This is a genomic window from Thiorhodovibrio frisius (assembly GCF_033954835.1).
GTDB lineage: Bacteria > Pseudomonadota > Gammaproteobacteria > Chromatiales > Chromatiaceae > Thiorhodovibrio > Thiorhodovibrio frisius.
Genome location: NZ_CP121471.1, coordinates 2,859,094 through 3,089,779, shown reverse-complemented (window position 1 = coordinate 3,089,779; position 230,686 = coordinate 2,859,094). Strand labels below are relative to the sequence as shown.

The 230,686-nt window shown below is 58.6% G+C and carries 211 protein-coding genes and 4 pseudogenes (1 of these 215 cut by a window edge); 98 read left to right on the top strand and 117 right to left on the bottom strand.

Annotation, left to right across the window (positions count from 1 at the left end; genetic code table 11):
* Window positions 1-1,047 carry the 3' portion of an osmoprotectant NAGGN system M42 family peptidase gene (locus tag Thiofri_RS14210; protein ID WP_009147077.1) on the top strand. The gene continues 63 nt to the left of window position 1, outside the view, so 1,047 of the gene's 1,110 nt are visible here — the last part of the coding sequence; the start codon falls outside the window, past its left edge; its stop codon occupies window positions 1,045-1,047.
* Between the two features lie 110 nt (window positions 1,048-1,157).
* Entirely contained in the window at window positions 1,158-2,264 is a 1,107-nt protein-coding gene (locus Thiofri_RS14205) for a PilT/PilU family type 4a pilus ATPase (protein ID WP_143741765.1), read from the top strand.
* Window positions 2,265-2,287: 23 nt separating this feature from the next.
* On the opposite strand, the gene Thiofri_RS14200 is transcribed toward Thiofri_RS14205, so the two are convergent.
* On the bottom strand, window positions 2,288-3,157 hold the full coding sequence (locus Thiofri_RS14200) for a hypothetical protein (protein ID WP_323705279.1): 870 nt from the start codon (window positions 3,155-3,157) through the stop codon (window positions 2,288-2,290).
* A gap of 121 nt (window positions 3,158-3,278) precedes the next feature.
* Here Thiofri_RS14200 and Thiofri_RS14195 point away from each other — a divergent pair, with 121 nt between their 5' ends.
* The 3 genes from Thiofri_RS14195 to Thiofri_RS14185 all read left to right on the top strand — a co-directional run bounded on the left by Thiofri_RS14195 (window position 3,279) and on the right by Thiofri_RS14185 (window position 7,185).
* Complete coding sequence (locus Thiofri_RS14195) at window positions 3,279-4,790, top strand: transposase (protein WP_009151691.1); 1,512 nt, start codon at window positions 3,279-3,281, stop codon at window positions 4,788-4,790.
* A 370-nt stretch (window positions 4,791-5,160) separates the two neighbouring features.
* Window positions 5,161-6,045 carry a lytic transglycosylase domain-containing protein gene (locus Thiofri_RS14190; protein WP_009147080.1) on the top strand — a complete coding sequence of 295 codons (885 nt, stop codon included), beginning with the start codon at window positions 5,161-5,163 and terminating at the stop codon, window positions 6,043-6,045.
* A gap of 177 nt (window positions 6,046-6,222) precedes the next feature.
* On the top strand, window positions 6,223-7,185 hold the full coding sequence (locus Thiofri_RS14185; RefSeq protein ID WP_009147081.1) for a GGDEF domain-containing protein: 963 nt from the start codon (window positions 6,223-6,225) through the stop codon (window positions 7,183-7,185).
* Here the strand turns inward: Thiofri_RS14185 and Thiofri_RS14180 are convergent.
* The 4 genes from Thiofri_RS14180 to Thiofri_RS14165 are packed head-to-tail and all read right to left on the bottom strand — an operon-like array spanning window position 7,182 to window position 8,699.
* Window positions 7,182-8,027, bottom strand: a complete 846-nt coding sequence (locus Thiofri_RS14180; RefSeq protein WP_009147082.1) for a 4'-phosphopantetheinyl transferase family protein — start codon at window positions 8,025-8,027, stop codon at window positions 7,182-7,184. The two genes, Thiofri_RS14185 and Thiofri_RS14180, sit on opposite strands and share 4 nt — an antisense overlap.
* Window positions 8,024-8,281 (bottom strand): hypothetical protein, encoded by a 258-nt coding sequence (locus Thiofri_RS14175; protein WP_009147083.1) that lies wholly within the window; start codon window positions 8,279-8,281, stop codon window positions 8,024-8,026. Before Thiofri_RS14175 ends, Thiofri_RS14180 begins: the two co-directional genes overlap by 4 nt.
* A complete protein-coding gene (locus Thiofri_RS14170; protein WP_009147084.1) occupies window positions 8,281-8,493 on the bottom strand; it encodes a type II toxin-antitoxin system HicA family toxin in 213 nt (70 codons plus the stop codon). Before Thiofri_RS14170 ends, Thiofri_RS14175 begins: the two co-directional genes overlap by 1 nt.
* A 2-nt stretch (window positions 8,494-8,495) precedes the next feature.
* Complete coding sequence (locus tag Thiofri_RS14165; RefSeq protein WP_009147085.1) at window positions 8,496-8,699, bottom strand: type II toxin-antitoxin system HicB family antitoxin; 204 nt, start codon at window positions 8,697-8,699, stop codon at window positions 8,496-8,498.
* A gap of 20 nt (window positions 8,700-8,719) precedes the next feature.
* On the opposite strand from Thiofri_RS14165, the gene Thiofri_RS14160 reads away from it, so the two are divergent.
* The 5 genes from Thiofri_RS14160 (at window position 8,720) to Thiofri_RS14140 (ending at window position 12,577) form a co-directional block, all read left to right on the top strand.
* A complete protein-coding gene (locus Thiofri_RS14160; RefSeq protein WP_009147086.1) occupies window positions 8,720-8,863 on the top strand; it encodes a hypothetical protein in 144 nt (47 codons plus the stop codon).
* A 502-nt stretch (window positions 8,864-9,365) separates the two neighbouring features.
* The gene (locus tag Thiofri_RS14155) at window positions 9,366-9,830 is read left to right on the top strand and encodes a hypothetical protein (RefSeq protein WP_009147087.1); all 465 of its coding nucleotides are present in this window, start codon (window positions 9,366-9,368) and stop codon (window positions 9,828-9,830) included.
* 188 nt (window positions 9,831-10,018) lie between these two features.
* Window positions 10,019-10,381: a DUF805 domain-containing protein gene (locus tag Thiofri_RS14150; protein WP_009147088.1), complete on the top strand. Its 363-nt coding sequence runs from the start codon at window positions 10,019-10,021 to the stop codon at window positions 10,379-10,381.
* A 73-nt stretch (window positions 10,382-10,454) separates the two neighbouring features.
* Window positions 10,455-11,180, top strand: a complete 726-nt coding sequence (locus Thiofri_RS14145; protein WP_009147089.1) for a TIGR00266 family protein — start codon at window positions 10,455-10,457, stop codon at window positions 11,178-11,180.
* A 2-nt stretch (window positions 11,181-11,182) separates the two neighbouring features.
* Window positions 11,183-12,577, top strand: coding sequence for a TIGR00266 family protein (locus tag Thiofri_RS14140; protein ID WP_009147090.1), 1,395 nt, complete (start codon window positions 11,183-11,185; stop codon window positions 12,575-12,577).
* Window positions 12,578-12,640: 63 nt separating this feature from the next.
* Here the strand turns inward: Thiofri_RS14140 and Thiofri_RS14135 are convergent, their stop codons facing one another.
* Complete coding sequence (locus Thiofri_RS14135) at window positions 12,641-13,057, bottom strand: cytochrome c oxidase assembly factor 1 family protein (protein ID WP_009147091.1); 417 nt, start codon at window positions 13,055-13,057, stop codon at window positions 12,641-12,643.
* 99 nt (window positions 13,058-13,156) lie between these two features.
* Here Thiofri_RS14135 and Thiofri_RS14130 point away from each other — a divergent pair, with 99 nt between their 5' ends.
* A complete protein-coding gene (locus Thiofri_RS14130) occupies window positions 13,157-13,546 on the top strand; it encodes a transposase (RefSeq protein WP_009147092.1) in 390 nt (129 codons plus the stop codon).
* Between the two features lie 108 nt (window positions 13,547-13,654).
* Here the strand turns inward: Thiofri_RS14130 and Thiofri_RS14125 are convergent, their stop codons facing one another.
* The 6 genes from Thiofri_RS14125 to Thiofri_RS14100 form a co-directional block, all read right to left on the bottom strand.
* Window positions 13,655-13,813, bottom strand: a complete 159-nt coding sequence (locus Thiofri_RS14125; protein WP_323705270.1) for a hypothetical protein — start codon at window positions 13,811-13,813, stop codon at window positions 13,655-13,657.
* Window positions 13,814-13,847: 34 nt separating this feature from the next.
* Window positions 13,848-14,309, bottom strand: coding sequence for a PIN domain-containing protein (locus Thiofri_RS14120; RefSeq protein ID WP_009147094.1), 462 nt, complete (start codon window positions 14,307-14,309; stop codon window positions 13,848-13,850).
* 187 nt (window positions 14,310-14,496) lie between these two features.
* A complete protein-coding gene (locus Thiofri_RS14115) occupies window positions 14,497-14,862 on the bottom strand; it encodes a hypothetical protein (protein ID WP_009147095.1) in 366 nt (121 codons plus the stop codon).
* Window positions 14,863-15,352: 490 nt separating this feature from the next.
* Entirely contained in the window at window positions 15,353-15,943 is a 591-nt protein-coding gene (locus Thiofri_RS14110) for a PIN domain-containing protein (RefSeq protein ID WP_009147096.1), read from the bottom strand.
* Window positions 15,944-16,091: 148 nt separating this feature from the next.
* Window positions 16,092-16,286 carry a hypothetical protein gene (locus Thiofri_RS14105; RefSeq protein WP_143741767.1) on the bottom strand — a complete coding sequence of 65 codons (195 nt, stop codon included), beginning with the start codon at window positions 16,284-16,286 and terminating at the stop codon, window positions 16,092-16,094.
* A 59-nt stretch (window positions 16,287-16,345) separates the two neighbouring features.
* Window positions 16,346-16,711 (bottom strand): hypothetical protein, encoded by a 366-nt coding sequence (locus Thiofri_RS14100; protein ID WP_009147097.1) that lies wholly within the window; start codon window positions 16,709-16,711, stop codon window positions 16,346-16,348.
* A gap of 880 nt (window positions 16,712-17,591) precedes the next feature.
* On the opposite strand from Thiofri_RS14100, the gene Thiofri_RS14095 reads away from it, so the two are divergent.
* From Thiofri_RS14095 to Thiofri_RS14085, 3 genes are all read left to right on the top strand, one after another.
* On the top strand, window positions 17,592-19,022 hold the full coding sequence (locus Thiofri_RS14095; RefSeq protein ID WP_009147098.1) for an integron integrase: 1,431 nt from the start codon (window positions 17,592-17,594) through the stop codon (window positions 19,020-19,022).
* Between the two features lie 150 nt (window positions 19,023-19,172).
* Window positions 19,173-19,364 (top strand): hypothetical protein, encoded by a 192-nt coding sequence (locus tag Thiofri_RS14090; RefSeq protein ID WP_223296667.1) that lies wholly within the window; start codon window positions 19,173-19,175, stop codon window positions 19,362-19,364.
* 51 nt (window positions 19,365-19,415) lie between these two features.
* On the top strand, window positions 19,416-21,770 hold the full coding sequence (locus Thiofri_RS14085; RefSeq protein WP_009147100.1) for a Tex family protein: 2,355 nt from the start codon (window positions 19,416-19,418) through the stop codon (window positions 21,768-21,770).
* Window positions 21,771-21,899: 129 nt separating this feature from the next.
* Here the strand turns inward: Thiofri_RS14085 and Thiofri_RS14080 are convergent, their stop codons facing one another.
* From Thiofri_RS14080 to Thiofri_RS14045, 8 genes are all read right to left on the bottom strand, one after another.
* Window positions 21,900-22,226, bottom strand: coding sequence for a Na+/H+ antiporter subunit G (locus Thiofri_RS14080; RefSeq protein WP_009147101.1), 327 nt, complete (start codon window positions 22,224-22,226; stop codon window positions 21,900-21,902).
* A 41-nt stretch (window positions 22,227-22,267) separates the two neighbouring features.
* On the bottom strand, window positions 22,268-22,540 hold the full coding sequence (locus Thiofri_RS14075) for a K+/H+ antiporter subunit F (protein WP_009147102.1): 273 nt from the start codon (window positions 22,538-22,540) through the stop codon (window positions 22,268-22,270).
* Window positions 22,537-23,070 (bottom strand): Na+/H+ antiporter subunit E, encoded by a 534-nt coding sequence (locus tag Thiofri_RS14070; protein ID WP_009147103.1) that lies wholly within the window; start codon window positions 23,068-23,070, stop codon window positions 22,537-22,539. The genes Thiofri_RS14075 and Thiofri_RS14070 overlap by 4 nt, the downstream gene beginning before the upstream one ends.
* On the bottom strand, window positions 23,070-24,590 hold the full coding sequence (locus Thiofri_RS14065) for a monovalent cation/H+ antiporter subunit D (protein WP_009147104.1): 1,521 nt from the start codon (window positions 24,588-24,590) through the stop codon (window positions 23,070-23,072). The genes Thiofri_RS14070 and Thiofri_RS14065 overlap by 1 nt, the downstream gene beginning before the upstream one ends.
* On the bottom strand, window positions 24,587-24,922 hold the full coding sequence (locus Thiofri_RS14060) for a Na+/H+ antiporter subunit C (RefSeq protein WP_009147105.1): 336 nt from the start codon (window positions 24,920-24,922) through the stop codon (window positions 24,587-24,589). The genes Thiofri_RS14065 and Thiofri_RS14060 overlap by 4 nt, the downstream gene beginning before the upstream one ends.
* Window positions 24,910-27,864, bottom strand: coding sequence for a monovalent cation/H+ antiporter subunit A (locus tag Thiofri_RS14055; protein WP_009147106.1), 2,955 nt, complete (start codon window positions 27,862-27,864; stop codon window positions 24,910-24,912). The genes Thiofri_RS14060 and Thiofri_RS14055 overlap by 13 nt, the downstream gene beginning before the upstream one ends.
* A gap of 190 nt (window positions 27,865-28,054) precedes the next feature.
* Entirely contained in the window at window positions 28,055-28,261 is a 207-nt protein-coding gene (locus Thiofri_RS14050) for a Trm112 family protein (RefSeq protein ID WP_040855012.1), read from the bottom strand.
* A 134-nt stretch (window positions 28,262-28,395) separates the two neighbouring features.
* Entirely contained in the window at window positions 28,396-29,904 is a 1,509-nt protein-coding gene (locus tag Thiofri_RS14045; protein WP_009147108.1) for a protein adenylyltransferase SelO, read from the bottom strand.
* Window positions 29,905-30,232: 328 nt separating this feature from the next.
* Here Thiofri_RS14045 and Thiofri_RS14040 point away from each other — a divergent pair, with 328 nt between their 5' ends.
* Window positions 30,233-30,472 (top strand): flagellar basal body rod C-terminal domain-containing protein, encoded by a 240-nt coding sequence (locus Thiofri_RS14040; RefSeq protein ID WP_040855014.1) that lies wholly within the window; start codon window positions 30,233-30,235, stop codon window positions 30,470-30,472.
* A 64-nt stretch (window positions 30,473-30,536) separates the two neighbouring features.
* Here the strand turns inward: Thiofri_RS14040 and phoR are convergent, their stop codons facing one another.
* Complete coding sequence (gene phoR / locus Thiofri_RS14035; RefSeq protein WP_223296668.1) at window positions 30,537-31,895, bottom strand: phosphate regulon sensor histidine kinase PhoR; 1,359 nt, start codon at window positions 31,893-31,895, stop codon at window positions 30,537-30,539.
* An 80-nt stretch (window positions 31,896-31,975) separates the two neighbouring features.
* The gene (phoB, locus tag Thiofri_RS14030; protein ID WP_009147111.1) at window positions 31,976-32,659 is read right to left on the bottom strand and encodes a phosphate regulon transcriptional regulator PhoB; all 684 of its coding nucleotides are present in this window, start codon (window positions 32,657-32,659) and stop codon (window positions 31,976-31,978) included.
* A gap of 257 nt (window positions 32,660-32,916) precedes the next feature.
* Here phoB and Thiofri_RS14025 point away from each other — a divergent pair, with 257 nt between their 5' ends.
* Window positions 32,917-33,507, top strand: a complete 591-nt coding sequence (locus Thiofri_RS14025; protein ID WP_009147112.1) for a class I SAM-dependent methyltransferase — start codon at window positions 32,917-32,919, stop codon at window positions 33,505-33,507.
* A gap of 60 nt (window positions 33,508-33,567) precedes the next feature.
* On the opposite strand, the gene hemF is transcribed toward Thiofri_RS14025, so the two are convergent.
* On the bottom strand, window positions 33,568-34,518 hold the full coding sequence (hemF, locus tag Thiofri_RS14020) for an oxygen-dependent coproporphyrinogen oxidase (RefSeq protein ID WP_009147113.1): 951 nt from the start codon (window positions 34,516-34,518) through the stop codon (window positions 33,568-33,570).
* 138 nt (window positions 34,519-34,656) lie between these two features.
* Between hemF and Thiofri_RS14015 the strand changes: the two genes are divergently transcribed.
* From Thiofri_RS14015 to Thiofri_RS14000, 4 genes are all read left to right on the top strand, one after another.
* Window positions 34,657-35,283 (top strand): class I SAM-dependent methyltransferase, encoded by a 627-nt coding sequence (locus tag Thiofri_RS14015; protein ID WP_009147114.1) that lies wholly within the window; start codon window positions 34,657-34,659, stop codon window positions 35,281-35,283.
* A 202-nt stretch (window positions 35,284-35,485) separates the two neighbouring features.
* A complete protein-coding gene (locus Thiofri_RS14010; RefSeq protein WP_009147115.1) occupies window positions 35,486-36,199 on the top strand; it encodes a carbonic anhydrase family protein in 714 nt (237 codons plus the stop codon).
* 161 nt (window positions 36,200-36,360) lie between these two features.
* Window positions 36,361-39,417, top strand: coding sequence for an ammonium transporter (amt, locus tag Thiofri_RS14005; protein WP_009147116.1), 3,057 nt, complete (start codon window positions 36,361-36,363; stop codon window positions 39,415-39,417).
* A gap of 19 nt (window positions 39,418-39,436) precedes the next feature.
* On the top strand, window positions 39,437-41,275 hold the full coding sequence (locus Thiofri_RS14000; protein WP_313777878.1) for an AAA family ATPase: 1,839 nt from the start codon (window positions 39,437-39,439) through the stop codon (window positions 41,273-41,275).
* 151 nt (window positions 41,276-41,426) lie between these two features.
* On the opposite strand, the gene Thiofri_RS13995 is transcribed toward Thiofri_RS14000, so the two are convergent.
* Together Thiofri_RS13995 and Thiofri_RS13990 are read right to left on the bottom strand one after the other, a co-directional pair.
* Window positions 41,427-42,476 carry a YheT family hydrolase gene (locus Thiofri_RS13995; RefSeq protein WP_009147118.1) on the bottom strand — a complete coding sequence of 350 codons (1,050 nt, stop codon included), beginning with the start codon at window positions 42,474-42,476 and terminating at the stop codon, window positions 41,427-41,429.
* A 140-nt stretch (window positions 42,477-42,616) separates the two neighbouring features.
* Window positions 42,617-44,500 carry a GspE/PulE family protein gene (locus Thiofri_RS13990; RefSeq protein WP_009147119.1) on the bottom strand — a complete coding sequence of 628 codons (1,884 nt, stop codon included), beginning with the start codon at window positions 44,498-44,500 and terminating at the stop codon, window positions 42,617-42,619.
* A 1,023-nt stretch (window positions 44,501-45,523) separates the two neighbouring features.
* Here Thiofri_RS13990 and Thiofri_RS24795 point away from each other — a divergent pair.
* The gene (locus Thiofri_RS24795) at window positions 45,524-45,808 is read left to right on the top strand and encodes an IceA2 protein (RefSeq protein ID WP_009147121.1); all 285 of its coding nucleotides are present in this window, start codon (window positions 45,524-45,526) and stop codon (window positions 45,806-45,808) included.
* Between the two features lie 1,139 nt (window positions 45,809-46,947).
* A complete protein-coding gene (locus tag Thiofri_RS13985; protein WP_009147122.1) occupies window positions 46,948-49,734 on the top strand; it encodes an ion transporter in 2,787 nt (928 codons plus the stop codon).
* Window positions 49,735-49,824: 90 nt separating this feature from the next.
* Here Thiofri_RS13985 and Thiofri_RS13980 read toward each other — a convergent pair.
* Window positions 49,825-50,094: pseudogene (locus tag Thiofri_RS13980) on the bottom strand (GspE/PulE/PilB domain-containing protein); the annotation flags it as partial.
* Window positions 50,095-51,846: 1,752 nt separating this feature from the next.
* Between Thiofri_RS13980 and Thiofri_RS13975 the strand changes: the two are divergent.
* The 12 genes from Thiofri_RS13975 (at window position 51,847) to Thiofri_RS13920 (ending at window position 62,915) form a co-directional block, all read left to right on the top strand.
* Window positions 51,847-52,866: a TerC/Alx family metal homeostasis membrane protein gene (locus Thiofri_RS13975; RefSeq protein ID WP_009147123.1), complete on the top strand. Its 1,020-nt coding sequence runs from the start codon at window positions 51,847-51,849 to the stop codon at window positions 52,864-52,866.
* Between the two features lie 45 nt (window positions 52,867-52,911).
* A complete protein-coding gene (locus tag Thiofri_RS13970; protein WP_009147124.1) occupies window positions 52,912-53,490 on the top strand; it encodes a TerD family protein in 579 nt (192 codons plus the stop codon).
* Window positions 53,491-53,534: 44 nt separating this feature from the next.
* Window positions 53,535-54,173 carry a vWA domain-containing protein gene (locus Thiofri_RS13965; RefSeq protein ID WP_009147125.1) on the top strand — a complete coding sequence of 213 codons (639 nt, stop codon included), beginning with the start codon at window positions 53,535-53,537 and terminating at the stop codon, window positions 54,171-54,173.
* Window positions 54,174-54,184: 11 nt separating this feature from the next.
* Complete coding sequence (locus Thiofri_RS13960; protein WP_009147126.1) at window positions 54,185-54,829, top strand: TerD family protein; 645 nt, start codon at window positions 54,185-54,187, stop codon at window positions 54,827-54,829.
* A gap of 9 nt (window positions 54,830-54,838) precedes the next feature.
* Window positions 54,839-55,480: a vWA domain-containing protein gene (locus Thiofri_RS13955; RefSeq protein ID WP_009147127.1), complete on the top strand. Its 642-nt coding sequence runs from the start codon at window positions 54,839-54,841 to the stop codon at window positions 55,478-55,480.
* 105 nt (window positions 55,481-55,585) lie between these two features.
* Window positions 55,586-56,638 carry a TerY-C metal binding domain-containing protein gene (locus Thiofri_RS13950; protein ID WP_009147128.1) on the top strand — a complete coding sequence of 351 codons (1,053 nt, stop codon included), beginning with the start codon at window positions 55,586-55,588 and terminating at the stop codon, window positions 56,636-56,638.
* 3 nt (window positions 56,639-56,641) lie between these two features.
* The gene (locus tag Thiofri_RS13945) at window positions 56,642-58,402 is read left to right on the top strand and encodes a PP2C family serine/threonine-protein phosphatase (RefSeq protein WP_009147129.1); all 1,761 of its coding nucleotides are present in this window, start codon (window positions 56,642-56,644) and stop codon (window positions 58,400-58,402) included.
* Between the two features lie 130 nt (window positions 58,403-58,532).
* Window positions 58,533-60,035 (top strand): helix-hairpin-helix domain-containing protein, encoded by a 1,503-nt coding sequence (locus tag Thiofri_RS13940; RefSeq protein ID WP_009147130.1) that lies wholly within the window; start codon window positions 58,533-58,535, stop codon window positions 60,033-60,035.
* Window positions 60,036-60,277: 242 nt separating this feature from the next.
* Window positions 60,278-61,123, top strand: a complete 846-nt coding sequence (locus Thiofri_RS13935; protein ID WP_009147131.1) for a hypothetical protein — start codon at window positions 60,278-60,280, stop codon at window positions 61,121-61,123.
* A 178-nt stretch (window positions 61,124-61,301) separates the two neighbouring features.
* On the top strand, window positions 61,302-61,856 hold the full coding sequence (locus Thiofri_RS13930) for a vWA domain-containing protein (RefSeq protein ID WP_143741769.1): 555 nt from the start codon (window positions 61,302-61,304) through the stop codon (window positions 61,854-61,856).
* 123 nt (window positions 61,857-61,979) lie between these two features.
* A complete protein-coding gene (locus tag Thiofri_RS13925; RefSeq protein WP_009147133.1) occupies window positions 61,980-62,366 on the top strand; it encodes a DUF2628 domain-containing protein in 387 nt (128 codons plus the stop codon).
* Between the two features lie 69 nt (window positions 62,367-62,435).
* Complete coding sequence (locus Thiofri_RS13920) at window positions 62,436-62,915, top strand: hypothetical protein (protein ID WP_009147134.1); 480 nt, start codon at window positions 62,436-62,438, stop codon at window positions 62,913-62,915.
* Here Thiofri_RS13920 and Thiofri_RS13915 read toward each other — a convergent pair.
* The 10 genes from Thiofri_RS13915 to def form a co-directional block, all read right to left on the bottom strand.
* Window positions 62,912-63,127 (bottom strand): helix-turn-helix domain-containing protein, encoded by a 216-nt coding sequence (locus tag Thiofri_RS13915; protein ID WP_009147135.1) that lies wholly within the window; start codon window positions 63,125-63,127, stop codon window positions 62,912-62,914. The two genes, Thiofri_RS13920 and Thiofri_RS13915, sit on opposite strands and share 4 nt — an antisense overlap.
* 183 nt (window positions 63,128-63,310) lie before the next feature.
* Window positions 63,311-64,267, bottom strand: coding sequence for an L-histidine N(alpha)-methyltransferase (egtD, locus tag Thiofri_RS13910; RefSeq protein WP_009147136.1), 957 nt, complete (start codon window positions 64,265-64,267; stop codon window positions 63,311-63,313).
* On the bottom strand, window positions 64,264-65,547 hold the full coding sequence (egtB, locus tag Thiofri_RS13905) for an ergothioneine biosynthesis protein EgtB (RefSeq protein WP_009147137.1): 1,284 nt from the start codon (window positions 65,545-65,547) through the stop codon (window positions 64,264-64,266). Before egtB ends, egtD begins: the two co-directional genes overlap by 4 nt.
* 191 nt (window positions 65,548-65,738) lie before the next feature.
* Window positions 65,739-67,112, bottom strand: a complete 1,374-nt coding sequence (gene trkA / locus Thiofri_RS13900; protein ID WP_009147138.1) for a Trk system potassium transporter TrkA — start codon at window positions 67,110-67,112, stop codon at window positions 65,739-65,741.
* Between the two features lie 24 nt (window positions 67,113-67,136).
* A complete protein-coding gene (locus tag Thiofri_RS13895) occupies window positions 67,137-68,507 on the bottom strand; it encodes a sigma-54-dependent transcriptional regulator (protein WP_009147139.1) in 1,371 nt (456 codons plus the stop codon).
* The gene (locus tag Thiofri_RS13890) at window positions 68,504-70,831 is read right to left on the bottom strand and encodes a sensor histidine kinase (RefSeq protein WP_009147140.1); all 2,328 of its coding nucleotides are present in this window, start codon (window positions 70,829-70,831) and stop codon (window positions 68,504-68,506) included. The genes Thiofri_RS13895 and Thiofri_RS13890 overlap by 4 nt, the downstream gene beginning before the upstream one ends.
* 62 nt (window positions 70,832-70,893) lie before the next feature.
* Window positions 70,894-71,535 (bottom strand): DUF4390 domain-containing protein, encoded by a 642-nt coding sequence (locus tag Thiofri_RS13885; RefSeq protein WP_009147141.1) that lies wholly within the window; start codon window positions 71,533-71,535, stop codon window positions 70,894-70,896.
* Window positions 71,532-72,917, bottom strand: a complete 1,386-nt coding sequence (gene rsmB, locus Thiofri_RS13880) for a 16S rRNA (cytosine(967)-C(5))-methyltransferase RsmB (RefSeq protein WP_223296672.1) — start codon at window positions 72,915-72,917, stop codon at window positions 71,532-71,534. Before rsmB ends, Thiofri_RS13885 begins: the two co-directional genes overlap by 4 nt.
* Window positions 72,910-73,851 (bottom strand): methionyl-tRNA formyltransferase, encoded by a 942-nt coding sequence (gene fmt, locus Thiofri_RS13875; RefSeq protein ID WP_009147143.1) that lies wholly within the window; start codon window positions 73,849-73,851, stop codon window positions 72,910-72,912. The genes rsmB and fmt overlap by 8 nt, the downstream gene beginning before the upstream one ends.
* Window positions 73,852-73,900: 49 nt before the next feature.
* Complete coding sequence (def, locus tag Thiofri_RS13870; protein ID WP_009147144.1) at window positions 73,901-74,449, bottom strand: peptide deformylase; 549 nt, start codon at window positions 74,447-74,449, stop codon at window positions 73,901-73,903.
* Between the two features lie 153 nt (window positions 74,450-74,602).
* Here def and Thiofri_RS13865 point away from each other — a divergent pair, with 153 nt between their 5' ends.
* The 13 genes from Thiofri_RS13865 (at window position 74,603) to Thiofri_RS13805 (ending at window position 92,208) form a co-directional block, all read left to right on the top strand.
* On the top strand, window positions 74,603-75,829 hold the full coding sequence (locus tag Thiofri_RS13865; protein ID WP_009147145.1) for a LysM peptidoglycan-binding domain-containing protein: 1,227 nt from the start codon (window positions 74,603-74,605) through the stop codon (window positions 75,827-75,829).
* A gap of 33 nt (window positions 75,830-75,862) precedes the next feature.
* Window positions 75,863-77,014, top strand: coding sequence for a DNA-processing protein DprA (dprA, locus tag Thiofri_RS13860; RefSeq protein WP_009147146.1), 1,152 nt, complete (start codon window positions 75,863-75,865; stop codon window positions 77,012-77,014).
* A 182-nt stretch (window positions 77,015-77,196) separates the two neighbouring features.
* Complete coding sequence (locus Thiofri_RS13855; protein ID WP_009147148.1) at window positions 77,197-77,679, top strand: DUF494 domain-containing protein; 483 nt, start codon at window positions 77,197-77,199, stop codon at window positions 77,677-77,679.
* Window positions 77,680-77,977: 298 nt separating this feature from the next.
* Entirely contained in the window at window positions 77,978-80,368 is a 2,391-nt protein-coding gene (topA, locus tag Thiofri_RS13850) for a type I DNA topoisomerase (protein ID WP_040855033.1), read from the top strand.
* A 42-nt stretch (window positions 80,369-80,410) separates the two neighbouring features.
* Window positions 80,411-80,962, top strand: coding sequence for a Sua5/YciO/YrdC/YwlC family protein (locus Thiofri_RS13845; RefSeq protein WP_009147150.1), 552 nt, complete (start codon window positions 80,411-80,413; stop codon window positions 80,960-80,962).
* 29 nt (window positions 80,963-80,991) lie between these two features.
* The gene (locus tag Thiofri_RS13840) at window positions 80,992-81,339 is read left to right on the top strand and encodes a cupin domain-containing protein (RefSeq protein ID WP_143741771.1); all 348 of its coding nucleotides are present in this window, start codon (window positions 80,992-80,994) and stop codon (window positions 81,337-81,339) included.
* A 406-nt stretch (window positions 81,340-81,745) separates the two neighbouring features.
* The gene (locus Thiofri_RS13835; RefSeq protein WP_009147152.1) at window positions 81,746-82,699 is read left to right on the top strand and encodes an IS1595 family transposase; all 954 of its coding nucleotides are present in this window, start codon (window positions 81,746-81,748) and stop codon (window positions 82,697-82,699) included.
* An 891-nt stretch (window positions 82,700-83,590) separates the two neighbouring features.
* Window positions 83,591-83,941: a hypothetical protein gene (locus Thiofri_RS13830; RefSeq protein ID WP_040854586.1), complete on the top strand. Its 351-nt coding sequence runs from the start codon at window positions 83,591-83,593 to the stop codon at window positions 83,939-83,941.
* 409 nt (window positions 83,942-84,350) lie between these two features.
* The gene (locus tag Thiofri_RS13825; RefSeq protein ID WP_323705253.1) at window positions 84,351-85,931 is read left to right on the top strand and encodes a hypothetical protein; all 1,581 of its coding nucleotides are present in this window, start codon (window positions 84,351-84,353) and stop codon (window positions 85,929-85,931) included.
* Between the two features lie 14 nt (window positions 85,932-85,945).
* On the top strand, window positions 85,946-87,352 hold the full coding sequence (locus Thiofri_RS13820) for a hypothetical protein (protein WP_009147157.1): 1,407 nt from the start codon (window positions 85,946-85,948) through the stop codon (window positions 87,350-87,352).
* A gap of 49 nt (window positions 87,353-87,401) precedes the next feature.
* Entirely contained in the window at window positions 87,402-88,250 is an 849-nt protein-coding gene (locus Thiofri_RS13815) for a tetratricopeptide repeat protein (RefSeq protein ID WP_009147158.1), read from the top strand.
* Window positions 88,251-88,306: 56 nt separating this feature from the next.
* A complete protein-coding gene (locus Thiofri_RS13810) occupies window positions 88,307-89,563 on the top strand; it encodes a hypothetical protein (RefSeq protein WP_009147159.1) in 1,257 nt (418 codons plus the stop codon).
* Between the two features lie 1,250 nt (window positions 89,564-90,813).
* Entirely contained in the window at window positions 90,814-92,208 is a 1,395-nt protein-coding gene (locus Thiofri_RS13805) for a GumC domain-containing protein (RefSeq protein WP_009147160.1), read from the top strand.
* 295 nt (window positions 92,209-92,503) lie between these two features.
* Here Thiofri_RS13805 and Thiofri_RS13800 read toward each other — a convergent pair whose 3' ends face one another.
* From Thiofri_RS13800 to Thiofri_RS13785, 4 genes are all read right to left on the bottom strand, one after another.
* Window positions 92,504-93,853 (bottom strand): arginine deiminase family protein, encoded by a 1,350-nt coding sequence (locus Thiofri_RS13800; RefSeq protein WP_009147161.1) that lies wholly within the window; start codon window positions 93,851-93,853, stop codon window positions 92,504-92,506.
* A gap of 239 nt (window positions 93,854-94,092) precedes the next feature.
* Window positions 94,093-95,451 (bottom strand): sugar porter family MFS transporter, encoded by a 1,359-nt coding sequence (locus Thiofri_RS13795; protein WP_009147162.1) that lies wholly within the window; start codon window positions 95,449-95,451, stop codon window positions 94,093-94,095.
* 65 nt (window positions 95,452-95,516) lie between these two features.
* Window positions 95,517-96,233: a DegT/DnrJ/EryC1/StrS family aminotransferase gene (locus Thiofri_RS13790; protein ID WP_255324654.1), complete on the bottom strand. Its 717-nt coding sequence runs from the start codon at window positions 96,231-96,233 to the stop codon at window positions 95,517-95,519.
* The gene (locus Thiofri_RS13785; RefSeq protein ID WP_255324655.1) at window positions 96,209-96,820 is read right to left on the bottom strand and encodes an aminotransferase class I/II-fold pyridoxal phosphate-dependent enzyme; all 612 of its coding nucleotides are present in this window, start codon (window positions 96,818-96,820) and stop codon (window positions 96,209-96,211) included. Before Thiofri_RS13785 ends, Thiofri_RS13790 begins: the two co-directional genes overlap by 25 nt.
* Window positions 96,821-97,343: 523 nt before the next feature.
* Between Thiofri_RS13785 and Thiofri_RS13780 the strand changes: the two genes are divergently transcribed.
* From Thiofri_RS13780 to Thiofri_RS13755, 6 genes are all read left to right on the top strand, one after another.
* Window positions 97,344-98,225, top strand: a complete 882-nt coding sequence (locus Thiofri_RS13780) for a DUF4338 domain-containing protein (protein ID WP_009147164.1) — start codon at window positions 97,344-97,346, stop codon at window positions 98,223-98,225.
* Window positions 98,222-99,592 (top strand): IS4 family transposase, encoded by a 1,371-nt coding sequence (locus Thiofri_RS13775; RefSeq protein ID WP_009147165.1) that lies wholly within the window; start codon window positions 98,222-98,224, stop codon window positions 99,590-99,592. The genes Thiofri_RS13780 and Thiofri_RS13775 overlap by 4 nt, the downstream gene beginning before the upstream one ends.
* 87 nt (window positions 99,593-99,679) lie before the next feature.
* Window positions 99,680-99,967 (top strand): hypothetical protein, encoded by a 288-nt coding sequence (locus Thiofri_RS13770; RefSeq protein ID WP_143741775.1) that lies wholly within the window; start codon window positions 99,680-99,682, stop codon window positions 99,965-99,967.
* Window positions 99,960-101,579, top strand: a complete 1,620-nt coding sequence (locus Thiofri_RS13765; RefSeq protein ID WP_040855041.1) for a GMC oxidoreductase — start codon at window positions 99,960-99,962, stop codon at window positions 101,577-101,579. The genes Thiofri_RS13770 and Thiofri_RS13765 overlap by 8 nt, the downstream gene beginning before the upstream one ends.
* A 166-nt stretch (window positions 101,580-101,745) precedes the next feature.
* Complete coding sequence (locus tag Thiofri_RS13760; RefSeq protein ID WP_190275765.1) at window positions 101,746-103,056, top strand: carbohydrate porin; 1,311 nt, start codon at window positions 101,746-101,748, stop codon at window positions 103,054-103,056.
* A 96-nt stretch (window positions 103,057-103,152) separates the two neighbouring features.
* Window positions 103,153-104,586 (top strand): sugar porter family MFS transporter, encoded by a 1,434-nt coding sequence (locus Thiofri_RS13755; RefSeq protein WP_009147169.1) that lies wholly within the window; start codon window positions 103,153-103,155, stop codon window positions 104,584-104,586.
* A 171-nt stretch (window positions 104,587-104,757) separates the two neighbouring features.
* On the opposite strand, the gene Thiofri_RS13750 is transcribed toward Thiofri_RS13755, so the two are convergent.
* Window positions 104,758-104,904: a hypothetical protein gene (locus Thiofri_RS13750; protein ID WP_009147170.1), complete on the bottom strand. Its 147-nt coding sequence runs from the start codon at window positions 104,902-104,904 to the stop codon at window positions 104,758-104,760.
* 336 nt (window positions 104,905-105,240) lie between these two features.
* Between Thiofri_RS13750 and rsxA the strand changes: the two genes are divergently transcribed.
* From rsxA to Thiofri_RS13720, 6 genes are all read left to right on the top strand, one after another.
* Window positions 105,241-105,822, top strand: coding sequence for an electron transport complex subunit RsxA (gene rsxA, locus Thiofri_RS13745; protein ID WP_009147171.1), 582 nt, complete (start codon window positions 105,241-105,243; stop codon window positions 105,820-105,822).
* A 72-nt stretch (window positions 105,823-105,894) separates the two neighbouring features.
* Window positions 105,895-106,524, top strand: coding sequence for an electron transport complex subunit RsxB (gene rsxB, locus Thiofri_RS13740; protein ID WP_009147172.1), 630 nt, complete (start codon window positions 105,895-105,897; stop codon window positions 106,522-106,524).
* Between the two features lie 30 nt (window positions 106,525-106,554).
* Complete coding sequence (gene rsxC / locus Thiofri_RS13735; RefSeq protein ID WP_009147173.1) at window positions 106,555-108,270, top strand: electron transport complex subunit RsxC; 1,716 nt, start codon at window positions 106,555-106,557, stop codon at window positions 108,268-108,270.
* Complete coding sequence (gene rsxD, locus Thiofri_RS13730; protein WP_040855053.1) at window positions 108,270-109,325, top strand: electron transport complex subunit RsxD; 1,056 nt, start codon at window positions 108,270-108,272, stop codon at window positions 109,323-109,325. The genes rsxC and rsxD overlap by 1 nt, the downstream gene beginning before the upstream one ends.
* A 26-nt stretch (window positions 109,326-109,351) precedes the next feature.
* Window positions 109,352-110,164, top strand: coding sequence for an electron transport complex subunit RsxG (gene rsxG, locus Thiofri_RS13725; RefSeq protein WP_009147175.1), 813 nt, complete (start codon window positions 109,352-109,354; stop codon window positions 110,162-110,164).
* On the top strand, window positions 110,164-110,874 hold the full coding sequence (locus tag Thiofri_RS13720; protein ID WP_009147176.1) for an electron transport complex subunit E: 711 nt from the start codon (window positions 110,164-110,166) through the stop codon (window positions 110,872-110,874). The genes rsxG and Thiofri_RS13720 overlap by 1 nt, the downstream gene beginning before the upstream one ends.
* Before the next feature lie 31 nt (window positions 110,875-110,905).
* On the opposite strand, the gene Thiofri_RS13715 is transcribed toward Thiofri_RS13720, so the two are convergent.
* The 12 genes from Thiofri_RS13715 to Thiofri_RS13660 all read right to left on the bottom strand — a co-directional run bounded on the left by Thiofri_RS13715 (window position 110,906) and on the right by Thiofri_RS13660 (window position 123,738).
* The gene (locus Thiofri_RS13715; RefSeq protein ID WP_009147177.1) at window positions 110,906-111,580 is read right to left on the bottom strand and encodes a DUF3334 family protein; all 675 of its coding nucleotides are present in this window, start codon (window positions 111,578-111,580) and stop codon (window positions 110,906-110,908) included.
* A gap of 266 nt (window positions 111,581-111,846) precedes the next feature.
* Entirely contained in the window at window positions 111,847-112,923 is a 1,077-nt protein-coding gene (locus Thiofri_RS13710; RefSeq protein ID WP_009147178.1) for a hypothetical protein, read from the bottom strand.
* A gap of 60 nt (window positions 112,924-112,983) precedes the next feature.
* Window positions 112,984-114,189 (bottom strand): ammonium transporter, encoded by a 1,206-nt coding sequence (locus Thiofri_RS13705; protein ID WP_009147179.1) that lies wholly within the window; start codon window positions 114,187-114,189, stop codon window positions 112,984-112,986.
* Between the two features lie 98 nt (window positions 114,190-114,287).
* Window positions 114,288-114,719, bottom strand: coding sequence for a PaaI family thioesterase (locus Thiofri_RS13700; protein WP_009147180.1), 432 nt, complete (start codon window positions 114,717-114,719; stop codon window positions 114,288-114,290).
* A 31-nt stretch (window positions 114,720-114,750) separates the two neighbouring features.
* Window positions 114,751-116,109: a phenylacetate--CoA ligase family protein gene (locus Thiofri_RS13695; protein WP_040854596.1), complete on the bottom strand. Its 1,359-nt coding sequence runs from the start codon at window positions 116,107-116,109 to the stop codon at window positions 114,751-114,753.
* A gap of 4 nt (window positions 116,110-116,113) precedes the next feature.
* Window positions 116,114-116,551, bottom strand: a complete 438-nt coding sequence (locus tag Thiofri_RS13690; protein WP_009147182.1) for an ACT domain-containing protein — start codon at window positions 116,549-116,551, stop codon at window positions 116,114-116,116.
* A 79-nt stretch (window positions 116,552-116,630) separates the two neighbouring features.
* Complete coding sequence (locus Thiofri_RS13685) at window positions 116,631-117,965, bottom strand: phenylacetate--CoA ligase family protein (RefSeq protein ID WP_009147183.1); 1,335 nt, start codon at window positions 117,963-117,965, stop codon at window positions 116,631-116,633.
* 66 nt (window positions 117,966-118,031) lie between these two features.
* Window positions 118,032-118,520, bottom strand: a complete 489-nt coding sequence (locus tag Thiofri_RS13680) for an indolepyruvate oxidoreductase subunit beta (RefSeq protein ID WP_009147184.1) — start codon at window positions 118,518-118,520, stop codon at window positions 118,032-118,034.
* Between the two features lie 93 nt (window positions 118,521-118,613).
* On the bottom strand, window positions 118,614-120,236 hold the full coding sequence (locus Thiofri_RS13675) for a thiamine pyrophosphate-dependent enzyme (RefSeq protein ID WP_009147185.1): 1,623 nt from the start codon (window positions 120,234-120,236) through the stop codon (window positions 118,614-118,616).
* 79 nt (window positions 120,237-120,315) lie between these two features.
* Window positions 120,316-121,710 (bottom strand): alginate export family protein, encoded by a 1,395-nt coding sequence (locus tag Thiofri_RS13670; protein WP_009147186.1) that lies wholly within the window; start codon window positions 121,708-121,710, stop codon window positions 120,316-120,318.
* Entirely contained in the window at window positions 121,700-121,870 is a 171-nt protein-coding gene (locus Thiofri_RS13665) for a symporter small accessory protein (protein ID WP_009147187.1), read from the bottom strand. Before Thiofri_RS13665 ends, Thiofri_RS13670 begins: the two co-directional genes overlap by 11 nt.
* Before the next feature lie 14 nt (window positions 121,871-121,884).
* Window positions 121,885-123,738: a sodium:solute symporter family protein gene (locus Thiofri_RS13660; protein ID WP_009147188.1), complete on the bottom strand. Its 1,854-nt coding sequence runs from the start codon at window positions 123,736-123,738 to the stop codon at window positions 121,885-121,887.
* Window positions 123,739-123,972: 234 nt separating this feature from the next.
* Between Thiofri_RS13660 and Thiofri_RS13655 the strand changes: the two genes are divergently transcribed.
* Together Thiofri_RS13655 and Thiofri_RS13650 are read left to right on the top strand one after the other, a co-directional pair.
* Window positions 123,973-124,347 (top strand): acyl-CoA thioesterase, encoded by a 375-nt coding sequence (locus Thiofri_RS13655; protein ID WP_009147189.1) that lies wholly within the window; start codon window positions 123,973-123,975, stop codon window positions 124,345-124,347.
* A gap of 159 nt (window positions 124,348-124,506) precedes the next feature.
* Window positions 124,507-125,577, top strand: coding sequence for a Fic family protein (locus Thiofri_RS13650; RefSeq protein WP_009147190.1), 1,071 nt, complete (start codon window positions 124,507-124,509; stop codon window positions 125,575-125,577).
* A gap of 112 nt (window positions 125,578-125,689) precedes the next feature.
* Here the strand turns inward: Thiofri_RS13650 and Thiofri_RS13645 are convergent, their stop codons facing one another.
* The gene (locus Thiofri_RS13645) at window positions 125,690-126,160 is read right to left on the bottom strand and encodes an ASCH domain-containing protein (RefSeq protein WP_009147191.1); all 471 of its coding nucleotides are present in this window, start codon (window positions 126,158-126,160) and stop codon (window positions 125,690-125,692) included.
* Between the two features lie 448 nt (window positions 126,161-126,608).
* Here Thiofri_RS13645 and Thiofri_RS13640 point away from each other — a divergent pair, with 448 nt between their 5' ends.
* From Thiofri_RS13640 to Thiofri_RS13625, 4 genes are all read left to right on the top strand, one after another.
* Window positions 126,609-127,301 (top strand): rhodanese-like domain-containing protein, encoded by a 693-nt coding sequence (locus tag Thiofri_RS13640; RefSeq protein ID WP_009147192.1) that lies wholly within the window; start codon window positions 126,609-126,611, stop codon window positions 127,299-127,301.
* A gap of 149 nt (window positions 127,302-127,450) precedes the next feature.
* A complete protein-coding gene (locus Thiofri_RS13635) occupies window positions 127,451-128,722 on the top strand; it encodes a paraquat-inducible protein A (RefSeq protein WP_009147193.1) in 1,272 nt (423 codons plus the stop codon).
* Window positions 128,723-128,729: 7 nt separating this feature from the next.
* Entirely contained in the window at window positions 128,730-130,451 is a 1,722-nt protein-coding gene (locus Thiofri_RS13630) for a PqiB family protein (RefSeq protein ID WP_009147194.1), read from the top strand.
* The gene (locus tag Thiofri_RS13625) at window positions 130,448-131,110 is read left to right on the top strand and encodes a PqiC family protein (protein WP_009147195.1); all 663 of its coding nucleotides are present in this window, start codon (window positions 130,448-130,450) and stop codon (window positions 131,108-131,110) included. Before Thiofri_RS13630 ends, Thiofri_RS13625 begins: the two co-directional genes overlap by 4 nt.
* Here Thiofri_RS13625 and Thiofri_RS13620 read toward each other — a convergent pair.
* The 4 genes from Thiofri_RS13620 to rne all read right to left on the bottom strand — a co-directional run bounded on the left by Thiofri_RS13620 (window position 131,107) and on the right by rne (window position 137,536).
* Entirely contained in the window at window positions 131,107-131,844 is a 738-nt protein-coding gene (locus Thiofri_RS13620) for a polysaccharide deacetylase family protein (RefSeq protein WP_009147196.1), read from the bottom strand. The genes Thiofri_RS13625 and Thiofri_RS13620 overlap by 4 nt on opposite strands.
* A 90-nt stretch (window positions 131,845-131,934) precedes the next feature.
* Window positions 131,935-133,086 carry a glycosyltransferase gene (locus Thiofri_RS13615; RefSeq protein ID WP_009147197.1) on the bottom strand — a complete coding sequence of 384 codons (1,152 nt, stop codon included), beginning with the start codon at window positions 133,084-133,086 and terminating at the stop codon, window positions 131,935-131,937.
* On the bottom strand, window positions 133,080-134,282 hold the full coding sequence (locus Thiofri_RS13610; RefSeq protein WP_009147198.1) for a sulfotransferase: 1,203 nt from the start codon (window positions 134,280-134,282) through the stop codon (window positions 133,080-133,082). The genes Thiofri_RS13615 and Thiofri_RS13610 overlap by 7 nt, the downstream gene beginning before the upstream one ends.
* Before the next feature lie 203 nt (window positions 134,283-134,485).
* Window positions 134,486-137,536 (bottom strand): ribonuclease E, encoded by a 3,051-nt coding sequence (gene rne, locus Thiofri_RS13605; RefSeq protein ID WP_009147199.1) that lies wholly within the window; start codon window positions 137,534-137,536, stop codon window positions 134,486-134,488.
* 715 nt (window positions 137,537-138,251) lie between these two features.
* Here rne and Thiofri_RS13600 point away from each other — a divergent pair.
* From Thiofri_RS13600 to Thiofri_RS13590, 3 genes are read left to right on the top strand one after another with little or no spacing between them, the layout of a single operon-like run.
* Window positions 138,252-139,268, top strand: a complete 1,017-nt coding sequence (locus Thiofri_RS13600; protein ID WP_009147200.1) for an RluA family pseudouridine synthase — start codon at window positions 138,252-138,254, stop codon at window positions 139,266-139,268.
* Between the two features lie 5 nt (window positions 139,269-139,273).
* Window positions 139,274-140,029 carry an HAD family hydrolase gene (locus Thiofri_RS13595; protein WP_009147201.1) on the top strand — a complete coding sequence of 252 codons (756 nt, stop codon included), beginning with the start codon at window positions 139,274-139,276 and terminating at the stop codon, window positions 140,027-140,029.
* Between the two features lie 36 nt (window positions 140,030-140,065).
* Window positions 140,066-141,058: a S49 family peptidase gene (locus tag Thiofri_RS13590; protein WP_009147202.1), complete on the top strand. Its 993-nt coding sequence runs from the start codon at window positions 140,066-140,068 to the stop codon at window positions 141,056-141,058.
* Window positions 141,059-141,063: 5 nt separating this feature from the next.
* Here the strand turns inward: Thiofri_RS13590 and Thiofri_RS13585 are convergent, their stop codons facing one another.
* Both Thiofri_RS13585 and Thiofri_RS13580 read right to left on the bottom strand, forming a co-directional pair.
* A complete protein-coding gene (locus Thiofri_RS13585) occupies window positions 141,064-141,669 on the bottom strand; it encodes a Maf family protein (RefSeq protein ID WP_009147203.1) in 606 nt (201 codons plus the stop codon).
* A 23-nt stretch (window positions 141,670-141,692) separates the two neighbouring features.
* Entirely contained in the window at window positions 141,693-142,136 is a 444-nt protein-coding gene (locus Thiofri_RS13580; RefSeq protein WP_009147204.1) for a YcgN family cysteine cluster protein, read from the bottom strand.
* Window positions 142,137-142,248: 112 nt separating this feature from the next.
* On the opposite strand from Thiofri_RS13580, the gene Thiofri_RS13575 reads away from it, so the two are divergent.
* From Thiofri_RS13575 to Thiofri_RS13555, 5 genes are all read left to right on the top strand, one after another.
* The gene (locus Thiofri_RS13575; RefSeq protein ID WP_051023793.1) at window positions 142,249-142,716 is read left to right on the top strand and encodes a methylated-DNA--[protein]-cysteine S-methyltransferase; all 468 of its coding nucleotides are present in this window, start codon (window positions 142,249-142,251) and stop codon (window positions 142,714-142,716) included.
* The gene (xerD, locus tag Thiofri_RS13570) at window positions 142,713-143,612 is read left to right on the top strand and encodes a site-specific tyrosine recombinase XerD (protein ID WP_009147206.1); all 900 of its coding nucleotides are present in this window, start codon (window positions 142,713-142,715) and stop codon (window positions 143,610-143,612) included. The genes Thiofri_RS13575 and xerD overlap by 4 nt, the downstream gene beginning before the upstream one ends.
* Before the next feature lie 103 nt (window positions 143,613-143,715).
* Window positions 143,716-144,198, top strand: coding sequence for a YajQ family cyclic di-GMP-binding protein (locus Thiofri_RS13565; protein WP_009147207.1), 483 nt, complete (start codon window positions 143,716-143,718; stop codon window positions 144,196-144,198).
* Window positions 144,199-144,221: 23 nt separating this feature from the next.
* Complete coding sequence (locus Thiofri_RS13560) at window positions 144,222-145,037, top strand: DsbC family protein (RefSeq protein WP_009147208.1); 816 nt, start codon at window positions 144,222-144,224, stop codon at window positions 145,035-145,037.
* A gap of 166 nt (window positions 145,038-145,203) precedes the next feature.
* On the top strand, window positions 145,204-146,016 hold the full coding sequence (locus Thiofri_RS13555) for a PP2C family protein-serine/threonine phosphatase (protein ID WP_009147209.1): 813 nt from the start codon (window positions 145,204-145,206) through the stop codon (window positions 146,014-146,016).
* Between the two features lie 121 nt (window positions 146,017-146,137).
* Here Thiofri_RS13555 and budA read toward each other — a convergent pair whose 3' ends face one another.
* The 5 genes from budA to Thiofri_RS13530 all read right to left on the bottom strand — a co-directional run bounded on the left by budA (window position 146,138) and on the right by Thiofri_RS13530 (window position 151,884).
* Entirely contained in the window at window positions 146,138-146,929 is a 792-nt protein-coding gene (gene budA, locus Thiofri_RS13550) for an acetolactate decarboxylase (RefSeq protein WP_009147210.1), read from the bottom strand.
* A gap of 32 nt (window positions 146,930-146,961) precedes the next feature.
* Window positions 146,962-147,645 (bottom strand): exonuclease domain-containing protein, encoded by a 684-nt coding sequence (locus Thiofri_RS13545; protein ID WP_009147211.1) that lies wholly within the window; start codon window positions 147,643-147,645, stop codon window positions 146,962-146,964.
* A gap of 85 nt (window positions 147,646-147,730) precedes the next feature.
* On the bottom strand, window positions 147,731-149,599 hold the full coding sequence (locus tag Thiofri_RS13540) for a DUF294 nucleotidyltransferase-like domain-containing protein (protein ID WP_009147212.1): 1,869 nt from the start codon (window positions 149,597-149,599) through the stop codon (window positions 147,731-147,733).
* Window positions 149,600-149,799: 200 nt separating this feature from the next.
* Window positions 149,800-151,614, bottom strand: a complete 1,815-nt coding sequence (locus tag Thiofri_RS13535; protein WP_009147213.1) for a sodium:solute symporter family protein — start codon at window positions 151,612-151,614, stop codon at window positions 149,800-149,802.
* Between the two features lie 12 nt (window positions 151,615-151,626).
* Window positions 151,627-151,884 (bottom strand): DUF4212 domain-containing protein, encoded by a 258-nt coding sequence (locus Thiofri_RS13530; RefSeq protein ID WP_009147214.1) that lies wholly within the window; start codon window positions 151,882-151,884, stop codon window positions 151,627-151,629.
* A 478-nt stretch (window positions 151,885-152,362) separates the two neighbouring features.
* Between Thiofri_RS13530 and thrC the strand changes: the two genes are divergently transcribed.
* From thrC to Thiofri_RS13495, 7 genes are all read left to right on the top strand, one after another.
* Window positions 152,363-153,748 (top strand): threonine synthase, encoded by a 1,386-nt coding sequence (gene thrC / locus Thiofri_RS13525; protein WP_009147215.1) that lies wholly within the window; start codon window positions 152,363-152,365, stop codon window positions 153,746-153,748.
* Between the two features lie 62 nt (window positions 153,749-153,810).
* A complete protein-coding gene (locus Thiofri_RS13520; protein WP_009147216.1) occupies window positions 153,811-155,388 on the top strand; it encodes an alpha-isopropylmalate synthase regulatory domain-containing protein in 1,578 nt (525 codons plus the stop codon).
* A gap of 51 nt (window positions 155,389-155,439) precedes the next feature.
* Complete coding sequence (locus Thiofri_RS13515; protein WP_009147217.1) at window positions 155,440-155,823, top strand: DUF6394 family protein; 384 nt, start codon at window positions 155,440-155,442, stop codon at window positions 155,821-155,823.
* Window positions 155,824-155,887: 64 nt separating this feature from the next.
* Window positions 155,888-157,603, top strand: coding sequence for a potassium channel family protein (locus Thiofri_RS13510; RefSeq protein ID WP_009147218.1), 1,716 nt, complete (start codon window positions 155,888-155,890; stop codon window positions 157,601-157,603).
* An 88-nt stretch (window positions 157,604-157,691) separates the two neighbouring features.
* Window positions 157,692-158,276 carry a hemerythrin domain-containing protein gene (locus Thiofri_RS13505; protein ID WP_190275766.1) on the top strand — a complete coding sequence of 195 codons (585 nt, stop codon included), beginning with the start codon at window positions 157,692-157,694 and terminating at the stop codon, window positions 158,274-158,276.
* Window positions 158,273-159,352, top strand: a complete 1,080-nt coding sequence (gene hemH, locus Thiofri_RS13500) for a ferrochelatase (protein ID WP_009147220.1) — start codon at window positions 158,273-158,275, stop codon at window positions 159,350-159,352. Before Thiofri_RS13505 ends, hemH begins: the two co-directional genes overlap by 4 nt.
* A 143-nt stretch (window positions 159,353-159,495) precedes the next feature.
* The gene (locus Thiofri_RS13495) at window positions 159,496-159,921 is read left to right on the top strand and encodes a gamma-butyrobetaine hydroxylase-like domain-containing protein (RefSeq protein WP_040854603.1); all 426 of its coding nucleotides are present in this window, start codon (window positions 159,496-159,498) and stop codon (window positions 159,919-159,921) included.
* A gap of 67 nt (window positions 159,922-159,988) precedes the next feature.
* Here the strand turns inward: Thiofri_RS13495 and Thiofri_RS13490 are convergent, their stop codons facing one another.
* A complete protein-coding gene (locus Thiofri_RS13490; RefSeq protein WP_009147222.1) occupies window positions 159,989-161,212 on the bottom strand; it encodes an argininosuccinate synthase in 1,224 nt (407 codons plus the stop codon).
* Window positions 161,213-161,409: 197 nt separating this feature from the next.
* Here Thiofri_RS13490 and Thiofri_RS13485 point away from each other — a divergent pair, with 197 nt between their 5' ends.
* Window positions 161,410-162,225 (top strand): UDP-2,3-diacylglucosamine diphosphatase, encoded by an 816-nt coding sequence (locus Thiofri_RS13485; RefSeq protein WP_009147223.1) that lies wholly within the window; start codon window positions 161,410-161,412, stop codon window positions 162,223-162,225.
* Window positions 162,226-162,274: 49 nt separating this feature from the next.
* On the opposite strand, the gene ampD is transcribed toward Thiofri_RS13485, so the two are convergent.
* From ampD to Thiofri_RS13400, 17 genes and pseudogenes are all read right to left on the bottom strand, one after another.
* Window positions 162,275-162,856 (bottom strand): 1,6-anhydro-N-acetylmuramyl-L-alanine amidase AmpD, encoded by a 582-nt coding sequence (gene ampD / locus Thiofri_RS13480; protein WP_009147224.1) that lies wholly within the window; start codon window positions 162,854-162,856, stop codon window positions 162,275-162,277.
* A gap of 43 nt (window positions 162,857-162,899) precedes the next feature.
* Window positions 162,900-163,361, bottom strand: coding sequence for a CBS domain-containing protein (locus Thiofri_RS13475; RefSeq protein WP_009147225.1), 462 nt, complete (start codon window positions 163,359-163,361; stop codon window positions 162,900-162,902).
* Window position 163,362: 1 nt separating this feature from the next.
* On the bottom strand, window positions 163,363-163,713 hold the full coding sequence (locus Thiofri_RS13470; protein WP_009147226.1) for a P-II family nitrogen regulator: 351 nt from the start codon (window positions 163,711-163,713) through the stop codon (window positions 163,363-163,365).
* Between the two features lie 52 nt (window positions 163,714-163,765).
* Window positions 163,766-165,270, bottom strand: a pseudogene (locus Thiofri_RS13465) (DUF1538 domain-containing protein).
* Between the two features lie 301 nt (window positions 165,271-165,571).
* Window positions 165,572-166,462, bottom strand: coding sequence for a DUF2887 domain-containing protein (locus tag Thiofri_RS13460; RefSeq protein WP_040855085.1), 891 nt, complete (start codon window positions 166,460-166,462; stop codon window positions 165,572-165,574).
* 140 nt (window positions 166,463-166,602) lie between these two features.
* The gene (locus tag Thiofri_RS13455; RefSeq protein ID WP_323705229.1) at window positions 166,603-167,472 is read right to left on the bottom strand and encodes an RpnC/YadD family protein; all 870 of its coding nucleotides are present in this window, start codon (window positions 167,470-167,472) and stop codon (window positions 166,603-166,605) included.
* Between the two features lie 395 nt (window positions 167,473-167,867).
* Complete coding sequence (locus Thiofri_RS13450; RefSeq protein WP_009147231.1) at window positions 167,868-168,077, bottom strand: hypothetical protein; 210 nt, start codon at window positions 168,075-168,077, stop codon at window positions 167,868-167,870.
* On the bottom strand, window positions 168,070-168,552 hold the full coding sequence (locus Thiofri_RS13445; RefSeq protein WP_009147232.1) for a type II toxin-antitoxin system VapC family toxin: 483 nt from the start codon (window positions 168,550-168,552) through the stop codon (window positions 168,070-168,072). Before Thiofri_RS13445 ends, Thiofri_RS13450 begins: the two co-directional genes overlap by 8 nt.
* Before the next feature lie 148 nt (window positions 168,553-168,700).
* Window positions 168,701-169,108: a hypothetical protein gene (locus tag Thiofri_RS13440; protein ID WP_040854606.1), complete on the bottom strand. Its 408-nt coding sequence runs from the start codon at window positions 169,106-169,108 to the stop codon at window positions 168,701-168,703.
* A 10-nt stretch (window positions 169,109-169,118) separates the two neighbouring features.
* A complete protein-coding gene (locus tag Thiofri_RS13435; RefSeq protein ID WP_051023766.1) occupies window positions 169,119-170,039 on the bottom strand; it encodes a hypothetical protein in 921 nt (306 codons plus the stop codon).
* A gap of 158 nt (window positions 170,040-170,197) precedes the next feature.
* Window positions 170,198-171,238 (bottom strand): Rpn family recombination-promoting nuclease/putative transposase, encoded by a 1,041-nt coding sequence (locus Thiofri_RS13430; protein ID WP_009146857.1) that lies wholly within the window; start codon window positions 171,236-171,238, stop codon window positions 170,198-170,200.
* A 112-nt stretch (window positions 171,239-171,350) separates the two neighbouring features.
* Window positions 171,351-171,452 carry a hypothetical protein gene (locus tag Thiofri_RS13425; RefSeq protein ID WP_407702944.1) on the bottom strand — a complete coding sequence of 34 codons (102 nt, stop codon included), beginning with the start codon at window positions 171,450-171,452 and terminating at the stop codon, window positions 171,351-171,353.
* Window positions 171,453-171,536: 84 nt separating this feature from the next.
* On the bottom strand, window positions 171,537-172,430 hold the full coding sequence (locus tag Thiofri_RS13420) for a hypothetical protein (RefSeq protein ID WP_323705228.1): 894 nt from the start codon (window positions 172,428-172,430) through the stop codon (window positions 171,537-171,539).
* A 336-nt stretch (window positions 172,431-172,766) separates the two neighbouring features.
* Window positions 172,767-173,372, bottom strand: a complete 606-nt coding sequence (locus tag Thiofri_RS13415; RefSeq protein ID WP_009146860.1) for a hypothetical protein — start codon at window positions 173,370-173,372, stop codon at window positions 172,767-172,769.
* Between the two features lie 32 nt (window positions 173,373-173,404).
* Entirely contained in the window at window positions 173,405-174,133 is a 729-nt protein-coding gene (locus tag Thiofri_RS13410; RefSeq protein ID WP_009146861.1) for a hypothetical protein, read from the bottom strand.
* A gap of 362 nt (window positions 174,134-174,495) precedes the next feature.
* Window positions 174,496-174,712 (bottom strand): annotated as a pseudogene (locus Thiofri_RS13405) (DUF2887 domain-containing protein); the annotation flags it as partial.
* On the bottom strand, window positions 174,709-176,958 hold the full coding sequence (locus Thiofri_RS13400; protein WP_009147233.1) for an STT3 domain-containing protein: 2,250 nt from the start codon (window positions 176,956-176,958) through the stop codon (window positions 174,709-174,711). The pseudogene Thiofri_RS13405 and the gene Thiofri_RS13400, both read right to left, overlap by 4 nt.
* 505 nt (window positions 176,959-177,463) lie before the next feature.
* Here Thiofri_RS13400 and Thiofri_RS13395 point away from each other — a divergent pair.
* The 6 genes from Thiofri_RS13395 to Thiofri_RS13370 all read left to right on the top strand — a co-directional run bounded on the left by Thiofri_RS13395 (window position 177,464) and on the right by Thiofri_RS13370 (window position 186,322).
* Window positions 177,464-178,039 carry a GspH/FimT family pseudopilin gene (locus Thiofri_RS13395; protein ID WP_051023767.1) on the top strand — a complete coding sequence of 192 codons (576 nt, stop codon included), beginning with the start codon at window positions 177,464-177,466 and terminating at the stop codon, window positions 178,037-178,039.
* Window positions 178,036-178,587, top strand: coding sequence for a type IV pilus modification protein PilV (gene pilV / locus Thiofri_RS13390; protein ID WP_009147235.1), 552 nt, complete (start codon window positions 178,036-178,038; stop codon window positions 178,585-178,587). The genes Thiofri_RS13395 and pilV overlap by 4 nt, the downstream gene beginning before the upstream one ends.
* Before the next feature lie 85 nt (window positions 178,588-178,672).
* Window positions 178,673-179,587 (top strand): PilW family protein, encoded by a 915-nt coding sequence (locus Thiofri_RS13385; protein ID WP_009147236.1) that lies wholly within the window; start codon window positions 178,673-178,675, stop codon window positions 179,585-179,587.
* Between the two features lie 100 nt (window positions 179,588-179,687).
* Complete coding sequence (locus Thiofri_RS13380) at window positions 179,688-180,230, top strand: pilus assembly PilX family protein (protein ID WP_255324661.1); 543 nt, start codon at window positions 179,688-179,690, stop codon at window positions 180,228-180,230.
* Window positions 180,231-180,302: 72 nt separating this feature from the next.
* Window positions 180,303-185,792: a PilC/PilY family type IV pilus protein gene (locus tag Thiofri_RS13375; RefSeq protein ID WP_009147238.1), complete on the top strand. Its 5,490-nt coding sequence runs from the start codon at window positions 180,303-180,305 to the stop codon at window positions 185,790-185,792.
* 74 nt (window positions 185,793-185,866) lie between these two features.
* Entirely contained in the window at window positions 185,867-186,322 is a 456-nt protein-coding gene (locus Thiofri_RS13370) for a type IV pilin protein (RefSeq protein ID WP_009147239.1), read from the top strand.
* Between the two features lie 246 nt (window positions 186,323-186,568).
* On the opposite strand, the gene Thiofri_RS13365 is transcribed toward Thiofri_RS13370, so the two are convergent.
* The 4 genes from Thiofri_RS13365 to Thiofri_RS13350 all read right to left on the bottom strand — a co-directional run bounded on the left by Thiofri_RS13365 (window position 186,569) and on the right by Thiofri_RS13350 (window position 188,507).
* The gene (locus tag Thiofri_RS13365) at window positions 186,569-186,769 is read right to left on the bottom strand and encodes a hypothetical protein (RefSeq protein ID WP_040855098.1); all 201 of its coding nucleotides are present in this window, start codon (window positions 186,767-186,769) and stop codon (window positions 186,569-186,571) included.
* A 226-nt stretch (window positions 186,770-186,995) separates the two neighbouring features.
* Window positions 186,996-187,784 carry a PD-(D/E)XK nuclease family protein gene (locus Thiofri_RS13360; protein ID WP_009147241.1) on the bottom strand — a complete coding sequence of 263 codons (789 nt, stop codon included), beginning with the start codon at window positions 187,782-187,784 and terminating at the stop codon, window positions 186,996-186,998.
* Window positions 187,785-187,907: 123 nt separating this feature from the next.
* Window positions 187,908-188,231, bottom strand: coding sequence for a type II toxin-antitoxin system RelE/ParE family toxin (locus Thiofri_RS13355; protein WP_009147242.1), 324 nt, complete (start codon window positions 188,229-188,231; stop codon window positions 187,908-187,910).
* A 3-nt stretch (window positions 188,232-188,234) separates the two neighbouring features.
* Complete coding sequence (locus Thiofri_RS13350; protein WP_009147243.1) at window positions 188,235-188,507, bottom strand: ribbon-helix-helix domain-containing protein; 273 nt, start codon at window positions 188,505-188,507, stop codon at window positions 188,235-188,237.
* 351 nt (window positions 188,508-188,858) lie between these two features.
* Between Thiofri_RS13350 and Thiofri_RS13345 the strand changes: the two genes are divergently transcribed.
* The 3 genes from Thiofri_RS13345 (at window position 188,859) to Thiofri_RS13335 (ending at window position 191,009) form a co-directional block, all read left to right on the top strand.
* Window positions 188,859-189,287: a hypothetical protein gene (locus Thiofri_RS13345; RefSeq protein WP_009147244.1), complete on the top strand. Its 429-nt coding sequence runs from the start codon at window positions 188,859-188,861 to the stop codon at window positions 189,285-189,287.
* A gap of 472 nt (window positions 189,288-189,759) precedes the next feature.
* Entirely contained in the window at window positions 189,760-190,350 is a 591-nt protein-coding gene (locus Thiofri_RS13340; RefSeq protein WP_009147246.1) for a Uma2 family endonuclease, read from the top strand.
* Between the two features lie 230 nt (window positions 190,351-190,580).
* Window positions 190,581-191,009, top strand: coding sequence for a hypothetical protein (locus tag Thiofri_RS13335; RefSeq protein ID WP_009147247.1), 429 nt, complete (start codon window positions 190,581-190,583; stop codon window positions 191,007-191,009).
* A 363-nt stretch (window positions 191,010-191,372) separates the two neighbouring features.
* Here the strand turns inward: Thiofri_RS13335 and glgC are convergent, their stop codons facing one another.
* The 8 genes from glgC to Thiofri_RS13295 form a co-directional block, all read right to left on the bottom strand.
* Entirely contained in the window at window positions 191,373-192,626 is a 1,254-nt protein-coding gene (gene glgC / locus Thiofri_RS13330) for a glucose-1-phosphate adenylyltransferase (RefSeq protein ID WP_009147249.1), read from the bottom strand.
* A gap of 236 nt (window positions 192,627-192,862) precedes the next feature.
* A complete protein-coding gene (locus Thiofri_RS13325; protein ID WP_009147250.1) occupies window positions 192,863-193,897 on the bottom strand; it encodes a hypothetical protein in 1,035 nt (344 codons plus the stop codon).
* Window positions 193,898-193,999: 102 nt separating this feature from the next.
* The gene (locus Thiofri_RS13320) at window positions 194,000-194,590 is read right to left on the bottom strand and encodes a hypothetical protein (protein ID WP_009147251.1); all 591 of its coding nucleotides are present in this window, start codon (window positions 194,588-194,590) and stop codon (window positions 194,000-194,002) included.
* A gap of 105 nt (window positions 194,591-194,695) precedes the next feature.
* Complete coding sequence (locus Thiofri_RS13315; RefSeq protein WP_009147252.1) at window positions 194,696-195,115, bottom strand: hypothetical protein; 420 nt, start codon at window positions 195,113-195,115, stop codon at window positions 194,696-194,698.
* Window positions 195,116-195,234: 119 nt separating this feature from the next.
* On the bottom strand, window positions 195,235-195,984 hold the full coding sequence (locus Thiofri_RS13310; protein WP_040855100.1) for a ferredoxin--NADP reductase: 750 nt from the start codon (window positions 195,982-195,984) through the stop codon (window positions 195,235-195,237).
* 91 nt (window positions 195,985-196,075) lie between these two features.
* Window positions 196,076-198,541, bottom strand: a complete 2,466-nt coding sequence (locus tag Thiofri_RS13305; RefSeq protein ID WP_009147254.1) for a bifunctional diguanylate cyclase/phosphodiesterase — start codon at window positions 198,539-198,541, stop codon at window positions 196,076-196,078.
* Window positions 198,542-198,556: 15 nt separating this feature from the next.
* Window positions 198,557-199,807, bottom strand: coding sequence for a TonB-dependent receptor (locus Thiofri_RS13300; RefSeq protein WP_009147255.1), 1,251 nt, complete (start codon window positions 199,805-199,807; stop codon window positions 198,557-198,559).
* The gene (locus tag Thiofri_RS13295; protein ID WP_223296694.1) at window positions 199,804-200,283 is read right to left on the bottom strand and encodes a hypothetical protein; all 480 of its coding nucleotides are present in this window, start codon (window positions 200,281-200,283) and stop codon (window positions 199,804-199,806) included. The genes Thiofri_RS13300 and Thiofri_RS13295 overlap by 4 nt, the downstream gene beginning before the upstream one ends.
* 507 nt (window positions 200,284-200,790) lie before the next feature.
* Between Thiofri_RS13295 and Thiofri_RS13290 the strand changes: the two genes are divergently transcribed.
* The 7 genes from Thiofri_RS13290 (at window position 200,791) to Thiofri_RS13260 (ending at window position 206,535) form a co-directional block, all read left to right on the top strand.
* Entirely contained in the window at window positions 200,791-200,967 is a 177-nt protein-coding gene (locus Thiofri_RS13290) for a hypothetical protein (protein WP_009147257.1), read from the top strand.
* A 318-nt stretch (window positions 200,968-201,285) separates the two neighbouring features.
* Complete coding sequence (locus Thiofri_RS13285; RefSeq protein ID WP_143741779.1) at window positions 201,286-201,993, top strand: hypothetical protein; 708 nt, start codon at window positions 201,286-201,288, stop codon at window positions 201,991-201,993.
* Window positions 201,994-202,008: 15 nt separating this feature from the next.
* Window positions 202,009-202,968 (top strand): prolyl aminopeptidase, encoded by a 960-nt coding sequence (pip, locus tag Thiofri_RS13280; protein ID WP_009147259.1) that lies wholly within the window; start codon window positions 202,009-202,011, stop codon window positions 202,966-202,968.
* Window positions 202,965-203,402 (top strand): D-aminoacyl-tRNA deacylase, encoded by a 438-nt coding sequence (dtd, locus tag Thiofri_RS13275; RefSeq protein ID WP_009147260.1) that lies wholly within the window; start codon window positions 202,965-202,967, stop codon window positions 203,400-203,402. Before pip ends, dtd begins: the two co-directional genes overlap by 4 nt.
* A gap of 163 nt (window positions 203,403-203,565) precedes the next feature.
* Complete coding sequence (gene alaC, locus Thiofri_RS13270) at window positions 203,566-204,783, top strand: alanine transaminase (RefSeq protein WP_009147261.1); 1,218 nt, start codon at window positions 203,566-203,568, stop codon at window positions 204,781-204,783.
* A 55-nt stretch (window positions 204,784-204,838) separates the two neighbouring features.
* Window positions 204,839-206,155: a homoserine dehydrogenase gene (locus tag Thiofri_RS13265; protein WP_009147262.1), complete on the top strand. Its 1,317-nt coding sequence runs from the start codon at window positions 204,839-204,841 to the stop codon at window positions 206,153-206,155.
* 128 nt (window positions 206,156-206,283) lie between these two features.
* On the top strand, window positions 206,284-206,535 hold the full coding sequence (locus Thiofri_RS13260; protein ID WP_009147263.1) for a BolA family protein: 252 nt from the start codon (window positions 206,284-206,286) through the stop codon (window positions 206,533-206,535).
* A 229-nt stretch (window positions 206,536-206,764) separates the two neighbouring features.
* Here the strand turns inward: Thiofri_RS13260 and Thiofri_RS13255 are convergent, their stop codons facing one another.
* The 7 genes from Thiofri_RS13255 to modA form a co-directional block, all read right to left on the bottom strand.
* Window positions 206,765-207,790 (bottom strand): GGDEF domain-containing protein, encoded by a 1,026-nt coding sequence (locus Thiofri_RS13255; protein WP_009147264.1) that lies wholly within the window; start codon window positions 207,788-207,790, stop codon window positions 206,765-206,767.
* Window positions 207,787-208,566, bottom strand: a complete 780-nt coding sequence (locus tag Thiofri_RS13250) for a 7TMR-DISMED2 domain-containing protein (RefSeq protein WP_040854615.1) — start codon at window positions 208,564-208,566, stop codon at window positions 207,787-207,789. Before Thiofri_RS13250 ends, Thiofri_RS13255 begins: the two co-directional genes overlap by 4 nt.
* A 64-nt stretch (window positions 208,567-208,630) precedes the next feature.
* Entirely contained in the window at window positions 208,631-210,724 is a 2,094-nt protein-coding gene (locus Thiofri_RS13245) for an NAD(+) synthase (protein WP_009147266.1), read from the bottom strand.
* Between the two features lie 107 nt (window positions 210,725-210,831).
* Window positions 210,832-211,785, bottom strand: coding sequence for an ATP-binding protein (locus Thiofri_RS13240; protein ID WP_009147267.1), 954 nt, complete (start codon window positions 211,783-211,785; stop codon window positions 210,832-210,834).
* Window positions 211,786-212,032: 247 nt separating this feature from the next.
* Window positions 212,033-213,193, bottom strand: coding sequence for a molybdenum ABC transporter ATP-binding protein (gene modC / locus Thiofri_RS13235; protein ID WP_009147268.1), 1,161 nt, complete (start codon window positions 213,191-213,193; stop codon window positions 212,033-212,035).
* A complete protein-coding gene (gene modB / locus Thiofri_RS13230) occupies window positions 213,190-213,867 on the bottom strand; it encodes a molybdate ABC transporter permease subunit (protein ID WP_009147269.1) in 678 nt (225 codons plus the stop codon). The genes modC and modB overlap by 4 nt, the downstream gene beginning before the upstream one ends.
* Window positions 213,868-213,950: 83 nt before the next feature.
* On the bottom strand, window positions 213,951-214,736 hold the full coding sequence (gene modA / locus Thiofri_RS13225; RefSeq protein ID WP_009147270.1) for a molybdate ABC transporter substrate-binding protein: 786 nt from the start codon (window positions 214,734-214,736) through the stop codon (window positions 213,951-213,953).
* A 306-nt stretch (window positions 214,737-215,042) separates the two neighbouring features.
* On the opposite strand from modA, the gene Thiofri_RS13220 reads away from it, so the two are divergent.
* Window positions 215,043-215,471, top strand: a complete 429-nt coding sequence (locus Thiofri_RS13220) for a TOBE domain-containing protein (protein WP_009147271.1) — start codon at window positions 215,043-215,045, stop codon at window positions 215,469-215,471.
* Between the two features lie 161 nt (window positions 215,472-215,632).
* Here the strand turns inward: Thiofri_RS13220 and Thiofri_RS13215 are convergent, their stop codons facing one another.
* The 15 genes and pseudogenes from Thiofri_RS13215 to Thiofri_RS13145 form a co-directional block, all read right to left on the bottom strand.
* Window positions 215,633-216,502 carry a TOBE domain-containing protein gene (locus tag Thiofri_RS13215; protein WP_009147272.1) on the bottom strand — a complete coding sequence of 290 codons (870 nt, stop codon included), beginning with the start codon at window positions 216,500-216,502 and terminating at the stop codon, window positions 215,633-215,635.
* Window positions 216,503-216,698: 196 nt separating this feature from the next.
* A complete protein-coding gene (locus Thiofri_RS13210) occupies window positions 216,699-217,502 on the bottom strand; it encodes a MotA/TolQ/ExbB proton channel family protein (protein WP_009147273.1) in 804 nt (267 codons plus the stop codon).
* A complete protein-coding gene (locus Thiofri_RS13205) occupies window positions 217,499-217,918 on the bottom strand; it encodes an FHA domain-containing protein (RefSeq protein WP_323705227.1) in 420 nt (139 codons plus the stop codon). Before Thiofri_RS13205 ends, Thiofri_RS13210 begins: the two co-directional genes overlap by 4 nt.
* 12 nt (window positions 217,919-217,930) lie before the next feature.
* Complete coding sequence (locus Thiofri_RS13200; protein ID WP_009147274.1) at window positions 217,931-218,509, bottom strand: FHA domain-containing protein; 579 nt, start codon at window positions 218,507-218,509, stop codon at window positions 217,931-217,933.
* 46 nt (window positions 218,510-218,555) lie between these two features.
* On the bottom strand, window positions 218,556-219,227 hold the full coding sequence (locus tag Thiofri_RS13195; RefSeq protein WP_009147275.1) for a YfaP family protein: 672 nt from the start codon (window positions 219,225-219,227) through the stop codon (window positions 218,556-218,558).
* Window positions 219,227-219,961, bottom strand: coding sequence for a PP2C family protein-serine/threonine phosphatase (locus Thiofri_RS13190; RefSeq protein WP_323705226.1), 735 nt, complete (start codon window positions 219,959-219,961; stop codon window positions 219,227-219,229). Before Thiofri_RS13190 ends, Thiofri_RS13195 begins: the two co-directional genes overlap by 1 nt.
* Window positions 219,958-221,277 (bottom strand): trypsin-like peptidase domain-containing protein, encoded by a 1,320-nt coding sequence (locus Thiofri_RS13185; RefSeq protein ID WP_323705225.1) that lies wholly within the window; start codon window positions 221,275-221,277, stop codon window positions 219,958-219,960. Before Thiofri_RS13185 ends, Thiofri_RS13190 begins: the two co-directional genes overlap by 4 nt.
* A gap of 91 nt (window positions 221,278-221,368) precedes the next feature.
* Entirely contained in the window at window positions 221,369-223,060 is a 1,692-nt protein-coding gene (locus tag Thiofri_RS13180; protein WP_009149784.1) for a protein kinase domain-containing protein, read from the bottom strand.
* 77 nt (window positions 223,061-223,137) lie between these two features.
* A pseudogene (locus Thiofri_RS24790) lies at window positions 223,138-223,281 on the bottom strand (GNAT family N-acetyltransferase); the annotation flags it as partial.
* Window positions 223,224-223,496, bottom strand: coding sequence for a hypothetical protein (locus Thiofri_RS13170; RefSeq protein WP_051023891.1), 273 nt, complete (start codon window positions 223,494-223,496; stop codon window positions 223,224-223,226). The pseudogene Thiofri_RS24790 and the gene Thiofri_RS13170, both read right to left, overlap by 58 nt.
* A complete protein-coding gene (locus tag Thiofri_RS13165; protein ID WP_040857156.1) occupies window positions 223,465-223,776 on the bottom strand; it encodes a type II toxin-antitoxin system TacA family antitoxin in 312 nt (103 codons plus the stop codon). Before Thiofri_RS13165 ends, Thiofri_RS13170 begins: the two co-directional genes overlap by 32 nt.
* A gap of 202 nt (window positions 223,777-223,978) precedes the next feature.
* Entirely contained in the window at window positions 223,979-225,175 is a 1,197-nt protein-coding gene (locus Thiofri_RS13160; protein WP_009149781.1) for an ATP-binding protein, read from the bottom strand.
* A gap of 9 nt (window positions 225,176-225,184) precedes the next feature.
* Window positions 225,185-227,959 carry a TrlF family AAA-like ATPase gene (locus Thiofri_RS13155; RefSeq protein ID WP_009149780.1) on the bottom strand — a complete coding sequence of 925 codons (2,775 nt, stop codon included), beginning with the start codon at window positions 227,957-227,959 and terminating at the stop codon, window positions 225,185-225,187.
* A 28-nt stretch (window positions 227,960-227,987) separates the two neighbouring features.
* Entirely contained in the window at window positions 227,988-228,971 is a 984-nt protein-coding gene (locus tag Thiofri_RS13150; protein WP_009149779.1) for a PP2C family protein-serine/threonine phosphatase, read from the bottom strand.
* Complete coding sequence (locus Thiofri_RS13145; protein WP_223296752.1) at window positions 228,968-230,683, bottom strand: FHA domain-containing protein; 1,716 nt, start codon at window positions 230,681-230,683, stop codon at window positions 228,968-228,970. Before Thiofri_RS13145 ends, Thiofri_RS13150 begins: the two co-directional genes overlap by 4 nt.
* Between the last annotated feature and the right edge of the window lie 3 nt (window positions 230,684-230,686).

Sequence of the window (230,686 nt, the reverse complement as noted above, 5' to 3'; positions counted from 1 at the left end):
CCCAGTCCAGCCGGCTATACCGACAGAGTGGTGCACTTGGTGTGCGAGGAGCTGGAGCGCCTTGGCGTTCCTTTTGAGCTGACCCGCCGCGGTGCCATTCGCGCCACCCTGAAAGGTGAGATGGAGCGGCCCAACAAAGCCGTGGTGGCGCACATCGACACCCTGGGCGCCATGGTCAAGGCGCTCAAGCCCAATGGACGACTGGAGTTGGTGGCTGTCGGTCACTGGAATTCCCGCTTCGCCGAGGGCGCGCGCTGTACGCTGTTCACCGACATCGGCCAGCATCGCGGCACCATTTTGCCGTTGAAAGCCTCCGGCCACACCTTTGGCCCCGAGATTGACAACCAGCCCGGCGGCTGGCAGAACGTCGAGTTTCGCATCGACGAGCGCGTCTCCACCCTGGCCGATTTGCTGCAACTTGGTGTGCATGTTGGAGACTTCGTCGCGATCGATACCCAGCCCGAGATCACCGCGACGGGATTTATCAATTCGCGCCATCTCGACGACAAGGCCGGCGCCGCCGTGCTGCTGGCGGCGGTCAAGGCCGTGGTCGAGCAGGACGCGCGCTTGCCGGTGAACTGCCATCCGCTGTTCACCATCTCAGAGGAAGTCGGCTCGGGCGCCTCCGCTGCGCTGCACAAGGACGTCGCCGAGATGCTGACGATTGATAACGGCACCACGGCACCGGGTCAGAACTCCAGTGAATTTGGCGTCACCATTTGCATGGCCGACATGGGCGGTCCCTTCGATTACCACCTGACCCATCGTATCATTCAGATTTGTCAGGAGTTTTATATCCCTCACCAGCGCGACATTTTCCGCTACTATCGCTCCGACAGTGCCGCCGCGCTTGAGGCGGGCAATGACGTGCGTACAGCGCTGGTTACCTTTGGTATTGATGCCTCCCATGGATATGAGCGTATCCATCAGGACGCCCTGGAATCCCTCGCCGAACTGGTCGCCATTTACATGCAGAGCCCACCGCTTTACGCCCGTGATCGCTACGAGATGGGACCACGCGCCGGATTTCCGACAGTGCCTGGCTGATGCGTTATGGTCTTCGCGCGTCGCCGCGACAAGCGGGCGTTGCTTTGCCACCCTGTTCGAGTCCCTGTACGGGCGTGCTTGGGCCGCCTTTTACCTGTGAGGATAATCCTTTGGACTTTAAGCAATTACTTGCAACCATGGTCGCGCAACAGGCATCCGACCTATTCATTACAGCGCATCTGCCGCCGAGCTTGAAGATCGAGGGTGTCATCAAGCCGGTTGAGAATGCCGCGCCCTTGGCAGGGGCGGATGTCCGCACCCTGGTGTTTGGGGTGATGAGCGATAAACAGCGCGCTGAGTTCGAGGAAAGCCACGAATGCCAGTTTGCGCTTGTAGTAGAAGGCGTCGGGCGCTTTCGGGTCAGCGCCTTCATGGAGCGCGACCGTCCGGGTATGGTGCTGCGACGCATTGAGTCGCGCGTGCCGACGGTCGAGGAACTCAACCTGCCCCCGATGCTGGTGGAGCTTTCCAACGCCAGTCGCGGACTGTTGCTGCTGGTTGGCGGCAATTCGTCCGGCAAATCAACTTCGTTGGCGGCGCTGATTGGGCACCGCAACCGCCATACGAATGGGCACATCATCACCATCGAAGACCCGATTGAATTTCTCCATGAACATGATGGATGTATTGTTACTCAGAGGGAGGTTGGTGTAGATACCGATGCGGTTGAGGTCGCCCTGCATCATTCGCTGCGTCAGGCACCGGATGTGGTCATGATTGGCGAGATTCGCAGCCGCCGGGCGTTGGAAGAGGTGATCTCTTTCGTCGAGGCCGGGCATCTGGTGCTCTCGAGCATCCATGCGCAAAATTACCGGCAGGCGCTTGATCGCATGGTTAATCTCTTTCCCGAGGATTCCCGCCGGCAGATATTGTCGGAACTGGGGCTGAATCTGGTGGGGATCGTCGGGCAAATGCTGGTGCCTTGCAAGGACGATGGCGGTGTGTTGCCAGCGTTCGAGATTCTGGTGAACACCCCGCTGGTGGCCGAGACCATCCGGCGCGATGATTTCGACTCCCTGAAGGAGATCATGCTCAGGAATTTCGATCAGGGTATGTCAACCTTCGATAACAGCTTGTTCCAGCTCTATCGTGATGGACGCGTGTCGATGGATGAAGCCCTGAACCATGCCGAATCGCGCAACGATGTGCGGCTGATGATGAAAATGCACGACCGCGAAGTTGGCGTGCGAGAGCGTCAGGCCGAGCGTCAGAAATAACAGATATCGAAAATAGACCCGTTTCAAAGCGCTGGCGCGCGCGAGTCAAGGAAGGTGCGGCGGAATTGATCGCATTTGCCGAGCAGGTCGCGCGCACTTTTGGGCATGGGCACCCGGGCGCGAACGATATTGGTCACTAGCGCAGTGCCGGCATTTAGAATGCGGTTACCCTCCTGAGCCTCGTGAATTTCCTTGAGTGAGGGCGCCGGAGAGAGTCGCGGCTGAATGTTCTGCAGCCGATCGCGTGCCACGACAAAAGCCGGCCAGACCTTGAAAATGGCCGGATCGGTGCGCAAGATCTCGGTCTTGCGCTTGGCGGCCTCGCCAAACTCAAGCAGCAGCGGCTTGATGTCGGGCATCTGCGTGCTACCCTCAAAGGTCGCTGTCAGGGTGGCAGTGATACGATCAACATCGCGCATGGTCTGGGCGATCTTGATATAACGGCTCTCGTAGAAAGCGGCGATCGGCTGGCTAAATGCCTTGAAGGGCTCGCCCCACAGCTCGTCGATGCCTTCATCCCCGCCACGGTGGCGCACCATCTGGCCAAGGTCCAATGCCTCGAGCAGATAATCGCCGCATTCGCGCATTAGCGCATTGTCGGGTTCAATTTCAACGCCGTCGGCCTGGAGCTCGACCAGTTTGGTAAAAATGGCCGCAGCGCGGTTGAACAGGGCGCCGGCCAGCATGGCGCCATTGACGCGCTTGCGTTCCGGGTCGTTCTCGCGCTGATAGGCCTCGCGCGCCTCGGCCAGACGGATGCCGGGGATATTAACCCCGTGCTCGACGTGGTTGAACAGCCGTCGCGTCAGCGCCTCGATTAGCGCCTTTTTGGCTTCCAGGCTCTCGGGCGGGGGCTCGTAGTGCTTGACCCAGTATCCGTCATAGTAGCTCACGTTTCGGAGTTCAAAAATCGCGCTTTTGTTAAATCAAGTCTCTGTTTATTAAGCAAAAGCGGCCTCATGGATGGTATAATGTCAAGCAGTTGAAACAAGACATCCACCCAAGAGGCCACTGATGAAGACTCCCACATCCGACCTATCCTTGCCAAGTCTGACCGCATCCTTGCTGAGCGACACACGGACCCTAGCCGATAACCTGTTCGCCGACCTGTGGCGCAGCCTGGGGCTCTCCAGGCTGCTCACCAAGCTCGGGTTTCACAAGCGCAGTGGTCTGGAAGCACCGCGGATCGTCTATCTGCTGTTGATCTGGGTGTGGGTTGGGCGCGAGAGTATCGCGCTGTTCGCCCGTCAATCGCTGCGCAGTTTCGCCGATGCCCACAAGGACGCCCTGTATGATGTGCTGGCCCGCGAAGATCTCAATTGGCGCGCCTTTCATGGGGCCGTCGCGCTCAAGGTCTATCGCGCCGGTCAGTTGAAGAACAGTCCCGTACGCGCCTACGTTTTGGACGATTCCGTGAAGACGCGCCGCGGCAAACGGTTGGAAGGCGTCTCGCGGCACTTCGATCATCTCAGTGGGCGCACCGTCAAAGGCCAGCAGGTCCTCACCTTGGGATTGGCCACGCAAGAGGCCTTCCTGCCCCTAGATAGCGACATCTTTATCAGCAACGTCGGGGCGCACCCGCTGAAGGCGGACTTTCACGATGGCCGCAGCGTCGAGGCGCGCCGCTATGCTGAGGCACGTGATCGCACCAAGCCAGAATTGGCTGCGGACATGTTGCGCCGCGCGCTGCGTCAGGGCATCGAGGCCGATGTCCTGCTCGCCGATGCCTGGTTTGGCACCAAGACCATGATCAGCACCGCCTTGGACCTCAACCTCACGGCGATCTTGCGCATGAAGAAAAACGCCATGAAGTACCGCCTGACGACCTGGAAGAATGGCGAGGCGCACACCGCGATGCTCGATGCGAACGGCTTGTATCAGACGAGCGTGCGCAAGCACTGGAAGACCCTCAGCGGCTTGCCCTATCAGTGCCAGTGTTTGGACGTGGAGCTGAGCCTTGAGAACAACGGCGAGGTGCAGTGGATTCCGGTGCGCCTGCTCTTTGTCCGGGGCATCAACCAAGACGCCGACAGTCCTGCTGGGGCGAAATCCTGGGCGCTGTTTCTGAGCACCGACCGCGGTCTCTCCCCGGCGGCGATCTTGGAAACCTATGCCTTGCGCTGGAGCATTGAGGTGTACTTCAAGGAAGCCAAGCAGTCTCTGGGCTTGCTCTGGGAGCAAACCGAGACCTTTGCCTCGCATCTGGCCTCGATCCACTTAACCGCCGTGCGCTATTGCCTGCTGGCGTTCGCCCAGATCCAAGGCGCCGGGACGCGGGTCTGCGAAGTCCGCACGGCCGTCGGCACGCAGCTCAGTGAGCTCGATTTCGCCAAACGCCTGTGGGGCTTTTTCCGCGCCTTGATCGCCGAGGCCGTCGATGGACTCCAGAAGACGCTCGGGCCGGCCGGCACGCTGGTGATGAGCGCCATCGATGAGCGGGTGCAGCGATTCTTTGTCCAGGCATTGCAACTCGATGAGTTTACCCTTCGGTTAGAAGGCGTGGAGCCCGGTTCTATCGAGGCTTGAGCCGGCCAGTATGGCTTTTTTGAACTCCGAAACGTGAGATAGTAGATACAGGTGCGGTTGTCGATTTCCGCGATGGTTCCGTTGCTGATAGCCTGGCTCATGGACGGGCAACAACTCTCAAGGGCAAGGCGAAAGGCCGGGTTTGGTGGATTCGCGGTTTGCGTGAATGACCGAGAATTTTTTGGCCGGGTTGGTTGGGACCATGAGCCTTAGCCTGGTTCGCGGTTAGGGTTTCAGCGACAACCCAGGCATTGTCTGCGCGTCGCTCGGGCGAATGCAAGTCAAATGATGATTGTGGCTGTCGTTGCCACCTATTTGAGCCCGGTCGTATGGCAGAGTTTCAACCAAGCCAAACAGCACAGGTGATTGAATGTCTAACAGAATTGTTCAAGCTCGGGTCGGCCGCCATGTGCTGGTGGCTGTATTGGTGGCGGTTGGCCTGACCGAAGCGGCGCTGGCAGATGCGGCGGCAACCAAGGCCCCAGAGCCAACAACCAAGTCGCCAGAGACCAAGGCACCAGAGACCAAGGCACCAGAAACCAAGGCACCAGAAACCAAGGCAACGGCTGAGCCAGCTGCCTTGCCAAAACCGCCCGCCACGCCGGTGCCGAGCCGCGCCGAGCTGGTCAAGCTTATCGACAGCACGGCTGCCAAATATGGGCTCGAGCCGGCGTTGGTGCATGCCATTGTGCGCGCCGAGTCGAACTACAACCCGCATGCTGTCTCTCGTGTTGGCGCCGTCGGGCTGATGCAGGTCATGCCGAAAACCGGCGCCGATTATGGCGTGACTGATGCCGGGAAGCTGTTCGATCCCACCATTAATGCGCAAACAGGCGCTCGCCACCTCAAGCGCCTGCTCGGCAAATACAGCATCGGCAAGGCTGTGATGGCCTACAACGCGGGCGAAGGAGCGCTTGAGCGCAGCAACGGCTATGTCACCTACCCGGAAACCCAGGTCTATACCCACCGGGTCTTGACAACCTACCTGCGCGGAAAAGGCATTGAGCCCTATTCGCCAGAAGCACAAAAACTGACGGGTATTCGGCTGACGCCGGCGATGGCGCGGGCTAGCTCTTCCTCTTCGAGCATCCAAGCGGTGAACCGCAAAGTCTCGCGGCTCAGGTTGCGCCTTGAACCGACCTGGGTGACCAGTCCACTGTCAAAGCACGCGCTCGATCCGCGCGCGCATCAGATCGGCCCCAAGAGCAAACCCATGTTCGTGCTCGAGCGGCCGACAGTTCGACAGAAGCCCTGAATTCCGCCGAATTTTTGACGGCAATCGGTTGCCACATCTGGCAAGCGTCTGCCGGAATTTCGACGCGCTCCTCGGTAAAATTTTGTAAGACGTTGATTATAAATAATAAATAAAGTTGGCACGCTAATCGCTTCCCTGCTGGCAAATCCGAAATTGCCAGACATCGAGGGAAACATCATGAGCGCTGCCATCCAAGCTGAAACTCCGAACCTTACGCTCGTTGCCTCTAATGCCGCGCCGCAAATGCAGCCGCGCGAGAGCATCGACGGCGTCGAGTTCTTGCAGGCCATCACCGCCTCGCTCGAACTGGACCATGTGGTGCGTACCGCCATGGGTTACCTGAGCGAGTTGGTTGCGCTGCGCTCCTGGGAGTATAGATACCAGTCTGCCGAATTCGAGGCGCCGCTGTGCCAGTTGAGCGATGGCAAGGTCGACCGCCACCAGGTGGAATATACCCTTGGCTCGGCCGGTCAGCCCATGGGCCACCTCACCCTGACTCGCGGCCGTCGCTTCTCAGAACAAGAGCAGGAGAAGATCGAAAGCCTGCTCGGACTGGCAGCGCCAGCTCTGCGCAACGCGCTGCGCTTTAACGAACTGAGCCTGCAACTCGAGACCGACCCCATGACCGGCCTCGGCAACCGTCGCGCGCTCCACACCCAAGGCGAACGCTGGTTGTCTGATAGCGAGCGGCAGCATCGTCCGCTGACCATGCTGGCGCTTGATCTGGACCGCTTCAAGCCGATCAACGATCGGTTCGGTCATCCCGAGGGCGACCGCCTGCTGTGCCAAGTGGCGCGCGTGCTGCGCGAAAGCACCCGCCCGTCCGATGTCTGCGTGCGCATGGGCGGCGATGAATTCGTCGTGCTGGTGCCGGGCGCCGATGTGACCAGCGCCATGGACTGCGCCGAGCGCATTCGCCAGGCGATCGGGGAGATTGAACTCTCGGCGCCAGAGGCAGCCGGGGTGCGCGTCAGTGCCAGCATCGGCCTTGCCATGCATCACGAGGGCATGACCCTGGATCAGCTCTACAATCAGGCCGATAGCGCCCTGTACGCTGCCAAGCATGCCGGTAGCAACCGGGTGCTCGCTGGAGGCCGCAGTTCCGTCGCCAAGCCCGAGCTGCGCATCGCTGCCAGCTAATAAACCTCCAAAGCTGGCCGACCGCTGATGGTCGGCCAGTCCTGCAAATCCGGCCAATCCTGTGCAATCCACTCGCGCGTGATCCAGTCGCCAAGCGGCGGCAGAGCGCGACCGGCGATGGCGCAGATGGCATCCCCGCGCGGCCGGGCATGGGCCACCGTAATCTCCGGTGCATCCGCCTGACGATGTCCGGGTAGCCCGCGTCCATCGCGCTTGACCCGCGCCTCCAGCGCCGTCCAGGCCGCATAAAAGGCCAGCAGACGCGCCTCACCTTGCAGTCGGCTCAGGCGTTCGGCTTCCGCCTCGCCAAACATGCGCCGGGCGATTCCGAGCGTATCACCGCGCTCACACAAGATTTCAGCATCGACGCCAAGAGGCTCCTGCCAGCGCAGAGCCAGCAGTGTCAAATCTCCGGTGGTGCTGAGATTGAATTCAATCCCTGATCCAGCTCCGGACCCGATCTCAGATCCAGCCCGAATCACTGGGGCGCTGATGCGCGGCTTACCGGTGGCTGAATAGGAAAAATCGATAGCCTCTGGCGCGCAGCCCAGATAAGCGCCAAAAATCCGACGGCAGGCATAATGCGAGAGTAGAAACCGCCGGCGTAGATTTGGCATGCGTAGCCGCTGTCCGCGCGCAAGTTCCGCTGCTGACAGGGTTCTTTGGCAGCGCGCCTGAAGATCAGGCAACTCGGCATCGGCATGAATGCGCCACAGATGCAGGTCGCCGGGGCGCGGCGGCGGGAGCGCAGCGCCACTGCGCGCCATAAGCGAGTTTCCGGCGTGCGAGTCGTCATTCCAGTCGGTGCGCCAGACAATCAGCGGTGGTGCTTGGTCCATCATGGGTCGGGATTGTCGGTGAAATCGTGCCGCCGGTCCAAAGCCCTGGTCAAATTCAGGCTCCAAGCGCAGGCCAACATATCGGCAATGAGCATCTCGCCATGGGAAAACAACGGGAATTGCATCTGAGGCTTCTTGCCTTGCCAGCAAAACGCGTCGTTGGACAATCTAACCTTCTCGTAAAACGCCACGCCCAGCCGGTTAAGCGAGAGCGAAACCGGCTTTGGCTGGAGCACCGCGTTAGCGGCTTTTCGCATCAAAGAAATTTCTTGAATTGCTCTGCAGTCAAGCCTGCATCCTTAGCGATTCCGCCAAGTGTAAAAGCATCAACAGGATTTCCCCTCGGAATGGTTAGGATTCGCGTGCCATCAGACATTATGATGTGCTTGCTTTCCCGGATCACGCGGAATCCGGCCTTTCGTAAAGCCCGAACAGCATCGCGGTGATTTACACCTGGGATTTTTGGCATCTTTATGCAGCCACTTCAACTTCCCGCAGTTCAGTATCTTCCATTGCGGCCAATTCTGCCGAAACAGCAACATAATTATTGATTGCATCCGCAATGTTTTCTAAAGCTTCCTGTTCTGTCTTCCCCTGTGACCAGCATCCAGGTAGACCTGGGCAGGATACGCTAAAGCCTTCATCTGTTTTTCGGAGAGCGACTTTGTATTTCATGTGGCACCTGAGGTGGTTTGATGGAAAAAACTTCCATTGGTGCTGACGACACCCATCAGCCGCGCCGCTTTTTGGGCGTCGGCTGGATGGGCTTGTCAGAGCATTTATCCATGATCTACCTGCCGCCTCATAACAAGATTCGTAAACGCTGTCAAATCCATTAGCCAACCTTGTTGTTCTTCATGATGTGTAGAGTGCAACATCCTGACCCGTTTGATTCGAAGATATTTATGAAACCAGCGCGTCCCTGACCTTTGATACGGTGATCTTCAAGTAATCGGGGCCTAATGCGATAACTTCCTCTGTAAATCCGCCGCCCGGGCACTGACCGCCTGCGTCGGCGCGCCCCCGCGCCCGCCCCGACACCCTCGGGCAAGCACTCACGATTCTCCGCGAGCTGAGATCCCCCACCACCCCGCATTATCAGCGCTGCCAAAAATTGTCCGACCATGTCTCCATGTACTCGAACACCTCGAGCCGTCGCTTTCCTTTCACGAGACAAAGTTAGACATTTGCTCATGCCGAGGATAAAATTGCCCCCGCTTGGTGTTTCGGCAATCGCGCAAGTGCCGCACCTAAGCAAACGGCGCCTTTCTCCAACTCCCAGGATGGCCTACAGCTCTCCTGGCCGGAATTTAGGCAGTCAACCAATATCAGGAGGTATTTATGAAGCGAGTGACCCTATTCTCCATGGCGATGTGTCTGGTAGCCCTGTCTTTTTTCACCATAAGCAACGCTTCGGCCGAGGGAACCATGAAGGAAACGGCTGACTTTTCCATCATGGTTCCCGATGGTTGGAAATTCAGCGACTTCAACAACGGAACCATCCAGACCTATAATGGAGCCGGCACCTATATGGTTCAGATCGAGAAGGCTGGCATGAACATGACCGAACAGAACCTGCTCGACTCCATGGCCGGTCTGGTTAAAAGATACGAAGGCACGGAACCCGAGAAGGTGGAAATGCAGGGTCTGACCTTTTACAAGACCACCTATGAGGCCAACGGCAGAAGCCAGTCCCAGTACTCTGCGCTCAAGGACGGCTCCAAAATTACCATCTCCCTTATGGGCAAGGATCATCAGAACGATCCAAAAATACAGTCCGTTATGGAATCCATCGTCATCAAGTAAGCACACAGCTATCAGTGGTCCGCTCCGTGGCCAAGGTGCCGGAGCGGGCCTGTTTTAACAATACTCACCAGTATTTACTTCGCGCACGCGACCGACACGCCGATTGGTTGACGGTTGGCAACTGAGGAGCGCCACTGCCTCGGACGTCCAGCGAAAAAAACACAGTGGCAAAGCGAACGGAGTGAGTTATGGATCTTTTCTCAATGCAAGGTCGTTACAACAGAGCGAAGTACTTCTGGGTCGTGCTCGTGATCGTACTCGTCGGACAACTCGTCAGCACGGGCATCGGCATGGCTGTCAGTAACTTTGTCAGCGATCCCCAAACAGCATTCGTGACCAGTCTCACGATTGCCCTTATCGTGGCAATTGGAATTGCTGTCGTTGCCGCGTTCCAAGCCGTCAAACGACTCCATGATATGGATCGTCCTGGCACGCACTACTGGCTTTTGTTGATCCCAATCTACAACATCTATTTTGGTCTGGTTTTGCTTTTCAAAAAGGGGACGGAGGGCGAAAATAAGTACGGCCCCGATCCCTTGGCGGGAAAGTAGAACATGCTGACCAAAAGTGGACCGCGCAGCCAGGTATCTGTCCCGTCCCCTCACTTCATTCCAGGCAATGGCCATGACCGCACCTTCATCCGATCTGCAAACCTTGCAGGATCTGACCTTCCGGGTCCTGTATCGCGGCGCCTTCGCCATGCTGGAGGTTCACCTCCGGGCGAGTCAGAGCGTTAAGGCCCAGTCCGATGCCATGGTGGCCATGGATGCCACGGTGGATGTGGATGGCAAAATGGAGGGTGGTCTACTGGGCGGTTTGGGGCGGATGCTGAGCGGCGAGAGCTTCTTCTTCCAGACGCTGAGGGCTTCTCGTGGCCCTGGGGTGGCCCATCTGGCCCCGGCCCAGCCCGGCGATCTGTTACCCGTGGAACTGGATGGCTCGGTGCCCTATGTGATCCAGAAGGATGGCTTCCTGGCTGCCAGCGAGAGCGTGGATATCTCCACCACCGCCCAGAATCTCACCAAGGGCTTGTTCAGCGGCGAGGGTTTCTTCGTTCTCAAGGCCCGAGGACGGGGCATGCTGTTCGTCGAGAGCTATGGCGCGGTGCATGAGATCGACATTCCCTCCGGGGAGGAGATGATCATCGACAACGGCCATTTGGTGGCCTGGCCAGAGACCATGCAATACAAGCTAGAGAAGGCCAGCAGCGGCTGGATCTCCAGCTTCACCTCCGGGGAGGGGCTGGTGTGTCGCTTCAAGGGGCCGGGCAAGGTCTATATCCAGAGCCGTAACCCCTCGGCCTTCGGTGCCTGGGTGCGTCCGCTGATCCCCAACCGACGGAGTGGTTGAGTATGAGCCAGGAACTACAGCAGGGAGCTAACATCCTCCTGCCCGCTGTGGAAAGCATCACCCTAGGGGTGGGCTGGGAGCCGGAGCATCCCGGTGGCCAGGATGCCGACCCCAGCGCTTTTCTGCTGGGCCAGGACGAGCGGGTGGGAGGGGATGAGGATTTCGTCTTTTACAACAATCCCCGCTCGAGCTGTGGTTCGTTGCAACTCAGTCAAGGCCAAGCCCCGGATCGTCAGGGGTTTCAGATTCGTCTAGGCACGGTGCCGGCGCGGGTTCACAAGATCGCCTTTTGTCTGACCTTGTTCGGCCGGGTTTCCCTGGCTGCGGCCAGCAGCCTTCATATCCGCGTGCTTGACCCTGAAGGTCAGGAGCTGGCGAGCTTTCGCCCCCCCACTAGCCAGATGAGGGACGCGGCCTCGATTCTCGGTGAGGTCTACCGGCGCAATAACCAGTGGAAATTCCGGGCCGTGGGGCAGGGCTTCGCCGGGGGGCTGGGGCCACTGGCGCGAAACTTCGGTGTGGATATCGCGGACGATGACCCCCCCAGTCAAGCATCGCCCAGTCAAGCACCCCCCAATCAAGCAAAGACACCGCCAGCCACACCCGTGTCGAGGGCTTCGGCGGTAGGAGCCGTGGGAGTGCTGTCCATGGCCAAGGCCCCCACCACCGGGGTGCTTCCCACCGGCAGCCAGCCAGTTCAATCCAGTGTCGCTGGGCTCACTTACGAGATCCTCTACCGGGGCGCCTATGCCCTGGCCCGGGTGGATCTTCCGGCCGGGCGTCAACTCCGAGCCCAGTCCGACGCCATGGTTGCCATGAGTCCCACGGTGGAGGTGGCGGGCAAGATGGAGGGGGGTATCCTCGGTGGCCTGGGGCGGATGGTTTCCGGCGAGAGTTTGTTTCTCCAGACCCTCAGCGCTACCCGGGGAGCGGGCTCGGTGTACTTCGCGCCATCGTCACCGGGGGATATCGCGGTGGTGGAGTTGAACAACGAGGCGATGATCATCCAGAAGGATGGTTTCCTGGCCTGCACCGAGGAAGTGCAGGTGAACACCCAGTTACAGAACCTGGCCCAGGGATTGTTCAGCGGCGAGGGTTTTTTCGTGGTGGGCGCCGAGGGACGTGGCCTGTTGTTCCTGGAGTCCTACGGGGCTATCCATGAGTTCAATCTGGGGCCAGGGGAGCAGAAGATCGTCGACAACGGCTATTTGGTCGCCTGGTCCAAGAATATGGGTTATCGCCTGGAGGCAGCCAATATCGGCATCGTCGCGGCACTGACCTCGGGAGAAGCTATCGTGTGCCGCTTCACGGGGCCAGGCAAGATACTGGTGCAGACCCGAATGGCCAGGCAGTTCGGACTGTGGATCAGCAAGTTCTTGCCCACCCCGAGTTCCTAGCTGTTTGGGTAACAGGCAGGGGGTTGGCTTTCCGCATCAGTCGACTTGCCATGAGCCAGAGGGTCAGGGGCTAAGGAGATTGATCCGTTCTCCGGTTTCTTCGATGGCGAGCTCGAGCAGGGAGAAGGACCAGCGGCCCGCGTTCTTGGTGGCCTTGAGATAGAGGGTACCCTTAGCGTTGGGGCCCTGGACCGGGATGGCCAAGTCGGCTTCGCCGGAGCCGCCGCTTGTGCTGACGTTTCCGGAAGGTATGCCGCCGCCGATTTCGATGGGCGCGCCGAGCGCTGCCGTGACCACCGGGCTGGCCTGCAACTGGCCGAGTGCTTCCTGGGAGACCGGTGATTCCTTGAGTAACGTGATCACGGCGCCGAACACGATCAAGAAAAACGCGATGAAGACGACGAGGCACCCGGCACAGCCAGAGGGTACAACCCACTTCCAGTTGCGCCCCCACCAGTCTTTTTGTTGCAGATCGGTCATGGTTTGTACCTCGTAAAAGCCGCTAAAGGGGGATGAAAAAGGGCGGCCGCCAAGGGATCATAGTCGCTGTCGAGACGACCTTTAGAGAAGGAGAACCCCATGGCGGCCATGGTGCAAGCGAACCTCTTTTCCTGGGATGCCGTCGAGGCGCGCAGCGACCTCTCGCGGCTGACGTTGGCGATTGATCATCTCCCCGATGAGCGTCTGGTGCAATACCTTGAGGTCATGCGTGGGCACGGGCGTGATGACTATCCGGCGCGGGCGATGTGGAATTCGCTGCTCGCCGGCATCGTGTTTCAGCATCAGAGTCCCGAGTCGCTGTTACGCGAGCTTGCGCGCAATCCCAGCCTCATGGACGCCTGCGGACAACGATTCGCTTTCGAGACTGGTGTCGGGCACACTGCCGGATGCACAAGGACAAGTTCTTCGCGGCTCTCAATGCGAAGCTGCGCGGGTACTACAATTACCACGGTATCCGCGGCCAGGTAGACCTGGGCAGGATACGCTAAAGCCTTCATCTGTTTTTCGGAGAGCGACTTTGTATTTCATGTGGCACCTGAGGTGGTTTGATGGAAAAAACTTCCATTGGTGCTGACGTTAGCCATCACCCGACGCGGAAGGAGCGCTAGCGACTGTAGCAGTCGGGTGGATGGCCTTGTTGGGCATCTTTTCAAGCAAGACATCTAAAGTGCCGCTATGCGCCTTGAGATATTCTTTTTCTTGTGCCCATGACATACCTTGGGTTTCTTGTGACATCCTGTCTCTGATATTTCTCATTAACTCAACAGACTTAATCTTCATAATCTATGACCTCTATTGGAGTGCGAATCTCTAATATCGGATATCCGAGTCTTAAGTTCACAGAATTGTATCCGTGTATTCTTTCGAGGTTCACGATGTGCTTGAAATTCCAACTTACAAGAACATCCACACGACTGATTGTAGCCGTTGCAATGTGCTGCGCATCGACTCGGCTTTTCTTAGACACAACGCCTTCTTGCAAATATGTATCTGCTAGATCGTTGGCTTCTTCAGTAAATTCTATAAATTCGATATGATCCTTTGGCACAGAAAGCAAGACATCACGAACAGCTTGGGGTGCCGATTCCAGTTCGGCAATTGTAAGATTTGAAATTACGAGTACCGTTGAGCCTGACTTGAAAGTATGAAATAACGACAGAGACCCCTCCTCGAACTCAACATCGAGGCAGCCGCCAATTACTGATGTGTCTGTATATATTCTACGTTTCATTGTTGCGATTGAATTCAGATCTACCTTTCTGCCCAACGCCAGCCTTAGCCGCCGCGAGCGAAGCGAGCGGGCGGACTGGAGGCCATCGTTAGGCGATTGATTCAGTGTTGTTTACCTTACTGGGAAAAAAATCCACCCTAATGGCCCCTTTGATTCTCGGCTGGAGCGGCCTTGTTAGGTGAATTATTCAATGCAATTGACCTTGTCTAGCAAATGAAGCTGTCACTTCATACTGATCAGTTTCAATATTTTTCAAATGCGCTGAAACAATTGGCCTAATTTCATTGGGATAAAGCTCTACCTTTGCTTGCATTAATCCATTGAGATCTTCTTTTAACCACTTCATAACTTCTTTGTCATTTATTAGTAATCTCATTTCATCAAGATACTTGTTGTATTCTTTATTTCGTTTGCTTTTTGGTAGAATTGACAAATTCCATGCTTTGCAGGCTATATCGAGATTTGTCTGTCTTTCTTCTTCAGTTGTACCCAACTCAATAAATTGTGCGGCCACATCCAGAATCATTTGTGAAACTTTCTTTTCTGTATTCATGAAATGTTGTGCGTTTAGTCTTTCACCTAACGAAAAAGCATTTTATCCGGCGTGCGCCAGACAGTTCTCGCAGTTGACGCACCGATTTTTGAACGCACGGCAGATAAATGTTTGTTGGACTGAACCGCCTTATGCGCGGTACCAGTTTCGGGAACGGCCTAACTGACGGGCGAGAGTGGATCTGGCAGAGATTACGCTAAAGAGGGTATTGTATCGGCCGTCTGGGTCAGGCGGCGCGGTTCTATCTTGTTGTAAACAAGCATTTTCTTGTCTCCTGAGGGTGCAGCCTTCATCATTTTGTAACAATCCTGCTAATCTGCATCGCACTATCGAATCAGACACGCCATCTTGCGATCTTAGTGGTTCGCCGAGTATCCATATTTCCTCGTTATCGGCTTGGCGCCAAGCCCCGCCGAAGGCGGTTTAGTTCAACGCCAGACTCAGCCGCCGCGAGCGTAGCGAGCGGTCGGACTGGAGGCGTTTGTTAGCATCAAATTTTATACTCTATATTTGAATCATTTATTGAAATTATGGAGTTATTGGATAATTCTCGAAACACTACTTCTGCGTTTGTTTCTGGTTTCAGATGATTGCAGTGAGATTTTATCCAGTTAGTTAAGGTCTTCTGTTTCTTTGGACGTTTTTTTGAGTTTATCTGCTTTAATCCTGATATTATCAACTCAGCACACTCGCTGAGTGAAGTGGATGCTTTTGTTTTTTTAGTTTTTGGCTGATTGGTCTTTTTTCTCGTGTGTACTTTCTTGCATTTGCGTCCGATATTCTTGATATGGTTTATAATTCCGTTAAATCCATCATCATTTGATATAATGTGAAACTCTACATTATTAGCTGCTATTTCGTGGTATCGACCTAGATAAAATGCTAAATGAAAATCTAGGTTATTCGCACCATTTGTCTTAATGCCGATCAGCTCTATCTTTGTGAATTCTGTTGTAGATAATTCACCTAATTTGAGTTTACTGTTATTAGGTCCGCAAAATATAAGTAAGCGTTCATAAGATTTAACATTTATGCCTTCTAAACTGCCAGTGTTTTCATAGTCTACGAACCCCCAGCACACACCGTCGTCTCCTTTTTTATGTTTGTAAAGCTAACGCCAGCCTTAGCCGCCGCGAGCGTAGCGAGTGGTCGGACTGGAGGCCATCGTTAGGCGATTGATTGCGCGTTGATTTACTGTCTAGAAAATAATTCCACCCTGGCCCCTTTCATCACCCAAAATATTTAAGTAAGACAAAAGAAATCAATGCCCCTACAAAAGCAGCCACCAAAGCAACAATTAATTCATCCTTTTTTCTAACAAGAAATGATGGCCTTAGTTCTTTGTCTTTACTAATAACAATAACTTTATTGTTCATCTGGTATTTAACTACCGGATAAATCATAAACAGCGTAAGAACTGTCATCAATGCAGAAATATCGTATATGCCTTCAACTAGTAGGATACCGACTATTGATGCTGGTATCAGGGGAAGTAAATTCGAGATCTTGCCAAAATGCTTACGTTTTTATGAGTAATTTCTCGTATTTTTGAAACCACTCCCCGTTCAACTATATTGTCTTCGCTGATATAGACACGAATACCGAATGAACGTAGGTCTACGGTAATATATGGACGGTATGCTGAGATAAAAATATCTTCAAATTTTTCTTTATTTAAGTTCTCTATCAGTTCATCTATTTCATCAGGAGATATGTCGTCATATCCCTCCGTTCGAATTTTAACTTCTTCACAATTTTCAGCCAGAACATTAATCAGATCTTTTAGATCATTTAGATACAAAGTAGTTGAGGGAAAATCCTCAAATGATTTACTGCCAGTCTTTTTCATTTTGATGACTCGCTAGTATATTGGCATAACTATTAAGCATTTATCCATCGGGCGCTAAGCCGTGAGTCCGATTCCGCGCGGAACGTTGAGCGCCCGATGGATAAATGCCTGTTGGACTAAACCGACTTAAGCGCCGCGCGAGTTTCCGCTGCGGCCGATCCAGCTGGCAGGACTGGAGATGGCAAGGATCGTGCTATAGGAAAATTGTATCGGCTCTTTGATTCGGACGCAGTGCAGCTATATCTCTGTAAAGATTCATCTTTTCGCATTCTCCGACTGATAATCTTCATCGTTCTGTAACAAAGTGACCGATCACACTGCATCATTGAATCCGACGGGGCCCCCGTCTGTCGAGCTGACCAGCCCGTCCTTCCCGCATCGTCTTGATCGGCTTCGCAACAAGCCCCGCCGAAGGCGGTTTAGTTCAACGTTAGAGCTAAGCAGAATCGTCCGAGCGAGAGCGAGGGCGATTTCTGCTTCAGCGACTTGTTGGATTCTTCGGACTTGCCGTCACAACTTTCCCTTGCAGAAAACGTCCGCCCGTGAGCGCCACTGAAAAATGCCTATCACCTCAAAAGCGAAAGCGGTTTCTGGATTAACTTCTTGTTATCCAGAAACCGCTTTCGCTTTTGATATCATACATTTTGGAATTTTTCAGTGACATTTTTCAAGGCGGACAATCATCGGCCACTTTGAGAATCAATATTACACGTTTTGAATCCAACAGTTAACTAGACGGAATGTCGGTCGGGTGTGCTAGACAGATTCGGCCTATTTCCGATAGTATGGATTCTGTCTAGCGCCCTTGGCGGATCTGTGCCAGACGCTATGGAGCCAACGAGTACTAACACTTTCTGTCTTTCGATTCGGACACTAGCACATGCCTGAGCGTCAAGCAACGGCCGAAACCGCAACAGAAGGCTTCTGGGAGCGATTTATCGCGCTTGCCAGGACAAACGGCGTCAAAGAGAATGCGATTCGGTGGCATGTGCGTTGTGCTGAGACCTATTTAAAAGCATTTTTAGATAAGCGGCTTAACCAGCATACCGTCGCCGACGTGACCGGCTACCTCGAGCAAGCCGGGAGGCTAGACGGAATGGTGGACTGGCAGTTCGTCCAGATCGTCGATGCTATACAGAATTTGCTTGTCACCGCGAGAGCGCCGGTTGCGACAGAGGTGGACTGGGAGTTTTGGCGGGCTTCGGCGCGCACGCTGCAGCCGAGTCATCCGACGATTGCGCGGGAGGCGCATTCGGTTCAGACGGACGGGAGTCGGGATCCGACGGTGTCGGGCGGCAGATTCAAGGAGAAGAAGAACGCGCCATTGGCGCTGGATCAGGCGCGCGAGACGCATCGGGTACTGCTCGAGCGCATGGTAGCGGAGATTCGCCGGCGCAATTATTCGATCCGCACCGAACTGGCTTACGAGTCTTGGGTATGCCGCTTTATCTTGTTCTGCGACAATCGCGATCCGACTGAAATTGGAGCTGATCGCATCCGTGCCTTTCTTGAGGATTTGGCGGTTCGAGGCAATGTCTCGGCCAGTACCCAAAGCCAGGCGTTGAATGCGATCATGTTCTTGTTCAAGGAGGTGCTTGGCCGGTCGCTGGATGAACTGGGTGACTTTGTTCGGGCCAAGCGACCGAAACGGCTGCCTGTGGTGTTGGAGCGCTCCGAGGTCGCTCGGCTCTTGGCTGGTATCGAAGGGACGCAGCATTTGATGGCGGCGCTGCTGTACGGTACCGGGATGCGGTTGATGGAATGCGTGCGGCTACGGGTGCAGGATGTGGATTTCCAGTACCAGCAGATCCTGGTGCGGGATGGCAAGGGGCAGAAGGATCGGTTGGTGCCCTTGCCGGTGAGCCTGGAGGAACCCCTAAGGGAGCAGTTGCGGAAGGTCCGCGTCCTGCATGAGCAGGATCTGGCTCAGGGGTGCGGCGAGGTATTTCTGCCGGATGCCCTGGCGCGCAAGTCGCCCAATGCGGCAAAGGAGTGGATCTGGCAGTATGTGTTTCCGAGCGGTCGGCTGTCGGTCGATCCGCGCAGTGGCAAGATGCACCGCCATCATTTGCATGAAAACGGGTTGCAGAAGGCGGTCAAGGCGGCGGGCCAGCGCGCTGGAATCGCGAAGAAGGCGAATTGTCACAGCCTGCGGCACTCCTTTGCAACACATCTTCTGGAAGCTGGCTACGATATTCGTACCCTGCAGGAGTTGTTGGGGCACGCGGATGTGTCAACCACGATGATTTATACCCATGTGCTCAACCGTGGCGGTCAGGGGGTGCGCAGCCCGCTGGATGCACTGCTTTGAGCGGTGATGTTATCCAGGGCTGTCCGTGATCCGCGCGGTCGGGGATAATGGCGGGCCATGAAGGCGTCTTTTCATGCTTCATCGACAGGGGCTGACCAGGCTCGGGGTTCGTCCCGTGCATGCGGGGCAGGGTCATCACCCCAGCCGGCCTTGTCGCTGGATGCGGCCATCGAGGCGATTTGCCAGAAAGGTTGCCGTCAGGTGCATCGCGACATTGAGCGTCTGGCAGGCGGCGAGACAGTGCCCGAGGCCAAGAGGCTCGATGCACGGCAGCGCGAGCAGTTGCTCGCGGAGCTGCAAGCCATCATGGCTGTCTATGGCGAGCGTTGCAGCGTCGGCTGACTTCAGAAACATCCACCTATCAGAATCCATCCATCGGAATCCACCTATCCTATGCAGTCCATTACCGACCGGCTGGCCGCAGAGCTGGCTGCCCACCCGTCCCAGGTTCAGGCCGCCGTGGCCTTGCTCGACGAGGGCGCAACCGTGCCTTTCATCGCTCGTTACCGCAAGGAGGTCACTGGCGGACTGGACGATATCCAGCTCCGGCTGCTCGAGGAACGCCTCGGCTATCTGCGCGAGTTGGAAGAACGCCGCGCCACCATCCTGCACAGCGTCGATGAGCAGGGCAAGCTGAGCGACGAGCTGCGCGAGCAGATCGAGACCGCCACCACCAAGCAGCAGCTTGAGGACCTGTATCTGCCCTATAAGCCCAAGCGGCGCACCAAGGCGCAGATCGCGCGCGAGGCCGGACTGGAGCCGCTGGCCGATGTGTTGCTCGCCGAGCCTGAGCGCGACCCGAGCGCCGAGGCCGCAGCCTATGTGGATGCCGAGAAGGGCGTGGCGGATGCCGCAGCGGCGCTGGAAGGTGCGCGCCAGATACTGATGGAGCGCTTCGCCGAGGAGCCGGAAGTCGCCGGTCGCCTGCGCGAGCGATTGTGGGAGCAGGGCATTTTGGTCTCCCGAGTAATGGACGGGAAGGAGGCCGAAGGCGCCAAGTTCTCCGATTACTTCGAATACCGCGAGCCCATGGCGAAAATCCCCTCGCATCGCGCGCTGGCGCTCTTTCGCGGACGCAATCAGGGCATTCTGAATCTGGAGCTGCTGGCGGGGGAGGGCGATGATCCCGACGCCGATTGCCGTCATCAGATCGCTTCGCGCTTTGGTATTGCCGATCGCGGCCGCCCGGCCGACGCCTGGCTGATGGAAACCGTGCGCAAGGCCTGGCGTGTCAAGCTGTTGGTGCGCCTGGAGCTGGACCTGAAAGGTCAGTTGCTGGAAGCCGCCGAGGCCGAGGCCATTCGCGTCTTCGCGATGAACCTGAAAGACCTGCTGCTGGCGGCCCCGGCCGGGCGCCTCGCCACCATCGGACTCGACCCCGGCCTGCGTACGGGCGTGAAGGTGGCTGTCATCGACAACACTGGGCGGGTGGCCGCGACCGGTACCATCTATCCGCACGCCCCGCGCCAGCAGTGGGATCAGTCCATCGCCAGCCTGGCGGAGCTGGCCAAGAAATTCCAGGTCACCCTGGTCAGCATCGGCAACGGCACCGCCTCGCGCGAGACCGACCGCCTGGTGCGAGATTTGATCAAACGCCACCCGGAACTGGGTCTGCGCTCCATGGTGGTGAGCGAGGCTGGTGCTTCGGTCTATTCGGCCTCAGAGTTCGCCTCGCGCGAGCTGCCGGACATGGATGTCTCCCTGCGTGGGGCGGTGTCCATCGCCCGACGACTGCAAGACCCGCTGGCCGAGCTGGTCAAGATCGACCCAAAAGCCATTGGCGTGGGCCAGTACCAGCACGATGTCAATCAGACCGGCCTTGCGCGCAGTCTGGATGCGGTGGTGGAGGACTGTGTGAACGCCGTCGGGGTGGAGCTCAACACCGCCTCGGCCCCACTGCTCTCAAGGGTGTCTGGTTTGAACGCCAGTCTGGCCGAGAACATCATTCGCTTCCGCGAGGAGGCCGGTGCCTTCGCCAGCCGCAAGCAGTTGCTCAAGGTGCCGCGTCTGGGGCCAAAGGCGTTTGAGCAGTGCGCCGGATTCTTACGCATCAACGACAGCGATGATCCCCTCGACGGCTCAGCGGTGCACCCCGAAGCCTATCCGCTCGCGCGGCGTATCGCCGAGCAGGCCGGCAAGAACATCAAGTCCCTGATTGGCGACAGTGCCACACTGCGCGGCCTTAAGGCCAAGGACTTTGTCGACGAGCGCTTCGGCGAGCCCACGGTGCGCGATATTCTGGTCGAGCTGGAAAAGCCCGGTCGCGACCCGCGCCCGGAGTTCCGCGCCGCGAGCTTTATGGAGGGCGTCGAGACCCTCGCCGACCTTAAGCCCGGCATGGTGCTGGAAGGAACAGTCACCAATGTCACGAACTTCGGCGCCTTCGTCGACATTGGCGTGCATCAAGACGGCCTGGTGCATATCTCCATGCTGGCTGATCGCTTCATCCGCGACCCTCACGAGGTGGTCCATTCTGGCCAGTTGGTGAAAGTGCAGGTGCTGGAAATCGATCTGGAGCGCAAGCGCATCGCACTCAGCATGCGCCAGGACAACAGCGACGCCGGGCTTAATCGCGGTGCCGCTGGCGCTAAGGCCGACAGCGGCAGGAGCCGGCCAGATTCCAGGAACGATCAGCGCAAAGGCCCCTCGCGTCCATCAGGTCCCGGCGGCCGAGAGCAGATGCCATCGCAAACACCGCCAGCCAGTGCCGCCATGGCCGCCGCTTTTGCGAAGGCGCGTAAGCCTTAACTGGATTTCTGTCAACAAAAGCCTCAGCGCCCCCGTGTCCGTCACTCGGCCCAGAATAAGCCGAAATCTCAAAGGGTTTTGGTATAGGTGTGAATTGATGCGCCTCTTTGGCCTGGACAGGGCTGTCGGTCAAACGCGGGGGCGGCTCTCCGGTGGCTTGGCGATGGAATAAACTCGCCGATGCAGGGCTGCCTTGGCGAGCAGATGGGCGCTGACCGGGGCTGTGATGAACAAAAACAGCAGCACCAGAGCCTCGTGCAGGCTGATGCCCTCGGTGGTGGTACTAAAGTAGAGCCCGGAGGCGATCAACATGCCGCTGATGCCCAGGGTAGTGGCCTTGGTGGGGCCGTGCAGGCGGGTGTAGAAGTCGGGCAGGCGCAGCAGGCCGATGGAGCCGATCAGGGCGAAGGAGGCGCCAATGAGCACGAAGGCGGAGATCAGAATTTCGACCATCATGGGCTTGGTTGCTCGGGCTAGTGTGCTTGAAGGCTCAGGTGTTACTCGATGATGTCGCCGCGCAATTGATACTTGCACAGGGCCGCAGTGCCGACGAAGCCCATCATGGCAATGATGAGCGCGACCTCGAAATAGGCCTGACGGTCAAAATGGATGCCGAGCAGCACCAGCAGTGCGATGGTGTTGATGTAAAGGGTATCGAGCGCCAGGATGCGGTCGGAGGTATCCGGGCCGCGCATCAGTCGCCACAGGTTGAGCAGCAGCGCCAGGGTCATCATGGCGAGTGCGATCTGCACCGTGGTGGTCAGTATCATCGGAAAATCTCCAGCAGCGGGGCTTCGTAGCGCTGTTTCAGGTGTTGGCACAGGCGCTCGGCGTCCTCGGCATCCAGGCTATGCACCAGCAGGGTCGAGCGGGTATTCGCAGGGCTGGCTTTGTGACCTGGCGAGGGGGCGATGACATCGACCGACACAGTGCCCGGTGTCAGTGATATCACGCTGGCCAGCACGGTGATGGCGAAGGGGTCGGTCAGCTCCAGCGGCAACTCGACAAAGGTCGGGCGCAGGCGTTTGCGCGGCCCGAGAATCAGCACCGCCACTTGCAGATTGGCGACGAGGATATCGCCAAACAGCTGCACCAGATAGGCGAGCAGCTTCAGCGGTTTGTGCAGCCGTGGCCGCTCCGGCCAGAAATTGGCCGTCAGGCGCGAGAGAATTAAAGCCAGGGTCGCGCCCAGCAAAATGTTGCCCGGGCTCAGGCTGTTGTTGAGCAGTAGCCAAATGGCGAGCAGCGTCAGACTCAGCAGCGGATGGGGAAACCAGGTGCGCAGTCGGGATCTCAGCATCAGTGGTCTCCAGAATCCCGCAGCACAATAGGCGCGCTTTTTTCCACGGCGCGCACATAGGCCTGCGCATCGAGTGTCTGTGCCGCCGTGGCTTCAGTCCAATTGACAATCGGCCCGCCCAGAATCACCAACAGCGGACTCATGCCAAGCAGTCCGGTCGCGATCAGCCAGGGCAGTGGTCTTGGCTGGGTCAGACTGGCCATGGGGCCGCGCCAGAACAGCAAAATACCGGCGCGGGTGAGGGTCAGCACTAGCAGAAGGCTGGATAGCAGCACCAGGGTCCAGAGCGGAATGAGTGCGCTCTGGTTCTGTGCGGCCTTCAGCAGCAGCACTTTGCCGATCAGACCGCTGAGCGGCGGCATGCCAACCACGGCGATGGCGGCCAGAAAAAACACCCAGCTGAGCTGATGCGAGGGCGGCGGACGCTTGCCATCGCTGAGCCGCGCGCTGCCATCGCGCGCGTTGGCAATGCGCTCGGCCAGCAGGAACAGCCCGCCCGTGACCAGGGTGCTGTGCACCAGATAGTAGAGGCTGGCGCTTAAGCCTGCCGGGGTGGCCAGCGCGATGCCAGCCACCAGAGTGCCGACTGAGACCACCACCAGATAAGCGATCAGTTCGCGCAGATCGTCACTGGCCATGGCGCCCAGGGTGCCGATGGCGATGGTGGCCAGCCCCGCCACCAGCAGCCAGGGTGCCGTCCACTCGAGCATCGGCGTCTCACCCGAGCCGTAAACGAGGGTGGTCAGGCGGATGATGGCGTAAATGCCGACCTTGGTCATGATGGCGAACAGGGCGGCCACCGCTGCCGAGGCGGCGGCATAGGTGCCTGGCAGCCAGAAATGCAGCGGGATTAGCGCCGCTTTGAGCCCGAAGACGCTCAGCAGCAGCATGGCGGCGACCCGGGCCAGCTTGGCGTCCTCCGCTGGTAGCGTCGCAATGCGGCTGGCGAGATCGGCCATGTTCAGACTGCCGGTGGCGGCATAAAGGGTGCCCAAGCCGATCAGGAACAGCAACGAGCCGACCAGATTGAGCGCCACATAGTGCAGCGCGGCGCGGGTGCGCTCCGCACCGCCGCCGTGGAGCAGCAGGCCGTATGAGGCGATCAGCAGGATCTCGAAGGCGACAAACAGATTGAACAAATCGCCGGTCAGAAAGGCAATGTTGATGCCCAGCAGTTGAAACTGAAACAACGCATGAAAATGCCGCCCGGCGCGGTCGCCACCGGTCATGGCATAGGCCAGCGCAAAGAGGGCAAGCAGCGCCGTTAGCGCCAGCATCAGGGCCGCAAGGCGGTCGAGCACCAAAGAAATCCCATAGGGCGCCGGCCAGTCGCCGATCAGATACACCTGAATGCCCTGATGACTGGCGCTCCATAGCAGCGCGGTGGCAATGCCAACCAGCCCCAGACTGGCCAGCAGGCTCAGCGCCCGCTGCAGCCGCAGGGGTGCGCGCCACAGGATCAAGAGAGCCGCGCCCGCTGTGAGCGGCAGGGCAACTGGCGCGATCAGCAGGTGATTCACCGCTCCTCCCCACGCTGCCTGGCGTCCACGCGATCCGAGCCCAAGTCATTGAGCGCACGCAGGGCCAGCACCAACATAAAGGCTGTCATGGCAAAGCCGATCACAATGGCGGTGAGGACCAGCGCCTGGGGCAAGGGGTCGGCGAAGGGGCCGCCTTGGTGGATGAGAGGCGCCTGGTTGGTCTTGAGTCCACCAGAGGCAAAGAGCAACAGATTGGTTGCGTAGGACAGCAATGTGAGTCCGAGCACGACGGAAAAGCTGCGCGAGCGCAGCAGCAGATAGACGCCGCCACCAACCAGGAGTCCAATGCAAACCGCAATCAGGGCTTCCATGGGACACCCCTTGAAGGCGCGATGGCCGGTGAGATGGCCGGTGCAATGGCGGGCGCAATAACCGGCGCTTTGGCCTTTGATCCCTGATCGATACCGTCAGGACCTTGCCGGCGCGCCCTTTTTCCACGCTGACGATGGCCACTTAGCCGCCCAAGGTTGTCGAGAATCAGCATCACAGTCCCCAGCACCACCAGAAAGACGCCGGCATCAAAGGCCATGGCGCTGGCGAATTCCAGCTCGCCGATCAGTGGCAGCTCGCCATGCCAGAAGGCGCTGGTCAGGAAAGGTCGGCCAAAGACCAGGGCCGCGAGCCCCGTGCCCAGTGACAGGATCAAGCCCGCGCCGATCAGCCGGGTGTAATTCAGCCGCAGGCGCTCGGCTGACCATTGCTGACCGCTGGCCAGCTGCTGGAGAATCAGCGCGATACTGGCAATCAATCCGGCAATGAAGCCGCCCCCCGGCTCATGGTGCCCCCGCAGCAGCATAAAGACCGCCACCAGCAGCGCCATTGGCAGCAGCGGGCGCGAGAGCATGGCCAGAATGACTGGATGTGCGTCGGGCGACCAGGTGTGACCAAGGAGATCGCGCGGTGGCGTGCGCAGGCGAATGCCGCGCAGCATGGCGAAGATACCGGCGGCGGCGATGGCCAGCACCGTGATCTCGCCCAGGGTGTCAAAGCCGCGAAAATCGACCAGGATGCCGTTGACCACATTGCCCGCACCGGCGGCTGGCTTGGATGCTTCAAGAAAATAGCCGGCAATTTTTGGTGAGTCGGCGCTCATAATCGCGAAGGACAGGGCTGCCGCGCCGGAGCCGGCGGCGACGGCCAGGAGTAGATCGCGCGTGCGCCGCCAGCGCGACAGCCGCGCAATATCTGCCTGGGGCAGAAAATACAGCACCAGCAGCAGCAAAATGGTGGTGACCACCTCGACCGAGAGTTGCGTCAACGCCAGGTCGGGCGCTGAGAAGTGCACAAAGGCGAGGCTTAAGACAAGACCGATGACGCCAATCAGAATGGTGGCTTGCAGGCGCTGCCGGCGCAGACCCACCACGCCAGCCAGGGCCACCGCCAGAATAACGGCACCGCCAATGCTCGGCAGGTCGACCGGGCTGAGCTTGAAGGTGCCGAGCAACTCGAGCAGCGCGCCGAGTTTGATTCCCATCAGTGCCGGTACCACCGGCAGAATGGCTACCACCAGTGCCGTGGCCAACAGCCAGGCAATGGAGCCTTGCAGCGATGCCCGAGCCGGGCGTTGCATGCGCGCGCGCGCGAAGCGCTGCATTCCGGCTGCGATGCGCTGAAAGGCCGAGGCAGCGCTGGTCGGCGGGAAGAGTTTATCGTGCAGATTAAACAGCCACCCGCGCATCCGATACAGCAGCATTCCGCCGATTAGCGCGATAAAGCTCATCAGCAGTGGGAAGGAAAAGCCGTGCCAGATGGCCAGATCGTATTTCGGCTCGAAACCCAGCATGCTGCGCACGCCGATATCGAGCAATGGGCGCACGGTCTGCTCGGGAAAAATTCCCACCACCAGGCAGAGCGCGACAAGAATCTCAACCGGGATGCGCATCCAGCGCGCAGGCTCATGGGGGGCGTGGTCGAGATAGCGGGGAGGGCCGCCAAAGAAGACATCGTGAATAAAGCGCACCGAGTAGGCGACGGCAAAGATACCCCCGGCGGTGGCGGCGACCGGCAGTAGCCAGTCGAGATGGCCGAGCCAGTCATGATGCACCGTTTCGGCAAAAAACATTTCCTTGCTTAAGAAACCATTGAGCAGCGGCACGCCGGCCATAGCCGCCGCCGCGACCATCGCCAGGGTGCCGGTGATGGGCATGAAGTGCCACAATCCCGACAGGCGGCGCATATCCCGGGTGCCGGTTTCATGATCGATAATGCCAGCGGCCATGAAGAGCGAGGCTTTGAACACTGCATGGTTCATGGCATGAAAGAGCCCGGCTACCGCGCCAAGCGGCGTGCCCAGTCCGAACAGAAAGGTGATGAGCCCTAAATGGCTAATGGTGGAATAGGCCAGCAGCCCCTTGATGTCGTGCTTGAAGATGGCGAAATAGGCGCCGAGCAAGAAGGTGGTCAGCCCCACACCGCCGACCAGATAAAACCAGACATCGGTCTCGGCAAAGACGGGAAAGAAGCGCGCGAGCAGAAATATCCCCGCCTTGACCATGGTCGCCGAGTGCAGATAGGCCGACACCGGGGTGGGCGCCGACATGGCAGAGGGCAGCCAGAAATGGAAAGGAAACTGGGCTGATTTGGTAAAGGCGCCCAGCAAAATGAGGATCAGGATGGGCAGATAGAGCGGATGCTGATGGACTTGCTCGCCAGCGGCCAGTACCTCGGACAGCGCAAAGCTGCCAGCGACCGAACCCAGCAGTAGAAAGCCCGCAAGTAGACAGAGTCCGCCGCCGGCGGTAATGACCAGAGCCATGAGCGCGCCGCGCCTTGCCTCAATGGAGCGCGGGTCGAAACCGACCAGCAGAAAGGAGGTCAGGCTGGTTAGCTCCCAGAACACCACCAGCAGCAGCAGATTATCCGAGAGCACAATGCCGAGCATGGCGCCCTGAAACAGCAGCAGAATGGAAAAGAAGCGCGCGACCTGATCGGATTTCACCAGATAAAACCGGGCGTAGAGAATGACCAGCAGCCCGATGCCTAATATCAGCAGCACAAAAACCATGGCCAGGCCGTCGAAGCGCAGCGCCAGCGTCAGCCCGATTTGCGGAATCCAGGGGATGGCGACATGCACCTCGCCGCCGGCAAAGACATCCGGCGTGTGGTTGAGTGCAATGATCAGCGCAGCAGAACTGACCAATGCCGCAGCGAAGGCCGCCGCCGCTCCGCAGGAGGGTTTTGGCGCCAACCACACTGCGAAGGGCGGCAGCAGGGCGCCAATGAATGGGATCAGGACAATCCAGGCGAGGAACATGGCAGGAGGATCAGACGCTCAGGCAGCGACCACGCCCAATGAGCGAGACCAGCGGCCTGATCGCAGCACCGGTACCAGACCATTGATGCAGGCAGGGGGCCTTAAGTGATCCCCCATTAAGTGATCGCCCCTTGAGTGATCACATGGAAAGGTGTTGCCCGGCATTGGCGGGTGGGTCTGTTGGGGCGACTTAGCTGGCGGTTGCACCTTTGCGCAGGGCCTCGGCCTCGTCCTCGCTCAACTGACGGGCCTCGTCCTCGAGCATCACTGGGATGTCGTTGCGAATCGGATAAGCGAGCCGCCCGGAGATGGAAATCAACTCGGATTTGTCCTTGTCGAAGACCAACGGACCCTTGGTGACGGGGCAGACGAGGATTTCCAGCAGGCGTTTGTCGATCATGGCGTTCGTGGCTCCGGTAAATGCTGGACGGGGATTTTGACCTGTTTCAGATCCGCTCGTCCCGAGAAGCCCGAATCATAGCAAGATGTGGCGGCTGGCGGCAGTCGTTTGCGAGCGTCCGGCTGGCGCGCTCAGGTTCCGCAAAAGGTATATTGCACCACTTCCTGCGGTTTTGGTGGGGCCTGATAGAAGGCGCTGATCTCAGCATAATCTCGCGCATCGTCGCCCGTATTGTTCTTGGCATCATCCCAGGGCTCTCGCACCACTGCGAGCAGTCGCTCAAAGGGCTGCATATCCCCCTTCTCTGCGGCATCCAGTGCCTGTTCGACGCGGTGATTACGCGGTATCACCGCCGGATTGGCCTGACGCATCATTTGGCTGCGCTCGGCATCCGTCAGCGGGTCGCCAGCCAGGCGTTCGCGCCAGCGTGCAAGCCAGGGGGAGCAGGCTTGCCCATGGTCACGCTGCCCAACCTCCCGAGCGAGGGCGTCGCCACCATCCTCGAGCGCCGAGCTGAGGGCGCGGAAGCTGTTGGTGAAATCGGCCTGGTGTTGTTCGAGCAGGTCGAGAAAGTCTTTAATCAGCGCCCGGTCCTCTGACTGCGCATCGGCTAGGCCCAGCTTGCATCCAAAGCGTGCGAGCCAGGCTTGATCGAAGCGCGCCTGAAAATGATCGAGCGCGGCGGTGGCACGCGCCGCAGCCTGGTCGGATTCCTGCTCTAGCAGCGGCTTGAGCGACATCGCCAGGCTGGAGAGATTCCAGTGGGCGATGCGCGCCTGGTTGCCGTAGGCATAGCGACCGCGATAGTCGATCGAGCTGAAAACCGTCGTCGGATCATAGCTGTCCATGAAGGCGCAGGGACCGTAGTCGATGGTCTCGCCGACAATGGACATGTTGTCGGTGTTCATCACCCCATGAATAAAGCCAACGCTCATCCATGCGGCAATCAAATCCGCCTGCCGCGTCGCGACTGCGTCCAGCAATCCGGAGTAAGTTTGATCCGTTTCGGCCAGTGCGGGGAAGTGGCGGGCGATCACATAGTCAGCCAGGGTTTTGAGTGCCTCAGAGTCTTGGCGTGCGCGAAAGTACTCGAAGGTACCAACACGGACATGGCTGCTCGCCACACGGGTCAGGATGGCGCCCGGTAGCGGATGCTCGCGATAGACTGGTTCGCCAGTGGCGACGGCGGCCAGTCCGCGCGTGGTCGGGATGCCGAACGCATGCATGGCCTCGCTGATCAAGTATTCGCGCAGCACCGGGCCGAGGCAGGCGCGCCCGTCACCGGAGCGCGAGAAGGGCGTGCGCCCCGCGCCTTTGAGCTGAATGTCGACGCGCACGCCATCCGGCGTGACCCGTTCGCCAAGCAAGATCGCCCGACCGTCTCCAAGCTGAGGGACAAAGCTTCCGAACTGGTGCCCGGCATAGGCCATCGCCAGGGGCTCGGCGCCTTCTGGCAGGCGGTTGCCGGCGAAGATGTCCGTTGCCTCCTGGGTGTGCAACTCGCTTGGGTTGAGCCCAAGCTGCCGCGCAAAATCCTCGTTGACCTGCAGCAGGGCCGGCTGTGCGACCGCTGTGGGTATAACCCGGGCGTGGAAGCGATCAGGCAGACGGGCATAGCTGTTGTCGAAGGCGAAAATCATTTAAAACATGCCTCGGCTCGAATGCGGTTGCTTTTTGCGCGAATCTCCCGACCTCTTAACCAACAAGGTCACAATGGGAAGCTGGCGGTTTCGCTCAAGTCGAGAACTTGGGGGCCGCCGCTCTGGAATGAAACCGCAATGGGAAGCGTCTTGGCTGATCAATTTTTGTGATTGGGGTCGCATTTTTTGGCGGGGTATGGGCTAAGTGCCCTCTGGCGGACTAGACTTTTACAACGGGTCGCAGGAATTGTTGCTCTGGGGTGACCGGGACCATGAGAGTCAGGCAACACCAATCACAAGCAACCAAGTCGAGGAAGCAATGGCAGACATGAGTGTTGGGATGATGGGCGCTGGCCTCACCGGCATGCAACGCGGCTATCAGACGGTGACTAACGCGGCGAACAACATCGCCCAGCAGACCACGGTCAATGCCGGTGAGAGTTCGAGTGCCGATTTGGCGGGGCCGCTGGTCAATCTTGGTGTTGGGGAGCGCGCAACCGAGGCCTCGGCGAGTGTGATCCGCACTGCCGATGAGATGGTTGGCACCCTGATTGATTTGATGGCCTAACTCTCAAAGCTTCGGACCCGCTCACCTTGGCGGGTAAATCCACTGTTTCTTTCTGGGTAAAGCGCTACCTGGTGGCTACCAGTGCGACAGCCGAGTCCTGACGCAGACGGCTGGCTGGCGGAAAATAGCAACTGAAGAGACTGCCAGCGCCAAGCTCGCTGGCAATTCTAAGCTGCGCGTCGTGGCGATTAAGCACATGCTTGACAATCGCAAGGCCAAGCCCGGTCCCCCCTGACTCGCGTGAGCGTGCCTTGTCGACGCGATAAAAGCGCTCACTCAAACGCGGCAAATGCTCAGCCGCGATCCCCTGACCACTGTCCCTCACAGAAAAGCACGGGCTGATGCCCATCTCCCTCCAGCGAATCTGCACCTCAGTGCCGGCTGGAGTGTGCTTGACCGCGTTAAAGATTAGGTTGGAAAAAGCGCTGTAGAGTTCGTTCTGATTGCCAAGCAGGCTGAGTTCCGGGTCCATGTCCAGCGTGAAGGGATGGCTCTCGCTGCACAGAATACGTGCCTCGGAGACAATAGCGTTGACCAGTTCCGTCACGTCAACGGCGGTGATCTGGGTGGTGCGATGGTCCATCTCCAGGCGCGAAAGTACGAGCAAATCTTCAATAATGGAGCGCATGCGCTCGCTCTGGTCGCGCATCAGAGCGAGCGGGCGACGGTGGCCTGCCGGTGTCTGAGGCGAGTCGTTCAGGCGTTCGAGAAAGCCGGTGATGACCGTCAGGGGGGTGCGCAGCTCGTGCGATGCATTGGCGACGAAGTCGCGCCGGATCATGTTTAGATGGTACACCTTGGTAATATCACGCCCAACGACCAGGCGCTGCTTTTTGCGCTCGCCAAAGGGCGTGAGCCGCACCGACAGCATCAGTGACTGATTGTGCTCAGGGGTCATGTCAATCGGGCGGCTGTAGTCGCCGGCGGAAATATAGTCTTCGAGCGATTCGTGCGGAAAGACGTCTGTTAGCTCTCTGCCCTCATCGCGCGGGAATTGCACGTTCATCAGAGCGGCGGCGGCGGGATTGGCCCATTCCACGCGCCTGTTTTTGTCTAGCACGACCAGTGCATCGGGCACCGAATTGGCCGCCTCGCGAAAGCGTCGTGTGAAGCGCAACTGGCGTTTGCGCCCCTTGCGTCCGCGCTGCTGATAGCGGGCAATGGTGCGATAAACTTCGCCCCAGAGCCCAAGCGGAAAGGGTGGGATCAGCCGATGCTGCTTGCGGATCAATCGCACCAGACGCACGAGTAACAGCAGATGACGCCCCAGATAGGGCATCAGGGCGATGACCAGGGCGCTGCCCCAGTGCAGGCCGGCCAGCTGCAGGCCAGCTGCAGCGCCTAGCACCAGCAGCAAGGCGCCGACTTCCGCGAGTGTGTCTCGCGCCAGGTTGTTGCTGGATCGCGATAACCAGTGATCCAACCATGGCTGCGGGGGGCGAAAACCGCTGGTGGCCGGCGTTATCGGCCCCGGCGGTCTTGTGTCCTCTGCTTCTGGCTGGGTCATTTGTCCGAGAACCGGTAGCCAACGCCTCGCACGGTTTGCAGCAGATGCTGATGACCAGTGCTTTCGAGCGCTTTGCGCAGGCGCCGGACATGCACGTCGACGGTGCGCTCCTCCACATAGACCTGATCCCCCCAGACATGATCAAGCAGTTGCGAGCGGCTGAAGGCGCGATCAGTATGGGTCATGAAAAAATGCAGCAGCTTGTATTCTGTTGGTGCGATGGTGATGGGCTGGCCATCGGCACTGATGCGATGGCCAATATGGTCGATGCGCAGACCGCCAATTTCGATCGCATCCTGTTGCTGTTCACTCTGGCTGCGGCGCAACACGGCCTTGACGCGGGCGATCATTTCGCGCGGCGAGAAGGGTTTGGCGATATAGTCATCGGCCCCGGTATCCAGGCCCTTGACGCGGTCTTCCTCTTCGCCCCGGGCGCTGATCATGATAATGGGGATGTTCTTGGTGCGCGCACTCTGCTTGAGTTGCGTCGCTAACTCAAGGCCTGACCGGCCCGGCAGCATCCAATCGAGCAGAAGCAGGTCTGGCGGATCGCCGCTAATCTGCTTGCGGGCTTCATCGGCGTGCGCGGCCTCAAGGACGCGAAATTCGGCTTCTTCGAGGCTGAAGCGAATGAGTTCGCGAATGTCGGGCTCGTCGTCTACGATCAGAACGGTCGGCATTGGGGCACCTTAAGATCGACAATTGGGGTCAGCAACTGCTTGCGAAGATGGCCCTGGTCTGGCGCAAGCCGCGCGGTGGGCTAGGGGGCCAGCCAGTATCAAGGCAATGCGTGTCAAGGCAGTCCGGGGCAGCTAGTTTATGGCCGATTGGTTAAAGAATGGTGACAGTCTTTCAGGCCATGTCAGGCGGGCCGAGGCGTTAGAATTCCGCCTGTCTTTTCCAAGCTGCCCGTGATCCACATCCAACAGGAAACGCCATGATCGATCCATCCCAGCTCGCCAGTCTGCGGCGTCCCATCAGTTTTCAGGCCGAGTTGGCAGGGCAGCCACTGCATCTTCAGTCAACCTGGGGGCTGTTTTCCCCGCGCGAAATTGATGCTGGAACCCGACTGCTGCTGGAGCGAATCGAGGTGGCGCCCGACGCCGACTGTCTCGATCTTGGCTGCGGCTATGGTCCCATCGGCCTCACCCTGGCGCGTCTGGCCCCGCAGGGGCGCGTGCTGCTGGTGGATAAGGATTTTGTCGCGGTGGAGTTTGCACGCAAGAATATCGCGCTCAATGGATTGGACAATGCCGAGGTGCTCCTGAGCAATGGTTTTGATCAGATCGAGCCCAAGCGTCGTTTTGATCTGATTGTCAGCAACATTCCGGCAAAAGTCGGCAAGGAGCTGCTCACGCTCTGGTTGCACGACGCGCGTGCGCGGCTCAATCCGGGTGGCATGCTCTATGTGGTTACCATTAATGGCCTGCGGCAGTTCATCAAGCGTTATCTGGAAGACATCTTCGGCAACTACGACAAGCTCAAGCAGGGCTCGCACTACACAGTCGCGCTAGCCTGCCGGCGATGATGGCAAAGAGGATGTCGGCGAAAATCCTGACCGAATGAAGCGGCTGTTTTGCAGCAAGAATTATTTGTCCAGGCATCTGTCGTCCCCAGCCTGCGAGCCAGCCAGCCAGTCCCGGGGAACAAGAAAAACCTCCATCAGCCGCGCCTCCGGGCTGCCGGGCTCCGGTTGCCAGTTATAGCGCCAGCTCACGCTTGGCGGCATGGACATCAGAATGGACTCGGTCCGTCCGCCGGATTGCAGCCCAAACAGCGTGCCGCGATCATGCACTAGGTTAAATTCCACATAACGCCCCCGGCGCATCATCTGGAAAGCCCGCTCGCGCTCGCCCCAGGGATGCTCCCGGCGGCGCGCGACAATGGGCAGATAGCCGGGCAGGAAGTGTTCGGCAACAGACTGCATGAAGGCAAAACTGCGCGCGAAGCCGAAGCGGTTGAAGTCATCGAAAAAGAGCCCGCCAATGCCGCGCGCCTCGGCGCGGTGTTTAAGATAAAAATAGCGGTCGCAGGCAGACTTGAGTTCGGGGTAAAGAGCATCGCCAAAGTCGGCACAGGCGGCGCGCGCGTTGCGATGCCAGTGACGCGCGTCCTCCTCAAAGCCATAATAGGGCGTCAGATCAAAGCCGCCGCCAAACCACCACAGCGGCTCGGTCCCCGGCTTCTCGGCGCTGAAAAAACGCACATTCAGATGGGTGGTGGGCACATAGGGATTGCGCGGATGCAGCACCAGGGACACGCCCATGGCAGAAAACCCCCGTCCGGCCAACTCGGGTCGGTCGGCGCTGGCACTGGCTGGCAAGGCGGCGCCATGCACATGGGAGAAATTAACCCCGGCTTTTTCAAACAGCGCGCCCTCCTCAAGCACCCGGCTGCATCCGCCGCCGCCATCTGCTCGCGTCCAGCGGTCGTCGCCAAAGACGCCCCCGCCGTCCGCCTGCGCGAGCGCATCGCACAGACGTGTCTGCAGGCTGAGCAAATACTGTTCAACGGCCTCGGCCTCGGGTTGATCGATCATGGCGGTCTTGCTCTCGCAGTTCGGGGAAACACCGATGGTACTATAGCGCCCAGCCGGATCAGGCCAGCGTTCGCGATGATCGAGCCCGTTTCACTGATCCATTGTTAATGATCCACTCTGTTCAGCCCTTGCTCACCCATGCCCCGCGTTGACACCCAGGAATTTTATCAAGAAGCCATCGACCAACACGGAACCACGGCCGAGGGCGTGCACTGGAACTCGCGCCACACCCAGGAGTGTCGCTTTGAGGCACTGCGGGCGCTGCTGCCGGAGGATATCAGCAGGCTGACGCTCGTCGACGTTGGTTGCGGATTTGGCGACCTGCATCGCTACCTCGCCCGAGACAATGACCTGCCTGGGCGTTACATCGGCTTGGACACGCTTCAGAGCATGGTGACAGTCGCGCGCGAACGCACCGGCGAGGACATCCGCCTGCTTGATGCGCTCACGGATCCGCTGCCAGCCGCCGACTATTATCTGTGCAGCGGGGCGATGAATACCCTGACGAAATACGAGACATTCTGCTTCATCGAGCGCTGTTTCGCCGCAAGTGAGCAGGGTTTTGTCTTTAACCTGCTGCGCGGGACCGATGACTCGGAGATATTCAACTGCCGCCACCCGGATGAAATCCGCCAATGGGCCGAGCAACTCGGTGCTGAGGTGAGCTTTCGCGAGGGCTATCTTTACGGGGACTTCAGCGTTGCCATGATGCCAGCGATCATTAGCCGGTCTAACGCTCATGGCCCTAGCCACTCTGAAGAATGAATCTGCTGTTTTGCGGAAAGCTTCATCGTCCCGGCCTCCTCGCAGATTGAGTCTGCTTTTTCACAGTCATTGAATGGGTATGCGTAGACTCTGGCGATGTTATAGTCGCATTGACCGAAGCGCGCCACTCGCTTTCATGCGTGTGGGATTTCAGCGTAACGCGTTGCAGTTTATTCATTCTGGCCATGCGGGAGATTTAAATATGACACACCGGTTTTTCTCTACCTCGATTGCCCTTTTGTTTCTTGTTCCAACCCTGGTGTTTGCGGCGGAGCTTCCAACTGATCGTTCCTATATCACCTTCGATGCCGCCAAGCAGGATGCGATGACACCGGCTTCGGCCATTGAAAAGCTTAAAGCGGGAAATCGTCGGTTTGTTGAAGGGGATGCGCACAATCGTGACCTTAGAGCGCAGGCCGAAAGCACGGCTTCCGGTCAATATCCTTTTGCGGTGGTTCTTTCTTGTCTCGATTCTCGCTCGGCCCCCGAGATTATTTTCGATCAGGGCGTGGGTGATCTCTTTGTTGCGCGCGTGGCGGGCAATGTGATCAACGATGACATGCTCGGTAGCTTCGAGTTTGCGACCAAGGTTGCTGGCTCCAAGGTCATCGTTATCATGGGCCATAGCGCGTGCGGTGCTGTCATGGGTGCCTGCGACGGGGTAGAAATGGGTCACCTGACTGGGTTGTTGGACAAGATTATGCCTGCCGTTGATGCAACGCCGGTCGCTGCCGATGCGGCGCGCAATGCAACCAATCGAAAATTCGTCGAGGCCGTCACCGAGGCAAACGCCAAAATGCAAGTCGCCGACGTGTTGCGCCGCAGTCCAATCCTGAAAGCGCTGGTGGATCAGGGCGACCTGCTGGTGGTTCCAGCCATGCACGATCTAAGCACTGGGGAAGTGACATTCCTTTAACCTGAGAACCTGCCGAGCGGCGACGCACTCCCGGCGCCTGGGCCGACAGACTGGCCAAATGCCGAACATAATCTGGTCGCAATTCCGACGGCATGGCAATGAGCGCGGCGCGATCATACACCGCTGTTACCGCCGGACCCGCAATTGCGGCTAGTTAAGCAATGAGCACAGAGCCTAATTTCGCTGCATTAGACATCGCCTGGATATTGCTGTGCGCCTTCCTGGTGTTTTTGATGCAGGGCGGCTTTCTGTGCCTTGAATCCGGCCTGGTGCGGGCGAAAAACAGCATCAATGTTGCGGTCAAGAACCTGATGGACCTGTGCCTGTCGGCGCTCGTCTACTGGCTGTTCGGCTATGCGCTGATGTTCGGCACCAGTCTCTCGGGGCTGGTCGGCAGCGACAGTTTCCTGTTCGACGGCGCGGGCTCGCCCTGGCTGATGAGTTTTTTCTTCTTCCAGGCGATGTTCTGCAGCACTGCGGCCACCATTGTCGCGGGAGCGGTGGCCGAGCGCATGCGCTTCCTGGCCTATGGGTTGACTGCGATTTTGCTCTCGGCGTTCATCTATCCCGTCACCGGGCACTGGGCCTGGGGTGGTGCCGCCAGCGGCGAGGCGAGCGGTTGGCTGGCTCAGCTTGGGTTCATCGACTTTGCCGGCTCCACCGTGGTGCACTCAGTTGGCGGCTGGACGGCCCTGGTCGCGGTGCTTCTGCTTGGCCCGCGCAGTGGGCGCTTCAGCGAGCATGGCATCCGCGCCATTGCCGGTGGCAACTTGCCGCTTGCGTCCCTGGGGGTGATTCTGCTGTGGTTCGGCTGGTTTGGCTTTAATGGCGGCAGCACCTTAGGGCTGAATGCCGATGTTCCTCTGGTGCTGTTCAACACCTTTCTGTCCGGTGCCGCCGGTGGTATCGGTGGCCTGATCTACAGCTATGTTCGGCGCGGCTATCCGGTGGTGTTGGATCTGCAAAACGGTGTGATTGCCGGTCTCGTCGGCATCACCGCCTCCTGTCACTTGCAGGCGCCAGCCTTTGCGGCCCTGATCGGGCTGGTGGCCGGCCTGCTGGCCGCCTGGGGCACGAGTTGGCTCGAGCGCCGGCGCATCGATGACGCCGTGGGCGCCATTCCGGCGCATCTGTTTGCCGGCGTCTGGGGTACCCTGGCGGTGGCGCTGTTTGCGCCGGCGGACAGCTTTGGCACGACTGGGGGCCGGCTTGTGCAACTCGGCGTGCAGGCGCTCGGCGTGCTGAGCATTGGCGCCTATAGTTTCATGGTGAGTCTGGCGGCGCTCTGGCTCATTAACCGTTTTTACCCGCTGCGCGTCACGTTTGAGGAAGAACGGCTGGGGCTCAATGTCGCCGAGCATGGTGCCAGTACCGAGATTCTCGATCTTCTCGGGGAGATGGAGCAACAGAGCCGGCGCGGGGATTTTTCGCATCCCGTCAGTTGCGAGCCCCACACGGAGGTTGGCCAGATCGCACGTCAGTACAATCATGTACTCGCCCGGGTGAACGACGAAATTCACCGTCGGGAACAGCTGCTGCACGATCTGGCTGCGAGCGAAACCCGCAAGAGCGCCATTCTTGATGCGGTGCTCGACTGCATTATTACCATCGACGGTCGCGGGCAAGTGGTGGAATTTAATCCGGCCGCGGAGCGCACCTTCGGCTGCTCGCGGCGCATGGCTCTGGGTCGCCAACTGGGCGAGATTGCCATTCCAACTGATCAGCGCGAAGCCTTCAACGCCGCGCTAAACGCCGGCTTTAGCGGCGAAGGGCGCTTTGTGCTCGATCGACGCATCCAGTTCGTGCTAACGCGCGTTTCCCACGAGAGCTTTCCGGCCGAACTCAGCATCACTCGGGTGCGCGGTGGACCCAGGCTGGAATACAACTTTCACATCCGCGACGTCACCCGCCAGCGCGAAGTGCAGCAACGCCTGCATCAGCTGGCGCATTTCGACATTCTCACCGGGCTGGCCAATCGCAGCCATTTCCGCCAGCAGCTTGATTACTTTTTGCTGACGGACCCATCGGCGCGGGTAGCAGTGCTTTTTCTCGATCTTGATCGCTTCAAGCAGGTCAACGACAGTTTGGGTCACGATGTGGGTGATCAACTCCTTCGCAGTGTCGCCGAGCGCCTGCGCGAACTTACCCGCAAGGAGGACTTAGTCTCGCGCTGGGGTGGCGATGAATTCGTCATCGCGCTGCTCGGCGTCGGTGGACTGGAGGATGTTCGCAACAAAGGCAGCGAGTTCATCGCCCGGCTTGCCGAGACGCATCGGCTTGACAACAAAGCGGTGCATGCACCATCAAGCATCGGCATCGCGCGTTATCCCGAGGCTGGCGAAACCGCCGATCTGCTGATTCGCAACGCGGATTTGGCGCTCTACGAGGCCAAGGATGCCGGACGTAACAACTTTCAGTTCTTCACACCTGCACTCGCGCGTGAGCACGCCGAGCGCCTCGACCGCGAGAACAGTCTGCGCGACGCGCTGGCGCAAGGCGAATTCGTGCTCTTCTATCAGCCCCAGTTTGACCTCACTAGCGGCGCGCTAATCGGCACCGAGGCACTGCTGCGCTGGCAGCACGGGCGCGAAGGCATGATTCAGCCGAGTGTTTTCATTCCAATTCTTGAAGAGAGTGGTCTGATCGTGACCGTTGGCGAGTGGGTTCTGCGCACCGCTTGCCGGCAGCAGGCCCAATGGCAGGCACAGGGGCTCGCGATTCCGCGTGTGGCCGTGAATGTGTCCGGCAAACAATTCCTGAAGCCAAATTTTGCCGAACTGGTCGCAAGCATTCTGCACGAAGAAGGGCTCCCAGCGAGCAGCCTGGAACTGGAAATCACCGAGACCGTGCTGGCGTCCAACAACCAGATGTGCATCGACGTGCTTCGCCAGCTTAAGACGATGGGGATTGGCATCGCAATTGACGACTTTGGCACCGGCTATTCCTCGCTCAGCTACCTCAAGCGCTTCCCGGTCGATGTCATCAAGCTCGACCGCTCTTTTGTCGGGGAATGCGATATCAACGGCGAGGATGCCGCTATCTGCTCGGCCATCATCTCGCTCGCGCGCAGCCTGCGGCTCGGCACCCTTGCCGAAGGCGTCGAGCGCGCGGAACAGCTCGACTTTCTGCGTACAGAAGGCTGTGATAGCTACCAGGGCTTTATTGCAGCCCCGCCGCTGCCAGTCGCCGAGTTGATCAGGCACCTGGAACTGGATTGATCATCAGCGCGGCCAAGGCTTGCGCGGGCTTTGCTTCGACAGTACCTTTTCCGGCAAGCCAACCCAGATCGACACCGAGGCGCGTATGCGTTTTCCCTACGGCATTAGCAATTTCCATAAGATCGCCACGCAAGGCTATTTCTATATTGATCGCAGCGACCGAATCGCCCTGATCGAGGAGGCGGGTGATCAACTGCTGCTGCTGCGCCCGCGCCGTTTCGGCAAGTCGCTGTGGCTGTCGACGCTGGAGAACTACTACGACTTGGCCTGCGCCGAGTCCTTTGATCAGCTCTTCGGGTCGCTGGCCATCGGTCGGGCGCCGACGGCTAGGCGCAACAGCTACTTCGTCATGAAGTGGAATTTCTCCACCGTCGATCCGATGGGCGACGCCGAGGAAATTCGCGGTGCTTTGTATCGGCATATCAACGCCGAGATTGCCTCGACCATCTCAAAATATGGCGATTGGCTCCCCGGCACCGTTGAGATTCAGGACGATGCGCTGACTTCCTTCCGCTCCCTGCTCGCAGCCGTCAGCCAGACCCCGCATCGGCTCTATTTGCTGATCGACGAATACGACAACTTTGCCAATGAGGTGTTGGTCAGTCGTGATCGCGGCGAGGAACGCTACAACGCCCTGGTCGGCGGCGAGGGTGCAATCAAGACGGTCTTTAAAGCGATCAAGGCCGCCGCTGAGGGGCGCGGACTCGACCGGGTGTTTATCACTGGGGTCTCGCCGGTGGTGATGGCCGACATCACCAGCGGTTACAACGTGGTCGAGGACATCTCGCTGGAACCCGAGCTGGCCGATCTGTGCGGCTTTCACGAGTCGGAGATCGCCGCTGTGCTTGGGCAGCTCATTGCTGAGTGTAAGCTACCGACCGAACAGACCGCCGAGGCGCTGGCGATGATGCGCAGCTTCTACAACGGCTACAACTTCGCCCTCTGCCCGGAGGGCGGGCAGATCTACAACCCGACGCTCGCGCTGTATTTTTTCAAGCATTTCGCGAAACGGTGCTCGTACCCTGAGGAAATGCTCGACAACAATCTGGCCATGGATCGCAATCGCATCGAGTACATTGCCGGCTTACCCAATGGTGAAGCGGTGGTCACGGCGGCGCTCGATCGCGGCGAGCCGTTGACCGTCGAGCAACTGGAGCGGCGCTTCGGCGTTGATCGGATGCTTCATGCCCCGCAGACCGAGGGTTTTCTCGCCTCACTGCTGTACTTTTTTGGCGTACTCACCTATGGCGGGCGCGGGCTATTGCGACACCTGGAGCTGGTCATCCCCAACCTGGTGGTGCGCAAGCTCTATGTCGAGCGAATTCAGGAGTCCTTGCTACCGGGCTATACACTTGACCGCGAGCGCCGCGCCGCCTGCGTGCGTTTTTATTCAGAGGGCGATTTGGAGCCGGTCTGCCGTTTCATCGAGCAGCGCTTCCTGCCGGTGTTCGATAATCGCGATCTGCGCTGGTCCAACGAGCTGGTGGTCAAGACCGCTTTCCTGGTCACCTTGTTCGACGATCTGGGCTACATCATGGACTCGGAGACCGCCGTCGGGCGCGGCTACTGCGATCTGTCGATGATTGTGCGCCCGGATGCACGTCGCTACGGTTTTCTGGATCAGGTGATTGAATTCAAGCATCTGAAGCTCGCTGATCTGCCCGGCCTCGACAGCGAGACCCTGGCCGAGCTGCCGCGCGAGCAACTGCGCGCGCGCCCAGAGATCGCCCCGCTCCTAGCGGAGGCCGAGGCGCAACTAACGGTCTATCGCCGCCGATTGGAAGACATCTACGGCGAGCGCCTGAATCTGCGCACTCACGCGGTGGTCTGCATCGGACTGCTGCGATGTGTTTGGTAAAAACAGTATTTCCAACCAAGCCGATTGCAGCTGAAATGGTACTCGTTCAAACCTATCACGGTGACACTCCATGCTGACAGAGATCAATCCCACGGCGGCGTGGCGGGACAAGCAGTTGTAACGGAATTTTATTGCCCATTGCGACTGTGGTTCAGCCGGTACGATAGCACTCGAGATGCTCGAGAATGCGCTTCTCAAGCCAGTATTCAGCTTGCCAGGGCCAGGGGCCGGAGACGAAACCCACATGTCCGCCGTGGGGGCTGAGCTCCAGAGTCACGCCGGGACCAAGCTCGGATTCAAACGGGATGCTGGCCGGGTATAGAAAGGGATCGTCGCGCGCGTGCAGGATGAGAGTCGGGGTGGTAATGGCGGGCAGGTAGCTGCGGCAGCTGGTTTGGTTGTAATAGTCGAAGACACCGGCAAAGCCGCACAGCGGGGCGGTGATCTGCTCGTCGAGGGCATTGAAGTCGCGGATGTTGTCGAGATTGACGTTGAGCGGGCAATGGCGACTGGCAAACTTGCGCTTGAAATTGCGCTTGAGTCGGCGCAGGAGATGCGTCCGGTAGAGCCGTGAGACGCCATGGTTGAGCCGCAGCATCGCATCGCGCAGGACGAAGGGCGGGGAGATGGCGATGGCGGTGTCGAGAAAGGCCGCCTGCTGATCATCCGGCATCCTGTGGTGCTTGCCGTCACCTTCCTCCCCGCGTTCCCTCCCACGTTCCCCCAGATATTTCAGCAGCAGATTGGCTCCGAGGGAGATGCCGATGGCGGCTGTTGGAAAATCCTCTGGGTCGCGGGCCAAGTCGCGGAGCACCTGGTGCAAATCGTCGCTGGAGCCCGAATGATAGCTGCGGGCCAGTCGGTTCGGTTCACCCGAGCAGCCGCGCAGGTGCATGAACAGGGGGCAGAATCCGGCTTCGGCCAGAGATAGCGTTAGGGACGCGCTGTAATGGGAATTCAGGTCGCCTTCAAGTCCATGGATGATAAGCACCTTGGGGCCGCTACTGGAAGAGACGGACAGGTCAATGAAATCCCCATCCGTCAGCTCAATGCGCCGGCGGTTCAGTGCTACTAAGCCGGGGCGAGTGCGGGTCAGGCTTGGCCAGAGGGTTTGCAGATGCGCACCCGGTAGCCACCAGGCCGGGCGGAAGCTGGCGGTGGTGATGCGACCTGTTGCATGCGACGGCCTGTGATCGGACAAGTGGTTAGCCTCATTTTCTGAAATGTGAAGTACCAGGTTCCATGGTCTCCCATCCTGTCATGCCAGAACGGCGTTTTGGGCTATGAGCCGGACTGATCAACAGCAGCAGGCCGCGCAAGCAGAGACATGGCGGCACGATTTCAGACGTCTTGCGCAGCCGGCAGGACGCGGAAGATCTCGTCGAAACTGGTCAAGCCAGCCGCCACCTTGCGGGCACCGCTGATGCGCAACGGACGCATGCCCTCCTGATAGACGCGAGCGCGCAGCGCAGGTTCGTCAATGGCGCCGCTGATCAGCGCGCGAATCGCGGGTGTCAGCGTCAGGATTTCATAGAGTCCGGTGCGTCCGCGATAGCCCGTCTGGCGGCATTCATCGCATCCATCGGACACGGCGATGCTCGCGGGCGGAGCGAGCGACCAGGGATTGACCAAGGACTCCCATAGGGTGGGATTGATCGCGGCGCTTCTCTTGCAGTGCGGACAAAGGGTGCGTACCAGTCGCTGCGCCAGCACGCCAATCAGGGTGGCGTTGATCATATAATGCGGCACGCCCAGATCAAGCAATCGGGTGATGGCCGAGGGCGCGTCGTTGGTGTGCAGGGTTGAGAGCACCAGGTGCCCGGTCAGGGCCGCCTGCACGGCCATCTCTGCGGTTTCCAGATCGCGGATCTCGCCGACCATGATCACATCCGGGTCCTGCCGCAAGAGGGTGCGAACACCGCTGGCGAAGTCGAGCCCGATGCCATGATTGACCTGCATCTGGTTGAGCGCCGGCACCAGATTCTCGATCGGGTCCTCGACCGTGCAGACATTGATGTCTGGCGTGGCCAGGCTGATCAGGGTCGAGTAGAGCGTGGTCGTCTTGCCCGATCCGGTCGGCCCGGTCACCAGGATGATGCCGTGCGGCTGCCCGATCATGCGCTGCCAGGCCGATTCTTCCTCGGGTTCGAAGCCGAGGACGCTCAAGTCCTCCCGCAGCGCCTCCGGATTGAAGATGCGAATGACCAATTTCTCGCCGAAGGCAGTCGGCATGGTCGACAGGCGCATCTCGGCCTCAAGTCCCCCCTGGGTGCGGGTCTTGATGCGACCGTCCTGCGGTCGGCGCTTTTCGGCCACATCCATGCGCCCGAGAATCTTGATGCGGCTGGTCACGGCGGTCATGACTACTGCCGGAATCTGGCAGACCTGGTGCATCACGCCATCAATGCGAAAGCGCACATTGCCTGCCTCCCGGCGTGGCTCCAGATGAATGTCGCTGGCACGCTGATCGAAAGCATATTGCAGCAGCCAATCAACAAGGTGCACGATATGGCTATTCGTCGCCTCCAGGGTGCCAACCTTGCCGAGTTCCACCAAGGCTTCGAGGTTTTGCAGATCGACCTGCTGGGCCTGGTTCTTGGAGCGTGCGCCGCGCATGGAAGTCGACGCACCGAAGAACTCGCGGCGGAAGCGTTCAATATCGCGCGGATTGGCAACGACACGCTCAATACGGCGCTTCAGAACCTGCTGAAGCTCTGCCATCCAATCGGTCAGGTAAGGCTCGCAGGTGGCAAAAACGGCCTTCTCGGGAGTTAATGCGACCGGCAGGATCTGGTTCCAGGTCGCATAGGCGATGGTGGTCAACTCGCCGATCGTGGCCACATCGATCTTCAGCGGATCGATGCGCAGATAGGGCAGACCGCAACGCCCTGCCAGCCAGACCGTCAGCGCCTCAAGATCGAGCTGCCGGAGCGGCACCTGGGCGCTCATCGGATGTTGCTCGGCGATGCGCTCAAGCAGATGCAGGCCATCCTTTTTTGCGCCCGCGCAGCGACGCAACAGGTCTTTCGCAGTCTCTGCTGTAATCAGGCCATCGGCAAGCAAGTCCTCGACCACCTGATCAAGAGTCAGCTTGCGATCCTCGCCGGACATCGCCGAGTCTTGCAGCTCAAGCTGCTGACGCGCATTGGCCGCAGGAGGAGCCTGGTAGCCAAGTAACCCCTCACCCGGTATCAGTAGAGCCTCGTGGCCATCGTCATTTGCCACAATTCAAACCTCATGAAGCATTGGTAAGGATGAATACATGACTGCCCGCAGTCAATCAAGCGACAGTCGCGAGCCGTCGGATCGCCGCAGTTCTGCATCGTCAAGCCGAGGGCGTTCTGATGCCTTGGCAGACGATGCTGCCTCCCCGGCAGCAGCGAGTCACGTCTGTCGAACGAGACTGATCCAGGTCAGCCCTTCGGAAGCAGAGCGCTGACAGCATCAAGAAAACCAAAGGCGCTGATGCTGCATTTTTCTTGATTGTCGTGCTTGATAGTGCTCTGGGTTAAATGTGAGCACATTATCAGAGTCATCTAAACACTCTCTGCCTATTACGAGAAATTAAAGAGCTCGACATGAACAAAGATGCGTGCTCGAATCATATACAAATCCATATTCCGAGTACGTTTGTAGGGAAATTTCCTACAAGATTTGGCGCCATGAGGCCGAAATTGCGGGGCGGCCATGCACGGAAACGAGAAAATATTACGGAGTGGATAATATCTCTTGACCGCTTCGCGGACGGAGGCTAATCTCGCAGTTTCCTCGCACGAGAAGTTATCCTAAAGCCTTCCAAGCAACAACAATTTAGCCTATCTGCACTCCGCTTGGAGGCCCAAGGTGGTCTGACTTACTCAAGAAGGCTGATACTTTGTACAGATCGGGTTTATTTAAATCAAGACATAGAGTGACTAATGAAAAATTTGATTTCTAATAAGAACATATACTTTTTCGTATTTGGGGCAATTGGAGGGCTAGGAAGTGCCATTATGTACGGCGTTGTAGGTCTTGATCATACCATTACCCATAAGTCCGGCAGCTAAGGTGCAATGCGGCGTAATGCCAAGAGGAGCAGAAACATTATCATTGCAGGAACTAAAGCGAAGCAATAATAATGAACAGCTGTAATCAGGTTGTTTTATAAGTGAGCTGTTTCATGCTCATTGGTATAAAGTTACAACAGAAAAACAGTCTACGATATCTATCTTACATTGGTCGCATCTTAAGCAAGTAAGGAGTTAAAAAATGGCAATGGTGGTAAAGGTTAATAATGGGAGAGTCGAGGAGTATGAAAATGGTTCTCGGAAAAGGTCTTATGGTTTAAATGTCAAAGCGGCGAGCACTGACGGAACTTTGGTAGCAGCCGTAACAAAGAATGGCCGTGTCGAGGAATACGTCAACGGTTCACGAAAGAGGACCTACGGTTCAAACGCTGTAAATGTACAAGTGTCTGCTGGTACGGTAGCGGTATCTCTTGCAAACGGTCGAACTGAAGAATACGTAAATGGTTCAAGAAGACGCACATACTAAAGCACTCAACTTTATTAAATTGCCCCGGGTAGTAAAAATAGCCACTCCTGCAATCTTGTCTTATAGACACGAGTGAGTTCAGACTTCCGGGTCTCCAGTTAACCGGAGAAGAGTCTAAATTCCCTACATGCAAATTTGGAAAAAGACGTTATGGCGCGTTAAATGCTAGTTTACATTTCAATTGCGGTGATTTCCGTTTGTCGGCATGTGTCTTATGTCCGGAAAACTGAGTTTACTTAGTTTAATAGACGCGTAAAGAGCGGCTTAAGTGCAACCGAGTCATTTCGTTTTTTTAAAGATCTAAATTTCGTGAGGTTCAAAAATGGAAATGGCGTATCCTTTGGAAGATGGCGCAGTCATCCGATATTTCCGTTTACCACTCATCTTGACGGCAATACTCCTTACAGCATGTGGTGTCGACGTTGATGACTATTCGCCGCAAAGTTCTGGGTTGACCGGTTAAGTACTTTACATTGAAGCATGCGCAAGATGTCATGGAGACCGCAGGGAAGGAAAGTATGGCGTTTACGGATTATCTTGGTTCATTTGGGATTTAACAGGAACTCCGAATATCCCGGAGTCTATATTAGCCGCAGACTTCATTAATGTCGTAAAGAAAGGAAAACACAATCAAAAAAAAGGCGGATATGCCGAGTTTTCACAATATCCTGACAGATCAAGTGATACTGATTGCAAAATTACTCAAGTTACATAATTGATCTTGCTAAGGATTAATCGTCTATTGCAGGTGCACTGGTAAGGCCGAATACGCTGTTCACTCTAAATATTGGACAGAATTTGCTGTTTGATGCAAGTTTGTCGAAATTCGTGTAAAAAAAATCTATACCTCTTTGACAATAAATATATTTGCGGCAGCACAATCCCCTAGTGCCGGTTTTCTAAAGTATTTTACTGACTCGTCTGTGCGGGGACCAAAAACTCGACAGCGCAAATTTCTCCATTTCATGGCGGCTAGACATTATGTGTGCGTACGCGCGTCGCTTTCTGATTGTTTATGAGCCCAGCTCAAGAACGCTGGAGCATATGGTGATTGCAGGAGATAAGTACTCACTGCTTGATTCTCCGCAAAACGACCACGTTTAACTATAGTCGAGGCTTCGATAAACAAGGCAAAAAACATGCTACTGAAGAGGAGTGTCAAGGATTACGATTTAATTTTTCAGCGAACTGCGACCAACGTAGTAACACATGACGCTTACAATATTTCGTTTTTGATAATTATTTACTTATATATTTGCCTTCTTGGTATCCCTTTTCATTTCCCCGATTTTGCGCTACTTTCCGAAACACTACATTACAGTAATATTCTTATAACTGCTCTCTTCGCAGGAGACTTTTTCCTGCGTTTAGTTTCTTCCAAAGAGCGTGCTAATTTCTTTAAGCACTGGCCGAACTGGCTTGATGCAACAATTATCATACTTAGTGTGATACCAGCGACTAGCTCAAACTATCTGATTGTTCTACGTGCTCTTCGTTTCACATTATTGGTTGCTCTTATCCAAAAAGTACGTAATCACTTTTTTATAGTCGCAAGAAGTCCACTCTTTAATCTTGTAACAAACGTCATAATTGTCATTTTTGCTCTGGCAGCTGGACTAGAGGCTAGTTTAAAATTAACGCCGCAAATGGATTATTATTTTCGCGCTATAAACTATTTTATTATCGTCTATTTTATTGCAGAAATATCTATCAGAATACTTAGTGAAAAAACATTTCAAAAATTTCTTTCAGATGGATGGAATTTCTTCGATTTTATAATTGTTGTTTTGACCGTTTTGCCATTTGAGCAAGCAATTGGAATAGCTACAGCCAGAATTATCCGGCTGTTCCGCGTGGTAAGGCTATTTTCAGGCATTTCTTCACTGCGCAATATCTTAACAGCACTAGGTGACTCCATTAAGCCGATTCTGAGCATCATTTTGTTGTTGATTATCATATTTTATGTTTACGCCGTCATTGGAGTTCATCTTTACGGAAGCTTTCCCGGAACCGAAAAATTGTGGCACGACGTACCGACGGCATTTTTGACTCTCTTTCGCGTCTTGACATTCGAGGACTGGACAGATGTCATGTACGCTACTCAGCAAATTCATCCACTGCACTGGATGTTTTTTGTCTCATTTATTGTGCTGACAGTATTTGTTTTTTTGAACCTCTTTACGTCCGTCATACTTGAAAATATGGCAAAGTCGAAGGAAAACTTTCTGAAGCAGGAGGTTCGCGATGAATTACGGGATCTAGACGGAGGCGGAAATCTATTCAACTTAAAGGAGCCGATTCTTCTTATCAATTTTGACGAAAAATTGCGCAGGATTATCGAAATTTTCGATTTACGTGAGAAGGCGAAGTTCAAAAGGGACGCATTGGTTCTTACTCGGAAAAAGACATCGGATATAGATTCTGATTTCGAAAATATATTGCGCAGCACAAGGAAATTGTCTTTGCAATTTAAGACAGCCGATATTTCCGAGCCGTTCCTTCGGCATCGTTATTTTGTATATAACGCTAATAAAATATTGATCTTTGTTGATTTGGAATTTTCTCAAGACGGTGGCGATTCCAAAATGGGAGACACCTATAATCTTCAAATATTTTCTGCTCTTTTCTCTGATAAAACATTTGTTTTGAAGCTGATCGAAGCATATCTCCTCGAGAAAAGAAAGATATGCCTTTTGGAGGTGTCAAACGAGAATAGCATTTCAATTTTTAGAGAAGTCATGGCGCTGTCCTTGAGCAAAATGATTGAGTCATTTGATGAGGTTTCAGATCCCGTATTCCAAAGTCCTTTTACACAACGTCTCTTTATCAAAGTCCGAGATGATTTCCGGGCAAAAAAACTCTCGCAAGCGCGAAAAAAGGCGCTTTCGCGTGAACCTTTTTTTTCTATCGTACATACTTCACAGTATGTGGGCCCAATCATTTCGGAGGCAATAAAGAACCCACAGATATTTTGGATTTACCGTGAACTGTTTTTTTCTCAGGATCATCAAATAACATATTTTCCTTTGCGGACCTTTTCAAACGACGACGCGCTGGTTGGTTTGGACTTTTTTGATGTTATCGATTCAATATGTTGGGGGTCAGTAATAGGTGTGTCCAGTAAAGATCATTACGATGGACATCTAAGGCCTGAGATTTTTCCAAAGCCCGGAATATCGATTGAGCAAGCAGACGTGCCGTTGATAGATCTCATCGTAATATCGGACCGCGCTAAATTGGAAAGTGCAATATCCCAACCTCAATTTAGAAAGGTTCGACACGAGGAATTAGTGGATTTTTATATGCAATCTCATCGGAGTTTTGACAAGGTTCTGCAAATCGGGCGGGAGCTGATTGATTGTGGGTCATTCTTAGATTGTGATATTACTGTAGCCGATAATCTCGATGCCCTGTTAGTCGAGGAGATCACGCAGTATGATCGTATTATTTTATCTTTGCCCGACAAAGATAGCTATCTGGTTACGATGAAGTTGTTGAGTTTAATTCACACGAATCTTGACTTGTCGAGCGCTGAAAAGAGAAGGATAAACGACAATATTCTCGTTGTATTTAAAGAGCGACAGTATGCAACGGCTTTAGAGCGAAGTCCTTTTAGGTTTCGAAATACAATTATTATTAATAACATCATGTCCCAGCTTATGGTGCATATCGCTGATGAGCCGGAGGTGAGGAAGCTCTATAACGATTTCCTTGTTAATCGTTGCCTTCGTTTTGCGTTCTTCCACCCAAAGAACGGGGAAGTGATTACCGAGGAAATATTCTTTCGGACTAAACGATATCTAGCGGAAAATTATAATGCACTTCCTGTAGCGCTTGTCGCACCGGATGACTCGATTCGTTTCGGGTATGAATGTCGAAAAGAAAGTGGTACTTTCAAGGCGCTCGTTGGTATAGTTCGGCAATAGTTCGCGTATGGCGTCGAACAGCTGCGGCTCTTGTTCGTCATAGAAAAACTCGCGGCGGAAGCGTTCAATATCGCGCGGATTGGCAACGACACGCTCAATACGGCGCTTCAGAACCTGCTGAAGCTCTGCCATCCAATCGGTCAGGTAAGGCTCGCAGGTGGCAAAAACGGCCTTCTCGGGAGTTAATGCGACCGGCAGGATCTGGTTCCAGGTCGCATAGGCGATGGTGGTCAACTCGCCGATCGTGGCCACATCGATCTTCAGCGGATCGATGCGCAGATAGGGCAGACCGCAACGCCCCGCCAGCCAGACCGTCAGTGCCTCAAGATCGAGCTGCCGGAGCGGCACCTGGGCGCTCATCGGATGTTGCTCGGCGATGCGCTCAAGCAGATGCAGGCCATCTTTCTTTGCGCCCGCGCAGCGACGCAACAGGTCTTTCGCAGTCTCTGCTGTAATCAGGCCATCGGCAAGCAAGTCCTCGACCACCTGATCAAGAGTCAGCTTGCGATCCCCGCCGGACATCGCCGAGTCTTGCAACTCAAGCTGCTGACGCGCATTGGCCGCAGGAGGAGCCTGGTAGCCAAGTAACCCCTCACCCGGTATCAGTAGAGCCTCGTGGCCATCGTCATTTGCCACAATTCAAACCTCATGAAGCATTGGTAAGCATGAATACATGACTGCCCGCAGTCAATCAAGCGACAGTAGCGAGCCGTCGGATCGCCGCAGTTCTGCATCGTCAAGCCGGGGGCGTTCTGATGCCTCAGCGGACGATGCTGCCTCCCCGGCAGCAGCGAGTCGCGTCTGTCGAACGAGACTGATCCAGGTCAGCCCTTCGGAAGCAGAGCGCTGGCAGCATCAAGAAAACCAAAGGTGCTGATGCTGCATTTTTCTTGATTGTCGTGCTTGATAGTGCCCTGGGTTCAATGTGAGCACATTATCAGAGTAATCTAAACACTCTCTGCCTATTACGAGAAATTGAAGAGCGCGAAATGAACAAAGATGCGTGCTCGAATCATATACAAATCCATATTCCGAGTACGTTTGTAGGAAAATTCCCTACAAGATTTAGCGCCATGAAGCCGAAATTGCGGGGCGGCCATGCACGGAAAAGAGAAAATATTACGGAGTGGATAATATCTCTTGACCGTTTCGCGGAAGGAGGCTAATCTCGAAGATTCCTCGAACGAGAAGTTATCCTAAAGCCTTCCAAGCAACAACAATTTAGCCTATTTGCACTCCGCTTGGCGACTAGCCAGTACTATTTGGTTGTGCTAGTGACGCTGACGTAAAGGTTTCCGAAATACCAGAAGTGAAATCTTGTCATTATGTAAAAGTGTCGGTGTCTGGTGGTAAAACAACTCTTGTAAATATGACAACAAGAGAGTCCCGAGAAATCAAACCTGATGATAGTTTCGATGTGTCAAACGCTCATGTTTCTTTGCGAACAAAAACTGTTCTTGCAAATTGAATATACCTGAAAAAAAGCAAAGTATATCAACTAACAATCGAAAAACCTTTAAATATTTAAAAAATGCGGAACTTCTGTATACTCAAAACAACTCTCCAAGTGGTGGGTTGATATTTTAAGATAGAGGAAATAGAAATGGCGAAAAGATGTCATCTTTCCGGTAAAATCCAACGTAAAAGCTTAAAGCTCCAGAACAATATTTGTCGGTACTTTCTGGTGTTGTTAGCCGTCTTGTTTAGTATAAATGCTAATGCTAGAGATTATGAGGTCCCACCAAGTAGTACGACTAGCGCAAATGTTCCCGTTATTTCTGATGCTGCCATGGAACAATGCGTAGAACTTTACAATGAAGCCAAATGGCTAAGTGAAAATATTAGTAGATCTTTTGTGGATCGAACTAGCCAAGCGTCAGTCGACGCATACAATCGGAATATTTCTCGTCACTCAGAAATGATTAATTATTTTAATGAGCATTGCGCTGGTAAACAATCAGCGTCGGCGTATAGGGCGGCACAAAGACTGAACGAGCAGTAAGTGTCGTGATTTAAAACTTGCTTAATAAGCTAAATATGCATGTTACGACAGTTTCGACGTCACTGTTTTTGCAGACAGCACCGCTTATCAAGAGTTAACCTGGGGTATACATGGAACATTTCGGTTTTCCTATCGAGGCATTAGTCATTTTCCTGATCGTTATTGGTGTCTCGCTTTATGCTGACCTTTTTTCCCATCGCTCAACGACTGTAATTAGCGTAACTGATGCGGCGAAGTGGTCCGTTTTTTGGATTTCCTTGGCGCTCTGCTTCTACCTTTACTTGTGGGGGCGATTTACGAAAGAATGGGCGGATCTGTTTCTTGCCGGATATTTTCTTGAGAAGAGTCTATCTGTTGATAACCTCATGGTATTCATGGCAATTTTCGCTTCCTTCAGCATTCGGTCAGGACTTCAACACCGGATTTTGTATTGGGGAATTCTCGGGGCGCTGGTTTTCCGCGCGATTTTCGTTTTGATCGGCACGAGTCTCTTTATGGCAAGCCCTTGGGTCGGGTTTATTTTTGCAGCACTGGTTGCCTGGAGTGCGGTAGAGATGCTCAAGGCTGGGGGAGGCGGTGAAGAAATTGAGGACTACTCGGATCATTGGAGCGTCAGGTTGACGGGAAAAATGATGCCTATCTATACGCGCCTGCACTTGAATCGGTTCTTTATCAAGCACAGAGAGCTATTGGATTCTCCAGATGGGGAAAGGTCGGTCACACGCAATGGTGCTCTTTATGCGACGCCAGCTTTTCTCTGTTTGGCCGCGATCGAGACATCTGATATTGCATTCTCGTTTGATTCTGTTCCTGCCGTCATCTCTGTCACCCAAGAGCCCCTTCTGGTTTATGCAGCGATGATTTTCGCGATACTCGGTTTACGTAGTCTTTATTTCGTTCTGGCAGCGTTGACTCGCTTTCTTGTTCACTTGGAAAAGGCGGTCATCGGGCTGCTTTTTTTTATCGCGGGGAAAATGGTTTTGCAGGCATGGAATCATGCTATTGGGGATACTGGTGTGCATATCTCTCCAGCTTTAAGCCTGGGCATTGTATTTGGCACTCTTACTCTTGGTGTTGTCGCCTCCATACTCTTCCCAGAGAAAGATAATCCTTCGCAGGATGGGGACTAGCTAACCTAGAAGACGTTTTTTGACCAGAAGAAAGAGGTGTGATCTATGGCAGTACTTCTGAAGAAAGGTGGTAGCCTTTCATTATCGAAGACTGAGCCCGGGCTTACTCGGATTCTTGTCGGGCTTGGCTGGCAGGAAAGAGCAACTAATGGAGAAGAGCTTGATCTTGACGCAAGTGCATTCCTTCTCGGGGGCAGCGGCAAGGTGCGTCGGGACGAGGACTTCGTCTTTTATCATCAACTCGTTTCGTTATGCGGCTCAGTAACGCACACTGGTGATGTCAAGGTTGGCACTGGCGAAGGCGATGATGAGGCGATTGAGATTGAACTCACAAAAGTGCCCGAAAAAATAGAGCGTATCGTCATTTGTGTAACAATTCATGATGCCGAAGTTCAACGGCAAAATTTTGGGCAGGTCTCCGATGCCTTCATTCGGATCGTCAATTTGGATACTGATGGGGAGATTGCACGGTTTGATTTGTCGGAAGATTACAGTACTGAGACGGCGATGATTTTTGGGGAGATTTATCGCCAAAATTCTGAGTGGAAATTTAAGGCCGTTGGACAGGGCTTTTCTGGGGGGCTGGAAGGGCTCTGCCATCAGTTTGGCGTCGATGTTGCATAATAATTGCGACCAGTGTAACTGGTAAATGCACGGGAGAGATAAAGATGCGAAGACTTCCTGTATATCTGCTACTCGATACCTCGGGTTCCATGAGTGGCGAGCCCATCGAAGCGGTCAAGAATGGCGTTCAAGTGTTGGTCTCAACCTTGCGCCAAGATCCCTATGCACTTGAGACCGCTTATCTGTCGGTGATCACCTTTGACAGCACCGCACATCAAGCGATTCCACTGACGGAGCTCAGCAACTTTCAGCCACCGCCCCTTAATGCAACCGGCACAACGGCTCTCGGTGAGGCGCTTGAGTTGCTGGCTGAGCGTATTGATGCAGAAGTTGCTCGCACCACTGCCGATGCGAAAGGTGACTGGAAGCCCTTGGTGTTTATTATGACCGATGGTTCTCCGACCGACGATTGGCGCAAAGGCCTCGACCGTTTCAAGCTGGCGAGAACTGGAGTGGTGGTGGCTTGTGCAGCTGGACATGGTGCCGACCAGACCATTCTCAAGCAGATCACCGAGGTGGTAGTCGCACTAGATACGGCTGACGCGAATACTATTCGGGCGTTTTTCAAGTGGGTCTCGGCGTCGATTTCAACCGGCAGCCAAAAAGTCGAGCAGGGCAATAAAGAAGTTTCTGGCCTTGACGACTTGCCGCCGCCACCGCCCGAAGTCAATCTGGTTATCTGAAGAGGTGCGCGATGGGCGTAAAGCTAAAAAAGGGCCAAGGCATTAGCCTTCGCAAGACGGAGCACGACTTATCCCAAGTCACTATCGGCCTTGGATGGGATATTAACGAAGAAAAGGGCAAAGGTCTGCTTGGTAATTTGTTCGGAAAAAAAGCCGAAGATTACGACCTTGATGTCGTTGCCTTTCTGTGTCAAAGCGATGGCAAGGTATTGGACTTGGGTCGAGATGCGAACGGTAAGGCGACGCTGCTCGACAGCGATGTCATATTCTTCAATAACATGCATCACGGCTCTGGGTGCGTCTGGCTTACGGGTGATAATCGCACTGGCGAGGGCGAGGGAGACGACGAGCAGATCATCGTTCGACTCAATGATCTTCCCAGCCAATTTACCAAGGTCGTTTTTGTGGTACAGATTTATAAGGGAATCGAGAATCAACAGAGCTTTGGCCAAGTCCGGAATGCATTTATCCGGGCCGAGGACGCCAAGGGACGAGAAATGGCGCGTTTCGATCTATCTGGCGGAGTCGAATATCAAAGCTGTCGCTCGATGCTGTTTGCCGAATTGGAGCGCGAAGCCGAAAACTGGAAGTTAACTGCGATTGGCACTCCTTCGGAATCCGATTCTTTCGTTGATTGGCTCAAAAAGTATGCCTGAGGTGTCTGTATGAGCGTGAGGAGGCTGCCAGTTTATATTTTGCTCGACACGTCAGGGTCGATGCGTGGCGAGCCTATCCATTCAGTCAATGTTGGGTTGCAGGCAATGCTGAGTGCGCTGCGCCAAGACCCTTATGCTTTGGAAAGTGTGCACATTTCAATCGTCACCTTCGACGTTGAGGCGCGAGAATACCTGCCGCTCACCCCCTTGGATGAGGTTCGCTTGGAAGAAATTTCGGTTCCCGGTTCTGGGGCTACCTTTCTCGGTGCCGCACTGGAGTTGTTGATTACCAAGGTTGATCGGGAAGTGCGCCGCAGCACAGACGATGCGAAAGGCGACTGGCGGCCACTTCTTTTTGTCATGACAGACGGCAGCCCATCGGATCTTCTTGCTTACCATGAGGCGATTTTAGCGATCAAGAAACGGAACTTTGGCACCATTGTTGCCTGTGCGGCGGGGCCTAAGGTCAAACTCGATCTCTTGCACGAGCTAACTGATCGGGTTGTCAAGCTCGACACGCTCGATTCGACCGCGTTTTCTAACTTTTTCAAATGGGTATCCGCGAGCGTTTCGGTCGGCTCGAGCAGCGCGGGGCTGGAGGAACAGGTGAATCTGCCACCACCACCAGCCGAGGTCCAATTGGTGCTTTAGTATTGCGTCGTTTCGGCGCCTATCCGCGAGAGCAAAGATTTACCGTTAAACCTGAGCCTTTCATTCTCTTAAGGGTGTCGGGGACTATAAGCGTGAGGGCAAATCATGCGTAGACTTCCAGTTTTCTTCCTGTTGGATTGTTCGGAATCCATGGCTGGAGATAACCTCCGCAAGATGGAGGAAGGGCTGCATGCTGTCGTGCAATCGTTGCGTTCGGACCCCCATGCGCTTGAGACAGTCCACGTCAGCGTCATTGCATTCGCGGGTTTCGCCAAGACGATTGTCCCCCTCATTGAGCTTTTCTCCTTTTATCCGCCAAAACTTCCCTTGGGTGGAGGCACCAGTCTCGGTGCCGCTCTCGATACCTTGATGTCCGAAATCGACCGATCAGTTGTTCGCAGTGGCCCGGAACGTAAGGGCGACTGGAGGCCGATTGTTTATCTCTTCACTGACGGTCATCCAACCGATGCCCCTGATGCCGCGATTCAGCGTTGGCGCCAAGAATATGACCGATCCGCCACTATCGTTGCGGTGGGGCTGGGACGGGATACGGACTTTTCGGTGCTTAAACGGCTGACGGATCAGGTGCTCCTATTTGAGGAGTCCCGACCCGGCGATTATAAAAAATTTGTCGACTGGATTAGCGGATCGGTTCTCTGGCGCAGCAAGAGCCTCGGCGAGCTTTCCGAACAACCGCTCAGCGAGGTGTTCGATGAGCGCATCATGCGTTTGGTGAAAGATCCCCCGCCTAGCGTTGTCGATCCTTCCTGTGTGACCTTAGTCGGACGCTGCCAGAATAATCACAAGCCTTACTTGCTCAAATATGAGCGCAAAAGCCAGAAGCTCGAGAGCAGCGAATTCGAATTGAAGCTTTTCATGTACCGGCTTACAGGGTGCTATCCGCTCGATGAAAGCTATTTTGACTGGTCTGATCCGCGTGCAACGGGAGAGATGGTCAACACATCCGAGCTGATTGGCTCGCCGAGTTGTCCGCACTGCGGCAATGCTACCGCCTTCGCTGTTTGTGGTTGTGGAAAACTCATGTGTCTGAACGGGCCGGGCGATGCTGTATGTCCATGGTGTGAAAAAACTGTTTCCTTCGAGCTTGGGGCGTCGGGCGAAGGGCATGGCGTTGACGTTGGCCGTGGGCGGGGCTAGCAAATGGCCGAGATTTCCAATAAGTCGACAGCGAAAAAACGCGAAAAACTCACCCCTTATGTCGAAGATCTTGTTTGGCGATTATTCGAGGACCGCGGACAGCCCATCTATGATCGCGGCAAGATATCTTCTGAAAAAATTGAGGCTTTTGTTTGTAATGATGAAGCCTTCAACGCGACTTGCCAATTTCAGCTTGCTATCGCGAAAGCCTGGGAGCAGCTATACCCAGATATTCCCCTCAAACGCATCGAGCGGAAAAACGATATGGAGCCACAAACCACACAGCCATTAGACTCTATTGACCCGGATTCAAAAAAAATCTCAGAATTTGTTTCAACGCCAAAAGACCAGGCACCAGAAAATTCTGTCATTAAGAGCGAACACAGGTTACCTCCCATCATGGAGGAGCCGGACGAATCAGATGCGGATAATGATACCTCTCACAAGCCACAAGATATCTCCAACAAGAAAAATCCTGAGCCAGAACGCCAACCTGATCCAAACGCAATCCAACCTGGCCAAGTTCCCTCCAGCGCAAGCCCGCCAACTAAGTCTCCCGCACTAAGAGCGACTTTTCATCTGCCTAATGCGCGAGTCGGTGTCGAGTATGTTGCCGTGATCGATGGTCGCGCTGCTGACGACCGACCGCTAGAAATTCTGGACGTCAAGGTGCCTGCTGATCTTGGGCTGAGCTTCCATCGCGAGCACGGCGAGTTGCGGGGCACCCCTCAAGTCGACGGCGATTACCGTCTTCCTCTCCGTTGGACTCCTGAAGGTGACAGCGCCAGCTATTCAGGCGAGTGTCTGTTGATCGTCAATCCAGACCCGAAAAGCTTGTGGAAGATTATTGAGCCACCTACTGACGCACCCTATCCGAAGCCCCATCTGGATGGTCGCCGAATTGCTGGAGACGGGGTTCAAGTTTTTGCAGCTAGCCGTCGCGGGCGCTCGCACGAGCACGCCGGGACCTTTCGTGACGACGATTTTTTCATCCATGCGGATACCGATGGTGGCTGGAGCACCCTGATTGTCGCCGATGGGGCCGGCAGCGCGAAATTCTCTAGAGAAGGGGCTCGGCTTGCAGTGAAAGCAGCCGGGGATGTCTTGACTCTCGCACTTGCAGGCGAAACCGGCGAGCGGCTCGCGACCGCCCTATCGGACTGGGATTCTGATCCCACCACGACAGCGCAATCCATGAATGCGGATCTGCATTACCTTTTCCACCAAGCAGGGACAGATGCCGTACAAGCGATCGAACAGGCAGCAAACGAGCAGAGCAGCAGTTTCAGGGACTATTCCACCACTTTGCTCGCGGCCGTTGCTAAGTCACATAATGGCGCGCTCTTCCTGTCCAGCTTTTGGATGGGCGATGGTGCCATCGCGGCCTACGGACCGCGCGGTAAGGTTCGTCTCATGGGTGCGCCTGATAGTGGTGAGTTCGCGGGGCAAACCCGCTTTCTCGACCGGACGGCACTCTCGGAGCAAGGATTCGCGAAACGCATCGGCATCGGACATTTCCGCGACCTAACGGCTGTCGTGCTGATGACAGACGGCGTTTCCGATCCCTATTTTGAGACCGATAAAGGTCTGATGGACGGGACTCGGTGGGATCGGCTGTGGGACGAGCTGGAGCCCTTGCTGCGTGAGCCCGCACCCGACCAGGCATTGGTTCAGTGGCTCGATTTCTTCTCTCAAGGCAATCACGATGACCGCACTATCGCACTCGTGCGGCCAGACGCGAACGCCCCGGGAGAGACCGCGTAGAGAGTTTCGGCGGGAACGGCCCAGCGCCGGTTTTCAGCAAAGGTGTGCTATCCGGTAATTGGATCTTTATGAATTGTATTTATCCGTCATTTCGGTGCCGTCGCATCATTCAAGTCAAGAGGACATGCTGATGGCAAGAGTCATCGCTTGCAAGAATTTGGACGGAGAGCAGGTTGAATTCGTCGACGAAGTGATCGGGTCCGGTGCCATGAAGGATGTATATTTCTCTCCGGATCGCTCCTATGTTGTTGCTTTTTATCGGACCCCGCAGGATTATCAGGCGCGCCAGCGTCTGGAAATGATCACAGGTAAATATCGCGAGAGCATTTTTAATCAGATCGGCGGTGACTACTGGCAAAATCTGTTTTGCTGGCCAACAGGGGTGCTCGAGCACGAAGGACGGCTTGGTTTGGTGGCACCGACCTATCCCGGGCATTTTTTCTTCGAGCATGGAGCAAAAAATGGCGACATGCTTAAGATCAAAGGAAAGGAGAAAGAGGGCAAGTGGTTTGCCGCTGCCAGTCTGCGTCAACGTTTCCTCGATCCGCGCGAGCTCGGCGACTGGCTAGGCCACCTCAAGGCTTGCCTACTGTTGGCGCGCGCGGTGCGACGCCTGCACATGGCTGGCCTGGCCCATTCCGACCTCTCCTACAAGAATGTCCTGGTCGATCCCTCGAGGGGGCTGGCCTGTGTCATTGACGTTGACGGTTTGGTTGTGCCCGGCAAGTACCCCCCCGATGTGGTAGGAACTCCGGATTTCATCGCACCAGAAGTAGTGATGACAAGCCATCTGCCGAAGGATGATCCAACACGACGGCTGCCACGGCGAGAGACTGACCTGCACGCGCTAGCGGTGCTCATTTACATGTACTTGCTATATCGGCACCCACTACGAGGCAGTCAGGTCCACGACACCACCGACGAACAACGAGACGAGATGCTATCAATGGGCGAGAAAGCCCTTTTCGTCGAACATCCTGGCGATGCGAGTAACCGAATACGGCTGGCAAGCGTCAAACCAAGCGAGTTGCCGTGGGCCAATATCGACGAGCGCCCCTTCAATTTAACTGGACCCTATCTCAGCCGGTTATTCGAGCAAGCGTTCATCAAGGGGTTGCATGATCCGGCTCAACGCCCATCCGCCAACGATTGGGAGACAGCACTGGTAAAGACCGTCGATCTGGTACAGCCTTGTCAGAACCCGGATTGCGACCAGAAATGGTACGTCTTTGACAATAGTTTCAAGCCCCAGTGTCCTTTTTGTGGCACCAACTATCATGGTCAGTTGCCGGTGCTAAATTTATACTCGTCGCGCAAGGAGGGCCAATTCAGACCAGATAATCATCGTCTGATGGTATGGACCGGACAGTCTCTTTTCCCTTGGCACGCGAACAGTCGGATAGCTCCCAACGAAAAGTTAACCGATGACCAAAAACGGCGAATCGGTTATTTCGTTCTCCATCATTCGCGCTGGTGGCTGGTCAACGAGGGACTTCCGGATCTATTGGATGTCGATAGCAAGACCCCCGTACCTATTGGCGGTAAGTTAGAGCTTAAGGACGGACAGCAAATTCTGCTTGAGAAAGCGCAGGGCGGACGTTTGGTCGTTGTCCAAATGGTGGATGCTCGGTGATGTGTATTTCCTAGTGCGAGTTTTGATTGCACCGAATTTGCTTTGATGGCGTCGCCTGTGTCATATAGCTCGCGCCAGCTGAAATCAAACGGGTCAGTGCGGCCTGGCAAGACCGCAAAGGCCCCATTTCCTCGTTCCTAGACAGAGTCTAATGCCGGCGTAGCGCCTATGATATAAGCCCGTTAGCGTCATTCATTCATTGACATATTTATTTATTCAATAAATTCGAGAGACTTATCGTCATGAAAATTCTACTGTCAAGTAAGTACGTCTATTTCGCCGGGTTCGGAGCCATTGGTGGGCTGTTGAGCGGCATCATCTACGGCGTTTCCGACCTCGATAATAGTAGCGAGTGGGCAAGCTGGATTATTGGAACCGGATTCGACGGTTTGTTCATTGCGGCCTTACTGGCCGTGGGCCAGGCACGCTATGTCGGCAAGTCTTTCGACTCGAAATCCTTCTGGAAAGCACTGCTGGTGGGCGCGATTGGCGGCATGATTGGGGGATTCATCGCCTTGATGATCGGCTTCCCGATCGCTGAATCGCTGGGCGGCGGCACCGATGCCGGGCGCTTCCTTGGCTGGACCCTGGGCGGCGCAGCTGTTGGTTTCGCGGTGTCCTGGGTGGTGCCAAATCTCAAGCGTGTGACGGCGAGTCTCGCCGGCGCGGCGGGTGGTTTCTTCGGCTGTGCGCTGATGTACCTGGTGTCCGCGCTCGTGGCGGCGACAGCAACAACCGGAGCGGTCATCGGCCTGGTGATCGCTTTCGCCGAGGCGGCGTTCCGGCACGCCTGGTTGGAGGTAACCATTCGCCCCTCCGGGCTGTCGCTAGAGAAGGAACGCACGATCACTGTCAGTCTCGGAGATAAGCCGGTACTATTCGGCTGCGGTGCCGACGCCGATGTGAAATTGGCGGAGATGCCTAACGCGCAACCACAGTATGCGAAGGTATTTCTGTCTGGCAGAACAGTAACCCTGCTAGATTTGGCCACGGAAAAGAAGCGCGAGTTGGCCGTCGATGAGGGCTTCGACCTTGCCAACGCGCGTCTTGTGGTCCGTACCAAGTCGGTGTGGATGAAACCGGCCTGAGCGAGGTCGAAGAAGGGGTCTGGATGGAATTGTTTCCCCGACTGTAAATCAACGCGCAATTGATTGCCTAACAATGGCCTCCAGTCCTACCGCTCGGTCCGCTCGCGGCGGCTGAGGCTGGCGTTAGGCTTACGGAAACTGACATACGCAAGGTTTTACCATGGAACGTAGGCTTCCATTGTATTTCGTGATTAGCGGCTCACCTAAAATGGGGAAAGCCTCCTTTGAGGCCATATGGAACCGTTTACATGGTCTAAAGAATGCTTTAGTACAAGATCCGTATGCACTTGAGACGCTATATGTAAGCCTTATCCAAGCAAGCAGCGACGCTTGGACGAAAGATCCGCTTACTCCGATAGACCGCTGGCGGCCTTCGCTTATATTTCCTGAAGGCGCCGGCGAATTGGCTTTAGGCGCGGCCTGCGCCATCTTAGATTATCGCATTAACCAGGAAGTGAAGGCAGTATCGAACCTATTCCAAGGAGATTTTTGCCCTTTGATAGTTATCTTAATCAACAGCCATCCAACAGATGACTGGAAACAAAATGCTAATTCTCTTCTGACGCGTCCGTCGCCTCAAATAGCCTCTTGTGCGACACTGCTACTAGGTTCCGACGTTCACCCCTCCGACTTTCGCGAGGTACCAAAGTTGAATCCGATCTATTTTGTGGATGCCGACTCTGGATTTTGGAGGCAGTTTTTTCGATGGGAAGATCAACAATTAATTGCCTAACACGCACCTCAAGCCGACCCCATACTGCGCGCGTAGCTCAGTGGCTTCATTCAGTGTCACAGCAGCGCAGTATGGTCGGCTTAGGTTTGACGTTAGCCATAAAACAATGGCAAGGAGTTAAGAATGAAAACCTTTGATGTTTACAAGCATCCTACGCGGGGACATGAAGCGGTAAAAAGAGGATTCTGTTGGCCAGCTTTCTTCTTTTCATGGATATGGGCATTCATTAAGAAATTATGGGGTATGGGCTTCGCATTTATTGGAATCATGCTGGTTCTGGTAACAATAGAAACTGCATTTGAGCAAGGAGGCAGTGACGGCGGTGTCGGAGTAATGCTTCTGCTAGAGCTTGGAGTATTCTTCTGGTTTGGCTCAAAAGGAAATGACTGGAGAAACAATAATTTAAGAAAAAGAGGCTACGATCACGTTCAAACAATCGAAGCAGAAACTCCGGATGCAGCTATTGCATCTGCTGCTAAGTCCAGTGTCACTATAATGAGAGATGGCTAACAAAACACTCCAGCCGACGCCCAAAAGCGGCGTGGCTTAGCTTGGCGTTAGCCACAAAAGGAGAAATCAATGTATCTGTGGAAAGTCGATTCTCTCGTTAAAGACTTCAAGTCAGAAAACGTGAGCCAAAAAGAAGAGTTCAAGTACATGCTGTTGTTTACCGTTGCTATGGCATTGGCATCAGATCCTGCCTTATATATTGGGGCTTCCTACAATCATTACGACACTATTGGGTCTATCGTAATGCTCGGTATGTCAATATTTGGCGTTTACTATTGTTATAAAATCAATTCCAGTTCTGACAATAAGGACTTCATAGTTAGAATGATGTGCATCGGTCTTCCTGTAATGATTCGTATGCTGGTCGTGATGATCCCAGTATTTATTGTTGGAGGAGTTCTTGAAGCTGTTTTTTTATATCCTGAATCTCTTGATGAAGAAACCATCGAAAGCACTCCAATGCAGATCGTGTTTCTGTCTATTTTTATAGCCGCTTACTATTGGTATCTTTCAAGGAAAATCAAAGCTGTATCATCAAACCATGGCTAACAAGGCAAATGCACACGGACGCCAAAAAGCGTCGCTGCGCTCTGGGCGGTGATCGAGACAGCCGGATTTCCTGCTTCAAGCCGGTTGAGTGTTCCGCGCGAGACGCCCATGCGTTCAGCCATCAGTTCAGTCCCAATGCGCCTGCGTCGACGCGCGTCACGGATGTCAGCCCCGAGTTTTCGTAAGGCGTGTTCGATACGTATGGATTTCATTAGCGCTCCCTCTGTCGCCCATTATAGCGCCTATTGTTCTTTCTGTAAGACGCTAAGAGGAGGCGGGCGGTTCAAGGAACGCGCGTTGTCTGCTCAGGATGCCCTTTTCTGACTTGGCTGGGAGGTCGGCGGTGGTTTAGATGGCGAAGCCCGGAGGGAGTCTGGAAAGCGCGTGCGGATTTGTCAGTCGTCCCCTCGGCGCAGTCCGTGGACGCTGAAGAGTTGTTGGTCGTCGGTCCAGACGCGCACGGGTTTGAAGCCTGCGCGCTCTGCTAGGGCGTGAAAATCTTTGACGCTGTATTTGTAGGAGCATTCGGTGTGGATGCTTTCGCCTTCGCTGAAGCGGAAGGTTTCGCCTGCAACCAGGACTTGTTGTGGTGCGTTGCTGACGAGGTGCATCTCCATGCGGCTGTCGTGGGGGTTGAAGAAGGCGCTGTGGTGAAAGGCGGCGGGATCGAAGGTGCCTTCGAGTTCGCGGTTGATGCGGGTGAGCAGGTTCAGGTTAAAGGCAGCAGTGATGCCCTGGGCATCGTTGTAGGCAGCATGGAGTAGGTCCTCGGACTTGCGCAGATCCACGCCGATCAGCAGGTGGCCGCCAGGGCCCAGAAGGGTGCCGACTCGATGCAGGAATGCCTCGGCGTCGGGGGGCTCGAAGTTGCCGACGGAAGAGCCGGGGAAGAAGGCTGCGCGCGGCTGGTCATCGGCTTGCAGTGGAAGACTGAAGGGGCGGGAGTAGTCGGCACAGGCAGCGCGTACCTCAATGTCTGGAAAGGCGGCGGCCAGGCCTTCGGCCGAGCGCAGCAGATGTTCGCGCGAGATGTCTACCGGAATGTAGACACGCGGTCGCAGCGCCGCGAGCAGGGTGCGGATTTTCAGGCTGCTGCCGCTGCCGAGTTCGATCAGGACGACATCGTGTCCGAGTAATTCTGCCATTTCGGCGCCATATTGGCGCAGTAGGCCAATTTCGGTGCGGGTCGGGTAGTACTCGGGCAGTTCGCAGATGGCGTCGAACAGTCGCGAGCCCTGTTCGTCATAGAAGAACTTGGGCGGAATGCGCTTTTCCGGCTGTGTCAGCCCGGCTAGGACTTCGGCGCGAATGTCGGCGGGTTCGGGATGGTCGTCGAAAAAACTGACATTCATGCCGCTCCCCCGTCGATGGCGTCGGCCAGGCGCAGCCCGCTGAACTGCCAGCGCTCATGCGGGTAGCAGAAATTGCGGTAGCTCGGGCGCAGGTGATCGCGCGAGGTAGCGCAGGAGCCGCCGCGCAGGACCATTTGATTGCACATGAACTTGCCGTTGTACTCGCCAATGGCACCGGCGGCCGGGCGATAGCCGGGGTAGGGCAGGTAGGCCGAGCCGGTCCATTCCCAGCAGTCGCCATAGAGTTGGCTTAGTTCGCCGACACTGGCCGCGCGCGGGTGCAGGCGCCCGGAGTCGACAAACAGCCCTTCGATTGGGCGTTGCGCGGCGGCATGCTCCCATTCGGCCTCGCTTGGCAGGCGTTTGCCAGCCCAGCGTGCATAGGCTTCGGCCTCGAAGTAGCTGAGATGGCACACCGGAAGTGCGGGTTGCAGCGGGATCAGGCCAGCCAGGGTCATCTCGTGCCAGCTGCCGTCGATTTGCTCCCAATACAGCGGTGCCTGCCAGCCCTGCTGGCGAATCACCGCCCAGGCGTCGGACAGCCAGATGGCGGGGTTGGCATAGGCGCCATCCGCGATGAATTCCAGATACTCGCCATTGGTGACCAGCCGGTCGGCGAGCCGGTAGGGCGCGAGCCAGGTTGGGTGGCGCGGATGTTCGTTGTCGTAGGCAAAGCCTGCGCCTGTGGCGCCGAGTTCCGTCATGCCGCCCTCAATGGCGGTGAAGGTGAGCGGAACTGCCTGCTCGGGGGCGCTGGTGTCGAGGTCGGATCGATAGGCCGGGCGCAGCGGGTTGAAGGCCAGGTGGTGCTTGATGTCGGTCAGCAGCAGTTCTTGATGCTGTTGCTCGTGGTTCAGGCCGATCAGAATGCGCTCCTGCGCGAGTCGCCAGTCTTCCCCGTCGCACTCTTGGATCAGCCGCTGCATGCCGTGGTCGACATGTTTGCGGTAATCGTAGACCTCGGCCACCGTTGGTCGTGACAGTAGCCCGCGCTTGGCGCGCGGCCAGAAGCCGCTCTCGGTCTGTTCATAGTAGGAGTTGAACAGATGATCGAAGCGCGAATGGAATACTTGGTAGCCGGGCAGCAGCGGGCGCAGCAAAAAGTTCTCAAAGAACCAGGACACATGCGCGATATGCCATTTTGGCGGGCTGGCTTCTACCGCAGTTTGCAGTCCGTAGTCTTCGATGGCTAGGGGTTCGCAAAGCTGTTCGGAGAAGGCGCGCACTTGCAGGTAACGCTGCGCGAGTTGCTGGCGCGTGGGTTCGGCGGCTGTCTGCATGGGGAACTCGTGATCGGCCGGAATGTTTGACAATGACCGGAACCCAAAGGGCGGTGGGCCGGTTCAGTGATGAGGTGAAAAAAAGCGGTATTGTACCCGATAAGCAATCCAAAGGGCCGAATCGGTCTTGTGGTCGGGTCGGAAGCCTGGTGAAAAGTTGGGCCAGAAGTGGGATAGAAAGCGGGTCAGAGTCAGAAAAAGGTGACGCCAACCTGAAAAAGCTTTTCGACCTCGGGCACGCGCTGGCGGTCCTGGATGAACAGGATGACGTGGTCGTCGGATTCGATGATCAGGTCGTGATGAGCAATGAGAACATGGTTGCCGCGCACGACGGCGCCGATGGTGGTGCCTTTGGGCAGGCGGATGTCCTCGATGGGGCGTCCGACCACCTTGCTTGAGTTGGCATCACCGTGGGCGATGGCTTCGATGCCTTCAGCCACGCCGCGGCGTAGCGAATGGACCATGACCACGTCGCCCCGGCGCACGTGGCGCAGTAGGCTGCCGATGGTGGCTTGCTGTGGAGAGATGGCGACATCGATGGGGCCGCTCTGCACCAGATCGACATAGGCCGGTCGGTTGATCAGCGCCATGACTCTGCGCGCCCCCAGGCGCTTGGCGAGCATGGCGGAGAGAATATTGGCCTCGTCGTCGTTGGTGACAGCGCAGAAGACATCGGTGTCGGCGATGTTTTCTTCGAGCAGCAATTCTTCATCCGCCGCATCGCCGTGGAGCACGATGGTGCGCTCGAGGGTCTCGGCAATCTGGCGGCAGCGGGTGAGGTCGTGCTCGATAATTTTGACCCGGTAGTGGGATTCGAGCGCGCGGGCGAGCCGGGTGCCGATGTTGCCGCCGCCGGCGAAGATCAGGCGCTTGTAGGGCTTCTCCAGCCGGCGCAGTTCGCTCATGACCGAGCGGATGTGCTTGGGCGCGGCGATGAAAAAGACCTCGTCATCGGCCTCAATCACGGTGTCGCCTTCTGGGTGGATGGCTCTGTCGTGGCGGTAGATGGCGGCCACGCGACTTTCGATGTGTGGCATGTGTTCGCGCAGGGTGCGCAGCTCGTGGCCCACCAGCGGGCCGCCGTAGTAGGCACGCACTGCCACCAGGCGCACCCTGCCTTCGGCGAAGTCCGTTACCTGCAGAGCGCCGGGATGCTCGATCAGGCGCATGACATAGTCGGTGACCAGTTGCTCCGGGCTGATGCGCACATCGATCGGGAAGGCACTGCCGTCGAAGAGTTTCTCTTGCTCCAAAAAGCTTGGCGCGCGCACGCGGGCGATTTTGGTCGGGGTGTGAAACAGCGTGTAGGCTACCTGACAGGCGACCATGTTGGTCTCGTCGCTGTTGGTCACGGCGATGATCATGTCAGCATCTTCGGCCCCGGCGCGCGTGAGCACGTCCGGGTGGGCGCCGTGGCCTTCGAGGGTGCGCAGGTCAAAGCGGTCCTGGAGTTCGCGCAGGCGGATGGGGTCGAGGTCGACCACGGTGATGTCGTTGGCCTCGCTAACCAGATTGGCGGCGACTGAGCTGCCGACCTGGCCGGCGCCGAGGATAATGATTTTCATAGGGGGTGTCCCCGCTCTCGTGGCTCAGCGCCGCTCTTTGATCTCAATGCCGAGCGAGCGCAGCTTGCGGTAAAGATGGGTGCGTTCCATGCCCGCCTCCTTGGCCATTTTGCTGACGTTGCCATTGTGCTTCTCGAGTTGGTAGTCGAGATAGGCTTTCTCGAACAGTTCGCGCGCCTGGCGTAACGGCTGGTCAAAGGACACCATGCCTTCAAGCGGCTGGGTCGGCACCACGGGGGCGCTGCCGAGGGCGGTTTCAACCTCTCCTGGGGAGATCTCGTCACCCGCGCCCAGGATCATCACCCGCTGTACCAGGTTTTTCAGCTCGCGGATGTTGCCGGGCCAAGGGTAATTGCGCAGGAAGTTTTGCGCGCCGACGCTGAAGTGCCGGTAGCTGAGTTTCTCGTGGGTGGCGAAGTAATCGACGTAATAGTTGAGCAAGTCGGGGATATCCTCGGGGTGCTCGCGCAGCGGTGGAATGTGCAGAGGGACCACATTTAAGTGATAGAAGAGATCCTCGCGAAAGTGCCCGGATTGGACTTCTTCTTTCAGATCCCGCTGGGTGGCGGCGATGATGCGCACGTCGATGGGCACTGGCTCGCTGCCGGCGACGCGCAGAAAGGAGCCGGTATCAAGCGCGCCGAACAATTGCCCCTGGGCCTCAAGGTCCATGTCGGCGACTTCATCAAGCAGCAGGGTGCCGCCAGCGGCCTGCTCCAGACTGCCGTAGTGGATGCGCTGGTTTTCCTCGCTGCCGAACAGCTCTCTGGCTGCGTTGCCACGGGCGATGGCGGAGGTGCCAAGATCGACAAAGGGCCGCTCCTTGCGCGCGCTCTGGGAGTGCAGAAAGCGCGCGAAGGTCTCGCGCCCGGAGCCGGGTTCGCCGGTGATCAGCACCCAGGTGTCGTGCAAGGCGATGCGCTTGACCTGTTCGCGCAGGCGTTGCATGACCGCCGAGCGGCCAACTGGCTCATGCACCAGGGGCGTGCGTCGGCGCAGGCCGATGTTTTCTCTTGCCAGCTTGTCGGCCTCAAGCGCGCGCTCGACGGTGAGCAGCAGCTTGGCCATGGACAGGGGCTTTTCCAGAAAGTCGTAGGCGCCGAGTCGGGTGGCCTCAACTGCTGTTTCGACCGTGCCATGGCCGGACATCATGATGATGGGGCAGGGCAGGCCGTCGCCATCCTCGGACCATTCCTTCAGCAGGCTGATGCCGTCGAGATCGGGCATCCAGATGTCGAGTAGCATCAGGTCCGGGCGGCGCTCGCGCAGCGCGCGGCGGGCGGCCTCGGCATTTTCGGCGCCGACCACGACAAAGCCCTCGTCTTCGAGAATTTCCTTGACGGTTTCGCGAATATCGGGCTCGTCGTCGACGACAAAGATGTGGTTCGCGCTCATGATGTTTCAGCGGACTCTGGCGGCTTGGCCCCGGGTGGAGCGGGTGGATCGGGGGCTAGGGTGGATTGTTGGGCGGATTCCTGATCTGCAATTTGGCCTGATTCTTGACCTGTTACCTGTTCTTTTGCTTGATCTGGCGCTTGACCTGGTGCCTGATCAGGCGCCTGATCAGGCGCTTGCCACAGGGGCAGTTGGGCACGGATGCGCGCGCCATGCTCGGTGTTCTGCGCAGCAATGATACCGCTGTGCTCCTCAATGATCTTTTTCACAATGGCAAGCCCCAGGCCAGTGCCTTTGGTCTTGCTGGTGACATAGGGCTCGAAGGCGTTTTGCAGCAGTTTTGCGTCGAAGCCGGCACCATTGTCCTCCACATCCATGACCACTGCCGGGATGTCGATGCCGGTGCTCAAGCTCGAGCGGATTGTGACCTCGGCGTTAGGAGTATTCTCCAACGCCTCAATGGCATTTTTAATGAGATTATGGATCACCTGGCGAAGACGTTTTGAGTCGCCACGGATGCACGCCTTCCCGGCCTTGAGATCGGCCTGGACGCGCACTGGCCCGCCGCGGTAAAGCTCAAGCACGTCGCGAATCAGGGCATCGATCTCGAAGGGGCGATGCTGGATTTCCGGCGAGCGGGCATAGCTGCTGAAGTCATTGACCATGGCCTTCATTGCCTCGACCTGCGCCACGATGGTGGTGGTGGAGCGGTCGACAATGCGTGCGTCCTGCTCATCGAGCTTTTTTAGCAGCTTGTGGCGCAGGCGCTCGGCGGAGAGCTGAATAGGCGTGAGCGGGTTCTTGATCTCATGGGCCAGGCGCCGCGCGACCTCGCCCCAGGCGGCGTCGCGCTGGGCGCGGATCAGCTCGGTGATGTCGTCAAATACCAGCACATAGCCGGTTGCCTCGGTGCCCGAGACCGGCAGCCGGCTGCCCCGGCACATTAGCACCTGGCGGCCCTCGCCGCCGAACAGGGTCACCTCGGCGCGCCAGTCAGCGGTTTTGGTGAACTGGCGTCTCAGGGTCTCCGCCCAGTGGCTGAGCCACGGGTGGCAGGCTTCGAGTTCGTTGAGCGATGGGCTTTGTTGTGGCGGTGATTCCAGGCGCAGAATCTGCCGCGCGGCCGGATTGCTGGTGGTCAGGCGCAGTTCCTCGCTGAAGGCCAGCACGCCGGAGGATAGGCGCCCGAGGACGGTTTCCAGATAGGCGCGTTGTTCCTCGACCTTCTGTTGGCTGCGGGCGGCTTCATCGCGTGCCTGCGCAACCCGTCTGGTCATCGCATTGAAGGATGACACCAGAAAGGCGAGCTCGTCATCGTGCGTTGGCAGCGGGAGTTGCTGATCGTAATCGCCCGAGGCCACTGCTCGGGTGCCGCGCGCAATATCGGCGATGGGCGCGACCAGGCGCTGCGCGGTGCGAAAGGCGGCCAGAAGCGCAGCCATCAGGCCGAAAATCAACACCATGGAAAGTGTCAGCAAGAAGCTGAACTTCAGCGACTGGCGCAGGTACGATAGTTCGGTGTAGCGGTTGTAGGCATCCTCGAGCTGCGCGGCCAGTTCACTGATGCGCGCGGAGGTGGGAAAGATGGCCTGCAGAATCAGGGGTCGCGCGCGTGGATCGTTGACCAGCACCCGCACTTGCAGCTGATTATTGTCGGTTGTTTCGAGTCCGACGTAATCTTCGCCACCGCGCACGCTCTGCATGAGTTTGCGCTCGGGTTGATTGGGTACAAGCTGAAGTGGGTCATCGCTTGCTGTGCCCATGACTTCGCCGGAGTTGCTGAACAAGGTCAGCTCCTGAGCGCCCGCCTGGCGGCGTAACTGCCCGAGGGTCAGCGTTAGTGCCGTGGTTGAGCGGTCCTCGATGCCGGCGAGCAACTGCGAGGCATAGCGCATCATCACCCGTTGGTTGAGATCGAGCGAGGCCTGATTGAGCGTCAGGGCGTTTTCCATCGCCTGATCGATTTCGACGTCGAACCAGCTATCGATGCCGCGCAGCAGAAAGCCAAGCGAGTAGTAATAGACCACACCGACGGGCAACAGCGAGATCAGCGCGAACAATGCCAGCATGCGACCGGTCAGACGCGAGCCGGCGGCCTGGCGGCGGTAGCGTCCGGTCAAGCGGATGATGCTGACCACCACGGTGACCGCCAGCACCATGAGCCCGATCAGCACCAGAAAGAGCAAGGGTACGAAGATGCGGCTCAGGCTCTCGGAGTTCTGCACCGCGTTGCTCATCAGGTCGAGCGCGACCAGCAGCACCAGCAGCAGGGCGCCGATACCAATGGTGCCGATGTTGATCAGACGCGGGCGTTTGCGGGCCATTGGCGGAATTTGGCTGATGACTTTCAGATATCTGGCGGATGTTGGGCCGATGCCTGGCCAGCTCAGGGCTTGAGCGGCCAGTTCGTCCAGTCGCTGGCTTGTTTCCAGGCTGGATGCAGGTAGGCGGTGGGCCGCAGTGGCAGCGGCAGCTGTTCGATATCGAGCGAGACGCGGATTTGCACCTGGTAGCTGGTGTCGGGCTCGAGGTGGTCGCGGTCGAGCAGATGCAGGTCGCGGATGTCGCCGAGCGCATTAATGGCGGCATCGCGGCTGACATAGCTGCGCCCTCCGGTGCCGGGGAGTTGCGTGACCAGATAGGAGTCTGACAGCGGCTTGTAACGGATGCGGTAGCGGAAGGACTGATCCACCAGACTTGGCGTCCAGACCCAGGATTTGACGGGCCGCACCCGGATGTGTACGAGAAGTGTTAGGGGCACGCCGTTATCGAGCGCTTCGAGCGCCTTGGCGCTAAACCCATAGTTAATGCGGCTATTGAGCATGAAGTGCCCGTCCTCGAGACGGGTGCTCGCGTCCATCACCTTGAAGTCAGCGCTGGCTGGGGTGGCTATGCTGACGAGGAAAACCATGCTCAGCAGAGTAAGCAGACCAGCGCTCAGCCGCCGTGGCGCCGTGCTCTGGTATTTGGTCGCCCGTGCGTGGGGGGCGGTCGAGCGGGCATGAGTTTGGATGTGCGTGTCTGTCATTCCTTGACCAGTCTGGCGAAGAAGAAACCGTCGCTGCCATGGGCGCTCGGCAGTCGTTGGCGACCATATTGGCACTCCAGTCCCAAGTCGACCGGGATTCTGGCTTCCCGGGCGTCGGGATGTCGCGCCAGAAAGGCAGCGATCTGTTGCGTATTTTCCTCCGGTAACAGGGAGCATGTCACGTATAGCATTTCCCCCCGGGGCCTGATCAGGGGCCAGAGGGCATCAAGCAGCCGCGCCTGGGTGTCGGCCAGTGCGGCAATATCTTGATCGCGCCTGAGCCACTTGATGTCCGGATGGCGGCGAATGACCCCGGTGCCAGAGCAGGGTGCGTCGAGCAGAATCCGATCATAGTCTTGTTCGGCCCAGTCGCCACGCGGCTGGGTGGCGTCGGCTTGGTGGATTTCGGCATGCAGCTTCAGGCGGGCGAGGTTGGTGGCCAGGCTTTGCAGGCGGGAGCTGTCATGGTCCAGTGCCCAGAGCTTGAGCTGGTTGCCGGCTAGTTCTTGCAGGTGTGCGGTTTTGTTGCCAGGTGCGGCGCAGGCGTCCAGCACTCTCTGGCCGGGTTCGGCACCAAGCAGGGCTGCTGCATGCTGGGCTCCGGCATCCTGCACTGACACCAGTCCGTCCCGATAACCGGGCAGCTGGCTGACGGGCATGGGGGCGTGCAGTTGGAGTCCGTCCGGGCAGTCGGCCAGCGGTGAGGCATCAATGCCGGCGGTATGGAGTTGCTCGCGGTAGGCGTCTTGCGCAATTCGCAGGCGGTTCACGCGCAAGAACATCGGTGCCCTTTCGTTGCTGGCCGCGATGAGCTGTTGCCAGTGTTCGGGCCAGGCGGTTTGCAGGCGCGCGAGCAGCCAGGGTGGGAAGAGGGTGCGGGCTGCTTCGTCTTGTTCGATACTTGCGCAAAGTTCGGCGCGTTCACGCACAAAGCGCCTCAGGGTGGCGTTGAGGAGTCCGCGCGCCCAGGGTTTGTCCAGGTTGGCGCTGGCCCCAACGGTTGCCGCCACTGCGGCATGCTCGGGCAGCGCGAGGGCATCGAGCTGATAGAGCCCAATGCGCAGTAGGCAGCGCAAGTCTTGATCGCGCGCTTTCAGCGGGCGTTGCAGGAGGCAATCGCTCAGGGCGTCGAGGCGCGGCAGGCTGCGCAGGACGCCAAAGCAGAGTTCCCGCAGCAGCGGCAGGTCGCGCGCAGGGAGTTGCGTCTTGGCGGATGCGTCCTCGCCATGGGGCGCCAACGCGGCTGTTAGCGAGCGACCCTGTTCCAGCACCTGGGTCAACACCCGAGCCGCAGCGGCGCGCACGGCTGCGCCTGGCTCGGCTGTGGGAGGGGCCTGGTGGCGACGACGGGGATGAGCGCTCGTGCTGGTTGGGTTAGCCAAAGCGTGCGCCATGGATCTGCCTGGCATTGAGAAAATCGGCCGCCGACATCGCGCGCTTGCCTGGCGGCTGGAGTTCGCCGATGCGCAGGGCGCCGTCGCCAGTCGCCACCAGAATGCCGGACTTGTCGGCACTCAGGACGGCGCCGGGGGGCTCTGGGCTGTTGTGCGCGTCTGGCGCGGCGGCCCACAGCCGGATGGTCTCTTCACCCAGCTGGGTCTGGGCGACTGGCCAGGGGTTGAATGCGCGAATGCGGCGGTCGATTTCCGCCGCGCTCTGGGTCCAGTCGATCAGCGCCTCGTCCTTGGTGAGCTTGTGCGCGTAGCAGGCGCCTTCTTGCGGTTGGGGTTGGGGCACAATCTGCTCGGCAAGAATTGCTGGCAGGGTGTCAATCAGGAGTTCGGCACCCAGGGTGGCGAGACGGTCATGCAGACTGCGACCGGTCTCCGTGGGGCCAATGTCGGTCTCCCGTCGCGCGAAGATGGGACCTGTATCTAGCCCCCGCTCCATCTGCATTAGCTCCACCCCGGTCCGGCTGTCGCCAGCGAGAATGGCGCGCTGGATGGGCGCGGCCCCGCGCCAGCGCGGCAGCAGGGAGGCGTGGATGTTCAGGCAGCCGAGTCTGGGTGCGGCAAGGACGGCGGACGGCAGCAGCAGCCCATAGGCAATCACTACCATCAGCTGTGCGCCATAGTCGCTCAGGCGCTCGCGTACGGCTTGATCTTTGAGTGTTTCAGGCTGTTCAACAGCCAGCCCGGCATCGAGCGCCGCTTGCTTGACGGGGCTTGGCTGCGGCTTGCGCCCGCGCCCGGCGGGGCGGTCGGGTTGGGTGTAAACCGCTGCGATCGGATAGCCAGCGGCAAGCAGGGCCTTGAGCGCAGGCACGGCGAATTCCGGCGTGCCGGCAAACAGCAGGGGAGGGTGGGATGAAGGCATGGGGTCTACAGGCGTTGGGCGCCAGCGGCGCCCATGAATCACAAATGGCTCAGATGGCCGCCTGCTGGCGGGCGGCGGCACGTCGCGGTGGGGCCTGGCGCGGCGCGCGCTGGTCCTTCTCGAGTTTGCGGCGGATGCGCTGGCGCTTCAGGCTCGAGAGATAATCGACGAACAGCTTGCCCTCAAGGTGGTCGATCTCGTGCTGAATGCAGACGGCGAGTAGCCCGCCGGTTTCCAGCTCGAATGACTTGCCCTTGCGGTTGAGCGCGCGCGCCCGCACGCGCTCGGCGCGTCGCACGGTTTCGTAGTAGCCGGGGACTGACAGGCAGCCTTCGTCCATTTCCTCCTCACCCTCGAGGGCGAGAATCTCCGGGTTGATCAGCACCACCGGCTGGTTATGATTTTCCGAAATATCGATCACGACTATGCGCTTGGCGATGCCGACCTGAATGGCGGCAAGCCCGATGCCAGGGGCTGCGTACATTGTTTCAAGCATGTCGTCGACGATGCGCTGGATGTTCGCATCGACCTGCGCGACCGGTTCAGCGTGGTTTCTCAGCCGGGCATTTGGAAAGGTTAGGATTTCGAGTTTCGCCATAGAGTTGAACTCTTTTCTTCAGATAGCTGGTAAGATTGGCGCTTAATGACTAATATCACCATGATACACCATGATTAAAGTATGCAGGCGAGGCATCGAGTCAGATTCCGGCCGCGATCCGGATCGGACGATATAACAGCGTCAGGAGGCGTCATGTTGCGAGAAATTCGGCCATTGGTTCATCGCGGGCTGACTTGGGTCCGTCCTTCAATGCTGGGCGCGACGGCAGCAGTGCTGCTGGTCGCTGGCTTGTCAATCACAGCAACCGCCGGCGCGGTCGAACTGCGCCCGGATCATCCCGAGCGTTATACCGTCAAAGTGGGCGATACGCTTTGGAGCATTGCCTCGCGCTATCTCGACGCGCCCTGGCGCTGGCGTGATATTTGGCAGGAAAACCCGGGCGTTGCCAATCCCAATTTGATTTACCCAGGGGATGTGCTGACGGTCACTTACCACGGGGGTCAGCCTCGGGTGCGGGTGGAGGGCGGAATGCGCGTGGTCCGTCTCGAGCCGCGGGTGCGCTCCGAGCAACTCGATGCTGCCATTCCGACCATCCCAGTCAGTGCAATCGGCCCTTTCCTGTCGCGCCCGGTGGTAGCAAATGAAAAGCAAATCGACGCCGCGCCCTATGTCGTCGGATTTCCGGATGACCGCGCCGTGGCCGGAGTTGGAGATACCATCTTTGTGCGCAGTATTTTTGCCGAGCCCGGCACCCGCTGGGAGATTCTGCGACCGGGCAAGGAGTTCCTCGATTACGAAACCGGCGAGCCCCTGGGCTTCGAGGCCGCTTATGTAGGTAGCGCCGAACTGGTGCAGAGCGGCGATCCGGCAACGCTGACAATCACTCGGATGACCCAGCAGTCGATGCCTGGGGATCGGTTGCGTCCGGCCGAGGACGAGAAGGCCATCCGCGCCTTCCTGCCGCGCCCGGTTACCGATGCGAGCAGCGGGCATGTCATCGCGGTGCTCAATGGCGTGTCGCAGATCGGACAGTATGACGTGGTGGTGATTGATCGTGGCACCGACAACGATGTTCAGGTTGGAGACGTGTTCGGCGTTTACCGCGGGGGCGATGTCAAACAGGACAAGGTCAAGGCGCGCAAAGACGAATGGAACTGGCGCAACGAGAGTCCGCTGGATGCCGACTTTTGGTACGGCGACTGGGAGGTGACCGGCTGGCGACGCAATCAACTCAGCGACAACGCGCCCCTGCCCTTGCATGTGGAAGCGCGCAAGAAGACCGATGACTATGTGGTTCCCTTCTGGCCGGCGGGCACGGCCATGGTCTTCAGAAGCTTTCCCCGGGTCAGTTTCGCGCTCATCATGAGTGCCAGGGCGGCGCTCCATGTCGGCAATCCTGTCTCGGCGCCGCCGCAATAGACCGGATGCCCGGCTGATGGGGGCTCGTTTCACATGATAGCGCCCGTCATCGCGGAACCTGTGACGGACGAACTGCGCGCCCTGATCGCGCTGGTGCAGACCCGGGGCCTTGGCCCACGGCGCATTGATCAGCTTCTGTCGCGCTGTGGCAGCGCCCAGGCGGCGCTGGCGGCGGGCGAGCGACTGTGGAGCGAGTTGCGCCTGCCGGCGGATAGCCAGGCCGAGCTTGCGCGCCCGCACTGGCACGGCGTCGACCAGACGCTGCATTGGGCCGAGCACGAAAGCGCCTGGCTGTTGGCGCGATCTAACCCGGCTTATCCGCCCAGGCTGGCCGAGATCGCCAGTGCGCCGCCGCTGTTGTTTGGCCTTGGTGACCCGGCGCTGCTGTGCGAGCCCCAGCTTGGTGTGGTTGGCAGTCGCAATCCAACGGCCAGTGGCGCCGAGACCACGCGCGAGTTTGCAGCCGCCCTGGCCGGGCTGGGTCTGGTGATTACCAGCGGGCTGGCCATGGGTATCGACAGCGCCGCGCATCAGGGAGCATTGACCAGCGGGTGCACTATCGCCGTGCTCGGGACCGGGCCGGATCGGATTTATCCCCAGTGCAACCGCGAGTTGGCCCGCCACATTCTAAAAGCCGGTGCCCTAGTGACCGAGTTTCCTCCCGGTGTGGGGCCGCACAGTAGCCATTTTCCCAGGCGCAATCGCATCATCAGCGGTTTGAGTCTGGGCGTTTTGGTCACCGAGGCCGCGCCCCGCAGCGGCTCTCTGATTACAGCGCGCTATGCGGTCGAGCAAGGACGTGAGGTCTTTGCGATTCCTGGCTCTATTCACAATCCGCTGGCGCGCGGCTGTCACGCACTCATTCGCGATGGCGCCAAGCTGATCGACAGCATCGATCAACTGCTGGAGGAATTACAGGCGCAGCTCAAGCCGCTGACAGAATTGTCCAGGTCTCCAGCCGGCGCTGCGACAGGGCTGGAGGTGACTGACCAAGCAGGGCTTACGGATGGTCTTGATGCCGATCAGCACAAGCTGCTGGATCTGCTTGGGTACGATCCCATCACGCCGGATGAGCTTATCCAGCGCAGCCAGATGCCGGCGCGGGAGGTGGCCTCCACCCTGCTGCTGCTCGAGCTCCAGGGGTTGGTCAATGCCCATCCTGGTGGACGTTACAGCCGGAGCTGAGATGCCTGACGTTGACCGTAATCTCATGGATCAATTCTCCGGGGTGGCCGGGCCCATGAGCGTCAGATTCGGCTGAATGCTCGATGCTTGATGTTCGATGAAGAAGATCGAGATTTTTTCCTGTCGCCGTGCGCCGGCCTTGCCGGTAGAATGCCGCCCTAGCCCAAATTTGAGGTGATCGCATGTCAGAAACCATGGTCGATGTCCTGATTTACCTGTTCGAGAATTACATGGCCGACGAGGAGAATTCCCCTGTCGATCAGCACGAGCTTGAGCAGGAGCTCAGTCAGGCCGGCTTCGGCACCATGGAAATCTCCCAAGCCCTGCACTGGCTTGATGAGCTTGCCAGCCGCATGAGCACCGGCACGGGTGAGAGCCTGTCCGCCGGCGGTGGCTCCATGCGCGTCTACTCCGACCCCGAGCAACGAAAACTCGATGTTGATGGTTGCAGCCTGCTGATGTTCCTCGAACAAAGCGGCATTCTCGATCCAGTCAGCCGCGAGCTGGTCATCGACCGCGCCCTGGCTATCCGCCAGGCCGTGGTCTCGGTCGAGGAGCTGAAGTGGATCGTCCTGCTGGTGCTCATGAACCGTCCAGGCCAGGAACAGGCTTTCTTTCGGATGGAAGACATGGTCTACGATGAGGCCCCGGCTTATCTGCACTGACAGCCCGCGCTTTTGCTCTAAACCGCGTCACCTGATTACCGCCATGGCCTCGGTCTGACAGATCGCCCGCTACCGCAGCGCTTCGGCTGACGCGCCCGCGAACGAAAGTGGAAAATCTCGCTCCCTCCCTTGACGTAAGCGCCGGCATCGTCTTTCCTGATAAGGACAGTGCCGCCTCGGCGGCGATCTCTTATACCAATCGCAAACTGGTTTTCGGTTTTGGGTCGGGCGACCCAGAACGAGCCGAAATCTCAAAGGGTTTCGGTATATGCTCCAGTTGAGCCCCACGGAAGATTTCATGAATCTGGTCATCGTCGAATCCCCCGCCAAAGCCAAGACGATCGAGAAATATCTCGGCAAGGAATTTGAGGTCCTGGCCTCCTACGGCCATGTGCGCGACCTGGTGCCCAAGGAGGGCGCGGTCGATACCGAGCATGGCTTTGAGATGAAGTACCAGGTCATCGAGCGCAACGAGAAGCACGTCCAGGCCATCGCCAAAAAGCTCAAGAATGCCGATGCGCTCTATCTCGCGACTGACCCGGATCGCGAAGGCGAGGCGATTTCCTGGCATCTGTATGAGCTGCTGAAAAAGCGCCGCCAGATTGGCAAGCGCCCGGTTTACCGGGTGGTCTTCAACGAGATTACCAAGAACGCGGTGCAGGATGCGGTGGCCAACCCGCGCGAGCTGTCGGTCGATCTGGTCAATGCCCAGCAGGCGCGGCGCGCGCTGGATTATCTGGTCGGCTTTAATCTCTCGCCCTTGCTATGGAAGAAAATCCGCCGTGGGCTGTCCGCCGGGCGGGTGCAGAGCCCGGCGCTGCGCCTCATCTGCGAGCGCGAGAACGAGATTGAGGCCTTCGTCAGCCGCGAGTATTGGAGCGTCGATGCCGATGTGGCCAAACCCGATGCGGCCAAGGAGCACAAACCCTTCAGCGCCAAGCTGGTGGAGTTGGGCGGGGAGAAGGTCGAGCAGTTCAGTATCGTCAATGGCGAGCAGGCGGCGGATGCCGAAAAGCGCATCGCCGATGCGGCCCAAGGCAAGCTGCATGTCGATCAGGTCGAGCGCAAGCAGCGCAAGCGCAACCCGGCGCCGCCCTTTATTACCTCAACCTTGCAGCAGGAGGCCGCGCGCAAGCTCGGCTTCACCGCGCAGCGCACCATGCGCGTCGCGCAGCAGTTGTATGAGGGCGTCGATCTGGGCGGCGAGGCCGTGGGTCTGATCACCTACATGCGCACCGATTCGGTCAATCTGGCGCAAGAGGCGCTGGATGAAATCCGGGCCTATGTCACCGAGCGCTACGACTCCCGGCATCTGCCCGACAAGGTGCGGCTGTTCAAGACCAAATCCAAGAACGCCCAGGAGGCGCACGAGGCGGTACGACCAACCTCGATTTTCCGTGAGCCCAAGGCGGTGCGCGCGCATCTGAGCTCCGAGCAGTTTCGTCTCTATGAGCTGGTCTGGAAGCGCACTCTGGCCTGCCAGATGGCCCATGCGCTGATCAATCAGGTGGCTATCGTGCTGAGCGCCGGCGGGCCCGACGCGCCCGAGGGGATTCGCTTCCGTGCCACCGGCTCGACCGTCGCCGAGCCCGGCTTCATGCGCGTCTATCTCGAAGGCCGTGATGACAGCAAGCAGGCCGAGGATGACGAGGAACGCATGTTGCCGGCGCTCGAGGAAGGCGAACTGGTCGATCTGCTCGCCATCCGCCCCGAGCAGCACTTCACCGAGCCGCCGCCGCGCTACTCGGAGGCATCCTTGGTCAAGGCGCTGGAGGAATTCGGCATCGGGCGGCCGTCGACCTACGCTTCCATCATCTCCACTCTGCAGGATCGCGAGTATGTGACGCTCGATAACAAGCGCTTCATGCCGAGCGATGTCGGGCGGGTGGTGAATAAGTTCCTCACCGCGCATTTCACCTCCTATGTGGATTACGACTTCACCGCCCGACTCGAGGACTCCCTCGACGCCGTCTCGCGCGGGGAGGGCGACTGGATTCCCGTGCTTGAGCAGTTCTGGAAGGCGTTTAAGGAGCGGGTGGATTACACCCAGGAAAACGTCCAGCGCAGTGAGGTGACTCAGGAGGCCATCGACGAGAAATGCCCCGAGTGCGGTGGGCAGTTGTCCAAGCGCCTCGGCCGCAACGGGCTCTTTATTGGCTGTACTAACTACCCGGAGTGCAGCTACACCCGCGATCTGCACCAGGACGGCGACGCGGCGGCCAAGGAGCCGGAGATCGTCGAGGGGCGCACCTGCCCCGACTGTGGTTCGCCCTTGGAAATCAAGCGCGGGCGTTACGGCAAGTTCATCGGCTGCAGCGGCTACCCCAAGTGCCGCCATATCGAGCCGCTGGAGAAGCCCGAGGATACGGGGGTCGCCTGCCCCAAGTGCAACAAGGGCAGCTTGCAGAAGAAACGCTCGCGTCGCGGCAAGGTGTTCTACTCCTGCTCCACCTATCCAAAATGCGACTACGCGGTCTGGAACGAGCCCCTGGCCCAGCCCTGCCCGCAATGCAGCTGGCCGGTGCTGACGCTCAAGGTCACCAAGTCCAAGGGCGCGCAGTTTGCTTGCCCGCAAAAGGAATGTGGCTATGTGGCGGCGGCGGATGAGTCCTTGCTCGAAGGTCAGGGCGATGCACCTGGTGGACAGCCAAAGTCCAAAGAGCAAGAAGCCGCCGCAGCCGAGGTTTGACGGCAGGACTGGGCCGTTAGGATTGGCTGGCAGGATCGAACGATGACCCATCGCTTGCGACTGGCCCGCGACTGCCTGCGCTCCGGCGGAGTAGTCGCCTATCCGACCGAAGCCGTCTATGGCCTGGGCTGCGACCCCCGCAACGAACCAGCCATTGAGCGTCTGCTGCACCTCAAGCACCGCGCGCCGGATAAGGGACTCATTCTAATCGCCGCAGACTTTGCTGGCCTGCATGCCTATGTGCAGGATCTTGCACCCGAGCGCATGGCCGAGATTCTCGCCACCTGGCCGGGGCCCAACACCTGGCTGCTGCCAGTGCGCCCGGAGACCTCCCGGCTGCTTAGCGGGCGTTTCGACACCCTGGCAGTGCGCGTTACTGCGCATCCCCTGGCCGCTGCGCTCTGTCGCGCTTTCGGTGGCGCCCTGGTCTCGACCAGTGCCAATCTGGCTTCTCGCCCCCCGGCGCGCCATGCCCGGCAACTCAGGCGCCGCCTCGGCGGTCTGCCGGACGACGTCCTGGTCGGAGACTGCGGCGGGGAGCACCGCCCATCCTGCATTCGCGACGGGCGCTCCGGGCGGGTATTGCGCGCTTGATGCTGGAAAAAACCGCAATACGCGACAGGATGACAACACCCGAAAACGTCCCCCACACTGACGTGCGATCAGCGCTTGACGATATTTCCAGTGTTTTGCGGGATGAAGTCGTCCAGGATTTGGCTCGCACCGAAAATGTTCGCATCGAGCGCATCCTCTCGCGCGGCCATGTATCCCCGGAATCAGGCTGGTACGATCAGGATGAGCATGAATGGGTGATGGTGTTACAAGGGGCAGGTCGGCTGCAATTCGCTAATGGCGATGATGTGCAACTACAACCCGGCGACTACATCACCATTCCTGCGCACTGCCGGCACCGAGTGTCCTGGACGCACCCGGAACAAGTCACTATTTGGTTGGCTGTGTTCTATCGCTAGTCGTGTTTATATAAATCATAAAGTCAATTTGTAGTCGTAATTCGCCCTGTTGGTGTAGAAGCAAAAGCCCGGTCAATCGACGACTTCGCCAAGGCGGAGCAAAGCTCTGCCTGCGACTAGATTGGCCTCAATCTCCTTAAAGGTGCGTCCGCGCGTTTCCGGCACATTGTCAGCAGCGTGGTTCTTTGCTGCTGGTCGATGCTGTGAGAATCGGATGCCCCGGCATGCGCCCACTTGATCGATGGCCATCCGCGTTCCCGTCGTTAACACTGGGTGCCAGGGTCGCTTAGCAATCATCGAGCAAGGCTTGTCCTGATTAGCAAGCTTCTTCAGCTACCAGAATTGCCGACGACAAACTGAAAAATGGCGCACACTGAGTTACCTCATTCTGCCTCAGGACCAAACCATGCCGATGAATCGCGTTCAATTCCAAACCGGCCTGTCGTTGCCGGATTTTCTCGCGCAATTTGGCACCGAGGCGCAGTGCGAAAACGCCGTGGAGCAGGCACGCTGGCCTGAGGGATTTCGTTGTCCCGACTGCGGGCATGCCCATGCGTACATTCTCAAAGGTAGCAAACACAAAACCTTTCAGTGCCGGGCGTGCCGCAAGCAAACCGCGCTGATCGCCGGGACCCTGTTCCAAGGCACGCATCTGGAGCTGACGCTCTGGTTTCTGGCGATCTATTTGATCAGCCAGGCCAAGACCGGGCTGTCGGCCTTGGCACTGAAACGCCTACTCGGCGTCAGCTATCCGACCGCTTGGCTGCTGCAACACAAACTCATGCAGGCGATGTGCGAACGCGACAGCGCCTATACCCTCGTTGGTGACATCCAGGTCGATGATGTCTATCTCGGCGGAGAGCTCACCGGCGGCACAGCTGGACGGGGCTCGGAGAACAAAGTGCCCTTCGTTGCGGCCGTCTCGCTGACACCCGAGGGGTATCCGCAGTACGCGAAAATGGCGCCCGTCCCAGGCTTCACTCGCAAGGCCATTGCCAACTGGGCAGCCAGTGACTTGACCCCTGGGTGTCGGGTAACTTCCGACGGCTTGGGCTGCTTTGCTGGCGTGACCGATGCTGGATGCCAGCACAGCCCTATCGTCGTTGGTGCCCTCAAGCCAAGGGATCTGCCGCAATTTGCTTGGGTCAACACCGTCCTGGGCAACCTCAAAACTAGCTTCGGCGGCGCTTACCACGCCTTTGATTTCGCCAAATATGGCAAACGTTATCTTTCCACCTTAGCCTATCGCTTCAACCGCCGCTTCGACCTCGACACAATTCAAAATCGCTTGCTCGTCGCAGCGGTCACGATTGGACCACGCCCGCAACGCTGGCTTCGGGCTGCTGAGGAATCTTGCTAATCAGGAGGCTTGTTGCTCGAAAACGCCACACCGAATGTCCTGAATGGCACGGTCGAGCCGCTCCCGATTGCGCGGCGAGTGTTGGAGATAGGCGGTTTCCTGGTAGGCGCTCTCTTCCTGCTACGGTTTGGCCTGCTGACACCGACCATTGTTCTGAACCTTCGGCTTGACTCGGATGCACAGGAGAAAGCCGTCGCTTGAGCCAGGGTAGGGTGATGAGGCAGGGACGTCCGTTACCGGTCATGCAGCCTTGGGGCCGCAGGACTGAAAAAAATGGTGACACTGTTTAATCGTCTATACTATGATGACGTGAATGTGAACACCGAAGCATTAGACGCTGCGCTAGACGTTCGTCGGCCACGCCTGCTGCCCGGCGGTTGCTAAATGCGACTCCGTTATGTGTATAAAAGCGAGGACTTCGCCAGAATGCGGCGTGGTCCGCCTAGTTCCGGCGGCTCGTTAAAGATTTGTCCATCGGATGTCGGTTCGGGCGCTTCGGTACGCGAAAACCATGTGAACGATGCGCCGGCGGATTGGCGTGCTATTAGACTTCGCCCGGATGGGTGGTTCGGAAATTAATTCAACCCTGGCCCCATTAATTCTGGCCCCATTAATTCAATTGCTTAAAGGGCATAGTTTTTTTATAACGATTGAACAACAAGGAGCATTAAACCATGTCAGATGATGAAAATACAAATTTAGGCCCAAAAAAAACTATATCGTATCGCCGCATTTGTTGCTGCCGTTATTTCCTGTCTAGTTGGACTTGTTCAGTTTTTAGTGTCTCGGAACTTCCAATTATTTGAGGAGAATACAACCTTTCTAATTATACCAATGGCGGAAGGCAGCTAAACTTAGTCAACGAAATCGCCAAACAGTCAGGGCAAATATGTGTATTTTGACAATGTTTTCATTTACCTCGGGGATGATCAAAGCAAAGAAAAAAGATGGGGAAATGACAGGGGTGTGACGTACATGATCAATTTTAGAGATTTGACAAGCCCGGAGCTAGGCGATTCACATCAAGCGACTGATCCTGTAATTGCTTCTGACCTTTTAAGTTACTATGGGCTTATGCCAGAAGATCGAAAAAGGATTGAGGAGATGCTGGGTTTGAATATGAGTGGATACAATATACATATTATCTTTAATGACACCTTGGATAACAGGAACGAGTATTCAAGTATTAACCTCTTCACAGCAGAAGGAACAGCGGATTTATTGATGGCCCGTTCCATATAAAGGATGTTTAAAAGAGTGAAGCGGTCCAGTATGAAGTCACCGCGCCTTTGCTTGATTCATACGAAAAGAAGCAAGTGGAGTGCACCAAGAAAGACTGGCCTTGGATCGGTAAAAAAGTGTTTTGCCAATTCCTTTAGATTCACAATTTCAGAGCGCTACACTTTTTGGTCTATTTGGCTTGAAATCGACGAATGATTATTAGGGGTGTATTTTTTAAAAGTTTCCTTTCAACGGTATCTTCGATATGCTAAATACACATGAGTCGGGGTACCGTTACCTTTATCCTGATCGTGCAGGCGATCTGTGCATGAAGTGGTATCGATAGATTAATAGGCCTGCGACTATATGATGTTTTAGGGGGACATTGGCTGTGATGATAGATGGATATTTCAAACACCTGAGAGTTCTCTTGGTGATAGCCGTTGTTGAAGCTTTAGGCACCGGCTTTGCTACCGCGAGCCAGGTGGAGCTGGTTGAAATCATAGCCGATGAAAGCGGGTCGACAATACCCGAGGCGCGGGGGGGGGGCTTTCGAAAGGCGGATCATGATTTGGCCGGTCAAATGACTGATCCGCTAACGTTGCCCAGTCAGCCACAGGCGATTCCTACGGCCGTTCACAAGAACCGAAGGCGCACTTTCAGGAGCGATACACTACTGAAACGGGGTGAGCGGGACGGAGCCGCCCTTTTAAGGCGTGGCGCGATGGTGCGGGTCAACCAATTAGGCAACATCCCTGAGTCCCTGATTGGTAACGATCAGGCTTCAGGGCAACCCGAGGCGGACGCCCAGGCCTTAAAAATTTCCCTAACATCCAATGTCCCCGTTATTTCCGGGACTCGCACGATTTCGGAAGACAATGGCATAGCCTTAAATATTCCTTCCGCTGAGCCACAGTTCTCGGGTAAGCAGGAAGCCACGGATCCAATAACCGTCGCTGAATCCGGAACGGCAGTCCGCGATCACGGGGAAGCAGTCGACAAAGAGCAGATTGAAGTAATCGCGGGCGGTGTCGGTATTGATCAGGCAGGTGCGCTGAAGAATGCATACAGCAATGCCATTCAACAGGCCCTTGGAGTCTATGTAGACGCCGAAATGCTGGTACAGAACAGTGATTTGGTCAAGGACGAGGTGCTGACGCATTCCCGTGGCCTGATCAAAAAGGTTGATATCCTTGATGAAAGTGTCGCAGATGGCTTGCACCATGTCAGGATCCGGGCATTAGTGCTCAAGCAACCGTTGCTTGAGAAAGTGACGCCAATCTTGAAAACAACAGCGCGGGTTGACGGGGTGAGCATTCATAGCCAAGTGGTTTCTAAGGACCAGGCGCAGGCTGACGCAGCGGCACTCTTAGCTGAGGTTCTCAAGCCGTTTATTGGACCGACGCTGTTTGTTTTTGAGCTTGGAGGGGATATAAAAAGTAAAGAGGGCGCTAAGGATACTTTGATTATCCCGATTAGAGTTCGTCCAAACCTCGAAGCTTACGATGCCGCGGTGAAAAAATTCCAAGTTGTTGCTGATCAAATTAGTTCCTCTAAGAAGCCGCACCTCTACGAATCTGACGGAATAAATCGCCCCAATCCTGACTATGGTTGTGACACTATTAATATTAATACTTGGCGAAGTTCAAATTTTAAGCAAACGAAATGGGTTAGTTACGCGTTTGATTTCCCATGGCACAAGAAGAACAGAGGTTTCTATAGCCCATATACTGTTGACGAGAGCGTGATTGCTGAATCTGTTTTTGAGAATTTGCTTGAAAAGGAATTGTGGGTGACTCTTCTGGATAAAGAAAATCAAGAAATTGGTATGACTTCAGTCTCTGTTGATGAACGGTTCTCTGCGTTGAATGACAATAGATGGTGCAATATATATCCAGGGCTTTTTCAGTTGAAACCCGCCCACGACTATGTCCTAGAAGCCGAGATGCCCCTTCAAACTGACGAAATCGAACAAATTAAGAATGTTCGAATTGAACTGATGGATAAATAGCGAGGATTTACCTTATGCAACAAGCTCAGATTTTCCGGTGCGAAAGAAATATCACGAAATTGATTGATCTTCGCCTTTTACCAGTTTACGCGGCACTCCTTCTTGGGCTCTGCGTCGGTTTGACCGGCAATGTGATGGCTCAAGAACTATCTGCCGATGACTTCCTATCTCCCGTGGCGGCTGCAACACCCGCTGAAGCGGAGGAATTGACCACGATCGAAGGCCCCGTTCAGGAAATCGATGACTCCGTCACCGGCGAACAGGTGGTGCAAGCAGAAACCGCCCAAGATGCCATCAACTATGTTGTCAATCAACGCTCGGTTGGTGCAGAAATGATGCGATTCGGCTCCGGTATTGGTTGGGTGGCCACCGGACAAGGAAGTTACGAGGTGATGGAGAATCCGACGGCGACCCGGATTGCAAAACGCAATGCCTACGTGCGGGCCTTCATGGAGGCTAAGGCGAAATTGGCCGAGGCTCTGGACGGGTTGTCGAGCGAGGGGCAAACTGTCATCTTGGAAGCGATGGAGTCCGAAACCAACGCCGCAGCGGACTTGGCCAACTTCACATCAACGCAAGAAGAAAAGCTGGAGCAGGCGGTACAGATGCTGCTTAAAGGGTTCGTTGTTTATTCAGTCGAAGACAATACCGAGAGCAAACAGGTGTTTGTCAGTATTGTCACTACCCCTAAGACACGCGGTCAGTTCAATCGACCGACCGGGAACGGTCTGGAGGCGACCTCAGTACGCGAAGGCCTGGACCAAGTACTGACTGAAATAAAAAACGGCTTAGTTCCGCCCGTCGGTGGTCGAATCATTTCCGTTCCGGCGACCGGCGAGATGGCCTTTGTCGGCTTTGGGTCTGATGTGGTACGCACGAGTTCTAACGCCAGTTTGCAGGCTAAGCAGAAATTGAACGCGCAAAAAATCGCTAACATGCGTGCGTCAGATGCACTCGTTGGGCTACTGATTGGAGATGATACGAGTTGGAAGAGCAAACTAGACGATCAAACGCAACAAATCATCGCCGAGTTCGAGGATAGCGAAGGAGAAAGTGGTGATGTCACCCGCGAACGTTTCGAGCAAGCCAGAACGACCTTCGTCAATACCCAGGCAAGCTCCGAGGAGTTCCGGTCTTTGCGACGCGGTGTACTTCCTCCAGGGGTTCAGCGCAAGAGCTTCGCAAGCCCGGATGAAGCAGAGGTGTATGCTCTTGCTGTTTACATTCCTTCCATCACGAAAATGGCCGCCGATACCGCGAAAGAGATGGGTGACGCACAATTGATCCAGCCGCTTCAAACCGTTACTGGCGGGAGTGGATCAGGGGAAACAGGTAAAACAACGAACCCCGCTGCTGGGAGTCCACCCGCGACGATACTGCAGGGTCCGACGGGCCAGATTCACAATGATCAGGATTTGTGATTCGACCCACCGATTTACACCCGCGCCACGAGCGCGGGCAAGATCGCTCGTGAGAACCGGGCTGATTTCTATTCTGCTCGCGCTCGTGACATTCAAGTCGGGCGCTTATTCACCAAGCGGCTCGGATCATATCGATCTTTGGATTGGCAACCTCCCGATGCCGGTGTCAGCCCGGGAGGCGTTACGGGCCCGACGCGAGGTGTCTCCGAAGTCGAATCAGTGGTTGACCGAGCAGGACGGACGGGTCTACGTTCTGGTGGCATTGCCCTTGGCTGCGGGAATGCCAGGACCGGTTAGGATAAGCAAATCCGGTGTTGCTGAAATGAAAGCACGCCATGCGCTATTGTTGTACGCCGTCGGAGAGCATTTTGAGCAACTTGGCTATTCCAACCGAGAAGCCATTGCTCAGGCCCTGGTCGCGGTAGAGGCAGATACTTCAGGTCGACTTCTTCGTGGAGTGCAAAGTCGCGCCACTCTGCTTGCCGATCAGGCGGTCGCTTTCGTCTGGACCGACGTGAAAAACCTTTCTGTATTACGTCATCGACCACCGTCGGTCGAGCAATTCCTTCCGGCCTACTGCGTCGCCCTCTACCCGACAGCGCAAGCCCTTTTCATCGAGAACCAGTATTCCGAAGCGCTCCAAATCTATCAGGCGATGCACCAACTCCAGTGTCCTCGACCGCTGGCATACTTTCTTGACGCCGCTGATTGTTTTCTCGCACTTGAGCAACCTCAAGATGCCGGGCGCATGGCAAGGCATGTACTAACCCAACCCGATGCAGCGCTTAGTTCGGCGATTGTTGAGCGCGCTGGAGATATTCTCCATCAATGTGGCGCCGATGAGGATGCTGAAAAGGCTTACGAACTTGCCCTGGGGTTGCTACAACAGCAACGGTAAGCAGCCTTTGCCTGGCATTGTGTCGCCTCCAACAAGTGAACTATTGAGACCTTCTTATGCAGATTGGCAACCGATTTTTATTTCAGTTGGTCCTCGCGCTCATTGGCCTGATATTTTCTACCTACTCATTTGCCGCGGCTAACTTTGAGATCAAATCGAGCAATAACGCTGAAGCCACAGAGCAAAGCACTGTTGATATTGTTTCCGATGGTCTTGGTCTGACGCAAGAGAAAGCGCTCAACAATGCCATTACAAATGCCATCCAACAAGTCGTCGGGCAATTCGTCCAGGCCGAGACCATTCTTGCCAACGATGGGATCATAAAAGATGAAGTTGTTGAGTATAGCGCTGGTTATCTGGAACGATACAATATTATTAAACAATACCAGGACGAAGATGGCCTCTACCACGTTAAAATTATGGGGGCGGTACAACAGACGCGTTTGCTTGAAAAACTAAACGATCTCAACATTGCTACCCATGATGTTGACGGACGTTCTCTAGCCACAAAAGCGCAAACATTACAAGACACCACCGAACAGGCGGCGAGTGTCCTCGCGAGTGTCCTATCAAAGTATCCACAGGCCGCCTTCGAAATCCAAATCGACAACGTTGACGTACCTGAAAAACCAAATGCGGAGGGGAAAGCCACGCTCTTAATTGACGCTACAATTGGATTTGACGAGCAATTCCTAAAGCACTTGGATAACGCGCTTAATCAAGTTTCTCTAAAAGCTCAAGACGCTGTTCAGTTCGACCGATTTTTAGCAATGCACGAGAAATACGAACAGGGAATAGCCACCTGGTGCTTGACGGATTATCCAAGTTTTCGGATTCCGAAAAGTCCGCATGAGAATCATTTGAGCATCGTTGACCGCTGCTATGTATTACCAGATTCAGTCTTTTTTAAAGCCCTTGAAAAGGCAGACATGGCCAAGAAAGACGATTATAGCAAAATGCTGGTTTACTTCGATAACAGTCAGGCGGCGAAGGGGTGGACTAATCGTTATGGAAACCCTGGTGAGAGCGTGCTTATTGAAGTCCTGGATAAAGATGAAAAGGTTATTTTTCGACATATCACGGTCTTAAGCCAACCTGGCCAAGGTTCACTTCTCTGGGGTCCAATGGACTATTTATGGAAGGACTTAGGCTGGGCTTATGCGAAAGACAGTTCTTGGGAAGCAGGTCGAAGCCAATGGAAATTGCTTTTTTTTGCCAATTCGAAAACAAGTATCCAAATTCCTTTTGAATTAGATTCGACAGAGTTAAGCAACGTGAGTAGCGTAAAGATGTCTGTAAGGGATTTTCGGTGATTGTCAGGTTGCTGTAACGGTGTAGGCCGCCAGCGTTCGCTATCGTATTCTCATAAAATTAAGGCTTCAGTTCGGCCTGTAAAGGTCGGGGGTTCTAGCGGATTAGAATCCTGGCTGGGTAATCGTGAGCCGAGAGTCCGATATCAAGTCTAGCGGCGCGAAAGGTAACTTGCGCGTCGGTGCGTGGAGTATTCGGGTTGCGTGTCGGTTAAATGTCAAGTCCCGGCTTATCCGTTGGCTGCCCCTTTCGTCTGGCGGTGCCTAAATAGCTGAGGCATGGCGTTGACAACCAGGCTTCCCTCATCATACCGTACGTGCGATTTTCCGGCATACGGCTTTCCGATGTAATTCACAACGAGGCATGCACAACTTTCGTTGCCTGGCCTGGAAGTAGAGCGACCTCTGTAGCGTCCTGATCGTATCCGGAGTGGCTAGCGTTGAACGCAATCTTCCGATCCTTCGCTCTTCGGTGGCATGCACAAAGTAGGGTCCCTTCCCTCGACCGGGGTTATGTTGTCCCTCAGTCTCAAACGGTGCTCAATCAGATCAATTGGGCACCCCTCTGACTTCCATGATAGGCGACAGCGACTTCGTTACCTTATACGCTGGCGTTGGTTGCCTTGCCCACCTCCCGTCATGGATCTCCAGCACTGGACAAGTAAATCTTCAAGAACATGCCGACCCTGCTACCCCGAGAGACGATGACCACCACTTCCGTTCTTCCAGTGGCCACCCAGCGGCGCATCTGGCCACAGGGTCAGCGTCTCCAACCTTTGTTCACGAGGCTACATTTATGTTAACTTTCGTTACGGCCTGCTCTCTTGCTGTGTGGAAACTTACGACCCCTTGTTACCAAGACGCCGCTTCCTCATGCTACCGAGGCGTCCGGACAACTCCCCGGACGGGACTTTAACCCGCTAGACTTACTGTTGTTACTTCGAATGCCGTGCTCGAATTAATTCCTAAGAATGGGGCGTGGTTGGTCTAGTTCCGGTGGCTAGTTAAAGATGTGTCCCTAGCGTGCGGGTTTTGGCGCCTTGGTGTACTAAAACCATATAATCAATGCTGCGGCGGATCGGCGTGCTATTAGGCTTCGCCCGGCTAGGGTGGCTCGGACATTAATTCAACCCTGGCCCCATAAATCCCTGGCCCCATGAATCCTCGCCCGACTCCAACAACTTGCCCAAAGACGAAATGATCCTTCGACAAGTCTTTTCCCTCTCATCAAATCATACGTAAGGAGATACCAAATGACCGATCCAAAAAATATTCGCGAAGCGATTAACTTAACCGCAAGTGGACATTTCCAGACTAAAGATATGACGCTGTTTCTAGCTGTCGCCATTCTTTTTTTATCAATGATGATTTGCGAATGTTCTTTTGCGCAAGTTAGAGCGACTGAAACGACTGACGAAGAAAAATCTCGCGCAAATGAACCCGCCGAACAGAGTAGCTCATCTTCAGATTTTTTGGGGGGCATGTGGGAAAAGACCAAAGAAGTTGGAGCTTCAACATGGGACGGTGTGAAAGACAGTAGCGCGGATGCTTGGGATGCGTCGCAAGAATTGTTAGCTGAAGATCCTAAGGCTGAAGATGCAAAGACTTGGCGGAAAACAAGACCCGTATTGGTGGAGGCACTATCTCTGCAAGAGATGCATGAAGACCTTCCCGAAAAAAGGATGTTTGGAAAAGACCAAGAAAGCAATACTGAGGCAATCAACAAGCTGCTAGATGAAGTAATCAGAATACTCTCGCGGTCCCAAATACCCGAATACAGAAAGCGGACTGCGGAGTTTGAAAGCAGAATACAGAAGGCACGAGAAGAAATCGTAGAATACAGAGAAAAGAGATTAAACGCCCCAGAAAATGCACTAACCGAGAAGACTGTAACTGATTACAACAATCTGATCGCTGAAAAAGAGGAAGAAATCCTCGAATATGAAGCCAGTCTGGATCAGCTTAGAAGACAGTTTACGTCGACACTTCAGGAAATGGGGTTGCAACTAACCCCGGAAATGGTCGACAGCCTAACAAACCTCACCCACGTGACAGGTGAACTTTATCTTGATTTAAGTTTCGTATTTTTCCAAGTACGCAAATTGACCCAGAATGTTGAGCAGCTGCTCACTGAAAACGGTGAGGATCTTGACTTTGCAAAGCAATATTACGGACTGTATGTCATATTGTTAAGAGTTCTCCAGTACGAACAAACTTTAGTTATCAATAAAATCAAGACGGACTTTATTGACGGTATAGACAAAATTCTCCAGGAACTGAGAACCCGTGTCGCCGAGACAAAGCAAAAGATTAAAGCGGTACCAGATCGGGCTTCACAACTTTCTAACCTTGTAACCCAACAAGAGTTCAGCATTCAAGTGGCCCAAGATTACCGAAAGGAACTTGTTATTTACCAGCAAGATATTGCCAAAGCTCGGAGAGAAGTTGGAAAAGATATTGTATTGGCCTGGGAGACCTATAAAACCGTTTCCGTGGTAAGTGAACTATTTGAACTTATTGAAGACAGTCAGAGTATGCTTCAGGCGCTAGGTGATTTGCAAATGCCGGAATTCCGGCCGTTCGAGAATCAAGAAATTCGCAGGGAGTATGAGGGGATAACGAAGCGATTGCTCAGTGCGGAAAAATAGATTTCTCCAACGGGGGTGGAATTAAAGGGTAATTAAAGGGGCCGCGGTCGAATTAATTCCTAAGAATGGGGCGTGGTCGGTCTAGTTCCGGTTGCTCGTTAAAGATGTGTCCATCGCATGCGGGTTTGGGCGCTTCGGTGCACTAAAGCCATTCGATCAATGCGGCGGCGGATGGGCGTGCTATTAGGCTTAGCTCGGCTGGTGGCTCGGACATTAATTCAACCCTGGCCCCATAAATCCCTGCCATAAATCCCCCCCCTGGCCCCATAAATCCCATCGGCGGAGCGCTCCGACGCTATTTCAAAGCGGTGATCGCTGCGCGATGAAGTACCTGCGTAGAGCAGTGCGCTGCCCCGTATCCGCTGCTCAGATTGGAAAAGTCCATCCATGTCGCATCAACTCCATTGTTGGCAAGCGTCTGTTTGTACTGCTCGCTCACGCCATCGACGCCGAGAATTTTCCGCCCTCTGATTGTGAGAAAGTTCACGCCGTAACGAAGCTGATCTTCGCTTGTAACCGGGATGATTTTCATGCCAAGGGTTTCGCGCACGAATTTGACGAATGGCGCGTCGGCCTTGATTTTGACGTATTCACCGTCCTTTTTGTCATAGACGTCGACGGTCAAAAAGCGCTCGTCGCCTTCTTTTGCGTTCACGCGCGTCTTTTCGAGCACCGCCAGATCTGAATCGATGATGTTAAAAAATGTGTCCAGGTGCATTTGTTCCTGATCTTGCCAGGCATCTTTCACGACGACGAAATATTTCGCGCCGATAGCACCGCCGTCCAAAAGCTGGCGAACCGCCTCGGCATTGGTGCGTAAACCCTGCCCGAGTAGCGCGTAACCATCGGCGGGCAAAAAGTCGCCGCCTTCGAGTCGCCCTTCGCCGGAGATTTCAAGAATTGGCGTCACGCCGAGTTTGGACAGCGCGAATTTAATCACGCGCGTTTCCGCTGCGCGTTGCTGTGAGTTCATTTTGCTGATCACGACGCCCTTTTCGGTGGTGATCATCTGGTCGCGCAGAAAATACAGATTCATCAGCGGCGCCTCGCTGTATGTCGCTTCGAAGCCGGTGTTAAAGTCGGTCTTTTGGAGGTGAACCGTTGGGCGGAGAAGGATAATCTCGATCAGCTCTTGCGGGTCAAGCGCGCGCAGCGTCTTTTCTTTGTAAGCCTCTTGCGCGGTGCGTTCCTGTTCCGGCAGCGCCGAGGTATCGATGGTCAAAAAATCCGCGGCGAACTCCCGTAACCGGTCGAGCGCGTCTCCTTCGATCACATTTCCGTTCTTATCGAGAACGCCACGCAGGAGAGCATCTCGGACGGTAAAAACGACAGCGCCGTTTTTCTCCAACAGCCGAATGTATTCTTGGTGTTCATTTGCCGCTCCATTGATGCTGAATGGTTTTTCGTACAGGGCTGCATCGGGGTGAATAATGCCTAAAAAAAGCTCCTGCCCGGGCGTATGCATGAGGATTGTTTTGGCCGGTAGCCATTCGGCACTGGCGCCAATTTCTGTGATTGGCACTTCGCCGAGCTTTTGCACGTCGGCGACCAGGGCCAGCGCCGCTGTTGAGCAAAGTGCAAAAAGCGCGATGAAGAAAAACGCAAACCGCAAAGGGTTGTGGAAATGGAGTTGGAGTTTTGTCATGACAATGCCACCCTTTCAAAGATTGAAGCGCTTCACTCTCGACTTATCTGTATTGATGGAATCCAAGAGACGGCGACTAGATGAACATTCCTGCGCACTGCCGGCACCGAGTGTCCTGGACGCACCCGGAGCAGGTCACGGTTTGGTTGGCCGTGTTCTATCGCTCGTCGTGTTTTTCTGCCAGCGCGACGTCCCTGCTGAGTCATCATTCGCGCTGTTGGTGAAGAAGCAAATCCCGGTCAATCGAAGACTTCGCCAAGGCGGCGCACAGGTTTTCCTGCGACCAGATTGGCCTCGATCTCCTCGAGGCTGCGCCCGCGTGTTTCCGGCACGTAGATTACAACAAAGATGAGCGCGATTACGCAGATTAGTGCAAACATGCCGAAGACGCTCGGCATGCCAAAGGTCGCAGCCAAGCTGAAAAAGGACACCGAGACCAGCGCGTTCACCGCCCAAGCCGCCGCTGCGGCCAAGCCCATCCCGACACCGCGCGTCTGCACCGGAAAGATCTCGGCCATGATCACGTAGGGTAGGGGACCCAGGCTGATCGCGAAGCTGACGATGAAGAGCGCGAGCGCGACAAGCGCCATCGCATTCCAGCCAGCCCCCTCGAACAATAAGCTCGGCACCATCATGGCCATGGCGATTGCCATAGGGATCAGGCCGCCGATCAGCAGCGGGCGGCGCCCGTAGCGGTCTACCATCCACATCGCAGCGATTGTGGCCAGGACGTTGATAGTGCCGATACCGACCGTCGCGAGAATGGGTCCGAGCGTTCCGTCGAAGCCGACCTCGGCGAAGATGACCGGGGCGTAATAGAGGATCACGTCGATGCCACTTAGGTTGGTGAACGCAAACAGCAATACAGCGACCAAGAGCACAGGCCTGAAGCGGGGCCGGAGCAGGTCGCGCCAATCGGCTTCGAGCTGGCCTGAGGCGAGAACCTGGGCCATCTCCTGAGGCGGCCAATCGAATCCAGCGATCCGCCGAAAGACCCGTTGCGCGACCTCTTTGTGCCCGCGCAGCAGCAGCCAGCGCGGGCTCTCTGTCAGTGGGATCATCCCGACCACCAGGATCAGGCTCGGAACGGCCATCAGCCCTAGCATCAGCCGCCAATTCTCAGTCTCGGCAAAGGCAAGATTGGCCAAATATCCCAACAAAATGCCCATCGTCAGCGCAAGCTGGAAGCCAGTGATCAGTGCACCGCGCCAATTCGGCGGCGCCGTCTCACCCACATAGAGGGGCGCCACCATGGTTGAAGCCCCAACCGCAAAACCAGCAAGGGTTCGCCAGGCGATAAAGGGCCAGGCGTGCTCGCTGTACGACATCCCGAAACTGGCGACGGCGAATACGACGCCGATCAAGATCAGCATGCGCCGCGGCCCAATGTGCTTAACGATGGCGCCAGCGAAGATCGCGCCAAAGAAACCGCCAATGAGGATGCAACCGACAAGAAGCCCGCGCAGGGCATTCTGATCTTGCAGCCCGAACTCCTTGGTTAAAGGCGCCTCTGCCCCAGCAATGACGCCGGTTGCATAGCCGACGAGCAGGCCGGAAAGGGCCGCGACAAGCGCGACCAGTGACGAGAGTCGGGTCACGGGCGTTATACCCCTATTTAGATGAGTTCAATGCGGTGCGAACGGAGCAAGCACCGATGAGGCCATCAAGGCATCAAAAGGACGCCGCAAACCTTTTCAAAGGCCGACGCGATGTCATCGATATCTTGGTCGCTAAGACGCGAGGCCACAGTTAAGAGCGCCCCTCGATCATGATAATGGTCGCACACCGGCAAGGTTCCACGACTGTAATCAATCTGCGCGTGGAAGGCGTTATCAGGATGGCTCCATGGGAACCCGGAATCGGCGATTGAGCGTTTGTGCACCAAGCTCTGCACATTGAAATACCAGTGGAGTCCCCAGTCCTTGAGCGTCAGGCAGGCCAGACTACCTTCAGGACCGCGAACCCCCTCGGCGCGAACCGCTTCAACAATCTGCTGTGCGAGCGCCCCGGTTTGAAACCGCATTAGCATGAACGGACCGCTATCGCCGCTCGGATCAAGCACATTGCGCAGATCAATGCCGGGAATGGCCGCAAGCCGCTCACGAATGCGCCATTTCGCCGTTCGCATTGCCGCCGTGATCTGATCGAGCTTCCGCGTTTGTGCCAGTGCCATTGCCCCCGAGAGCTCAGACATCCGGGCGCCGACGCCCCAAAGTTGATAGTTGGGATCGCTTGGATCGAGCCGACCCGCAGCATTGCGAGAGAACCCGAGGTCATGGATCGCGAAGGCACGCTTATAGAGATGATCGTCATCGCAAACGATCAGCCCGCCTTCGCCAGAGGTCAGATTCTTGTTCAGCTGAAAGCTAAAGATGGCCATGTCACCGAAGGCGCCGCAGGGCTGGCCCCGGCTGCCTGCGCACAGTCTTCCAGCAGCCAAAGGCCTCGCTGCTTGGCTAAGTCCTTGATCTGATCGATATGGCCAGGTGCCCCTGACATATTCACGTAGAGAATCGCTTTTGAGCGCGAATTTAGCTTGGCCTCAAGGTCGGTTACCGACATGCAGAAGGTATCGTCGATATCCACCAGTCGCGGAATGGCACCCAGCCGAACCACGGCGGAAATACAGCTGACCCACATGTAACCAGGCACCAGTACCTCGTCACCCGGACCCACGCCCATTGCAGCCAGGCAGATGTGCAAGGCTTGGGTTCCGCAGTTGACCGCCAATGCGTGCTTGCGCGAGAGCCTGGTCTGCCATTCGCCCTCAAGCTGGTCCACCATGTGCTGAAGATCAGCGCCATAGTATCGGAACGGGCTCTGTGCGCGCACCACGCGGGAGACCAGGTCCAGCTCTTCGTCGCCAATCCAATGGGCGCCGGGCAACTCCCATGGCAGAGGCTCAGTTCGAATCGGTGTGCCTCCGTTAATCGCCAAAGCGGTGCTCTGCTTGCCATCTGTGGTCATGATTTAACCTCGCTAGCCCAATGGAATAGGGCATGCATTAGGACGTTTTAGTGTACTAAAGGATCAAGAGCCCAGGTTAGCTCATCTCACACTAGCGCGATCTCTATGACTATGGCAAGATGCGAGATAGCGATAGGGAAATGCTGATGTCCGTTGTATGAAATTAAAACGCTATTAATCAATGCATTAACTAGGGATAAAGGCGCAAAGATCGAATAAATCAGCGCGCGCCCTTGTATTTTATGCTGGGCCAGCTTGGCAATGGCGCTATTCAAATATGGTCGTCAATTTGCGGTGTTTGATCTTCTTCTTCGTGTTCTTTTTGGCAGCCACGGCAGGCTTCCTGTTCGAACTTTCTCGGATTCACTCTCTGGCCTATCCCGTAAACAAATGGGGCGGTCTATAAGGGGTGAACAGCCATACCATTACCCATATCTCCCCGCCCCAGCGTCGTCCGGGGCTGGACACAGCTCCCGAGTTCTGCTGAGATGCCCTTTCATCTTCAGCAAGGGGACGGGAGACCATGGACCAAGCCATTCCAAGCCGTTTATGTGGGCGCCCTTTCAACGAGACCGACTTAGCGCGCCTTCGCCAGGAGATCGCGCTGGCGCAGCCGCCGCTGCGCGCGGAGATTGCGCGGCGGGTGTGTCGCGCGCTGGAGTGGACCGATATCCAAGGCCGCCCCAAGCTCATGAGTGCCCGGGTGGGACTGCTGCGGTTGCATCGTGCCGGGCTCATTGTGCTGCCGCCACCGACCTGCGGCAATGGCAATGGGCGGCGCTTCGTCCCGCGCCCCGAGTCCCGGCCCGAACCGATCCCAGTGTCCGTCCCGCTGCGCGCGCTCAGCGGCTTGCGCCTGGCGCGCGTTGATGATCGAAGGGCCTCGCAATTATGGAACGGCCTGATCGAACGCTACCACTACCTCGGCTACAGTCCCCTGCCCGGTGCGCAGCTGCGCTACCTGATCCAGTGGGATGGCGGTCTGCTCGGCGCCATCGGCTTTGGCGCGGCGGCCTGGAAAGTCGCTGCCCGCGACCGCTGGATTGGCTGGACGCCCGCGCAGCGCCAAGCACACCTGGGACGGGTGCTCAACAACGCCCGCTTCCTCATCCTGCCCTGGGTGCAGGTCAAACACCTCGCCTCCAAGGTGCTGTCCTTGGCCGCGCGGCAAGTCAGTGTCGACTTTCCCGCCCGCTATGGCGAGCGTCTGGTGCTGCTGGAGACCTTTGTCGAGACCCCACGCTTTGCCGGGACCTGTTACCGTGCCGCCAACTGGCACGACTTGGGCGAAACCACCGGACGCGGCAAGTGCGACCGCACCCATCGGGCCGCGCTGCCGCGCAAGGCGATCTATGTCTACCCGCTGGCGGCGGACTTCCGCGCCGCCCTGGGGGTGGTGGCATGATCGCGCTGGCCTCTGAACTGCAGGACATCTCTCTGGGCGACAAGCGCCTGAATCATCGCGCCCAACAGGTGCTTGAAACCCTCGGCGCCAAGCCGACACAAAGTATTCCCGGGGCTTGCAACGGTTGGTATGAGACCCGGGCCGCCTATCGCTTTTTCGATCATCCCACGGTCACCGCCGAGCAGATCCTCGCACCCCATTTTGCTTGTACCGAAGAACGTCTGCGCGAGCATCCGCGGGTGCTGTGTATCCAAGATACCAGCGAGCTGGACTATACAACCAAAAAAGGCATTGTCGGTCTTGGGCCACTGAACTTTGAGAGCCGCTATGGGATGTACATCCATCCCACCTTGGCGGTCACGCCCGAGCGCCTCGCGCTGGGGCTGCTGGATTTGCACACTTTTGTGCGCGAGCCCGGTAGCCTGGGCAAGGACAAAGACTCGCGCCGCCCACTGGAGGAGAAAGAAAGCGTGCGCTGGGTCGATGGCTACGCGCGCGTCAATGCGCTGGCCGAGGAACTGAGCGACACGCGCTTGACCTATGTTGCCGATCGCGAGGGCGACATCTACGACCTGTTTGTTGAAGCGCCCATCCCCGAGAACAGCGCCGATTGGCTGGTACGGGTGCAGCATCGCGACCGCTGCTTGGCCGATGGCAGAAAGCTCAATGAGGCCCTGGACGCCGCCCCGGTGCTCACCGAGATCACCTTCGAGCGTCCCGCCACCAAGGGGGCCAAAGCACGCCAGGTCACGCAGGAGATCAAGGTGGTGCGCGTGACCCTGAAGGCACCCTGGCGCCCGGATCGCACCTTGCCCGATGTCACGGTCACGGCTTTGCTGGCCACCGAGGTCAATCCGCCCGCCGGCGAGGAGCCACTCAACTGGCTGTTGCTGACCAATCTGGCGGTGCAGAGCGCCCAAGAGGCCATCGAGACGCTCTCCTGGTATCTTTGCAGGTGGCAAGTGGAAATTTTTTTCCGGATCTTAAAAAGTGGCTGCCGCATTGAGGAGCTGCAGCTCGAGACGCGCGAGCGCCTGGAGCCGGCGCTCGCTTTGTACATGATCATCGCGTGGCGGGTGCTGTACCTGACCATGCTCGGGCGCGAGTGCCCGGAGTTGCCTTGCGATGCGGTCTTTGCCGAGGAGGAATGGAAGGCGGTCTATCTGGTCACCCAGAAACAAGCGCCACCCGAGCAGCCGCCCTCGCTCGATACCATGGTGCGCATGGTCGCCTCCCTGGGCGGCTTTCTCAACCGCAAATCCGATGGGTTCCCGGGACCGAAGACGCTCTGGATTGGGTTGCAGCGCATCCCCGATTTTGTCATGGCGCTGGAGGCTTACCGCAGCGTCAGGGATAGTTATGGGTAATGGTATGGTGAACAGCACCTCGGTGCTGGCTAACCAATCCGGCAACTCCGCCGCGTGCGAACCTGGAGAGCCCAGATGAGAGCCCAGATGAAGGACAAACAATCAGCTGATCGTCAGCGCCTGCTCGAGGGGCTACTCGCGCGCAGCCGATATCAAAGCGCCCTGCAGCCGATGCATGATCAGGTCTTGCGGGTCGCTTGCGAAAATCACCAGATCGCGGCCCTGCTTGATCGCCTAGCCGCCGACTCCGAATCCTCACCAAAGTCAGCATCAAGGTTTAAGCGCCGCCGAAAGGACCTGGCGCTGATTGAGGATGTATTTGAATGGGTTTTCTTCGCATCCGACGGCTTTGTGGAGCGTGCAAAAGGTGGCTAACGAGCAAGTCTACGATTTCATCGTGGTGGGAACCGGGGCCGGTGGAGGCATTGTGGCCTACCGGCTGGCAAAGGCTGGGTTTCGTGTGTTGTCTGTGGAGCAAGGCCCGCGCCTGCCCGAGAACTATTTCTCGGCTATCGACCCACCGGGAACGCGCAAGGACTGGGGTATTCGCCCAGAGATGTCCTTCCCCACGGATTCGCGCGAGGCGATCTTTCGCAACGCCCTGTTCGCGCAACCGCAGGCGCGCGCCACGTCGCGCGCTGCGGAGCGCTCGTTCCTCTCTTACCAGGTCAACGCGGTTGGCGGCCTTCAGAACCTCTGGAACGGCGTTTCGGTGCGCTTTGCGCCGCAGGATTTCGGCGGCTGGCCGATCAGCTACAGCGACCTCGCGCCCCATTACAGCGACACCGAAAAGCTCGTGACTGTCTGTGGCACCCGCGAAGGGATCGGCGACCTGCCGGATGGCGAGTATATCCCGCCCAAGCCGCTGCGGCCCGCCGATGAGCTGGTCATCAACGCGATCCATGGCATGGGACGACCCCACACCTATGTGATTCCGAACCGAAAAGCAATCGAGACCCGGGCTGATCGCCCCAACGCCTGTGTCTCAACGGGCATCTGCACCTCCGGGTGCATGCCGAATGCAATGTATAAGTTCTCGACACGGCTGTTGCCCGAGATCGAATCACTGCCCAATTATGAACTCAGACCCAACTGCAAGGCGATCAGGCTAGCGCTGAAGCAGGGTTCCAGTGAGATCGAATCCCTGACCTGCCTGGACACCCAATCCGGCGAGCAGCTGCAACTCAAGGCCCGCCACTTCATCCTGGCTGGTGGTGCACTCGAAACCCCGCGACTGCTCCTGAACTCGGCCTGCGAGCAGGCCCCCGAGGGGCTGGCCAACCGCTCCGGCACACTCGGGCGCTACTTGCAGGATAATGCCAAGGTCGCATTCTCCACTGCGCTGCTGAAGCTCTGGGGCAAGCCGGCAGCGCCAGACGTGGGCTACGGCGATCTGCTCATCCTGGTCTCGCGGGGACAGCTTCCAGACGGCTCCGAATTCAGTTTCTGCGGGCATGCGATACAGACGGTGCTGGACACTCCGTATTACCTGGAAGGGCTGCGCAAGTTCCCACGGGCGGTCCGTCCATGGCTGGCACGCAAATTGTTCAATAGCTATCTGACCCTCGCGGTCTTTGCGCCCGGCGATCCCGACCCGGACAATCGCATCACCCGCTCGGCGGAGACCGACGCGCACGGCATCCCACAAGTCGACATTCAGTATCGCTACTCCGAGCGCACGCTGCAGATGCTCGATGAAATGGATCGCTTCGTGCGCAAAGCCCTGCGCCGCTGCTCTGGAACACTCCTGCAAGGTGGCCGTGACCGGCCCGGCACCGGTATCCACTATGCTGGCAGCACCCGAATGTCGTCAGGTGCTGAAGACGGTGTGGTCGACCGCAATCTGCGGACCCACGACCATCCCAATTTGTATATCGCCGATGGTGGTGTGGTGCCGACGCTTCCCGATAAGCATGTCACCCTGACGATTATGTCGCTCGCCAGTCGACTGGCCGACCACCTGCTCAAGCAAGACAGCGCGGCTTGATGGCGAGCGCTTGCATACGAGCCCACCCTGCGCACCCCGATGACATTCCGATGCTGACCAAGCCAGTGCCGGGCGAAGGCAGTTGCGGCGCGAGCGATGATGTCGAACTCAGCGCTCCGCGCTCTAGTATGGTTCTTTGAGGCTGACTGCCAACCTGGTGATGCTGATGATCCGTGCGCTGCCTTTCTGCCTCCTCTGTTTGGTTCTTGGCGTTCTGGCGCCTGTCGGTTCCTCGGCGGCAAGCGACTTTCCCGTCAGCCGTTACCTGACCGGTAATTGGAACGGGCTGCGTGACGACTGGCAGCAAGCCGGCGTGGAGCTGTTCTTTAACGCCACCGCTGAGCCGATGCGCAACATCTCTGGCGGTGAAAGAATCGGTGGCACCTGGCCGAGCAATCTGGGGCTCGAGCTGCATCTGGACCTGGCGAAGCTGCTGGGGGTGGCCAACACGGGTCTGCTGGTCAAAGTCTCCAAGCGCGACGGCAACAGCGTTTCGATCGAGGATGTGGCGCCCTCGCAGGGAGGGAATTTATTTCCGGTGCAGGAGCTTTATGGCGGGCAGACGCTCAAGCTCGCCAATGTGCAGTTCAACAGCCGCTTGTTCGACGACCAGCTGGATCTGGCCTATGGTCGCCTGGTCGCCAATGACGATTTTCTTCGCTCGCCGCTCTACTGCCAGTTTCTCAACAACGCGATCTGCGGCAGCCCCAAGGCGGTATTTTTCGAAAATCCCTTTGCCTTCAGCGCCTATCCCAGCGCGCAATGGGGCCTGCGGGCGCGGCTGGGGGCCGAGCAATCGCGTTGGACGCTCCAGCTTGGGCTTTATGACGCGGACATCGACCTCAAGGGCGGTGATCCAACCGCTCCTGCGCGCAATCGCCATGGCACTGATTGGAGTTTTGGCGACAATGGCGTGGTGCTGGCCGGGGAGCTCCAGTACCGGCATGATTCCGCCACGGGACTGGACGGCCGCTACAAGCTCGGCGGTTTCTGGATGAATGGCGACTACCAGGATCTGTCCAGCACCGACCCGGCGGCGACCGTGCGCGGCAATGCCATGCTCTGGCTGACGGCCGATCAGACATTGTGGCGACCAACGGCTGCCAGCGAGTCTGCCAGCGAGCGCGGCATTTCGGGCTTCGCGACCTGGATTCTCAGTCTGGAGGACAAGGTCAATCTCATGAGCCAGCAGTTCAGTCTGGGCCTGGTCTGGCAGGGGCCATTCGCGTCGCGCGCGCAGGATGCGCTGGGGCTGGCCGTCAGCCGCGGCTGGGTGAGCGCCGAGCAGAACAAGGCGCGTCGTGCGCAAGGGCTCGCCACTCAGCATACCGAAACGGCGCTGGAGCTCAATTACCGCATCGCGCTCGGGCGCGGTCTGGCCCTGACCCCGGATATTCAATACATTCTCGATCCAGGTGCCACCGGCGACATCGACAATGCCTGGCTGGTTGGAGCCAAAATCTCACTCGATTTCTGAATAGGTTGTCACTCGATTGCTAAACGAGCAAAGTTTTCACTCTAGCCAGGCAGGCACGTCGCCGCGCCAGCTCACGCCCCACCGGAGAGTTATGCCATGAGCGATCCCCACGCCACCGTCTCTGTTGCACTGGCCTATCGTCAAGCGCCGGGCATTCTGCGCAAGATTGCCCTCTTTGCCTTCATCGGCGCGCTCGGCGGACTGCTTTTTGGGTTGGATCAGGGATTTATCAATGGCTCTTTGCCGTTGATCAAGGCGCAGATGGGCCTAAGCACCGACCAGGCGGCCTTTTTCTCCGGCGTGCTGGCCTGGGCGGCGGCGGTCGGTGCGCTCATCGCTGGTTGGGTGGCGCGGGTGCTTGGCCGCAAACAGACCATTCTTTTCGCGGCCATGGCTTTTGCCGCTTGTACCCTGGTTGGCGCGACGGCGCATAGCTACGAGGTGCTGCTTGCCAGTCGCGTGCTGTTGGGGGTGGCTGTGGGCACGGCGGCCTTTGTGGTGCCGCTCTATCTGTCGGAAATTTCCCCCACCCATCTGCGCGGCGGAATCATCGCGCTCTATCAGCTGATGATCACCATCGGCATTTTCCTAGTGTTCGTCTCCAACGCGACCATTAGCGGTGCTTCGGGCGATCATCCTGATAGCTGGCGGTTGATGCTCGGGGTGATTTCCGTGCCAGCCATTGTCATGCTGCTACTGGGTCTAACCCTGCCGCGCAGTCCGCGCTGGTTGATGCTGAAGGGCAAGCAGTCGGCTGCACGAGCGGTGTTGACGAAAATCCGTGCGAGCGACCAGGAAATTGACGGCGAGGTGGCTGAGATCGAGGCGAATCTGCGCGATGATCGCGGTCAGGGCTTCGCGCTCTTTCGCCACGGATTTTTCTGGAAGGTGCTGCTGCTCGGTATTGCCTTGCAGGCTTTGCAGCAGTTCTCCGGCATTAACTCGGTGATCTACTACTCGACCGAGATTTTCGACGATGCCGGCGTCTCCAACGCGGCGGTCGCGACTATTATCGTTGGCTTGGTGAACATGCTGACTACCCTGCTGGCGGTGTTTTTTGTCGACCGCTGGGGGCGCAAGCCAATTCTTTACCTAGGGCTAGTGCTGATGACCATCATGCTCGCCGGCGTCGGCGCCGCTTTTCAGTACGAACAAGCCGGCGGCACGCTGAGCCAGACTGGCGAAGTGCTGCTGGTCGCTGCCGTGCTGGTCTATGTATTCGCCTTCGCCATCTCGCTCGGGCCTGTTGTCTGGATCATATGCGCCGAAATTTTTCCGCTTGCCGGGCGCGAGATCGGCATCAGCATTACCACCATCGCCAACTGGGTTTTTGCCGCCAGCGTGGTTCAGGGCAGCGAGATCGTGCTGCACACTTTGGGTGGGTCGGTGATGTTCTACTTTTTCTCCTTCTGCTGTTTTCTTGGGATTGGGCTAGTGTTTTTCTTCACCCCAGAGACGGGCCAGGTGTCGCTCGAGGACATGGAACAGCGCCTGCGCGCGGGCGAACGACTGAAGCGACTGGGCAGCTGATAACCGAACAATGAAAGTCGTCCGCAGGGCATAGCTGACAACGGCCACGCCCGGCTCTGACGCTGGACTGATTCCTTGACGCTCAGTGCCAACGAAGAGGCCGGGCGCTTTACGCAGCCTTATTCTCTCCAATCATTGTCTTTAGCTGGCTGTTGCAACAGGCCGCGCCCATTACTCCGACTCGTTTGAGCGTTCCTGTCGTTCCTCTTCAGCCTGGCGCGCGGCTTTGCGCGATGAGGTGATCTGGTAGTAAAACAGCCAGACAACAAAGGCAAAGAAGCCAATCATTTCAAGTTGTGCGTAGGAGTGCAGTTCCATCGGGTTGGTCCTCTGCTGGGATGGGCGTTTGGGATCTGGCAGGCATGGCCGCCGTTAGAGTGGACATTGGGGCGCCGACCCCGGTCGGAAGTGACCATGACCCTGCGGATTCAGAGGTTTTTGGTGCAGGCCATTTCAGCGATGGCGGTTGTCCGCGTGGGTAAAGATCGCTAGACTTCCGCGTTTGCGGTGCCGAGCATTGTGCAGATGGCGCGTTCGAGCAGCCTGTCCGCCACCCAGGGCTGATGTCCTTGCCCGCCACCCAAGCCAAGGCGTTCACGCAGTTTCCATCGTTCTTCCAGTCGCTTTTCAGACCCAATTAGACCTAAGCCCCCAATGACCGAGTACGCGCTCATTCTGGTCAGCACTGTGCTGGTCAACAACTTTGTTCTGGTCAAATTTTTGGGCCTCTGCCCCTTCATGGGGGTGTCCAAGAAGCTCGAGACCGCGATCGGCATGGGTCTGGCGACCACCTTTGTGCTGACCCTGTCCTCGGTCACCTCCTGGATGGTCAACGCCTTTTTGCTGGAACCCTTGGGCATTGAGTACCTGCGCACCATCGCCTTTATTCTGGTGATTGCCGTGGTGGTGCAGTTCACCGAGACCGTCATGCACAAGACCAGCCCGGTGCTCTATCAAGTACTGGGGATTTTCCTGCCGCTGATCACGACCAACTGCGCGGTGCTTGGCGTGGCGCTTCTGAATTTGCAGGAGCAGCGTACCTTTATTGAGGCAACGCTCTACGGCTTTGGCGCTGCTGTCGGGTTCTCACTGGTGCTGGCGCTGTTTGCCGCGATGCGTGAGCGGGTCGCGGTGGCCGATGTGCCCGAGCCTTTTCAGGGCAGCCCCATCGCCCTGATTACCGCGGGGTTGATGTCGCTTGCCTTTATGGGTTTTGCTGGTCTGGTTTCGAATTGAGGTGGCTTTAGCCGAATCAATTGCCCCTAGGGGCGCGCCACCGACCACCGTCAGAAGAGGGACATAATTACCATGCTGGTTGCCATCGGAGCCGTTGCCGCGCTGGCCGTGATTTTCGGTCTGCTGCTCGGTTACTCCGCCATTCGTTTTCACATCGACGGCGATCCCATCGCCGATCAGGCCGAGGCGCTGCTGCCGCAGAGCCAGTGCGGCCAGTGCGGTTATCCCGGCTGCCGGCCCTATGCCGAGGCGGTCGCTTCCGGCGAGGCTGACATCCATCTTTGCTCGCCGGGCGGGGAGGCTACCATGCTGGCGCTGGCCGATCTGCTCGGACGCGAGCCGGTGGCCTTGGGCGAGGTGGTGTCCAAGCCCAAGGCGTTGGCAGTGATCGACGAGCAGGACTGTATCGGCTGCACCAAGTGCCTGCAATCCTGCCCGGTCGATGCCATTGTCGGCGCGGCCAAGCATCTGCATGCGGTCATTGCCAGTGAGTGCACCAGTTGCGAGCTGTGCGTCCCCACCTGTCCGGTCGGGTGCATTCATATGGTCCCGGTGAAAGAGAATCTGTCGAACTGGAAATGGCCTTATCCTGAACCCATGGCGATGGCAGCTTCAACCCGGCTGTCGCAGCCTGCCGGAAGCGCCAGTCAAGCTGCCAATCAGCAATCTGAACAGCGTTCTGACGAGCGCGAAGCGGCCTGAGTATCCCCTGATGCTGAATAGCCTTTTAAGATGACCCGACGTATCCAAACGCCAACCCAAGCCGCCAAGCCATCGACCAAGCTGGGGAAGCCCCCTAAGCTGTGGAAGTTCCACGGTGGCGTGCACTTGCCTGATGAAAAAGCGCTGTCCAACCATGCTTCCGTGGTCGCGGCGGCACTGCCTAAGCGCCTCGTGATTCCGCTCGCCCAGCATATTGGTGCACCGGCGCGGCCCTGCGTGCAGGTGGGTGACCATGTCTTGAAAGGCCAGATGATCGGTGAGCCGCAGGGTTATGTCAGCGCGCCCGTGCATGCCTCCAGCTCAGGCACAGTGGTGGCCATTGAGCCGCACGCCATGCCGCACCCCTCCGGTCTGCCGGCCCCCGCCATTATCATCGACACTGACGGTGAGGACCGCTGGGCACCGGATCTGCCCGAGCCGGTGGCAGATTTTCATCAGCTTGATGCCGATGCGCTGCGCGCGCGCATTCGCATGGCTGGTGCGGTCGGGCTTGGCGGCGCGTCATTTCCCACCAGTGTCAAGCTCAATCCGGGCAAGGACCAGCCCATCGACACCTTGGTGCTGAACGGTGTCGAGTGCGAACCGTATATCACTTGCGATGACATGCTGATGCGTGATCGCGCGGCGGATATCGTCACGGGCGCGCGCATTATTCTGCATCTGCTCGGCGCCGAGCGCTGCCTGATCGGCATCGAGGACAACAAGCCCGAGGCCATCGCGGCCATGCGCCATGCGGTGGCTGAGCAACAGCCCGAGACCCAGGCGCACCTTGAGGTGCTAGCCATCCCCACGCTCTACCCGAGCGGCGGCGAGAAACAGCTGATCCGCGTCTTGACCGGCAAGGAAGTGCCCACGCACGGTATCCCGGCGCAAATCGGCATTGTGTGCCAGAACGTGGGTACCGTTGCCGCTATTGCCGATGCGGTGTTGCGCGGTCATCCGCTGGTGGAGCGCTATGTCACTGTCACCGGGCGCGGCGTTGCGCGACCGGGCAACTTTCGCGTGCGCGTCGGCACCCTGGCAACCGAGCTGATCGCGGCCAGTGGCGGCTACTCGGGCGAGCTGGCCAAGCTCGTCGCGGGTGGCCCCATGATGGGTGTCAACCTCCAGAGCGATGCGGTGCCCATCACCAAGGCCACAAACTGCATTCTGGCGCTGACGCCGGCCGAGTCACCAGACCCTGGTCCCGCTCTGCCCTGCATCCGCTGCGGTCAGTGCGCGCAAGCCTGTCCGGCCAACCTACTGCCGCAGCAGATGTACTGGCACGCGCGGGCAAAAGATCTCGACAAGGTGCAGGATTACAACCTGTTTGACTGCATTGAATGCGGCTGCTGCGCCCATGTGTGCCCGGCGCATATTCCGCTGGTGCAGTATTACCGCTTCGCCAAGAACGAAAGCTGGGCGCGCGAGCGCGAGAAGCAGGCATCTGAGCGCGCCAAGCAGCGCCACGAGGCGCGCGAGGCCAGGCTGGAGCGCCAGGAGCGCGAGCGCAAGGCGAAACTGCGCAAGAAAAAAGAAGCCATCACGCCCAAGACCAAAGCGGTGCCGGGCATGTCGGCTGCCGTGGGCGGGGCTCAAAAGACCGCGTCTCCGGCGGCTGCTTCTCAACCCGAACAAAAACTCGAGCAAAAAACGGGACAAAAACCCGAGCAACAAGTGGCGCAACAGGCAGCGGATAACGCACCTGCGAAGCAAACGACCGAAACTGCTGGGAGCGAGAAATGATGGCCGGGTCCCTGACATCCTCGCCCCACAGCGCGCGCGTCTATCGCGTCGATCAGGTCATGCTTCAGGTGTGCCTGGCGCTGATCCCAGGCACTATTGCCATGGTCTGGTTCTTCGGCTGGGGCGTACTCATCAATATGGCCTTGGCCAGCGTCTTTGCCGTGGGTGCCGAGGCACTGGTGATGAAGGCGCGCGGGCGCCCTGCGCTGCCCGCCATCAGCGATCTCAGTGCCATTGTCACCGCGCTTTTGTTTGCCATCACAGTGCCGCCGACCTTGCCCTGGTGGCTGACACTACTTGGCATCCTGTTCGCGATTGTTATTGTTAAGCAGCTCTACGGCGGCATCGGCTACAACCCCTTTAACCCCGCCATGGCCGGCTATGTGTTTCTGCTGATCTCCTACCCGGTGGCTACCACCTCCTGGCTGCCAGCCGACGTGCCGACGCTGCTTGAGGCCAAGGATTTGGTGCATCTGTCCTTTGTCGATTCCGCACGGCTCATCTTTACCGGCGCGCTGCCGCCCGAGATCACCTGGGATGCCATCAGCGCCGCCACGCCGCTTGACGACTTGCGCACCCGACTCGATGAGAACGTCCTGATGGGCGAGATCAGCCAAAGCCCGCTGTGGGGCTTCGTCGGTGGTCAGGGTTGGGAATGGGTTGGCCTGGGCTTCCTGCTTGGTGGGCTTTATCTGCTTTTTATCCGGGTCATCAGCTGGCATATTCCGGTGAGCTTGCTTGGCAGTCTGGCGGTGATGGCGGGCTTGTTCTGGCTGTTCGACCCCAACCATTTCCCGGCGCCCTGGTTCCATCTGTTTACAGGCGGGGCCATGCTCGGGGCCTTTTTTATCGCCACCGATCCGGTCAGCGCGGCCACCACCAAGCGCGGGCAACTGGTGTTCGGCGCCCTGATCGGCGTGGTGGTCTTTGTGATCCGCACCTGGGGCGGCTACCCGGATGCGATCGCCTTCGGTGTCTTGCTGCTGAACATCGCCGCCCCCACGATTGATCACTATACCCAGCCGCGGGTGTTTGGCCACGGCCGTCGAACCTGAACCAGCTTTTCCGCGAGGATTGCGCGATGAAAACCACACCCATTTTGATTGCCGGCTTCGTTCTTGGCGCCTTCTCCGTAGCGGGTGTTGGTCTGGTCGCCGTCACCCATGCGATGACCGATGGCCAAATTGCCGAGAATCAGCGCAACGCCATGCTGAACAAGCTTGAGGCCATCGTGCCCTCCGGGCGGTTGAAGAACGATCCGCTGGCTGATCGTATCGAAGTCAGCGCGCCTGAACTGCTCGGCGGCGAGACGACGGAAGTCTTTCGTGTGCGCGATGGTGCCGAGCCGGTCGCGCTCATTTTGCAACCCGTGGTGCCGGACGGCTATGCCGGCCCTATACGCCTGCTGGTCTCGGCGCTACCCGATGGTACCCTGGGCGGCGTGCGGGTGCTGGAGCATCACGAAACTCCCGGCCTAGGCGACAAAATCGACGAGAAAAAATCCGACTGGATCATCAAGGAGTTTACCGGTAAGTCCATCGGCAATCCGCCAGCGGAGCAATGGCATGTGAAACGCGATGGCGGGGTGTTTGATCAATTCACCGGCGCCACCATCACCCCGCGCTCTATTGTCGAGGCGGTCTACGACACCCTGCTCTATGTGGGCCAGCAGGAGCAGCGGTTGTATGCCGAGCCGGCCATAGGCACCGAAGACTCAGCGCCGCCCCAGGCGGCTACGGATGCGACCGATCCGCCGCGAGCCGAGCGGGAAGCGACCCCCGCCGCTGCGCCTACCCCTGACCCAACCAATCACCCAGCCATTGGTCCAGCTTCTGGTCAAACTGGTGGCCCAACCACAACATGGGCCGACAGGGTCGGCGCGGGAGCCTCCTGATGGCGGACACGACCTACGGCTCTCTTGTCAGCGACGGCCTGTGGAGTAACAACCAGGCGCTGGTCGCCATGCTCGGGCTCTGCCCGTTGCTGGCCGTCACCACCACGGCCACCAATGGACTTGGCATGGGCCTGGCGACGACGGCTGTGCTGGTGCTGTCGAACGGCACCGTCTCCCTGATCCGCAATTTGGTGCGCCCAGAGGTCCGCCTGCCGGTCTTTGTGCTGGTCATCGCATCTTTCGTGACCGCAGTAGAACTCACCATGCAGGCCTACCTGTACGAACTCTACCTGGTGCTGGGCCTGTTCATCCCGCTGATTGTCACCAACTGCGCCATCATCGGCCGCGCCGAGGCCTACGCGTCCAAGGCCCGGTTCGACAAGGCCCTGGTCGATGGCCTGGCGATGGGCTTTGGCTTCACCCTGGTGCTCATGGTGCTGGGCGGCATTCGCGAATTGCTGGGGCAGGGCACGCTGTTTCACCAGGCTGACCTGCTTCTTGGACCTGCCGCAGCCGGCTTTGGTCTGTCGCTCGGCGATAACTTCCAGGGTGCGTTGCTGGCCATTCTGCCACCCGGTGCCTTTATTGGCCTCGGGATGCTGGTTGCGCTAAAAAAGGTGATCGACAAAGGGACCGAGCGGCGGAGGGCGAAACAACTCAGCCAGGGATCGACGGCGTCTGGGCAGGAGGCGCCGCTTCCGGCTGGCTAGTTGTTGGTCTGTTTGGCGGCTGGAGCGCCTCTCAGATACCCAGTTCGTCGAACAGGGCGTTATCCATCTCAGACTGAGCACTGGCGGCGTCCTTGCCGGCGCTGCCATTGTTCTGTTCTGCCAGGATGCGGTCGGGGTCGTTCTCCTCGCGCTCGAATTCATGCAACTTGATGAACTCGGTCTTGTCCATGGCCAGCTCCAGGTAGAACATCTTGTTCTCCTTGGTCTTGAAGGCAACGCGCCGGGCCTGGGGACGGTCGAGGTTGGTGTCGATGCTGACCATGACCTCCTTGTTGATGGTGAGCATTTTGGGTTGGTTTTGGGTGATGGAGACCAACAGCTCATGGCCGACGTTGCCGGTGAAGTCGCCAACGATCTGGTTCATCAGCTCGCCGAGCATGTTGCCGACTTCCTCTGAGGTATGCTGGGTGGCGAGTTCCGATTCCGGCATGCCCATGTGCATCATGTAGGCGCGGTAAATCTCCATGGCCGAATCGGCCGAGAAGTTAATCACCACCAGGCCGGAAAAGCCCCCGTCGAAGAGCACGAAGCAGCCGATGTCCGGGCGCAGGCAGGTGCGGGTGATTTTCTGCACCATGGGCGAGTAGCTGATGCCGGTGTTGGTGGCGGCGGACAGCACCTTGGTGACCGATGAGCAGAGCATGGCCAGAATGGCTTCGGTCGAGATGATTTTGGGTCTTGCCATGGCGTGGGCCTCGGGCAGCAGGGTGGGCGGTTGCGAATGAAAACCGCGGCAAACTCAGGCCACGTCGAGACTCGTCCATGCAAAAAGGGGCAGGGCAGTGCGAAACGAAGCTGAGAACCGAATATCCTCTCCGGCGTGGCCGGGAGAGGATGCCCTCTGAGTATAGCCTGCGCTTGGCGCTGTGGCGACTAGCGACAGAGGTTGCGGTCAGGTTGCAAGGACGCGAGGATAAGGACTCAGGATCGCGACCAGAGACTTGGGCGTCTTTACATTGGTGCGTTGTTTTCTGCCCGGCTCGGTAGCATCCAGCCTGCGATCAGCAGCAGCACAATGCCGCCGATGGATATCCAGTACCAGCCAGGCAGGCGCACCGGGCCCCACTGATAAACAGTCCCGGCGCTGATCATGACGCCCTTGGGTGTCGGGCGAATCCAGCTGATGCCGAAGGGCAGGGCGCCCTCGGGTTGATAGACAGCCATGGCGGGGGCGGCCACGCGCAGATATTCGGGGGTTTCGACCAGATCGGCATGCAGTAGGTGGTTGTCGGTGCCGATCCACAGGCGGTGCGAGCGCTTTTTGCTGGCGGGTGCCAGGTAGAGCGATAGCGCCCGGGTGTCGCCATGCTTGGCATCAAGCGGGTGCCAGGTCTCCCCGGGTCGCGATTGCCAGAAGAGCCCGGTTTTGGTGCCTGCGATCAGTTTGCCGCCTCCGGTGACTGCCAAGCTGTAAATATAGGCATCCGCCGGCAGCCCGGCGTTGTTGGCCGGCCAGTCTTTGGCAATATCATCTGAGCTGGTGCTATGCACCCCAGCGCCGACCGTGCCGGCGTGCAGGTAGAGCTGGTCATCAATGGTCTGAGTGACAAAGCGATAGACATTCATGCCGCTGTTGATGAGCCGATTGCCGTTGGCACCGAGTAGATGGATGCCCTCTTCATTACCGACGACCAGCCCCGCGGGGGTTTGCATCAGATCGCCCACGCGCCCGCTGAAAGCGATGCCGGGTGGCGGATTGTAGATGCCACCGGCGGTGCCGACCGGGCTGTCCGCCGGATTGCCGAGAATGGTGGTAATGGGGTGTTCGCCGAAGTCGAGCGGCAGGTGCTGCCACAGGCCGCCCCGATACTGCCAGATCTCGCCGGCCGAGGTGCCGGCGAGCATAGGCAGGCTTTGGCCCCCGTCCGCAGCGAGACTGCCGGCGGAGAGATAGGTTACATGACCTGTGTAGGCCGGGCTATTGCGCACGAGCCGTTCGCCACCGGGAATCAGCGGGCCGGCGATGGTCAGAATCAGGCCGATGGCGGCAAGGATCAGGGCGACGGATTTTTGTTGCTTTGGGGGCATCTTGCTTTCTCCGGGCGGCACTGGTGGAGGTAGTACGATCGAGGCCGACTGGCGTGGCTGTCAGACTTCGCCGCGATTGTAGTCCGGCTCGGCGGTGATGCGATGGATGCTGAGGTCGGCGCCCTGGTATTCCTCTTCTTCGCTCAGGCGCAGCCCGAGGGTGACCTTGAGGATGCCATAGACGGTGAAACCGCCGGCCAGCGCGATGATAACTCCAAGTAGGCTGCCGACGAGTTGGGCGACGAAGCTCACGCCACCCATGCCGCCTAAGGCTTTGAGCCCAAAGATGCCGGCGGCAATCCCACCCCACAGGCCGCACAGGCCATGCAGTGGCCAGACGCCGAGCACGTCATCGATTTTCCATTTGTTCTGGGTGAGGGTGAAGGTGACGACAAAGAGCGTGCCGGCCACCGCACCCACCACCAATGCACCAAGAGGGTGCATTAGGTCGGAGCCGGCGCAGACAGCGACCAGACCGGCGAGCGGGCCGTTGTGCAGGAAGCCCGGATCATTCTTGCCGACGACCAGGGCCGCGAGTACGCCGCCGACCATAGCCATCAAGGAATTGACCGCAACCAGACCGCTGACTGCCTCGACGCTCTGCGCGGACATCACATTAAAGCCAAACCAGCCCACGGTCAGCGTCCAGGCGCCGAGCGACAGGAAAGGGATGGACGAGGGCGGATGCGCGGTGATGCTCCCATCGCTGCGGTAGCGCCCGGAGCGCGGGCCGAGCAGCAGCACGGCGGCGAGAGCAATCCAGCCGCCCATCGCATGCACCACAATGGAGCCTGCGAAGTCATGAAATGGTGCGCCGAACCATTGCTCGATTAGCCCCTGAACGCCCAGGTTACCGTTCCAGACGATGCCTTCGAAAAACGGATAAATCAGACTGACGATCACGAAAGAGGCAATCAACTGCGGGTAGAAGCGTGCGCGCTCGGCGATGCCACCTGAGATGATGGCCGGAATGGCGGCGGCGAAGGTCAGCAGGAAGAAGAACTTGACCAATTCATAACCGTTCTTGTCCTGCAAGGTGCTGGCGTCTTGAAAAAAATTAACGCCATAAGCGATCATAAATCCGACAAAGAAGTAGGCGATCGTAGAGATCGAAAAGTCGCTCAGGATCTTCGCGAGCGCATTGACCTGGTTCTTGGCGCGTACGGTGCCGACTTCAAGAAACGCGAACCCAGCGTGCATGGCGAGCACCATGACGGCGCCGATCAGCAGGAAGAGCACATCGGTGCCGGTTTGCAGTTGCTCCATGATGGACCTCCGGTTGTTCAGTTATTGTGCGGGGAGCGCAAGCGAGAGAACAAAAAATGTGCCAAGCGTGGGGGGGTGATCGAGGCAGCCTTGGCTGCTCAGTTTGCTGCGTCAGCCGCGTGGACAATCTGATCGAGGGTTTCGCGCTTGCGATAGACGGTGCCCTGGAAACTGGCAAGGGTCTCGTCCTGCTCGTTGGAGATGCGAATCTGATAGGTCGCGAGCTTGGGGTTGAAGGCGATCTCCTCGGCGTCAGCATACAAGGTGCCGGAGCTGACGCCCTTGTGGTATGCGATGGACACGTTGATGCCGAGCGCGATCTGGCCGTGGGAGTTGGAGGCGACGGCAAAGGCCAGATCGGCTAGCGCGAAAATTGCGCCACCATGCACGATGCCGACGCCGTTTAAGTGGCGCTCGTCAATCGCAAGCTTGGCGCGGGCGCGCCCGGGCCTCACCTCAAGTAGCTCAATGCCAAGATATTCAGCGAAACGGTCGCCGCTGAAATACTTGCGCACAAGGGATTCATCCATGCTGTCGGTCCTCTGCTGAAATCAGAAGGGATTAAGGAGCCTTTGGGCCGTCGTTGAGGTTGCGTCTGTCGATGACCCGCTTGGCCTTGCCGACGAAGCGCTCCAGGCTGCGCGGCTCGACCAGCTCGACGCGGGCGCGAATCCCGGCAATGGCATGGATTTCCGAGCCGATCCGCTCGCGCAGCGCTTGCATGCGGTCCATGCGGTCGGAGAACATCTCGCGGTGGATTTCTACCTTCACCGTCAGCTCATCCATCGATCTGCCTGGGGTGCCGGGGCGGTCGACCTCAATCAGATAATGCGCTGTGGTGCCCTCGACCCGCAGCAGGGCTTCCTCGATTTGCGACGGGAAGAGATTCACGCCGCGGATGATCAGCATGTCGTCGCTGCGCCCGGTCACGCGGCTCATGCGCAGGCTGGTGCGGCCGCAGGGGCAGGGGTCGCGATACAGCCGCGCGATGTCGCGGGTGCGGTAGCGCAGCAGCGGCATGGCCTCGCGTGTCAGGGAGGTGATGACCAGTTCGCCGGGCTCGCCCTCGGGCACGGGCTCCAGCGTCTCCGAGTCCAGGCATTCAACAAGAAAATGATCGTCCTGGATGTGCATGCCGGTGCGCTCGCTGCATTCGCCGCTGACGCCGGGGCCTATGACTTCCGACAGGCCATAGTTATTAAACGCCTGGATGTCGAGCTGTTGTTCGATCTCCAGGCGCAGGTCTTCGGTCCAGGGCTCGCCGCCGAAGTGGCCGAAGCGAATGGGTAGGCTGCGCGGGTCGATGCCGAGTTCGCGCGCGCCGTCGGCGATGGTGAGCGCATAGCTCGGGGTGCAGATGAGTACTTCGGGGTTAAGCTCGCGCATGATGGTGAGCTGGCGGCGGGTGTTGCCAGCGGCGGCGGGGATAATGGCCGCGCCGACGCGCTCGATGCCATAGTGCAGACCAAAGCCGCCGGTGAAGAGTCCGTAGCCAAAGGCGACCTGCACCGTGTGCTGTGGCTGCAGCCCACCTGCGACCAGAAAGCGCGCGCACAGATCAGCCCAGAGCGTGAGATCCTTCTTGGTGTAGGCGACAAAGGTTGGCGTGCCCGTGGTGCCTGAGGAGCCGTGAATGCGCGCAACGTCGCTGCGCGGCACGGTCAGGAAGCCGAATGGGTGATGCCGGCGCAGATCCTCCTTGGTGGTGAAGGGCAGGCGGTGCAGATCATCAAGGGTGCGGATGCGCGCCGGGCTGATGTCGTGGCGCAGGAAATGACTGCGGTAGAAAGGCACCTGCCCGATGCGCGCGACGAGCGCTTGCAGGCGCTCGAGCTGCAGCGCTTGGCGCTGCGGGGTCGGGAGGGTTTCGGCTTCGGTGTCCCAGATCGCGGTGTGGGAAGCGGGGGAGCTGTCTTGCATGCACTCAGCCGTCGGCATGAATCAGCTCGTCGCCGTCGAGCGCGCGAATGCCCTGGTCGAGCAGCACCTTCACCGCTTGATCGGGGTCCTCGAAGCGGAAAATCAGAATCGCCTTGTCAGGCCGGTAGGAGGAGAAGGCGTACATGTATTCGATATTGACGCCAGCCTGATCCAGCACCTTGAGCACTTCGGCCAGTCCGCCGGGCCGGTCTTCGACATCCACGGCGACGACTTCGGTCAGGTTGACCACCCAGCCGCCGTCTTCCAGCACCTGCTTGGCCTTGTCCCAGTCGCGCACGATGAGCCGCAGGATGCCGAACTGCGCGGTGTCGGCGAGCGACAGCGTGAGGATATTGATGCCGGCGGCGGCAATGGCCTCAAGCGGCGCATCCAGCCGTCCGGGGCGGTTTTCGAGAAACAGCGAGAGTTGTTGCAGTTTCATGGTGAGATTCCGAAAGTGGTCGCGGTGAAAGATGTCTCGCCCGATTGGGCTGTTGCGCGGTGAAACAAGCCCAGGTCGATCAGTCCCCGCGTCGGTCGATCACCCGCTTGGCCTTGCCCTGGCTGCGCTCGATACTGCGCGGCTCGACCAGGCGCAGGGTGACGCGGATGCCGATGATGCGCTCAATGGCTTGGGCCAGGCGCGAGCGGACCTGCTCCATGGCGCGAATCTCGTCGCTGAAGACCTCGGGCGTGACCTCTACCTCAACCGTCATCTGATCCAGTCCCTGCTCGCGGGTCAGGATGATCTGATAATGCGGCAGGGTGCCCTCAACCGCGAGCAGTGCCGCCTCCACCTGGCTGGGGTACACATTCACCCCGCGCAGAATGATCATGTCGTCCGAGCGCCGACCGATGCGGCGAATACGCCGGATGCTGCGCCCGCAGGTACAGGGCTCGGGGATGATGCGGGTGATATCGCGCGTGCGATAGCGGATCACCGGCATGGCCTTTTTGCTCAGCGTGGTGATGACCAGCTCGCCTTCCTCGCCATCGGGCAGCACTTGGCCGCTGTCGGGGTCGATGATCTCGGGGTAGAAGTGGTCCTCGAACACATGCAGGCCATTCTGAGCCTCGCATTCGCTCGCCACGCCGGGGCCGATGATTTCCGACAGGCCATAGATGTCGTAGGCCTTGATGTTGGCGGCTTCCTCGATGCGCGTGCGCATGGCGTCCGACCAGGGCTCGGCGCCGAAGATGCCTACTTTGACTGGCATGTCGCGCAGATCGGCGTCGAGCTCGGCGGCGCGCTCGACCAGATAGGTGAAATAGCTCGGGGTGCAGCAGAGTGCGGTAACGCCAAAGTCGCGCATCACCATGATCTGGCGGTCGGTATTGCCACCGGAGATGGGGATTACGGTGGCGCCCAAGGTCTCGGCGCCATAGTGCGCGCCCAGGCCACCGGTGAAGAGTCCATAGCCAAAGGCATTTTGCAGAATATCGCCGCGGTGTAATCCGCAGGAGGCGAAGGTGCGGGTCATCACCTCGGCCCAGACCTCAACGTCCGCCTGCGTATAGGCTACCACGATGGGTTTGCCCGTGGTACCCGAGGACGCATGCAACCGCACGATATCGGACATGGGGCTGGCGAAGAGCCCGAAGGGGTAGGTGTCGCGCAGGTCGGTCTTGACCATAAAGGGCAGTTGCTCGATATCCTCGAGGCTGCGAATACTCTCAGGCGTCAGCTTGCGTTCTTGCAACCGGGTACGAAACAGCTCTACTCGCTCGTAAGCGCGGCTGACAACCGCGCGCAGGCGACGGAGCTGGACCTCCTTCAGGCGCTTTTCGGGCAGAAAATCCGGTGCGCTGGCCGGGTGAAAACCGCCAGCATCGTCGTTCCAGAGCGCGTTGAGCATTCGTTTTCCTCTTTTGTCTCGTCGTCGATTTTGGAGCGCGCGGGCAAAAAAAAACCGTGTAGCAGCTCAGCCAGGCATCGAAGCGCTGGCCCGACGCCCGAGCGCGAAGGCCTCGTCATTTAGGCGGTGCAGCTTCTCAGCTAGGTGCGCATGAACGGCCGCGAGCCAGTGGGTCTCGGCGATCTCCAGCACGCTCGACAGGGCGCCGAGCATGGCGACATTCAGGCTCTTTTTGTTTTTAAGTGCGTCGGGTGGAATGACGTCCGTTGTCAACAGCACGCCATCGGCACGCATCAGCGGGCGGTTGATCTCAACCTGCGAAGGCTCCAGCACAAGCAGCACGTCAGCCTGGCCTGCGGGGACCATGGGACTCAATACCCGCTCGCCGAAGCGCACGTCGCTGGTCACTGAACCGCCGCGCTGACTCATGCCGTGCAGCTCGCTCTTTTTTACGTCGAAGCCGGCGCGGAAAGCCGCCTCGGCAAGAATGTCTGAGGCGGTGATGATGCCCTGGCCACCGAGGCCGGCGATCACGATGTTGGTGGTGCTATGCATGGGTGTCTGAGTGGTCAGTCTGTCGAGACGAATGGATTCGCCTCAGAACTCGTGGGGGCGAATTGGCACGCCCAGCTCAATCTCAATTGCCGGTCAGCCCGCCGGTGCTGCCGCGCATTGCTGGTCGGCGGCTTTTTCATAGAGCCGGATTTTTGGTGCGGCCAGCACGCACGGCTGGCGCACAATCATCAGTGCGGTCTCGTTGCGCGCCAGGCAGTCGGCGATGCGAGCCTTCAGATCGACATTCTTGGCCGACTCGTCGATCAACTCGACATAGGCAATGCCCAATGCGCGCCCGACGGCCTCGAAGTCCATGCGGTCCGCGCGCTCGTGGTTTAGAGAGCGGCCTGTGCCTGGGTGCTCCTGCTGGCCGGTCATGGCGGTGGTCTCATTGTCCAGAATCATCACCAGATGCCCAGTCTCCGGCGGGTTGTAGGCCATTTCGGCCAGGCCCGTCAGCCCCGAGTGGACGAAGGTGGAATCACCAATCACGCTTACCACTCGGCGCGCCTGCACCTCTGGTAGCGCATGACGCAGGCCGAGTCCGGTGGTAATGCTCGCGCCCATGCATACGCAGGTATCCATGGCCGAGAAGGGTGGCAGCACGCCGAGGGTGTAGCAGCCAATGTCGCCGGCGACGATGCAGTCGAGTTCGCGCAGCGCATGAAAGACATTGCGATGCGAGCAACCAGGGCAGAGCTCCGGCGGCTTGCCCTTGGGCTGAGCCGGCTCCTCGCTGTCATCACCGGTGACGATGCGGTGCACGCGCGCGACATCCAGCTCGCCGAAGCGGAAGCGCTCGGTCTTGCCCTCGACTGGAATACCTGCGGTGCGCAGTTCCTCAACCAGAACCGGATCGCCTTCCTCGACCACTAGCACCCGCTCGAATTGCTGAGCAAACTCACGAATGCGCGTGATCGGCAGCGGGTACGTCAGGCCGAAGGTGAAATGGCTGGCCTCGGGCGCTGCCTCGCGCGCATGCATGGCACTGATGCCGGTGGAGATGATGCCGAGCGTCTTGCTGCCCATCTCGGTTTCCATGGGCCCCTCGGCCTCATTCCAGGCCGCGATCTCCGCGAGCTTGGTGCGTAGTCGGTGATGCGCGGGCTTGGCGTAGGCGGGAATCATTACCCGGGCGGGTACATCACGGCGGAACTTGACCGCTTTGGGGGGGATGGGCGCGCGTGGCTGCACTGGCGTTAGGGAATGACAGACCCGGGTGGTGAGTCGCAGCATGACCGGAATCTTCCAGCGCTCGGACAGCTCGAACCCAAGCCAGGTGAAGTCGTAGGCTTGTTGGGAATCGACTGGCTCCAGCATCGGGATGCCAGCCGCCCGCGCATAGCGGCGATTGTCCTGCTCGTTCTGGCTCGATGCCATGCCCGGGTCATCGGCCGAGACGATGACAAGCCCACCATCGACATCGGTGTAGGTGGCGGTGAATAGAGGATCAGCCGCGACATTGAGCCCTACATGCTTCATGGTCACCAGCGAGCGTGCGCCGGCGAAGGCCACGCCGATGCCGACCTCGAGCGCGGTTTTCTCGTTCGGCGACCACTGCGCCCGCCCGCCTAGGCGGTCGAAGGTCTCAAGAATCTCGGTCGAGGGGGTGCCAGGATAGCCGACGCCGAGCGTGGTGCCGGCATGCAAGGCGGCCAGGGCCACGGCATCGTCGCCGCTTAGGAGTTGGCGGGATTCGGTGAGGGAGTCAGTCATTGGGAGTCGAGCTCTGTTTGCAAGCGTTTCAACCGGCGATTATCAGCGTATCCCGGGAAGGCGGCAACCTAACCCGGCGCTACCAGGCCAAGTTGATCTCCGCGCGCACAAAGTAGCTGTTGTCACGGCGATCTTTGGCGTAGTAATCGCCGGGCAGCAGGTATTCGGCGACCAGGTGGCCGGAGAGGTGCTTGTTGAGCTTGGTCTTGATCCAGCCAGTGAACAAATGCCCGCGAAATTTGCCGTTGTCTGTGATGTTGGCCAGTTGCGACGCCGTGCGCGTGCTGTTTTCATTCGCGAAGAGCGCGTGGTAATTCAGGGTGACCGTGGTGGTTTCGTGCGGTTTGGCGCCCCAGCCGAGATTGAGGCGCTGCAGGTTGGTGGCCTCGGCGACACGGCTCTCGAGCGGCCACTGATAAACCATCAGTTCGCTCCACTGCGGCCAGCGTGACCACAGGGGGTCGAACGCCTGGTTAGTGCTGCTGTTTGGATCATCGCCAGACAGGTATTCGTAGTCAAAGTGCACTGACTGCTCAAGCGGCCCGCCGATAAAATAGCCGATGCGGCTATTGAAGCCAAAGGCGCTAAGGTCGGCGTTATTGCGCGTGCCCCATTCGTAGATGGTTTCGGCCCGCAGGCTCCATTTGTCGGTCAACTTGGTGTCGACTCGGGCGCCGATGCCATAGACGTCGCCGGTATCCGAGGGCGACGGGAAGGGCGCGCCGTTGTTCTCGCGCACGGTGTCGAGGCCGGGGACGTAATCGGTCAGGTTCTCGCGGCTGTGCTTGTAGATGAAGTAGCCATCGACCGCGCCATCTTTCAGCATGCTCTTGTTGCGCAGATAGAGGATCGCGCCGGTCTCATACTGCTCAGTCTGGTCTTCGATAACGCCATTGAGCGGCTGCGGGAAGCGGCCAGTGTTGGCGTCTTGGTCGATGTAGATCAGATCGACTGTGGTGTCGAGCGCCTCAAGCTGATAGGTGGCACGCGCGGCATCAAAATAGATAGTGCGCGATCCATCGATTGGGGTGCCCTCGAGGATCAGCCAGCCGTTGCCGAAGATCAGATCCTGACGGCCGATTTTGAACGTCAGCGGCAGTGTGGCAATGGGCTTGAGATCGACATTAAGCTGATCGAACAGAATCCCACCGCTGTACCAGTCCTGGAACCCGGGCAGGGGGTAAGTGTCCTCATCGGGCTGCACATAATGGCGGCCTTCCCAGATCAGCCGGGAATTGAGCCCAAACTGGTCATTGGGCTTGTAATTGCCCCACAGGCGCAGGCGCAGGCGCTCAAAGTTGCGATCAGCTGTGGCGGTGTCGTCGTTCAGCCCGACGTTGCCGATGTAGATCTGGCGCAGGCGCATATCCGCGCCCCAGTCGAAAGGGCTGCTGGCTTGTTCCGGGGCGGCCAGCGCGGCAGTGGATAGCAGTGTGGCGGCGAGCAGGCCGGACTGGCGTGGATTAAAGATCATGGTCAGCTTTCCTCTCTTCGATCGCCCAGTCACGGTCGACGGGTGTGATTTCATCGGGCGCGGCGTTACGGCGCACCAGTCCGTAGATCAGGGACACGATGGCCATGAGAATGCAGCCAAGATAGGCGGTGGCGACCCAGGGGTCAGGGATTCCGAGCATGGTGGTTTCCTCTGTCAGGATGCGGTTGCGCGCGCGCGACGGCGGGGGGTGAAGCACTGGGCCAAGTGCGCCTCATCGGGCTTGCGGGTGAAGGCACTGACAAGAATCAGCGTCAGCGCCGACAGCGGCAGCGCCACAACGATTGGGTCCACCACCGGCCAGTTGGGCGCGTCGGCGAGCAGGCTGGGCTTGCCGCCGGTGACCAGTTGCACCAGGCCGATGGTCCCCGCCTCCTTGGCTTTGATGAACACCAGCCAGAAGGCCGAAACCCCAAAGCCGACGCTCATGGAGGCTAGCGCCCCGGCGCGCGTGACGCCTCTGAAGAAAAGCCCGCCAATATAAGCCGGCATAAAGGCTGCTGCGCACAGCCCGAAAAAGATCGCGGTGAAGCGCGCGATCACATAGCCCTCGCGCACCGTGTAGCTGATGGTGACGGCGACCAGTAGGCCGACAACCACCGCCAAGCGCATCGCCAGCAGGCTTGGCTCGCTGCCATGCGGCTTGCGGCTGATCTGTTCATAAAGATCGCGCCCAGCCGCAGTGCCGATGGTATGGAACTGACTCGACATGGTGCTCATAGCCGCCGCCAGCATGGCGAGGAAGAAAATAATCCCGAACCAGCGTGGCAGGGCAGTGGAGATGAACGTTGGGATGACCTGATCGGCCTCGCCCTTCACGTAGGTGATAATGGACGAGCGCCCGGAGACCAGCTCGAACCCCTGGCCGCTGGCATCCGCAGCCTGTTCGCGGGTGGTAATGATCAGGGGCACCACGGCGGGCTTCTTGTCTTTGCCCAGGATAGGCGTCCAGGCACCGACGTCGTTCTGGCGCATCAGCGCGACCATTGCGCGATCGGTGTCGGCGTCGATTACCTGCTCCACTTGGCCATTCAGCAGCGGCCCATGCTGGGCGAACCAGGCGTTCGACAGGCTGCCGACGATGAAGGGCGTGCCTGTCATCAGCATGATGAAGACAGCGCCAATGGGCACCGCGCGGTCGAGTTCGCGCCGGCTGCGCACCGTCATAAAGCGCACCGCGAGCTGCGGCTGCGCCAGCACCCCGATGCCCACACCGAGGATGATGGTGCTGACCACAATCCACCACAGGTTATAGCTGTTGGAGCCCCAGCCGAAGGCTGGCATCTCGGTCCAGCCCTGATGGCCGATGGCTTGCAGCTTGGCTGGCACCATGTCGGCCATGTCGGTCAGGAAGCGATGGGCCTCGCCGACGCCGCCGAGCTGGCTGTAGGTGAACCAGAGCAGAAAGATCATGGCCGCGATCATCACAAAGCCCTGCAGGGTATCGGTGTACATGACCGCTTTGAGCCCGCCGGGTACCACGTAGGCGGCGGTGATCAGGGCGAAGATCAGCAGCGCCACCTCGAAGTCGATACCAAACTGGGTGGCGGCGAAAATACTGCCGCCGGTCATCACCGCAGCCGAGTAGAGCGGCATGAACAGAAACACTAGGGTTCCGGCGAAAATCTGCACCGCCCGGCTCTGATAGCGCAGTCCCAGCAGCTCGCCAAAGGTATGGGCGCCGAGCCGGTGCCCCATGCGTCGGGTGGGCTCGCCTAAGAAGACGAAGGCGATGAAAATACCCACGCCGATGTTCAGAAAAGTCAGCCATAGCAGGCTCATGCCAAAGAGCCCGGCGACGCCGCCAAAACCGACAATGGCAGCCGTGGAGATGAAGGTAGCTCCGTAGGAGATGGCCATGATGACCGGATGCGCCGAGCGCCCGCCGACCAGAAAATCCGCCGCCGAGCGCGTGCCGCGATAGCCGAGCCAGCCGAGGTACCCAGTGGCGATCAGATAGAGAAGAATAACCAGAATGTCGATCCAGCCGAGCCCGGACTGTCCTGTCATGCGTACCCCCTCAAGTCGCGCCCGCTAGCGCTTTATGTCATTGTTGTTGAGCCAGAGTTGTGGCGCCGGCCGCGACACCTGTCACAAGTTTGTCGCAAAGCTGGCGCGGAACCATACGCAAAACGCAAGTTCATTTCATGGACCTGGCGCAATAAAACCTTCATTTTTTCCGGTTTTGATGATTCCGATGCGGACGGATCGCCGGCGGGACGAGCGGGGAGGACTGTTGTCGAGATGGAAAGCTTCAAGGTGGTGCGACCCGAGCACCTGAACCACTACGGCTACCTTTTTGGTGGCTTCTTGCTCAAATGGGTGGACGAAATCTCCTGGATTGCAGCTAGTCGCGACTACCCAGGCTGCCGCTTGGTGACTGTCGCTATGGACAATGTCGAATTTCACTGCGGCACGCGCCAGGGCATGGTGCTGCGCTTCGATGCGAGCGAGAGCCGGCGTGGCACTACCTCGGTCGCCTACCGGGTGATCGTCTTCAGCGACGACCTGGACACCGGCGCCGAGATGCAGATCTTTTCCACGTGCGTCACCTTCGTGCGGCTGGATGCAGAGGGCAAGAAAACGCCCCTGCCGGGCGTTAAGGCCGGGCAAGATTAAGGCGAGATGCCGGCAACAAATGTTCCTTCCATCCGTAGCGGCGCATTCATTCGCCGAGTCGAGATAGCCGGCATCCTGCCCGGTCATGAAAGTTTTCTTGCAGGCGCTCGGCAGATAGGTGGGTTGCGGAATGGGTGTTTGTGGGTGTAGAAATGGATCATGTTCCAAACATCCAGTTTTCGTATCACCGCCGAGATGCTCTTGCTTGTCGCCGAGATCGACGAGTTCAAGGGCGCCTGGCGGGCGCTCGGCACCCTGGCCCCGGAACGCCTGTCGGCACTCCGTCGGATGGCGACGGTCGAAAGTATTGGTTCCTCGACCCGCATTGAGGGCAGCCGCCTGTCTGATCGCGAGGTTGAACGGCTGCTGTCGAATCTGGATATCCAGTCCTTCGACTCGCGTGACGAGCAGGAAGTGGCTGGCTACGCGGATGTGATGGAGACCGTCTTTGCAGCCTGGGCCGAGATCGCCATCACCGAGAATCATATTCGCCAGCTTCACCGTGACCTGCTCCGATACAGTGACAAGGACGAGCGCCATCGCGGTGACTACAAGACAACATCAAACAGCGTCGCCGCGTTCGATGCGGACGGCCGAAAAGTTGGTATTGTGTTTGAAACCGCGAGCCCCTTCGAGACCCCGCAATTGATGGCCGAACTGCTGACCTGGTTCAACCAGGCGTCCAATCCGGCAGTCAGCCAGGCACGGCGGGACGAGCTGCATCCCCTGATCGCTATCGGTATCTTCGTGGTGGTTTTCCTCGCCATTCATCCGTTCCAGGACGGCAATGGACGGCTGAGCCGGGTATTGACCACCTTGCTGCTGCTGCGCGCCGGCTATGCGTATGTGCCTTACAGTTCGCTCGAAACCGTGATCGAACAGAGCAAGGAAGGCTATTACCTGGCCCTGCGTCAGACCCAGGCCGGTCTGCGTACCGATGCGCCGGACTGGGAGCCGTGGCTGAGGTTTTTTCTCAAGGCCCTGCACCGCCAGATGTGCCGGCTGCGTGAGAAGGTCGAGCGTGAACGGCTGTTGTTGGCCAAACTACCGGATTTGGCGCTTCAAATTCTTGATCATGCGCGCGACCACGGGCGTGTCACCATCGCTGATGCCGTCACCATTACCGGCGCGAGCCGCAATACCCTAAAGATGCACTTCAAAATGCTGCGCGAGCAGGGCTATTTGACCTTGCATGGCCAGGGTCGCGGAGCTTGGTATGGCCTGCCTTAACCATGAGGATTAGGGGGCGATTCTTGTCTGAATCAAAACACTGAGAATTTAAGTCATTGAAATCATAAGAGCGAGAGGGTCAAAAACAAACAACCTGTTCGACGTGCTGGCCTTAGACTCCAAGATAAACAACTTTGAAACGTTCCAAAACCACCGGCATCTCCTCGCTAGGCTCCTTGTTCAGCTCCTCGCACTCGGCGCTGAAGAATTTCCAGTGTTCGCTTCTCCAAGAGTCTAATGTTTTATCGCCTTCCCCTTCTTCGAGCGCGAATGCCGAATCAACATCCTTGAATGATTTTATCTCGACTGCTGTGGTTTCAATGATGCACTGCGGGGTCTTGTTCCAATCCGTGATGACAGTGAGTTTGCAGATCTCCGGCAAAGGTTCAGCCTCTGCCTCGTAACTCCAAACCAGGCCGGCTGTTGCTTTTTTTTCGCCTTTGACCACCAACTCGGCGCAAATGTCGGCATTTTCCTTGTCAGCGCAGAAATGATAGGCGTCGAATTGGCGATATTGTTCGCGCACATTTTGAGGCAAAGTCGCCAAATACCGCTCGAGGTAGTTTTTTGCTTTTGAGTCCATGAGTCAATCGAGCGCGAATGCGCGAGTATTCGTTAGTGCCGCGCCGGAGTAACCAATCGGTCGGATCATCGGTGCGCAATCGTTCCGGAAAATGTACCAGAGGATTCGGTCGAAATGAAGTGCTACAAGGCAAGGACAGAAAAGCTGTCTCGCCGATCTTGTGTTCGTTGATGTCGGTAGTGCGTCGCGCCTCTTGAAGCCCTTGAGGTAAGCGCCTGTCTCTGAGGGATGGGGCAACGCCGGGGGCTTGAGCCGAAAGTAGCGGATGCGCTCGCGCACTGCCTTGTGCAGGGCGAAGTGCTGCTTGGAGCGCGCGAGGGGAGTCAAGCTGGTAAGATGGTGACCTTGGCAGAAGGCCAGGAGAGCTTCCCGTGAAACAAGCGCGTTATCGTCCCAGGGGTGACCGGGGTGATGCGTATTCGCTGCTGACCAAAGGAGATTTGTCGCTATGAAAACCTTTTCAATCGCGCCCTTTTCGAGCGTACTTGGCGGCTGCATGATCGCGGCCCTGCTGCTGCCGCTGACACTGAGCGCGGCGGACAATCGCATTACCTCGGAGATTGAGTCCGTGGAGGTCATGCACAACGGCGAGCTGATCACGATCGAGCGTGGGAATGATCGCAATGCGACCCTCCCGGAAATGTATCAGAAGACTGATCGCGGCTGTCCGCCCTTCTGCGTGCAGCCCATGGTTGTGGTGCCAGGCGTTGAAACCATTGGCGAAATTGACATGCTCGGCTACTTGCAGCGCATCAGCGAGGGCGATGACACTCTTTTGGTGGTCGATTCGCGCACGCCCGACTGGGTCATGCAGGGGACGATTCCGGGCGCAGTCAATATTCCCTGGAATAAGATCAACCATGAAGGCGGCAAGACCTTCGCGGCGCCAAGTGCGGCAGAATCTCTTGTACACATCCTGAGCGATGAGTTCGGCGCCAAGCAGGACCCGCAAACCAAAACATGGTCGTTCGACGATGCTAAGACCCTGGTCTTTTTCTGCAATGGCATCTGGTGCCCGCAATCGTCTATCAATATCAAAACGCTGAATGGCATCGGCTATCCGGTAGACAAAATGAAATGGTATCGCGGTGGCATGCAGGATTGGGTCAGCGTTGGGTTAACCACGGTTGAGCCGGACTGAGCCTGATACTGGGCCTTAGCCTGAGCGGTAACGCCCCTAGTCTGAATCTGGGTTAAAGCCGGCCTTGAGCCGGCTTTGATCTGGAATCCACCAAGATGGCGGGGCGCGCCTGCGACCTGCCCTAAAGAAGCGTTTTCGCCGGCGCAGCCATGGCTGTGTATCTTTGCCCCGAGTGCGATCTGCTGCAGAATGCCCCGCCGCTGGCGGCTGGTAGCGTCGTTCGTTGCGCGCGGTGCAGTTTCACGCTGCACCGCGCCAGGGCAAACAGTCTTGATCACACTCTGGCGCTCACGCTGGCTGGTCTGGTGCTGTTTGTAATCGCAAACAGCTTTCCCTTTTTGTCCTTTCAAATGCAGGGGCAGATCACCGAGACCACGCTGAGCACTGGCGTTTTCAGCCTGATTGAGCAAGGCAAATGGGAAGTGGCCTTGGTGGTGTTGTTCACCAGCATTCTGGCTCCGGGTCTGCAACTCGCCTTGCTGGTTAGCGTGCTGCTGCCGCTCAAAGCCGGTCGTTTTTCGCCCTGGCTGGCGCAGCCTTTCCGCCTGTTTCGTCACCTGCTGCCTTGGGGCATGATGGATGTTTTCCTGATCGGCATTCTGGTGTCGGTGGTCAAGTTGACCGACATGGCGACCATTGTGGCAGGGGTGTCGCTCTTTGCTTTTGTGGTGCTGATCTTTGTGCTGGCAGCGGCTCAGTCTTTGCTCGACCCCGAGCTTGTCTGGAGTCGGGTGCCGCTCAAGGCGCCGGTGCGTCTGACACCCAAGGCCGGCGAGTTGGCGCTGGGTTGTGAAACCTGCGAACAGGTGGTGCCTTCCCGCGCGCTGCAGGAGGCGGGTCTGACGGATGCCTGTCCGCGCTGTGGTAGTGCGCTGCATCACCGCAAGCCGCGCAGTTTGCAGCGCACTTGGGCGCTGGTGATTGCGGCCCTGATGTTTTATATCCCGGCGAATGTGTTCCCGATTATGACGGTCACCTCTTTGGGCAGTGAGCAGTCGGATACCATTCTGTCCGGTGTGCTGTTTTTGCTGCACCATGATATGTGGCCGCTGGCGCTGGTGGTTTTTGTTGCGAGTATTTTTGTGCCCTTGCTCAAGTTGCTGATTCTGTTGTTTTTGCTAGTCTCGGTGCAACTGCGCTCGCGCTGGCGGCCGGTTGATCGCACGCGGTTGTATCGCATCACCGAGGCCATCGGGCGCTGGTCCATGGTAGATGTCTATGTGGTCACCATTCTGGTGGCGCTGGTGCATTTAGGGAATCTGGCATCGATTCAGGCCGAGGCGGGCGCGGTGTTTTTTTGCGCCGTGGTCATCATCACCATATTCGCGGCCATGAGTTTCGACCCGCGCCTGATTTGGGATGCATCCACCCCTGAATGCGCCTCGGGTATGCAGCCGTCCGGCCCGCTTGTGCGAGGATGATGGCCCGATGACGCAACCCAAGAGTCAGGATGCCCAGACGCAGTCTTCGGATGCCGGGCCGGCGCTGGCCGAGGCCCGGGTCGTTAAACGCGAGCGCTTGTCGTTGGTGTGGTTGGTGCCGCTGGTGGCGGTGGTTATCGGTGCCTGGCTGGCCTATCACGCCATCAGCCAGCGCGGCCCGACCATCACCATTGAGTTCGACTCCGCCAGTGGTTTGCTGGCGGGTAAGACCAAGGTCAAGTTCAAAGACGTTGTGATCGGTCAGGTGACGGCCATTGCACTGTCCGAGAATCTGGAAAAGGTCCTGGTCACCGCCGAACTCACACCAGACTCTGGTCACTACCTGACGCATAAGACCCGCTTTTGGGTCGCCAGGCCGCGGGTGACACCCAGCCAGATCACCGGGCTCGAGACCCTGCTCTCGGGTGCCTATGTGGCGATCGACCCGGTGATTGACGGCGAGTCGGCGCGGCATTTTGTCGGACTCAAAGACCCGCCGGTCATCACGACCTCTCAGCCTGGCTTGCAGTTCTCGTTGCGCGCCTCATCTCTGGGGTCGCTGAATCTGGGCTCTCCGGTCTACTATCGCCACATTCAGGTCGGGCAGGTGGTGAATTATCGTCTGGATGACGACGGGGGCGGCGTCACTATTGAAATCTTCATCGCTGAGCCATACCACGATCTGGTTTATTCAAATACAAGATTTTGGAATGCCAGTGGCTTCGATGTGCGCATGACTGCCGATGGTGTCGTTGTGGATAGCGAATCTGTGATCTCCATGCTGATCGGCGGCGTCGGTTTCGATACCCTAGACACGCTGGATGATAAAGGGACTCAGGCCAGTGACGGGCAGTATTTTCCGCTCTATGCCAACCGTAAGCAGGCGTATGAACGCGCCTATTTGAACAAAAAGCGCTATGTGCTGCTGTTCGACGGTTCGGTGCGTGGGCTCTCGGTAAACGCGCCGGTGTTGGTGCGCGGTATCCAGGTGGGGCAGGTGCTGGACATTCAGCTTGAGTTCGATCCCAGTCGAATCGATTTTCAGATTCCGGTGTTGATCGAAATTGAACCGGAGCGGGTGAATGAACTCGATCCTCAGGGCGATGCGACTCTTGAGCAGACGCAGCAGCCCCTTACAACGACCTCGGATCAGTCGCTATTGCGGGCAATGGTGGCCAATGGCCTGCGCGCGCAGCTGAAGACCGGTAGCCTGCTGACCGGGCAATTGTATGTCGAATTTGATCTGCATCCGGATGCTCCGCCGGTGGAGATTGGTCAGCGTCAAGGCTATCCGGTGTTGCCAACGCTGCCCACAGATGCCGAGGCGATGGCTACCAAGGCCAATCGCATTCTGACTGAGGTCGAGGCCATCCCTTTCAGGCGCATTGGCGAGGATCTCTCGGCCATTCTGGCCGGTGTGCGCACTCTGGTGGACTCCACTCAGCTGCGCGATGCCTTGACGCAGGTCGATCAGCTTCTGGATCATCTGGTGCGCTTGAGCGCTATGGCTGATCGGCAGCTTTCGCCAGAGCTTCTGGGGCTGATCACTGAAGCCCAGGGGTCGTTTAAGAATTTTAATGCGCAGTTTGCGCCCGGTGCACCCATGAGCGCCGAGGCCCTGCGTTCCCTGCAAGAGTTTCAGTCCGTGGCCCGGTCTGTGGGAGATCTGGCGGATTACCTCGAACGCCATCCCGAGGCACTGCTGAGAGGAAAAGGAGGAGTCAGGTGAGGCGAGCGCAAGTCCGATGGTTAGCACGCGCACTGGCCTTGATGGTCGCGTGCCTGTGGTTGCTTGGGGGCTGTGCCAGCTCACCGCCCTCAGCGTTTTATACCCTGACGGCGATGGCCGAGAGCCCAGCCGGAGAAAACCGGGCGATTCAGGGCGGACAGCTCGCGGTCGGCCTTGGGCCGGTGACTTTTCCGCGCTTTCTCGATCGCCCGCAAGTGGTCCAACGCCAGGGTGGTAATCAACTCAGCGTGGATGAATTCCATCGCTGGGGTGGGAGCCTGGATGACGATTTTCTGCGGGTGTTCTCGGAGAATCTGGCCCAGCTGCTCCAGACCAGCCGCGTTGTGGTGTTTCCGAGCGAGCTGCGCATGCGGCTCGATTTTCGCGTGATGGCCGAGGTGGTGGCGTTCGAGGCTGGCCCCTCTAACCAGGCCCTGCTTAAGGTGCGCTGGGCTGTGATCGATCCTTTCTCGGAGCAGGTGCTGAGCATGCGCGAGGACAGCTATCGCCAGAGCCTTCCCGCCGATGCTGGCGTGTCCCAACAGGTCGCGGGCTTGAGTGCCGCTCTGGCGGATTTTAGTCGCGATGTTGCCGACGAACTTCGGCGTCTGCCAAAGCCAAAACCGAAACCAAACCAGACAGAGCAGGCAGCGACTTAGCCGCCCGGCGAGCGCTGGGCATAATCACCGCAGCGGTCAAAACGCTTGAGATCAGCCTTGAGATCACCGGCGAGGGCATAGTCCAGATCATGAGGATGGATGCCGATGCGGATGACCTCGGCTGCGCGTGCCCGGCGGCGATTGAGCGCATTCCATAGCTTTAATGGCAGTACGCGAGCGGGCGTGTCGGCCTCGTAGCCCAGCATTGGGGTGGGTCGCCATTCCTGGGTAGCCGCCTCGTAAATGCCGCCGAAGACTTCATAACGGGCAAAGGGGCCCTCGGCACTCAGGCGCGCGCGCGTGATAGCGCCCATTGCCCAGGCAGGTGGCACATAGAGTGCCGGTGGCGGAAATCCCTGCTGAATGAACCAATCTTGGCTGCGCTTGAGTAATGCCATTATTCCATCAGCGTCCAGCGCCAGATGCTCAGCAACGGTGCGTGAAAGAAACAAGGCATGCAAGCGGTGATAGAGGCCACCGATGCGTTCCGCCTGGTGGCGCCAGCCGTGGGCCGCCAGTTCATGGCCCTGTTGGGCAAGTGCATGCAGGCGGGTCAGGTCCGCAGCGGACCAGTCGCGACCGGGAACTACCAGCAGTGTGACCGGCCCGACATTCAGGCTGGAAAGCGTTTCCAGCGTCCGCTCAATCACCGTCAGGGTCTCCGGCATGACATCATGCACGGACACCAGGCTCAAAGGATCCGAAGGCGAGGCGAGGGCAGGGCTAAGGCTCATGGTCCCGGACATCCGCAAAGAGCAAGGCGTTGTTTCACGCTAAGGCGCATGGTCCCGGCCACTCCGGAATATGACGCTTGCTGTTTCATGCTAAGAGGTTGCATCGATCCCGGTCAGACGGCCATCGCGCAGAATCTCAAGCCAGTGGTTGAGATTGGCTGAGTTGATGTTGGTTGCGGCTGTGCGGGCAATCTCGGCTTTGCGGCTGCGTTCCTTTGGATCCATCTCGGCGATGTGGTGCAGCACCTCGGCCAGCGTCTGCTGTGGTTCGATCTGAAACAGCCCGCGGTTGAGCGCATCCCAGCTCAATATGCCGCAGTGTGATGACACCACCACCAGGCGCGCTCGGGCCATAGCCTCCAGCGCAATGGTGCCAAAGGACTCAACCGTGGAGGGCAGCACCAGGGCATCGACGCTGTCGATGATTGGGAGCATCTTCTGGCGATGGACCCAGCCGAGAAGTTCGAGATTCTTGAGCCGCTGTGCCTCGCCTTCCAGCCAGGGGCGCATGGGGCCCTCACCGGCTACCAGAAATTGCATGTGCGGCAGTGCCTCGGCGGCCTGGACCACAGTTTCGAGATTTTTTTCGGGGGCAAGGCGTCCCGCAAAAAGGATTCGGCTAAGGCTTCCTTGCAAAGGCTTGGGCGGCTGCTGGATAAAACGTCGGGGAATCGATGTGCCCATGAGTCCGACATGCTCGGCGCCGATGCGCCGGGCAATGTCGACCATCTCCCGTGAGTTGGCAAGCACAAGCTGGCTGTCGTGAAACAGCTTGCGGTTGCAGCTGTTCAGATACCACTGCGAACTGGGTGCGCGCGCGGACCAGTCCTGATTCATGGCCGCGAGGCGCTCGAAATGGGTATGGAAGCCGACAATGATGCGCGCCTTGTGCCTTTTTCCAAACAGCAGCCCAAGCATGCCGTAAGGGCCGGGCGTGGGAATGATAATGGCATCGGGGTTGATGCGCTTGAGCCGTCGGCGAATCATCAGGGGCGAGGGCAGCATGAACTTTTGAGTGCGGTCACCCGGCAGCGGAACCGCAAAACCGCCATACCAGCGCCCGTTACGATAGCGCGGAGAGACGATCTGCGCCAGCACCCCGGCGCTGCGCAGATGTTCGGCAAGATCACGATAATAGGCACCGACGCCATTACGTTCGGGGGCGGCATCCGAGAAGATGGCAACGCGCAGCGGTGCCGCTTTAGATTGCTGTGGGGTGGATGCGCTGTCGGAATTCAGCATGGGGCTGCGTTCGTCGCTGGTGGCGGCAGAATCGCAGCCAGCCGGGGTTCGGCATGGACATCGGCAAAGGCGCGGGCAAGCTCGGCCGCATTCAGCCCGAAATGTGCGAGTGCATAACGATGTCCGCTGCGATAGCGACGGCTCGCCTCGGATTCTTGCTCCAGGATGGCGGCGAAGGTATCGGACATCGGCAGTCCAAGCTGTCGGTAGGCGTCGGTCAGCGCGCTGTGGAGATTCTTGCGCAGGGCATTCATACCGATCCAGACACAGCGCTCGGGCGGTGTTTGTCCCAATTGGGCCGCCAGGTTCAGGTAATAAAACCGCAGCTGTTCGATGAACCGATCTCGCACCCAGGGGCTGCGCGCGCTCGTGCCGAAGAACTCAAGACCCGAACCAATAGAGCTGAGCTGCGAGGGCAGGGTGCGCTCGGGTTCGCGCAGACAAATTAAAAAGCGAGCATCTGGAAAGGTGCGGCTGAGTCCACCCGCCAAGGGCGCGAAGGCGGCATTTTTGGACAGCAGGCGTTTGTCCGGGCCGTGAACGTAGAGGTGCTTCTGCAGGCAGAGGCGGTAATATGCGAGTATCGCCTCCTGTTCGTCGGCTGGAATGCGCCGGTCGAATTGTCCGATGTCCCACAGGCGCTCATTGAAAGGGAGGGGCAGCGCCAGGATGAAGCAGGAGAGAATTGGCAGCAGGGCAAAATAATCTTCCTCTGGTGCGCTCAGTGTCATGGGGTGCACATCGTCCATGGCGGCGAAGCCATGTTTTTCCATCCATGCGAGCAGACGGGCGAGGTGGCCGCCCAGGGAGCGGTCGAGTCGCGCCAGCCCCAGCCAGAACTTGCGCGCGCTAACCGAGAGTGCAAAGAGACTCTCCCAGGTGCTGAAGGTGGTGAATTGCTCATCCCGGGCCAGGACCCGATGCAGATTGGTGGTCCCGCTGCGCGGCACGCCAAGTACGAAAAGTGGCTCGCGAATTGGAACCTTCCGGTAACCGCGAAAGAAGATCTCATCGAGCAGAAAGCCCAGCCAATGGATGGCGAGCACTAGGGCGAGAAAAGGCAGAAAGCCAATCATCACCAGGCGTCGACGCGCGCGGAGCCGAAGTGATCCGTTGTCGATTGCCGGATGGCGAGCAAAGCTCTGGATGGCCAGGCTGACAAAGCGCTTCGATGTGAGGAGGAAGAGTTTGAGCATCGAATGCAGTGTGGCGGCGCGCTTTTACGAACAGCCGGGCCAGGGATCACAGGCGCAGCCAGAAATAGATTATTGAACGGCTATGTTAACCCAGTTGGCGGTCGATATGTTCCACATGGTTCGCGGTCAGAACCTGTCGGTGGCAAATTGGGCGCAAATCTGCGGACGGCAGTGGGGCCATGTCCGCAGATTTCTTACCTGCTCTAACTGTCTTGGCGCGGCGGCATCCCAGCGGATGAGTTTGCTGATTCACGTTGGGGGCTTCCCTGGTCTGTTGGTCTATCCAGGGTGCTCGGCCCGGACTCACTAGCAGGCGGGCGGGGTTGGGGCGGAAGCTCGGTCCTTGGCTGGCCTGACTCCCCGATGTGCTGCTCTTGTTTCCTTGGCGCCGGTGGTGTTGATGGCGTGACGGGTGAGTCCCCGGGCTGTCCGAGTGGTTTTGGTTCCGAGACTATTTTTTCAACGGGCGGCGTGCTTGGTGGCAGCTTTTCCGTTTTGGGAAGAGGTGCAGCCTCTGCTGGCCTGCTCATGGATTCAGGTGACGATGGCGATGCTTCCGATCCTTTAATAGCTGGTTGCCGAGGTTCCGCTGATATGGACCCTGGGATAGGCGCCGGGATCGAAGCGGGTGCTGGTATTGGCGCTGGCATTGGGTCGGCTGCTTCCCGCTGGGGTTCAGACGGCGCTGGCGTCGCTTCCCTGGCCGGCCGCCGTGCATTCTGTCTTTCTGTAGGCTGTGAGCGCGCGGAATCTGCATTGCCTGACGTGGGCGCGTCTTGACGGGCCTCAGCTGCCGGTGTGTCTGATGTTGCCTCGGCAGTGGATTGGGAATCCCCGTTGGTCGCTGCCGGGGAGGTTGGCTTGCGTCTGTTACGACCGCCGCGCCGCCGGCGGCTGGAGCGCGGACGCGGTGCTTCGCCGTCTCCGTTCTGGTTGTTCGCGTCAGAGGAGCTGTTTTGCTCGGCACGCGCGGCGGGTTCGTCAGTTTTGCCGGAGTCTGGGGTTTGGGCAGCGGAATCCCTGCGCGCTTTGTCGGATGGGCCTTGTTCACCGCTGGCTGGTTGGTCGGCGCCTTTGCGGTCTGGGTTGGCCCATGCCTCCGCTGGTGAGCTCCGTCCCCCTTTGGGCGTAGCACTGGCTTCCGCCTGATTGCCGCCATTGTCCTGATTGACTGGGGATTTCTTGCCGCGTCCGCGTCCACCGCGGCGACTGGAGCGTGAGCGCTCCGTGCGTTGCGATTGCCCGTCGCTCGGCTGATCGCTGGCAGTGTCGCTCGCCGGGCCGCTGCTGGCCCGGCTCTCGGTCGCGGAGGTGCCGGATTCGGATTGGCTGTCTGTTGAAGATGTGCGCCGCGACCTCTCGCTCACGCGGCCTTGGCGCTCGCTGCTAGTGCTCGATCCGCGTCTCGGTGAACGGCCGCGGGCCGGTGGGGCCTCGCTTGCGAGCGCCGGTTCCTCGCGCTTGGCAGCGGCTGCAGAAGCGGAGGCCGAATCCTGCGACGCGTTTGCCTGGCTGTCGCCGCCCGAGAAGAAGGTGACCCACAGACGCTTGAGCAGATTCTCGTTGCGCTCATGGGTGGCTGCCGCAGTGGCGCCCGCATGGCGGTGTTCGGCTGTTGGGGGCTCGCTGCGGTGGGGGGCGGGCATGGAAGGCGCGAGTTGCTTGACCGCCGGCTCGTCAGCTGGGCGGCTGGTTGCGACCTGTGAGAGGATCTCCTCGGTGGTTAGCTCTTCGCTGAGTTGGTAGCTGACATCCTCATCGCTGCCGGATTGGATCACGTCCTGGCCGCGGACGCGCTCGATGCGGTATTCAGGGGTTTCGATGCTCTTGTTTGGCACCAGCAGAATCTCGACCTGGTGGCGGTCTTCGACCGTGAGCACCGCGCGCCGCTTTTCATTGAGCAGGTAGGTTGCGACTGAAATGGGCAGATGGGCCAGGATGCGCGCAGTGCTGTCTTTCATCGCCTCTTCTTCGACGATGCGCAGCACCGAGAGTGCGAGGGATTCAACCCCGCGAATTGTGCCCTGGCCCTTGCAGCGCGGACAGACGATTTGGCTGGATTCTCCCAGCGACGGGCGCAGGCGCTGGCGTGACATCTCCAGCAGGCCAAAGCGCGAAATGCGCGAGGTCTGCACCCGGGCGCGGTCTTGTTTCAGCGCGTCGCGCAGACGGTTTTCGACGTCGCGCTGGTTCTTGGCCGGTGTCATGTCGATGAAGTCGATGACGAACAAGCCACCCAGATCGCGCAAGCGCAGTTGCCGGGCGATTTCATCGGCGGCTTCCAGGTTGGTGTTGAGGGCCGTTTCCTCAATGTCCGCGCCCTTGGTGGCGCGCGCTGAGTTGATGTCGATGGAGGTCAGGGCTTCACCGTGGTCGATCACCAGAGCGCCGCCAGAGGGCAGGCGCACTTCGCGCTGGAAGGCGGATTCGATCTGGCTTTCAATCTGATAGCGGGTGAACAGCGGGACTTCGTCGTCATACAGCCTGAGTTTCTTCAGGTTATGCGGCATGACCGAGCGCACAAATGCCTGTGCCTTCTCGTACATCTTGGGATCATCGACCACGATCTCGCCGATATCCGCGCGCAGATGATCGCGGATGGAGCGGATGATCACATCGCTTTCCTGATAGATCAGGAAAGGTGCTTTGCGCTCCTCACTTGAGGTCTTGATGGCGTCCCAGAGTTGTTTGAGGTAGTCGAGATCCCACTGGAGTTCCTCGGTGTTCTTGCCAACGCCAGCGGTGCGCACGATCAGCCCGGTATCCTCGGGGATATCGAGCTGACTGAGCACCTCGCGCAACTCGCTGCGATCCGCGCCCTCAATGCGGCGCGACACGCCACCGGCGCGCGGATTGTTTGGCATTAGTACCAGATAGCGACCGGCGAGCGAGATAAAGGTGGTCAGGGCCGCGCCCTTGTTGCCGCGTTCTTCCTTGTCGATCTGGACCACGACCTCCTGGCCCTCGCGGATCAACTCGCGGATGTTGTTTTTGGTGCCAGGCTTGGCCGCATCGCCGTCAAAGTAAGCGCGTGCGATTTCTTTCAGAGGCAGGAACCCGTGGCGCTCGCTGCCGTAGTCGACGAAGGCCGCCTCCAAGCTGGGCTCGACCCGGGTAATAATCCCTTTGTAAATATTGGCCTTTTTTTGCTCGCGACCGGGGGACTCGATATCAAGGTTGAATAGTTGTTGACCATCGACGATGGCGACACGCAACTCTTCTGGTTGAGTTGCGTTGATCAGCATTCTTTTCATTGTGGTTAAAATCTCTTGAACAGCGCGCTCTGGCGGCTGTGAACAGACCCCATGGTGGGTCTCTGTTCACAGCCGGCCAGTGCAGGTCCCGGGCGGTAGCGGGGCCTGGCGGCGATGGCGTCCGGGCAAGGTCGCGGCGCGACGGCTTGTGGCCTCGCGCGCGCTCATCACTGATCCGGATGTGCATCGATACTGTTGCGCGCTCTTTAGGTTGTTGTTTTTCGGTCCGCAGGCTCCGCCAGAGCCTGCGGATCAATCATGGTTGCGCACCCCGACGGGGTCGCGCTTGAATGTTCTGCCACCACCTGAGCCTGGCTCAGGTGTGATTGCGGCGAGCCGGTTTTTGCTTTGATCGGCACCTTTCTAAAGCTCTTGGTCCCGGTCACCCCAGGGAATCAAGCCCTTGTGCCACTGTCATCAAGGCTGATAACCGGTGGTTTTCTCGCGCGCTGCCGGTCGAGCCGACCTTCGGAGGCAAGCCCCCGGAGAAATCGCGCATCTGGCAGTGGCCTTCGGCCTACAATGGCAGGATGCTGGCTCCAATTCCGACATAGACTGTCAGGTTAGCGGCGCCAGCGGTTTAGACCGGCTGGCGCAGCGAACGCATATCGACAGGTTGCCTGCGTTCAATGGCGCCCTGCGATAGCGACCTGTCAAGATAGCAGCGAAACACCCATTGAGCAAACAAAAACCCATCAGACCCCAGCGAGTGCCCATGACTGAGCCGGCTCCTGAGCCGGTCGCTAAGCCGCCGGCCGAGCTGTCTACGAGCGCAGGCAACCAAACCCCGGGCGGGGTTCGCTACCTTGAGATCGGTGCGGACCATCAGGGGCAGCGTATCGACAACTTCCTGCTTGCGCACCTCAAAGGTGCCCCGCGCAGCCTGGTTTATCGCATTATTCGCAGCGGCGAGGTGCGGGTGAACCGTGGCCGTGTCAAGCCGGCAACCCGGCTCGAGGCTGGTGACTCCCTGCGCTTGCCGCCGCTGCGCCTCACCCCGGCGGCGCCTGCGGTCACGCCAACGGCGGGATTGCAGGCACGGCTGTTGGATGCAGTCCTGTATGAAGACGAGGGCCTGATTTTGATCGACAAACCCTCAGGCCTTGCGGTGCATGGCGGTAGTGGGCTCAGTCTGGGACTGATCGAAGCGTTGCGAGCCATGCGACCGCAGCAGTCGCTCGAGCTGGTCCATCGGCTTGATCGCGAGACCTCGGGCTGCTTGCTGATCAGCAAAAAGCCGGCGATTTTGCGCTGGTTGCATCAGCAATTGCGCGAGGGGCAGGTTCGTAAGAGGTACCAGGCCCTGCTGGTGGGCGGCTTGCCGCGTGAGCGGGTCGATGTGCGCGCACCGCTGCGCAAGAACCTGCTGCGCGGTGGTGAGCGGGTGGTGCGGGTCGATCATGCCGAGGGCAAGGAGGCGCGGACCGGTTTCCGGCGGGCGGAAACACTCGCTGGTTTTACTCTGGTGGATGTCAGGCTGGGGACTGGGCGGACGCATCAAATCCGCGTGCATGCGGCCCATCTTGGTGCGGCTGTGGCTGGCGATGATAAATACGGCGATGCCACCCACAATCAACATCTGAGCAGCTTGGGGCTGAATCGCTTATTCTTGCACGCCGCCGAGCTCGGCTTTCGCCCGCATCCAGAGGCTGAGCCCTTGGTGGTGCGCGCCCCCCTGCCTGAGGATTTGCACCAGGTGTTGGAGAGGCTGAGACGCAAGGCTCCTGACTGAGCCGAATGGGCGATTCCATTCGCCCCGACACCTTGAGCATCGGGATACTGATGACAGAAATCACCGAAACACCGCTAACCGCAGATTGCCAATTGCCCTCCAACAGCATGCAACCCGCACTGATTATTTTCGACTGGGACGGCACCTTGATGGACTCGGCCGCGCGCATCGTCAACTGCATGACCGCCGCCTTTGTTGAGCAAGCGCTGAGCCCGCCGCCGCCCGAGCAGATGCGCGCCCAGATCGGGCTGGGGCTGGAGGAGGCCATGCTGGCGCTCTGTCCGCAGGAGAGGCCTGAAGTCATCACCCGGCTAATGGATGGCTATCGCAATCGCTTTCTTGGCGATGATCCGACGCCGACGCCGCTGTTTGACCGGGCTGACGAGGTGGTGCGTGCCTTGCACCAACAAGGGCGGCTGATTGCAGTCGCTACCGGCAAGAGCCGTCGCGGTCTTGATCGGGCACTGGCGCAATCTGGGCTCGCGCCTTATTTTCACGCCACTCGCTGTGCCGATGAGACGCTTTCCAAGCCCAATCCGCAGATGCTTTTTGAATTGCTCGATGAGCTTGGCATCCGCGCGGACGCAGCCCTGATGATCGGCGATACCGAATTTGACCTGCTGATGGCGAAGAATGCCGGCATGCCGTCGCTCGCCGTCAGCTACGGCGTGCATGACGCTGACCGCCTGCTCGCCTGCGAGCCGCTTGGCCTGATTCACGCCATCGCTGAACTACCCGCCTGGCTCGCCACACGCGGCTGACTTGACTGACCGCCATTCGACACCGGAGACACACAGATGAAGCCATGGCCCTTCCGCCAACTGCCCCCCAGCAAACTGCCCGATCCCGATGATCCCAACTGGGAGCGCGCGCTGATCAACAGCATGGCGGTCGAGTTCCTGCGCGATCAGCGCCGTGGGCGTCGCTGGGGGCTGTTTTTTAAACTTGCCGCCCTAGCCTACGTGTTGGTGTTGCTGGCGGTGGTCTATTCCGAGAATCTGAGTGAGTCGGTTGGGGCGGGTAAAGAGCATACCGCGCTGGTTGAAATCGATGGGGTGATCTCGGCTGACAGCGATGCCAGCGCGGATAAAATCATCACCGCGTTGCGCAAGGCGTTCAAGGCGGAGCATGCCAAGGGCGTGATCCTGCGCATTAACAGCCCCGGCGGCAGTCCGGTGCAGTCAGGCTATGTGAACGACGAAATTCGCCGGCTCAAGGCAAAATATCCTGACAAACCCGTCTATGCCGTGGCCGTGGATGCCTGTGCCTCCGGGGCCTACTACATCGCCGTGGCAGCGGATGAGATTTATGTCGACAAGGCCAGCCTGGTCGGCTCCATCGGCGTGCGCATCGGCAGCTTCGGCTTTTCGCGCGCGATGGAAGAACTGGGCATCGAACGCCGGCTGCTGGTCGCGGGTGATCACAAGGGGATTCTTGATCCTTTCTCGCCGCTGGACACCTTCGACGAGGTGTTTGTTCAGCGAATGCTCGATGGCCTGCACCAGCAATTTATTGACGCGGTCAAAGAAGGCCGTGGGGATCGCTTGGCTGAGAACGACGAGCTATTCACTGGGCTGTTCTGGACCGGCGCCGAGAGTGTCGAGCTTGGCCTGGCCGATGGTTTGGGCAGCAGCAGTTCCGTGGCGCGCGATCTGATTGGCGCCGAGGAGATTGTCGCCTACAGCCGCAAGCGGGATCTGCTCGAAAAGTTAACCGAGCAACTGGGCGCGTCCATCGCCTCGACCTGGGCGCAGCTGATCGGCGCCGAGGGCACCGTCTCCTTGCGCTGATGGCGTCAGGGTCCGAGCACCTCAATTCCCTCCGCTTCCAGCATCGCGATCAGGCGAATCAGCGGCAGGCCGATCAGGCTGTTGGGGTCCGCGCCCTCTAGGCGCGAGGAGAGCGCGATGCCAAGCCCCTCGGACTTGAAGGCCCCGGCGCAGTCGTAAGGGCGTTCGCGCTCGACATAGGCGGCGATCTGCTTTTGCGACAGGTGCCGGAAGCTCACCCAGAAAGACTCGCAGCAGCTTTGCGATCGGCCGGTTGCGGAATTGAGTAGACAGAGTCCGGTCAGAAAACAAACCTGACGCCCGGCCAGGCGCTCTAGCTGCGCGATGGCCGCCTGGTGCCCACCGGGTTTGCCAAGCATTTGACCATCAATGCTGGCGACCTGGTCGGAGCCGATGATGAGCGCATTCGGGTGGCGGGGCGCCACGGCTCGCGCCTTGGCCAGGGCGAGACGCTCGACCAGAGTGGCGGGGGCCTCGCCGGGGAGTGCTTGCTCGTCGATGTCCGGGGCATCGGTGCGGCACTCCAGGCCCAACCGGTCTAACCCGAGTTTGTCCAGCAAGGCGCGCCGGTAGCGGGAACTGGAGGCAAGCACGATAGTGGCTGTGGTCATGAGCAAAGCAGGTCGGGTAAGGGTCAGCGGACCCAGTCGATCAGATGGAGCAGGGGGTCGTCGGCTTGGGTCTCGCAGACAATACGTCCGAGGACCGAATGGCCGCTTTCTATGACGGAGTCTGCCTCACCGCTCAGCAAAGGGTGCCACTTGGGCAGGGGTTGCCCCTCGGCAAGCAAGCGGTAAGCGCAGGTTTGCGGCAGCCAGCCGGGATTTTCCAGTGTCTGGAGCGTCAGGGTCACGCAGTCTGGCACCCGAGTGGAACGATTGGGATAGTCCTGACAATGGCCGCTATGATGATCGAGCAGAAAACAGGCCACATTGCTGTAATGAATGTCCCCGGTATCCTCGTCCTCAAACTTGTTCAGGCAGCATTTCGCGCAACCGTCGCACAGGGATTCCCATTGTTCCCGCGTCATGGCCGCGAGCGGGATGCTTTCCCAAAAGGGCGGGTGGGCGTCGTTCAAACCGGGTGACCTCTGATGAATGCGTGGGGGGAGAATGGCCGCATTATACCGATCTCAAGCTGATGTTCGGTCCCGGGTTGAGCGCCAGATGCTGAATGACTGCGAATGCTCCATGATCGACACACCGCTCGGTGCGCTCAGCGTGCATTGGCAGCGGCGTGCGGTTCGCTGTGTGCGCCTGCCGATGCACAAGGCTTGCGCGCACCGCCCCACCTTGGCCGCGCCAGCCTGGCTTGAGCAAGAGTTTCATGCCTATTTTCGCGATGCAACTCACGACTTCAGCATTGTCTTGCAACTTGTGGGCACGGCGTTTCAGCAGCGCGTGTGGCAGGCACTGCGGCGGATTCCAAGTGGGGCGGTCAAACGCTATGGTGATTTGGCGGCGGAACTCGGCAGCAGCGCGCGCGCGGTGGGTAACGCCTGTCGCGCCAATCCCTGCCCGATTCTGGTGCCCTGTCATCGGGTTGTGGCGCAGCGCGGTCTCGGTGGTTTTGCTGGACAGACCGATGGCGCATCCATGTGCATCAAGGTCTGGCTGCTGCGGCATGAGAACGTGGATTTGACGGAGTTTGGTGCATGAAAGACGCAACTGCGGCCATGGTGGAAGCTTTCGCCGATGCGCTCTGGATGGAGCGGGGCCTGAGTGCCAATACCCTCTCGGCCTATCAGTCCGATTTGCGTGCCTACTGCGAGTGGCTCGAAGCTGCCCAAGGTCGGGAGCCGGCTGCGGCGGATCGTATCGACTTGATGGATTATCTCGGGGCGCTGGCGGGCAAGGGGCTCAAGCCGCGCTCCTCGGCGCGGGTGCTGTCCTGTCTGCGTCAGTTCTACGGTTATCTGTTGCGCCAGGGGCTGGTTGACAAAGACCCGAGCACGCGCATTGATGCACCCAAACTCGGGCGCCCGCTGCCGCGCAGTCTGAGCGAGGCCGATGTCGAAGCTCTGCTCCAGGCACCTGATACCGAACTCGCGCGCGGGCATCGGGATCGCACCATGCTTGAGGTGCTTTATGCCACCGGCTTGCGGGTGACGGAACTGGTAACCCTTGAATGGAATTCAGTCAGCCTGAATCAGGGCGTGGTGCGGGTGATGGGCAAGGGCAGCAAGGAGCGGCTGGTGCCTCTGGGCGAGGAAGCTCTGTCCTGGCTGACGGACTTTGCGCGCGGGCCGCGGGCCGAGCTGCTGGGGGCGCGCCAGTGCGGCCAGGTGTTTCCGACCAGCCGCGGCTGCTGTATGACCCGTCAGGCCTTCTGGCAGCTGATCAAACGTTATGCACTCGAGGCCGGGATTGTGGTGGAGCTTTCTCCCCACAGCCTGCGGCATGCTTTCGCCACGCATTTGCTCAACCATGGTGCCGATCTGCGTGTGGTGCAGATGCTGCTTGGTCACAGCGATCTTTCTACCACCCAGATCTATACCCATGTTGCCAACGCGCGCTTGCAGGAAATGCACGCCCGGCACCATCCGCGCGCCTGAGCAATTGTGCGTGCCCGCTGTGGCGCAAACACTCTCGCCACTGCGCGAAACTATGGTAGCCTTTCGGCTTAATCAGGCTGCTGAATATTCTGGTGGAGGTGCAATGCCGTCGTTTGATGTGGTCGCGGAGGCCGACCTGCAGGAAGTCCGCAATGCTGTCGATCAAGCCGCGCGCGAGATTGCAACGCGGTTTGATTTCAAAGGCGTTGAAGCGCGTTTTGAGCTGCAGGATGGTGCCATTGAGCTGCACGCCGAGCAGGAATTCCAACTGGGGCAAATGATGGACATTTTGCGCCAGAAGCTTGTCAAACGCTCAGTCGATCTCGCCGCGCTTGAGATCGACGAACCCGTCACCACCCTGAATGCAGCCCGCCAGCGCGTTGGCATCAAGCAGGGCGTTGACTCGGACACCGCCAAGCGCATGGTCAAAGCGCTCAAGGCCAGCAAGCTCAAGGTGCAGGCGCAGATTCAGGGCGATCAGGTGCGAATCAGCGGCAAAAAACGCGATGATCTTCAAGACGCCATCGCCGAGTTGCGCAATACCGACTGGAAGCTGCCGCTTCAGTTCACCAATTTTCGCGATTAGACATTGTTAGCGAGGTTTTTTGCATGATGGTATCCATCAATCCCCAGGGCGATTTCCAGTATCTCAGCCATTCCAACGGCTATCTTCCCAGCCATTTCCAGAACCCTGGAGTTTCATTGCTGAAGGCTGCCTTGCTTTTGCCCTTGGTCGCCCTGGGCTTGGCCCTGGCTGGCCCGGTGCAAGCGGACGATGCCGCTACCATCCGTGCCGCGCTGGCCAAGGTACTGCCAGAGGACAAGCCAACGACGGTCAAACCATCAGTCATCGACGGGCTCTACCAGGTGGACATAGGCCCGCAGGTGATGTTTGTGACTGCCGACGGTCGCTACCTGATCGACGGCGCCATTGTTGACTTGCAGACTCGCGAGAATATCGTCGAAGCGGCCCAGGCCGAGGCACGTCAGCGCACCATGGCAGGCGTTGGGGATGACGAAGCCATCATTTTTGCCGCCGATAATCCCAAGCATGAAATCACTGTCTTTACCGATATCGACTGCGGTTACTGCCGCAAGCTGCACCACCAGATCGATGGTTATAATCAGGCGGGAATCACCGTCCGCTATCTGTTCTTCCCACGCAGCGGTGCGGGCAGCCCATCCTACGACAAGGCCGTTTCCGTCTGGTGTGCCGATAACCAGAAAGCCGCGATGACTGCCGCCAAGAACGGCGAGCAAGTGGCGTCGGCGACATGCAAAAATCCGGTCAAGGAGCATATGGCGCTCGGAGAAATGCTGGGCATCCAAGGAACGCCAGCGATTGTGCTGGAATCGGGCGATATGATTCCTGGTTATGTAGAGCCAGACCGTCTGGCCAAATTGCTCGATGCCACCTCCAAGTAGGTGCGGATGATTTTTTCGTCTGTGGTTGCTCTGTGAGAACAGCAGAGTCATTCTCCGCGTTGCCCCGACTATGGTTGCCCCAGCTATGAGAGTTATCGTGAAAACAGCAGATTCATACTCCGGGTTGCCGGGGTCTGCGCGGGTCAGGTGAAAGAGGTGGTTCGCAGTGGCTGAACAAAAGCCGGCATTGGAGTTCGCTAGCCGCACGCATCTCGGCATGGTGCGCAAGGGCAACGAGGACTCTGTCGCGGTGCACCCCGAGAATTACCTGGCCATTGTTGCTGATGGCGTTGGTGGGGCCAGCGCGGGAGAGGTCGCAAGCCGCATGGCGGTTGACTTGATCGGTGAGCGCTTTATTGCGCGGGCACCTAGCCGCTCAGAGCCTCGCATCGCACAACTGCTGACCGAGGCTGCGGTCGATGAGGCCAATGTCGCCATTATTCGCCATGCCAAAGAGCAACCCGAGTGCTCCGGTATGGGCACCACAGTCGTCATGGGCTTTTTTGGCCAAGGCTGGATGGTTTACGGCCATGTCGGTGATTCGCGCCTGTACCGGCTGCGCGACGGCGAGCTAAAGCAGCTCACACGCGATCACTCCTTTATTCAGGAAGTGGTCGATCAGGGCTTTTTCCCGACGCTGGCGGATGCCCGCGAATATGGCATCACCGACAATGTGCTGACCCGTGCCCTAGGCTCGGCTGCGCACATCAAGGCGACCACGGATACCACCGAGCTGGTCGAGGGCGATCTCTATTTGTTGTGCTCCGACGGACTGACAGGCATGGTGCCCACCGAGGAACTACAGAATGTCTTAGTCGCCGCAAGCTCCCTAGAGACAGCGGCTGACACCCTGATAAAACTTGCCTGCAAACGCGGCGGCGTGGATAACATCACAGTTGCTCTGGTGCGCGTCAATCAGGTTGAGCAACCACAGGACGCGCCGGCGAATTCGACGGAGCCTGTTGACACCGAATCCTAGCGGGTGCGCCAGTGCAGAGGGTCGGCCAGTCGAAAGATTTTCACGCGGGCCCTATTTTCCCCTCTCGATTTCTCTCCCCGCTCCAATTTTCTCACTCTTCGGCCTCTACCGAGGGCGGCGATCATTGTTCGCCCTGCTCGACAGCGTGCAGCGCCTTGGCGCGATCCGCCCCGAGATTGGCGCGAAGAAAGGCTTTGTCCATCGGGAGTTCTAGGGTCCAGCCGGTGGTCGGGTCGAGCGTTACCTCGCCCTCGGTCAGGGTGAAGTCGAGCAGATGTCCGGCGGATTTGCGGTCATCGGACAGGAAATGCAGGTGGAAGCTCGGCACATTCAACCCTTTGACGTAGCTCGGGCACCAGAAGCCAATCAGGGTGCCGGCGATGTTCTCGCTGTCGAAGTAGGTCTGTTCCTTGGCGACTTCCTTCAGCGGCCGATAGGGTGGTTTCTGCGCGGGGACGCTGCGGTAGCGGACTTTGGCGAACTGGCCATCCACCCGCACCGCGTAGGTGAGGTTCGGGCTAGGCAGTCGCTCTTCCAACCAGGTTTTGAAGGCGGCGTAATCCTGATCGGGTGGCGGTTGTAGCCGTTCATCGGCATCGAACCAGGTCAGGCTGATAAAGGGTGTGGCCGTGTCGCCCGGCATGCGCCTGACTGTCCCGTCAGCTGCGGCCTTATAGACCTCCCCGTCAATGAGTACAAGTTCCCCGTCGAGGCCGGCAAAGGTGCCAAGGCCGAAATCGCCGTGCTCGAGTACCTCGTCCAGGGTGGCGAGCGGCTGATAAACGCCAGCCAGCAGGGCATCAATAGTGGAGAGTTGAAACAGGATATCGCGATCAGATTGGGCGAAAGCCGCCTGGGTGGCCAGGACTTGGGTGGCGACAAAACAGAACGCGATGGGCAGGGACGGGCGCATGGTCGGGGCTCCAAGCGAGATTGTTGTGGCTGTCAGGTGAGTAAATCGCGCAGCAGCAGGGGTTTTCCGGTGTCGAGATAGGCACTCTGGGCAAGGAACACCTGCGCTGTGTTGAGCGCATCGCTGAGCGCATTGTGAGCCGCCATTTGGGGCAGATTGTAATGCGCGGCCAATGCGTGCAGGCGTACATCTTCGGCGCGGTATGCCTGCTGGCGGCGCTCCAGGCTGCGGCGCGCCAGGGCCTGGGTGTCGATCACCCGCAGCAGCGGCTCCTGCCCAAACACCTGGCGGCAGGCGGCGCCAAGAAACCCTCGCTCGATGCGTGCGTGATGGGCCACCAGTACCCGTCCGCCGAGCGCGCGCAGGCAATCGGACAGCACATCTTTCAGCGGCTCGCCGGTGGCGGTCTGATCGTCGGTAATCTGGTGAATCACGGCGCTGTCCGCCGAGATGGCCTGATCGATCCGCACCAGCCGGTGTTGGGCACCGGCGAGCCGGATGCGATTGCCGTCAATAGGTACCCAGCCGAAGCTCAGAATCTGATCCTTTACCGGGTAGAGCCCGGTGGTTTCAAAATCGAGCGCCAGATAGTCGGTGTCGCGATAGTCGCGACTGGCGCGCGGTAGCAGCTGGGCATAATGGTCGCGCAGCGCGCCAAAGGGCAGGTTGTGAATAGTCCAGCGCCGGCGGGCTTCGAGCAGGACATCGTTGTTCATGCGAATCTCAGACGGCTGTGTTGGGACAAGGTTTCTTGCCGCGTTGGGATGGATTCATTTTCCGGGGTGGCCGGAATCATGAGCCTCAGGCAAAGCGTCCGGCCTGATAGCGCTGGCCCAGGGTTTCTTGCAGCGAGGCAATGAGCGCGAAGGCTTCCTTCATGTGACCGCGCTCGAGCGGCGAGAGACTATCGGGCGAGAGGAAATTATTGGCCTCTTCTCCGGCGCGCAACTGCCCAGCCTGATGGCGCACGCGCAGGGTGCCGATGAACTCCAGCGCGTCGATCAGATTGGCCCCGCCGTCGCGGCTCAGCGCGGCACTGCCGGCGACCATCCGCAGGCGCTCCAGGCTATTGACCTCGGGAATGCCGGCGGACAGGGCATGCACCCGGGCCATGTCGATAATGGGCACTGTACCGCGCAGTTTGAGATCGAAGGTGTGGTCGTGATCGCCGCCGCGAATCAGCACGAAGTTGCGAAAGAACCCCAGTGGCGGGCGGTGCTTGATGGCATTGGCTGCCATGTGGGCAATAAAAATCCGATTCTCGCTGGTTTTGTGCAGTATCTCGCGTTGCAGGGCCGGGAACAGATGCTCGGGATCATGCAGGGCACGCAGGTCAAAGAACACGCTGGCATTGAGCAGCGCCTGGGGCTGGGGGCGTTCGATCCAGTCGGTGAAATAGCCATGCCAAACATTCAGAGGCTGGCGCCATTTGGAGTTGGAAGCCATGACATCACCTGGGCAGTGGACGAAGCCGCAGGCATTAAGCCCATCGGTCACCTGGGTGGCCAGCGCTTTAAAATAGGCGTCCTGCTCCGGCGTTGGCGCCTGGGCCAGCAGCAGGGCATTGTCCTGGTCTGAGTGCGCGGACTGTTCGCGTCGCGCCTGGGAGCCACCGACCATCCAGCAGTAAGGGAAGGGAGGTGCCCCGAGTGCCTGTTCGGCCAGTTCTAGCAGACGCAGGCTAATGGCGTCAGTCACGGCGGTGATGGCCTGGCCGACCTGATCGGCAGTGGCGCCGGACGCAACCAGATGAATTTGCAACTCGGGGATCTTGCGCGCAATGGCGATCAGGGTGCCGAGATCCTCAGCCTTGCGGATGTCTCCGACCAGATAAACGGAATTGGCGCTCTGAAAGCGCACCAGGTCGGAGGTGGAAATCACACCGACCACCTCGCCCTCGCGCAGCACCGGCAGGTGATGCACATTCAGGCGCGACATGGTGATCAGCACCTGAAACCCGGGCGTCTCCACAGTGGTGGTGTGCAGGGTGCGGGTCATGATTTCACTCACCGGGCGCTGCGGCGACAGACCTGCCGCCAGACAGCGGTCGCGCAGGTCGCGCACCGTCAGCAGTCCGCGCAGCTGTTTGTCTTCCATGATGATCAGCGAGGAGCAGCGTGCTTCGCTCATCACGCGTGCGGCCTGCTCGATACTGATCCCGGGCGGCGCGCTGATGAGGTTTTTGCCGAGCAGATCTCGCACTCGCACTGTCATCAGGCTGGCGCTGGCGCTGGTGCCGCTGTCCTTGACCAGATCAATGGCCTGGCGCAGGCGCTCGGAGACCGACTGCTCGAAATGGGCGGCAAAGTCCGGGTGCTCGGCACGCAGTTGGCCCAGTAGCTCGCAGGGCAGCAGGTAGATCAGCGAATCTTCCGCAGCGGTGCCGGTGAACTGGCGCTGGATGCGCCTATCCTCGCAGGCGCTGGGGGCGGTGTCGCCCTCGGCCAGCTTGCTGATCAGGTCGCCCGCGCGGTCGCGTAGCTCAATGGCGCCACGGCGCAGAATATAGAGCGCGGGAGCACTTTCATCCTCGGGCGGGAAGATGGAGCCGCGGCGCAAATAGCGCACCGTCAGCTGTTTAGGCAGGGCGTTTAGTGCCTCCTCCGGCAGACCGTCGAAGGGCGGATGACTGGCGAGAAAATCGCGGATTTCGATCAGCTCGATGTCCATTGGGTGCTCTGAGGTTGTTCCGGGGTGGCGCCGCAGATCGGGCTGCGGCGAAGCGCTGCGGTTTAGAGCCTTCATGATGCGTCGCCACGCGGCTCGCGTCCAGTGGGAGCGGCGCTTTTGTGCGTTGTTGGCTGTCAGGAGGCAAAAAAAAAGCCCCGCACGAGGGCGGGGCTTGCGTTCTCAACAGGAGAGAACAGACATCAGTGATCCAGCGCCGCGCTGATGTGCGGAGCCGCACCTGCGCCGCGTGGCACGCGGACATCCTCGACCAGGGCCTGGATGTTCTCTGGTGGCGCCACCGTCAGGCGAGAGACGATCAGAGCTACAGCGAAGTTGATGATCGCGCCCACAGCTCCGAAGGCGTTCGGCGAGATGCCGAAGAACCAGTTGGGGTCCATGCCCATCATGAATTCCGTGCCGGGGATGAAGAGAATCCCCTTATGCTGGAACACATAGAGCATGGTCACAGTGATGCCCGAGGCCATGCCCCAGATGGCGCCTGTGTTGTTCATGCGCTTGTCGAAAATGCCGAGCATCAGTGCCGGGAAGATCGACGAGGCAGCCAGTCCAAAGGCGATGGCCACGGTTCCGGCCGCAAATCCCGGTGGATGCAATCCCAGCAGACCCGCCACCACGATGGCGCCGGCCATGGCGACACGGCTGGCGTTGAGTTCGGCCTTCTCTGAGATGTCTGGCTTGAAGATGCCCTTGAGCAAGTCATGGGAGATGGCAGAGGAAATGGCCAGCAGCAGACCGGCGGCAGTGGAGAGTGCAGCGGCTAGACCACCGGCGACCACCAGCGCGATCACCCAGTTGGGCAGATTGGCAATTTCCGGATTGGCCAGCACCATGATGTCGCGGTCCACCTTGACCATTTCGTTGCCTGCCCAGCCGAAGCCCTCGGCTTTGGCGGCGAAGTCCTCGTTCTTATCGTTGTAGTACTGAATGCGACCGTCGCCGTTCTTGTCCTCAAACTGCAGCAGACCGGTGGTTTCCCACTTCTTGAACCACTCTGGACGGTCTTCATATTTCAGGTTACCGGTTTCTGTGCCAACCGGACCAATCTGAATGGTATTCATCAGGTTCAGACGCGCCATGGCGCCGACTGCCGGAGCAGTGGTGTAGAGGATGGCGATGAAGACCAGCGCCCAGCCGGCGGAGAAACGGGCGTCCTTGACCTTGGGTACGGTGAAAAAGCGGATAATGACGTGCGGCAGGCCGGCGGTGCCGATCATCAGCGACAGGGTGTAGGCGAACATATTAAGCGTGCCGCCCATTTTCTGTGTGGTGTACTCCTGAAAGCCGAGTTCCATAATGACCTGATCGAGCTTATCGAGCAGGCTCATGCCGGAGGCTACGCCGTTTTCAACATAACCACTACCCAGTCCCAGCTGCGGTAGCGGGTTGCCGGTGAGATTGAGCGAGATGAAAATTGCCGGAATGGTGTAGGCCAGGATCAGTACGCAGTACTGTGCGATCTGCGTGTAGGTGATGCCCTTCATGCCGCCAAGTACCGCATAGACAAAAACGATGCCCATGCCGATGTACAGGCCCACGTCATAGCTGGTCTCGAGGAAGCGCGAGAAGGCGACACCGATGCCTTTCATCTGCCCGATAACATAGGTTACTGAGGCCAGAATCAGACAGATGACCGCCACGATGCGCGCCGCCTGCGAGTAATAACGGTCGCCGATGAACTCGGGGACCGTGAACTTGCCAAACTTGCGCAGATAGGGTGCAAGTAGCAGGGCGAGCAGCACATAGCCGCCAGTCCAGCCCATCAGGAATACCGATGCGCCATAGCCGTTGAAGGCGATCAGGCCGGCCATAGAGATAAAAGACGCCGCTGACATCCAGTCGGCTGCCGTGGCCATGCCATTGGCGACGGGATGAATGCCTTTGCCGGCAACGTAGAACTCGGCGGTGCTCGACGCACGCGCCCAGATGGCAATGCCGATGTAGAGCGCGAAGGTCGCGCCAACGACCGAATAGGTCCAGATCGAGAGATTATCCATGGATGCTTCCCCTTATTCTTCGTCCACACCAAATTGTTTATCGAGCGTATTCATGCGATAGGCATAGACAAAGATCAATACCATGAACACATAAATTGAGCCCTGCTGGGCAAACCAAAATCCGAGCGGATATCCGCCGAGGCTGAAGCTGTTAAGCATTGGTGCGAGTAGAATGCCGAATCCGTAGGAGACGATAAACCAGATCGTCAGTAGGATTGCGAGCAAACCTAGATTTGCCTTCCAATAAGCAGCGCGATTTTCGGGTGTCACCTTGATGTTCCTCCCTCATGAGTGAGGCTTGTGTGAAGCGGGGGCGAGAGGATCGAAAACGCGGCCACCTGGAGGCCAGGCACGGAGCTTTGCCGTTGTGGGTTTGATCCCGCAGGTAAGGATCATGACAATGGCAGAACAGATCAACGGACGATTTCGATCGGGCAGACACCCCCACAGGATTTATTGGGCTTTTTATCGCCAGCGGGTCCTGCCCGGACGCGCTGACGGTGGGGCATTCTCTGGTCTGTGCATACTCCCTGTCAATGCCGCGCTTTATAAATGGTGCGTGGTTGATGGTGCGGACTTTGGTGGGTAATTGCTTGCGCAGTCGCCGGTTGGGTCATCTCGTGGTTGCCCTAGCTCGCACTTTGGCTTAATTTGCACCGCTGAAGCAAAGCCCCTGAGTTGGCCGGCGCGCGTCCTGCTGGAGCTGGCCGGTGCGGTGCCTTGGGGGCGCTAAATGTTTGGGAGTGTTATGAAGTATCTAAGCACCAGAGGCGGTGTGGAGCCGGTCGGTTTTGCCGAGGCGGTGATGATGGGGCTGGCAACCGATGGCGGGCTACTGGTGCCAGAGTCCCTGCCCAAGATCAGCGCTGAGCAGCTCCAAGCCTGGTCGCGCCTGAGTTTTCAGGATCTGGCCTGTGAGGTCATGCGGCCTTTTGTTGGCGAGGATTTATCGGCAGCCGAGTTGCAGGACCTGGTCTATCGCTCCTATGCCAGTTTTCAGCATCCGGACATCACCCCGCTGGCGCAGGCCGGGGAGCGGCGCATTCTGGAGCTGTTTCACGGGCCTACGGCGGCATTCAAGGATGTCGCGTTGCAATTTCTTGGCAATCTGTTTGAGCACTTTCTCGCCCGCAGTGGCGAGCGGCTGAATATTATCGGCGCGACCTCGGGCGATACCGGCTCTGCGGCCATTGCCGGGGTGCGCGGCAAGGAGCGCATTCAGATCTTCATCCTGCATCCCAAGGGACGGGTGTCGCCGGTGCAGGAGCGCCAGATGACCACGGTGCTCGATGACAATGTCCATAATCTGGCGTTGCGTGGCACTTTTGATGACGCACAGCGCATCGTCAAGGCGCTCTTTAGCGATCTTGCTTTTAAGACACGCTATCGTCTGGGGGCGGTCAATTCGATTAACTGGGCGCGTATTCTGGCGCAGACGGTCTACTATTTTTACGCTTGGGGCCGGCTCAGCGGCGGGAATTTGAAGCAAAAAATCAGCTTCTCGGTACCCACTGGCAATTTTGGCGATGTGTTCGCCGGCTATCTGGCTCGGCGCATGGGGCTGCCGATCGAGCGTTTGATTCTGGCCACTAACCGCAATGATATTTTAACGCGCTTCGTGCATCACGGGCTCTATTCTCTCACCTCGGTGCACCACACCTTGAGCCCGGCAATGGATATTCAGGTCGCCTCAAACTTCGAGCGCTATCTCTACTACCTGCTTGATGAGGATGCCGCTGCGGTCAGCGCCCGGGTCACTGCCATGCAGCGCGACGGTCGCATTGAGTTTAGCCGCACGGAGCATCAGCGCGCGGCCGAGGACTTTGTTGCCAGTGCGGTGAGCGATGTCGATACGCTCGAGCAGATGCGCGCGACCTATAGTGGCACCGGTTATCTTCTGTGTCCGCACACGGCCGTTGGGGTGCGTGCAGCCGCACCTTGGCCAGATGCAGTGTGCTTGGCCACCGCGCATCCGGCCAAATTCAACCAGGCGGTGCGCGAAGCTGTCGGTGTGGACGCGCCGCCGCCGCTCTGCTTGCAAGGTCTGCTCGATAAGCCCAGTCGCTGCGAGGAGCTTGCCGCCGACACTTCTGCGGTGCGCGAGCGGCTGAAAACCACTCTGGACGCTCCCTGAGACAGGGCTGGCATCCTGCCCCGTAACGACCCTTACTCACACAGGCCACTCGCCCTGACAACATGACCGCGAACACCAGGCATCTGCAAATTCTCGACACCACGCTGCGCGATGGCGAGCAAACCCAGGGGGTGTCGTTCTCGCGCGATGAGAAGACCAACATCGCCAAGGTGTTGCTGGAGCAGGTGCGGGTGGATCGCATCGAGGTGGCTTCGGCGCGCGTGTCGGAGGGCGAGCAGAGCGCGGTGGCGGCCATGATCGACTGGGCGCGCGAACTCGGACTGGACCGGCGCATCGAGGTGCTGGGCTTTGTCGATCATGGCAAGAGCGTCGACTGGATTCGCGCCGCCGGTGGCTCGGTGATCAACCTGCTGGCTAAGGGTAGCGAGAAACATTGCCATACCCAGCTCGGAAAATCCCTGACCGAACATGCCGCCGATGTGCGCGAGACCGTGCAGATTGCCGCTGGACAAGGGCTTGATGTCAATCTGTACCTAGAGGACTGGTCGAACGGCTATGCGGATAATCCGGGTTATGTGTTTGAGCTAATGGGGTTGTTGCAGGACGCTGCCATCGGCCATGTCATGCTGCCAGACACCCTGGGGGTCATGACACCGGAGCGGGTCCATGCCGCCATGCGCGACATGATCGAGCGCTTTCCCGGCTGTCGGTTTGATTTTCACCCCCATAACGACTACGGCCTAGCGACCGCCAATGTGCTCGCCGCAGCGCGGGCTGGTGCGGCGGCCGTTCACTGCACTGTCAACTGCTTGGGTGAGCGCGCTGGCAATGCCTCCCTGGCCGAGGTGGTGGTGAATCTGCGCGACCAACTCGACATCGAACTTGGCATCGACGAAACCCATCTGGTGCGCGCAAGCGAGCTGGTGCAGTATTTTTCCGGCAAGCGGGTGGCGGATAATGCACCCATCATTGGTGGCGATGTCTTTACCCAAACTGCCGGTATCCATGCCGATGGCGACAGCAAGGGCCGGCTCTATCACACCAAGCTCTCGCCGGAGCGTTTCAGCCGCCGGCGTACCTATGCTCTGGGCAAGCTGAGCGGCAAGGCGTCGCTGATCAAGAATCTTGAACGTCTCGACATTCGTTTGTCCAAAGACAATCAGCGCAAGGTGCTTAAACGAATCGTTGAGCTGGGGGATTCTAAGAAAACGATCACCGCCGATGATTTACCCTTTATCATCGCCGAGGTGCTCGAGAGTAAGGACTATGATCATGCAGAGCTTCTAGCCTGCAATGTGTCCAGCAGCCTGGGGCTTGAATCCACTGCCAGCATCAAGCTGTGCATCGATGGGGAGCTTCTGACCGCAGCTGGCAGCGGCAATGGCGGCTTCGATGCCTTCAATAACGCCCTGGCGCGCATCGTCAAGCGGCTTGGCCTGACTTTGCCGACCCTGGCGGACTACGAGGTCCGCATCCCCAAGGGCGGGCGTACCGATGCCCTGACCGAGTGCACGATCAGCTGGTCGGAGACCGGCGGGGCAGGGAAGGGACGCGAATTCAAAACCCGCGGCGTGCATGCCAATCAGGTGTTTGCCGCCATTGGCGCGACCATGCGCATGCTCAATCTGGTGCTGCAATGGGCGCAACCGGGGCGCGAAGAAGCGGAGCACGCGGCCTGAGCCTGAGCCGGCGCGCGTTGCATTGTCCATCATCGAAGGGGCCAGCTTGGCATGAATCTGGAAAAAGTCGTCTTCGGGTTTTTCATTTTTCTGGCGTTGACGCTGAATTTCGGCTTCTTCGTCGGCGAGATCGATAATCCCGATCACCATCACCTGCGCGAATTCGTCATCCTGTTCATCGTCAATGCCGTGGCCTTGATCATGAAGATTGGGGATCGCAGTCAAGTCGATGCCATGCTGCTGGCTACCGGCCTGGTCGCGATGCTGCAACTGGTGGGTGCGGCCATTATCTGGATTCTGGCAGCCCATGTGTGGGAATCCGGCATGACAGCCAGCGTCATGGCCAGCATCGTCTCACTTGCCGGAGGCGCTATGGTGGCTAATATCATCTCTGTGGTGCTTTTGATTGCCGAAACCGTGATGCTGAGGCGCTGAGGCAAGCGGCGAACCGCCTTTCCAATCGCGGCCTGAATGCTCGCCGCCCTGTGTCCACGCCCCCATGGATAACATCTATTTCCTCATTCTGCGGCGCATGCGCAAACCGCTGCTGGCCTTGGTGACGGTCTACAGTGTTGCGGTGTTCGGGCTGGTCCTGATCCCAGGGCGGGATGCCGACGGTACTGTCTGGTATCTGGGTTTCTTTCATGCCTTTTATTTTGTCAGCTACATGGCCACCACCATTGGCTTTGGCGAATTGCCGCGCGAGTTCAGCGATGCGCAGCGGCTTTGGACGGTGTTCTGTATCTATTTAACGGTGACCGTGTGGATCTACTCGGTCGGCTCGCTGATTGCGCTGCTGCAAGACGAGAGTCTTCAGCGCGCGCTAGCGGAAAGACGCTTCGCGGCGAGTGTTAAGCGCATTACTACGCCCTTTTTTCTGATCGTTGGCTATGGCCAGACCGGTCGCGACCTGGTGCGGGCACTGACTAGCGAGCGTCGCCGTGCCGTCGTCATTGACATTGATCGCGAACGCCTTAACGGTCTGCAACTCGAGAAGCTGCGCGAATTCGTTCCCTCCCTGCAGGCCGATGCGCAATGCCCGGATGTGCTGCTGAGTGGTGGTCTGCGCCACCCAATGTGCCAGGCGGTGCTCGCTCTGACCTCCTCTAACGAGGTCAACCTTAAGGTGGCGCTGGCAGCGAAGTTGCTGCATCCGGAGGTGACCATTATCGGTCGTTCGGATTCGCACGACATCTCGGCGAACATGCTGTCGTTTGACACCGACTATGTACTCAATCCCTTTGAGATCTTCGCGCTCTATCTGCGCGTCGCCCTGACCGCGCATTGTCACACGGTGCTTAATGACTGGCTCGGTGCCCTGCGCGGAGCGCAGCTCGGCGAGCCGCGCAAGCCACCGAGCGAAGGACGCTGGATTCTGTGCGGTTTTGGTCGCTTCGGCAAGGCGGTCTATCGTGAGTTGAGCCCGGGCGGCACCGAACTCATGGTCATCGAACAGAGCCCCGAGCACACCGGCACGCCGTCGACCGCCTGGATTCACGGCCGTGGCACCGAGGCTGAAACCCTGGAGCAGGCCGGTATCCGCGAGGCGGTTGGCTTGATTGCCGGCACCGATAACGATGCCAACAATTTGTCCATTATCATGACCGCGCGGGTGCTGAATCCGGAGCTGTTCGTGGTGGTGCGCGAAAATCACATGGTCAACGAGGACCTCTTTGCCGCCGTGGACGCGGACATCCGCATGCACCCCAGCCTGATTGTCGCCAATCGCATTCGCACCCTGCTCAGATCACCGCTGCTCGCCAGGTTTTTTGACCTCGCACGAGACCAGAACGAGGAATGGGCCTGCGCCCTGGTCAGCCGGGTGGCCGCGATGATTCAGGAACAGGCGCCCGAGGTTTGGGAATTTGGCATTGACGGCGATGATTCGCCGGCCTTGATGGATGCGGCCGATCTCGGGCTCAAGCCGCATCTGGTCGATCTGCTGAAAGACCCGCGCGCGGTTGATGCCAGTTTGTCCGCCATTGCGCTGCTGCATCAGCGTGGCACTCGGCTCGACTTGTTGCCCGACCCTCATGGTACCCTTATCCAGCCCGGCGACCGACTGCTATTTTGCGGCAGTGCCTCGGCACGCACGCGCATGCGGTGGAATCAGGTCGATATTGACGTTCTGAGCACGACCCTGGGGCGTCCGCCGCAAGTCGGCTGGTTATGGCGCCAGCTGCGCCCGCATCTGCCCGCGCGCTGGCAGACCTGATGCGGTCGATGAATCGCCAGGTTGTGGCGGATCGGCCAACTGGTGACAACCTAGTTGCAAGCGACGGGAGAACCCGATGAGTGCCCTGATGAATCGGTTAACGCGGGATCATCGCCGCTTCGCGCGCATCATGGCGCTGCTTGACGCGCTGGTTGCGCGTTTTCAAGGCGGCGATGAGCCGGACTATGAGTTGATGTGCGAGATGTTGGAATATGTCGTGGACTATGCGGACCAGGTTCACCATCCGAGCGAGGAGCTGATCTTCACTGCCCTGCGACAGGGGCTGGGCGCGACAGCATCGGGACCTGAGATGGATCCATCGGCGCTGGCTCTGGCCATCACCGAGTTGAGCGACCAGCATCGGCAGCTCGAGGACACGAGCCGAGCTTTTCGTGACGCACTCGAGGGCATTGTCCACGGGGAAGTGCTGTCACGTGATGCGGTGGCTGGGCAGGGGCAAGCGTTGATTGCACTAATGCGCTCTCACATCGCCGATGAAGAAGCTCGGGTGTTTCCCGTTGCACGCACCATGCTAAGCGCGGACGACTGGTCGCGGCTCGAGCAGCAGGCACCGAGTGCGGCCGATCCGGTTTTCGGGCAGCTCGATCCGCTGCGCTTTCGCACTCTGTATGATTATCTCAAGGATGAAATTGACCCCGAGGATGCCGCATGAAATACAAAAATATCGTAGATTTTCAGCATGATATGCCAGAAAAGCTGGGCGTGCTGATGCTCAATCTCGGCACCCCGGATGCACCCACACCCAACGCTGTGCGCCGCTACTTAGCCGAGTTCCTCAACGACCCGCGGGTGGTCGAAGTCCCACGCCCGCTGTGGTGGTTCATTTTGCACGGTGTCATCCTGCGGGTGCGCCCGGCGCGTTCCGCGCGCGCTTACCAGGCCGTGTGGACTGATCGCGGCTCGCCGCTACTCGACATTGCCCAGCGCCAGGCCACCGGTCTGCAGGAACGCCTCAGCCAGCGCATCGGCTCAAAGGTGCGTGTCGAACTTGGCATGCGCTATGGCAATCCGTCAGTCAAACAGGCACTCGAGCTGCTCAAGGCCGACGCGGTGCGCCGCCTGCTGGTCCTGCCGCTTTACCCCCAGTACTCTGGCACCACCACGGCATCCAGTTTCGACGCCGTCACCGAGGAGCTCAGCACCTGGCGCTGGCTACCGGAAATACGCTTCGTCAATCACTATCACGACGAGCTGGCCTACATTGACGCCCTTGCGAGCAGTGTCCGCCGCGCCTGGGCCGAGAAAGGCGAGCCCGAGCGTCTGCTGTTCTCCTTTCACGGTATCCCGAAGCGCTACTTTACCGCCGGCGACCCCTACCACTGCCATTGCCACAAAACCGCGCGCATGGTTGCCGACCAGCTTGAGCTGGACGAAGATCGCTGGCTGGTCTCCTTCCAGTCCCGCGTCGGGCGCGACGAATGGCTGCAACCCTATACCGATGAAACGCTCAAACTCTGGGGCAGCGACGGAATTAAGAGCGTGCATGTTATTGCCCCCGGTTTCTCTGCTGACTGCCTGGAAACCCTGGAAGAAATCGCCGTCGAAAATCGCCGCTATTTCATTGAAGCCGGCGGGGAGAGCTACTACTACATTCCCTGCCTCAACGATGCACCCGAGCATCTCGACATGCTGGCGGCTTTGGTTGCCCGCCACACCTGCGGCTGGCCAGAGATGCAGGCCAGCGGCGCGGCCTGTCCGCATTTAGTCAAAATGGCCGCAGTCGGCTAGCGAAGTGTATTTCTGTGAAACCGCACCCCGGCAGTCAACTTCTCGGGGCAAATTCAGGCGCTGCCGCGCGATTCCCTTAATCGCAACTCCATCTTCCGGGATGGTTTCGCACAATGAATGTTAGATCACTTGAGCCCAATGTGATGGAGACGAACCCCCGCCCAACCGACATCCAGTTGCACAGCCAATCCCGCGTGCTAGAACTCATTTATGATGATGGCGCCCATTTTCGCCTGCCGTGCGAATATCTGCGGGTCTACTCTCCCTCGGCCGAAGTGCGAGGGCACACGCCGGATCAGGCCAAGCTGCAGATAGGCAAAGAGACTGTGAATATCACCAATCTGGAGCCTATCGGCAACTATGCGGTGAAGATTTTCTTTGACGACGGGCATAAGTCCGGGCTGTTTGACTGGGCTTATCTCTACAAGCTCGGGCGTGGCTGGCAGCCGCTGTGGCAGGATTATTTGCAGCGACTGCGCGATGCTGGACGCACGCGCGCGGGTGAAGATCCTTTTGATCAATTGCAGGCGCGCGCCGAGGCGCCCTCTGAACTGCCGCAGAGGCATTAGCCGCGCTGGCGCGGTCAGCGTCAGTCCCGACCGCGCCCATGAAGAGGCCCCGCTTGAGCTTTTGAGCTTAAAGCCGCCCCTTGCGCCCAGCCACGCGCAGGCGAAGCGCATTGAGCCGAATAAAACCGGTTGCATCGCCCTGATCATAAGCGCCGGCGTCTTCTTCGAAGGTGGCGATGCTGGTATCGAACAGACTGTCACTTGCTGAGCGCCGGCCGGTGACCATCACATTGCCCTTGTAGAGCTTTAGGCGCACCTCGCCATTGACCACCGACTGGGTCTGGTCAATCGCGGCCTGGAGCATGTTCCGCTCCGGGCTGAACCAATAGCCGTTGTAGATCAGGCTGGCATAGCGAGGCATCAGCTCGTCTTTCAGGTGCGCCGCCTCGCGGTCGAGCGTGAGCGATTCCATCGCCCGATGCGCCTTCAGCATGATGGTGCCGCCGGGGGTCTCGTAACAGCCGCGCGATTTCATGCCGACATAGCGATTCTCGACAATGTCGGCGCGGCCGATACCATGCTCGCCGCCAATGCGGTTGAGCTCCGCCAGCACCTGCGCCGGGCTCATGGGGTTGCCGTCGATGGCGATGATGTCGCCGCGCTCAAAGCGCAGTTCGATCTCCTGCGGAGTATTCGGGGCCTCTTGCGGGTCGCGCGTCCAGCGCCACATGTCGGCACCAGGCTCGACCCAGGGGTCTTCCAGATCATAGCCCTCGTAGGAAATGTGCAGCAGGTTGGCGTCCATGGAGTACGGCGACTTGTTACCCTCGCGCTTCATCTCCACCGGAATGCCATGCTGCTCGGCGTAGGCCAGCAGCTTCTCGCGCGAGAGCAGATCCCATTCCCGCCAGGGCGCGATGATCTGAATCTCCGGATTTAGCCCATAGGCGCCGAGTTCAAAGCGCACTTGGTCGTTGCCTTTGCCGGTGGCGCCGTGGGAGATGGCATCGGCGCCGGTCTCGCGCGCAATCTCCACTAAGCGCTTGGCGATCAGCGGGCGGGCAATGGAGGTGCCGAGCAGGTATTCGCCCTCATAAAGCGCATTGGCGCGGAACATGGGGTAGACGAAATCGCGCACAAATTCTTCGCGCAGGTCGTCGATGTAGATCTCCTTCACCCCTGCCGCCTGCGCCTTGGTGCGCGCGGGCTCTAACTCTTCCCCTTGGCCGATGTCGGCGGTGAAAGTTACCACCTCGCAGTCATATTCTTGCTGTAGCCATTTCAGGATGACGGAGGTGTCGAGGCCGCCGGAGTAGGCGAGCACGACCTTGTTAATCTGTGTTGCGGGCATGCAAAGGCTCCGTGAAAAGTGATTGACCGAATAACCGCCATTATTGCATGACCGCGCTTTCTTGAGCCGGGCTCGCGCGTCTTAACCAGACCTTCACAACACCTCAACGGCTTTGCAACAAAGCTCGGTGACCATAGCCCGCAGTTTTTCACTGCGATGCGGATGCCGGCGCGCTTTCAGTCACGAGGGGGTTAAGAATGAGTCAGGTTGAGGCCTTGCGGCCGCTAAGATATCGCACCATCTGGATTTCGGATGTGCATCTGGGGTTTCGAGGCTGTCAGGCGGAGTTTCTGCTCGACTTTCTGCGTGCGACCGCCTGTCGGCAGCTGTATCTGGTTGGTGACATCATCGACATGTGGGCACTGCGCAAAGGGCTTTACTGGCCGGATGCCCACAATCAGGTGGTGCAGGCGGTGCTGGAAAAGGCCCGCAACGGCACGCAGGTCACCTATGTACCAGGCAATCACGACGAATTACTGCGCGGCCATCTCGGCGCGGAATTCGCCGGTGTCGCCATCTGCGATGAACTGGTGCATACCACAGTCGATGGGCGTCGCCTGCTGGTGCTGCATGGCGACAAGTTCGATCAGGTGGTGCAAAACGGCCGCTGGCTGGCCATGCTGGGCGCGACCCTGTACGACACCGTGCTGGCGATTAGCCAGCCGGTGCATCGCATCCGCCGCCGCTTGGGGCTGCGCTACTGGTCGCTGGCGGCCTTTCTCAAGCACAAGGTCAAGAACGCCGTCAATTACATCGGCAACTTCGAGCAGGCGGTGGCCGCCGAGGCACAGCGGCATCAGGTTGACGGCATGGTTTGCGGCCACATCCATCATGCCGAAATGCGCGAAATTGAAGGTGTCAACTACTGCAATTGCGGCGACTGGGTCGAAAGCTGCACCGCACTGGTCGAGCACCATAACGGTCGCATGGAGCTACTGCGCTGGACGGAGATTCGCGAAGTGCTCGGCCGCAATGACAACATTGCCCCTCAACCCCTGGCCGAAGCAGCCTGAGGCGGCTGATCCCAAATCCGCAGACTCAACTTCATTTGCCCAAAGCCAATCACCCAAAAACACTATCCAAATACCGAGCCCAATCAAAGCAAGGGCCAGGGTCCGTCTTGCGCCCAGGCGCGATATGCTCATGCCCGACAACACGTCCCGGCCCGATACCCGGAAAGCCGCGCAAAATCACCTCGGTGACGCCAATCAGCCGCGCATACTGCGCATCGGTAAAGGGCGTCTCATCCGTCCCTTCAAGCTCAATCCCAATCGAAAAATCATTACAGTCCGCGCGCCCGCCAAACGCCGAGGCCCCCGCATGCCAGGCGCGCGCGCGCAGATCGACAAATTGGATCAGCTCCCCATCGCGGCGGATCAGCAGATGAGCCGATACCCGCAGGTCGGCGATGGTCGCAAAAAATGGATGTTGCGCAGGATCGAGCTGATTGAGAAATAACTGCGCGATCCCAGGTCCGCCAAAATCACCCGGCGGCAGGCTGATATTGTGAATTACCAGCAGATCGACAGGCATGCCCGGCGGGCGCTCATTATGATTGGGCGAAGGGCAGGGGCGGGCAGCCGTCAGCCAGCCGCGCGACAGGGGATGATCCGGCATTGGCTTGTTCATGGTCTCGTCGGTCATGGCTGGCAACAAGCGCAGGGACTCTGGATGCCTGGTCCCGCTATCAGGGCGTCGGCGTCGTGCGCTCCAGCATTCCCTTCACCACCAGATCGGTCAGGCTCACAATACCCACCACCTCGCGTTGGTCCACCACGGGCGCGCGCGAGAGTTTGAAGCGGGCAAACAGCCGCGCGCAGTAGCGGATGTCCATCTCCGGTGGCACGCTCAGCAGGGGTTTGGACATAATTTCGTAGATATTCACTCGCTCGGCGGGGCGATCGCGCGCCAGCACCTTGCGAGCGATGTCTGACATCAGCACCATGCCGAATTCATCATCGGCATGGCGCTTTTTAACGATCAGACACTTGGTCTCGACGTGCACCATGCGCGCCAGTGCCTCAGCGACGGTGTCCATGCCATCGACGATATCGAAGTCGCGTTTCATCACATGGCGCACCCGAACGATGGGCGCCTCAGGCGCCTGGGATTCGGGCGAAAGGGAATCGGAAATGGCTTCTTCAGTCACGTTAAATCTCTTTCTCGACGGTTTCTGACAGGCGTTCGACCTGATGGCGAATGCCGACGGCATCCTCGACATCGATCTGAAAGGCAATGCCGCAGCCGGGCTTGTCCTCAAAGCCGGCGACCTCGGCGATGGTCTCCAAAATCTTGCGGCTCAGATGTTCTTCCACCAGCAATAACAGCAGGTCGCGCGGAGCATCGAGTGTAAGCCCGAAGAATGTCTTCTGCTGCTCGAGGCCCTCGCCGCGTGCCTGGCTGATCACGGTGGAGCCGGTGGCCCCAGCCCCGCGCGCGGCCTTGAGCACCTTCTCCGTCTCTGAGCCCTGCACCAGGGCAACTATGAGTTTGAAATGCATGGCAGTGGCAATCCTGAGTGGTTCTGGCTCTGAGTTTTTGTTGCAGGAAAACTTAGCGGTGGCTGCTGCGGTGTGCGAGCCATTGGCCCATCTGAGCGTAGCCCATCACGGCCATGATCGGGAAGAGGCTGGCGAAGGCAATGAGACCAAAGCCATCGAGTAGCGGATTGCGCCCGGGAATGTTAGACGACAGCCCTAGGCCAAGCGCCGTGACCAGAGGCACGGTGACCGTGGAAGTCGTGACGCCGCCCGAGTCGTAGGCGAGGGCGATGATCATCTTGGGCGCGAATCCGGTCTGGATCAATACAATGACATAGCCGGTGATGATGTAATAATGCAGTGGGGTGCCGGCGACGATGCGATGGGCACCCAGGGCGATACCAAAGGCGACCCCCAAGGCCACAGCCAGGCGCAGCCCGAGCGGGCGAATGGCGCCAGCCGAGACCTGTTCGGCCTTGAGCGCCACCGCGATCAGCGACGGCTCGGCAATGGTGGTAGCAAAGCCGAGCGCGAAGGCAAACAAATACACCCACAGATAGGCCTTCCAGTGCGGGCCGCCCTGAGCCGCCAGGCTATCGAAGCCGAGAAAGGCGGGCGCAGTCAGTTGCTCGGCCATCAACCGGCCGAGCGGGAAGAGAGCGCTTTCCAGTCCAGCGATAAAGAGCGCCAGCCCCAGCAGCACCATTAAAAACCCCAGTGCGACGCGGCCAGGATGGGCAATGGGCCGGCGCAGCACCAGCACCTGAAAGCCAATGAGCACCGCCAGAATCGGCAGCACATCAACCAGGGTGCCGCAGAGCGGAATGATGTCTTCAAAAGGGCACAGGCTGGCGGTCATATCAGCAATCCATAGCCCATCACAAAGATCATAGGCGTCAGCGAGGCAAAGGCGATCAGCCCGAAGCCGTCAGTCAGCGGATTGCGGCCCTCGATGCTGGAGGCCAAACCCACGCCCAAGGCCGCGACCAAGGGCACAGTGATGGTTGAGGTGGTCACGCCACCGGAATCATAGGCGATGCCGATAATTTCGCTCGGTGCGACCAGGGTCATCAGTACCACTCCAAGATAGCCGCCAATGATCAGCCATTGAATGGGCCAGCCACGCAGAATGCGCAGCACGCCAATGACAATGGCCAGGCCGACGGCAACCGCAACGCTGTAGCGCAGGCCATCGGCATAACGGGCGAGCGCGGCAGGCTCATCGGCGATCATGCCACCCTCGGCGACGATGGTCGCGGCCTCGTCGGCCACCGCGATCAGCGCCGGCTCGGCGACCGTGGTGCCAAAGCCGAGCGCAAAGGAAAAACACAACAGCCAGAACACACTGCCTTTGCGCGCGAAGCCCCAGGCCATCATCTCCCCGAGCGGAAAGAGCCCCAGCTTCAGCCCCTCAATGAACAACGTCAGCCCCAGCACGACGAACAGCATTCCCAGCAGTAGCGCAGGCAGATCCGGCAGTGGCTGGCGCAGCACAAGCAATTGAAAGACCGCGATCAGCAGCACAATGGGTGCGAGATCGCGCAGGCTGTTGCCAAGCGGGCGAAGAATTGCAAACACAAAAGTCTTGAACAACAGGGCGCTCGGGGTCAGAGTGAAAGTGCGGCGACCAGCGAGATCGCGTTCCGGTTTTGTGAAATCCGGGGTAAACATCGTATCACCGCAACGGATCGATCTTAAAAGGAAGTGTTTCGCTGGACGAGGGTGTTTTCGGTCTAGGGTGTTGCAACTGATCCGGCTTGGCTCACATAGTGAGCTAGGTCTCTGAGCAAGCGTCTCAAGCGGCCCCACCTTGTTAAACTCCGAAAATTTGTGATCCGGCGGAATTTGCTAGCCTGGCTTGAAAATAATCCGATCCGAATCAATGAGGCTCGCCCTCGCCACCGAGCAAATCCTCAACGCTGGTTGCATCAAAAATGCCATCAAGCCAGCGATCGAGCTGCGCCTCGGGTGCTGCGGCGATGTGCTGCGCGGCCCAAGGTGGCAGCGAACCGAAGCGGCGGGTTAGCTGGCGGTGCAGGGTGATGGCCTTGCCCTCCGCCTTGCCCTCCGCCTTGCCCTCTGCCTTGCCGTCAGTTTTGCCCTTCTCCTCACCCTCAGCAAAGATGGACTGATACGCCTTCGTCTCCTGAATCGGAGTGACCAGATTTAACATTGTCCAGATCTCCTTCGCGGTCTTGCCACGAAAACGTTCAAAAAACCAGAACTCCAGTACGTTCGACAGCGTCTCGCGCGTGTCTTCGTCAACTGGTGCTTGCTGGATGGTTTGCCACAGAACCGAGGCACGCTCGGTCAGCTCGGCATCGCTGTCGATGATTAGCGGCGCGAACACCGCCACGAATGGGTTGTCCGGTTCGCGCACAAGCAGGTCGCGCAGAAAGCTGTCGAGTGCGACACAGCGAATCGGCGAGCCTTGTTTATGCACCCAGCTTGGCTGGTCGGGAATATCGGCCGCGCGCAGAAACACCGCAATGCCCAGCACTTCCCGTTCGGGGTGTTCTTCGCCGTAGAGTCCGATCTTGGTATTGAGATTGTACAGCGCCTTGGCTGAGGGCTGAGCTTGGAATTCCACCACATAGGTGGGGCCGGCATGCCCGTCAGGTTCGACCAGCCCATCGAGCCGGCGCTCGATGCCTTTGATGGTCAGCGAGCAGGCTGTGTAGGGGCCGTTCAGCACCAGGCCGCCGGTGAGCACCCGGAAGGCTTCAGGGCCGCTGCGCAGGAAGAGATAAATCGGGTGATCGGTCTTCATGGGCGCGGGATTGGTTGTGGCCATGGGAGTTTCGCCGGGTACCTGCCTGCCGGCGAACCATGAGTTTTTTAGCACCCGCAGCTTCAGCTCATAGCACCGCAAAGCGGCGATGGTGTGAGTGATGACGGCAGGTCAGAACGTCAGTGGAAAATGGTCTCGGGCGTCTCGGCGGTGAGGATCCGCCTCGACCACTGCAACAGTTTTTCAGGTTCGGCGGTCTCGATGCGCTCACGGTGGGCGGCGATGGATTCCGAGCCGAATTTTTCTTCCAGCTGCATCATCAAAATCGTGGCTTCGCCCTGCTGCATGCCCTGCTCAATAAACCGATCGGCAAACGCGCTCATGGTCTCGATCTCCTCGGCATAGTCTTGTTGGTAGTGCTGGCGTTCATTCTCGTCAAGGTTGGCATAGATGTCGACAAAGTCGAGATATTTGATCTGGCGCTCGCGGTCGGGTTCCAGCGTGCGCAGGCCGCGCACCGCTTGGGCGTAGACCTCGACCTTCTCCTCGGGCGCATAGTGCATGTTGGGCAGATTCAACCGCGCCACCAGATTGGGGCTGTCGAAATAATCGCGCGCCTTGAGCCCAAAGAGCGGCCAGGCCAGATAGCTGAAGTGCAGATACACCCGCGTGTCACTGCCCAGGCTGAGGCTCTCGCGGAAGTGTCCGGGGTGCAGGAAGATCACCACCGGCACTACCCGCTCTGTCTGGTAGAGTTCGGCGATGTCCACGCAATAGTGGATCAGGCGGTGGATGGAGAAGCGCCCGGGCTCGGTTTCTTCCTCGAACACAAACAGCAGTGCCTGGCGGTGCCCGTCGGGCCATTCCAGCAGCAGCGGCACGTCGAGTTCGCGAAAGCGTTCGCCAAGACGTTCCTTCAGCTGTTCCTCGCGCAGCGGCAGGATGCGCACGTCATCGCCCAGCCGCGCCGCTTCGCTCGCGGCGGCAAACTCAATCGCCTGGCGTGGGTAGTCGAGGATGAGGTTCTTGAAGTTCTGGTCGTGGCTCATCGGGGTCCCATATCCGCGTGCCGCTATTAGCCATCCGGGGCTTGGCGCTCATCAAGCGAGTCTAACCGATTCACTTCGACAGCGGCAGGCTCCCGATAGGGTTTGGCCGGCATCGGCGCGCACCGCAGCTTGAGGGGGTTGACGCGCGAAATATATTCGAGCCTGGCACCAAATTTCCTTGAGCCTGGCACCAAATTTCCTTGACCGGAATTACACGGGACTGGACAACTAGGAAAATCGCTATCTAGCACTTCGTCATCTGGTATTTTCAACACGGGGCGCCAAGTCCCCAGGCAGAACGCGCCAGTCGATCTGGGCGTGAATGGCCGGGAACAGCAGCGCGAGGAACTCGGAAAACAACCGCTCCAGCGCTTCTTTTTTCCATTTGTTCTTACTTACCTTTGATTAAAAAACCGGGTCCGCTGCAATGCTGAGTCAGGCAAATGTCTACACTTGACAGGAGGAGCTAAAACTTCGAAGCCCGCAGCTTTTAGCCTAGCCTCCCCATGTTGTATATCTTTAAATAGACCGTTAAGATCGTTGCCATACTTAATGCCAATTGCGTCTTTGATAGCATGGACTTCCATCATAATTTCGTCAGTCATCAATATTTTCTCCAAGAAGTTCTTCCGGGGTACAAATAATCGGGAGAAACAATCCGAGTTGCTCAAAATATTCTGCAATCTTTTCCTGAATGACTGGATTGGCAATATGACGGCAATTCCAAGTCAAAAGAAAATCAACGCGATGCAGAGTTGAAACAGTAATATGAAGCGCGTCCTCAATGGCTTTGGCAGGAATAATACCTTGTTCAATAAGCGATTCTGCCAAGTGGATCATCTCTTGCGTTACCGCGAGAACGGACATCCCCTCAAGGGTGGCAAGCCGCCGTTGTGCAGCTATCGGATCACCAGCTGCGCACTCTTGCCAGACGAGCTGAGAAATAACCAGGTCATAGTCGGAACGCAAATCCCACCAGGCCAGAGTGATTTGCTGATGAGCTGCGCCAATAATGGTTTTGCTAGGGCGTGCAGTCAGATAGCTGATGACGGAGGTTTCAATGTATATTTTCCGCTTCATCAATTGAGTTTATCGTTTTTACTGCCAGAATTCCAATTCCCGCGTCAGCAAATCAGTTAGCTGCGCTTTGATTTAAAGTTGACTTGAGAAATGAATTCGTGCCCGGCCCCTTTGATTATGGTGTGAGTGATGACGGCAGGTCAGAACGTCAGTGGAAAATGGTCTCGGGCGTCTCGGCGGTGAGGATCCGCCTCGACCACTGCAACAGTTTTTCAGGTTCGGCGGTCTCGATGCGCTCACGGTGGGCGGCGATGGATTCCGAGCCGAATTTTTCTTCCAGCTGCATCATCAAGATCGTGGCTTCGCCCTGCTGCATGCCCTGCTGCATGCCCTGCTGCATGCCCTGCTCAATAAACCGATCGGCAAACGCGCTCATGGTCTTGATCTCCTCGGCATAGTCTTGCTGGTAGCGCTGGCGTTCATTCTCGTCAAGGTTGGCATAGATGTCGACAAAGTCCAGATATTTGATCTGACGTTCGCGGTCGGGTTCCAGCGTGCGCAGGCCGCGCGCCGCTTGGGCGTAGACCTCGACCTTCTCCTCGGGCGCATAGTGCATGTAGATTCGCTTAGTGATCTCGGCGCTGCTTGGCCAACCAGGCTTCGATGGTGGCGGAATCAAGTCCCTTGAGCCGATCCTCCGGATCGTAGCGATTGAGCACCTCCTCCGCATCAAGCCCCTTAAGCCGATCCTCGGGGGCGTAACATTGCAGGACTTCTTCAGGGTCAAGCTCGCTCAGCGCGCTCTTGAGCCATTCGCGGGCATCGCGGTGCATGTCGTCTTGCGTGTAGGCCATGTGTCCTTCTCCCAGGCGAAAATAACCAATGAGATTGTGCAGGTGAATGCCGATGTCGCTATGCGAGCGATAGCTGGCATAGGCCGCGCGCCAGTGGGCTTCATCGGTGGCGAACAGGCCCCAGGGCGCATTGCGCGGGTGGGGCTCGAGCTGGTTGATGACGACCAGGCGCATGTCGCGGGTGCCAAAGCGCAAGCGATAGATTCCCGCTTTCTCGGTTTTTTGACAACTGCCCGGTCGCAGTTGTTTGACCAATTGGCGCGGAAAGCGCGTGGCAATGGCGTAGCAGCGGAAGTCTTTGGCCGGTAACAGCCGGTAGTGCTCCTTGGGCTCTTCGAGCGGTTGGTCAGGGTCTGACTGACGCTCGCGTAGGGCGCGCAGGGAGGCGACTTTGCGGTAGGTAACCGAATGACTGAGCAATTCTTCGGCAGACCAGGCGCTGAAGGGCTCGTCGGCGGCTTTGAAGCTCAGCAGGTTGTGCTTGGTCAGGTCTTCCAGTCCATCCGGGCAGTCTTCAGCAGGTCTGCTGGTTGCCTGCGCGGATTGCCCCTGCTCAATGATGAGCACATCCAGGCGCTGACTGCGCAGCGCGAGTTCTTCCTCGGTGCTGACCTGGTAGGGTAACCCGCTCAGGGCGTCCGCCAGGGCTTGTCCTAAAAGTTTGTGCCAGGGGATGCGTTGGTCGCGATGCATGGCAGGAGTTTAGTCGATCTGCCAGGGCTTGGGGATGCAATGGCGCGACCTGGTTGGCTGCCCCCCCCCGAGGCGCGAACCTCAGGGCTGGTTGGCGGGGCCAGCGCTCAGGAGGGATCAGTGTTGGGAATTACGTATATGTCCCCGGAATTCGCGTCTCATTGCTCGGCGGCGGTGTGCAAGGCGACCAGCCAGGCTTCAGCGTCGGTGCAGAGCAGGAGTTCCTCGGCGAGATCCTCGAGTCGCTGTGCTTCGGCGATTTGCTCCAAGAGCGGCTTGCTCTGTTCGGCGGCTCCTTCACCGAAGCGGCGGTGGATTTGGCGAACGAGCACGCGACGCGTCCCTGTGGGGATGCCCTTCTCGATCCCCTTCTCGATCCCCTTCTCGATCCCCTTCTCGATCCCCTGCTGTTCCCACTGATCCGCCCAGGAATCAACATTGTCTGCAATCATGGTGTAAACCTCCGCAAGATCGTTGAAGGATGGAAACTGGGCTCCGGGCAGGCGCCGGGGCAAAAACACCCGCGCAAACCACTGGGCAAAGGCACGGCGCAGGCTGACATGTTCGGGCGCGCTCAGCCAAGCGATTAGCGGTTGTAAAATCGCCAGCGCTTGTTTGACACCCCGGCTGGCCTCGAGTTGAAACAGCGCGGTGCAAAGATTGCGCGTCGGTAGATTGCCCTTCTCGGCAATTCGCCGCTCATCGAGCAGCAGATAGCCAGATTGCAAGCAAAAGGGCCGCAAGATCCTCGGCCCTTGCGCAACCAGCGGCTCGAGGCTGGTCTCGGCATTCCAGGGCGAGGCGCCGTTGTAGAGCACCACCGGCAAGACCGGTGGCAGCTGATCATCGACCTTGACCGTCTCGGCGCGAATCAGATCCTGATACAGCAGACCGATGTAGGTCGGAATGCGCACCGCCATCCAGTGATCGATGCTCGACTGGAACTCGAGCAGCACGTAGATGTACAGCCACTCACGGCCCCAGCGCACGCGCCAGATGATGTCATCGGCCCGATCACGCAGATCGTCGCTGACATAGCTGCTGCTTTGCTGCTCCAGGGTGCCCAGATCCAACTGCGCGAGCCACTCGCCAGGAATGAATCCACGGAGCAGATCGCGCACCATGGCCGCATGGGAGTATAGCAACTTATAGCTGCCGTCATGGCTCGGGTCGCGGCAGTTTGGTTGCGGTTCGCTCATGTGACACAGGTGGCTTGGTCAATATTATCGCTGGCACTTCGAACCGACCAGGAATGATGCAAAAAGCCCCCACCGATCTCCCGCCGCCTTATCGTCAGGTGACTCATCAGTGTCAATGACGCTCGTTCTCGCCTCCAAGCAAATCCTCAACCCGGGTCGCATCAAAAATGCCATCAAGCCAGAGATCGAGTTGCCCCTCGGGGGCGGCGGCGATGCGCTCTGCAGCCCACGGTGACAGCGGACCGAAGCGGCGGGTTAGCAGGCGGTGCAGAGTGATGACGGCAGGTCTGTCAGAACGTCAGTGGAAAATGGTCTCGGGCGTCTCGGCGGTGAGGATCCGCCTCGACCACTGCAACAGTTTTTCAGGTTCGGCGGTCTCGATGCGCTCACGGTGGGCGGCGATGGATTCCGAGCCGAATTTTTCTTCTAGCAGCATCATCAAAATCGTGGCTTCACCCTGCTGCATGCCCTGCTGCATGCCTTGCTGCATGCCCTGCTCAATAAACCGATCGGCAAACGCGCTCATGGTCTCGATCTCCTCGGCATAGTTTTGCTGGTAGCGCTGGCGTTCATTCTCGTCAAGGTTGGCATAGATGTCGACAAAGTCGAGATATTTGATCTGACGCTCGCGGTCGGGTTCCAGCGTGCGCAGACCGCGCACCGCTTGGGCGTAGACCTCGACTTTCTCCTCGGGCGCATAGTGCATGTTGGGCAGATTCAACCGCGCCACCAGATTGTGACTATCAAAATAATCGCGCGCCTTGAGCCCAAAGAGCGGCCAGGCCAGATAGCTGAAGTGCAGATACACGCGCGTGTCGCTGCCCAGGCTGAGGCTCTCGCGGAACTGTCCGGGGTGCAGGAAGATCACCACCGGCACTACCCGCTCTGTCTGGTAGAGTTCGGCGATGTCCACGCAATAGTGGATCAGGCGATGGATGGAGAAGCGCCCGGGCTCGGTTTCTTCCTCGAACACAAACAGCAGCGCCTGACGGTGACCGTCGGGCCATTCCAGCAGCAGCGGCACATCGAGTTCGCGAAAGCGCTCGCCAAGACGTTCCTTCAGCTGTTCCTCGCGCAGCGGCAGGATGCGCACGTCATCGCCCAACCGCGCCGCTTCGCTCGCGGCGGCAAACTCAATCGCCTGGCGTGGGTAGTCGAGGATGAGGTTCTTGAAGTTCTGGTCGTGGCTCATCGGGGTTCCCTATCCGCGGCCGCTATTGGCCATCCGGGGCTTGGCGCTCATCAAGCGAGTCTAACCGATTCACCTCGACAGCGGGAGGCTCCCGATAGGGTTTCATCGGCATCGGCGTGTGCCGTGGCTTGAGGGGGTTGGCTTGCGAAATGAATTCGAGACTGGCACCAAATGTCTATGGCAAAGGTCTCGCCGCGACATTATTCATGCTTGTCGGCTTGGTCTTGTTCCCAAGCAAGGTAGGCTCCGGCATCGAAGGACAATTGTTCGGCGAGTGCTGACATGGGCAAGCTCCTGATGAATTGCTGCTAACGGAATCATAACGTCTGGTTCATGCTACCAAGCGCGCGGTGTAAAATCAGTCGAATTGACGATTTGTGCCGAATCTCCGGTAGCCCGAATGCTGAACAGACCCTGGTTAAGCAGCATGTTTTCGGCACCGGCATCCGCCGTTAACCAGGCCATGGCACCATAGAGGCGATTGTCGGCATAGCGCGGCAGCCAGGTTTTGAAGGCATTCATGCGTTCAATGAATTTGCGCACATGATGGGGTTTAAGAGTGGTTTTGACTTCCACCACCACCACCTCGTTACCATTATGAGCCAAGATGTCGAATTCGTAGTTGCGCCCGTCGGGCAGACGTCCTTTCAGGCGGGTTGTGGTGTCGGTAATGGCGATGCCACGAGCTTGCAGCAGATTGACCAGATCGCCATCGACCAGGGATTCCATCAGTTTTCCCCATTGGCTTTCGAACAGGTTTTGCAGTTCCTTCATGCGGCGATCCGTTTCCTGAAACTTGCGGTCGGTTTCCTTAAACTGTCGGTCGGTCTCCTTAAACTGTCGGTCGGTTTCCTTGAACTGTCGGTCGGTTTCCTGAAATTTTTCGGTGGTTTCCTGGAATAACCGCCAGACATCATCTAGCGTCGGGTTGGCTTGGGTCATCTATTGATCCTCATGTCGTGGGCTTTGGTGGTTTAAATCTGGCGATAGCGATGGCTGCGGCAAGCGTCCGGTTTGAACGTCAAAGCGGATTCGCGCCTCGGCGGCGTCATGGTCATGGGGTTCATCGGCGCGACGGTGTTGGTCGATGAACTCGGGGGACAGCACCAAGCTCGGGGTGGGCTGTTTCCGGGTGGTGGCAATGACTTCTTCGATGCGCCAGGGCTTGAGGATGGTTTGTGGGGCGAGGCGCCGTTGTAGAGCACCACCGGCAAGACCGGTGGCGGCTGATTACCGACTTTGACCGTCTCGGCGCGAATCAGATCCTGATACAGCAGCCCAAAGAGCGGCCAGGCCAGATAGCTGAAGTGCAGATACACGCGCGTGTCGCTGCCCAGGCTGAGCGACTCACGGAACTGTCCGGGTTGCAGGAAGATCACCACCGGTACTACCCGCTCCGTTTGGTAGAGTTCGGCGATGTCCACGCAATAGTGGATCAGGCGATGGATGGAGAAGCGCCCGGGCTCGGTTTCTTCCTCGAACACAAACAACAGCGCCTGGCGGAGCCCGTCGGGCCATTCCAGCAGCAGCGGCACGTCGAGTTCGCGAAAGCGCTCGCCAAGACGTTCCTTCAGCTGTTCCTCGCGTAGCGGCAGGATGCGAACGTCCTCGCCCAGCCGCGCCGCTTCGCTCGCGGCGGCAAACTCAATCGCCTGGCGTGGGTAGTCGAGGATGAGGTTCTTGAAGTTCTGGTCGTGGCTCATCGGGGTTCCCTATCCGCGTGCCGCTATTGGCCATCCGGGGCTTGGCGCTCATCAAGCGAGTCTAACCGATTCACCTCGACAGGGGGCATCCAATAGGGTTTAACCGGCATCGGCGCCTGCCGTGGCTTGAGGGGGTTGACGCGCGAAATAAATTCGAGCCTGGCACCAAATTTTTTGTGCCAGGGGATGCGTTGGTCGCGATGCATGGCAGGAGTTTAGTCGATCTGCCAGGGCTTGGGGAGGCAATGGCGCGATCTGGTTGGCTGCCCCCCCCCCCCGAGGCGCGAACCTCAGGGCTGGTTGGCGGGGCCAGCGCTCAGGAGGGATCAGTGTTGGGAATTACGTATACTGTCCCCGGAATTCAAATTTTTGGTTGAGGGCTGAGCTTGGAATTCCACCACAAAGGTCGGACCGGCGTGCCCGTCAGGTTCGACCAGGCCATCGAGCCGGCGCTCGATGCCTTTGATGGTCAGCGAGCAGGCTTTTATAGGGGCCTTCCAACACCAAGCCACCCGTGAGCACCCGGAAGGCTTCAGGGCCGCTGCGCAGGAAAAGATAAATCGGGTGGTGGGTCTTCATGGGCGCGTAGATCGCCAGTCGCCATGGGGCGGATGGCCATCTCCTGGGACGGGACAATTGGTTCTTGAGCTTTCCCCCTCAACTTTCCATACCGAGTAGTCAGGTAGTTTGATCAGCGTCGGTGTAAAAAAGCGCGAATCATACTCCCGCTCAAAAAAGAGCTGGGTAAGCAGCGTGCTGGCGGTGTTTGCACTCGCGTAAACGCCAAGCTTTGCCGCAGGGATCAGGTGAACCGAAAACCCATGTCCCTCATGGAAAGTCAGCCGTTGCAAGCGCGCTTGATCGAGCAGGGTCGCCTGCTGGAGATAACTGTCTTGCCGCCCAATACGAATCTGTCCCCGCTGCAAATCGATCATCGTCGGCCCGGCGCGACTCACAGCCTCAAACACCCCGTCGTCTCCACCCTGTAACTGTCGCAGCGGGAGAAAAACCGCCGGCGGGCTGTTGCGTTGGGAAAAATCCCAGCGCCCCAGCACATACCAGGCTTCGCTCAGCAGCAAGTCGTTCAAAAACAGATATGTCGGCCGCGTCGAACCGGGAAACAAAAATGCCAGTCGTTGCGCGGTTTGCTCATCGCTCAGCCCGGCCGACTCTAATAGCTGCTGGCGTGCACCTTCAACGCCAAGCGCGAGCAGGCGTTGCAGTCGTGCCATCCCCAGCCCCCAGTCATCTGGGCCATTTCCGAGCATTGCATTGGCCTCATGCAGTCCGGGTACCCCATGCGCGACCACGAAGGCGATCCAGTTTGCCGCCAGTCGCGGGTCGGCCGTCGTCAGCGGAAAATTCAGTGCGTACTGCAGCGGTGCGGGATGATAAATCCCATCTCCCAGCGTGCCCCTGTCGGCATAATGCGCCAGTGGATGTCCATGTCCCCAACTGGCCCAAATAACCGCATCCGGTGGTGTGTGTTCGCGCAATTTGACCATGGCGTCAAAAAGCTCCGGCGCCCGACGGGGCACCAGTCCGTCGTAAGCCTCGGTTCGCGCAAGGGCGACCGCACCCATGCTGACGAGAACAAAGCCAAGTAACCCTGTGCGCCACCACCAAAGTCCGGGCGCATTCCAGATCACAAAGGCCACAAACCCCATGCCAAGGCCAAAAAGCGGCGCAGCAAAAATCATAAAGCGCGCGGCCGAGAACGAAAGCAGGGCGACCAGCACCAGCGCCACCAGATAGAGCGCGCGATAGCGCAGGGCAATCAACAGCCCCAAGAGACCAGTCATGGCAGCATTGAAGGGCAACCAGCCCCCCGCCGTGTCGCGCGCGAAACGCGCCAGCGGCACGCTCATTTGCTCCGACACCGCTGCGCCAGTCGGCCTGAAGACCGAGGTCTCGTGATCGCCGATATAGCGGTAGATGCTCCCCAGCTTGCGCAGGTACTGAACAGGGTCCAGCAGCTCCGCCCCCTTCCAGAGACCCAGCACTAGCGCCAGCCCCACCAAGCCGATCACGAAAGGCAGCAGCGAGCGCGCCGAACGGCTCGCAATCCGCCCCAGCGCGACCAGCATCGGCAAACCAGCCAGCGCCAGCACGGGCACTTCACTTTGGTCCCACCACCACAGAAACAACAGCAGGCACAGCGCCCAGGCAGCAAAAAAGCCCAGTGCCCGGCGCGTCCGCGCGGCCTCCCCGCAGGCTAGCGCCAAAAATGGCAACAGAGCGGCAAAAAACACATTGAGCGGGTCCGTCTCATACCAGCCAACCCCGCTGCGGGAAACCAGAAAGGGCGACAAAAGCGCAAAAAACGCACTGGCCAGCCCCATGATTTCGGCACTGCCGGCGCGACTGCCGCCCGCCACCCAATCCAGCCGAACCGACGCCCCAAGCGCGCGCCCAAGCAGAAAAGCCGGCACTGCGAGCAGGGCGCCCAGCACCGGAGGCAGCAGAATCGCAATCCACTCAAGCGACACGGTAAACGCCCGCGCAAGGCCTGCGGTAACAACCGACAGCAGCGGCGGTGTGGCCGCACGCTCAAATCCGCGCGGAATCTGGCGATTAGGATCGAATGGCTGATAAGTCCCGTCCAGCAAATCGCGGGCGATGTCCAGATAATAATAGCCATCCACCCCAAGCAGCAGGGGCCGAGTCTGCTGGGCAAAAAAGTAGCGCTGCGGGTTCTCCAGCCAGATGGCAAGACTATCGATGCGAAGGAAAAGCCCGGCGACCAGCGCCATCAGCAACCCCAGAGCCACGGCAGCATGCCGGAAATCCAATATCCGATTCTCGCCCAAGGTGCTGCTAGCCATGGAGCCCAGCCGTCAAGCCCCAGAAACCCAAACTACAAAAATACCGAGGCCGCGAACTGAGTGCCAGACGATACAGCCGAAGACCAAGCACGGCGCCAGCTCCAAAACCAACCGTCCAGCCGGAAAATACGACCTTTGGTCGCCGCAATCGCTGCTTCATCATTTAACGACCCCCGCCGGTCCTTAACAGCCTGTTCGGCGCCCATTCCTTTGCTAAACTTCAAAGGTAACAAGAAAACCCAGGCATCGGCCACGCCAGACGGCGACCGGAAGGCAGGAAAAGCCAGGGCATCCACTCGGTGACCAGACCATAGCCAGCCGAGACGATTCCGTAAAGGCATCTGCTCTTCCCGACCCGAGAAGAGGCTTCGCCGGTGAGATTAGTAAATACCCCATCACATCGTCTTGCAACCGCGCCAGAGTCGAGAAACCCATGCAGCCATCCCGATGCTTACCTGCACCATCCACGGCCGCCTCAACCGCTCCGCGAGCAACGGCAACCGCTGTGGTTCGCCCCACCGGCACCAACCCGACCGTCCCGCGCCGCGCAGCCCGTGGTGTCACGCTGATCGAGCTCATGGTCACCCTTGCGGTTGCTGCCATCCTAATGACAGTTGCTGTTCCAAGTTTCGAGAGCGTCATCAAACGCAACCGTGCGGCTGGCGTCACTAACCAATTTATGCAATCGCTGCGTCTCGCGCGTTCCGAGGCTGTCAAGCGCGGTCGCAATGTCATTGTCTGCCCTTCTAAAAGTACAAGCGGCGACTCGCCCACTTGCGATGCTGATGCTGTCTGGACTGATGGTTGGATCATTTACGTGGACGAAAATAGGGACAACGCCTTCAATAGTACCGATGCCCTTATCCGGGTCGGTCAACTGAGTAGTCCCAATGTGCAAATCATCGCACCCTCACGATTTGAGAATTATATTGGCTTTAGGCCGACTGGCATGAACTTCGGTTCCGATGACCTTTCAAAGGGGACTATCCGACTATGCGTCTCTGATGAACGACGCGAAATTACAATTAACATTACAGGTCGCATGACTCTTGAAAAACTCGAAAAGGGTGACTGCGAATGAAAACGATCTTTAACCGGTGCAGTGCAACGCATCAGGGCTTCACCCTCATAGAAGTCCTAATCGCCGCCATCGTTCTCGCCGTTGGACTCCTCGGCATGGCTGGCTTGAATGCCACCGCGCTCAAGCTCAGTAACGGTGCCCAGCAGCGCACCCAGGCCAGTCAACTCGCTTACCAGATGGGCGATGCGATGCGTGCCAATTCCGGCTATGCCGAAGGCTATCTCGGCAATCATAGCGTCGATGCTTGTAATCTCTCCTTCGCCCGTGCCGAGGGCACAGAACCAGCGGAAACTGTTGACAAAGCAGTCGCGGAATTAATCATCGATGACGAAATCGCGCACTGGGGAAATCAACTCGCTTGCCAGCTCTCATCTGGCGAAGGCGTTATCGCCAGAAATGGCACCCTTTATCGCATCACCGTATGCTGGGACCACAGCCGCGAGGAAACTCTGGACAAAGACGGTAATCCCACTGTCGAAGTCGACCCATTCTGCGACCAAGAAGGCCTCAAGGGCACCATGCATTTCACCTATGTCACCGATCTCTGAGCCCATATCTGGCCCGATACCAAACCGACTCCCAGTCATAGCCTGATTATCGATTGCGCGTCGACCAGGCACAGGAAAAAGGACCATGTCAACCCAACGCCTTCCAAACCGCAGAACGCAGCCAGCGCGTCAAACAAGCCTTTCGCCAATCGGCTCGATGCTGGAATCTTGCTCTCTTTGCCGCATCCCTAATCGGCGCGTCATTCTTCGACAGCGCGGCGTCACGCTGGTCGAATTAATGGTTGCCCTGACCATTGGGCTCTTCCTAAGCGCCGGGGTAATCGCGCTTTATCTCGGTATGACGAGCACTTACCGCGTGACTGAAAGCCAGGGCGATGTTTCAGAAAACGGCCGATTCGCCCTTGAGATGCTCGCCCGTGATATTCGCCAGGCCGGTTATGACCCGCAAAGCCCAGCCGACCAACCCTGGGTTGAAGACTACATTTTTGGCTGGGACGACACCAATCCCACCATGACAGACGATACCGGAACAACCACCTGGACAGCCAACGATTGGGAATCCGGCACCGACGCCATCCGGCTTACCCACGCGGCACCGGAGGTCGGCTGCAATCCGGCCACCGATCTATGCACTGAAGAAGACCCGATCGATTACATCTACTACATCGGTACCGACTCGGACGGTACCAATCTCGGATTGCGCCTGACGAAAATCGATCCCAATGAGTCTGCACCTGACACGAATGGTTTGATCCCGAACGTGGTCGACATGCAAATTTTCTACGCCACCGGGAAGCGGATCGACAACTTTACCAGACCGGTTCTGGATAGCGGATATCGCCCAGCGAATGAGCTGGCCGCTGAAGATTGGGAGAATGTTTTTGCCGTCAAAATCAGCCTTCTGGTCAAAAGCGAGAATACCAATGCGATGGAGGAACCGATGACGCTGAATTTTGATGGCACCTCCTGGACCGCACCGGACAAGGCGCTTTATCGCCAGTTCCATGGCTACGCCACCATACGCAACCGTTTGCCCTGACCGCTACCGACCTAGAGATCAAGCCATGCCAAAATTTTCAAGCCCTTGCTTGCTCGCCACCAGAGCGCGTTATGCGTCCCATCGAACCCAATCCGGTACGGTGCTCGCCATCACTTTGGTGTTTCTATTGCTGACCACCATCGTCGGTGTCACTGCGATCACCAACTCCACCTTCGACGAGCGCATTGCCGGCAACCTGCGGGATCGCAACAACGCCTTCGAGGCCGCCGAACTGGCGCTGCGCTATGGCGAGGCGCTGGCGAACCCGGCCCCCAATGCGCCTGAAGCGTTTCAGCAGAAATCAAAGGACGCGCCCATTTATCACGGCGATCTTGACTATTTTGCCAAAGATTGGGATGAAGATACAGCACCCCGCATTGAGCGCAACATGGATGATCTACAGAAAAACACGCCTTCAGGAGACGAGGGTGATGCTCCGGGACTCGTGGACTTCCCGCTGATGGCAAAGCTGCCACAGTATGTTATTCAAGAAGGCGGCGGCAACAACCGCGCTGTGAAGAATGCCTTTGGCTGGAACAAGAGCCAGACAGCGTATTACACCGTGACTGCTCGCGGCGAAGGGGTCAATTCACCCGCCGTGGTGGTCTTGCAAACCGGCGTCCTGCGGATGGAGTCCCAATGAGACACCAAGTCAAGCCCTCTGTCCCCAATCGCGAGTGCAACAAAATCAGCCGGGTAACTGGAGTTTAACGTAATGACCATGTCCCCATTCTCCCTTGTTCTATCCCGTCGCTTGCTGACCCTGGTCAGTTCCGCGATGACAGCCCTGGTATGCGGCTACGCGGCCAATCTTTCCGCCGATGAGCCACCAATTGCCCAATATCCGCTTTACGGCGGCGGCGGTGTGAATGCCCCGCCCCTAACAATGTTGGTCATGGGACGCGACCATACCCTTTACTACGAAGCCTATAACGACGCATCGGACCTGAACGGCGATGGAGTGCTCGATGTCGGCTATAAACCCAATATGATCGGCAGTGATGGAAATCGTGTCGATTATTTTGGCTATTTCGACTCCGACCTTTGCTACGACTATGACACAGGGAACGGACGCTTTGAGCCGACTGGTCAAGCATCGACAAAAAAGTGTAGCGGCAACTGGAGCGGCGATTTTCTTAATTATTTAACGACGTCCCGAGTCGATGCGTTGCGCAAGGTTCTTTATGGCGGAAAGCGCATTATCGACCAAGGGCCAGATACCGATAGTTGCACCGGCACGGACTGCTTGACGGTGCTTGAGCGCTCCTACATCCCGCAGGATGCGCATAGCTGGGGTAAGGAGTACAAAAGTATCGACCATGACGGGTACGACATCGCCGATTATACTCCGTTGTCGGCGCCACCTGACGGGATGCGTCATTTGTTCGCAAATACGACGCTACTGAAAACCGGGAACAAAGAACCCTTGCTGCGGGTTTTGCCAAACTCAGCATACCGTATCTGGGAATGGGTAGCCATTGAACGGCCAGTGGCAGGGGATAAATGCTTAGATGGGGGAAAAGGGCCGAGTTGCGAAACATCTGGCGGCAGCGATTGGCAAATTTTGCCGTCTTCCTATATGAGCAATCTGACCCAGACAACTTTCAAGCATGATGATGGCCATCCAGATAGTCTCTTGGAATTTGATACCATGGTGGCAACCTATGCGACAGAAGACAATCTGTGCGGCACTAAGACGGTATCCACGATTGACGGCACCGGAAATCCGTTTGCTGGTGAAAACGGCTGTACCAATGACAAGTATCTAACGATCTTCCAAGGCGAACTCGATATCCCCGAAGACGGAACCTATACTTTCGGCATCAACGGTGACGATGCCGTCGACTTGCTGATTGACACAAATGGCGACGGGATCATGGAACCTGTTGTTGGTTGGTATGATGGTCATGGCGCAGGAAAATGTAGCGATCACTCCGGCAACATCACCCTGGATGCTGGTACATACGATTTTGTTTTTCGCCATGAAGAAGGGACTGGAAGCGATAGCTATTATCTGTGTCGAAACCAGGAAACATCATCGTCGGAGATGACCGACTATATTGTCCGCGTCGAGGTCTGCGATCACACCTACCCGGATGCCGTCTGCCAGGATTACCCCGCTGGCACCAAAAAGCCAGTCGGCGTATTGCAGAGTTATGGCGAGAGCGATGAGATGCTCTTTGGTCTGCTAACCGGTTCCTATGGGGAGAACATGGCCGGTGGCGTGCTGCGCAAGAATATCGAAAGCCTCCAGGACGAAATTAACCCTCTAACCGGTCAGTTTACTGATGCGGAGGGTATTGTTCGTACCATCGACAAATTCCGTATCGTCGATTTTTCTATGAATCAGAACTATCAATATACCGGGGGTTGGCGCACCACCAGTTCCATGGCGACTGGTGGCTATTTCCCGGACTGGGGCAATCCCATTGGAGAAATGGTCTACGAGACGCTGCGGTATTTTTCGGGGAAGGAAAGCGCGACCTCTGACTTCATGCCGGGCCTGACCAGCGGCAAAGAGCGTGTGACGCTCAAGGATTATGACGGCGACTCTTATTTCGATCTGCCGGCGCCCGATTGGCGTGATCCCTATCGCCGCTATACGGAGGAGGATGGAACTTATACCTTGATCGAAGAGGATTTCAATAACAAGTTCTGTTCGCCAGCAGCGCAACTGATCATCAGTGATGTCAATCCGTCTTATGATACCGATCAAGTTCCAGGCAGCCCGTTTGGCAGCTTTAGTGGCGATATTCTGGGGCTAGATGCCGCTGCTGAGGCTAACATCATTTCGAGCGCGGAAGGCCTCTCGGGATCCTATTTTATCGGTCAGTCGGGCACCGAGTACGACGGCGCGCCCAGCGCAAAGACGATTACCGGACTCGGCAATATTCGAGGCCTGTCGCCATCCGAGCCGACCAAACAGGGCGGTTTCTATACCGCCGGCATTGCGCGCTACGGTTATGAGAACGATCTGCGCGAGGATATCGATGTCGATGTTGAGCAAATAATCAACACCTTTTCCGTTGCGCTGGCATCTCCTTTGCCGCGCATCGATATTCCGGTTGGAGACGGGCAGGTCACCGTCGTGCCCTTTGCCAAATCGGTCGGCGGCAGCAGTATCAATGCCGCCCAAGGGCAATTCCAGCCAACCAATACCATCGTCGATTTCTTTATCGAGAAGTTTGCGAACACGGCCGAAGACGACTCGGACGCCGATCCTGATGAAAACGAGGGGCGTCCCTACATCAAGTTTCGCATCAATTATGAGGATGTCGAGCAGGGCGCCGACCATGATATGGACGCTATCGTCGCTTACGAGTTGAAGGTTGACGACAGCAATCAACTGATCGTGAGCCTGGACTCGGAATATGCCGCCGGCGGCATCATACAGCACATGGGCTATGTCATTTCTGGCACCACAGCCGACGGCGTCTATCTTGAAGTGCGCGATGAAGACACGGGCGAGGGGAGTGATCCGGACTACTTCCTCGATACGCATGCCGGTCAGGCGCCCGGTGCCTGCACCAGCGCGCCATCCAGCGGCGACTGCAACGACCCACTCCCGCTGAATGCCACGCGCACCTTTACGGTCAGCGACAGCGCCGATGTGGCAACCGTGCTGGAGAGCCCCCTTTGGTATGCAGCAAAATATGGCTCGGGCGGCACGCGCGAGAAAGAAAAGCCCTCTGAAAACTACTTCCTCGTCACCAATGCCGGCACCTTACAGGAGCAACTCGACGAGGCATTCAAGCGCATTGTTGACCTTGGCAAGAAAAGCGTAGCAACTGTTGCTGCTACTCCCAACCAGACCACGGAGGCCGATCGTTATTTCAAAGCCAGTTTCGACCCTGAGGGTTGGTTCGGCGACATTGAGGCGCGACAATTGGATGACGACGACAATCCAAACAACGACCCGGTCGACTGGGCTGCAAGCAACCAGTTGCCCGCAGCGGATGATCGCAATATTTACACCTCCTATCGGGATGCGAGTGGTGGCACCCAGGGCGTGACCTTCACCGTCGCTGATTTGACGTCTTTGCCGTCGGAGCAGAAAGCCACCCTTGGCACGACAGCAGAAGAACAGCAGGATGTGCTGAATTATCTGCGTGGCGATCAGACCAAGGAGCAGGAAGATCCTGATGAGCTACCGTTGCCGGGAGAGTATCGCCAGCGGGAAATACTCATCGGCGACATCGTCAATTCCAGTCCGATTTTCGTCGGGGCAGTGGAAGACTTCGGCTATGCGGAACGCACCGCCAGTACCTCAAGGTACAAGACTGCGTTGCCGCCTGAAACCCCAGGTGCGGCCAGCTATAGTGGTGATGCGGCGGGATTCGTCGAGAGTTCAAAAACTCGCCAGCCAATGATTTACGTCGGTGCGAATGATGGCATGCTGCATGCCTTCAACGCTGACACTGGAGTGGAGGTGTTCGCCTATGTGCCCCGTACGCTGTTCCCAAAGCTGAAGAAACTGTCAGAGCCTGACTACAATGACACACTGAAACATCTTTACTACGTCGATGGAACGCCGCAGGTGAATCAGGCGTACTTCGAAGGCGACGATGAGGTGGTCGCGGGTTGGCGTTCCGTGCTGCTTGGCAGCTTGGGTGCAGGTGGTCGCGGGCTTTTTGCGCTTGATGTCACGGATCCGTTGCTCTTCGATGAGACCAAGGTGCTGTGGGAGATCAACACCAACGACAGCGATTTTATAGAACTTGGTTACTTGGTTAACCAGATGCCGATGGAGCAGTGGGCGGTCGGGCGCTTGTATTCCGGCGAATGGGTGGCAATTTTCGGCAACGGCTACGACAGCCTTGCGAACGAGACCTACAAAACGCTCGCCTGCGATGATCCGTCGGATGAAGATGGCCCGAAGTGCGAACGTATGGGCGCTTATCTGTTTATCGTGAATATCGAAACGGGCGAATTGATCAAGAAAATTCGTGCCCCCGCACCGCAAGGGGCGAGTGGGGACGCACGCAACGGTCTGAGTGCAGTCGGGTTGATTCAGGACCGCAACGCCCATGTCGTAGCAGCCTATGCCGGCGACCTCCTCGGCAATCTATGGAAGTTCGATCTTTCCAGCGCCAGTTCGGATGACTGGGAAGTCGCTTATGGTGGCGAGGGTGATGAACCGCCGTTGCCCTTGTTTACCGCGACGGACGCTGACGGAAACCCGCAACCCATTGTCGCTCCGGCCCTCGGTGGCGATCTGGGCGAAGGCGCGGGCTACATCGTGAACTTCGGCACTGGCCAGTTCATGCGCGAGGGCGACGAGCGGGAGCCGGTCTCACCCGACACCTATCAGGTACAGTCAGTCTATGGCGTTTGGGACGCTTACTCGCTGAGTTACGACGAGGATGACCCGGATGCAACCGGCGAATACCCCAGCAATGTCGGTGAGCCGCCAACCTGGAAAATCGACGAAGCTGGCATTGAAGAACTGGTGCTATCACAGGATGGCGGTACAACGGCCAACATGAAAATAGACGAACTCAGCGAACCAATTCCCAGCCGCGACAGCCTGAGTCTTGGACAGCAGACCATCGAAGCGGAAGTCAAGCCAGATGGTTCGGATGACATCTGGTTGGTGATCAGCCAGGAGCCATTCGTCCTAGGGCCAGAGGCGACGCCACCCGACGACGACCCGCTGCCGACTCCGCAAAAACGGGGTTGGTTGATTGACCTGATCGTCGAGGATGGAGAGGCCCAGGGAGATCGGATTATCAGTACGCAACAGAATTTGGCCGGTTCAGGTTATATGACCTTTACGGCTTTGCGGCCGGACCCGGCGAGTGCAGGACAATGCACGACGGGGGAGACCAGTACGATTCTCTGCACGGTTGATATCCGGTCAGGCGCCGGTCCGGGGCGGCCATTATTCGACTTAAACGAAGATGGTAAGTTTGACGAGGATGACTTGGTCCCAGTGAATGGGGAATTGGTGCCACCAAGCTGCAAGGAAACAGAGCTTTCCGGGGCGCCGCGCATTCTGCTGCCCGAGTTGCCAGAGTTCGATGAGGAACGCGACGATGTGGATCGGGTTGAGAGCAATTGGTCCAAAACCGCAACGGTTGCAGATTACACCGCCGACCAACTCGACGCGAGCCCGCCCGCATACACGCTTATCATGTCGGACGGCTCCAGGATAAAGATACGAGCACCCATCCCGGGTCGGCAGGGTTGGCGACAAATCCGCTGATTCACTTTGCCGGCGGTCTGTTTTATCAGCCGCCGGCTTTTCATTTTTGAACTCAGGTTTTCCGAGGAACGGTTATGCAAAACCTCCGCCATTGGCAGGGCTTTACCCTGATCGAGTTAATGATCACAGTCGCCATCGTCGGCATCCTCTCCGCAATCGCTTATCCCTCCTACCAAGAGTATGTGCTCAAGTCGTGGCGAGCAAATGCATCGGCATGTTTGCTTGAAATGGCAAATCGAATGGAGAGGCGATTCACCGGTCAGGCCAGCTATGCTTCAGCTCCAAGCGACAATGATGATTCAGATTTACTGGACTCGGGTTGCGCGGCAGAGGGGAGCATGGGGGAACGATACAATTTTGTCCGCGTAGATAATGATGATGGTTCGGTCTTCGAGATCAATGCGGTGCCTCAAGGGGTGCAGGTGAAGGACAAATGCGGCACCCTGACCATCAATCAATGGGGGCAGAAGGGCATTGACCCCAACCCCGCAACTAGCGGCGAGACGGCTGGAGATTGCTGGCGCCGTTGAGAAAACAACGTCGAGGGGCCTGAACAAAAAGGCGGGCGAAATTGGATATCTCCTCACAAAAGAGGCAAGTCTCCCCCCCAGCACAGGAAACTGATCGTCTTATGAAAGTGTCGGCGCAGTAATCCGGTCGCCGATTTCAGGAATCCGACCGTCAAATTATGGAAACCGACCGCTTGGTCAGGCGGCTGTCGTAAAACCTTGGCGATCTGGGTAATCGGCTCAATCGCCTGCGTGATGGCGCGCGAATCAGTGATCCCGGCGTTGTTTGTTTAGCCAGGCTTCGATGAGATCGGGGTCGAGTCCTTTTAGGCGTGTTTCTGGGTCAAACCGCTTCAGTACGTCGTCGGGATCAAGCCCCTCTAGGCGTTCCTTGGGATCGAGTTGGGGCAGGTAACCCTTGAGCCATTCGCGGGCTTCGCGTTGCATGTCTTCATAGGTGTAAGCCATGTTGCCTTCTCCAAGTATGTGGTAGGACATCTGGTTGCGCAGGTGCGTGCCCACTTCGCTGCGCGGGTGGCACTGTGCAAGCGCGGTGCGTCGGTGTGCGTGATCGCTGGCGAACTGGCCTTCTGCGACGTGCGGAACCGTTTTGCTGATAAGTGCAAAGCCTTGGGCGTTCACCGAACGATTGTTCCGGCTGGGTGGTTGCCAGTTGGTTTGGGTATCAAGCGCGTCACGCCTCGTTCGAGACCTCCTCAGGTTCGCCGTAGGTTTCAATCCCCAGACGCTTGGCGACATCTATGGCGCGGCTGTCGATCATCGGGGAGATGACGATCAGCCGATTCGCCTGACGGTCATGGCGCCGCTCGTAGAATCGAGCCTTGCGCTCGAAGCTGTAGATGCCTGCTTTGTCGATTGAGGACGTGAGTTCGCACATAATCAGCAGGCCGTTGCGGATGATAACGTCGAGTTCAATCTGGTCGGGGCGACCGAAGACCTCGCCATCGTCATCGTATTCGCAGACATTGAGCACCTCGACGCCGAAGGTCTTCTCCAGAATTCCGGCAAGCGCATCACGAAAGGCTTTTTCTGAGCGCAGCCCCCAGCGCGCGCCCAGGGAGCCGATGCTGCGGTCAAGGCGTTTGCCCAGCGCCAGGCTTTCTTCATGCAGGGCTTTGAGTTCTGCCTGATTGGCGTCCCACTTGCGGTTTTGCTCTTCCCATTTGCGGTTTTGCTCTTCGCGCAGGGCCGCCAGCTCGGCTTGGTTGGCTTCCCATTTGCGTTCGGCCTCCAGGTGTTCGCGCTCCAGGCGTTCGTCATTTTTGCGCCACAGTGCATCCTGGCGCTCGCGCTCGCGGCGCATTTCCTCCAGCGTCTGATGGAACCAGTCGCTGGTTTCCGCGCGTGGGCTGTAGCGATGATTGGTCAGCGCGAGAATGGCCTCGCGAAAAGCCGGGTCGGATTCGAGCCACACGGGCAGTTCGCGCTTGACGGTTTCCTTGAGTGATTCGAGCGTGCTCATTCGGGGACTCCAGAACGATATGAGAATATTTTGCTGCCTTGAGTTTAGGTCTATTTCGGCTGCTGTGCCGGCTGACAAATCTCCCAGATCCATAAAATCATGCCGCTTTCTTCCGTCGCGGCGCTACGCTTGCCCCCCAAAGAATTCTTCTCTTAAATGCGCAATCTGGTGCATGCGCTGATGCAAAATGGTTACGATACCAACATCGCCGTTCGACAGCCTCTTCCAGTAAACGAAGTGTCGCTCATAGCGAAAGAAAAATCCGTCGACCCCGAAGTCCGCAGGGACGGGTTTCGAATTTACTCCATGTGCATCAATGTTCTCGAATGTCTCGAACAGCCCGTTGATGTAGCGATTTGCTTGCGCCTCGCCCCATTTGTCTCGCGTGTAGCGATAGATCTCATCCAGTCGCCAGGATGCCGCCTCTTGGATGCGCACGGTGGGCATCGCTCAGGTGCCTTTCAGGTCACGGCGGGTGTTGCGTGCGATCACATCCGCTGCTGACAAGGGCCTATAGGCCGTTTCAGGCCCGGAGAATGCGTGAACTAGCTCGGTCTTGAGCCGCTCGAATGCCGCTTGCTGCTTGCGCTCCATGTCGCGTCGGATCAGGTCACGCATATACTCGCTAACATTCTCGTAGGCGCCATCATCGCTCACGTTCGCCGCGACGAACTCACTGAGCGTCGCGTTAAGGCGCACCGTCATCGTTGTGGTTTGGGTCATACTCGCAACCTCACGTAGGATTACTGTATTCAATATAAAAGATAAAAAATACGGGCGCAAACCCAACAAAAGTATGCGTGAGAGAAAAGCGGGGCCGCATTCGCTGAATCCTTACCCTCGAAACAAGCAAGAAACGCCCGTCTCCTCTCGGCTAGGAGAATGCGGCGGAATACGACGTGACGCGGGAGGACATTCAGGCGGCATTGGCGTTTGCCGGTGAGCGGCTGCAAGAAGAATCTTTTTTGATGTGCGCATCAACGCTTCAGCGGTTCTTCCACACGCTAGCCGGAGACTTCTTCGGATTTGCGGTAGGTTATACTGTTCCGATGAAACTCCCAGCGGAGGATTCTCGTGAGCCAAGCTAATCCCACCTTGGACGATGTGTGGCGACTGTTTCAGGAAACTGATCGCCGCTTTCAGGAGACTGATCGTCTCATGAAAGAATCGGCAAAAGAAACCGACCGCCGATTTCAGGAAACCGACCTCTTGGTCAAGCGACTGTCGAAAAACCTGGGCGATCTAGGTAATCGGCTCGGCGAATTCGTCGAGCATTTGGTGGCGCCTGCGGTGGTGCGCCTGTTTCGTGGCCAGGGTATCGAGGTGCACGCTGTCTATCCAGGGGTGTCGGCCAAGCGCAATGGTGAGGCGTTGGAGATTGATCTTTTGGTCGTCAACGAGGGGGCTTTGATCGCCGTGGAATGCAAGAGCAAGTTAACTTGCGAGCATATTGACGAACAACTGGCACGTACTCGCCATCGTCGTCGTATTCGCAGACATTGAGCACCTCGACGCGGCGCATTTCCTCCAGCGTCTGATGGAACCAGTCGTTGGTTTCCGCGCGTGGGCTGTAGCGATGATTGGTCAGTGCGAGAATGGCCTCGCGAAAAGCCGGGTCGGATTCGAGCCACGCGGGCAGTTCGCGCTTGACGGTTTCCTTGAGTGATTCGAGCGTGCTCATTCGGGGACCCCAGAACGATATGAGAATTTTTTTCTGCCCTGAGTTTAGGTCTATTTCGTCGGCTGTGCCGGCTAAAAAATCTCCCAGATCCATAAAATCATGCCGCTTTCTTCCGTCGCGGCGCTACGCTTGCCCCCAAAGAATTCTTCTCTTAAATGTGCAATCTGGTGCATGCGCTGATGCAAAATGGTTACGATACCTGTCAAGTCCCCGCAGATGGGTAGCCCTTGGGCCGGTTCGTTTAGCCCCTGAACTCATGCGCTTTTTGAATCTTTGTTGGTGGAGATCCCTTCCATGTCCGCACTTGCTGAACAGTTACCTTTCCACGCTGAGGCGTATCTTGCCTGGGAGGAGGAGCAGCCGGAGAAGCATGAGTATTTTCAAGGTGAGGCATTTGCCATGGTAGGGGCGCGGCAGGAGCATGTTTTGGTTTCGTTGAATCTTGCCGCGGCGCTCAAGCAGCGCTTGCGTGGCGGCCCTTGCCGGACCTATGTCGCGGACATGAAGCTGCGGGTGGCGGCGGCGGATGCGTTTTTTTATCCGGATGTGATGGTTTCTTGCGATGCCCGTGATCATGCCGCAGCGCTTAGTCTGGAGCATCCGCGTTTGATTATTGAGGTGCTCTCGGCGCGGACCGAGGCCTTTGACCGTGGTGCGAAGGCTTCGGCGTATCGCCTGTTGCCGTCGCTGCGCGAGTACGTGGTGGTGGACATTGGCGCACGCCGGTTGGAGGTCTACCATCGCACCGATCAGGGCGATTGGCACTTGCGCGACTGCCTGCCGGCTGAAGGCAGCTGCCGGTTGGCCTCGCTGGAACTTGAACTGCCCTTCGCGGAGATTTTCGAGGATATGCCTATTGTTGGTTCCGCGCCGGAAACCGAGTAAGACGGTTGTCGCCGGAGGGCGGCCCGAACAAGCAACAACCGCGAGGTTGGTTCATGGCCATGCAGCGCGCGCCACTTTAGCCCGCGCGCGGGGCGGCGCGCACTCCGTTCGCCATGCTGTCTGGCCGGCACCCATGCAACCGCGCTCGCGCGCGTGTTCCATCGGTTGACCTGATTCGGCTAAACTTCGCAGTATTCGCCCTCAAATGCCGCACCACCGGAGACCAACCCATGGCCCTTGCCGAAGAAGATTTTGACCGCATTGGCGCCTTTGTGAAGGAGCATATCGCCACCTGGCTAGCGGAGCAGAGCCTCGGAAAGCCCCCGGTGGTTTATGAGATCGAACTGCGCGAGCGCATGGTGCGGGTGGAGGAGGAACTGAAGCATCAGCGGGAGTTGATGCGGGAAGGCTTTGAGCGGGTCGACAAGCGCTTTGAGGAAATGCGCGAGGACATGGACAAGCGCTTCGAGCAGGTTGATAAGCGCTTCGAGCAGGTCGACAAGCGCTTGGAGCAGATCGACAAGCGCTTCGAGCAAATGGATCAGCGTTTTGACACCATGCTAAAGCGCCATGATCACCAGTTCATCGCGCTGGTAACCCTGATCAGCAGCGGGATTGGCCTGGTGATCGTCGCTTTGCCGTTTCTGTTGCGGATTTAGAAGTGAATGGCCTCGCGAAAAGCCGGGTCGGATTCGAGCCACGCGGGCAGTTCGCGCTTGACGGTTTCCTTGAGTGATTCGAGCGTGCTCATTTGGGGACCCCAGAACGATATGAGAATATTTTGCTGCCTTGAGTTTAGATCTATTTCGGCGGCTGTGTCGGCTGACTGTGGCGCCATTGGCGATTTCGATCAATTCTCCTACGCTTGTCTCGGATCCCCTGGATTTCGATGCTCGTGACTTTTCTGGCGACAGCGGCGACCAGTACCAGCAGGGTACTGGTCGAGTCCGCAGAAACGCATGCGCACAATGTCATGGGCGACGGCAACCCAGCTGGAAGTGCTCGCCGAGCGTTTTCGCGCCTCAGACTGTGATCGTTGAAATCGGAATCGGCGTGCGGCTTCCCTCGACCACGACAATGCCGCTGTCGCTCACATGGTAGTGCTTCCTGTCTTCCTCATGATCGTAGCCAATGACGGAGCCATCTGGAATACGCACGTTTTTTTGCAGAATACAGCGGCGCAGCTTCGAGTGGCGTCCAATATCGCAGTTGTCGAAGATGACGCAGCCCTCGATCTGGCATCCCGCATGCACAAAAACGTGCCGACCGAGAACGGAGTCCCTGACGAGACCGCCAGAGATGATGCAGCCCCCGGAGACGACCGAATCAATCGCCTGTCCGCGACGATTTTCGTCGTCAAACACAAACTTCGCCGGTGGGTCGGGATAGCTCGCGGTGCGCAGTGGCCATTCGCGGTTGAACAGATTGAGTTCGGGTGAAATGGCGCGAATATCCATATTGGCGTCATAAAAGGCATCAAGGGTGCCGACATCACGCCAGTAAGGAATCTTGTCAGGTTCCTCGCCGGGGATTTTGTTCCTGTTGAAATTGTAGGCAAACATCTCGGCCTGACCGATGGCCTTGGGTAGGATGTCTTTCCCGAAATCAAGGGTGCTGGTGGGATCTTCGTGGTCCTCCTCGATCATCTTCAAGAGCCTATCCGTGCTGAAGACATAGTTGCCCATGGAGGCATAGACGCGGTTCGGATCGCCGGGAATGGTCGGGGCATCGGCGTTCTTCTCGTGGAATCCGATGATGCGCCCGCTCTGGTCGGCCTCGATGACGCCGAAGTCCTTGGCGAATTTCTTGTCCGTGGGCAAGGCCGCGATGGTGACATCGGCCTGCTTGCGCTGGTGATACTCGATCATTTCCCGAATGTTCATCCGGTAGATATGATCCGCACCAAAGACAACGACGATATCCGGGGCGGATTGCTCGATGAGGTTGAGATTTTGGTGCATGGCATCAGCGGTGCCTCGGTACCACTCCTTGCCCTCGGCGCGCATTTGGGCCGGCACTGGTATCAAGAACTCATTTTTGAGAATGCCACCGAACTGCCACCCATCGGCTAGGTGCTGCTGCAGGGACTGGCTGCGAAACTGCGTCAGCACGTAAATGGAGTAAATCCCGGAATTGACCAGATTGCTGAGCACGAAGTCGACAATTCGGTACTTTCCACCAAAGGGCACGGCCGGCTTGGCACGGTCATGGGTCAGTGGATAGAGTCGCTTTCCCTCGCCTCCGGCGAGCACAAATGCAAGAACTTTGAGCTGCATATCGCCTCCTATGCTGTGGGGTGAAATTGATGCGGTGATCGATGGGTTTTCAGTCCACGGAAATTGAAAGTCCGTCTGCTTGAAGCCCTGTTGAGCCGTTGGTCTTGACCCCTTGGTCGCTCCCTTAACAAGTTTAGACGGCAAAGGTGTAGATGGCTGCTGAGGCAGGAAATTCGCGCAGGCGGGATATGGAATTGGCGCTCACTCATGCGACTGTGGACCGACCTAGCGACGATTCAGGTGCGCTTGCGGCAATTTAGCAAAACTGATTCGAAGGGAAATAGCTCTCCGGGCTTTGGAAGGCACATTGGCGATAAAGCCGGCGGCCCCGACGAGTCTGGCGCAACCGGGAGGGCACCCAGCTCGCGCTCCAGTTGATCGAGGTGCTTAAGGAAGGGTTGCGGGCCAATGCGGCGGAATCGGTCCAGGGGTAGGGGATCGGCGCGCCCCTGGGTTGCCTCTCGGGCTCGGGAGAACTCGGCTCCTGCGGCTTCCCTTCGGCCCATGCGCAGTTCTCCAAGACCGCGTAGGACCGCCAGTTGGGGCGAGCGCTCTACCGAAACAGCAGCTGTTTTTTCAAGGAAGCGCTCCACGGCATCGGGCCTCAGGCTGGCAGTTGCCCATTGGTCCCGCCAAGCCAGGTATTGCTCGTTGGATATGCGCTCGATATGCCAATCTTTGAGCAGCTCGGCGTGGAATGCCTGCACTGTTCGGGTGCTGCCCAGAACGACCAGCAACAGGCAGGTCAAGAGACTGACTGGCACCCAGGGAGAGCGGGGCGTTTTGCTTCGTCCCAGGCCCACGCCCAAGCCGATGAGCGCGGACAAGAAAAAGAACAGGGCGTCCAAGAGCTGGAAAAAGATCCACCAAGGGGGCGTCAGAGGGCCCTGCTGCATGGTGAAGCTGTGCACGGAACCGCCGGTCATCACTTCCCGGAAACTGCCTTCAAGGATGGACCCGATCAGAAAGAAAGGGTCCCATCCTTCCAGGACGAAAGCGGGAATCAGCATTTGCCCACCGTAAAAGGCGAGCAGCAGGCCGGCCACCAGAGAAAGGCGCCGTGAAAAACTCAGCTCATCCAGTCTGCGGCGGGCCAGCAGGCTTCCAAGGGTGCTCCCGAGCACGCCCCCAAATATCATGCCCTGAATTCCCGGGAGAAAAAACCAGACCAACAAGCGTCCGTACCCGCTCAGCAGACCTAAGGCCAGCGCCAGGAGGAAGGCGGTCAAGTAGACTGCGTGCAGTGTCTTACCGTGAAAAAGCAGTTTCATGCTCCGGGTTTGTTATACCGAAAATCAGTTTGGGATTGGTATACCAGTGGTCGGTCTACGGATACTGATAGAAATACAGCTCTGGCCTTATGGCCGGGGTAGTTAGCTTGCGTTTATAAACTTGCCATCAATCAAGGTTTTCTTTTCCTCTAAACCCTGACTGCCAAATGGCAGCAGAATGGATTGGCCATCTATGATCGCTTTGGTTTGGCCGCTGAAATTTCCGATCAACTCCCAATTCTCCGAGCGCATGGCATCGGCTGGTCGCGCTGGGGGGTGATACGCAACAATGTTGACTTGAAGATTGATTAATCCATCTCCGAGCACCAGGACAATCTCAGGAAGACCGTCGGCGTCAAAGTCATGCTGACCCGCTTGCAGAAAACAGGATGCGGCAATCTCGTCGCCTTCGATACAGTCGCTACCGGAAAAATCGACAGGCAATCTGCCGGCGACCTCGAGTTTTTCATACAGAACAAGGTAATCCATTCCGTTTGGCGAGGCTGTTTTCACGATCAGCGAGTCTGGTTTGATGGCCGTTTTAAATTCAAGCGTCAATTCGGACGGGGCAAACAAGTCGTCGGGATGATTCCAGACAGCGGTCTGATCGATGCCTTGCAGCAGCGTCCCGGCGGCGTTGGCTGCGAACGCCACACAAGTTAGCATTAGGAGCAAACAGTCACGCGCTTTCATGCAACATCCTCCGATTTGATTATGTGCTCAGCACCAGTTGCAGTGCCCCTTGGTCCCAGAAGTCCGACCTGACTCGATAAGGACGCGATTTTTGGTATTTGCCGACTAACCGAGAATCCGCTCGTAGGCGAGTCTGAGTAGTTCGAGTTCGACGCGGGGCAGGCCGCGCGCTTGGGTCAAATCAATGAAGGTGCCGCCGATGGTTTCTGCCGCAGTGCAGGGCGGGTCGATAGCGGTGAAACGGGCAAGAAATACCTCAATGATGCCTTCGGGTGAGTGCAATAGGCAGCGATAGCCGGGTTCGGCTTCTAGCGAGTCCTGTGGCAAGGCGAGGCGGTTTTCTGCTGCGCGCAGCAAGAAAGCGGGATGCGAGATCAGGTTGCTTTGGTCGCTTGTCCGTTCGGCCAGGGTGGTTGTTGCAGGCAGGGCGGCGAAGGCGCATACCGTATGATCGGGCAGTTGTAGAAAGCGCGTGCGCGCGCTAATCGGCTGCTTGTGGTAGAGAATAAGGCGCGGATCCGGCATCGGGGCATCATGAACCGATGCCGCGCGAAGCTCAAGAGGCGGCGGCTGGGCAAGCGGGTAGCGCGGTGACCTGCAACGCACAGCGCGCGCCGTTATCGGCCGCTGTGGGTCGATGAGGGTTAGTGGTACTGCTCGGTCGTGTAATGCCCGGGTTCGGTGCGTTTGTGCCGATGCAGTCCCTTGGCTTCCAACCAGGCGCGGACTTCTTTGATCATGGCGGAATTGCCGCACAGCATCAGGTGGCTGTCCTTGGCGCTGATCTTGGCATCGGCTGCCTGCTCTAGTGCGCCTTGCTCGAGTAGTGAGGTGATGCGCCCCTGAAGCGACGGGCCGGGTTGCTGTTCGCGCGTCAGGGTGGAGATGAAAGTAAAGCGCTCGCCGAACTGGTCTTTAAGTTTGGCGATGGTTTCTGGATACGTCAGTTCGCCGCTGTGGCGGGCGCCCTGGATCAGGATTACGCGCTCGAACCTCTCCCATGGCTCCGGGGTTTTCAGCAGCGACAGATAGACACCAAGCGCGGTGCCGGTGGCGAGCATCCACAGATGGCGGCGTGAGACGACGTTGTCCATGGTGAAGACACCACCGGCCTTGGCCGAGACCCATAGCCTGTCGCCGATTGCGAGATCGGATAGGCGTGGGCTGAGCGGTCCATCCGGCACCTCGTTGAAGTAAATCTCTAGAGGGCGCTCCTCTGGTGCGTTGACCAGGGAGTAGGGTCGGCCGACGCGTTTCTCATCAATATCAAGCGCCAGTTTGATGTACTGGCCTGCGACAAACGACTGCAACGGGGCGTCGATCTTCAGGCTGTATAAGTTGTCGCTCCAGTGGCGCAGGCCGACGACCTGTCCCTCGATCCAGTCTTCCGTCATGAGTGTGCTCTCTTGTGTTGGTGTTCTTTCGCCCGGAGAGATTTGGTTGGTGGTGGCAATTTTCAATTTTCTGGCCCGATGGGCGTTGGTTTCAACCTGGGTCATCCGGCGTCGCTGGCAGTTCGGGTACTGGGCGACCGATAAAATAGCCCTGGGCGAAGTCGACGCCAAGTTCGTTGAGGACATCAATGATGGCCTGTGACTCGACAAACTCGGCGATAACTTTTTTGCCCATGGCGTGTGCCATGTCAGCGGCGGATTTGACGAAAATGCGATCTTCGGTGTTGTCAGCGAGATCGCGAATAAAGCTGCCGTCGATTTTTACATCGTCCACCGGAAGCTGTTTCAGGTAGGCATAGGACGCAAAACCGCTACCAAAGTCGTCGAGCGCGAAGCGACAGCCAAGTGCGCGAAGAGCGTTCATGCGCACCACCGCAGCATCGATGTTGTCAATGGCCACTGTCTCTGTAATCTCCAGTGTCAGGCGTTGCGGATTGATGCCCGAGGACTGCAAGAGTTGCATCAGCTCGCCATCCAGTGTGGGATCGGCCAGGGCCTTGGCGGATAGATTGATGGCCAGCGATAGCTGTGGGTGAGCGGCCAGGACCCCGATGGCTGCGGCCATCACCCAGCGGTCAATGGCATTGATCAGGCCAGTGCGCTCGGCGACCGGGATGAACTCGGCTGGATTGGCGATGCGCCCATCGCTCAGCGGCAGACGCAGTAGTGTCTCGGCGCGCCAGATGCGCCCCTCGGGCAGCGCCATAATGGGCTGAAAATAGAGCTGGAAACGGCTTTCATCCAATGCTTTGCCGATTTCGCGGGTCCAGAGCACGCGCGCATTGGCTGCCGCCCTTGCCATATCGGTATCGGAATACAGATGCCAGTGGCCGCGGTGTTGTTTCGATTTGGCCTGGTACATGGCCAGATCGGCATTTGCCATCAGTGTCTGTGTGTCTTTTCCGTGCCTGGGAAAGAGGACGATCCCAATGCTGGCCGAGACCTGATGGCGATGGCTGCCGGCGCGCACGCTGGTTGAACGGATCTGGTGTTGGATATCCTTGACCAAACTGATGAGTTCGGTCTCATCGGCGGGGTTGATCAGTACCGCGAATTCATCGCCGCCAAATCGCCCGATGCGCCCGCGCGGAGTGACAATCGCGGCCAGCTTTTTGGCGATTCGCTTGATCAGCCGGTCACCCGCCTGATGGCCACTGGTGTCGTTGACGTCCTTAAAGTTATCCAGATCGATGAACAGCAGCGCGCCCTGGGTGCCGGTCTGGTCGGCGTGCTCAATGGCAAACGCGATTTCCTGATCAAACCGGCGCCGGTTGAGCAAACTGGTCAGGGGGTCGTGATCGGCCAGCCAATGCAGCTCGCGCTGGACGGCTTCGCGTTCGGTCTGCATGATGGCCATGCGCTGGTTGAGCGTGCCGATGACCTCGACGTTGGTGTCGATTTCATCGCGCCAGCGCAGGCGCCCGCTAGTGCTCGGCAGGCGCTCAGCGAGCGCGTCGAAGCGGTTTTCGGCCAGCAGCGGCAGCAGGTTGGAGAGGGCGCGAATGCGCTCGACCGGGCCGCGCAGGATGAGCAGCAACAGTACCTCGGCGAGCAGCAGCCCGATCAGGCCGATCAGCAAGCTGTTGCGTGCGATGGCGCGGATGCCGAGTCGCTCGTCCGTGGTGCGGTTGATGACGAAGGCGGTGAGCCCGGCGTCGCTGGTGTCGATGTGGAAAATCTCATACCAGTGCGTGCCAAAGTGCACTGCGAGAGGCGTCTCGGAACTACTGGCGAGCAAGGCCTCGGTGGGCTGGGATTCGAGTAGCGGCAGAATGATGTCGGGCTCGGTGGCTCCCTGAAAACGCAGTGTCGTGGCCTGTGCCGATGAATCCGGGTCCAGCGTGGTGATGGGGGTCGCGATGGCCAGGTTGGCGCCGGTTAGTTGCTTGAAGGTCAGCAGAATGCTTCCCAGGGCGCGTCCGAGGACCAGGGTGCCGGCGGTCTCTCCGTGCCAGAGGATCGGGGAGCTGATGTACTGACGGCAGTGGGAAGCGTCGCATTGCAGCTGCTCGGTGAGCTGCTCGGGAGTCTTGTTGATGGCTGCGATCAAGGCATCTGGCAAGGGTTCGCTGTCGGTTAGCCAGAGTGCGACCGGCGCCTCGCCGAGGGCCAGCCAGTGGACGGAGCGGATATCCCATTCCAAATCGAGCAGGCTGCCGATGCTTTCGAGTGCCAGGTGCAAGCGCTCGCCGGGGTCGGTCATGCGATCTGCTGGCGCGACGCCTTGGTCCTCCAACGAGGCCAATGCGGGCACCATGTTGGCAAGCCGCGACATCTGCTGATAGCGCTCGCGCACCAGCGTCCGGAAGTGGTTGCTCTGATGGCCACGCAGGCGGCTTTGGGTCTGTTGGAACTGATCGAGCAAGCTCGCGCGGGCGTAGAGGGTCAGGAAGGCAACGAGCGGAATTAGCGTCAGGCTGATGCCGAGAACCACCTTCCAACGCAGCCCAAGGAAGAACTTTCGCGGACTGGACGGAATGCTGCGCGGTGGGCTCAAGCTGCTGTCCACCGTCTAGAAGCGGAAAGCTGCCTGAATTGCAAACACATTCCAGTGTTTCTCAAACTGGGAGAAATCGGGGTTCTCGATCTCGGATAGAATGAAATTTCCGATATGGCGTGAATACTCAGCGCGCAGCATCCACTGCCGGTTGATGTCCCAGCGTACCCCGAGGCTGAGGATTCGCGAATAGGCCGTGTTGGCCGGGGCCATGCCGAAGGTGTCCCGCTCAAGCTGGCTGCCGTCGCGATCGTCGCGGTTGGCGAAACCCTCCTCGTAGCGCGCCATCAGCTGCCATCGAGGCAGGAAACGGTAGGTTCCCTGAGCATAGTAACCCTCGGCCGTTGCGTCGCGATCCGGGCGCCAAGGGCCGAAATCGCGCCATTGCATCGGTTCGCCCATGTACTCGGCTGTCAGACTCCAACGCTCGGCATTGTATTGCGCCGAGGCGATCCAGTAGATGATATCGATGGTGCCGGGTTGAAGGGAGAAAGGGTCGCTGGAATTTGGATGGTATTTCGCTGAGGCGGTTGCGCCGCTGAGGCCGAGCTTCAGCGCCTCGGTTGCCGAGTCAAACCACAGGCTGGCCAGCCAGGAATGATTTTCGCTCTCCAGGGTGCCATCGAAGTCACCGCTCATGTAAGCGGCTTCGACATTCTCATCAATCACCGGGTTTCCCGTCGACAAAGTGGCCGAGAAGGTGCCAAAGGGTTGGTGCAGGTCGCCGTAGAGCAGAATGCCATCCGTTGACAGCACCAGGTTGCGCACCTTGTCGAAATACACCACTTGAGGGAGAAAGATGCCCGGATGGGTAAAAGGGACATCGCGGGTTTCGTTGTAGAGGCCGAGCCGGTTCTTGATCCGGCCGACCCGCATGCCGGCGCGGTAGCGCGCGTTCGAGACCAAGTTAATGTCGGCCAGTGCGAAATCGATCTCTGGTGATCCGTCGCTCATGTCGCCGGCGCGTCGCGACAGGACTTGCGCCGCGAGCATCAGGCGGGGGTTGACACGAAAAGAGGCATTGATGCCGAGCTCGGTGAAATCGAAGGAAGTCTCCGGGCTATCGCCGTAATAGCGGTTGGCGCTGCTTTGAACAGCTCCCTGGCTGGCAAAGCCATGGATCTGCAGACGCTCGCCAAATCCGAATCCCGTCACGCCTGCTTTAGGTTCGCTGGTCGGCTCGGCGGCAAGCCCGGTGCTGGCGAGAAGCACAAGAGGGGCGAGAAGCAAAAGAGGGGCAAGAATCGCGCGTGTTCGCAACCTCATTTCTCGACCTCCAGAACCTTGACCAGGTCCGTATCCGGCGGCGAGCTGACATATCCCACGGCGCCGGCGGTTTGACTGACGCGTTCAATCATTTCCTGCTCATTGGCGACCTGCCGCGGGGCCTGCCCGGTGCCGGAGAACACTTGCCGGTCCCAGGTACGTCTGAGCTGGTAGGGATAGACCTCCAGTACGCGCTTGGCGAAAGACTCGTGAACGGGATTGTTGTCCGGGAGCACGAAGACGGTGACCGGGCGCTTGTCTGGCCATTGCGGCATGCGCATGGTGATCAGCAGACGGGCGAAATTCCGGTCGATGGCGTCAAGATGGACATCGGAGTTGACGATGACTTCCTGCCCGTGGGCCAGTCCCCCCGTCATTGCAAGGCACAGCAGAATGCGGCGGAACGGACGCCGACTCGCCCAGCTTGCGCGAGCCATGGTCGGGAAAAAGCGCTTGGGCAGCAGGAGAGGAGTCACAATCAACAGCAGGGCTCAGTCCGTCGCGGCAGAGTGGGGCGGGCCGATCCAGCGGTGAACCGGCATGGGCATTGCGTGAAATTTACCAGCGAGTGCAGGGTGACATGCTGGTGAGTGCCGTAGTATTCGCGCGGTATATGTTATCTGGTGTCTGCCTGGGTCGGCAACTGCCACACTAGCCTTGCTCCCGATGGATGCCTGGGCTATCTTTGAGCCCCAATATGGCTTGCGGGAAGTGCTTTCCCGAAAAACACACAAGACATAACGGCAAATATCGACCTGCGGACCGGTTCAATCGCCTGGATGAACAATCAGCCCGGATGCGCAATCGCTTGGACGAGCAATCGGGGTAAGGGTTAATCTTGGGCGTTAGGCCCGGTCTGCGTTGTCGAGCTGGTTCACATTTCTGAGTGCTTGTTACCGGTTTGATTGCCGGTGGTATTTTGTCGTGCTACCCGATGCCTGAGAGCTTTCTCAGGTGTCAGAACCTTAAGCGAGGATCTTCCGATGAAAGACTTCCTGATTATTATCATGTTTCTGCTGATCGGTGGTGGATGGTTTGTCTTTGTTGGCCACTCCCATGCCACAAAGCTGAAGTATGAATGCAGGGTTGCCTATCCCTGGTACGACGCTTTCTTTCTCGATACCGATCACTGTCCTGGCGATTCCGCGCCTCAATCCTGATCCTACCCGCATATCCCCCCACGCGGATTTCTTTTGGTCAGAATCCGGCTGATCGGATTTGTCAGGTCGGATTTGTCAGGTCGGATGTCAGTGGGGACCATGTCTTGGCTGCATGTTAGCGCCCCTTCTGGGATGCCACGAGCAAAGCTTATGTTTCTGCCTTTCGCACTGTTCGAGCGAGCGCCCGGCGGCTCTGCGCGATGGAAATGCTTCGCGCCGCCAGCGTTGCTCGCGGTTTCGGTTCTTTTGAGCGGATGCGAGACCACACCGTCCCAAGATTTGGGGCAGGGTGGCGTTGAGGCAGGGGCGGCAACGGCGATGCTCGAGCAGACGGAGTCGGCGAGCAGCGACTCAGCAGGGTCCGTAGCCGAGAACTCGGGCGGGGGATTTTTGGCCGGGTTTTTTGGCGGCGGCGAGCAGACCAAGGGCGGGCCTGATCGTGCCGAGCAAGATGCCAGTCAGGCGGATGACTGCCTGCGGCAGGCCATTGAGCTGCCGCACACAACATCAGATCGGGATGCGAATATGCGCCAGCTGCTGGACTGCGCGGAACGCAACTACAAAAAGGCGCTACGTCTGTCCGCCTCGGAGCAGGCTACCAGTCGTCGGGTTGCCTATCATGGTGGTCTGCTGCTGGCGCTGAGTGAAAGGCGCAATCGGCTCGACGACAATACGCGAGAGCCGCGAGTCGGGCGCGAGAACGACAAATTGCTCAAAGCTGCCGATGCGGCGCGCAGGGAGGCGCCAGATCGGGCACTTGGCTTCATCTACGGCGCCTCGGCGCGGCTGTTTCGTGCCACTCTAACCGAAGATGACCGAAGCCGTTGCGAGGATATGCGTGCAGCAGCGGAGATGCTGACGGCCTCTCCAATCCCGCCGGATGCCTTGGTCGGAGAGCAGAAGCGACTGGTTGAGCTGGCTGACTCGGAGCTTGAGCGTTGCGTCTCTCTTGAACAGGTTGCCGCACGTGGCTCCGAACCGGGACAGACCGCGACCGACGCGGATATCACCACCAAAGCGAATTGAGTCGGGGGTTTGGCGATGACGATGCAAAACAGTTTCTACCCCGCCATTGAGCCCTATGCGACTGAATACCTTGATGTCGGCGACGGGCATGAACTCTATGTCGAGCAGTGCGGCAACCCGAACGGGTACCCGGCGCTGTTTCTGCATGGCGGACCGGGTGCCGGCTGTAGTGCGTCGCACCGGCAGTTTTTCGATCCCGAGCGCTACCGTATCATTCTGTTCGATCAGCGCGGTTGCGGGCGCTCACGGCCTCATGCCTGTGTCGATGCCAATACCACCTGGGATCTGGTCGCCGATATCGAACGCCTGCGCGCGCATCTGGGGGTGGAGCGCTGGTTGGTGTTTGGCGGTTCCTGGGGCTCAACCCTTGCATTGGCCTATGCCGAGCAGCACCCAGAGGCCGTGTCAGCTTTGGTGCTGCGCGGGATTTTTCTCTGTCGGCCGGAAGAAATTCACTGGTTCTACCAACAGGGCGCGAGCCGCCTGTTCCCCGACTACTGGCAGGACTATCTCGCGCCCATCGCGCCAGAAGAGCAGGGCGATCTGTTGCGCGCCTATGCCGAGCGCCTGTTCGGTCCGCCGGGTGAGGCGCAGACCGCCGCCGCGCGCGCCTGGTCGCTGTGGGAGGGGCGCTGTGCCACCCTGCTGTCGAATCGCGAACTGCGCGACAGCTTTGCCGCCGATGCGTTCGCCATCGCCCTAGCGCGCGTGGAATGCCATTACTTTTTGCACAACGCCTTCTTGCAATCGGACCAGTTGCTGCGGGACATCAATGCCGTGCGCGGCATTCCCGGTGTTATCGTGCATGGTCGCTACGACGCCATCTGCCCGCTGGCGTCTGCCTGGGAGTTGCACCAGGCCTGGCCCGAGGCTGAACTCAAGATCATCCCCGACGCCGGTCACGCGGCCTTTGAGCCCGGCATTGCGCGCGAACTCATCGCAGCCACTGATCGCTTCGCCCAACAGTTGGCATGATCGGCCTGCTCCAGCGCGTCACCCAGGCGCGGGTTGAGGTGGCGGGGGAGTTAGTTGGCGCTATCGATCAAGGCCTTCTAGTGCTGGTCGCGGTGCAGCCTGAGGATAACGAATCCCGCGCCGAGCGGTTGCTTGAGCGCCTGCTCGGCTACCGTGTGTTCCCCGATGCCAGTGGCCGCATGAACTTGAGCCTGCGCGATGTCAAAGGCGGCCTGCTGCTGGTGCCTCAGTTCACTCTGGCGGCCGATACCCGCAAGGGCACTCGGGCAAGCTTTACCAGCGCCGCGCCACCAGAGCTTGGCGAGCGGCTGTTCGCGCACCTGCTGGAGTGCGCACGTCAGACCCATCAGCCGGTGGCAAGCGGACGATTCGGCGCCGACATGCAGGTGAGTCTCACCAACGATGGTCCCGTCACTTTCTGGCTTGAGTCCTGAGTTGCTCCAGTTGCTATCCGGTTGTGCCTCAAACCGGCCCAACCCTGCCTAACCCCGCTCCAGCTGTGCTCCGCTCGCGCACCGTCGCGTTCAGCGATAGGCATCCGCCGCGCGGCGCGCTAAACTGCAAGGTTTCCCTTGCCAATCTTTGAGAGGAACATCCGTGCTCGCGCCCCAGCCCAATTTCAGCCGCATCGAGCGGCTTCCGCCCTATGTTTTCAACATTGTCAATGAGTTGAAGGCAGCGGCGCGAGCGCGCGGCGAGGATATTATCGACTTCGGCATGGGCAATCCGGACCAGCCCACGCCCCGGCATATTGTCGATAAGCTTGTCGAGGTCGCCCAGCGCCGCGATACCCATCGTTATTCGGTCTCGCGCGGTATTCCGCGCCTGCGCCGCGCCATCTGCCGCTGGTATCAGGATCGCTACGCTGTCACCCTGGACCCCGAAAGTCAGGCCATTGTTACCATCGGCAGCAAGGAGGGGCTCGCCCATCTGGCCATGGCGACCATGGCGGCGGGCGACACTGTGCTGGTGCCCAATCCGGCCTATCCGATTCATCCCTATGGCTTTATTATCGCAGGCGCCGATGTGCGCCACGTCAAGCTGACGCCTGAGGTGGACTTTTTCGAGGAGCTCCAGCGCGCGATTTTGGACTCTTGGCCGCGGCCGAAGATGCTGGTGCTCAACTTCCCCGGCAATCCCACCACTCAGTGTGTGGAGCTGGACTTCTTTGAAAAAGTCATCGACATCGCCCGCGAGCACGGCATCTGGGTCGTGCACGATTTGGCCTATGCTGACATCGTTTTCGACGGCTACAAGGCGCCGTCCATTTTGCAGGTGCCGGGTGCAATCGACTATGCCGTGGAGTTTTTCTCCATGTCAAAAAGCTACAATATGCCGGGCTGGCGCATTGGCTTTATGTGCGGCAATCCGACCATGATCGCCGCCTTGGCGCGCATCAAGTCCTACCTCGACTATGGCACCTTTACTCCCATTCAGGTTGCGGCCATTCATGCGCTCGAGTCCTCGCAGGACTGCGTGGCCGAGATCCGCGATCAATACGAAAGTCGGCGCGACGTGCTCTGTGAGGGGCTGCAAGCTGCCGGCTGGCCGGTCGAGAAACCGCGCGCGACCATGTTCGTCTGGGCGCGTATTCCCGAGGCCTATCAGGCGATGGGCTCGCTGGAGTTTGCCAAAAAGCTGCTGCAAGATGCGAAAGTTGCGGTCTCGCCGGGTATTGGCTTTGGCGACTATGGCGACGATCATGTGCGTTTCGCGCTGATCGAGAACGAACACCGCACCCGTCAGGCGGTGAAAGGCATCAAACACATGCTGCGCGAGGACGCGCGCATCGGATTCACCGCAAACGTGGCCTGAGTGCGCGGCGCCCAGCGCTATGCGCACTTTCATTACAGATTCTGGAGGAGACACTATGGAGCCCGTTAAGATCGGACTCTTGGGCCTGGGTACAGTTGGCGGCGGTACCGTCACCGTGCTGACCGGCAATGCCGAGGAAATCGCCCGTCGCGCCGGACGCGAGATTCGCATCGCCCATGCGGCGGCGCGTGAATACGACAAGAGCCGCATCTCCGGGCTCGAGCGTATCGACAAGATTTCTGACGACGCCTTCAAGGTGGTCGATGACCCAGAGATCGACATCGTCATCGAGCTGATCGGCGGTTATTCACCGGCGCGCGAACTGGTGCTCAAGGCTATTGAGAACGGCAAACATGTGGTCACCGCCAACAAGGCGCTGATTGCCCTGCATGGCAACGAGATCTTTGCCGCCGCTCAAGCCAAGGGCGTCACAGTCGCCTTCGAGGCTGCCGTGGCCGGGGGCATTCCTATCATCAAGGCGCTGCGTGAAGGTCTGGCCGCCAACCATGTTGAGTGGATCGCCGGCATCATCAATGGCACTGGCAATTTCATCCTGACCGAGATGCGCGATAAGGGCCGCGCTTTTGCTGAGGTGCTGGCCGAGGCGCAAGAACTCGGCTACGCCGAGGCCGATCCAACTTTCGATGTCGAAGGCATCGACGCCGCGCACAAGCTGACTATTCTCGGTTCGCTCGCCTTCGGCATCCCGCTGCAATTTGACAAGACCTTTACCGAAGGCATCTCCCGCATTGAGCCCCTGGATGTCGCCTATGCCGCCAAGCTCGGCTATTGCATCAAGCATCTTGGTATCGCCCGGCGCACCCCGGACGGCATCGAGCTGCGTGTCCATCCCACGCTCATCCCACATCGGCGGCTGATTGCCAATGTCGATGGCGTGATGAACGCGGTGCTGGTCAAGTGTGATGCCGTCGGTCCCACGCTCTACTATGGTGCCGGTGCCGGTGCCCTGCCGACTGCCTCTGCCGTAGTGGCCGATGTGGTGGATATCACGCGCGCTCTGACCACCGATCCGACCAACCGGGTGCCCCATCTCGCCTTCCAGCCGGATGAGCTGAGCGACACCCCGGTGCTGTCGATGGATGCCATCGAGACGGCGTATTATCTGCGCCTGCTCGCGCTCGACAGTCCCGGCGTTATGGCAGGTATCGCCGGTATCCTCGGCGAGGAGGGCATCAGCATCGAGGCCATTCAGCAAAAAGAACCGGGCGCGGGCGACACCCATGTGCCCCTGATTATGCTCACCCATCGCATTAAGGAAGGCGACATGAACCGTGCCATCGCCCGCATTGAGGCGCTTGAGGCGGTGCAGGGCGCCGTGGTGCGCATTCGCATGGAATCCCTGGAAGGCTGATCTCCCTCGGGGTGCGGTGGCTTCAGCCGGCCGTCGCGCGGGTTCGAACCTTGGACAAGACTCGCCCCGGCCGCATTTCCTCTGGACCCAACAACAAGCTTCCCAATAGCAAGCCGCAAGGAGCCCCAATGGAAACAGAAGCCGTGGCGCAACTCATCCGCAATGGCCTGTCAGACGCCGAGGTTCAAGTCAGTGGCGACGGTAGTCACTTCGACGCCATTGTTGTCAGCGAGTCTTTTGAAGGGCTGACGCCCATCAAAAAACAGCGTCTGGTGATGGACACTGTCCGCGACCAGATCGCGAGCGGCGAGCTTCATGCACTGTCCATCAAAACCTTGACTCCAGCCCAATCGACCGCTGAGCACGTTGGGCGAAAATGATAACCCGACTGACTCATGAAGGTTGATGTCCCCCAGCTTGAAAAGCTGGTCAATAGTAAAGTTTCATCCGGGCTTTATTGATCCCCGACTGAAGTTGTTTCCGAAATGCTTTATCGGATGCAAGAGCGCAATCAAATGAAAGCCGCGAAGTATGGCACGGCTCGCGAGATATTGAGGTGATGTTTTCTGAAGACGATGCTTTCTTGTTAACGGGAAAGGAAATATTCACTCACTCACTGACGACAACCCGGTTTCGGCCTTGGTCCTTGGCACGATACAGCGCCTCGTCCGCCAGCGAAACAAGATGTTCCGCGCTGCAGTCCTCCTGGGGTATGGCTGCGGCTACGCCGAAAGACATGGTCACATACCTCACATCGGATTTCGCGTGTTTGATCGCCAGCGCCTCGACGGCTGAGCGGAGCCTTTCGGCGGTGATGGCCGCGCCCTGGATATCCGTGTTTGGCAGTAGCATCAAAAATTCCTCGCCCCCATAGCGCCCAGCCAGATCACCGGGACGCTGGAGACCGTGCTGCAGCGCCCGCGCGACCTTGACGATGCATGTGTCGCCGCTCTGATGACCATAGTGATCATTGAACCGTTTGAAATAATCGATATCGCATATAACAACGGCGAGAAATCCCTGCTCCCGCTTTAATCTTTGCCATTCTTCGCGCAAGCGTTGATCGAGAAAGCGCCGATTCGCCAGGCTAGTCAGACCGTCCTTCATGGCCATGCGTTCCAATTCTTCATTGGCCTGTTTGAGTGCCTCGGTGCGTTCAGCCACCTTCACTTCCAAACGCGCCTTTGCTTGTCGTTCGGTTTCGATCAATTGTTGTTGAAGGCCTGTTTTCTGATTCTGCAATAACTTGACCCGATAAGCTAATGCCAGGGAGAAAATGGTCAATTCAGCCAAGGAGCCGGATATATAAAGATATCGCGCGAATAGGCTGTAAGGAATTAAGTCCATTAACAGCAAGGCGAGCAGAATGATCCCGGAAAAATAGAGCGCCATACTCAACAGGTAGTAACCGGACAGCGTGATGCCCTTCAGCTTGGCATAGACTCCCAGAAACAAAAGAAATAGATAGACTGATAACCCAAGAGGCGCAAGGTATTGATAATAATGGATGTCAAGGAAGCTGGTAATGCCCAGCAGAAGTGCTGCAATGGCAAAACCGATCAATATTTTATCGATTCTTGGGAAATTGATTTTTGTTTGCAGTAGCCTTCTGGTAAACAAAATCAGAAAGATCAAAACAAATGAAGGTCCTTATCGATGCCGAGGTAAAGATCAAATCCGCTATAAAAAAACACAAAGGTACTATACGCAAGACCATGCAAAACATAGTAAAGATAGAGTCTTTCATTGAGCGCGAAGAACAAAAATAAATTGTAAACAATTAAGGCGCTGGCGGCGCCAAAATAGAACATATAAAAAGCTGTCTGCAGCAGCTCCCAATTTAGGAAGATTTCCGGCTTGTCGCAATACAAACCAATGGTGATCCTGGCAACATTGGACTGAAGCTTCAGATAGACTGTCTTGGCTTCTCCCGGGGTAATGGTGATTGGGAAGATTGGATTTCGATTAGAGACGCGACGCTCCTTAATCGGCACCGCAAGTCCCGCCGATTCCTCATGCCAGGCCCCTCTCTGTCGGTAGTAAATACTGGCCTGATCGGCAAATGGCTCGTCAAATCGCACAATTCGATTGACCGGCTCACTGGAGTTGTTCTCAAGAGTGAAAATAAACCAATAGTTAATGTCAGTAGAATTTATATGAAATCGGGAGGATGTCAGGGTACCTTGGATACGGCCCGATGCGATCTCATCAATCGTCAATGTCCTGGACTCATCCTGAATCAAATAAACCTGAAATGGGTTAGAGGCGATACCTGCGGTTGAGACATCATAGGAGGGGATTGCCGCCGTTTTTGCCAGTCCTGTCGACGCCATGATGAACAGGATGACCGCAGCGAAGAACCGCCCCGGCTGTAGGATTGATTGACCCATTGAGAACACTTGGCTCTCCATCAAGATGCGGATGTCAGAGCAATTGGCGACCGTGCATCGCTTGCAGGGGCGAATGAATTCGCTCTTACTTTTCCGCCGAAGTGATATTTGGCACATTTTGCCGCAACTCATCCAGCCACACCGCCGCCACCGCATCGCTTGGCGCGCGCCAGTCCCCGCGCGGCGACAGTGATCCGCCGGAGCTGACTTTTGGCCCATTAGGCATGCAGCTGCGCTTGAATTGACTGCCACCGAAAAAGCGCCGGACAAAGACCTCAAGCCAGCGGCGAATGCTGCTTAGATCATACTCTTGCTGATCCTCGGGTCTCATGCCATCCGGCCAAGGGCCGTGCGCGCGATCATGCCAGGCATGCCAGGCCAAAAAAGCTACCTTGCTCGGGCGCAGACCATAGCGGCTGATGTAATAGAGGTGAAAGTCCTGAAGTTCATAGGGGCCGATGATGTCCTGGGTGCTTTGAATATGGCCCTGCGCATCGGGTGGCACTAGCTCGGGTGAGATTTCTGTGTCGAGAATGCGCTGCAGGACTGCATTGGTGGCATCATCGAATTGATTGCTGGCAATCAACCAACGGATCAGGTATTGAATCAGTGTCTTGCTGACCGATGCGTTTACATTGTAATGCGACATCTGATCGCCCACGCCATAGGTGGACCAGCCCAGCGCGATTTCCGACAGATCTCCGGTGCCGAGCACCAATGCCTGATGATGATTTGCTAGCCGGAACAGATGCGAGGTGCGCTCTCCGGCCTGCACGTTCTCGAAGGTGACATCATGCACCGGCTGCCCGTCGGCAAAAGGATGGCCGAGGTCTTGGAGCATTTGCAGGCAGGAGGGGCGGATGTCGATTTCTGCCGCAGTCACGCCGAGTGCGCGCATCAGCGTCCAGGCATTGACGCGGGTAGACTCGCCGGTGGCAAAGCCGGGCAGGGTGTAGGCCAGCACATTGGTGCGCGGCAGCCCGAGCCGGTCCATGGTGCGCGCGGCCACCAGCAGTGCCTGGGTGGAATCCAGTCCGCCGGAGACGCCGATCACCAGTCGCTCGATGCTCGTGGCAGCCAGCCGTTTGGCCAGGGCCTGTACCTGAATGTTGTAGGCCTCGTAGCAATAGGCATCGCGTGTGCGGCTATCGGCCGGCACAAAAGGAAAGCGCTCGACGCGGCGCCTGAGCCCCAGGTCGCCGCCGGGTAGCCCAGGTGCGAAACCAATCCGCCGCATCCCGCGCAGGTGTTCGCTCTCGGCGGCGGCTGCGTCGCCAAAGCTGGTGCGCCGGCGGCGCTCGCCAATGAGCAGATCGAGATCGATATCGGCCAGAATTATTTGCTCGCTGGGCGCGAAGCGCTCAGACTCAGCTAATAACTGGCCGTTTTCGTAGATCACCGCATGGCCGTCCCAGGCGAGATCTGTGCTCGACTCGCCCGGCCCAGCGGCAGAGTAAAGATAAGCCGCCAGGCACTTGCCAGACTGAGCCGCGCACAGGGCATTGCGCTCGGCGGCCTTGCCAATGGTGATGTTGCTGGCGGAGAGGTTCAACAGCAGGGTGGCGCCTGCCAGGGCGGCATGGGTGCTGGGTGGAATGGGCGTCCACAGATCCTCGCACAGCTCCATGTGCAGCACGCAGCCGGGCAGATTGCGTGCCTCGAACAGTAAATCGTTGCCGAAGGGGATGGTCTCTCCGAGCAGAGAAATCTCTCGACTCAATGCGTCGCGCGCTGGGCTGAACTGGCGTTTTTCGTAGAACTCACGAAAATTTGGCAGATAGCTTTTTGGCGCCGCGCCCAGCAGCCGGCCCTGGTGCACCAGCACGGCGGTATTGAACAGTCGGCCGTCGACTGCCAGCGGCAGGCCAACCGCCAGCAGGGTGGCAAACTCCCGGCTGGCCAGGCGCACCTCATCCAGGGCCGCCAGGCTGGCATCGAGCAGCGCCTGCTGCTGGAAGAGATCTTCGTTGCTGTAGGCCGAGAGCCCAAGTTCGGGGAATAGGGCCACCAAGGCGCCTGATTTAGCCGCCTGCTGGGCGAGGCGCAGAGTGGCGCGGGCATTGGTCGATGGGTCGGCGACGACCACCTCAGGCACGCAGACGGCTACGCGCACCAGTCCTTGGTGGTAGAGGTTGAAAAAATCGCCCGCAGGGGGGCAGGGCGTCTCGGCATCAGTCATCAGCCAAACTCTGGTGGGAGCGGCTTCAGCCGCGATTGAGGAAGCGACTTAGGAGGCGCATCAGGGCTGATTTTGGGGTGAATCAATTCACCGCTGCAAGCGCAACCTTAATCTGCCGCAGTATCTAAAGGCTCCGAGCAGTCGCTGACTTCCCCGGCAATCTTTGGAATCATCATCCGAATTCGCGTACCTCGATCCAACTCCGAGCGAATCCAAAACCGCCCGCCGAGTTGCTTGCAAATAAAATAGGCCTTGGTTAGCCCGAGGCCGCCGCCCATGGTGCGGCGATCTTGCACATTGGAGGCGCGCTGGCCGTAGTCGATGACTGATTCAATTTCATCCTCGGGAATCCCCCGGCCGGAGTCCTCCACGCTAATGCACAGCCGGCTGTCATCGCTCCACACGCCGGCATTGATGCGGCCACCGGGTGACGTGTATTTGCGTGCATTGGCAAGCAGGTCTCGCACCACATCGATCAGCACCGCCGGCATGCGGATTAACGGGTCCTCGGAGCTGTGCACTTTGAAATCGACGTAATAGTCTTGGGACTCCTGTGCGGCGATGTTATCGATGATACGAAAACGCCCCTTGCTATTTTTCTCGATAGCGCCAAACACTTTTTGAAAGTCCTCGATCATCCGTGCAATTTCAAACTCCCGCCAGGACGTCAGGTCGTCAATACGCGCCTGAAGATCGGCAACGCGCTTGCGCAGCACCGAGAAAATCGACTCCAGATTCTCGCGCGCCTCGCGCACCTTGGCCGAGTCGCGCGCTTCGGGCCGGGTGGCCAGTTGCTCGTCCAATTTTCGCTCGATGGCCGCGATGTCCTGATCAAGCCCGGCAATTCGCGCATAGGCGGTATCAGGGTTCGACATCTCATCGGCCAGTTGGAAAATTCGGTTGATATCGCCCTCAAGCGCGCTTTCCAGATCGCACATTTCGGCCAGGTCCGAAAGCTCCAGATTCAGCACATTCAGGATATTTAAAAAAGAATGCGTATCGAGAGCGACAGTCTGCGATCTGTCGAGTTCTAGGGGGCGGGTAATCTCGATATCTTTCATAGTCGCCGGAATGCCATGGTGTCGAGGGCCGGCCGGCGCAGCGGGGCGCCAGAACGGGAGAGCCTCATTAGATTAGGCGGGGAGGCAGGATCGGTCAATTGTTGCGTGGCGAAATTATCCGGATTACGCAGCAAACTCGACGAGCTTGCAAGCCCAGACGCACGACTATACGCCTGAGTTGCAGCGGACAAGCGACTAACTCTTAAAAGTATGGCACCACCCCGGCGGATGACGTTGCGGTTTCAGGCTAAAGCAAAGCCACCGCCTTGATTTGAATCCAGACATCCATGGCGGGCTTGAGCCCCAGTTGCTCCGCTGAGCGCTGGGTGACGCGCGCCAGTAGCGGTGAGCCGGACAGATCGAGCTTCACCAGCGCCAGTGCCGGATGGGCGTCATCGCCTAGGGAAATGACGCGCGCGGGCAGGGTGTTCAAAATGCTGGTCTCGGGCTGCGGGGCATGAGTGATGCTGACATCTCGCGCCAGGATGCGAATGCGCGCATGATCGCCAACCGCCGCGCCGGTATCGCGCACCCACAGGCTGGTCTGACAGCAGGCGACTCGCAGCAGATGCCAGCGCTCGTCGCGCTCGGCCACCTGGCCATCGAGCACCACTCCGGCGTCCTCGCCCAGGCGAATCGGCAGATCGAGCCGCGCCAGGGTGTCGTTTAGCGGGCCGCTAGCCAGCACGCGACCGGCGTCCATCACCACCAGATGATCGGCCAGTCGCGCGACCTCGTCGGGCGAGTGGCTGACATAGAGCACCGGGATCTCCAGATCATCATGCAGGCGCTCCAGATAGGGCAGAATCTCCTGCTTGCGTTTGAGATCAAGCGCCGCAAGCGGCTCGTCCATCAGCAGCAGGCGCGGATTGACCGCCAGCGCGCGCGCCATGCCGACTCGCTGCCGCTCGCCGCCGGAGAGTGCCGCCGGGCGCCGGTCGAGCAGATGGCCGATGCCGAGCAACTCGATGGCATGATCCAGGCAGAAGGCAGCCGACCGAGCATCCCCTGAATCTGGCACATGCTGGGCCTGCTCGCGCGCGCGGCTGCGCTTCTGGCCATAGCGCAGATTGCCGAGCACGCTCAAATGTGGGAACAGGCTCGCCTCTTGAAAGACGTAGCCAATGGGCCGTTGATGGGTTGGCACCCAGGTGCGAGCATCCTGCCAAACCTGGCCGTTAAAGCGTAGCTCGCCCTCGGCAGCCCGCTCCAAACCGGCGATGCAGCGTAGCAGTGTGGTCTTGCCGGAGCCGGAATGGCCAAAGAGCGCGGTGACGCCGCGTGCTGGCAGCCGTTCGTCCAACTCCATTGTGAAGCCAGGCCAGTTGACCCGGAAACGCGCCTCAATCAGCGGCAGCAGTCCGGTTGTGGCTCCTGCGGTTTTTGTGTTTGCTTGGGGATTGCTCATTGCTTCTTCCCGCTCGGTTTCCACGTATACAGGGCCAAGAGAACCAAGAAAGAGAATACCAACAGGACTGCGGCCAGTCGGTGCGCGTTGCCGTATTCCAGCGCCTCGACATAATCGTAAATCTGCACCGAGGCGACTCGGGTCACCCCCGGAATGTTCCCGCCGATCATCAGCACCACGCCAAACTCACCGACGGTGTGGGCAAAGGTGAGAATGCCGGCGGTGACAAAGCCTGGCAGCGACAGCGGCAGCGCCACGCTGAAGAAGCGATCCAGGGGCGCGGCGCGCAGGGTGGCTGCTGCTTCCAGCGGGCGGTCGCCGATGCTCTCGAAGGCGTTCTGCACCGGTTGCACCATGAAGGGCAGGGAGTAGAACACGGAACCCGCCACCAAGCCCCAGAAGGTAAAGGGTAGCAGTCCGATGCCGAAAGCTTCAGTCAGCCGCCCCACCGGCCCGTTCGGCCCCATGGCCACCAGCAGGTAAAAGCCTAGCACCGAGGGTGGCAGCACCAGCGGCAGGGCGACCACGGCGCCAATCGGTCCTTTCCAGCGCGAGCGGGTCCGTGCCAGCCACCAGGCGATGGGGGTGCCGAGGGCGAATAGGATCAGTGTGGTGACCGTGGCCAGGCGCAGGGTGAGGGCAATCGCCTCGATATCAGTTTCTGTCAGGAACATCGTTGCGATTTTCGTGTGTTGCGTGGTCGTGGATGAGTGTTCGAGGATGGGGCACTAGGCCCCGTCCTCGTTCGCGCTCAGGCTCAATCGGTTTCGTAGCCGAAGTCGTGAATGATCGCCTTCGCCTTCTCGCCCTTGAGATAGCTGAAGAGTTCCGTCACTGCCGGGTTGTCTTTGCCAGACTCGAGAATGAGCGCATCCTGGCGGATTGGTGCGTGCATCTCACTGGGCACCACCCAGCCCGAGCCCTTGATGATTTTCCCGCCTTCCATAACCTGCGACAGAGCGACAAAGCCAATGTCCGCATTGCCGGTGTCGACAAACTGATAGGTCTGGGCGATGTTCTCACCCATCACGAACTTGGGCTCGATGGTGTCTTTCAGGTCGAGTGCCTCCAGAGTCTCAATGGATGCCTCGCCATAGGGTGCCAGCTTGGGGTTGGCGATCGACAGCTTGTTAAAGTCGCCAGACTTCAACAGCGCCGGGCCGTCCTCGACCTTATCCGCGTCGGCGGACCACAGCACCAGGGTGCCGATGGCATAGGTGAAGCGCGTACCGGGCACGCCCAGCTTGTCCTCTTCCTCCAGCAGTTTCGGGCGCTTCTGATCGGCCGCAAGCAGGGCCTCAAAAGGGGCGCCGTTCTTGATCTGAGCATAAAGCTTGCCGGTCGAGCCATAGGATGCCTTGACGGTGTGGTCGGTGTCTTCCTCAAAGCTTGCAATGATTGCCTTCATCGGCGCAGTGAAATTGGCCGCGACGGCGATCTGGGCCTCGTCCGCGTTGGCTGCAAGGGGCGTCAGACCAGTAAACAGGGTCAGGATGAGAGCCGCCGGCGTTCGGGGCGCAGAAGACAGTTGGAATGGATTCATCGGAAAGAGCCTCATTGTTGGGTTAAAATGCTTACATCGCAATATACAAAAGAAATGGCGAAACCGGTACCATGCTGGCTCGGTTTTGATCGGTCGCCACCGAGAAAAGAGCCCCTGTCTGGCAATAGGGTGCTTGATTGAGTGACTCCGGTGAAGGCTTCAGCATATAACGTGCCAAAATTCGCTCAGTTAAGAGTCATACGTTATTATATTAGGGTATAACGACAATCGCTTGTGCCCGCTCTCAAGTGCCCGTCACGCGCGTGGCGGGTGCGATGTTATTTCCAACTGCATGAGGAAAATCCCATGAAAATTAGTGCACGCAACCAACTTCGCGGCAAAGTCGTCGCGGTTACCCTTGGTGCCGTCAATGCCGAGGTTCGGCTGGTCCTGGGCGGTGGTCAGGAAATTGTCGCCATCGTTACCAGGGAGAGCGTCCAATCCTTAGGTATTCAGCCTGAAACAGAGGTGGTCGCACTGTTCAAGGCGTCCTCAGTGCTGGTGATGACCGATGACACCGGCATGCGTCTGTCAGCGCGTAACCGTCTCCCCGGAAAGGTCATCGCGCTCAAAAAAGGGCCGGTGCATGCCGAGGTGACCCTTGCCCTGGCCTCTGGCGAGCAGGTGCGGGCCAGTATCACCCACGATGCCTGCGATGAACTAGGGCTGGCGGAAGGCGTTGAGGCCACCGCCCTGATCAAGGCACCCTTGGTGGTGCTGGGCGTGCCAACCTGATTACGCTATATGCACTAAAATATAGCGAAATTGCTTGCGAAAGCTTCAGGCTGCACAGGGATGGTGCGGCGCCTGCGACTGAACCGGGCGCTAACGTTGATGGTGCGATACCACCCCTGAGGATGAAGCGGCTGTTTCACAGTAAGGCGCTGGTCAATGCCTCAGTCGCTGATGCCGACGATCACACTGGTGCCGGAGAATAGCGCGCAGGCCACTTCGCCTTCGCGGATGCCGTGCTGCGCTAGCTGTTCAGCCGCAATAACGCCGCTTACCCGGACGCCACCAGCGAGGGCAAGAACCACCTCGGCGGGGCCGTCGCTGCGGGTAATGCGCTCTACCTCACCACAGAGCCGATTGAAGCCGGCCGGTGTCGGCGCTGAGGGATGCTCAATGGCCACGGCCACCGCCTTGACTAGCGCCCACACCTCGCGCCCCGGGCGCAGGCCAAGGGACTCGACACTTTCGTTGGTGATGCCCGCGCGCAGGCGGTGATCGCCCGGCAGCTCGAATTCAACTTCTGCATCTACCATGCGCGCGCTGACCGCGACCACGCGGCCAAAAAACTGATTGCGCGCGCTGCTGTGAAGGGACAATCGCCGCAGCAGATTCAGGTCGACTCCGGCATCGTCGAGCGCCGCATTCACGTCAGCGAGAAAGCGGCGATACTCTGCGGCGATGGTGCGGAAGGCGGCAATCAGGCGATGGCCTTCATCAGTCAGGCGGGTACCGCCCCCACCGCGCCCCCCGGTGGCGGTCACCACCACGGCCGAAGGGGCGAGAGTATTCATCGCATCGACCGCATCCCAGGCGGCCTTGTAGCTGATCCCGACCGCCTGAGCTGCGCGGGTGATGGAGCCGCAGGCGTCGATCTGCTCCAGCAGCGCGATCCGCTCCTCGCCAAGAAAAGCAATCTCATCAATCTGAAGCCAGAGCTGGCCCGCCACCACCAGCGGACCTTTCGCAGCGACCTTTGACGCCTGCGAGAGAGCTGATCGCGCAACTGGGCCTGGTGACTTGCGAGATTTTGGCATGGGTAGCAGCTGGCTATGGAGCTTGGCGCATTATGGCAGAGATGCCGTCAAAGGTGATTTTCGTCCATCATTTGCGGCAAGCAACGAACGCCTGGCCGATGCGCTCGGCGACGCTACGTTGTGCGCTTCTGTCGCTGCCCACTTTCTTGGCCGTGTTTTCGCAGACGTTAGGCAAGTCGCAAAACCGCCCGCGTCATCACCCCGCGTAAAGCCGGTTGACCAGATTGACCAGCGTATAGTGGCCGGCTTGGTTGATTATCCGCTCCTCGCGCGTTTGCACCAGATTGAGGAGCAGCACCAGGATGGCGCTTTCGATCAGGGCAACCAGCGTTGTGTAGAAGCTTACGCCCAGTGCCTTGGCGATTTCGCCCAAGGGCTGCGTGCCGGCGCTGGGATCGATCAGATTCAGCGCCAGCGCGATGCCGATCACGGTGCCGATGAAACCGATGGTGGGAATGACCCAGACCAGATAACGCAGCATGGCGTAGCACAGATCAACCCGGTGGGCGATCAACTCCAGGCTGGAGTTGAGCACACTGACCACTTGATCGACCGAGCGGCTCGACTGGAATTGCAGGATGCACAGGTCGATCAGCCCCGGCAGCACGCCCTGTTCGCCATCGTGGCGACCGGCAACGCGCGCGCGAATCGCTGGCAGGTCGTGGCTTTGCAGCACCACGCGCGGGTCTTCGGGCAGCAGATGCGCGGCGAGCAGGGCGGATTCATCGCGCAGCACACGCCAGCGCACGAACAGCTCGCCAAAGCCGGCGAACAGCAGCAGGTGCATTAGATTCTGGATGGTGAAGGGATAGACGAAAGGCGAATTGGGCGGCGGCAGCGCGTGATGGTCGAGGAGCAAAACCGCGACCGGGTCGCCGGCAGGCAACAGCAAGCTCGGCAGGGCAATGAACACCAGGGCGCACAGCAGCGCCAGGACGCGCACCAGCCAGGCCGGCGGGACGCGGCTGGCGGCGGCGGGCAGAGGTGTCGGCTCAGTCATTGGCCACAGGCGGGGCAAGTGCCATCCACGACCTTGATGGCGCCGCAGTGACAGCGTTCCAGCGACTCGCCGGGCGCGGGCCGCGCCTCTGGCGCTGACCCGTCTGCGGCTTCGGCCTTGGGCGCGGTGGCTGGTGACTTGAGCCGCCAGGCTTCGAGAATCTCGCGCACCCGCAGGCGTGCCTCGCCGAAATCAACCTGGTCCATGGGCGAGACCAGAGCCTGATGCAGGCGTTGACGCTGGCCGTTCGCCGCGATCAGAAAGGTGCCGTTGCGGCTGCGGCAGTCGGTGAGCAGCAGTTTGCCGTCGCCCAGAAAGCTCAGCTCGGCATGCTGGCTGCTGACAGTATGATGGTTGAGCGCGATCTCGCAGCGCGGATCGCGACCGATGTGGATCTTGGTGGTGAGCGCGGCCAAGGCGTGCTGACCTTAGTCCCCATCCGACCAGCGGAAGGGCTCGCCGCAGAAGGGCACGAACAGCAATTTGCTCGCGCCCAGCTCGATCTGGTCATAGGCCGTCAGCACCTCGGCGGCGAGGACTTCGTCATCGTTCAGATACACCAGTCCACGGCTGTCGCCGGGCGCGAGGCTGAAGCGGTTCTTCTTCGGGTTGTAGCTGATCACGGCATGATTCTCGCGACTGATGCTGGCATCGCTGGCAATGGCGATATCCATGGTTGGTGCACGCCCGATGAAATTGCGCTCACTATGGATACGAAAATCCCGCCCCTTGTCCGGCCCCGCGATGCACACCAGCCAGCCGACAACCGGATCGATGCCACCAAGTTTCTCAGACCAGACGTAGCGGGTGACGCCGTCGTCGCGCTGCGGCGGCGCCCCGGCGCGACCGGCAGCGCGGGTTACCGAAGCCTCCATCTCAACATGCTGCGCCACCGATTCGGAGACGCCAACGGTCGCACCGATGTTCAAATCGACGCCGCAGTAAGGGCAGGTCGAGTGCGCGCTGTCGTCATAGAAATGTCCCTTTCCGCAAGGCTTCATAGGCATGCTGTTGGTCCCCCAAGGGAAAGTGCAAATGTCTTGCTCGAGTATCTTAGCGCAACATCACATTACCGTCGGCATCGACCTGGATGGTCGTGATGAGCGCGGACTCACTCGTGCGGTTGAGCCGCACGGTCGGAAAGGCGTTGCTTCCGTCGCGATGAAAGACGCGGCCCTGCACGACAGCCGGCTTGCGAGCATCCTTGTCTTTGTAGAGCTGGGCGAAGATCTGGTAGCGGCCCGGCGGGGCATCGCGCACTTCCCAGACCTCGTTGCCAGGTCCATTAATCGTATCCTCGCTCAGCTCTCCGGGGCGCCCGGGGCGGGTTTTGTGCTCGAAATAGAACTCAGCGCCGCTGGGGTCGATCACATGCAGATCGATATCGTCGAGCGTGTTCCAGCGGATATAGAGCACCAGAAAGGTGCGCGCCAGCCGGCTGACCAGGCTCTCAGCCTGCTGCCGTTGGCGCTCGGCCTCGGCGCGTGCGCTCTGGGTCTCCGCCTCAGCGGCTTCTCGCGCCGCCTCGGCACTCGCCAGCTCGGCCTGGGTGGCATCCAGTGCCTGCTGCAATTCGGCGATGCGGGATTGATCGGCGATGGCGTCGCGCTCGTAGTAGGGCAGCAGAATGATCATGATGATCAGAAAGGCTGCCATCGCGCTCGCGAACACATCGAGCATCGATAGGTTGAAAATCGAAATCTCGCGGCTGCGGCGCTTGAGCATCAGGTCGGCGATCCGTCGACGAAAATGGCCATGGCGCTGTAGTTGTCATGGCCGGGTTCGGCGCGCTCAAGCAGGCGCTGCTCCAGGCTTTCAAGCCAGGCCGTTGGCTCGCTGGTCTCGGCCAGCGTCTGCTGCATTTCTTCCTCATCGACCCATTCCCAGAAGCCATCGCTGCACAGCAGAAAGACATCGCCCGGTTGCAGCGCGACTGTGGCCTCGGACAGCGCTGGCTTGGGTGGGCGCTCCTGTCCCAGACAGCGCAGCAGGCGGTTGCGATCCGCGTGACCACGGATCTGCTCCAGTGTAATCTCCCCGGCCAGTGCCAGCACCTGGGGCACGCTGTGATCGGCGGTCTGCACCCACAGGTGCCCGGCGCGAAAGCCATACAGCCGACTGTCGCCGACATGCGCCCAGCGGGCGTTGCGGCCATCGCTGCACAACAGCACCAGAGTGGTGCGCATGGCGACCAGACGCGCGGCCTCTTGCTGACCATCGACCAGGGCCTGGTGGGCAGCGGCGATAATCTCGGTCAGATCGGGCAGACCGGTGCTGGCGACCTGGGTGGTGGCAAGAACCGCGTTGACGGCAAGGCGCGAGGCGATCTCGCCGCCACCGTGACCGCCGAGACCATCGGCCAGCACCCAGATGCCTTCGCCTTGCCCCAGTGCGTCCTCATTCAGAGTGCGCCCGCCGGCGACGCTTAACTGGGCGGTGCGAAAGGTTAGGGTGGTCATGTCAAAAGTACCTCGAAAGCGACCTCAGCCGTTGCCAGATCGACGCGGCCGCCCGGCGCCAGGGTGGTCGAACCACCGGGCGGCAGCGGCTCGCCATTCACAAAGGTGCCGTGGGAGGACCAGCAGTCCTCGACCCGAAACTGGCGTGTCGGGCGATCATAGCTGATCAGCGCATGGCGTTTACTGACTCGACCAAAAGTGGGTGGAATCACCAGTTTCGCCATGGCCGGATCGCGGCCGATGGCAAGAGGCTCGGCACCGAGCGGAATCTTGACGCCGGCATAGGGGCCGGCGAGGCCGTGCAGTTGCGCCTGTCCGGGCGGCGTTTGTGCTGGCGCTGCGGCGGGCTGCGGAGCGCGTACGCTCGACTGGCGGACGGCGGTGCTCGGGGTGGCAGAGCGAGCGCGGCGGGCAAGCAGGGTCAAGACCATCAGGCCCAGCGCCAGCGCGGCGATGGTCAGCCAGACGCCGCCGGATAGGGCATGGCCAGCGGCCTCTGGCCGGGTGGATTCCACCCGATAAGGGATCCCGAGACGATCTAGATAGGGCAGCAGTTCATCGCTGACCACGGCCCAGCCGATGCCCTCGCCGAGCGGCACCCGCACCGGCGTGCCATCGGAATCCGGGTCGGTGGTGGCGACCTCCGTCAGTGCCTTCATGGTGTTGATGCCGATCACGCGGCCAGCGGCGTCGAACAGCGGCCCGCCGGAGTTGCCGGGATTGATGGCGGCGTCGAGCTGGATCAGCCGAGGCAGATCGGCACCCGGTGCCGCCGGGTCGATGCGACTGACGACGCCAGTGGTCGCACTCGGATCGGCCAGATCGCCGGCGTCTTCGCGGTCGGCCACACCAGGAAATCCATAGGCGACGACCGGGTCGAGCTTGCGCACGGTGGCCGCACTCGCAAAGGTGACCGCCGGGCGGCGCAGTGGTCGATCCAGTGCCAGAATGGCCAGATCGCGATTCGTATCCGAGCTGACGACCCGGACCCCGACCACCGGCTCGCTGGCAGGGTCGCGCTCGTCACGCTCGGTTGCAGAGATCAGTACCGCAGCCTGTCCCGCCGCGGCAGTGCAGTCGACCACATGCCAATTGGTGACGACGTGACGACCATCGCCAATGACGAAGCCTGATCCAGTGCCGAGCTCCGTGCCATCTTCGCTCAGGCACAGCACCCGCAGCGTTGCCGCATCCATGTGCGCGCGGGTGGCGTCGTCGCTGGCGCGCAGCGGCGTGCTGGTGAGCAGGGTGCTGAGTGCTGTCAGCGCCAATACCAGTGCCGCTGCGGTGCGCAAGTCGATGCGTGGTTTGGTCATAGGTTACCCCGCATCACTGAACACCTCTCCCAGCGCTTTGGCATCCAGCACTCGCTCGCTCCATCCTTCGAGCTGGATGAAAGAAACAAATTCAGTGTCCGCCGCGTAATAACCGCACGGCAAAGCCATAGGTCTTATGGTAATTGCCGACGTTGCCACTGCTGAAGCTGATACTCCATGCGTAGGCCGAGTCGGGGGCGCTTGGCGAGGCTGACCAGAAGGAGGTGGATGGCGTGTCAGGAAAGGCTTCGGAGTTAATTGTCGGTTGGATATCATTGCCGTCGCAAGCGCTATCCGTGACCTTCCAATCATCGGGTTGACCGCTCGAACAGTCGATAAGCGTCTTCAGTTCATCGATTGCCGGGACCCGCCAATCGCTGAAACTGGCAAATTCGGGCCAAGTCTTCTGTTGTCCGTTTGGCATGATTGAATCCCAGGTCATCTCGTCTGCCGATCCAGCACAGGTCGCTTCGGTCCAGTTCTGCCCAAGGCTACAGCGCATCCACTGCAAGCCGGTGCTGAGATCGGTCAGGGTACCGTCGCCATGATCTTGGTAACGCTGTGCCAACTTGGGTGGAGATGGTGTAGAGGAGGGTGGCGAAGTCATGGTGATGGCGATGAGAACACCGAGGGCGCCCACTAGAAGACTGATGAGGACTGCGACGCCAATCAAGGGCAGGCGACGTCCGGCAGGCGGTGGCTTTGGCGCAGCCTGGGGTTGTCGTTTCTGGTGTTGGTCTTCTACTTGCCCCTGTCGCTGTTGCTCGCCGCTCGGTGGGGCTGGCGGCTTATCCTTGGCAAGCGCAACCGACGGCTGGAGCATCTGCTGAAAAGCCTCGACTGATACTGGCCGCGCGTCCATTTGCATGTGCAGCGCCTGAGTCAGCGCCGCGCTAACCGGCGGACTCACGCCAAACTCCGCCGCTGGGTGCAATTCATCGCTCGCCATGCGCTCTGTTGCTTCCGGTGGTGCCGCGCCTGTCAGCATCCGGTACAGCACGGCTGCGGCGCCATAGATGTCCGTCGCTGGCCCTTGCTGACCTTTGCGATGGTATTGCTCAAAAGGCGCATAGCCCGGACTGATGATCACCGACAATGATCGCGAGTGTTCCCCCATCGCCTGCCGCGCGGTGCCAAAGTCGAGCAGAATCGGGCGCACGCCGCCGGTTTCGGTCTGGGCCAGGTAGATGTTCTGCGGCTTGATGTCGCGATGCAGGAAGCCCTTGGCATGAACCGCGCGCAGGCCGTCGAGGATTGGCTGCATTAGCGCGAGCGCGTCTGGCTCGCTCATGCGACTGTCGGGTAGGCGTGCCAAATGCTCGGTGAGCGAGCAGCCCTGGTAGAAGTCCATGACCAGATAGGCGGTACCGTTGGCCTCGAAGAAATGGCGCACCCGCACCAGATTGGGATGGTCGAGCTTGGCAAGCGTGCGCGCCTCGGCGAGGAATTGCTCCAGGCCGTAGCGGAACAGGTTGGTTTCGTCGCTGCTGTGCGGATGCAGGGTGCAGCTGTCTTGGGCGCGCACCACCAGTTCGCGCGGCAGGTATTCCTTAATGGCGACGGTGGCTTCAAGCAGCCGGTCCCAGGCCAGGTAGGTGATGCCAAAGCCGCCCGGCTTGCCGAGCACGCGACCGACGATGAACTGGTCATGGAGCAATGTGCGCACGGGCAGCGCTTGCACCGGGCGCGGGGCGGTCTCGTCAAAGCCGCAGTGCGGGCAGGGGTTCGCATGCCCTTTGGACTGGAAGCAGCCGGGGCAGAGTGCGGCTGGGTTGGTGTCCATGATCTGTCTTTAACTCCGTGGCACTTATAGAAGCCACTGGCATGGTCGTCGATGGCATCGGGAAAGAGTCCAACCGCGCCGGCATGAACGCGAACGGCACGCACACGCTCAATCGCGTTCATGAGCATCAGCTCGCCAAGTCCCTTGCCTCGATGTGAATGGCTTACGGCCAGACGGCCAAGCGAACGCCAGGAATGATGCGCGGCAGTCGTTTGGCGCAACCTTCGGGCAGGGCGCTGGTATCCACTTCGGTGAGAGTCAGCGCGTAATAGCCGAGGCTTACACTCGGGGCTGTCTCTTGAACTACGACAGAGGTTTTCGACAAGCCTTTGTCCTGATGCTGGCGAGCGATCTTGACCAGCCAGTCATTGAGTTCGGAACGTCCGCAATCGAAAGCGCGCCGGTCATGCTGGCCAGTCAGAGGCTGAATCAGCATTGCGCTTCAGTGTCTCGTAACGGCTTTGGGCGGCGGCGAGTGCCGAGTTTGGCAATGGTGGATGTTCAAGCAAATCCAGCAGACGTTCAGTATCTCGCGGCGATAAGCGCAAACGCTGTTCGTGCTCAATGACCACTTGAGCCTCCTTGAGCGCGGCCTGTACGAGGAACTGACTGAGTGTGGCACCGGTGAGGTCAGCAGCGCAATGCAGCGTCCGTAAGACATCGGGCGGCAAACGGGCACCGATTCGAGTGGATTGTTTTGGTTCGCTGGAGAGCACTGAAAAGGCCCCATGGTTGATCAATATAGATGAAACAATAGCATTGGCGCCAAAATGACGCCATCACTTTGGCGAGCGATTATTCTCCGCTACCTGAGCCATTATTTCAGTGTAACGATCATTTCTGTCGTGCTTGATTAGTGTTGATTGAAAACGAAGAATGGCTTTGTATAAGGGATGTCATGAGGCGCATCCGTGCTGTCTATGCGACCGTTTCCGGCGGTGTCCGCCACAGTGTCACCCGAACCCAGCGTTCTTCGCGATCCTGCTCCAGGTTGGGCGCAGTGCCATTGAATTGCCGCATCGCGCGCGTCATACGCGGATAACCACTGCCGCGCTGTTCCATCAGGCCAAGATCGAACAGGAAGCTCGCCATCGCTTCATTACGGGAGCGCGGTGTGCCGCCAGCGAGTACCGACTCGGGTCGCTTGTGGTTCGGCAAGGCGCCCGGACTGGTGACGACGAGTCGGTCGTCGAAAAGCTCCACCAGTATCCGCGAACCGAGAATAGCGTAGTCTCGATGCGCCACAGCGTTGACGACGCACTCCCGGAATGCGGGCAGCGGTACCGGCCAGAGATCCGCGCGCTGCATCCCGGCATAGCGCTCATGGCGCCCAAGGGCTTTGAGCCAAGCCTCGGCGTGTGCGACCTGCTCATCCAATCGACCACGCCCCTCACCGGCGAGCATGACATCGTCACCCCGGTCAATGCCGGCGTAAGCGACGCAATCGACCCAGAGGTTGCGCGTCGGGGCGCATTGCTGAGGTGCCTTGCCAAAGCACATCAGGCCGAACAGGGTCGCCCGTAAGTCACCGTTGAAGTCGCGGTCAAGGATCTCACGGTTGAACAGGTCTACCTCTAACGGCAGATATTCTCCATCCAGATCCACGCCCCTGCGCTGCATGTAAGCCCGGAACGCCCCGGCGTCGATGTCACCAGTGCTGGTGCCCGGGATCACACGCTCCTCGGTAAAGACCAGGCCAAAAGTGTTGTATAACTCCTGCAACTCGGTCGCCGATGGTTCGCGGTTGCCGCGATTCCCGCGTACAAGCACGCGACCCTTGTGCCGGAGCGGCTCGGGGCCACGGACACGAGCGACCTCGATCCAGTGGACCCATCCGTTTGGGTCTTGGTGGCACCCCAGCCGGGCCTGAATCGCAGCGTTGAAGCTGTTGTGCAGGGCATTGCTGAGGCGCTCCTGCACCTGCTGCGGATCCAGCGGCACGCCGTCGATAGCTCGGTCGTCGGTGACGCCGAGGACGACGAGTCCGCCTTCCGTATTCGCGAAGGCGCAAACGGCCTCTTGCCAATCCTTATCGCCAAATGACCGAAAGCGGCCTAATTCGGTCTGAGCGTCTTCCCCAGCCTGGATTCTTTGAAGCACGTCGATCCAGTCCATGATCGTCTCCTAGAAACCGTACTTTTTCCGGCGCAGACCAAAGGCATCGTCGCCGCCGTCAAGCGTGCGGACAATGGCCGTGCGAACCGCGTCATTCTCGATGGCACCGGCGGCGTAGACCCGGCCATGTTGCGCGTCTGCTTCCAGGGCGATGACCTGATCCGCGTCGCCGTTGACCACCAGATTGGCATTGTGCGTGGCAAAGACGACTTGCCGCTTGCCCTTCAGTCGATGCAAGGCCGGGATGATTGTCTCGTTCAGAAAGCGATTATCTAACTCGTCCTCAGGTTGATCGACGAACAGAGGCGTCGGATCATCGCTCTCCAGAATCAAAGACAGCAGCACGGCCACCCGGCGTCCACCCGACAGGTCATCGAGATCCTTCGGGGTGCCATCCTCTACCCAGCGGATACGATAGCGGTCAGGGCTTCGCAGTGCCCAAACCTCCAGTTGGCGTGCCCAGGGTGCGATCTGTTCCAAGAAGGATGTCGCGACAGCGTCGGACATTCCGAGCGCCTTGGCCTGTGTCTGCGCTTGTTCCAAGTCCTGCTTAGTGAAGGCTCCAATGACGGCGCGTAGCTTCGTCGGCGTGGCTGACTGCGACCCGCCGCTGTTCCACCAACGGGAGATCCCCGGATTGCGCAACCCAAGCATCCAGGACTCCAGCGGGCCGCGTCTCCCCTCCGGATCGACGGCGACCACGACCCGGCCCGCGAATCGGGTCTCCACTTCGCGGCAGATCTGTTCGACCTCCGTGCGATGCGTCTTAATCAACGCATCCCGCTCCACCAGATCCGCCTGAAATCCCTTAAATGCCTTCTCAAATTCCAGCGTTTTTCCTTGCAACGCAGCCAGAAAGCTGTCGTGGTGCTGGGCCGTTTTGGCATAAGCCTCGAACTGATTCAGATCGCTTGCGCTCCGCCCGGTTGCAACCAAGGCGGCCTGTACCTGTGCGGTCATCTGTGCCAGGCGAGTGTTCGCGGCGGCCTCGGTGGCATTGGCCATCTCGCCAATGGACTTCAAAGCTGTAAAGACCGCCTCTGCCTGCGCTTTGGCCTTGTTGAGCAGCGATGCCGCGTCGGCAGTATCGGCAGGCTCTGGCGGGGAAAGGGACGCTCTGATCTCCGGGCTGTTGAATACCGGCAAGCTCAGGGTACCGAGCGCCTCCGACATCTCCAAAGCGCGCTCAATCTGGTCCTTTGCGTCGGATGCAAATGTTTTGGCCCGCGCCGCATCTTGCTGAGCGGGCGGTAGGGCTGGGGTGCCGGCTTGCTCGAACTGCTTCATGGCCTCGCGCGCCTCTGCCGTGCGCTGCAACTCCTGTTCGGCCTCTGCGACCTGCGCTTGGAGACGGGTCAGACGAGGCACTGCCTTGGCGATACGTTGATCGATGCTGTTAAGCGTGTCGCGCTGTGCCAGCAGCGCGCCGCCACGCCCTGGAATGAGATGAAACAGCAGATGCTCAATCCCCTCGTCGTCTTCAGCCAAGGACTTTAGCTCCCCTTGCGAAAAGAAGCGTGGTGCGAACCGCTCTGCCACCGGTCGTGCAAGATCACCGGCCGGACTCTCCATCTCGACCTGGGTACCACCGGACAGGAATCTATTCTGAGCCCGTGCCAGGGCATTCTGCCCGAGCGATGTGGCCCGGTTTGGCATCGCTTGCTCGCCGCCGAAGATCAGCCGCAGGCCGTCAAGCAAGGTCGACTTACCGGTCATGCTGCCGCCGATGATACCGGTGAGATCCGGGCTGAATCTGAAGATCTGGTCGCGCAGAAAGGAGGCGCCGCCCAGCACGCGAATCTCGCGGATCCAGGGCCTGGCGTCATGCCCCTGCGGCACGGGTACTGGCAGATGAGGGTCTTGGACGAATTGACCCGCAGCGTCCCTGATATAAGGAATGCGTAACCTTGAGTCGCGACCGAGAAAGGCTTGTTTCAGGGCTTCCAAGCTGGGACTGGCCAGTTTTAGGAGTGCAAAGCGGTAGCCGAGCGCTTGATCGGTGGGCGCGATGTTGGGGTCTGCGAGCTTAATGGCATCGCTGCTGTGATAGAGCGCAACGCGGCCTTTCTCGAAGGCATGGCGCAACTTTGAGTTATCCCCCAAGTCTTCACTGAGAGTCCTGTTGCGTCGCAATTCAGCCGCGTGGATATGACCACCGGCCAAGTCGGTGATATAGTGACCGGGGCGGGATAGTAGGCCATTCTGTTGTAGCGGATGCGCAGCGATGACAAGGTAGTTGCCTTTTCCAATGGATAAGCGATCATCCAGTTCCGCGAATACCTCCTTGGGTGCCTTTAGCGTCTGGTGGAGATTCTTGCCTTCGTAGCCTGGACGGCCGGCCATGATGGCGCTGAATGCGTTGAGGTACTGTTCCTTCCCAACGGTCGGATCAAACAGAAAGATGAGGTGGATTCCGTTGTTGCCGTCCGCGAAGCTCGGTTCGAAACCAGGGTAAACGGCATAGATCAGGTCGCGATAGGCACGGCCACTGGATGGCTGGTAGCCGCTTTCCCAGGTCGTGATGATCGTCCAGGCCGCAGAGAGGCCGGCTTTGATACTGGGTGCGTGTGGAGTCAGTCCCAGAACCTCGATCCCCTGTGCAACGGCTGCGTCGAGAAAGTGCTCCGCATAGGCCTTCAGCACGGCGGGGTCATCGCGTTCACCCTCAATGCCCGGCGGTAGCGCAATGTAGGGGTCGTCCAGGGTGTGCAGGTGCAGATCCGCGCGGAACCAGCGAGTTCCAGGAATCTCGTCGTGCCAGCGTTCTGTTGGTTCCAGTGGCATGTTTTTTTGCAGCGCGATTGAGTTGCGGTTAAAGATGATCCGACTCGGGTTCAGGCTCAACTTCGGGCGTTTGGCCAAAGCGCAGCGACAGCCCGATGCCGATGCCGAGCGCCAGCAAGAGCAGTGCGCTCAGGGCGAGCAGGTGCCATTTTGACCAGCGCGGGGGAGATGGCCGATCTTTTGTACCGCTGTTTGGCTCTGGTGCTGCGGCAGCTTCTGCGGCCAGAATGGCCAGAGTTGCGTTGTCTTGCCGGGGATAGGCTGCGGCCTTTAGCGTGGCGATCATGGCCTCGGCGGCTGGTTGTGCTGGCTGGCGAATGAGTTCGTGCAAGTGCTCGTCGGAAAGTCGGCCATGGACGCCGTCGCTGCATAACAGCAGGCGATCACCAGGGGCCAATGGCATCTTTTTGGTTCCGGTGTCGATGTAGGGGATCTGCTTCAAGCCGATGAAGCTGACTAGGGCGGCTCGGTCAGGATGGGCATCGGCATCGGCCTGTTCGAGCGTGCCCGCAGCGACCTGCGTTTGCAGGATGACAGCATAGTTGTGGTCCTGACTGAGTTGGGTCAGCTGATCCTCTGCCGCGCGATAACCATAGAGCCGGCTGTCGCCGACATTGACCCAGTCGATACCGTGCGCGTGGGCGACTGCGGCGACCAGAGTGGTGCCTACCTGGCCTTCTCCGTCCGACTCCATTGCCAGTTGGTAGACGGCGGTGTTCGCGGCCTGGAGCGCGCGGTCCAGGGCATTGGGAATGGACTCCTCGGGCGCTTTGGTGGCATAGGTCTGGCGCAGGGTGGTGACGGCGAGCTGGCTGGCGGCACGCCCTTGTTGCAGTCCGCCCATGCCATCGGCGAGCACGGCGAGCACGCCACCGTGGGCGCGGAAGTCGGGATCATCGAAGCCGTGAAAGCCAAAGGCGTCCTGCTGCTCGCCGCGCGCGCCGATCCACTGCCCATTGCCGGGTGTGATGATCGGGGCTGGAGCGGCAGTGGGGGATGGCGCAATGGTCATGCCAGCACCCGCAGGTCGGTCTGTCCGACGCCGATCAGATCGCCAGGGTTGAGCGGATGCGTCCCCTGAATGCGGACGCCGTTTAGGCGGGTGCCGTTGGTTGACCCGAGATCGCGCAGTACCAGCTGGTTGTTGGCAAGCCGCTCGATCTCGGCATGGCGCCCGGAGATTTCCGCGTCATCGGTCACCGCAAGCGCATTTCTTAGCGCTCGACCGAGCACTGCAGGCTGGCCCAGCGACAGCTTGACCGTGGCGCCTCGCTGCGGGCCGGTGACGAAGGCAAGACGCAGGGGCGGGCCGTTATTGATGGGGGACGGCGGGGGCGAAGGTTGCGTGAAGGGCGCGCTTGCCGGTTGGGTCGGCGGGGCAGGGTTGGTTGTTGCGAAAACGTCTTGGTCCAGTGATAAAGCGTCATCTTCTGCACCCGCGATGGCGTCACTTGCGGCGTCCAAGTGGGGCGACGGTGGCTCTGATGACGGGGCATTCGCATTGGTCTCTGCTTGTCGGCGCCGCTGGGCGCGGCCTCGAATTGCCAAGATGATCAACAGCAGCAACAGGCTAGCCAGTGCCGCCGCGAGAAGGAGCCAACGCGAATCGATTTCGGCAAATGGTGCCGGAGTAGATTCTGACGTAGCGGCTGTTTCCGCCTCCGGGGTGCTCGTGCTTGATGGGGATTCCGGAGCGGATTCTGGAGCAGACGGAGCCTCGGCATCGTCATCGGATGCAGCGGCCTCAGTCGCGGGCGCGGAGGGCTCCTCATCCGATGCGTCATCGGTGGCGCTGTCCCCAACTTCGGCATTGGGCGGCAGTGGCAACAGGCGCAGATCGGTGCCGTTGCTCAGGCGCAGGCCGTCCTCGGTCAGCAAGGTGATCTGCAATCGGTAGCGATTGCCATCGAGCACACAATCGGCGCAATGCAGTTGCACCCGCTGTACTGCGCGAATGTGTCCGCGCATCTCGGCGTAGGTGGCGGCCAGATCGCTTGCGCGGTTGGCGTCCAGATAGAGGCCGCCGGATTCCCGCGCGAAGCGCCCGAGCGTCGCTAGTCCTGCCTCGCGGCGAGTGGCATCGCGCACGGCGCTCAGCCCAATGGCATAAATAGGGACTGGATTCTCAGCCAGCCGGCTCAATACTTCGTCCGTCGTCATGCCGCCGGGTGCATCTTCAAGTCCATCGCTCAGGATCACGATGGCGCGCCGGTGCGGCCAGTCCGCGACCTGTTGCTGGCCAAGCGAGATTCCACGCGCCAGACCTTGATGCAGCGCTGTGCGGTTGTCGGTTGGTGTCAGGGCGGCAATGGCATCCTTCAACACAGCCTGATCCGAGGTCGGCGCGACCAGGGTGTCGACCCGCTCGCCGAAGGTGATGAGCGCCGCACTATCGGTCGGCTCCAGCGCGGTGACCCAGGCTGTGAGTGCGGCGCGGATTTCGGCGAAGCGGGCGGCGGACAGGGAGCGCGAGCGATCAATCAGGAAGAGGTAAAGCACGCCCTCATCAGTCGCGGCGAAGGACTCGACAGCGGTGACACCCGCCACCTGCGGGCCGATGGTGGCATAGAGTTGCGAGGCATCCAGGCCGGAAACCGCCTGCCCGTCTTGGTCGCGAACATCGAGATAGGCGGTGATGTCCGCTCCGGCCTGCCAGCTTTGCGACAGGCGCAGCGTGGCCGGCGCGGTGTCCGCCACCGCTGTTGCGATTGAGAAAAGCAACATGAA

Coding starts and splice junctions, on each gene's coding strand:
- def (WP_009147144.1), bottom strand. CDS start 74,449: ATGGCGAAACTCGAAATCCTAACCTTTCCAAATGCCCGGCTGAGAAAC.
- Thiofri_RS13895 (WP_009147139.1), bottom strand. CDS start 68,507: ATGAGCGCGAACCACATCTTTGTCGTCGACGACGAGCCCGATATTCGC.
- budA (WP_009147210.1), bottom strand. CDS start 146,929: ATGCGCCCGTCCCTGCCCATCGCGTTCTGTTTTGTCGCCACCCAAGTC.
- Thiofri_RS13940 (WP_009147130.1), top strand. CDS start 58,533: ATGGCAAGAGTCATCGCTTGCAAGAATTTGGACGGAGAGCAGGTTGAA.
- Thiofri_RS13985 (WP_009147122.1), top strand. CDS start 46,948: ATGCTACTGAAGAGGAGTGTCAAGGATTACGATTTAATTTTTCAGCGA.
- Thiofri_RS13350 (WP_009147243.1), bottom strand. CDS start 188,507: ATGACCCAAACCACAACGATGACGGTGCGCCTTAACGCGACGCTCAGT.
- Thiofri_RS13145 (WP_223296752.1), bottom strand. CDS start 230,683: ATGTTGCTTTTCTCAATCGCAACAGCGGTGGCGGACACCGCGCCGGCC.
- modB (WP_009147269.1), bottom strand. CDS start 213,867: ATGTTCCTGACAGAAACTGATATCGAGGCGATTGCCCTCACCCTGCGC.
- Thiofri_RS13600 (WP_009147200.1), top strand. CDS start 138,252: ATGACTGAGCCGGCTCCTGAGCCGGTCGCTAAGCCGCCGGCCGAGCTG.
- Thiofri_RS13515 (WP_009147217.1), top strand. CDS start 155,440: ATGAATCTGGAAAAAGTCGTCTTCGGGTTTTTCATTTTTCTGGCGTTG.
- dprA (WP_009147146.1), top strand. CDS start 75,863: ATGATAGCGCCCGTCATCGCGGAACCTGTGACGGACGAACTGCGCGCC.
- Thiofri_RS14115 (WP_009147095.1), bottom strand. CDS start 14,862: ATGAATACAGAAAAGAAAGTTTCACAAATGATTCTGGATGTGGCCGCA.
- Thiofri_RS13185 (WP_323705225.1), bottom strand. CDS start 221,277: ATGACCAAACCACGCATCGACTTGCGCACCGCAGCGGCACTGGTATTG.
- Thiofri_RS13750 (WP_009147170.1), bottom strand. CDS start 104,904: ATGGAACTGCACTCCTACGCACAACTTGAAATGATTGGCTTCTTTGCC.
- Thiofri_RS13665 (WP_009147187.1), bottom strand. CDS start 121,870: ATGCTCGGAATCCCTGACCCCTGGGTCGCCACCGCCTATCTTGGCTGC.
- Thiofri_RS13575 (WP_051023793.1), top strand. CDS start 142,249: ATGATCGACACACCGCTCGGTGCGCTCAGCGTGCATTGGCAGCGGCGT.
- Thiofri_RS13920 (WP_009147134.1), top strand. CDS start 62,436: ATGTATCTGTGGAAAGTCGATTCTCTCGTTAAAGACTTCAAGTCAGAA.
- Thiofri_RS13615 (WP_009147197.1), bottom strand. CDS start 133,086: ATGCTGAATTCCGACAGCGCATCCACCCCACAGCAATCTAAAGCGGCA.
- Thiofri_RS13705 (WP_009147179.1), bottom strand. CDS start 114,189: ATGGAGCAACTGCAAACCGGCACCGATGTGCTCTTCCTGCTGATCGGC.
- Thiofri_RS13650 (WP_009147190.1), top strand. CDS start 124,507: ATGTTCCAAACATCCAGTTTTCGTATCACCGCCGAGATGCTCTTGCTT.
- glgC (WP_009147249.1), bottom strand. CDS start 192,626: ATGCAGCTCAAAGTTCTTGCATTTGTGCTCGCCGGAGGCGAGGGAAAG.
- Thiofri_RS13265 (WP_009147262.1), top strand. CDS start 204,839: ATGGAGCCCGTTAAGATCGGACTCTTGGGCCTGGGTACAGTTGGCGGC.
- Thiofri_RS13445 (WP_009147232.1), bottom strand. CDS start 168,552: ATGAAGCGGAAAATATACATTGAAACCTCCGTCATCAGCTATCTGACT.
- Thiofri_RS13195 (WP_009147275.1), bottom strand. CDS start 219,227: ATGCTCAAGCGCCGCAGCCGCGAGATTTCGATTTTCAACCTATCGATG.
- egtB (WP_009147137.1), bottom strand. CDS start 65,547: ATGCAGACAGCCGCCGAACCCACGCGCCAGCAACTCGCGCAGCGTTAC.
- Thiofri_RS24795 (WP_009147121.1), top strand. CDS start 45,524: ATGGCAATGGTGGTAAAGGTTAATAATGGGAGAGTCGAGGAGTATGAA.
- Thiofri_RS13540 (WP_009147212.1), bottom strand. CDS start 149,599: ATGGACATCGAGCTGATCGAAATCCGCGATTTTCTCGCCAGTCATCCG.
- Thiofri_RS13585 (WP_009147203.1), bottom strand. CDS start 141,669: ATGACCACAGCCACTATCGTGCTTGCCTCCAGTTCCCGCTACCGGCGC.
- Thiofri_RS13300 (WP_009147255.1), bottom strand. CDS start 199,807: ATGAGGTTGCGAACACGCGCGATTCTTGCCCCTCTTTTGCTTCTCGCC.
- Thiofri_RS14080 (WP_009147101.1), bottom strand. CDS start 22,226: ATGATGGTCGAAATTCTGATCTCCGCCTTCGTGCTCATTGGCGCCTCC.
- Thiofri_RS13970 (WP_009147124.1), top strand. CDS start 52,912: ATGGCAGTACTTCTGAAGAAAGGTGGTAGCCTTTCATTATCGAAGACT.
- Thiofri_RS14010 (WP_009147115.1), top strand. CDS start 35,486: ATGACACACCGGTTTTTCTCTACCTCGATTGCCCTTTTGTTTCTTGTT.
- Thiofri_RS13560 (WP_009147208.1), top strand. CDS start 144,222: ATGATGGTATCCATCAATCCCCAGGGCGATTTCCAGTATCTCAGCCAT.
- Thiofri_RS13695 (WP_040854596.1), bottom strand. CDS start 116,109: ATGCAAGACAGCTCCCCCGCTTCCCACACCGCGATCTGGGACACCGAA.
- Thiofri_RS13430 (WP_009146857.1), bottom strand. CDS start 171,238: ATGAGCGAACCGCAACCAAACTGCCGCGACCCGAGCCATGACGGCAGC.
- Thiofri_RS13385 (WP_009147236.1), top strand. CDS start 178,673: ATGTCAACCCAACGCCTTCCAAACCGCAGAACGCAGCCAGCGCGTCAA.
- Thiofri_RS13370 (WP_009147239.1), top strand. CDS start 185,867: ATGCAAAACCTCCGCCATTGGCAGGGCTTTACCCTGATCGAGTTAATG.
- rsxG (WP_009147175.1), top strand. CDS start 109,352: ATGAAAACCACACCCATTTTGATTGCCGGCTTCGTTCTTGGCGCCTTC.
- Thiofri_RS13715 (WP_009147177.1), bottom strand. CDS start 111,580: ATGGCAAGACCCAAAATCATCTCGACCGAAGCCATTCTGGCCATGCTC.
- Thiofri_RS14105 (WP_143741767.1), bottom strand. CDS start 16,286: ATGACAGTTCTTACGCTGTTTATGATTTATCCGGTAGTTAAATACCAG.
- Thiofri_RS13890 (WP_009147140.1), bottom strand. CDS start 70,831: ATGGCCCGCAAACGCCCGCGTCTGATCAACATCGGCACCATTGGTATC.
- Thiofri_RS13645 (WP_009147191.1), bottom strand. CDS start 126,160: ATGGACTCAAAAGCAAAAAACTACCTCGAGCGGTATTTGGCGACTTTG.
- Thiofri_RS13510 (WP_009147218.1), top strand. CDS start 155,888: ATGGATAACATCTATTTCCTCATTCTGCGGCGCATGCGCAAACCGCTG.
- Thiofri_RS13360 (WP_009147241.1), bottom strand. CDS start 187,784: ATGAGCACGCTCGAATCACTCAAGGAAACCGTCAAGCGCGAACTGCCC.
- Thiofri_RS13150 (WP_009149779.1), bottom strand. CDS start 228,971: ATGACCATTGCGCCATCCCCCACTGCCGCTCCAGCCCCGATCATCACA.
- Thiofri_RS13155 (WP_009149780.1), bottom strand. CDS start 227,959: ATGCCACTGGAACCAACAGAACGCTGGCACGACGAGATTCCTGGAACT.
- Thiofri_RS13710 (WP_009147178.1), bottom strand. CDS start 112,923: ATGCCCCCAAAGCAACAAAAATCCGTCGCCCTGATCCTTGCCGCCATC.
- Thiofri_RS13885 (WP_009147141.1), bottom strand. CDS start 71,535: ATGACAGACACGCACATCCAAACTCATGCCCGCTCGACCGCCCCCCAC.
- Thiofri_RS13945 (WP_009147129.1), top strand. CDS start 56,642: ATGGCCGAGATTTCCAATAAGTCGACAGCGAAAAAACGCGAAAAACTC.
- Thiofri_RS13670 (WP_009147186.1), bottom strand. CDS start 121,710: ATGATCTTTAATCCACGCCAGTCCGGCCTGCTCGCCGCCACACTGCTA.
- Thiofri_RS14040 (WP_040855014.1), top strand. CDS start 30,233: ATGAGTGTTGGGATGATGGGCGCTGGCCTCACCGGCATGCAACGCGGC.
- Thiofri_RS13780 (WP_009147164.1), top strand. CDS start 97,344: ATGGACCAAGCCATTCCAAGCCGTTTATGTGGGCGCCCTTTCAACGAG.
- Thiofri_RS13470 (WP_009147226.1), bottom strand. CDS start 163,713: ATGCATTTCAAACTCATAGTTGCCCTGGTGCAGGGCTCAGAGACGGAG.
- Thiofri_RS14125 (WP_323705270.1), bottom strand. CDS start 13,813: ATGTCACAAGAAACCCAAGGTATGTCATGGGCACAAGAAAAAGAATAT.
- Thiofri_RS13485 (WP_009147223.1), top strand. CDS start 161,410: ATGAGTCAGGTTGAGGCCTTGCGGCCGCTAAGATATCGCACCATCTGG.
- ampD (WP_009147224.1), bottom strand. CDS start 162,856: ATGACCGACGAGACCATGAACAAGCCAATGCCGGATCATCCCCTGTCG.
- Thiofri_RS13440 (WP_040854606.1), bottom strand. CDS start 169,108: ATGCACTATGCGCCCGAGGAGAAGGTCGAGGTCTACGCCCAAGCGGCG.
- Thiofri_RS14195 (WP_009151691.1), top strand. CDS start 3,279: ATGAAGACTCCCACATCCGACCTATCCTTGCCAAGTCTGACCGCATCC.
- rsxC (WP_009147173.1), top strand. CDS start 106,555: ATGACCCGACGTATCCAAACGCCAACCCAAGCCGCCAAGCCATCGACC.
- Thiofri_RS13805 (WP_009147160.1), top strand. CDS start 90,814: ATGACCGATCCAAAAAATATTCGCGAAGCGATTAACTTAACCGCAAGT.
- Thiofri_RS13420 (WP_323705228.1), bottom strand. CDS start 172,430: ATGAGCCACGACCAGAACTTCAAGAACCTCATCCTCGACTACCCACGC.
- fmt (WP_009147143.1), bottom strand. CDS start 73,851: ATGCCTTCATCCCACCCTCCCCTGCTGTTTGCCGGCACGCCGGAATTC.
- Thiofri_RS14180 (WP_009147082.1), bottom strand. CDS start 8,027: ATGATGGACCAAGCACCACCGCTGATTGTCTGGCGCACCGACTGGAAT.
- Thiofri_RS13835 (WP_009147152.1), top strand. CDS start 81,746: ATGCCGATGAATCGCGTTCAATTCCAAACCGGCCTGTCGTTGCCGGAT.
- rsxD (WP_040855053.1), top strand. CDS start 108,270: ATGGCCGGGTCCCTGACATCCTCGCCCCACAGCGCGCGCGTCTATCGC.
- Thiofri_RS13690 (WP_009147182.1), bottom strand. CDS start 116,551: ATGAAACTGCAACAACTCTCGCTGTTTCTCGAAAACCGCCCCGGACGG.
- Thiofri_RS14155 (WP_009147087.1), top strand. CDS start 9,366: ATGAAGCGAGTGACCCTATTCTCCATGGCGATGTGTCTGGTAGCCCTG.
- Thiofri_RS13595 (WP_009147201.1), top strand. CDS start 139,274: ATGGGCGATTCCATTCGCCCCGACACCTTGAGCATCGGGATACTGATG.
- Thiofri_RS13220 (WP_009147271.1), top strand. CDS start 215,043: ATGAAAATTAGTGCACGCAACCAACTTCGCGGCAAAGTCGTCGCGGTT.
- Thiofri_RS13495 (WP_040854603.1), top strand. CDS start 159,496: ATGGAGACGAACCCCCGCCCAACCGACATCCAGTTGCACAGCCAATCC.
- Thiofri_RS13820 (WP_009147157.1), top strand. CDS start 85,946: ATGCAACAAGCTCAGATTTTCCGGTGCGAAAGAAATATCACGAAATTG.
- Thiofri_RS14140 (WP_009147090.1), top strand. CDS start 11,183: ATGAGCCAGGAACTACAGCAGGGAGCTAACATCCTCCTGCCCGCTGTG.
- dtd (WP_009147260.1), top strand. CDS start 202,965: ATGATCGGCCTGCTCCAGCGCGTCACCCAGGCGCGGGTTGAGGTGGCG.
- Thiofri_RS13855 (WP_009147148.1), top strand. CDS start 77,197: ATGTCAGAAACCATGGTCGATGTCCTGATTTACCTGTTCGAGAATTAC.
- Thiofri_RS13455 (WP_323705229.1), bottom strand. CDS start 167,472: ATGAGCCACGACCAGAACTTCAAGAACCTCATCCTCGACTACCCACGC.
- amt (WP_009147116.1), top strand. CDS start 36,361: ATGAGCACAGAGCCTAATTTCGCTGCATTAGACATCGCCTGGATATTG.
- Thiofri_RS13240 (WP_009147267.1), bottom strand. CDS start 211,785: ATGAAAGATATCGAGATTACCCGCCCCCTAGAACTCGACAGATCGCAG.
- Thiofri_RS13365 (WP_040855098.1), bottom strand. CDS start 186,769: ATGGCTTACACCTATGAAGACATGCAACGCGAAGCCCGCGAATGGCTC.
- Thiofri_RS13965 (WP_009147125.1), top strand. CDS start 53,535: ATGCGAAGACTTCCTGTATATCTGCTACTCGATACCTCGGGTTCCATG.
- Thiofri_RS13950 (WP_009147128.1), top strand. CDS start 55,586: ATGCGTAGACTTCCAGTTTTCTTCCTGTTGGATTGTTCGGAATCCATG.
- Thiofri_RS13260 (WP_009147263.1), top strand. CDS start 206,284: ATGGAAACAGAAGCCGTGGCGCAACTCATCCGCAATGGCCTGTCAGAC.
- pilV (WP_009147235.1), top strand. CDS start 178,036: ATGAAAACGATCTTTAACCGGTGCAGTGCAACGCATCAGGGCTTCACC.
- Thiofri_RS13845 (WP_009147150.1), top strand. CDS start 80,411: ATGACCCATCGCTTGCGACTGGCCCGCGACTGCCTGCGCTCCGGCGGA.
- Thiofri_RS13535 (WP_009147213.1), bottom strand. CDS start 151,614: ATGGATAATCTCTCGATCTGGACCTATTCGGTCGTTGGCGCGACCTTC.
- Thiofri_RS13545 (WP_009147211.1), bottom strand. CDS start 147,645: ATGAACAACGATGTCCTGCTCGAAGCCCGCCGGCGCTGGACTATTCAC.
- xerD (WP_009147206.1), top strand. CDS start 142,713: ATGAAAGACGCAACTGCGGCCATGGTGGAAGCTTTCGCCGATGCGCTC.
- pip (WP_009147259.1), top strand. CDS start 202,009: ATGACGATGCAAAACAGTTTCTACCCCGCCATTGAGCCCTATGCGACT.
- Thiofri_RS13720 (WP_009147176.1), top strand. CDS start 110,164: ATGGCGGACACGACCTACGGCTCTCTTGTCAGCGACGGCCTGTGGAGT.
- Thiofri_RS14160 (WP_009147086.1), top strand. CDS start 8,720: ATGGAAAAAACTTCCATTGGTGCTGACGACACCCATCAGCCGCGCCGC.
- Thiofri_RS14150 (WP_009147088.1), top strand. CDS start 10,019: ATGGATCTTTTCTCAATGCAAGGTCGTTACAACAGAGCGAAGTACTTC.
- Thiofri_RS13250 (WP_040854615.1), bottom strand. CDS start 208,566: ATGGAGAGCCAAGTGTTCTCAATGGGTCAATCAATCCTACAGCCGGGG.
- Thiofri_RS13505 (WP_190275766.1), top strand. CDS start 157,692: ATGAATCGGTTAACGCGGGATCATCGCCGCTTCGCGCGCATCATGGCG.
- Thiofri_RS13635 (WP_009147193.1), top strand. CDS start 127,451: ATGGCTGTGTATCTTTGCCCCGAGTGCGATCTGCTGCAGAATGCCCCG.
- Thiofri_RS14015 (WP_009147114.1), top strand. CDS start 34,657: ATGCCCCGCGTTGACACCCAGGAATTTTATCAAGAAGCCATCGACCAA.
- Thiofri_RS14185 (WP_009147081.1), top strand. CDS start 6,223: ATGAGCGCTGCCATCCAAGCTGAAACTCCGAACCTTACGCTCGTTGCC.
- Thiofri_RS13355 (WP_009147242.1), bottom strand. CDS start 188,231: ATGCCCACCGTGCGCATCCAAGAGGCGGCATCCTGGCGACTGGATGAG.
- Thiofri_RS14055 (WP_009147106.1), bottom strand. CDS start 27,864: ATGTTCCTCGCCTGGATTGTCCTGATCCCATTCATTGGCGCCCTGCTG.
- Thiofri_RS13520 (WP_009147216.1), top strand. CDS start 153,811: ATGACCGCGAACACCAGGCATCTGCAAATTCTCGACACCACGCTGCGC.
- Thiofri_RS13160 (WP_009149781.1), bottom strand. CDS start 225,175: ATGGACTGGATCGACGTGCTTCAAAGAATCCAGGCTGGGGAAGACGCT.
- Thiofri_RS13315 (WP_009147252.1), bottom strand. CDS start 195,115: ATGCCGGATCCGCGCCTTATTCTCTACCACAAGCAGCCGATTAGCGCG.
- Thiofri_RS13340 (WP_009147246.1), top strand. CDS start 189,760: ATGTCCGCACTTGCTGAACAGTTACCTTTCCACGCTGAGGCGTATCTT.
- Thiofri_RS13655 (WP_009147189.1), top strand. CDS start 123,973: ATGGAAAGCTTCAAGGTGGTGCGACCCGAGCACCTGAACCACTACGGC.
- rsxB (WP_009147172.1), top strand. CDS start 105,895: ATGCTGGTTGCCATCGGAGCCGTTGCCGCGCTGGCCGTGATTTTCGGT.
- Thiofri_RS13675 (WP_009147185.1), bottom strand. CDS start 120,236: ATGACTGACTCCCTCACCGAATCCCGCCAACTCCTAAGCGGCGACGAT.
- Thiofri_RS14175 (WP_009147083.1), bottom strand. CDS start 8,281: ATGCGAAAAGCCGCTAACGCGGTGCTCCAGCCAAAGCCGGTTTCGCTC.
- hemH (WP_009147220.1), top strand. CDS start 158,273: ATGAAATACAAAAATATCGTAGATTTTCAGCATGATATGCCAGAAAAG.
- Thiofri_RS13840 (WP_143741771.1), top strand. CDS start 80,992: ATGACAACACCCGAAAACGTCCCCCACACTGACGTGCGATCAGCGCTT.
- Thiofri_RS13375 (WP_009147238.1), top strand. CDS start 180,303: ATGACCATGTCCCCATTCTCCCTTGTTCTATCCCGTCGCTTGCTGACC.
- Thiofri_RS14145 (WP_009147089.1), top strand. CDS start 10,455: ATGACCGCACCTTCATCCGATCTGCAAACCTTGCAGGATCTGACCTTC.
- Thiofri_RS13755 (WP_009147169.1), top strand. CDS start 103,153: ATGAGCGATCCCCACGCCACCGTCTCTGTTGCACTGGCCTATCGTCAA.
- Thiofri_RS13935 (WP_009147131.1), top strand. CDS start 60,278: ATGAAAATTCTACTGTCAAGTAAGTACGTCTATTTCGCCGGGTTCGGA.
- Thiofri_RS13210 (WP_009147273.1), bottom strand. CDS start 217,502: ATGACTGAGCCGACACCTCTGCCCGCCGCCGCCAGCCGCGTCCCGCCG.
- Thiofri_RS13290 (WP_009147257.1), top strand. CDS start 200,791: ATGAAAGACTTCCTGATTATTATCATGTTTCTGCTGATCGGTGGTGGA.
- Thiofri_RS14120 (WP_009147094.1), bottom strand. CDS start 14,309: ATGAAACGTAGAATATATACAGACACATCAGTAATTGGCGGCTGCCTC.
- Thiofri_RS13660 (WP_009147188.1), bottom strand. CDS start 123,738: ATGACAGGACAGTCCGGGCTCGGCTGGATCGACATTCTGGTTATTCTT.
- Thiofri_RS13800 (WP_009147161.1), bottom strand. CDS start 93,853: ATGACAAAACTCCAACTCCATTTCCACAACCCTTTGCGGTTTGCGTTT.
- thrC (WP_009147215.1), top strand. CDS start 152,363: ATGAAGTATCTAAGCACCAGAGGCGGTGTGGAGCCGGTCGGTTTTGCC.
- modA (WP_009147270.1), bottom strand. CDS start 214,736: ATGAATCCATTCCAACTGTCTTCTGCGCCCCGAACGCCGGCGGCTCTC.
- Thiofri_RS13460 (WP_040855085.1), bottom strand. CDS start 166,462: ATGAAGACCGATCACCCGATTTATCTCTTCCTGCGCAGCGGCCCTGAA.
- Thiofri_RS13450 (WP_009147231.1), bottom strand. CDS start 168,077: ATGACTGACGAAATTATGATGGAAGTCCATGCTATCAAAGACGCAATT.
- topA (WP_040855033.1), top strand. CDS start 77,978: ATGAATCTGGTCATCGTCGAATCCCCCGCCAAAGCCAAGACGATCGAG.
- Thiofri_RS13925 (WP_009147133.1), top strand. CDS start 61,980: ATGAAAACCTTTGATGTTTACAAGCATCCTACGCGGGGACATGAAGCG.
- modC (WP_009147268.1), bottom strand. CDS start 213,193: ATGAGCAATCCCCAAGCAAACACAAAAACCGCAGGAGCCACAACCGGA.
- Thiofri_RS13630 (WP_009147194.1), top strand. CDS start 128,730: ATGACGCAACCCAAGAGTCAGGATGCCCAGACGCAGTCTTCGGATGCC.
- Thiofri_RS13685 (WP_009147183.1), bottom strand. CDS start 117,965: ATGCTCAACGCGCTCTGGAACGACGATGCTGGCGGTTTTCACCCGGCC.
- Thiofri_RS13975 (WP_009147123.1), top strand. CDS start 51,847: ATGGAACATTTCGGTTTTCCTATCGAGGCATTAGTCATTTTCCTGATC.
- Thiofri_RS13190 (WP_323705226.1), bottom strand. CDS start 219,961: ATGACCACCCTAACCTTTCGCACCGCCCAGTTAAGCGTCGCCGGCGGG.
- Thiofri_RS13700 (WP_009147180.1), bottom strand. CDS start 114,719: ATGGATGAATCCCTTGTGCGCAAGTATTTCAGCGGCGACCGTTTCGCT.
- Thiofri_RS13790 (WP_255324654.1), bottom strand. CDS start 96,233: ATGGCCATCTTTAGCTTTCAGCTGAACAAGAATCTGACCTCTGGCGAA.
- Thiofri_RS13760 (WP_190275765.1), top strand. CDS start 101,746: ATGATCCGTGCGCTGCCTTTCTGCCTCCTCTGTTTGGTTCTTGGCGTT.
- trkA (WP_009147138.1), bottom strand. CDS start 67,112: ATGAAAATCATTATCCTCGGCGCCGGCCAGGTCGGCAGCTCAGTCGCC.
- Thiofri_RS13325 (WP_009147250.1), bottom strand. CDS start 193,897: ATGAAACTGCTTTTTCACGGTAAGACACTGCACGCAGTCTACTTGACC.
- Thiofri_RS13960 (WP_009147126.1), top strand. CDS start 54,185: ATGGGCGTAAAGCTAAAAAAGGGCCAAGGCATTAGCCTTCGCAAGACG.
- Thiofri_RS13180 (WP_009149784.1), bottom strand. CDS start 223,060: ATGGACACCAACCCAGCCGCACTCTGCCCCGGCTGCTTCCAGTCCAAA.
- Thiofri_RS13770 (WP_143741775.1), top strand. CDS start 99,680: ATGAAGGACAAACAATCAGCTGATCGTCAGCGCCTGCTCGAGGGGCTA.
- Thiofri_RS13490 (WP_009147222.1), bottom strand. CDS start 161,212: ATGCCCGCAACACAGATTAACAAGGTCGTGCTCGCCTACTCCGGCGGC.
- Thiofri_RS13865 (WP_009147145.1), top strand. CDS start 74,603: ATGTTGCGAGAAATTCGGCCATTGGTTCATCGCGGGCTGACTTGGGTC.
- Thiofri_RS13215 (WP_009147272.1), bottom strand. CDS start 216,502: ATGCCAAAATCTCGCAAGTCACCAGGCCCAGTTGCGCGATCAGCTCTC.
- Thiofri_RS14130 (WP_009147092.1), top strand. CDS start 13,157: ATGGCGGCCATGGTGCAAGCGAACCTCTTTTCCTGGGATGCCGTCGAG.
- Thiofri_RS13610 (WP_009147198.1), bottom strand. CDS start 134,282: ATGCTCAAACTCTTCCTCCTCACATCGAAGCGCTTTGTCAGCCTGGCC.
- Thiofri_RS14095 (WP_009147098.1), top strand. CDS start 17,592: ATGCCTGAGCGTCAAGCAACGGCCGAAACCGCAACAGAAGGCTTCTGG.
- Thiofri_RS14045 (WP_009147108.1), bottom strand. CDS start 29,904: ATGATTTTCGCCTTCGACAACAGCTATGCCCGTCTGCCTGATCGCTTC.
- rsxA (WP_009147171.1), top strand. CDS start 105,241: ATGACCGAGTACGCGCTCATTCTGGTCAGCACTGTGCTGGTCAACAAC.
- Thiofri_RS13285 (WP_143741779.1), top strand. CDS start 201,286: ATGCTCGAGCAGACGGAGTCGGCGAGCAGCGACTCAGCAGGGTCCGTA.
- Thiofri_RS14135 (WP_009147091.1), bottom strand. CDS start 13,057: ATGACCGATCTGCAACAAAAAGACTGGTGGGGGCGCAACTGGAAGTGG.
- Thiofri_RS13245 (WP_009147266.1), bottom strand. CDS start 210,724: ATGACTGATGCCGAGACGCCCTGCCCCCCTGCGGGCGATTTTTTCAAC.
- Thiofri_RS14085 (WP_009147100.1), top strand. CDS start 19,416: ATGCAGTCCATTACCGACCGGCTGGCCGCAGAGCTGGCTGCCCACCCG.
- Thiofri_RS14025 (WP_009147112.1), top strand. CDS start 32,917: ATGATCGATCCATCCCAGCTCGCCAGTCTGCGGCGTCCCATCAGTTTT.
- Thiofri_RS13335 (WP_009147247.1), top strand. CDS start 190,581: ATGGCCCTTGCCGAAGAAGATTTTGACCGCATTGGCGCCTTTGTGAAG.
- Thiofri_RS14060 (WP_009147105.1), bottom strand. CDS start 24,922: ATGGAAGCCCTGATTGCGGTTTGCATTGGACTCCTGGTTGGTGGCGGC.
- Thiofri_RS14070 (WP_009147103.1), bottom strand. CDS start 23,070: ATGCTGAGATCCCGACTGCGCACCTGGTTTCCCCATCCGCTGCTGAGT.
- Thiofri_RS13775 (WP_009147165.1), top strand. CDS start 98,222: ATGATCGCGCTGGCCTCTGAACTGCAGGACATCTCTCTGGGCGACAAG.
- Thiofri_RS13785 (WP_255324655.1), bottom strand. CDS start 96,820: ATGACCACAGATGGCAAGCAGAGCACCGCTTTGGCGATTAACGGAGGC.
- Thiofri_RS14075 (WP_009147102.1), bottom strand. CDS start 22,540: ATGATACTGACCACCACGGTGCAGATCGCACTCGCCATGATGACCCTG.
- rne (WP_009147199.1), bottom strand. CDS start 137,536: ATGAAAAGAATGCTGATCAACGCAACTCAACCAGAAGAGTTGCGTGTC.
- Thiofri_RS13170 (WP_051023891.1), bottom strand. CDS start 223,496: ATGCTGATTCAGCCTCTGACTGGCCAGCATGACCGGCGCGCTTTCGAT.
- Thiofri_RS13680 (WP_009147184.1), bottom strand. CDS start 118,520: ATGCATAGCACCACCAACATCGTGATCGCCGGCCTCGGTGGCCAGGGC.
- hemF (WP_009147113.1), bottom strand. CDS start 34,518: ATGATCGATCAACCCGAGGCCGAGGCCGTTGAACAGTATTTGCTCAGC.
- Thiofri_RS14170 (WP_009147084.1), bottom strand. CDS start 8,493: ATGCCAAAAATCCCAGGTGTAAATCACCGCGATGCTGTTCGGGCTTTA.
- Thiofri_RS13310 (WP_040855100.1), bottom strand. CDS start 195,984: ATGACGGAAGACTGGATCGAGGGACAGGTCGTCGGCCTGCGCCACTGG.
- Thiofri_RS13200 (WP_009147274.1), bottom strand. CDS start 218,509: ATGCCTATGAAGCCTTGCGGAAAGGGACATTTCTATGACGACAGCGCG.
- Thiofri_RS14190 (WP_009147080.1), top strand. CDS start 5,161: ATGTCTAACAGAATTGTTCAAGCTCGGGTCGGCCGCCATGTGCTGGTG.
- Thiofri_RS13320 (WP_009147251.1), bottom strand. CDS start 194,590: ATGAAAGCGCGTGACTGTTTGCTCCTAATGCTAACTTGTGTGGCGTTC.
- Thiofri_RS14165 (WP_009147085.1), bottom strand. CDS start 8,699: ATGAAATACAAAGTCGCTCTCCGAAAAACAGATGAAGGCTTTAGCGTA.
- Thiofri_RS13620 (WP_009147196.1), bottom strand. CDS start 131,844: ATGAGCCTTAGCCCTGCCCTCGCCTCGCCTTCGGATCCTTTGAGCCTG.
- Thiofri_RS13590 (WP_009147202.1), top strand. CDS start 140,066: ATGAAGCCATGGCCCTTCCGCCAACTGCCCCCCAGCAAACTGCCCGAT.
- Thiofri_RS13955 (WP_009147127.1), top strand. CDS start 54,839: ATGAGCGTGAGGAGGCTGCCAGTTTATATTTTGCTCGACACGTCAGGG.
- Thiofri_RS13410 (WP_009146861.1), bottom strand. CDS start 174,133: ATGAGCCACGACCAGAACTTCAAGAACCTCATCCTCGACTACCCACGC.
- Thiofri_RS13810 (WP_009147159.1), top strand. CDS start 88,307: ATGCAGATTGGCAACCGATTTTTATTTCAGTTGGTCCTCGCGCTCATT.
- Thiofri_RS13415 (WP_009146860.1), bottom strand. CDS start 173,372: ATGACCCAAGCCAACCCGACGCTAGATGATGTCTGGCGGTTATTCCAG.
- egtD (WP_009147136.1), bottom strand. CDS start 64,267: ATGAATGTCAGTTTTTTCGACGACCATCCCGAACCCGCCGACATTCGC.
- phoB (WP_009147111.1), bottom strand. CDS start 32,659: ATGCCGACCGTTCTGATCGTAGACGACGAGCCCGACATTCGCGAACTC.
- Thiofri_RS14100 (WP_009147097.1), bottom strand. CDS start 16,711: ATGAAAAAGACTGGCAGTAAATCATTTGAGGATTTTCCCTCAACTACT.
- Thiofri_RS13400 (WP_009147233.1), bottom strand. CDS start 176,958: ATGGCTAGCAGCACCTTGGGCGAGAATCGGATATTGGATTTCCGGCAT.
- Thiofri_RS13640 (WP_009147192.1), top strand. CDS start 126,609: ATGAAAACCTTTTCAATCGCGCCCTTTTCGAGCGTACTTGGCGGCTGC.
- Thiofri_RS13915 (WP_009147135.1), bottom strand. CDS start 63,127: ATGAAATCCATACGTATCGAACACGCCTTACGAAAACTCGGGGCTGAC.
- Thiofri_RS13565 (WP_009147207.1), top strand. CDS start 143,716: ATGCCGTCGTTTGATGTGGTCGCGGAGGCCGACCTGCAGGAAGTCCGC.
- Thiofri_RS13435 (WP_051023766.1), bottom strand. CDS start 170,039: ATGCATCGCGACCAACGCATCCCCTGGCACAAACTTTTAGGACAAGCC.